Annotated in this window: 143 protein-coding genes and 1 tRNA gene (1 of these 144 only partly in view); 60 read left to right on the top strand and 84 right to left on the bottom strand. The window is 68.0% G+C overall.

Annotated features, from left to right (window positions below):
• A partial coding sequence (locus ACFCV3_RS26615; RefSeq protein WP_376034218.1) for a S8 family serine peptidase occupies positions 1–3,611 on the top strand: 3,611 nt, incomplete at its 5' end.
• A 2-nt stretch (positions 3,612–3,613) separates the two neighbouring features.
• Here ACFCV3_RS26615 and ACFCV3_RS26610 read toward each other — a convergent pair.
• The 3 genes from ACFCV3_RS26610 to ACFCV3_RS26600 form a co-directional block, all read right to left on the bottom strand.
• A complete protein-coding gene (locus ACFCV3_RS26610) occupies positions 3,614–4,855 on the bottom strand; it encodes a hypothetical protein (RefSeq protein WP_376034216.1) in 1,242 nt (413 codons plus the stop codon).
• A gap of 90 nt (positions 4,856–4,945) precedes the next feature.
• The gene (locus tag ACFCV3_RS26605) at positions 4,946–5,608 is read right to left on the bottom strand and encodes a response regulator (RefSeq protein WP_376034214.1); all 663 of its coding nucleotides are present in this window, start codon (positions 5,606–5,608) and stop codon (positions 4,946–4,948) included.
• Entirely contained in the window at positions 5,605–7,392 is a 1,788-nt protein-coding gene (locus ACFCV3_RS26600) for a sensor histidine kinase (protein ID WP_376034212.1), read from the bottom strand. The genes ACFCV3_RS26605 and ACFCV3_RS26600 overlap by 4 nt, the downstream gene beginning before the upstream one ends.
• Before the next feature lie 143 nt (positions 7,393–7,535).
• On the opposite strand from ACFCV3_RS26600, the gene ACFCV3_RS26595 reads away from it, so the two are divergent.
• Both ACFCV3_RS26595 and ACFCV3_RS26590 read left to right on the top strand, forming a co-directional pair.
• Positions 7,536–8,738, top strand: coding sequence for a glycosyltransferase 87 family protein (locus ACFCV3_RS26595; RefSeq protein ID WP_376034210.1), 1,203 nt, complete (start codon positions 7,536–7,538; stop codon positions 8,736–8,738).
• Positions 8,739–8,815: 77 nt separating this feature from the next.
• Positions 8,816–9,862, top strand: coding sequence for a glycosyltransferase 87 family protein (locus ACFCV3_RS26590; protein ID WP_376034208.1), 1,047 nt, complete (start codon positions 8,816–8,818; stop codon positions 9,860–9,862).
• On the opposite strand, the gene ACFCV3_RS26585 is transcribed toward ACFCV3_RS26590, so the two are convergent.
• From ACFCV3_RS26585 to dnaK, 5 genes are all read right to left on the bottom strand, one after another.
• Positions 9,829–10,365 carry a GNAT family N-acetyltransferase gene (locus ACFCV3_RS26585; RefSeq protein ID WP_376034206.1) on the bottom strand — a complete coding sequence of 179 codons (537 nt, stop codon included), beginning with the start codon at positions 10,363–10,365 and terminating at the stop codon, positions 9,829–9,831. The two genes, ACFCV3_RS26590 and ACFCV3_RS26585, sit on opposite strands and share 34 nt — an antisense overlap.
• 258 nt (positions 10,366–10,623) lie before the next feature.
• Positions 10,624–11,094, bottom strand: coding sequence for a heat shock protein transcriptional repressor HspR (locus ACFCV3_RS26580; protein WP_376034204.1), 471 nt, complete (start codon positions 11,092–11,094; stop codon positions 10,624–10,626).
• The gene (dnaJ, locus tag ACFCV3_RS26575; protein ID WP_376034202.1) at positions 11,094–12,278 is read right to left on the bottom strand and encodes a molecular chaperone DnaJ; all 1,185 of its coding nucleotides are present in this window, start codon (positions 12,276–12,278) and stop codon (positions 11,094–11,096) included. The genes ACFCV3_RS26580 and dnaJ overlap by 1 nt, the downstream gene beginning before the upstream one ends.
• Positions 12,279–12,296: 18 nt before the next feature.
• On the bottom strand, positions 12,297–12,947 hold the full coding sequence (gene grpE, locus ACFCV3_RS26570; RefSeq protein ID WP_376034200.1) for a nucleotide exchange factor GrpE: 651 nt from the start codon (positions 12,945–12,947) through the stop codon (positions 12,297–12,299).
• On the bottom strand, positions 12,944–14,812 hold the full coding sequence (dnaK, locus tag ACFCV3_RS26565; RefSeq protein WP_376034198.1) for a molecular chaperone DnaK: 1,869 nt from the start codon (positions 14,810–14,812) through the stop codon (positions 12,944–12,946). The genes grpE and dnaK overlap by 4 nt, the downstream gene beginning before the upstream one ends.
• Before the next feature lie 215 nt (positions 14,813–15,027).
• On the opposite strand from dnaK, the gene ACFCV3_RS26560 reads away from it, so the two are divergent.
• Positions 15,028–15,507: a GNAT family N-acetyltransferase gene (locus ACFCV3_RS26560; protein ID WP_376034196.1), complete on the top strand. Its 480-nt coding sequence runs from the start codon at positions 15,028–15,030 to the stop codon at positions 15,505–15,507.
• Positions 15,508–15,551: 44 nt separating this feature from the next.
• On the opposite strand, the gene ACFCV3_RS26555 is transcribed toward ACFCV3_RS26560, so the two are convergent.
• Positions 15,552–15,983: a phosphoribosyltransferase family protein gene (locus tag ACFCV3_RS26555; protein ID WP_376034194.1), complete on the bottom strand. Its 432-nt coding sequence runs from the start codon at positions 15,981–15,983 to the stop codon at positions 15,552–15,554.
• Between the two features lie 294 nt (positions 15,984–16,277).
• Between ACFCV3_RS26555 and ACFCV3_RS26550 the strand changes: the two genes are divergently transcribed.
• Positions 16,278–17,183: a DUF559 domain-containing protein gene (locus ACFCV3_RS26550; protein ID WP_376034192.1), complete on the top strand. Its 906-nt coding sequence runs from the start codon at positions 16,278–16,280 to the stop codon at positions 17,181–17,183.
• Positions 17,184–17,211: 28 nt separating this feature from the next.
• Here the strand turns inward: ACFCV3_RS26550 and hutI are convergent, their stop codons facing one another.
• The 9 genes from hutI to hutH form a co-directional block, all read right to left on the bottom strand.
• A complete protein-coding gene (gene hutI, locus ACFCV3_RS26545) occupies positions 17,212–18,375 on the bottom strand; it encodes an imidazolonepropionase (protein WP_376034190.1) in 1,164 nt (387 codons plus the stop codon).
• 33 nt (positions 18,376–18,408) lie between these two features.
• Complete coding sequence (locus ACFCV3_RS26540) at positions 18,409–19,719, bottom strand: formimidoylglutamate deiminase (RefSeq protein WP_376034188.1); 1,311 nt, start codon at positions 19,717–19,719, stop codon at positions 18,409–18,411.
• Positions 19,716–20,903 carry an allantoate amidohydrolase gene (locus ACFCV3_RS26535; protein ID WP_376034186.1) on the bottom strand — a complete coding sequence of 396 codons (1,188 nt, stop codon included), beginning with the start codon at positions 20,901–20,903 and terminating at the stop codon, positions 19,716–19,718. The genes ACFCV3_RS26540 and ACFCV3_RS26535 overlap by 4 nt, the downstream gene beginning before the upstream one ends.
• Positions 20,900–21,835 (bottom strand): ABC transporter substrate-binding protein, encoded by a 936-nt coding sequence (locus tag ACFCV3_RS26530; protein WP_376034184.1) that lies wholly within the window; start codon positions 21,833–21,835, stop codon positions 20,900–20,902. Before ACFCV3_RS26530 ends, ACFCV3_RS26535 begins: the two co-directional genes overlap by 4 nt.
• Before the next feature lie 21 nt (positions 21,836–21,856).
• Positions 21,857–22,567, bottom strand: a complete 711-nt coding sequence (locus ACFCV3_RS26525; RefSeq protein ID WP_376034182.1) for an ABC transporter permease — start codon at positions 22,565–22,567, stop codon at positions 21,857–21,859.
• Positions 22,564–23,223, bottom strand: a complete 660-nt coding sequence (locus tag ACFCV3_RS26520) for an ABC transporter permease (protein WP_376034180.1) — start codon at positions 23,221–23,223, stop codon at positions 22,564–22,566. Before ACFCV3_RS26520 ends, ACFCV3_RS26525 begins: the two co-directional genes overlap by 4 nt.
• Positions 23,220–24,221 carry an ABC transporter ATP-binding protein gene (locus tag ACFCV3_RS26515; protein WP_376034178.1) on the bottom strand — a complete coding sequence of 334 codons (1,002 nt, stop codon included), beginning with the start codon at positions 24,219–24,221 and terminating at the stop codon, positions 23,220–23,222. The genes ACFCV3_RS26520 and ACFCV3_RS26515 overlap by 4 nt, the downstream gene beginning before the upstream one ends.
• A 127-nt stretch (positions 24,222–24,348) precedes the next feature.
• A complete protein-coding gene (hutU, locus tag ACFCV3_RS26510) occupies positions 24,349–26,004 on the bottom strand; it encodes a urocanate hydratase (protein ID WP_376034176.1) in 1,656 nt (551 codons plus the stop codon).
• A gap of 17 nt (positions 26,005–26,021) precedes the next feature.
• Positions 26,022–27,545: a histidine ammonia-lyase gene (hutH, locus tag ACFCV3_RS26505; RefSeq protein ID WP_376034236.1), complete on the bottom strand. Its 1,524-nt coding sequence runs from the start codon at positions 27,543–27,545 to the stop codon at positions 26,022–26,024.
• Between the two features lie 238 nt (positions 27,546–27,783).
• Between hutH and ACFCV3_RS26500 the strand changes: the two genes are divergently transcribed.
• From ACFCV3_RS26500 to ACFCV3_RS26490, 3 genes are read left to right on the top strand one after another with little or no spacing between them, the layout of a single operon-like run.
• Positions 27,784–28,674, top strand: a complete 891-nt coding sequence (locus ACFCV3_RS26500) for a GNAT family N-acetyltransferase (RefSeq protein ID WP_376034175.1) — start codon at positions 27,784–27,786, stop codon at positions 28,672–28,674.
• Complete coding sequence (locus tag ACFCV3_RS26495) at positions 28,671–28,868, top strand: hypothetical protein (RefSeq protein WP_376034173.1); 198 nt, start codon at positions 28,671–28,673, stop codon at positions 28,866–28,868. The genes ACFCV3_RS26500 and ACFCV3_RS26495 overlap by 4 nt, the downstream gene beginning before the upstream one ends.
• Positions 28,869–28,891: 23 nt before the next feature.
• On the top strand, positions 28,892–29,650 hold the full coding sequence (locus tag ACFCV3_RS26490) for an IclR family transcriptional regulator (RefSeq protein ID WP_376034171.1): 759 nt from the start codon (positions 28,892–28,894) through the stop codon (positions 29,648–29,650).
• Between the two features lie 193 nt (positions 29,651–29,843).
• Here the strand turns inward: ACFCV3_RS26490 and rpsN are convergent, their stop codons facing one another.
• Together rpsN and rpmG are read right to left on the bottom strand one after the other, a co-directional pair.
• Positions 29,844–30,149, bottom strand: a complete 306-nt coding sequence (gene rpsN, locus ACFCV3_RS26485) for a 30S ribosomal protein S14 (RefSeq protein ID WP_376034169.1) — start codon at positions 30,147–30,149, stop codon at positions 29,844–29,846.
• Positions 30,149–30,316 (bottom strand): 50S ribosomal protein L33, encoded by a 168-nt coding sequence (gene rpmG / locus ACFCV3_RS26480; protein ID WP_132405751.1) that lies wholly within the window; start codon positions 30,314–30,316, stop codon positions 30,149–30,151. Before rpmG ends, rpsN begins: the two co-directional genes overlap by 1 nt.
• A gap of 74 nt (positions 30,317–30,390) precedes the next feature.
• On the opposite strand from rpmG, the gene ACFCV3_RS26475 reads away from it, so the two are divergent.
• The 3 genes from ACFCV3_RS26475 (at position 30,391) to ACFCV3_RS26465 (ending at position 33,293) form a co-directional block, all read left to right on the top strand.
• Entirely contained in the window at positions 30,391–31,494 is a 1,104-nt protein-coding gene (locus tag ACFCV3_RS26475) for a CobW family GTP-binding protein (protein ID WP_376034167.1), read from the top strand.
• Positions 31,491–31,736, top strand: a complete 246-nt coding sequence (locus ACFCV3_RS26470; protein ID WP_376034165.1) for a type B 50S ribosomal protein L31 — start codon at positions 31,491–31,493, stop codon at positions 31,734–31,736. Before ACFCV3_RS26475 ends, ACFCV3_RS26470 begins: the two co-directional genes overlap by 4 nt.
• Positions 31,737–31,871: 135 nt before the next feature.
• The gene (locus ACFCV3_RS26465; protein WP_376034163.1) at positions 31,872–33,293 is read left to right on the top strand and encodes an aromatic amino acid lyase; all 1,422 of its coding nucleotides are present in this window, start codon (positions 31,872–31,874) and stop codon (positions 33,291–33,293) included.
• 99 nt (positions 33,294–33,392) lie between these two features.
• On the opposite strand, the gene ACFCV3_RS26460 is transcribed toward ACFCV3_RS26465, so the two are convergent.
• Positions 33,393–34,373: an NADP-dependent oxidoreductase gene (locus ACFCV3_RS26460; protein WP_376034161.1), complete on the bottom strand. Its 981-nt coding sequence runs from the start codon at positions 34,371–34,373 to the stop codon at positions 33,393–33,395.
• Between the two features lie 57 nt (positions 34,374–34,430).
• Here ACFCV3_RS26460 and ACFCV3_RS26455 point away from each other — a divergent pair, with 57 nt between their 5' ends.
• Positions 34,431–35,405: a DUF5937 family protein gene (locus ACFCV3_RS26455; RefSeq protein ID WP_376034159.1), complete on the top strand. Its 975-nt coding sequence runs from the start codon at positions 34,431–34,433 to the stop codon at positions 35,403–35,405.
• On the opposite strand, the gene ACFCV3_RS26450 is transcribed toward ACFCV3_RS26455, so the two are convergent.
• Genes ACFCV3_RS26450 through kdpF form a run of 8 tightly spaced genes read right to left on the bottom strand, consistent with a single transcriptional unit; the run spans position 35,390 to position 44,639 of the window.
• A complete protein-coding gene (locus ACFCV3_RS26450) occupies positions 35,390–36,232 on the bottom strand; it encodes a hypothetical protein (protein ID WP_376034157.1) in 843 nt (280 codons plus the stop codon). The two genes, ACFCV3_RS26455 and ACFCV3_RS26450, sit on opposite strands and share 16 nt — an antisense overlap.
• Before the next feature lie 51 nt (positions 36,233–36,283).
• Positions 36,284–37,039: a methyltransferase domain-containing protein gene (locus tag ACFCV3_RS26445; protein ID WP_376034155.1), complete on the bottom strand. Its 756-nt coding sequence runs from the start codon at positions 37,037–37,039 to the stop codon at positions 36,284–36,286.
• Positions 37,036–37,713 carry a response regulator gene (locus ACFCV3_RS26440; RefSeq protein ID WP_376034153.1) on the bottom strand — a complete coding sequence of 226 codons (678 nt, stop codon included), beginning with the start codon at positions 37,711–37,713 and terminating at the stop codon, positions 37,036–37,038. The genes ACFCV3_RS26445 and ACFCV3_RS26440 overlap by 4 nt, the downstream gene beginning before the upstream one ends.
• Entirely contained in the window at positions 37,706–40,267 is a 2,562-nt protein-coding gene (locus ACFCV3_RS26435; protein WP_376034151.1) for a DUF4118 domain-containing protein, read from the bottom strand. Before ACFCV3_RS26435 ends, ACFCV3_RS26440 begins: the two co-directional genes overlap by 8 nt.
• A gap of 7 nt (positions 40,268–40,274) precedes the next feature.
• Positions 40,275–40,826: a potassium-transporting ATPase subunit KdpC gene (kdpC, locus tag ACFCV3_RS26430; RefSeq protein ID WP_376034150.1), complete on the bottom strand. Its 552-nt coding sequence runs from the start codon at positions 40,824–40,826 to the stop codon at positions 40,275–40,277.
• An 11-nt stretch (positions 40,827–40,837) separates the two neighbouring features.
• Positions 40,838–42,856 (bottom strand): potassium-transporting ATPase subunit KdpB, encoded by a 2,019-nt coding sequence (kdpB, locus tag ACFCV3_RS26425; RefSeq protein ID WP_376034234.1) that lies wholly within the window; start codon positions 42,854–42,856, stop codon positions 40,838–40,840.
• A gap of 59 nt (positions 42,857–42,915) precedes the next feature.
• The gene (kdpA, locus tag ACFCV3_RS26420) at positions 42,916–44,550 is read right to left on the bottom strand and encodes a potassium-transporting ATPase subunit KdpA (RefSeq protein ID WP_376034148.1); all 1,635 of its coding nucleotides are present in this window, start codon (positions 44,548–44,550) and stop codon (positions 42,916–42,918) included.
• Complete coding sequence (kdpF, locus tag ACFCV3_RS26415) at positions 44,550–44,639, bottom strand: K(+)-transporting ATPase subunit F (RefSeq protein WP_131363646.1); 90 nt, start codon at positions 44,637–44,639, stop codon at positions 44,550–44,552. The genes kdpA and kdpF overlap by 1 nt, the downstream gene beginning before the upstream one ends.
• A 248-nt stretch (positions 44,640–44,887) precedes the next feature.
• On the opposite strand from kdpF, the gene ACFCV3_RS26410 reads away from it, so the two are divergent.
• On the top strand, positions 44,888–45,511 hold the full coding sequence (locus ACFCV3_RS26410; protein WP_376034145.1) for a hypothetical protein: 624 nt from the start codon (positions 44,888–44,890) through the stop codon (positions 45,509–45,511).
• A 322-nt stretch (positions 45,512–45,833) separates the two neighbouring features.
• Positions 45,834–46,463, top strand: coding sequence for a class I SAM-dependent methyltransferase (locus ACFCV3_RS26405; RefSeq protein WP_376034143.1), 630 nt, complete (start codon positions 45,834–45,836; stop codon positions 46,461–46,463).
• Positions 46,464–46,465: 2 nt separating this feature from the next.
• Here the strand turns inward: ACFCV3_RS26405 and ACFCV3_RS26400 are convergent, their stop codons facing one another.
• Together ACFCV3_RS26400 and ACFCV3_RS26395 are read right to left on the bottom strand one after the other, a co-directional pair.
• Positions 46,466–47,026 (bottom strand): cysteine dioxygenase family protein, encoded by a 561-nt coding sequence (locus tag ACFCV3_RS26400; RefSeq protein ID WP_376034141.1) that lies wholly within the window; start codon positions 47,024–47,026, stop codon positions 46,466–46,468.
• Entirely contained in the window at positions 47,023–47,940 is a 918-nt protein-coding gene (locus tag ACFCV3_RS26395) for an amidohydrolase family protein (protein WP_376034139.1), read from the bottom strand. Before ACFCV3_RS26395 ends, ACFCV3_RS26400 begins: the two co-directional genes overlap by 4 nt.
• A gap of 119 nt (positions 47,941–48,059) precedes the next feature.
• On the opposite strand from ACFCV3_RS26395, the gene ACFCV3_RS26390 reads away from it, so the two are divergent.
• Both ACFCV3_RS26390 and ACFCV3_RS26385 read left to right on the top strand, forming a co-directional pair.
• Entirely contained in the window at positions 48,060–49,067 is a 1,008-nt protein-coding gene (locus ACFCV3_RS26390; protein WP_376034137.1) for a LacI family DNA-binding transcriptional regulator, read from the top strand.
• Positions 49,068–49,220: 153 nt separating this feature from the next.
• Positions 49,221–49,652, top strand: coding sequence for a hypothetical protein (locus tag ACFCV3_RS26385; protein WP_376034135.1), 432 nt, complete (start codon positions 49,221–49,223; stop codon positions 49,650–49,652).
• Positions 49,653–49,710: 58 nt separating this feature from the next.
• Here the strand turns inward: ACFCV3_RS26385 and ACFCV3_RS26380 are convergent, their stop codons facing one another.
• Both ACFCV3_RS26380 and ACFCV3_RS26375 read right to left on the bottom strand, forming a co-directional pair.
• Positions 49,711–52,623: a M36 family metallopeptidase gene (locus ACFCV3_RS26380; protein WP_376034134.1), complete on the bottom strand. Its 2,913-nt coding sequence runs from the start codon at positions 52,621–52,623 to the stop codon at positions 49,711–49,713.
• A gap of 225 nt (positions 52,624–52,848) precedes the next feature.
• On the bottom strand, positions 52,849–54,051 hold the full coding sequence (locus tag ACFCV3_RS26375; protein WP_376034132.1) for a hypothetical protein: 1,203 nt from the start codon (positions 54,049–54,051) through the stop codon (positions 52,849–52,851).
• Positions 54,052–54,300: 249 nt separating this feature from the next.
• Between ACFCV3_RS26375 and ACFCV3_RS26370 the strand changes: the two genes are divergently transcribed.
• Positions 54,301–54,780 (top strand): hypothetical protein, encoded by a 480-nt coding sequence (locus ACFCV3_RS26370; protein WP_376034130.1) that lies wholly within the window; start codon positions 54,301–54,303, stop codon positions 54,778–54,780.
• A gap of 47 nt (positions 54,781–54,827) precedes the next feature.
• Here ACFCV3_RS26370 and ACFCV3_RS26365 read toward each other — a convergent pair whose 3' ends face one another.
• On the bottom strand, positions 54,828–55,193 hold the full coding sequence (locus tag ACFCV3_RS26365; protein WP_376034232.1) for a DUF779 domain-containing protein: 366 nt from the start codon (positions 55,191–55,193) through the stop codon (positions 54,828–54,830).
• Between the two features lie 17 nt (positions 55,194–55,210).
• Entirely contained in the window at positions 55,211–56,734 is a 1,524-nt protein-coding gene (gene adh, locus ACFCV3_RS26360) for an aldehyde dehydrogenase (RefSeq protein ID WP_376034128.1), read from the bottom strand.
• A 75-nt stretch (positions 56,735–56,809) separates the two neighbouring features.
• On the opposite strand from adh, the gene ACFCV3_RS26355 reads away from it, so the two are divergent.
• From ACFCV3_RS26355 to ACFCV3_RS26330, 6 genes are all read left to right on the top strand, one after another.
• The gene (locus ACFCV3_RS26355) at positions 56,810–58,261 is read left to right on the top strand and encodes a GAF domain-containing protein (RefSeq protein WP_376034126.1); all 1,452 of its coding nucleotides are present in this window, start codon (positions 56,810–56,812) and stop codon (positions 58,259–58,261) included.
• 100 nt (positions 58,262–58,361) lie between these two features.
• A complete protein-coding gene (locus tag ACFCV3_RS26350; RefSeq protein ID WP_376034124.1) occupies positions 58,362–60,509 on the top strand; it encodes a (Fe-S)-binding protein in 2,148 nt (715 codons plus the stop codon).
• Positions 60,510–60,595: 86 nt separating this feature from the next.
• Positions 60,596–61,384 (top strand): hypothetical protein, encoded by a 789-nt coding sequence (locus ACFCV3_RS26345; protein ID WP_376034122.1) that lies wholly within the window; start codon positions 60,596–60,598, stop codon positions 61,382–61,384.
• A gap of 2 nt (positions 61,385–61,386) precedes the next feature.
• The gene (locus tag ACFCV3_RS26340; protein WP_376034121.1) at positions 61,387–62,160 is read left to right on the top strand and encodes a hypothetical protein; all 774 of its coding nucleotides are present in this window, start codon (positions 61,387–61,389) and stop codon (positions 62,158–62,160) included.
• Positions 62,161–62,280: 120 nt separating this feature from the next.
• Positions 62,281–63,858, top strand: coding sequence for an alkaline phosphatase D family protein (locus ACFCV3_RS26335; RefSeq protein WP_376034119.1), 1,578 nt, complete (start codon positions 62,281–62,283; stop codon positions 63,856–63,858).
• Positions 63,859–63,868: 10 nt separating this feature from the next.
• Positions 63,869–64,729, top strand: a complete 861-nt coding sequence (locus ACFCV3_RS26330) for a hypothetical protein (protein WP_376034117.1) — start codon at positions 63,869–63,871, stop codon at positions 64,727–64,729.
• Between the two features lie 8 nt (positions 64,730–64,737).
• Here the strand turns inward: ACFCV3_RS26330 and ACFCV3_RS26325 are convergent, their stop codons facing one another.
• Positions 64,738–65,514 (bottom strand): SDR family NAD(P)-dependent oxidoreductase, encoded by a 777-nt coding sequence (locus ACFCV3_RS26325; protein WP_376034115.1) that lies wholly within the window; start codon positions 65,512–65,514, stop codon positions 64,738–64,740.
• 118 nt (positions 65,515–65,632) lie between these two features.
• Between ACFCV3_RS26325 and ACFCV3_RS26320 the strand changes: the two genes are divergently transcribed.
• The 4 genes from ACFCV3_RS26320 to ACFCV3_RS26305 all read left to right on the top strand — a co-directional run bounded on the left by ACFCV3_RS26320 (position 65,633) and on the right by ACFCV3_RS26305 (position 69,210).
• The gene (locus ACFCV3_RS26320) at positions 65,633–66,424 is read left to right on the top strand and encodes an Arc family DNA-binding protein (RefSeq protein ID WP_376034113.1); all 792 of its coding nucleotides are present in this window, start codon (positions 65,633–65,635) and stop codon (positions 66,422–66,424) included.
• Entirely contained in the window at positions 66,421–67,263 is an 843-nt protein-coding gene (locus ACFCV3_RS26315) for a DUF4097 domain-containing protein (RefSeq protein WP_376034111.1), read from the top strand. The genes ACFCV3_RS26320 and ACFCV3_RS26315 overlap by 4 nt, the downstream gene beginning before the upstream one ends.
• Before the next feature lie 85 nt (positions 67,264–67,348).
• Entirely contained in the window at positions 67,349–67,582 is a 234-nt protein-coding gene (locus ACFCV3_RS26310; protein WP_376034109.1) for a hypothetical protein, read from the top strand.
• Between the two features lie 110 nt (positions 67,583–67,692).
• A complete protein-coding gene (locus ACFCV3_RS26305) occupies positions 67,693–69,210 on the top strand; it encodes a hypothetical protein (protein ID WP_376034107.1) in 1,518 nt (505 codons plus the stop codon).
• Between the two features lie 59 nt (positions 69,211–69,269).
• Here the strand turns inward: ACFCV3_RS26305 and dcd are convergent, their stop codons facing one another.
• Positions 69,270–69,845: a dCTP deaminase gene (gene dcd, locus ACFCV3_RS26300; protein ID WP_132405817.1), complete on the bottom strand. Its 576-nt coding sequence runs from the start codon at positions 69,843–69,845 to the stop codon at positions 69,270–69,272.
• A gap of 141 nt (positions 69,846–69,986) precedes the next feature.
• Positions 69,987–70,427 (bottom strand): MarR family winged helix-turn-helix transcriptional regulator, encoded by a 441-nt coding sequence (locus ACFCV3_RS26295; protein WP_376034105.1) that lies wholly within the window; start codon positions 70,425–70,427, stop codon positions 69,987–69,989.
• Between the two features lie 335 nt (positions 70,428–70,762).
• Here ACFCV3_RS26295 and ACFCV3_RS26290 point away from each other — a divergent pair.
• A tRNA-Gly gene (locus ACFCV3_RS26290) sits at positions 70,763–70,836 on the top strand.
• A gap of 160 nt (positions 70,837–70,996) precedes the next feature.
• On the opposite strand, the gene ACFCV3_RS26285 is transcribed toward ACFCV3_RS26290, so the two are convergent.
• The gene (locus ACFCV3_RS26285; RefSeq protein ID WP_376034103.1) at positions 70,997–71,554 is read right to left on the bottom strand and encodes a TetR/AcrR family transcriptional regulator; all 558 of its coding nucleotides are present in this window, start codon (positions 71,552–71,554) and stop codon (positions 70,997–70,999) included.
• A gap of 178 nt (positions 71,555–71,732) precedes the next feature.
• Between ACFCV3_RS26285 and ACFCV3_RS26280 the strand changes: the two genes are divergently transcribed.
• Both ACFCV3_RS26280 and ACFCV3_RS26275 read left to right on the top strand, forming a co-directional pair.
• Complete coding sequence (locus ACFCV3_RS26280; protein ID WP_376034102.1) at positions 71,733–74,030, top strand: hypothetical protein; 2,298 nt, start codon at positions 71,733–71,735, stop codon at positions 74,028–74,030.
• Between the two features lie 101 nt (positions 74,031–74,131).
• Complete coding sequence (locus tag ACFCV3_RS26275) at positions 74,132–76,615, top strand: polysaccharide lyase family 8 super-sandwich domain-containing protein (RefSeq protein ID WP_376034100.1); 2,484 nt, start codon at positions 74,132–74,134, stop codon at positions 76,613–76,615.
• A gap of 7 nt (positions 76,616–76,622) precedes the next feature.
• Here the strand turns inward: ACFCV3_RS26275 and ACFCV3_RS26270 are convergent, their stop codons facing one another.
• The 7 genes from ACFCV3_RS26270 to ACFCV3_RS26240 all read right to left on the bottom strand — a co-directional run bounded on the left by ACFCV3_RS26270 (position 76,623) and on the right by ACFCV3_RS26240 (position 82,052).
• Positions 76,623–77,012 (bottom strand): type II toxin-antitoxin system VapC family toxin, encoded by a 390-nt coding sequence (locus ACFCV3_RS26270; RefSeq protein ID WP_376034098.1) that lies wholly within the window; start codon positions 77,010–77,012, stop codon positions 76,623–76,625.
• Positions 77,012–77,245, bottom strand: a complete 234-nt coding sequence (locus ACFCV3_RS26265) for a hypothetical protein (protein ID WP_376034096.1) — start codon at positions 77,243–77,245, stop codon at positions 77,012–77,014. The genes ACFCV3_RS26270 and ACFCV3_RS26265 overlap by 1 nt, the downstream gene beginning before the upstream one ends.
• A 41-nt stretch (positions 77,246–77,286) precedes the next feature.
• Complete coding sequence (locus ACFCV3_RS26260) at positions 77,287–77,763, bottom strand: MarR family winged helix-turn-helix transcriptional regulator (protein ID WP_376034094.1); 477 nt, start codon at positions 77,761–77,763, stop codon at positions 77,287–77,289.
• Between the two features lie 13 nt (positions 77,764–77,776).
• Positions 77,777–78,985 (bottom strand): MDR family MFS transporter, encoded by a 1,209-nt coding sequence (locus ACFCV3_RS26255; RefSeq protein WP_376034092.1) that lies wholly within the window; start codon positions 78,983–78,985, stop codon positions 77,777–77,779.
• 90 nt (positions 78,986–79,075) lie between these two features.
• Complete coding sequence (locus tag ACFCV3_RS26250) at positions 79,076–79,594, bottom strand: AAA family ATPase (protein ID WP_376034090.1); 519 nt, start codon at positions 79,592–79,594, stop codon at positions 79,076–79,078.
• A 16-nt stretch (positions 79,595–79,610) separates the two neighbouring features.
• The gene (locus ACFCV3_RS26245; protein ID WP_376034088.1) at positions 79,611–80,771 is read right to left on the bottom strand and encodes an anhydro-N-acetylmuramic acid kinase; all 1,161 of its coding nucleotides are present in this window, start codon (positions 80,769–80,771) and stop codon (positions 79,611–79,613) included.
• Entirely contained in the window at positions 80,772–82,052 is a 1,281-nt protein-coding gene (locus ACFCV3_RS26240) for an MFS transporter (RefSeq protein ID WP_376034086.1), read from the bottom strand.
• Between the two features lie 79 nt (positions 82,053–82,131).
• Between ACFCV3_RS26240 and ACFCV3_RS26235 the strand changes: the two genes are divergently transcribed.
• The 3 genes from ACFCV3_RS26235 to ACFCV3_RS26225 all read left to right on the top strand — a co-directional run bounded on the left by ACFCV3_RS26235 (position 82,132) and on the right by ACFCV3_RS26225 (position 84,985).
• Positions 82,132–82,629, top strand: coding sequence for a SigE family RNA polymerase sigma factor (locus ACFCV3_RS26235; protein WP_376034084.1), 498 nt, complete (start codon positions 82,132–82,134; stop codon positions 82,627–82,629).
• Complete coding sequence (locus ACFCV3_RS26230; protein WP_376034082.1) at positions 82,626–83,975, top strand: hypothetical protein; 1,350 nt, start codon at positions 82,626–82,628, stop codon at positions 83,973–83,975. The genes ACFCV3_RS26235 and ACFCV3_RS26230 overlap by 4 nt, the downstream gene beginning before the upstream one ends.
• A 104-nt stretch (positions 83,976–84,079) precedes the next feature.
• Complete coding sequence (locus tag ACFCV3_RS26225; protein WP_376034080.1) at positions 84,080–84,985, top strand: endo-beta-N-acetylglucosaminidase H; 906 nt, start codon at positions 84,080–84,082, stop codon at positions 84,983–84,985.
• Here ACFCV3_RS26225 and ACFCV3_RS26220 read toward each other — a convergent pair.
• Positions 84,982–85,500: a histidine phosphatase family protein gene (locus ACFCV3_RS26220; RefSeq protein ID WP_376034078.1), complete on the bottom strand. Its 519-nt coding sequence runs from the start codon at positions 85,498–85,500 to the stop codon at positions 84,982–84,984. The genes ACFCV3_RS26225 and ACFCV3_RS26220 overlap by 4 nt on opposite strands.
• A gap of 82 nt (positions 85,501–85,582) precedes the next feature.
• On the opposite strand from ACFCV3_RS26220, the gene ACFCV3_RS26215 reads away from it, so the two are divergent.
• From ACFCV3_RS26215 to ACFCV3_RS26190, 6 genes are all read left to right on the top strand, one after another.
• Complete coding sequence (locus tag ACFCV3_RS26215) at positions 85,583–87,442, top strand: acyl-CoA dehydrogenase (RefSeq protein WP_376034076.1); 1,860 nt, start codon at positions 85,583–85,585, stop codon at positions 87,440–87,442.
• A gap of 276 nt (positions 87,443–87,718) precedes the next feature.
• Positions 87,719–88,945 (top strand): hypothetical protein, encoded by a 1,227-nt coding sequence (locus ACFCV3_RS26210; protein ID WP_376034074.1) that lies wholly within the window; start codon positions 87,719–87,721, stop codon positions 88,943–88,945.
• Complete coding sequence (locus ACFCV3_RS26205) at positions 88,942–89,595, top strand: hypothetical protein (protein ID WP_376034072.1); 654 nt, start codon at positions 88,942–88,944, stop codon at positions 89,593–89,595. Before ACFCV3_RS26210 ends, ACFCV3_RS26205 begins: the two co-directional genes overlap by 4 nt.
• Positions 89,592–90,845: a transmembrane domain-containing protein gene (locus ACFCV3_RS26200; RefSeq protein ID WP_376034070.1), complete on the top strand. Its 1,254-nt coding sequence runs from the start codon at positions 89,592–89,594 to the stop codon at positions 90,843–90,845. The genes ACFCV3_RS26205 and ACFCV3_RS26200 overlap by 4 nt, the downstream gene beginning before the upstream one ends.
• Positions 90,846–90,953: 108 nt before the next feature.
• Positions 90,954–91,718: a DUF4097 domain-containing protein gene (locus ACFCV3_RS26195; RefSeq protein WP_376034068.1), complete on the top strand. Its 765-nt coding sequence runs from the start codon at positions 90,954–90,956 to the stop codon at positions 91,716–91,718.
• Positions 91,719–91,819: 101 nt separating this feature from the next.
• Entirely contained in the window at positions 91,820–92,068 is a 249-nt protein-coding gene (locus ACFCV3_RS26190) for a DUF6458 family protein (RefSeq protein WP_376034066.1), read from the top strand.
• Positions 92,069–92,073: 5 nt separating this feature from the next.
• Here ACFCV3_RS26190 and ACFCV3_RS26185 read toward each other — a convergent pair whose 3' ends face one another.
• The 9 genes from ACFCV3_RS26185 to paaN all read right to left on the bottom strand — a co-directional run bounded on the left by ACFCV3_RS26185 (position 92,074) and on the right by paaN (position 103,824).
• Complete coding sequence (locus tag ACFCV3_RS26185) at positions 92,074–93,846, bottom strand: NHL domain-containing thioredoxin family protein (protein ID WP_376034064.1); 1,773 nt, start codon at positions 93,844–93,846, stop codon at positions 92,074–92,076.
• 178 nt (positions 93,847–94,024) lie between these two features.
• Positions 94,025–95,647 carry a hypothetical protein gene (locus ACFCV3_RS26180; RefSeq protein ID WP_376034062.1) on the bottom strand — a complete coding sequence of 541 codons (1,623 nt, stop codon included), beginning with the start codon at positions 95,645–95,647 and terminating at the stop codon, positions 94,025–94,027.
• Between the two features lie 177 nt (positions 95,648–95,824).
• Positions 95,825–96,712: a carbohydrate ABC transporter permease gene (locus tag ACFCV3_RS26175; RefSeq protein ID WP_376034060.1), complete on the bottom strand. Its 888-nt coding sequence runs from the start codon at positions 96,710–96,712 to the stop codon at positions 95,825–95,827.
• On the bottom strand, positions 96,709–97,608 hold the full coding sequence (locus tag ACFCV3_RS26170; protein WP_376034058.1) for a carbohydrate ABC transporter permease: 900 nt from the start codon (positions 97,606–97,608) through the stop codon (positions 96,709–96,711). Before ACFCV3_RS26170 ends, ACFCV3_RS26175 begins: the two co-directional genes overlap by 4 nt.
• Before the next feature lie 43 nt (positions 97,609–97,651).
• On the bottom strand, positions 97,652–98,929 hold the full coding sequence (locus tag ACFCV3_RS26165) for an ABC transporter substrate-binding protein (RefSeq protein ID WP_376034055.1): 1,278 nt from the start codon (positions 98,927–98,929) through the stop codon (positions 97,652–97,654).
• Positions 98,930–99,137: 208 nt separating this feature from the next.
• Positions 99,138–100,169: a zinc-dependent alcohol dehydrogenase family protein gene (locus ACFCV3_RS26160; RefSeq protein WP_376034054.1), complete on the bottom strand. Its 1,032-nt coding sequence runs from the start codon at positions 100,167–100,169 to the stop codon at positions 99,138–99,140.
• A gap of 94 nt (positions 100,170–100,263) precedes the next feature.
• Positions 100,264–100,782: a flavin reductase family protein gene (locus ACFCV3_RS26155; protein WP_376034052.1), complete on the bottom strand. Its 519-nt coding sequence runs from the start codon at positions 100,780–100,782 to the stop codon at positions 100,264–100,266.
• Positions 100,779–102,164 carry a serine hydrolase domain-containing protein gene (locus ACFCV3_RS26150; protein ID WP_376034050.1) on the bottom strand — a complete coding sequence of 462 codons (1,386 nt, stop codon included), beginning with the start codon at positions 102,162–102,164 and terminating at the stop codon, positions 100,779–100,781. The genes ACFCV3_RS26155 and ACFCV3_RS26150 overlap by 4 nt, the downstream gene beginning before the upstream one ends.
• Positions 102,157–103,824, bottom strand: coding sequence for a phenylacetic acid degradation protein PaaN (paaN, locus tag ACFCV3_RS26145; protein ID WP_376034048.1), 1,668 nt, complete (start codon positions 103,822–103,824; stop codon positions 102,157–102,159). Before paaN ends, ACFCV3_RS26150 begins: the two co-directional genes overlap by 8 nt.
• Before the next feature lie 74 nt (positions 103,825–103,898).
• On the opposite strand from paaN, the gene paaI reads away from it, so the two are divergent.
• The 3 genes from paaI to paaK are packed head-to-tail and all read left to right on the top strand — an operon-like array spanning position 103,899 to position 106,829.
• Entirely contained in the window at positions 103,899–104,324 is a 426-nt protein-coding gene (gene paaI, locus ACFCV3_RS26140) for a hydroxyphenylacetyl-CoA thioesterase PaaI (RefSeq protein ID WP_376034046.1), read from the top strand.
• Positions 104,321–105,523 carry a 3-oxoadipyl-CoA thiolase gene (gene pcaF, locus ACFCV3_RS26135; protein WP_376034044.1) on the top strand — a complete coding sequence of 401 codons (1,203 nt, stop codon included), beginning with the start codon at positions 104,321–104,323 and terminating at the stop codon, positions 105,521–105,523. Before paaI ends, pcaF begins: the two co-directional genes overlap by 4 nt.
• Positions 105,524–105,533: 10 nt before the next feature.
• A complete protein-coding gene (paaK, locus tag ACFCV3_RS26130) occupies positions 105,534–106,829 on the top strand; it encodes a phenylacetate--CoA ligase PaaK (protein ID WP_376034042.1) in 1,296 nt (431 codons plus the stop codon).
• 38 nt (positions 106,830–106,867) lie between these two features.
• Here the strand turns inward: paaK and ACFCV3_RS26125 are convergent, their stop codons facing one another.
• Positions 106,868–113,149: an RHS repeat domain-containing protein gene (locus ACFCV3_RS26125; RefSeq protein WP_376034040.1), complete on the bottom strand. Its 6,282-nt coding sequence runs from the start codon at positions 113,147–113,149 to the stop codon at positions 106,868–106,870.
• Positions 113,150–113,332: 183 nt separating this feature from the next.
• Here ACFCV3_RS26125 and ACFCV3_RS26120 point away from each other — a divergent pair, with 183 nt between their 5' ends.
• Positions 113,333–117,268, top strand: coding sequence for an RICIN domain-containing protein (locus tag ACFCV3_RS26120; RefSeq protein ID WP_376034038.1), 3,936 nt, complete (start codon positions 113,333–113,335; stop codon positions 117,266–117,268).
• Here the strand turns inward: ACFCV3_RS26120 and ACFCV3_RS26115 are convergent, their stop codons facing one another.
• The gene (locus tag ACFCV3_RS26115) at positions 117,269–117,718 is read right to left on the bottom strand and encodes an Lrp/AsnC family transcriptional regulator (RefSeq protein WP_376034036.1); all 450 of its coding nucleotides are present in this window, start codon (positions 117,716–117,718) and stop codon (positions 117,269–117,271) included.
• A gap of 78 nt (positions 117,719–117,796) precedes the next feature.
• On the opposite strand from ACFCV3_RS26115, the gene ACFCV3_RS26110 reads away from it, so the two are divergent.
• Positions 117,797–118,207, top strand: a complete 411-nt coding sequence (locus ACFCV3_RS26110) for a DUF2000 domain-containing protein (protein WP_376034034.1) — start codon at positions 117,797–117,799, stop codon at positions 118,205–118,207.
• Here ACFCV3_RS26110 and ACFCV3_RS26105 read toward each other — a convergent pair.
• Entirely contained in the window at positions 118,204–118,890 is a 687-nt protein-coding gene (locus ACFCV3_RS26105; RefSeq protein WP_376034032.1) for a DUF433 domain-containing protein, read from the bottom strand. The two genes, ACFCV3_RS26110 and ACFCV3_RS26105, sit on opposite strands and share 4 nt — an antisense overlap.
• A gap of 196 nt (positions 118,891–119,086) precedes the next feature.
• On the opposite strand from ACFCV3_RS26105, the gene ACFCV3_RS26100 reads away from it, so the two are divergent.
• The 3 genes from ACFCV3_RS26100 to ACFCV3_RS26090 all read left to right on the top strand — a co-directional run bounded on the left by ACFCV3_RS26100 (position 119,087) and on the right by ACFCV3_RS26090 (position 120,837).
• Positions 119,087–119,617, top strand: coding sequence for a DinB family protein (locus tag ACFCV3_RS26100; protein WP_376034030.1), 531 nt, complete (start codon positions 119,087–119,089; stop codon positions 119,615–119,617).
• Positions 119,614–120,126, top strand: coding sequence for a DinB family protein (locus tag ACFCV3_RS26095; protein ID WP_376034028.1), 513 nt, complete (start codon positions 119,614–119,616; stop codon positions 120,124–120,126). Before ACFCV3_RS26100 ends, ACFCV3_RS26095 begins: the two co-directional genes overlap by 4 nt.
• A gap of 84 nt (positions 120,127–120,210) precedes the next feature.
• On the top strand, positions 120,211–120,837 hold the full coding sequence (locus ACFCV3_RS26090) for a TetR/AcrR family transcriptional regulator (RefSeq protein ID WP_132411555.1): 627 nt from the start codon (positions 120,211–120,213) through the stop codon (positions 120,835–120,837).
• Here ACFCV3_RS26090 and ACFCV3_RS26085 read toward each other — a convergent pair.
• Positions 120,824–124,069, bottom strand: a complete 3,246-nt coding sequence (locus ACFCV3_RS26085; RefSeq protein ID WP_376034026.1) for a BTAD domain-containing putative transcriptional regulator — start codon at positions 124,067–124,069, stop codon at positions 120,824–120,826. The genes ACFCV3_RS26090 and ACFCV3_RS26085 overlap by 14 nt on opposite strands.
• Positions 124,070–124,142: 73 nt before the next feature.
• Here ACFCV3_RS26085 and ACFCV3_RS26080 point away from each other — a divergent pair, with 73 nt between their 5' ends.
• Positions 124,143–125,492 carry a serine hydrolase domain-containing protein gene (locus ACFCV3_RS26080; RefSeq protein WP_376034024.1) on the top strand — a complete coding sequence of 450 codons (1,350 nt, stop codon included), beginning with the start codon at positions 124,143–124,145 and terminating at the stop codon, positions 125,490–125,492.
• A 162-nt stretch (positions 125,493–125,654) separates the two neighbouring features.
• On the opposite strand, the gene ACFCV3_RS26075 is transcribed toward ACFCV3_RS26080, so the two are convergent.
• The 4 genes from ACFCV3_RS26075 to ACFCV3_RS26060 all read right to left on the bottom strand — a co-directional run bounded on the left by ACFCV3_RS26075 (position 125,655) and on the right by ACFCV3_RS26060 (position 129,562).
• Positions 125,655–126,464: an ABC transporter permease gene (locus tag ACFCV3_RS26075; protein ID WP_376034023.1), complete on the bottom strand. Its 810-nt coding sequence runs from the start codon at positions 126,462–126,464 to the stop codon at positions 125,655–125,657.
• The gene (locus ACFCV3_RS26070) at positions 126,461–127,447 is read right to left on the bottom strand and encodes an ATP-binding cassette domain-containing protein (protein ID WP_376034021.1); all 987 of its coding nucleotides are present in this window, start codon (positions 127,445–127,447) and stop codon (positions 126,461–126,463) included. Before ACFCV3_RS26070 ends, ACFCV3_RS26075 begins: the two co-directional genes overlap by 4 nt.
• 100 nt (positions 127,448–127,547) lie before the next feature.
• Positions 127,548–128,864 (bottom strand): nitrate/nitrite transporter, encoded by a 1,317-nt coding sequence (locus ACFCV3_RS26065; RefSeq protein WP_376034019.1) that lies wholly within the window; start codon positions 128,862–128,864, stop codon positions 127,548–127,550.
• A complete protein-coding gene (locus ACFCV3_RS26060) occupies positions 128,861–129,562 on the bottom strand; it encodes a GntR family transcriptional regulator (RefSeq protein WP_376034017.1) in 702 nt (233 codons plus the stop codon). The genes ACFCV3_RS26065 and ACFCV3_RS26060 overlap by 4 nt, the downstream gene beginning before the upstream one ends.
• 274 nt (positions 129,563–129,836) lie before the next feature.
• Between ACFCV3_RS26060 and ACFCV3_RS26055 the strand changes: the two genes are divergently transcribed.
• Positions 129,837–131,282: a S8 family serine peptidase gene (locus tag ACFCV3_RS26055; RefSeq protein ID WP_376034015.1), complete on the top strand. Its 1,446-nt coding sequence runs from the start codon at positions 129,837–129,839 to the stop codon at positions 131,280–131,282.
• Between the two features lie 44 nt (positions 131,283–131,326).
• Here the strand turns inward: ACFCV3_RS26055 and ACFCV3_RS26050 are convergent, their stop codons facing one another.
• From ACFCV3_RS26050 to ACFCV3_RS26040, 3 genes are read right to left on the bottom strand one after another with little or no spacing between them, the layout of a single operon-like run.
• Positions 131,327–132,157 (bottom strand): EamA family transporter, encoded by an 831-nt coding sequence (locus tag ACFCV3_RS26050; protein WP_376034013.1) that lies wholly within the window; start codon positions 132,155–132,157, stop codon positions 131,327–131,329.
• A gap of 12 nt (positions 132,158–132,169) precedes the next feature.
• Positions 132,170–133,096, bottom strand: a complete 927-nt coding sequence (locus ACFCV3_RS26045) for a phosphotransferase enzyme family protein (RefSeq protein ID WP_376034011.1) — start codon at positions 133,094–133,096, stop codon at positions 132,170–132,172.
• A 45-nt stretch (positions 133,097–133,141) separates the two neighbouring features.
• The gene (locus ACFCV3_RS26040; protein WP_376034009.1) at positions 133,142–135,550 is read right to left on the bottom strand and encodes an NPCBM/NEW2 domain-containing protein; all 2,409 of its coding nucleotides are present in this window, start codon (positions 135,548–135,550) and stop codon (positions 133,142–133,144) included.
• 160 nt (positions 135,551–135,710) lie between these two features.
• On the opposite strand from ACFCV3_RS26040, the gene ACFCV3_RS26035 reads away from it, so the two are divergent.
• The gene (locus ACFCV3_RS26035; protein ID WP_376034007.1) at positions 135,711–136,721 is read left to right on the top strand and encodes a serine hydrolase domain-containing protein; all 1,011 of its coding nucleotides are present in this window, start codon (positions 135,711–135,713) and stop codon (positions 136,719–136,721) included.
• A 110-nt stretch (positions 136,722–136,831) separates the two neighbouring features.
• Here the strand turns inward: ACFCV3_RS26035 and ACFCV3_RS26030 are convergent, their stop codons facing one another.
• From ACFCV3_RS26030 to pdhA, 3 genes are read right to left on the bottom strand one after another with little or no spacing between them, the layout of a single operon-like run.
• Entirely contained in the window at positions 136,832–138,136 is a 1,305-nt protein-coding gene (locus ACFCV3_RS26030) for a dihydrolipoamide acetyltransferase family protein (RefSeq protein WP_376034005.1), read from the bottom strand.
• A complete protein-coding gene (locus ACFCV3_RS26025; protein ID WP_376034003.1) occupies positions 138,136–139,113 on the bottom strand; it encodes an alpha-ketoacid dehydrogenase subunit beta in 978 nt (325 codons plus the stop codon). Before ACFCV3_RS26025 ends, ACFCV3_RS26030 begins: the two co-directional genes overlap by 1 nt.
• A 3-nt stretch (positions 139,114–139,116) precedes the next feature.
• Positions 139,117–140,280 carry a pyruvate dehydrogenase (acetyl-transferring) E1 component subunit alpha gene (gene pdhA / locus ACFCV3_RS26020; RefSeq protein WP_376034001.1) on the bottom strand — a complete coding sequence of 388 codons (1,164 nt, stop codon included), beginning with the start codon at positions 140,278–140,280 and terminating at the stop codon, positions 139,117–139,119.
• A gap of 421 nt (positions 140,281–140,701) precedes the next feature.
• On the opposite strand from pdhA, the gene ACFCV3_RS26015 reads away from it, so the two are divergent.
• A complete protein-coding gene (locus ACFCV3_RS26015) occupies positions 140,702–141,646 on the top strand; it encodes an EamA family transporter (RefSeq protein ID WP_376033999.1) in 945 nt (314 codons plus the stop codon).
• A 399-nt stretch (positions 141,647–142,045) separates the two neighbouring features.
• On the top strand, positions 142,046–142,648 hold the full coding sequence (locus ACFCV3_RS26010) for a hypothetical protein (protein ID WP_376033997.1): 603 nt from the start codon (positions 142,046–142,048) through the stop codon (positions 142,646–142,648).
• A gap of 149 nt (positions 142,649–142,797) precedes the next feature.
• On the opposite strand, the gene hisC is transcribed toward ACFCV3_RS26010, so the two are convergent.
• Positions 142,798–143,880 (bottom strand): histidinol-phosphate transaminase, encoded by a 1,083-nt coding sequence (gene hisC, locus ACFCV3_RS26005; RefSeq protein ID WP_376033995.1) that lies wholly within the window; start codon positions 143,878–143,880, stop codon positions 142,798–142,800.
• Between the two features lie 133 nt (positions 143,881–144,013).
• Here hisC and ACFCV3_RS26000 point away from each other — a divergent pair, with 133 nt between their 5' ends.
• Positions 144,014–144,886 carry a dimethylarginine dimethylaminohydrolase family protein gene (locus tag ACFCV3_RS26000; RefSeq protein ID WP_376033993.1) on the top strand — a complete coding sequence of 291 codons (873 nt, stop codon included), beginning with the start codon at positions 144,014–144,016 and terminating at the stop codon, positions 144,884–144,886.
• Positions 144,887–144,906: 20 nt separating this feature from the next.
• Here ACFCV3_RS26000 and ACFCV3_RS25995 read toward each other — a convergent pair whose 3' ends face one another.
• Entirely contained in the window at positions 144,907–145,518 is a 612-nt protein-coding gene (locus tag ACFCV3_RS25995) for an S-layer protein (RefSeq protein ID WP_376033991.1), read from the bottom strand.
• A 13-nt stretch (positions 145,519–145,531) separates the two neighbouring features.
• On the bottom strand, positions 145,532–147,148 hold the full coding sequence (locus tag ACFCV3_RS25990; protein ID WP_376033989.1) for a phage tail tip lysozyme: 1,617 nt from the start codon (positions 147,146–147,148) through the stop codon (positions 145,532–145,534).
• Between the two features lie 146 nt (positions 147,149–147,294).
• Between ACFCV3_RS25990 and ACFCV3_RS25985 the strand changes: the two genes are divergently transcribed.
• Positions 147,295–147,963: a GntR family transcriptional regulator gene (locus tag ACFCV3_RS25985; RefSeq protein WP_376033987.1), complete on the top strand. Its 669-nt coding sequence runs from the start codon at positions 147,295–147,297 to the stop codon at positions 147,961–147,963.
• On the opposite strand, the gene ACFCV3_RS25980 is transcribed toward ACFCV3_RS25985, so the two are convergent.
• From ACFCV3_RS25980 to ACFCV3_RS25945, 8 genes are read right to left on the bottom strand one after another with little or no spacing between them, the layout of a single operon-like run.
• Positions 147,960–149,963, bottom strand: a complete 2,004-nt coding sequence (locus tag ACFCV3_RS25980) for a hypothetical protein (RefSeq protein ID WP_376033985.1) — start codon at positions 149,961–149,963, stop codon at positions 147,960–147,962. The genes ACFCV3_RS25985 and ACFCV3_RS25980 overlap by 4 nt on opposite strands.
• Positions 149,960–151,174: an enolase C-terminal domain-like protein gene (locus ACFCV3_RS25975; protein WP_376033983.1), complete on the bottom strand. Its 1,215-nt coding sequence runs from the start codon at positions 151,172–151,174 to the stop codon at positions 149,960–149,962. Before ACFCV3_RS25975 ends, ACFCV3_RS25980 begins: the two co-directional genes overlap by 4 nt.
• The gene (locus tag ACFCV3_RS25970) at positions 151,171–151,893 is read right to left on the bottom strand and encodes an SDR family NAD(P)-dependent oxidoreductase (protein ID WP_376033981.1); all 723 of its coding nucleotides are present in this window, start codon (positions 151,891–151,893) and stop codon (positions 151,171–151,173) included. Before ACFCV3_RS25970 ends, ACFCV3_RS25975 begins: the two co-directional genes overlap by 4 nt.
• A gap of 11 nt (positions 151,894–151,904) precedes the next feature.
• A complete protein-coding gene (locus tag ACFCV3_RS25965) occupies positions 151,905–152,714 on the bottom strand; it encodes a carbohydrate ABC transporter permease (RefSeq protein ID WP_376033979.1) in 810 nt (269 codons plus the stop codon).
• A complete protein-coding gene (locus ACFCV3_RS25960; RefSeq protein ID WP_376033977.1) occupies positions 152,701–153,576 on the bottom strand; it encodes a carbohydrate ABC transporter permease in 876 nt (291 codons plus the stop codon). Before ACFCV3_RS25960 ends, ACFCV3_RS25965 begins: the two co-directional genes overlap by 14 nt.
• 11 nt (positions 153,577–153,587) lie before the next feature.
• Positions 153,588–154,865 (bottom strand): ABC transporter substrate-binding protein, encoded by a 1,278-nt coding sequence (locus ACFCV3_RS25955; RefSeq protein WP_376033975.1) that lies wholly within the window; start codon positions 154,863–154,865, stop codon positions 153,588–153,590.
• Between the two features lie 22 nt (positions 154,866–154,887).
• A complete protein-coding gene (locus ACFCV3_RS25950) occupies positions 154,888–155,583 on the bottom strand; it encodes a FadR/GntR family transcriptional regulator (RefSeq protein WP_376033973.1) in 696 nt (231 codons plus the stop codon).
• Entirely contained in the window at positions 155,580–156,686 is a 1,107-nt protein-coding gene (locus ACFCV3_RS25945) for a DUF4185 domain-containing protein (RefSeq protein WP_376033971.1), read from the bottom strand. The genes ACFCV3_RS25950 and ACFCV3_RS25945 overlap by 4 nt, the downstream gene beginning before the upstream one ends.
• Positions 156,687–156,788: 102 nt before the next feature.
• Here ACFCV3_RS25945 and ACFCV3_RS25940 point away from each other — a divergent pair, with 102 nt between their 5' ends.
• Both ACFCV3_RS25940 and ACFCV3_RS25935 read left to right on the top strand, forming a co-directional pair.
• Positions 156,789–157,175 (top strand): phage holin family protein, encoded by a 387-nt coding sequence (locus ACFCV3_RS25940; protein WP_376033969.1) that lies wholly within the window; start codon positions 156,789–156,791, stop codon positions 157,173–157,175.
• Entirely contained in the window at positions 157,088–157,612 is a 525-nt protein-coding gene (locus ACFCV3_RS25935) for a low molecular weight protein-tyrosine-phosphatase (protein WP_376034230.1), read from the top strand. The genes ACFCV3_RS25940 and ACFCV3_RS25935 overlap by 88 nt, the downstream gene beginning before the upstream one ends.
• A gap of 32 nt (positions 157,613–157,644) precedes the next feature.
• On the opposite strand, the gene ACFCV3_RS25930 is transcribed toward ACFCV3_RS25935, so the two are convergent.
• Together ACFCV3_RS25930 and ACFCV3_RS25925 are read right to left on the bottom strand one after the other, a co-directional pair.
• Positions 157,645–158,856, bottom strand: a complete 1,212-nt coding sequence (locus tag ACFCV3_RS25930; protein ID WP_376033967.1) for a pyrophosphate--fructose-6-phosphate 1-phosphotransferase — start codon at positions 158,854–158,856, stop codon at positions 157,645–157,647.
• Positions 158,857–158,935: 79 nt separating this feature from the next.
• Positions 158,936–159,376, bottom strand: a complete 441-nt coding sequence (locus tag ACFCV3_RS25925) for an Lrp/AsnC family transcriptional regulator (RefSeq protein ID WP_376033965.1) — start codon at positions 159,374–159,376, stop codon at positions 158,936–158,938.
• 117 nt (positions 159,377–159,493) lie between these two features.
• Here ACFCV3_RS25925 and ACFCV3_RS25920 point away from each other — a divergent pair, with 117 nt between their 5' ends.
• Entirely contained in the window at positions 159,494–160,369 is an 876-nt protein-coding gene (locus tag ACFCV3_RS25920; protein WP_376033963.1) for a DMT family transporter, read from the top strand.
• 2 nt (positions 160,370–160,371) lie between these two features.
• Here ACFCV3_RS25920 and ACFCV3_RS25915 read toward each other — a convergent pair whose 3' ends face one another.
• On the bottom strand, positions 160,372–161,370 hold the full coding sequence (locus ACFCV3_RS25915) for an acetamidase/formamidase family protein (protein WP_376033961.1): 999 nt from the start codon (positions 161,368–161,370) through the stop codon (positions 160,372–160,374).
• A 126-nt stretch (positions 161,371–161,496) separates the two neighbouring features.
• Here ACFCV3_RS25915 and ACFCV3_RS25910 point away from each other — a divergent pair, with 126 nt between their 5' ends.
• The 3 genes from ACFCV3_RS25910 to ACFCV3_RS25900 form a co-directional block, all read left to right on the top strand.
• Entirely contained in the window at positions 161,497–162,189 is a 693-nt protein-coding gene (locus ACFCV3_RS25910; RefSeq protein ID WP_132412981.1) for a response regulator transcription factor, read from the top strand.
• A 92-nt stretch (positions 162,190–162,281) separates the two neighbouring features.
• Positions 162,282–163,748, top strand: coding sequence for a sensor histidine kinase (locus ACFCV3_RS25905; protein ID WP_376033959.1), 1,467 nt, complete (start codon positions 162,282–162,284; stop codon positions 163,746–163,748).
• A gap of 105 nt (positions 163,749–163,853) precedes the next feature.
• Positions 163,854–165,100, top strand: partial view of a trypsin-like peptidase domain-containing protein gene (locus tag ACFCV3_RS25900; protein WP_376033957.1) — the 5' portion only. Its footprint extends 130 nt past the window's final position; only the first 1,247 of its 1,377 coding nucleotides appear in the window; the start codon lies at positions 163,854–163,856; its stop codon lies beyond the right edge, outside the window.

Below are 165,100 nucleotides of genomic sequence, written 5' to 3'. Positions count from 1 at the left end.
CGCCGCCGTCCGGTGCCGCCGCGGCGGCACCGGCACCGAAACCGGAGCCCGCAGGCACCACCATCACCCTGATCACCGGCGATCGCATCGTCGTCAGCCGACGTCCCGGACACCCGGACCGGATCACCGCGCTGCCCGGATCCTCCAGTGTGGTCGTCAGCTACTCAGGCGGACACACCGTCGCCGTACCGTCCATCGCCGCTGCCGACGTTCGGTCCGGCCGGCTCGACAGCTCGTTGTTCGACGTCACCACACTGCTTGCCGAACGCCGCGACGATGCTCGGTCCACGACGTTGCCGGTGATCGTCGAGTACACCGGCGCTGCCCCGAAGGCTCCGGCCGGTACGGCGTCCACCCGCGTCCTGACCAGTATTCGTGGTCGCGCCGCCACCGTGGACAAGGCGAAGGCCCGTGAATTCTGGCGCTCGCTGACCCCGAAGAATGCCCGGGTCGCCGAGTCGATCCGGCGAGTCACCCTCGACCGTCGGGTGCGGGCCAGCACGGACTGGAGCGTCCCGCAGATCGGCGGACCGGCCGCCTGGCAGCGGGGCTTCACCGGGAAGGGGGTGAAGATCGCGATCCTCGACAGCGGCATCGACGGCAACCACCCCGATCTGAAGGGCCGGATCGCCGCCGAGCAGAACTTCTCCGACGCCGCCACCGCGATGGATCACGTCGGCCACGGGACCCATGTGGCCGGGATCGCCGCCGGCAACGGCTCTGCGTCCGGGGGTAAGTACACCGGGGTTGCCCCGGAGGCAACATTGCTCAACGGCAAGGTGCTCGGCGACGACGGGTCCGGTCTGAATTCCCAGGTCATCGCGGGGATGGAATGGGCCGTGCAGCAAGGCGCCGCGGTGGTGAACCTGAGCCTCGGCAGCGGGCCGAGTGACGGCACCGACGTGGTGTCGACTGCACTGAACAGCCTCAGCCGAACGAGCGGCACGCTGTTTATCGTTGCCGCAGGCAACTGTCGCTCCACGACCCCCGCGCAGGTCTCCGCACCCGCGTCGGCCGACGAAGCACTGGCCGTAGGCAACCTGGTCCGCGACGGCGCGCTTGCCCCGAGCTCCTGCCGAGGTCCACGCACCGGCGACGGCGCGCTCAAGCCAGAGATCTCGGCACCTGGCACCGACATCGTCGCAGCCCGCGCGGCCGGCACCGACCTCGGCGATCCGGTCGACGACAACTACACGTCAGCGACCGGAACCTCGATGGCTACGCCACACGTCGCCGGAGTGGCAGCGCTGGTGGCCCAGGCCAACCCGGACTGGAAGGCGGCACAGCTCAAGGCGCGCCTGATCTCCACGGCCGACCCGCAGCAGGCCGCCGTGAGCGACGAAGGAGCCGGCCGGATCGACGCGGACCAAGCCACTGCAGCCGACGTCACCGTGAACACTGGCGAGCTGGAGCTGGGCACCCTGGCCTGGCCACATCCCGAGAAGGACGCCGTCACCCGCGAGCTGAGTTATCACAACCCGACGACGGCAGCGGTCACGCTTCAACTGGCCGCCACGATGAACCCAGCGACCGCGACTCCGCGACTGAGTGCGACCGAGCTGACAGTGCCGGCCGGCGGAGACGCGACCGTCACGGTAACCGCAGATCGTGCGGCGGCTGGGATCGGCACCTTCTCCGGCCGGATCACCGCCACCGCGTCCGGTGCGGACCCGATCGTCACCACCTTCGGCTGGTACGCCGAGAGCGAGCGGTACTCGTTGACCGTCAAGGGCATCACCAGAGACGGCCGACCGGCCGATGCCCAGCTCAATCTCACCCGCGTCGACGGACCTGCACCGGATCTGCCGCCATCCGGTCTGGACCTGCGCAACGGGACCGTGACCGTCCGGGTCGTCCCGGGCCGGTACGTCGTCACCAGCGTCTTCGAGCTGGGCGCTACCGATGCTCGCAACACCGAGCTGACGCTGCTGTCGTCGGACGAGCTGGACATCAGGGGACCGGTCACCGCCGTCCTCGACGCCCGCAAGGCAAAGGTCGTCGAGCAGACGGTCCAGGATCGGCCGGAGCTGCTCGCGCGGGGCCGGGCCATGGCCTACCAGGTCATGACGTCCGCCGGCGTGCCCGTCGGTGGATTCCAGGTGATCAGCGGGACCGGTGATCCACTTCGCCTGTCCGCCGTTCCCGGTGGCACAACGACAGTCGGCCGCTCGGAGTTCGTGATGACCTCGCGTCTCGAACTCCCGCCGTACCGGGTCCGGGCCGGTGGCTCGCGGTTCGAGGTCCGCGACGTCTTCCTGGCGCCGCGTTTCACCGGCACCAAGGTGCTGCGGCCGGCTGACGCCGGGACGGCGCAGCCCGGGGAGCCGATCGACGTTCGCGGCAAGCTGGCGCTGATCGCGATCGCCGACGCCGACGAGCGCCCGCTGGACGAGATCGTCAAGGTCGCTCAGGACGCCGGTGCGACCGCGGCGATGCTCTACGCACGAGATCGCCCGGGTGTGGAGGCGATGGGTGCTTGGTGGTCCGGCACCGACCCGCAGGTGACGATCCCGGTCATGCGGGTCAGCCGCGTCACGGCCAAGGCACTGCTGGATCGGCAAGCGCCGGTCGAGATCACCGGGGTCGCCGTACCGCCGGACATCTACGACCTGATGGAGCCAACGACAGGACGGATCCCGGCGGCGACCGCGGTCACCGTGACGCCGAAGCAACTGGCGACCATCAAGGAGACCTTCGGCGCCCATGACGCTGCCGGCGGCAGCTACCAGGAGCAGCGCCTCGGCGAGTCACCTGGCGGCCTCCTGCTCGGCTACTGGTACCTGCTTTCGATGTTCCCGACGCCATCGACGCGTACGTCGTACGTCCAGGCCGGACCGATCGCGTGGAGCAGCGAAGTCTCGACCTCGATCGGGCGCGGGGAGTCGGCACCACGCAAGTACCGGCCGGGTGAGCAGGCTGCCCAGCGCTGGATGGCGCCGGTCCTGGTCAGCGGCTTCGAGGAAGGGCGCGCGTGGAACGGCGGTTCGGTCGGCTGGACCGAGGACGGCGCCCTGGCCGTCCAGATCAGTCCGTTGGTCCATCGGAACGAGTTCACGCCCGCGATGTACAGCACCGAACTGGCCGAGCTGATCGTCGAACGCAACGGCGTACAGGTCGCGACGTCCGACACCACCGACATCTGGATCCCGGACCTGCCCATCGACGCGGCCAAGTTCCGCGCGTCGCTGACCACCCGCCGATCGCCCGACAACGCCCGCAAGTACTCGAGCCAGATCCGGTCGACGTGGACCTGGACCTCCCAGGGCGGGAGGTCCGAGATCATGCCGGTGATCACGGCAGACCTCGATCTGCCGACCGCGGATCAGCTCGGCCGCGTACCGGCCGGGCAACCGGTCCCGCTGACGTTCGGGCTACGGCACCAGACCGGCGCGGTCCGCAGCCCGTTCGTCACCGCGAACCTGGAGATCTCGTACGACGGCACCAGTTGGGCCAAGGTGCCGTTGACCCCGACCGGTGCCGGTCAGTACACCGCGAAGATCACCCATCCGGCTGCCATGGCCGGCAAGTCACCGTCGCTCCGTCTCGTCGCAACTGATGCTGACGGCAACAGTCTGGAGCAGCAGATCACCGAGGCCTACGGCCTGAAGTAGCGTCAGCGCTGATAGGCCCCGCAATCCCAGGAGGCCAGGCCGGTAAGGGACTTGCCGGCCAGGTCTTCGGGGTAGCCGGAATTCTCGGCGCGGCCGATCGCGGGGCTGCCGGCCTTGAGGCGGAGGTCGGTCGAGCTGGTGTAGAGGGGGTCGGCTTTGACCGAGCGGGCGCCGAGGGTGAACTGGTAGACGGCGCCCTGGTAGACGCCGCGGTCCTCATCGGCGGCGTCGGCGGGGTTGTGGGTGTCGAAGGAGTCGTCGTAGCCGACCTTCTTGCCGACCTTGACGATGTTGTTGCGGAGCTTGAGGATGTCAGGGCCGCAGCCTTGGTCGCAGCTCCAGCCGTCGCCGTTCGGCAGGTTGACGGAGTTGTTGATCGCGAGGGTACGGCGGACCGGGCCGATGTGGCTCTGGGCTCCGCGGGTGATCAGGAAGGTGCCGGAAGGCTTGGTCGAGGTGACCGAGTTGTAGGCGAACACGTTGTCGTCGGCGGTCTTGCCGGCCTCGTGACCGAGCTCGGTGAAGGTGTCGTTGTCGGCGGTCTTGTTGTACTCGATGTGGTTCCGGTTGCCGTTGAAGATCTCGACCGCGGCACCGTCGTACCCGTAGTCGTGGCTGGTGTGGAAGCTGCCGCTGATCGTGTTGTGGCGGATCTTGTTGTCGTCACCGTGCACCAGGACGCCGAACGCACCCGAGTCGTCGTCGGGGTGGGTGTCGTCGTCGACGCTCATCTTGTTGTTGTCGACGATCGTGCTCCAGCGGACGTCGTTCCAGTCCGAACCGTAGGTGATGGAGATCCCGGCGACGTTGTTGTCGGCCTGCACGGTGTCCAGCACGATGCTGTCGCCGAACAGTTCGAAGCCGGCCCAGTTGCAACCGCTGGCCCGGAGGTCACCGATGAAGATGTCGTCGCCGGTGACGTTCACACAGTTCAGCACCGGGCCACCGATCTTCGGCAGCGCGCCGGAACCGTAGGCGCCGACAGTGATGCCGTTGCGCGACAAGTTGAGCGACCCGGTCCACGACGAGCCTCGTTTGAACAGGATCTGCTGACCCGGATCGAACGCGTAGCCGTTGACCTTGGCGAGGCTCTTCCAGGGTGTGGTCGCACTCGTCCCGGAAGCGGCGTCGTTCCCCGCGACCGAGTCGATGTAGAAGATGGTCGGCGCGTCGACGACGGCCGGTGCGGTCAGGAGGGTGGCGGACAGGAGGACGGGACTCAGGAGGGCGGCAAAGGTGAGCACGTCAGCCAGTTTTCGGGCGACCGCTGACCGACGTCAACGAGTCGTCCTGGCCAGTTCTCACCGTTGTCCACTTCTTACCATGGACGCTGCTTACCTCTGTCCCGCGGTCACCAGCCCCGCGTCGTACGCCAGGATGACCGCCTGCACCCGGTCCCGCAGGCCGAGTTTGGCCAGCATCCGGCTGACATGTGTCTTCACGGTGTGCTCGGTCAGGTGCAGCTCGTCCGCGACCTCGGCATTCGAGTTGCCCTTGGCAACCAGCACCAGCACCTCCCGCTCGCGAGCAGTCAGTACGTCGATCCGCTCCGCCACCGCTGGATCCAGCCGGGTGTCGGCGAACCGGTCGATCAGCCGCCGCGTCACCGGCGGCGCCAGCAGCGCATCACCGGCCGCGATCACCCGGACGGCGTTGATCAGCTCGTCCCGCGAGGAGCGCTTCAGCAGGAACCCACTGGCCCCGGCCCGCAGCGCGTCGTACACGTACTCGTCGAGGTCGAACGTGGTCAGGATCAGCACCCGCGGTCCGCCGGCGAGCTGCCGGGTGGCCTCGATCCCGTCCATCACCGGCATCCGGACGTCCATCAGTACGACGGCCAGATCCAGGATCGCGGCTGCCTGCCGGATCGCGTCCGCACCGTCGACGGCCTGGGCGACCACCTCGATATCGGGCTGCCCGTCCAGGATCATCGCGATCCCGTCCCGGACCAGGTCCTGGTCGTCGACCACCATCACCTTGATCGGACGGTCGTTCACCGGCGGCCTCCGACCGGCATCCACGCGTCCACGGTCGTCCCGGATCCCGGCGTACTGCGGATGTCCAGCGTGCCGCCCTCGATCCGGACCCGTTCACGCATCCCGGCCAGGCCGTGCCGGTTGCCACGCCGCGCCGCGGCGACGTCGAACCCGACCCCGTCGTCGGTCACCTCGACCCGCACACCAGTCTCCTCGCTCCGCACCGCCACCCGGACCCCAGTCGCCTTCGCATGCTTGACCACGTTGGTGAGCGCCTCCTGCACAAGCCGGTACGCCGTCACCTGCTGACCCTCCGGTGGAGTCTCGAGGTCACCCTGCAGGTCGAGTTCGATCGGCAGGCGGTCGTCGGCGACGTCCGCGACCAACTGTGACAGATCCGAGAGCCCAGGCTGGGGAGCCAGCTGCGGATCGGCGATCCCGTCCTCGTCGCGCAACGTCGACAACAGCCGGTCCAGCTCGCTCAACGCCCGCCGCCCCGCGTCCCCGATCCGCTGGAACCCAGCCAGTACGTCGGCCTCCCCACGCCGCACGAGATCCGGCCCGGTCTCGGCCTGGATCACCATCAGGTTCACCGCATGCGCGACCACGTCGTGCAGATCGCGCGCGATGATCGCCCGCTCGGTGAGGACGACCTGCTCGGCCTCGAGCTCCTCCGCCGCCTGCTCCAGCTCAGCCTCACGCCGCGCCGCCTCGCGGTTGCGCTGGTACTGGCGCATCGCGATCGCCGCCAGCACCGCGACCAGCAGGATCAGCGAGAGCGTGTACGGCCAGACGTTTTGCACGATGCCGTCGTACGTGCTGTTGCGCAGAACGCCGTCGAACGTGTTGTCCCACCCGCGCTCTTTGATCTGCGGAAAGATCAGTTGCAGATAGCGGACCCGCATCTGCCGGGTGATCAACGGCAGCAGGGTCAGCAGACCGATTGCCACCGGCAACGTCCAGCGCAGGCTCCGGGACCGCTTCGGCTTCGCGACCAGCCAGTACAACGCGAGTCCGAAAGCGACGTACAGGCTGATGGGCGCCTGGTACGACTGCCAGTTGGCGATCAGACTTGCCACGGCCAGCACGACCGCCGGGATCAACGGCCAGCGGCGCAGAGTCAGCGTCAGCCCGGCGATCCCGACGCCGTACGGCATCCAGGCCGGTGCGCTCCACCAAGCGCCGTGGGCGAGGTCCGACCCGACCTCGGTCAGGATCAGGCTCGCGAAGGTGGCTCCGAGCAGGACGTCCCGGATCAATTCGTAGTCCGGATTGCGGAGGAACGCCCAGAGGTCCCGCCACCGTTGCAGTACGGACACTGCCTGGGCCCAGCTCCGATAGCGGACCACGTAGCACACCAACGCCGTCAGCATCATCGCACCCGAAAGCTGCCACCACCACGTCGCATAGGGCGCGGAGTCGATGTCGTACGAGAAGGCGGCGGCCCGCAGCCACTCCAGCACCAACGGGATCGCCGCAGACAGCAGGGTGGCTGCAATAACAGTTGGCAGTTTGCACCGACCGGCCAGCGACCACAGGGCCAGAACGATGCCGCCGTACAGGATCCAGGGCGGCTGGCCGAGGCCGTTGGCCAGATAGACACCGATGACCAACCCGGGCAACGCGACCGCCGGTTCGATCCGGCGGACCGCGATCAGCAGCGGGAGCAGCACCAGCAGGAGACGCCCCCACAGCCAACCGCCGGTGCCCACGTCGGCCGCGTTGAATCGCAGGCTGACGAGGGCCGCGGCCGCGATCGCGGCATCGACCCAGAGCGCACGGCGTTCGGTCCAGAGGTCCTTCACGCTTCCATTGTGGGGGTGGGTTGGCCCGGAAGCCGTCACTCTCAGGAGTGATACCCGGCCGTGGCGCCCCATACCCCGCGGTGAGCTCGGTCCATCCCTGAAGGCGATGTGGTGGCAGGGGGCTCGCCGGGATCGTCGAAGACATGACGACCAGCCCCGTTCAGCCCGCTCTTGAAGGGGCCTCTGGCAACGGAATTTCCGCCCGGGTCACCCGGCATCCGATCCTCTCCCTGAGCCTCGCCGGCGCGGCGTTCGTGGCCGTCTGCGTAGCGCTCTGGCCGCCGACCAAGGACCTCTACGACCTCCGCGTGTACGTCGCCGCCGCGAAGGCAGTGCTGCACGGCCAGGACATCTATACCGCGCATCACGCTTCTCCGGACCTGCTCGGTTACACCTACCCACCGTTCGCCGCCCTGCTGATGGCGCCGCTCGGGTTGCTGGGCACGGGCGCCGGCCGTCTGCTGATGACCGCGCTCTCAGCCCTTGCCCTGCTGGTCATCGGGTCGACCACGGTTCGAGGGCTTCGCCCGCGCTGGTCGACCCACCGGGTGCTCGCAGCCGGTTTTGCCCTCGGCGCTGCCGGACTCGCACTGGAGCCGGTGCGGATGACGTTCCACTACGGCCAGATCAACCTGATGCTGCTCGCGATCCTGCTGATCGATCTGCTCGGGCACTTGCCACGACGATTCCGTGGCGTACTGATCGGCGTTGCCACCGGCATCAAACTGACTCCGGGCATCTTCATCATCTACCTGCTGGTGACCCGGAGATACCGCGAGGCGGCAACGGCTTCGGCCGTCACCTTCGCCACGATGGTGCTCGGTTTCCTGGCGATGCCGGACGCGGCCCGGCGGTTCTGGGGCGTCTACATCTTCGACCCGACCCGTCCCGGCTCAAGCACGTTGGTGACCAACCAGGCCTTGCGCGGAGTCATCGACCGCCTGTCCGGCGGTCCGCAAGGAACCGCTCCGCTCTGGATCATCGCAGTCCTCGCCACCTTGATCGTCGGCTTCGTGACCGTACGACGTGCATTCGACCGCGGACTGCTCTTGGAATCAGTCCTGCTGACGGCTGCCATCGGCGTACTCGTCTCACCGATCTCCTGGACCGCTCACTGGGTCTGGGCGCTCCCGGCCTGCGCGCTGCTCTGGACGCGCGCGACCACGGTGTACCGCGCCGGACTCGCAGCGCTCACCACAGTCACCTTCGGGATCGGGCTCCCCTGGCTGGCGCCGTACATGGACGATCGAGAGCTGCACCACCACGGCTTCGAGCTGTACCTCGGCAACTCCTACGCAATCTGCGCAGTGGTGCTGCTGATCGCGGCTTGGCAGCGTCGCAAGTGAATCAGCGAAAATTGATGCTGCTAGCAACGATCCTGCCGATCCTGTGTCTGCTGCGCTGGCACCCATGGAATGCCCGCATGGACGATCTCGGGATCTACTACGCGGCAGCCCGCGGGCTTGTCAACGGTCAGGACATCTACACCGCGCATCTCGCGTACTACCCCGACATCGGCCTCGGCTTCACCTATCCGCCGTTCGCGGCGATGGTGTTCTCGCCGTTCGCGATCAGCCTGCCTTTCGCCCGCACGCTGATCACGTTCGCGTCGGCGTTGGCGCTGCTGGTGATCGGGTGGGCGACCGTCAGGAAACTCCGGTGGCCGCCGGCGACCGCCGTACTGATCGCTGCTGCTGCGTTGCTCTTCGAGCCGGTGCAGTCGACCTTCAGACTCGGCCAGATCAACCTGGTCCTGCTGGCGTTATTGATGGTGGACCTGCTCGGGCTGGTGCCGCGGCGGTTCCGCGGCGTCCTGGTCGGTGTTGCCACCGGCATCAAACTGACACCGGGGATCTTCATCGTCTTCCTCTTGATCACCAAGCGGTACCGCGAGGCTCTGGTCGCGAGCGTGACCACGGCAGTCACCATGCTGATCGCGTTCCTGGTAGCGCCCCCGTCGACGATCGACTTCTGGACGAAGTACATCTTCGACCCGGCTCGCGTCGGCCCGCCGCACTACTTCAGCAATCAGTCGCTGCGTGGCGCGCTCGTCCGACTCACCGGCGATTCGCCACTATGGTTGCTGACGGCAATCATAGTGGCCGGCACCGGCCTGTACGTCGCGCGTCGGCTACACCATCGTGGTCTCGGCTTCGAGGCCGTCGTGGTGACCGGATTCACCGGGCTCGCGGTCTCACCGATCTCGTGGACGAACCACTGGGTCTGGGCGCTCCCCGCCGCGGCGCTGGCCTGGCACCACCGCGGCAAGCTGCGGTCCCTGCAGACCGCGCTCTCCGCCACCTGGATCACGATCTTCCTGATCGGACTACCGTGGTGGATACCGTTCGGCAACGACCGGGAGCTCCACTACAGCGCCGTGCAGACCGTGGCCGTGGACTCGTACCTGCTGTGCGCACTGGCGTTGATTGCCTTCAGCTACCGACTGAAATCCCCTGCGCGGACTCGGTAAACCTGCAGATTCAGGTCGTAGTACTTGTCCGTCTCGCCGACCCACTCCATGCCGAGCCGACGGGCGGCACTGATCGCGCGCTTGTTGTTCGGGCGGGCGACGGCGAACAGCTCGTCGACCTCGCCGGTCTTGAACGCCCAGCTCATCAGTGCCTTGCTCGCCTCGGTGGCGAACCCGTTGCCCCAGGCCGACGGCCGCAACTGCCAGCCGATCTCGAGATCCTCTTCGTACGGCGGCAGCAGGCGAATCAGCAGCCCGCCGATCACCTCGTCGTCCTCCCGCCGGACCACGGCCCAGCGGCCGGCCGGAACGACGAAGTTCGGCTGGGCCTCGATCCAGGCGGTCAGGATCATCTTCATGGTGGCCACGTCGGCGACCTGGTCGATGGCCGGCGAGAGCCACGGCGCCACCTCGGGCGAACCGTAGATCTCCAGCGCGGCGTCGGCATCGTCTTCTTGCCAGTCCCGGATCAACAGCCGGTCCGTCTGCAGGCTCAGCGTCACCTTGCCAGCGTACGTCGGACTTCCACGGCGCGGGTGTCCGGAACGTGAACGTGCGAAACCCCGGTCCCTGGGAACCGGGGTCTCGTGGAAGCCGCAGGGTGGCCCGGAACGGACCACCCCGCGGGGGCCGAAGAACACCCGGGGGAGGGTGCGACTCCGGCTGTGGAGGCATCGAGGGGGAATCGATGCGCCTCCACCGGATCCGGAGGCCCCGAGGGGTGGGGGTTCGGGAACCTCCGGTGGTTCAGTTGTGCCGGATCAGCGCGGTCCGAGCTCCAGCGGCTGGGTGCGGATCCAGCGCGTCGTGGTCTGCTGGCGGCCCATCGCGATCACGTCGCCGGCGGGACCGGCCGAGAAGACCCGGCTGGCGGTGCTGCGTCGCGAGACGCCGACCCCCCGCTGGACCTCTGCCAGGAGCTGGTTCACCCGGGAACGCAGATCCTCCACTTCCGACTGTAGCGCGAGGATGTGCCGGATTCCCGCCAGGTTGACACCCTCTTCCTGGGACAGGTGCTGCACATACCTCAGCCGCGCCACGTCGTACGCCGAATAGCGCCGGCCGCGGCCGGACGCCCGGCTCGGCACCACCAGGCCGAGCCGGTCGTACTGCCGCAGGGTCTGCGGGTGCATACCGGCCAGCTGGGCCGCTACCGAGATCACGTAGATCGGGGTGCGGTCGTCCCAGGTCGGTCCCTGGCTGAACGGGCGGTTCCTCGCTCCTGAGGCCATCAGGCGCTCCCGAACAACCCGGCCCGCAGATCAGGTTGGTCCGAGGCCGAGCTGAACTCCTGCAGCTTGGTGCGCTGCTCGTCGGTCAGCTCGTGCGGGACCTGGACCTGGAGGGTCAGCAGCAAGTCGCCCTTGGTGCCGTCCCGGCGGACCGAACCCTTGCCCCGGACCCGGAGCTTGCTGCCGTTCGCCGTACCGGCCGGGATCCGGACCGTGACCGGCAGACCGTCCAGCGTCGGCACCTTGATCTCGGCGCCGAGGGCCGCCTCGGTGAAACTCACCGGGACGCTCAGCGTCAGGTGCTCGCCCTGGCGGCCGAAGATCCGGTGCGGGGTGACGTGCACGGTGACGTAGAGGTCGCCCGAAGGGCCACCCCGCTCGCCGGCCGCGCCCTTGCCCTTGAGCCGGATCCGCTGGTTGTCCTGGACCCCTGCCGGGATCCGGACCTGCATGGTCCGGCTCGACTGGCCGCGGCCGGAGCCGTGGCAGGTCTCGCACGGCTGGTCGACGACCAGACCGCGACCCTTGCACTCGGTGCACGGCTCGGTCATGGCGAACACGCCGCCCTGAACCGAGGTCTGCATGCCCGTGCCTTCGCACTTCAGGCAGACCTTCGGCACCGTCCCGTACTTCGCTCCGGTCCCGCGGCAGGTCTTGCAGGGCTCGTCACTGGTCATCCGCAGCGCGACCGTCACACCGTTCACGGCCTCGGCGAACTCGATCGTCGCCTCGGTCTCGATGTCCTGCCCACGCCGCGGCCGGGCCGTCGTCGACGTGCTGGTCGAGGAACGGCCACCACCACCGAACATGCCACCCAGGATGTCGCCCAGGCCGCCACCGGCCCCGGCCGCACCACCGCTGCCACCACGGTTGAACAGGTCACCGACGTCGAAGTTGAATCCGCCGCCACCCTGCTGACCACCGCCCGGCATCCGGAAGCCGCCGCTGCCGAACAGCCGCCGCGCCTCGTCGTACTCCTTGCGCTTCTTGGTGTCCCCGACCACGTCGTACGCCTCGGAGACCTCCTTGAACTTCGCCTCCGCGGTGGCATCACCCTGGTTGGAGTCCGGGTGGTACTTCCGCGCCAGCTTGCGGTACGACTTCTTGATCTCGTCCTGCTCGGCGGTCTTGGAGACGCCGAGGACCTTGTAGAAATCCTTCTCTATCCAGTCCTTCGTGCTCACTCGACGCCTCCCCTCCCGCTACTCGGACTTGTCCGCAGCCTGTTCGTCATCTGCTGTGCTCTCTGCCGGAGTGTCCGGCAGCTTCTCGGTCGGTTCCGAGACGGCCACCCGGGCCGCGCGCAGGATCCGCTCGCCGTGCCGGTAGCCCGGCTGCATCACCATGGTCGCGGTCGGGCCGTCGACCTCGTCGGAGTAGTTGTGCAGCAGCGCCTCGTGGATGCGCGGATCGAACGGGTCGCCGGGCTCGCCGAACTTCACCAGGCCGAGCTTCTCGGTGACCCGCTCCAGCGATTCCGCGACCGCCTTGAACGCACCCTCGAGCTCACCCGCCTCGCGGGCCCGGCCGACATCGTCCAGCGTCCCGAGCAGCTCGCTGAGCACCGAGCCGATGACGAGCTCGCGGCTCGCCTCCCGGTCCCGGTCCACCCGGCGCTTGTAGTTCACGTACTCCGCCTGCAGTCGCTGCAGGTCCGCCGTACGCTCCGAGAGCGCCTCGGTGAGCAGAGCTTCCTGAGCCGACGGACCCGTCAGCGACGACACGTCGTCCGGAACTCCCGCGGGAGCCTGCTCCGACTCCCGCACCTCTCCGGTCTCCGGGTCGATCCGGCGCTTGTCCCGGACGACGGGGTCCCCGTCGCCGAACTCGCTGCCCGTGGGTCGATCCGTCACTTGTCCTCCGCCTTCTTGTCCTGCGGCCGGTCCTCGTCCACGATCTCGGCGTCGACGACATCGTCGTCGTTGCTGTCGGCCTTCGCCTGCTCGTCGGTCGAAGCACCCTCCTCGGACCCGCCGGCGGCCTGGGCGTTCGCATACATCGCGGCACCCATCTTCTGGCTGGACTGGGACAGCTTCTCCGACGCCGCCTTGATGGCCGCGTCATCGGTGCCCTCGAGCGCCTTCTTCAGCTCCGCGACGCCGTCCTTGACCTCGGTCTTGACGTCGTCCGGGATCTTGTCCTCGTTCTCGGACAGGAACTTCTCGGTCTGGTAGACCAGGCCCTCGGACTGGTTGCGGGACTCGACGGCCTCGCGGCGCAGCCGGTCCTCCTCGGCGTACTGCTCGGCGTCGCGGACCATCTGGTCGATATCGGTCTTCGGCAGCGCGGAGCCACCGGTGACCGTCATCCGCTGCTCCTTGCCGGTGGCCAGGTCCTTGGCGTTGACGTGCACGATGCCGTTCGCGTCGATGTCGAAGGTGACCTCGATCTGCGGCACGTTCCGCGGCGCCGGCGGCAGGCCGGTCAGCTCGAAGTTGCCGAGCGACTTGTTGTCGCGGGCCATCTCGCGCTCACCCTGGTAGACCTGGATCATCACCGACGGCTGGTTGTCCTCGGCGGTGGTGAAGATCTCCGAGCCCTTGGTCGGGATCGTGGTGTTGCGCTCGATGATCTTGGTGAACACGCCACCCTTGGTCTCGATGCCCAGGCTCAGCGGGGTCACGTCGAGCAGCAGGACGTCCTTGACCTCACCCTTCAGCACACCGGCCTGCAGGGAGGCACCGACGGCGACGACCTCGTCCGGGTTCACACCCTTGTTCGGGTCCTTGCCACCGGTCAGCTCCTTGACCAGCTCGGCCACGGCGGGCATCCGGGTGGAACCACCGACGAGGATGACGTGATCGACCTTCGACACGTCCACGCCGGCGTCCTTGATGACGGCCTTGAACGGCGCGCGGGCGCGCTCGAGCAGGTCGGTGGTGAGCTTCTGGAACTCGGCCCGGGAGAGCTTCTCCTCCAGGTGCAGCGGACCGGAGTCGGTCAGGCTCAGGTACGGCAGGTGGATGCTGGTCTCGGCGGCGCTGGACAGCTCGATCTTGGCCTTCTCGGCGGCCTCGGTGAGCCGCTGCATGGCCATCTTGTCGCCGGACAGGTCGGTGCCGTTCTTGTTCTTGAACTGGGTCACCAGCCACTGCACGATCCGCGCGTCCCAGTCGTCACCACCGAGGTGGTTGTCACCGCTGGTCGCCTTCACCTCGAAGACGCCGTCACCGATCTCCAGCAGCGACACGTCGAAGGTGCCACCACCGAGGTCGAAGACCAGGATGGTCTGCTCGGTGCCCTTGTCCAGGCCGTAGGCCAGCGCGGCGGCGGTCGGCTCGTTGACGATCCGGTGCACCTTCAGGCCCGCGATCTCGCCGGCCTCCTTGGTCGCCTGGCGCTGCGCGTCGGAGAAGTAGGCCGGCACGGTGATGACCGCGTCCGTGACCTGCTCCCCGAGGTACGCCTCGGCGTCCCGCTTCAGCTTCTGCAGCACGAAGGCGCTGATCTGCTGCGGGTTGAACTTCTTGCCGTCGATGTCCACGCTCCAGTCCTCGCCCATGTGGCGCTTGACGGAGCGGATGGTGCGGTCGACGTTCGTGGTGGCCTGGCGCTTGGCCACCTCGCCGACCAGGACCTCGCCGTTCTTGGCGAAGGCGACCACCGAGGGCGTCGTGCGCGCTCCCTCGGCGTTGGGGATGACGGTGGGCTCGCCACCTTCCAGTACGGCGATGACGGAGTTCGTCGTACCGAGATCGATACCGACCGCGCGGGCCATGCTTTACCTCCACGAGTTGAGTGATACAGACTCAATGTTGCCGTTCGGTCGCCCGGTATTCAAATCCGTGACTGAACAAACTTGAGTTCACTGGACTCAACATTGCACGAGGCCTGGGTCATTCCCAAGGCCGATCCCTGATTTCGGGGTTACGGCCGGGGTAGGGCCAGGGAGACCCCTCCCCTGGAACAGGCCTTCCATGGGACTCTGACCAGGTGAAACTCCGCCCACTCGTCCCAGCCGATTACGCCTCGGTGCTCGCCCTCAACACCACCGTGGCCGGCCTGGTCGACCCCCTCGGCCTGGACCGGCTCGACTGGCTCCGGCTGATCGCGGCCCACGCCGTGGTCGTCGAGGACGACGGCCGCCCGATCGGCTTCGTCCTCACCTTCACCCCGGGATCGGCCTACGACGGACTGGAGTACGGCTGGTTCGCCTCGACGTACGGCGACCGGTTCCTGTTCGTCGACCGCATCGTCGTCGATGCCGACCGCCGCCGCCAGGGCGTCGCCTCCACCGTCTACCGCGCCATCGAACGCGCCGCCCAGCCCTTCACTCGCGTCGTCACCCGGGTCCGCTCCGACCTTCCCGACAACCCGGGCCTCGCCTTCCACGCCGCCCGCGGCTACAAGCAGGTCGACACCCGCCCGAACCCCAGCGGCGGCACCATGGCCCTCCTGGTCAAGGAGCTCTGACCCGAAGCGCCTGCCACCCCGGCGTGGGGCGGCAGGCGCCTCTTTTACAGCTGCCGAACGTCCAGCAACCCTCTGATCGGCAGATCGTGCCGCAACCGCGGATCCGTCAGCCCGTCGACGATGCAGGCCGCCCCGATCCACGTCGCACCACAATCCGCCACCATCTCCCGCGCCGCCCGGGCAGTCATCCCGGTATCGGCCCAGTCGTCCACCATCAACACCCGATCCGCAGGCCGGATCAACGCCCGCCGGAACCCGAACTCGACATGCCGATCCCGGTAGTCCGGCCCGGTCGTCCGCCGCACCCACCGATCGCTGTCCATCGCCGGCGCCTGGTTCTTCCGCATCTCCACGAACCCGACCCCCAACGCGACCGCGGTCACCGCCCCCACCAACGACCCCCGCGAAACCGGCCCCACCACAACCGTCGGCGCCTCCCCGTACAACCCCGCCAACGCCGGCCCGAGCTCCCGCAACAACCCAGCATCCCGCCACCACCCAGTGACGTCAGCCGACCACCCTCAAACCCCCCGATCCCCCCGCCACCGAAACCCCACCTGCAACCGCCGCTGAATGTCCATGCCTCCTAGCGTGGCGGACGGGGTTGGGGGACGCATCCGGTTTTTGGGCGGACCTGCAGGCCATCACAACTGGGCCATGGCCGACGATCTGAGCGGGGACGCCCTGGCCGGGTGACAGTTGTGATGGCCTGGCGGTCCGCCTGTGGATAACTTCGGACGGCAGATGGCGATTTCGGCCAGCATCGAGGGATGACTGATGTCGTGGAGGTACTGCAACGGCGGGCGGGGACGGCCAGCTTCGGCGAGCTGCGCGGGATCGTGTCCGGGCGTGCCATCCGGGCCGCGCTGGCCGACGGCCTGATCCGGCGGATCGCGAAAGGGGTCTACGCCCTGCCGCCGCTCCCCGATCCGCTCGCCGCTGCGCGAGCCCAGGGCGGCGTGGTCTCGCATGTGAGCGCCGCCCTGCTGCACGGCCTGTCGGTGCTCGAGCTGCCGGACAAGCCGCAGATCACCGTCCCCCGCGGACAGCATCGCCGCCTGAGCCCGGTCCCCTGCAGATTGCATTGGGCCGACCAGGTCCCGTCCGACGGCCGCGTCACCAGCAAGCTCCGCACCGTGCTGGACTGCGCACGCACCCTGCCGTTCGAGGCCGGCCTGACGATCGCGGACTCCGCGCTCCGCCTCGGTGCGGTGGACCACTCTCAGCTGATGGTCGCCGCCGTCGAGCTCGTGGGTCCCGGCTGCCGCCGGGCCGTACGGGTCGCGGTGGCCGCGGACGGCCGGGCCGAGTCGCCGCTGGAGTCCGTGATCCGGGCCATCCTGATCGAGGCCGGTATCGACGGCTTCGAACCACAGGTCGTCGTTCGGGACGGCACGTTCTCCGCGCGTATCGACCTCGGCCATCGTGGCCTGTGGCTCGCGGTGGAGGGCGACGGCTTCGCGTTCCACAGCAGCCGGACGTCGCTCACCCGCGACTGCCGCCGGCACGTGAACCTGACCCTGCGCGGCTGGCGGTTGCTGCGGTTCAGCTGGGAGGACGTGATGTTCGACCGCGAGTGGGTCGTGGCCTCGATCCGCGCGGCAATGGCCGGACCTGCAGGCCATCACAATTGGGCCGAAGTCGGCGGTCTGAGCGGGGACGCCTTGGCCGGATGACAGTTGTGATGGCGTGGGGGTCCGCGCCTTACACCGGCCTCCCAGCCACGTAGGTCTGCGCCACCAGCGGCACGCCGGGGCGGTAGGCCAGGTGTAGGTAGGTGGGGGCGTCGAGGATGGCCAGGTTGGCTTGGGCGCCGGGGGTCAGGTGGCCTACGTCGGTGCGGCGGAGGGATTGGGCGCCGGCGGCGGTGGCGGACCAGAGGGCTTCGGCGGGGGTCATGTGCATCTCGCGGACTGCCAGCGCGATGCAGAAGGGGATGGAGGAGGAGTAGCCGGAGCCGGGGTTGCAGTCGGTGGCGAGGGCTACGGTGACGCCGGCGTCGATGAGGCGGCGGGCGTTGGGGTACGGCGATCGGGTGGAGAACTCGATGGCCGGGAGGAGGCCGGCGACGACGCCGGTTTGGACGAGGGCGTCGATGTCGGCGTCGGTGAGGTAGGTGCAGTGGTCGGCGGCGGCTGCGCCCAGTTCGCAGGCGAGTTGGACGCCGGGGCCTTCGCCGAGCTGGTTGGCGTGGACACGCGGTTGGAGGCCGCGGGCGATCCCCGCCTTCAGGATGGCGCGGGCCTGGTCTTCGTCGAAGGCGCCGCGCTCGACGAAGACGTCGATCCATTTCGCGTGACCTGCAACGGCATCCAGCATCGGCCCGGTGACCAGGTCGACGTAGCCCGCCGGGTCGTCGGCGTAATCGGCCGGCACGACATGCGCACCCAGGTACGTCGTTTCGTCGGTGAACTGACGCGCGATCTGCAACGCCCGCGCCTCGTCCGTCACCGTCAGCCCGTACCCGGACTTGATCTCGACCGTCGTCGTCCCCTGCCGGCGCATCTCGGTGACGAGCCGGGCGACGTTCGCGGTGAGCTGTTCATCGGTTGCCTGCCGGGTGGCCGCGACCGTGGTCCGGATCCCACCTGCCGAGTACGGCGTCCCGCTCATCCGGGCCGCGAACTCCTCGGCCCGGTCCCCCGCGAAAACAAGATGCGAATGCGAGTCCACGAACCCCGGGATCACGGCCCGCCCGGCCACGTCGATCGCGTTGTCGGCAGCAGGCGCATCGGTCCGCGAACCGACCCACGCAATCTTGCTGCCCTCGATCACCAGCGCCGCATCGAGAATCTCGCCGAGCAACCCACCCCGCGCAGGGTCGTTGGTGACGAGCGAACCGATCCCGGTCACGAGCAGAGTAGTCATGAAGTCACCAGTCCAATTCCGTGGCCGACAGCGTCATGTGGTCACCACTGCGATCGAGGCCGCCAGCTCGGCTGGCGCATCCAGGCGAGCATGCTTGCCTTCAGCAACGAGATGCCGTCCGCCCGACACCACGTCGGTGACGTCGGCAGCCGATGCGGCGAAGACTGCGGTCTCCACGGTTCCGCCGGTCCCCGCCGTACGAATGCTGTCCAGGCGGACCGCGACCAGGTCGGCACGAGCGCCTACCTCGATCGCGCCGGCGTCGGCGAAACCGATCGAACGGTGACCATCCACGGTTGCTGCGGTGAAGAGCTCCGGGGCGGACCAGTGACCGCGTTCCTGCGATGCCAGCCGCTCATCCAGCTCGACCGCGCGCATCTCCTCGAACAGATCGATCACCGCATGACTGTCCGACCCCAACGTCAGCCGCGAACCGGCGTCGCGCAGTGCCACCGACGGGCCGATGCCGTCGGCGAGATCGCGCTCGGTGGTCGGGCAGAAACACGAGTACGTCGCGGAACTCCCGAGCAGACCAACATCAACCGGAGTCAGGTGCGTCGCGTGGATCGCGCTCGTCCGGCCGCTCAGGAACCCGGCCTCGTCGAGCACCTGCGACGGAGTCCGCCCGTAAGCCTCGAGGCAGGCCGCGTTCTCGGCGACCTGCTCGGACAAATGAATATGCAGCGGTACGTCGGGAAACGCGGAAGCAACCGCCCCGAGCTGGTCCTGCGGTACCCCGCGGACCGAATGCGCGGCCGCACCGATCACCACATCGTCCGCACCCTTCAGCGCGGAGACCCGAGCAGCCCAGGACGCGGCATCACCGTCGCTGAACCGCTGCTGAACCTCGTTGAGCGGCTGGTCGATTCCACCCGCGATGTAACAGGTGTCGAGCAGGGTGATCCGCAGCCCGACATCCTGCGCGGCCGCGATCAGGGCCGCACCCATCGCGTTCGGGTCGTCGTACCGGCGGCCGCCCGGCGCGTGGTGCAGGTAGTGGAACTCCCCGACCGCGGTGATCCCGGCGAGCAGCATCTCGCCGTACACGGCGCGGGCGAGGTCGTAGTACGAATCCGGCGTGAGCGCGGACGCAACGGCGTACATCTGCTCACGCCAGGTCCAGAAGGTGCCGCGCTCGGTCTGGGTGCGCCCTCGGAGCGCACGGTGGAACGCGTGGCTGTGGCAGTTCGCCAGCCCGGGCAGCACCAAGCCGCCCAGCCTCACGGCGTCGCCGGGTTGTGCGCCAACCGAGACCGCGGTGATGCGGCCGTCGGCCACGGTCACCAGGACACTCGAGGCGACGCCGGTGGGGAGGAGTGCGGTGGAACACCAGTACGACGTCACTGCGCGAGATCCTTCAGTACGGCGGCCAGCGCCTCGACGCCGGCCAGACAGTCGTCCTCTTCGGCGAACTCGGCCGGCGAATGCGAGATGCCGGTCGGGTTGCGCACGAAGAGCATGGCGGTCGGGATCCCGGCCGCTGAGAACACCCCGGCGTCGTGGCCGGCGCCGGTCGGGAGCACGGGCGCACCGCCCAGTACGCCGACCAGGCGGTCGCGAAGGCCGGCCGGGAAGTCGACGATCGGGGACACGGACTCCGGTACGACGGCGACCGTCGTACCGTCGCGTTCGGCGCGCTCCACGGCTTGCCTGGTGATTGCTGCCAGCAACGATTCCAGGGTGGCGGTGTCGGCGGCACGGGCGTCCAGCCAGGCGATCACGCGGGACGGTACGGCGTTCGTCCCGTTCGGCTCGATGGACAGCCGCCCGAACGTGGCGCGGGCACCGGCGAGCCGGGCCTGTTTGTTCGCGGCGAGCGCGGTCATCGCATACGTGAGCATCGGGTCGTGCCGGTCCTCCATCAAGGTGGTCCCGGCATGGTTGGCCTCACCCTCGAACGTGAACCGGTACCTGCCGTGCGGCCAGATCGAACTCGCGACGCCTACTGGTGCTGTCAGTCCGCGTCCTTGCTCGACGTGGAGTTCGACGAAAGTGCTCATCTGGTCGAGCAACGGCGAAGGTCCAACCCCCGAAGGATCAGTCCCCGCAGCTTCCAACGCCGCGGCCAGCGAGACCCCCTGCCGATCCGTCAACGCCAAGGCCTTCTCGGCCGACAGGACGCCGGTCGCAATCCGCGAGCCCAGACAAGGCATCCCGAACCGGGACCCCTCCTCCTCTACAAACGCCCCAACCCCAATAGGGACGGAAGGCGAGAAGCCCTGAGCCCGCAACAAATCCACAGCCGCCAGCGCCGAGACCACGCCCAGCGGCCCGTCATAAGCACCCCCATCAATCACCGAATCAAGGTGACTTCCGGTCACCACACCAGGTCCGCTCTCCGCACCCCACCAAGCGATGAGGTTGCCGATGCCGTCGGATTCGACTGTCAGGCCTCGAGTGGCGCACTGGTCCAGGAACCAGCTGGTGGCTTCGCGTTCGGTGGGGGTCCAGCCGCCTCGGGTGTAGCCGCCGGTTTCGGCGTCTCGCCCGATGGCGGACTGGTCCCGCCACAGGTTTTCGAAGCTCAAGACAGCGGGTTCTTCGACAGCCAGTCCTTGGCCACCGCGTCGGCGCTCTCCTTGCCGACGTCGACGCGCTTGACGAGGTCGGTCAGGCCCTCCGTGGTGAGCTTGGCCTGGATCGCGTTCAGGGTGGTCACCACGTCGGGGCTCTTGTGGTCGGTGCGGATCAGCGGAACGATGTTGTTCGGCAGGTGGATGTGCTCCGGGTCCTCGAGCGAGACCAGGTTGTTGTCCTTGATGTAGGACTGCGTGGTGAAGAACTGGGTGACCTGGATCTGGTTGTCCAGCAGCGCCTTCAGGCTCAGCGGACCACCCGGGTCGAGCGACTTGAACTCCTTGAACTCGACGCCGTAGACATCCTTCATCCCGGCCACACCCGACTTGCGGGTCTTGAACTCCGGACCACCGCCGGCCACCAGTTCCTTGCCGACCGGCTTCAGGTCCGCGATCGACTTCAGGTTGTACTTGTCGGCGGTCGCCTTGGTCACCACGATCGCGTCCTCGTCGGCAGCCGGCGACTTGTCCAGCACCTCCAGGCCCTTCGGCAGCACGCCCGGGATCGCCTTGTAGACGGCCTCGGCCTCGTTCTCGGTCGCGTCCTTCTTGAAGTAGGTCAGCGTCGCCCCGGTGTACTCCGGGAGCAGGTCGATCGACTTGTCCTGGATGGCGGCCATGTAGACCTCGCGGGCGCCGATGTTGAGTTTCTTGGTCACCTTGATGCCCTTGGCCGCCAGCGCCTGCCCGTAGATCTCGGCCAGCACCTGGCTCTCGGCGAAGTTGGCCGAGCCGACCGTGATCGAGTCGATCTTGGCCGGTGCGTCGGCGTCGCCGGCGTCGCCACCACCGGCCAGCGGGTCGCCGTTACCGCCTCCGCAGGCCGCGAGGGCGAAGACCGCCGATGCGGCGATGGCACTGCGGATGAAGCTTCTTCTGAACACGGGATCCTCCAGGGTCCGTTCTCAGCTCGCGCCGGCCGGTGCCGGTGCAGTCGAGGTGTTGACGTTCTTCCGCAGCCGGCCGGTGAGGCCGGCCGAGACTGCATAACGCCCGATCAGGGCGAAGACGAGGTCGAGCACGATCGCGAGCAGCGCAACCAGTACGGCGCCGACCAGCATCTGCGGGAAGTCCCGCACACCGAGTCCGTCGATGACGTACCGCCCGAGGCCGCCGAGGGCGACGTACGCGGCGACTGTCGCGGTGGACACGATCTGCAGCGTCGCGCTGCGCAGCCCGGAGATGATCAGCGGCAGCGCGATCGGGATCTCCACCTTGGTGAGGATCTCGCGCCCGGTCATCCCCATCCCGCGAGCCGCGTCGATCGTGTTCCGGTCGACACCCGAGACTCCGGCGTACGTCGAAGCGAGGATCGGCGGGATGCCGAGCACCACCAGCGCGATGATCACCGGCACCTGCCCGATACCGATCAGCAGCACGATCAGGGTCAGCAGACCGAGGGTCGGCAGCGCGCGCCACGCGTTCACGGTGTTGATCGCGATGAAGGCACCGCGCCGGGTGTGCCCGATCAGCAGACCGATCGGGAACGCGATCACCGCGGCGATCAGGAGCGACACGAAGGTGAAGGCCAGGTGCTCGACCAGCCGGGTGGGGATGCCCTCGGCACCCCGCCAGTTGACCGGATCACCGAGGAAGTCGAAGAGGCCCTGGATCATGTGGTCGCCTCCTTCACCGGCGAGATCACTCGCGCCCACGGCGTCAGCACCCGCTGCAGCCCGACCAGCGCGATGTCACACAACAGCGCCAACGCGAGCGACAGCACGACACCGACCACGATCGGTGTCAGGAAGTCCTGCTGGAAGCCGGTGGTGAACAGCTCACCGAACCCGCCGATGCCGATGATCGCGCCGACGCTGACCATCGAGATGTTCGCGACCGTGACGACCCGCAGACCGGTGAAGATCACCGGGATCGCGATCGGCAGGTCGACGGTCAGCACTCTTCGCAGGGTTCCATAGCCCACCGACACTGCGGCCTGCAGCACTTCCTCGGGCACGGAGCGGAGTCCGTCGATCACGTTCCGGATCAGCAGTGAGACCGCGTAGATGGTGAGCGCCACGATGATGTTGACCGGCGACAGGATCTGCGTCCCGAGGATGGCCGGCAGCACGATGAACAATGCGATCGACGGCAGCGAGTACAGCACGCCACCCAGAGCCACCAGCGGATTCGCCAACCAGCTGAACCGCGTCGCGACGTACCCGAGCGGCAGTGAGATGAGCAGCCCGAGCACCATCGGGATCAGCGCCAGATAAAGATGCTCCCGCAGCTGCTCCCAGATCAGCGCCGAGTTGTCGCCTACCCAGGTCATGGGCGGAGAGAATCGGTGAGGGTGGCGTACGAGATGACGCCGACTGCCTTGCCTGCTTCGTCGACGCAGACGCCTTGGCCGACCGGTGACGTCAGTACGGCGTCGAGGGCGGCGCGTAGCGAGTCACCCCGCTGGAAGGTCGCGCCCACCGGCTCGAGCTCGCCCGATCCGTTCACCCAGCCCTTCGGCGACCCGTCCTCGGCCCGCCGCAGCTCGGCCGGTACGTCGGTCAGCTGCAGCTCCTCGGCGGTCACGAATGTCAGCGCACGGTAACCGCGGTCCTTGCCGATGAAGTTCTCGACGAACTCGTCGACCGGGTTCGCGAGCAGCTCGGCCGGCGGTGCGAACTGGGCCAGCTTCCCACCCACCCGCAGTACGGCGACGTGGTCACCGAGCTTGATCGCTTCGTCGATGTCGTGCGTGACGAACACGATCGTCTTGCCGATATCGCGCTGCAGCCGGAGCAACTCCTCCTGCAACTGGTGGCGCACGATCGGGTCGACGGCACTGAACGGCTCGTCCATCAGCATGATGATCGGGTCCGCGGCCAGGGCGCGGGCGACGCCGACTCGTTGCTGCTGGCCCCCGGACAGCTGGGCGGGATACCGCTCCGCGAGTCTGAGGTCGAGACCGACCCGCTCGAGCAGCTCCATCGCCGTACTGCGGGCTTTGCGTTTGTCCCAGCCGAGCAGCTTCGGCACGGTGGCGACGTTCTCCACCACGGTCTTGTGCGGGAACAGGCCGGCGTTCTGGATGACGTAGCCGATCCCCCGCCGCAACGTGACGGCGTCCTTGCTGTTGATGTCCTCGCCATCGATCGAGATCGTGCCGCTGGTGCGCTCGATGGTGCGGTTGATCATCCGCAGCGACGTGGTCTTGCCGCAGCCGGACGGGCCGACGAACACGGTGATCTGATGGCTGGGGATCCGCAGGGACAGGTTGTCGACGGCCACAGTGCCGTCCGGATACCGCTTGGTGACGTCCTCGAACTCGATCATGGCGCCCCTTCGCGCTTGTCGTCGGTCGCCCGAATGACCCTAGCGGACCGAACCGACGATTCCACCCGATCGGGGGAATCTCGGTCCGCGGGAAAGTGCACCACAACGATAGGGTTACGGCCGGTACTCAGGACTCCTGCATCGGAATCCGGACCCCACGTTCGGCGGCGACTCGTTCTGCACTGTCGTATCCGGCGTCGACATGGCGGATCACGCCCATGGCCGGGTCGTTGGTGAGCACGCGCTCCAGCTTCTGCCGGGCGAGGTCGGTGCCATCGGCAACCGATACCTGGCCGGCATGGATGGACCGGCCGATCCCGACCCCGCCGCCGTGGTGGATCGACACCCACGACGCGCCGGACGAGACGTTCACCATCGCGTTCAGCAACGGCCAGTCCGCGATCGCGTCCGAGCCGTCGAGCATTCCTTCGGTCTCGCGGTACGGCGAGGCCACACTGCCGGTGTCCAGGTGGTCCCGGCCGATCACGATCGGCGCTTCGAGCTCACCCGAAGCGACCATGTCGTTGAACCGCACCCCAGCCTTGTCCCGCTCGCCCTGACCCAGCCAGCAGATGCGCGCCGGCAGGCCCTGGAAGGCGACCCGCTCCCCGGCCATCTTGATCCAGCGGGTCAGGTGCTCGTTGTCCGGGAACAGATCGAGAATCGCCTGGTCGGTCTTGGCGATGTCCGCCGGGTTCCCCGACAGCGCCGCCCACCGGAACGGGCCCTTGCCCTCACAGAACAACGGCCGGATGTACGCCGGAACGAACCCGGGGAACTCGAACGCCCGCGAGTACCCGGCCTTGCGGGCCTCGTCGCGGATCGAGTTGCCGTAGTCGAACACCTCGGAACCGGCGTCCTGGAACCCGACCATCGCCTCGACGTGCCGCGCCATCGACTCCTGCGCGCGCTCGGTGAAGCCGGCCGGGTCCTTCTCCCGAGCGGTCACCCAGTCGTCGAAGTCGATCCCCACGGGCAGGTACATCAGCGGGTCGTGCGCCGAGGTCTGGTCGGTGACGATGTCGATCGGCGCGCCGCGCTGCAGCAGGTCCGGGACGATCGTGGCCGCGTTCCCCAGCACACCGATCGACAACGGCCGCCGCGCCTTACGCGCTTCTTCGGCAAGGGTCAGCGCCTCGTCGACAGAAGACGCCCGTACGTCGAGGTAGCGGTGCTCGATCCGCCGGTCGATCCGGGTGGAGTCCACGTCGATGCAGATCGCGACACCGTCGTTCATCGTGACGGCCAGCGGCTGCGCGCCGCCCATGCCACCGAGTCCCGCGGTCAGCGTGATCGTCCCGGCCAGCGAGCCACCGAACTTCTTCGCACCGACCGCGGCGAAGGTCTCATAGGTGCCCTGCAGGATGCCCTGGGTCCCGATGTAGATCCACGAGCCGGCCGTCATCTGGCCGTACATGGTCAGACCCATCGCCTCGAGCTTGCGGAACTCCTCCCAGGTGGCCCAGTCGCCGACCAGGTTCGAGTTCGCGATCAGCACCCGCGGAGCCCATTCGTGGGTCTGCATGACGCCGACCGGCCGGCCCGACTGGACCAGCATGGTCTCGTCGGCCTTCAGGTTCGTCAGGGTCCGGACCATCGCGTCGAACGAGTTCCAGTCCCGGGCCGCCTTCCCCGAACCGCCGTACACGACCAGCTCGTCGGGGTGCTCGGCCACCTCGGGGTCGAGGTTGTTCTGCAGCATCCGCAGCGCGGCTTCCTGCTGCCAGCCGCGCGCGGTCAGCGTGGTACCGCGGGCGGCGCGCACAGGACGGGGTCCGGACATGGGTGATCCAGCCTTTCTCAGTTGAGCGGGCCGGTGACGGCCTCGGCAGTGGTGAGGTAGGTGCCATTGGCAACGAATTGGACGGAGTGCTCGATCTCCGGTGCCAGATGACGGTCGGTCCCCGGCCCCTCGACGTACTGCCTCAGGGCATCGCGGACGGCGGCCGTGGCCGGGGAGGGGGTGAGTGGCGCACGCAGGTCGAGGGCGCGGGCGGCGGTCAGGATCTCGATCGCGAGCACCCGCTGGAGTCCGTCGATCGACCGGCGCAGCTTGCGTGCGGCCGACCAGCCCATCGAGACGTGGTCCTCCTGCATCGCGCTGCTCGGGATCGAGTCGACACTGGCCGGTACGGCGAGCCGCTTCAGCTCGGAGACGATCGCGGCCTGCGTGTACTGCGCGATCATGTGGCCGCTGTCGACCCCGGGATCGTCGGCCAGGAAGGCGTTCAGGCCGTGGTTGCGGGCCACGTCGAGGAAGCGATCGGTACGGCGTTCGCTGATGCTCGCCAGGTCTGCCACGGCGATCGCGAGGAAGTCGAGGACGTAGCCGACCGGGGCGCCGTGGAAGTTGCCGTTCGACTCGACGCGGCCATCAGCGAGTACGACGGGGTTGTCGATCGCGGCGGCGAGTTCGCGGTCGGCGATGGTGGCGGCGTGGGCCGCGGTGTCACGGACGGCGCCGTGGACCTGGGGCGAACATCTGAGGGAGTAGGCGTCCTGGACTCGGTTGCAGTCGGGTCCGCGGTGGCTGGCCACGATGCCGCTGTCCGTGAGGATCGTGCGCAGGTTGGCCGCGGCGGCCGCTTGGCCGAGCTGCGGACGCAGGGCCTGCAGGTCGGCGGCGAAGACACGGTCGGTGGCGAGCTGCCCCTCGACGCTCATCGCGGCGGCGATGTCGGCGGTCTTCACGAGTCTGTCGAGGTCGGCGAGCGCGAGCACCAGCATGCCGAGCATGCCGTCGGTGCCGTTGATCAGCGCGAGACCTTCCTTCTCGGCCAGTGTCACCGGCTGGAGGCCATGCGCTTGCAGGGCCTCGCCGGCGTCCCGAAGGTTGCCGTCGGCATCGCGAACCTGACCTTCACCCATCACCGCGAGGGCGACATGCGAGAGCGGCGCGAGATCGCCGGAACAACCGAGGCTGCCGTACTCGTGCACGACCGGAGTGAGCTTCGCGTTCAACAGACCGGCGTACGCCTGAGCCGTCTCGACCTTCACCCCGGTGCGACCGGTGCACAGCGTGGACAACCTGAGCAGTGCGAGCGCACGGACAACCTCGGTCTCGACCTCAGGGCCCGACCCAGCAGCGTGCGACCGAACCAAGCTGCGCTGCAACTGGGCCCGCAACTCCGGCGCAATGTGCCGCGTCGCCAGCGCTCCGAAGCCGGTGGAGACCCCGTAGTGCGGTGTGTCCGCGTGCGCCAAGCCCTCGATCACGACCCGCGACTTCGCGATCTCCTCGAGCGCCTGATCACTGATCCGGACCTGAGCCCCGCCGCGCGCCACCGCCACAACCTCAGCCGCCGTCAACGCGCCGACTCCCACGATCACCGTGCCGCTGCTCTCATCCACCTGCTCATTGCACCGCGTCCAGCCACCCCTGGACACCCGATCCCCCCTCAGTTCCGTCTCAAACCCGAGACATCCCAGTCCCATTTGGTGGGTGCACCCATCACATCGGAGGTTCCCACCCGGTAATCCGGTAGGGGAACCTCCCAGTCGGTGGGTTAACCCAGCAAACGGGCACGGGCGGGGTGGACTGGGGCGGGATTACGGTGTGTGCATGGTGTTCGAGATCCGGACGGCGGTGCCGGAGGATGCGGTCGGGATTGCGGCGGTCTGGGCAGCGGCGATGCCGCATCTGGTGATGACGGCGCGGGGTGTCGAGGCAGGCCTGCGAAACAACCCGAACCGGGTGGTGCTGGTCGCGGCGAACGGTTCGGAGATCGTGGGGTACGGCAACATCTACCTGTCGGCCCCGGATGCGGTGGCGCCGCGGGTGCGGATCACCGTGCAGGTGCTCCCGTCGTACCGCGGGCAGGGCATCGGATCCGCGCTGCTCGACCGCATCACCACGCAATCGGTCGAGGCCGGCGCAGCCCGACTGCTGGTGGTGGTCGCGGACGACTCGCGGGACTTCGCCACCCAGCGCGGCTTCACCATCGGCCGGGAACTCAGCCACTCGCAGGCGGAACTGAACGCCGTACCGGCTGCACCACCCGTCCCGGACGGACTACGGGTGGTCGACTACAACGCCGTACAGCCGGAGCAGATCTGGCAGGCCACGGTCGCGGTCGCTCATGGTGATCCGAGCGGATTGTCGGCAGCGCCGCCGTACGACGAATGGTTCGCCGTCGAGTGGAATCACCCGGAACTGCGGCGCGACCTGAGCATCGCCGTACTGGACGGTGACGAGGTACTGGCGTTCTCCACCACGACCGCGGATCCGTCGCGGAAGGTGACCTGGTCGGCGCTCACCGGAACCATTCCGGCCGCTCGCGGCCGCGGTCTGGCCAAGCTCGTGAAGGCGGTCGCCCTCGGGCGTGCCCGCGATGCCGGGCTGGTGCGGGCGTATACGGGCAACGATGCGGGCAACAAGCCGATGCTGGCGGTCAACGAATGGCTCGGCTACCGGGTCGCCGACTCGGCCTGGACCGCGGAGAAGGAGCTGTGATCCGGCTCGCGCTGACCCTGCTGGTCTTCCTGGCCCTGTCGCTCGCCGTCGGCTTTCTACTGTCCGGTGACGACTACTTCGACTGGCCGATCGCGGGTGGTTTGTTCGCCTTCGCGGTGGTGGGCGAAGTGCTGCGGTCGCGGCTGCGCCGAGGCTCTGGAAAGAATTCGGCTCGGCAATCGTCCGGAATCTGAGACAGGCCGGTTACCCTGCCGTTGTGAGCGGCAACGTTCCCGCCTCGACCCGCACCCTGCGGGTGCTGACGTTCCTGGCGACCCAACCTGGTCCGGTACCGATGGAGCGCATCGCCTCCGCGGTCGGCCTGCCGCGCTCATCGACGTACCACTTGCTCCGGGCAATGATGGACGAGAGCTTCGTCGTCCACCTCCCCGAGGAGAAGCGCTACGGCCTCGGCGTCGCCGCCTTCGAGATCGGCTCCGCCTACCTCCGCCACGACCCGCTGGAACGCCTGGCCCGCCCCCTGCTCGGCCAACTGGTCGCCGAGCTCGGCCAAACCGCCCACCTGGGCGTCCTGCACGGTCGCGAACTCGTCTATCTCCTGAAAGAACAGCCCCCACGCCCCGTCACCCTCGTCACCGACGTCGGCGTCCGCCTCCCCGCCACCCTCACCGCCTCCGGCCGAGCCCTCCTCGCCGAACTCCCCCCGGCCCAGGTCCGCGCCCTCTTCCCCACCAACGAGTCCTTCGTCCGCCGTACCGACAAAGGCCCCGAGTCGCTCACCCAACTCCGCCGCCTGCTGGCCGAGGAGAAACGCCAGGGTTACGCCTACGAAGAAGGCCACATCACCCCCGGCGTCTCCTCCCTGGCCGCCGCAGCCCTCGACCACGCCGGCCACCCAGCCGCCGCTATCTCCGTCACCTTCCGCACCGACGCCCTGACCCCCGCCGACCGCCTCCACCTGACCCACCGCCTCCGCCAAGCCGCCAACGCCCTCACCAGACGCCTCCACGGCTGATCGGCGTACAGAAGGACGGGTACAGGGCGCCCGCTTCTGGCGGGTCGCAGGCGTGCCGACAGTCAGGTCCGGCTGCCGGACGTGACCTATCACCAGTCCTTCTGTACGCATACGACGGCCCTCCGAGCCACCTGAGCTCGGAGGGCCGTCGGGACCCGGGGTGCGCGGCATCCACGTCGCGCGCCGCCGGGAATTACCAGGAGGACTTGGTGATCCCGGGGAGTTCGCCTCGGTGGGCCATGGTGCGGAAGCGGACTCGGGAGATGCCGGCTTTGCGGAGGTAGCCGCGGGGGCGGCCGTCGGCGACGTCTCGGTTGCGGATGCGGATGGGGCTCGCGTCGCGGGGGAGCTTCTGGAGCTTCAACTGGGCGGCTGTCCGCTCCTCGGAGGAGGAGGCCGGGGCCGCGATGATGCGTTTGAGCTCGGCGCGACGGTCCGCGTACAGGGCGACGGTGCGTTTGCGCTGTTCGTTCTTGGCGATCTTGCTGGTTTTCGCCATCAGCGCTCCTCGCGGAAGTCGACGTGCTGGCGGAGCTTGGGGTCGTACTTGCGGATGACCAGCCGGTCGGGATTGTTCCGGCGGTTCTTCCGCGTTACATAGGTGAAGCCGGTGCCCGCCGTGCTGCGGAGCTTGACGATCGGCCGGAGTTCGTTGTGCTTGGCCATGCTGTTCCTTTCCTCAAGTACGGCACACAGTGTACCTTGTACTGGTAATCATTTTCAATAAGGTGGGAGTGCGGATGCTGCCGGTGACCCTGCTGACCGGTGTCGACGAGGGATTCCGAGGTGCCGTGGGTGCGAACCTGCTGGCCGCCGCGGGTTCCACCGGCGTCCTGATCGAGTACGACGTGAGCGACCTGCCGAGTGGCGCGGTCGTCCGGATCGCGCGGACGGCGGCCGGGGTGATCGACCAGGAGACGATCCGGATGGGGCACCCGTGCGTGTCGTGTGCGATGCGTGGATCGCTGGTGCAACTGCTGAACAGCATCGCCGCCGTCGACCGGTACGGCGTTGCGATCGTGTCGGTGCCCGGTGCCGGGGACACGCAGTCGCTGGCCGAGGAGATTGCCCGCGAGGACGAGCTGCGGGTCGATGTGGTGATCGCGGCGGCCGACACAGCGACCGTGGTCGACGACCTCACCGGCGACCAGTTCATCCAGGATCGTGGGATCGCGACCGCAGCCGAGGACGGTCGCGTCATCGCGGAGGTGGTTGCACGTCAGATCGAGTACGCGGACGCCGTCGTACTGAGCACCGAAGACGCGACCGCAAAAGCTTTGATCCAGGCGATCAACCCGCAGGCCCGCGTGCAGACCACGCCGGCGGGGCTCCTCGCCGTACGGCTGCATGATCCGGACGCAGCCGAGACCCGCACCGAGCCTGGCTCTATTACTGCACCACTGAACGACGATGGCGCCGTACAAACTCTCGTTTGGCAGTCCGAGCGCCCGTTCCATCCCGAGCGGCTTTACGAGGTGCTCGAGGATCTGGTGACCGGTACGGCGCGCGGCCGCGGAACCGTCTGGATCGCGACCCAGCACCGCAATCGCCTGAGCTGGGACAGCTTCGGCACCAACATCTCCATCGGCGTACTGGGTCCGTGGCTGGCGGACCTCCCCGCCGACCGCTGGACCGGTGTCGGTCAGCAGCACCAGGCCCGGTCGGCACTCGTCTGGCACCCCGAGTACGGCGACCGGGCGTCGTACCTCTCCATCACCGGCGTCGGTCTCGACACCCGGGAATTAACGGCACGCCTCGACGGTTGTGTCCTGCGTGCGGACGAAGCGGTTCATCCACTGACCGACCCGTTCGCCCCTTATCTGGAAGGAAGTAGTGCAGCATGAAGAAAGACATCCACCCCGACTACCGCCGGGTCGTCTTCCGGGACAAGTCCGGCAACTTCAGCTTCCTGACCGGTTCGACCCGCGCGAGCACCGAGACGATCGTCTGGCACGACGGGAACACCTATCCCGTCGTCGACGTGGAGATCTCGTCCGCCAGCCACCCGTTCTACACGGGTAACCAGCGCGTGATGGACACCCAGGGCCGCGTGGAGAAGTTCAAGAAGCGTTACGGCCAGCTGTAACCACAAGCAGCGCAAGGGCTCACCCGGGGCGGGGTGGGCCCTTTCGCTTTGCCCGGCCGATGACGTCTCGGATTTCAGACATCGATCCAGGCGCGGCGCTTACTCCGACGGCGTGGGCGGTCTCACACTGGGGCAATGGAGCCGGTGGAGCTGTCCGGGGGTGGGTTGGCGCCGTTGGAAGCCGTCGCATTGGCGCAGCGGCGGACCGCGGTGCGGCTGGGTGACGACGCGCGGAAGCGGATGCACGAGTCGGCCGTGGCAGTCGCCGAGGTGGCGAGTCGCCGGCCCGTCTACGGGCGAACCACCGGCGTCGGCGCGAACCGCGACGTCCTCACCTCGGACCCTGAGCACGGCGCGCGCCTGCTGGGATCACACTCCACGACCGGTACGACGTCGTACCCGAAGGACGTCATTCGGCTCGGTCTGCTGATCCGGATCAACCAGCTGGCCTCCGGTGGCTCCGGTCTCGAACCGGCGGTCGCTGACGCGATCGTTGCCCTGCTCAACGATGACGAACTCCCGGACCTGCATCGCGGTGGCGCGATCGGTACCGGCGACCTCGGGCCACTCGCGGAGCTGGGGCTCGCCCTGGGTGCTGTTATCGACGGCACCAGCGCGCTGCCGTTGCTGTCGAGCAACGCACTCACGCTTGCCGAATGCTGCCTCGCGTACGTCGAGGCGGCCACCCTGATCAACGTCGTACCCCTGGTCGGCGCACTCTCGCATGTCGCCCTGCGCGGCAATTCCGAGGTGTACGACGTCCGCGTCCACGAGGCCCGTCCGCAACCGGGCCAGGTCCGGGTCGCCCGCCGGATGCGCGGCCTGCTGGACGGCCTCCCGCTCCCGCCGGCGCGGATCCAGGACCCATTCGGCCTCCGCGCGTTCGCCCAGGTACTCGGCCCGGCCGTCGACCATGTGGATGCCCTAGGCAACAGTCTGCGGATCGACATCAACGCCTCCGCGGAGAACCCCCTGGTGGCCGGCGACACCGTGCTGCACAACGGCAACTGGCACGCGATGCCGATCGCCCTCGCCCTCGACTCGCTCCGCCTCAGCCTGCACAGCGTCGCGACGCTCTCGACGTCCCGTGTCGCCAACCTGGTCGACCCGGACTTCACCGGCCTGAGCCGCTTCCTGGCCAGCGGCGCCGAGGCCAGCTCCGGCGTGATGATGATCGAGTACGTCGCCCACGACGCCCTGGCCGCCGTCCGATCGTCGGCCCAGCCGGCCACCCTCGGTACCGCCACCCTGTCCCGCGGCGCCGAACACCACGCCAGCTTCGCGCCCCAAGCCGCCGTACTGACCGCCCAGCTCCTGGACGCCCTCCGCGAAGTCATCTCCTGCGAGCTAGTCACCGCCGTCCGTGCCATCCGCCTGACCGGCCTCACCCCCGACGACCTTGCCCCCGCCGCCATCGCCCCCTGGCTCACCGACGCCCTGGCCGCCCTCCCCGACGACTTGACCGACCGCTCCCTCCGCGAAGACCTCGAAATAGCCCGGGGCCTCCTCACCCAATGGGGCGACCGCCAGGTAGAACACCCCGCCGAATCCGCCTGACCGTCGCTAACGACAGGTAGTAGTCGTATACGTAGACCGCCGCGCCCGCCTGAAGCCGCCGCACAAACGTCGCCGCAGCCCTGTACCTCCTGTCGTTAGCTACAGCTGGACGAGCATCTTGCCGGTGTTCTCGCCGCGGAGCATGGCGAGGAAGGCGTCGACCGTGTGCTCGAAGCCGGTCACGACCGTCTCGTCGGAGACCACCGCTCCCGACTGCAGCTGGGGAGTCAGGAAGTCGATCAGTTCGGGGCGGAGGTCGAGGTTGTTCCGGACCAGGAAGCCTTCCAGCCGTAGCTCCTTGCCGACGATGTCGAACAAGTTGCGTGGCGCGACCGGCGAATCACCGTTGTACGTCGAGATCGCGCCGCACCACGCGATCCGGCCACCCGGCTTCAGTACGTCGATCGCCGCCGCGAGGTGCTCTCCGCCGACGTTGTCCAGGTACAGGTCGATTCCGTCCGGCGCCGCCGCGGCCAACTGCTCGACCAGCGAACCGTCGCGGTAGTTCAGCGCCGCGTCGAATCCCACCTCGGTCGTCAGCCACTTCGCCTTCGCGGCAGATCCGGTACTCCCGATGATCCGGCCGACCCCGAGCAACCGCGCGATCCGGGCGGCCGCTGTACCGACACCGCCGGCCGCGGCCGAGACGAACAACGTCTCCCCAGACTGCAGCTGCAGAACACGCTTCAGACCGACGTAGGCACTGAGCCCGGTCCCACCGAGGATCCCCAAGTGCGCGGAGAGCGGTACGCCGGGCACGGGGTCGATCCGGCGGCTGTTCGAAGGCGTGACCACTGCATGGGTCCGCCAGCCCTGGGTGTGGAACACGATGGTGCCGACGTCGTACGCCGGGGTCAGGCTCTGCGCCACCCGGCCGAGCGCCCGGCCCTCGCCCGCCGCCCCGACCGGCCACCACTCGGCCGAGTCCATCATCTCCCGCATGTACGGGTCGACGGACAGCCAGAGGTTCTCGACCAGCGCCGTACCAGGCAGCAGTTCGATCGGCGGCGAGGGGACGATCTCGAAGTTCGACGCGGTCGGGAAGCCGGTCGGACGGGACACCAGGCGGATCTCTCTCATACCGACCAGCGAACGGCAGCCGGCGGACCCGGCACCAGAAAGTTAGCCTATGCCTTAATGATCACCTACCGGCTCGGCGTCGACGACCTCGCCGGCATGCGCTTCGCCTGCTCGCCGCTGCTCGAAACCGCGACCAGTCTGTGGGCGCTGACCGACCCGGCCGCCCATGTCCTGCACCTGCCCTGGATTCGGCGGACCCACCTGCTCCTCGAGAACCATCCGGACCGCGAACTCCTGCTGGCTCTGGTCACCCCAGAGCTCCAGTGGTTGCCGGACTTCCTGACCCCGCGTCCGTCGTCACCCCTGACCGACATCGCCGACGAGCTCGCCCAGATCCGCCGCACCCCACCCCGGCAAGCAGCAGCCGACGTGATCCGCGCGTACGCCGGCCGACCGCTCCCTGCCGTCCTCGACGACCAACCCCGCCGCCTGCGCGATCGCATCTGTACGGCGATCGCCGCCTACTGGGAACTCGCCATCGAACCGCAGTGGCCGCGGATGCGGTCCTTGCTCGAAGCCGACATGATCCACCGGGCCCAAGTCCTCGCGCGGGAAGGCGCTGCCGCCGTACTGACCGGCTTGGATCCGAGCGTCGAGTGGTCGAACGGGCGATTGCGCTTGCGGATCTCGTCGTACCAGCTGAGCTACGAGAGCGATGTGAGCGGCCGCGGTCTCTGGCTGGTCCCGACGCTGTTCGCCAAGCACACGATCGGCCCGCTCGACCCCGATGGTCCGCCGACCGTGGCCTACCCGGCGCGCGGTATCGGCACGCTCTGGGAGAGCCGGCCGGCGCCAACCCTCAGCGCTTTGGCCGACCTGCTCGGTAGCCCGCGGGCCGACTTGCTGACGGCCCTCGACACCCCGACATCCACGATCGAGCTGGCTCGCCGCCGGCAGGTCAGCCCGAGCGCGATCTCGCAGCACCTCGCGACCCTGCACGCGAACGGCCTGGTCGCCCGAGCCCGCGCCGGCCGCGTCGTCCTCTACACCCGCACCGAGCTGGCCGACCGCCTGATTCACAACCGGTTGTAGGCCTTCAGCGTTCGCAGCGCACCAACCGTCACGATCCCCCGATACTCCAGTGTCGCCGCCTGCCCCGGCGGTTCCCAGGTGATGGCCCAGCCGCCGTCGGGTTGCTGGTCTGCGACCAGGCGGTCGAGGTGTGCGTCCAACTGCTCCGACGTGAACAGGCCGGCCCACACGCTGTCCGGGGTCGGCGCGAGCTGCAAGGGCGTCACGCCGTACGACGGATCGGCGGCATCTGCACGGTAGTGCGACAGCTTGGGGAGCCAGTCGCGGATCCGCTCGAGGTCGATGTCGCCGGTGTGCTCCAGGAACTCCAGCGCCTCGTGCAGCGAGTGCGCGTCAGTCGGCAGACCGTCCCGCAACTGGGCGGCGCACCACGAGCCGGCCAACGAGCGCCACGGGTGCTCGACGCCGAGTTTGTGCAGCCGGCCAACGAGACCGGCGGTCGGGTTGAGCCCCGGCTCATAGGTCCACTCGCTCATATGTGAGGCGCGCGGATAGTTCTCGATCACCGGCGATGCCATCGCCACCGCGCCTTCAGGGGTGGCCACCGAGGCGAGCCAGTCGACCGCCCTGCGGATCATCACCTCGTCCCGGGCGCCGGCCGCCAGCAGGATGTCGAACGCGGTCTCGACATCGAGTCCGAGGCTGTCCGGACACCGCTTGTCCGGTTCCAGCCCGTGGCCGAAACCACCGTCCGCGTTCTGGTAGCCACGCAGCGCGTCGACTACCCCAGACGCGTCGGACCCGGCGAAGACGGTGTCGAACAACCGGTTCTCGACCAGCCGGGCCTCGCGTCGTACGAAATCACGACCTGCGGTGAAAATATCCATACCGACAGGTTCCCGCACCCCAAGCCCGGCTGTCTTGAACGAATCGGACGTTCAGGCTTCCGGAGCCCAGCCGACGGCCTCGATCCAGAAGCGGGCGAGGAATCCACCAGGTTCCTCGGACCAGTTCTGCCAGGCTCGCTCCATCTCGTCGACCTCGGCGCCGGTGGCGATGTTCAGCTCGACGATCTGGTCGCGCTGACCGGACATCAGGCTCGCCGTGAAGGTGCCGACACCAGCGACCTCTTCCGGGGTGCCGTGATGAACGACTCGCGCATAGCTCTCGCAGTTGACGAAGCCGGCCTCGACGAGCAGCGAGCGCAACTGCTTGCCGACGAACGGCGACGTACCGGCCCGCAACCGGCGCATCACCTCAAAAGATGCCTCTAGCAACGGATTCGTCGGGTAGAGCAGCTGACCGTCCCAGTCGGCGTCGACGAAACCGACCACCGCACCAGGGCGCGCTACCCGGCGTACTTCGCGCATCACAGCGAGTGGGTCGGGCAGGTGTTGCAGCATCGCGCTGGAGAAGACCGCGTCGAAGGACCCGTCCTCGAACGGAAGCCCTTTCGTCACATCACCTTCCACCAGGGTGACCGTGTCTGCCCCTTCAGGCAGACCGGGATGAAGATCGAAGCCGGTCGTCTGGCCCGGGTGGACTCGCTCGGCCAGCCCGACCGTGATGGAGCCCGGACCGCAACCGAGGTCGAGCAGGCTGATCCCCGGCCGCAGATGCCTTGTAAAAAAGGCGGCGTGGGTATCAGCGGTACGTTTCGCGTAATTGACCCGTGGGTCCCCCGTAGTAGTCACGGCTCGAAACGGTAGCCCATCCCGGGTTCGGTCAGCAGATGTTTTGGCCGGGCCGGATCAGCTTCGAGCTTGCGTCGCAGCTGACCCATGTAGAAGCGAAGGTTTCCACTCGCGTTCTCGTACCCGGGCCCCCAGACCTCGGTCAGCAACTGGCGTTGCGCCATCAGCTTGCCCGGGTGCCGGACCAGGACCTCGAGCAGATGCCATTCCGTCGGTGTCAGCCGGATGTCCTCACCGGTCTCGAGTGTGACCCGCTTCGCGGCCAGGTCCACGCGGATCCCACCGACAGTGACGACAGGTTCATCCTGAGCAGGATTGCTTCGCCGCAGTACGGCGCGCATCCGCGCCAGCAGCTCGTCGATTCCGAACGGCTTGGTGACGTAGTCGTCCGCCCCGGCATCCAGCGCCTCGACCTTGTCGGTCTGATCGGTCCGCCCGGACAGCACCAGGATCGGCGCCTCGGTCCACCCGCGCAGCCCACGAATCACGTCCACCCCGTCGAAGTCCGGCAGCCCGAGGTCCAGGATCACCAGCTCCGGCGGATGTTGCGCCGCCACCTTCAGCGCCGCCGTACCGGTGCCGGCCAGATGCACCTCGTACCCGCGCGCCTTCAGGTTGATCTGCAACGCCCGCACAATCTGCGGTTCGTCATCAACTACCAGAACTCTAGTCATCAGAAGAGGTCCCCGTTCGTTCCCGCGTTCCAGGCACCGGTACGTCGGCGGTGGCAGCCGCCGGCACCGAGACCACCATCGTCAACCCGCCACCAGGTGTGTCCTCCGGCTGCACCGAACCCTGCATCGCCTCGGCCAGGCCCCGGGCCAGCGCCAGGCCAAGCCCCACCCCGACCGTGTTGTCGGTGTCGCCCAATCGCTGGAACGGCGCGAACACCCGATCCCGATCCTCGCGCGGAATCCCCGGACCCCGGTCGATCACCCGGATCTCGACCGTGTCGCCGAGCGAACTCCCGGTCACGAGCGGCCCGCGCTCCGGCGGCGAGTAGCGCAGCGCGTTCGCCACCAGGTTCGCGATCACCCGCTCGATCAGCGCCGGGTCGGCCTCGATCAGCGGCAGTGTGTGCGGGATGTCGACGACAACCCGCTCACCGTCGTCACCGAGCTCAGCCAGTACGCCGGGAATCACCTCGTCAAGCGCCATCGGCCGCGTGAACACAGGCAGTACGCCGGCTTGCAGGCGACTCAGATCCAGCAGATTGTCGACCAGCCGGGACAGGCGATCGAGCGACTCGTCCGCGGTCTCCAGCAGCTCGGCCCGCTCGGAATCGCTCCACTCCACGTCATCGCTGCGCAGCGAAGTCACCGAGGCCTTGGCCGACGCCAACGGCGATCGCAGATCATGACCGACCGCCCGGAGCAACGCCGTACGGAGCTTGTCCGCCTCGGCCAGCGGCTTCGCCTCCGCGGCAGCCTCTTCCAGCCGCTCCCCGTCGACCAGGGCGGCGGCGTACAAGGCCATCGCTCCGACCAACCGCCGCTCGTCCGCGGCGAGTTGGCGACCTTGCAGCACCAGGACGAGGTCGTCGCGGGCCGGTACCTCGGCATCGCCTTCCTCGGGACGGCCGCAGGTCATCGTTCCGGCTGAGGCCAGCGGGCGCCAGACCTCGGTCAGTTCGTCGTCGTCCACCCGCTCCATCAGGCACGCCCCGGTCATCCCGAAGGCCTCGCGAACCCGTTCGAGCAAGGCAGGCAGCGCGGTCTCGCCGCGCAGCACGGAGCCGGCCAAGGTCGACAACGTCTCCGACTCGGCAGCCGACCGGGCCGCTTGTCTGGTACGGCGGGCAGCCCGGTCCACGACCGAACTCACCAGCGCCGCGACCAGCACGAAGATCGCCAGCGCGAGGGCGTTGTTCACCTCGGCGATCGTGAAGGTCTTGGTCGGCGGAGTGAAGAAGTAGTTGATCACCAGCGATCCACCGACCGCGGTGACGAGCGCCGGCCAGAGCCCGCCGACCAGCGCAACCACCACCACGGCGAGCAGGAAGGCCAGTACGTCGCTCGTCAGATTCAGCTGGTCGCCGCCGAGAGCCAGCGCCAGCGCCAAGACCGGCTGCAGCAGGATCGACAGCACGAACCCCTGCACCTTCCGCCGCCGCGACAGGCTCCCGCGCTGCCGCGGCAACCGCCCGCGCCCCATCTGCGAGTGCGTGACGATGTGTACGTCGATATCGCCCGAATCGCGGATCGTCGACGACCCGATCCCCGGCCCGCTCAGTGCCGACCACCGCGACCGGCGCGAACCACCCAGCACCAACTGCGTGGCGTTCTCGGCCTTCGCGAACGTCAGCAGGGCGGCCGGAACATCGTCCCCGACCACCTGGTGATAGGTCCCGCCGAGCGATTCGACCAGACTGCGTTGCTCGGCCAGCCGCTTCGGGTCGGCGCCGGTCAATCCATCGGAGCGAGCGACGTGGACAGCGAGAAGATCCCCGCCGGCAGAGCGAGCGACGATGCGGGCAGCGCGCCGGATCAGGGTCTCGCCTTCGGGACCACCGGTGAGGGCGACCACGACCCGCTCCCGAGCCTCCCAGGTCGAGTCGATGTCGTGCTGAGCGCGGTACTGCTGCAGCCCCGCATCCACCCGATCAGCCAGCCAGAGCAGCGCGAGTTCACGCAGTGCCGAGAGATTGCCGACCCGGAAGTAGTTGCCCAAGGCAGCATCGATCTTGTCGGCTGCATAAACGTTGCCGTGGGCCATCCGGCGCCGCAACGCCTCCGGCGTCATGTCGACGAGCTCGATCTGATCCGCCGCCCGAACCACACGGTCCGGCACGGTCTCCTGCTGCGGTACGCCGGTGATCTTCTCGACCACGTCGTTGATCGACTCGAGGTGCTGGATGTTGACCGCCGAGATCACGTCGATCCCGGCGGTCAGCAGCTCCTCGATGTCCTGCCAGCGCTTCTCGTTCCGACTGCCCGGCACGTTCGTGTGCGCGAGCTCGTCGACCAGCGCGACCTCAGGCCGGCGGGCCAGCAGCGCATCCAGATCCAGCTCGGTGAAGCTGGCACCGCGGTAGTCGACGATCCGCCGCGGTACCAGTTCGAGTCCTTCGAGCATCGCCGCGGTGTGCTCACGGCCGTGGGTCTCCACGAACCCGATCACCACATCGGTGCCCCGGGCCAGCCTGCGCTGCCCCTCGCCCAGCATCTTGTAGGTCTTCCCGACACCAGGCGCGGCGCCGAGATAGACCCTGAGCTGGCCACGTTTCATACTGTGATCATGCCAGCGCCGCATTGAGCGTGACGACATTGACGTAGGGCTCCCCCAGGAAACCGAGCGCGCGACCGTGCGTGTTCTCCTGCACCAACTGCTGCACCTGCGCCACGGACAGCCCACGCTCCCGCGCAACCCGGTTGACCTGCAGAGCGGCGTACGCCGGACTGATCGCCGGATCGAGCCCTGACCCACTGGCCGTCACCGCGTCCACCGGCACCTGCTGCTCGCTCACCCCTTCCAGCGCCGCAACCTGCTTCCGGCGCTCCTCGATGAGCTTCAGCAGCTCGGGGTTGTTGGGCCCGTACTGCGACGCCGCGCTCGCCTTCCCGTCGTACTTGGCCGCCGACGGCCTGGTGTGGAACCACTGTGCGCCTTCGTACGACTGGCCGATCAGGTCGGAAGCGACCTCCTTGCCGTTCACCTTCACGATCGAGCCGTTCGCGTTGCCGTGGAACAGCAACTGCGAGACCCCGGTCATCACCAGCGGATAGGCGATGCCGAGCACCACCGTGAACACCAGCAGCACTCGCGCTGCCACCCCGAACTGCCTCATCACGTGACCTTTCACCGAAGACCGGGGATCAGCGAGATCACCAGGTCGAGAAGCTTGATTCCGACGAACGGCGTGATCAGCCCACCGACGCCGTACACGAGCAGGTTGCGGCGCAGCATCGCCGAGGCCGACGACGGCCGGTAGCGCACACCACGCAGCGCCAAGGGGACCAAGGCAACGATCACCAGCGCGTTGAAGACGATCGCGGAGACGATCGCCGTCTCCGGCGAATGCAGCTGCATGATGTTCAGCTTGTCCAGCCCCGGGTACGCCGCCGCGAACAGGGCCGGCAGGATCGCGAAGTACTTGGCCACGTCGTTCGCGATCGAGAACGTGGTCAGCGATCCCCGGGTGATCAGCAACTGCTTGCCGATCTCAACGATCTCGATCAGCTTGGTCGGGTTGGAGTCCAGGTCGACCATGTTGCCGGCCTCCTTGGCCGCCGACGTCCCGGTGTTCATCGCGACCCCGACATCGGCCTGCGCGAGCGCGGGTGCGTCGTTGGTCCCGTCACCTGTCATCGCGACCAGCCGGCCGCCTTCCTGCTCCTTCTTGATCAGCGCCATCTTGTCCTCGGGCGTCGCCTCGGCCAGGAAGTCGTCGACCCCGGCCTCCTCGGCGATCGCCTTCGCGGTCAGCGCGTTGTCACCGGTGATCATCACGGTCCGGATGCCCATCGCGCGCATCTGGTCGAACCGCTCCCGCATCCCGGCCTTGACCACGTCCTTGAGGTGGATCACGCCGAGCGCGCGGGCAGCACCGCCGGCCGCCTCGGCCACGACGAGCGGCGTACCACCGGAGGCCGAGATGCCGTCGACGATCTCACCGAGCCGAGGATCCGACGTACCGCCGTGGCTGTTGATCCAGTTGCTGACGGCACCGGCCGCGCCTTTGCGAACCTGCCTGCCATCGACGTCCACGCCACTCATCCGCGTCTGCGCGGTGAACTCGACAAACGTTGCCTGCGGCAACTCGCCGGTATGACGTTCGCGCAGACCGTACCCGTTCTTCGCCAGTACGACGATCGACCGGCCCTCGGGCGTTTCGTCGGCCAGGCTGGACAGCTGAGCCGCATCGGCCAGCTCGGTGTCGGTCACGCCGGCGACCGGGATGAACTCGGCTGCCTGCCGGTTCCCCAGCGTGATGGTGCCGGTCTTGTCCAGCAGCAAGGTGTTCACGTCCCCGGCTGCCTCGACCGCGCGGCCGGACATCGCCAGCACGTTGCGCTGCACCAGCCGGTCCATCCCGGCGATGCCGATCGCGGACAGCAGCGCGCCGATCGTGGTCGGGATCAGGCAGACCAGCAGGGCCACCAGGATCACGACGCTGAGGTGCACGCCGCCGTAGTTCGCGAAGGTCGGCAGGGTGACCGTGGCGATCAGGAACACGATCGTGAGGCTGGCCAGCAGGATGTTCAGCGCGATCTCGTTCGGCGTCTTCTGCCGGGCGGCACCCTCGACGAGCGCGATCATCCGGTCGATGAAGCTCTCACCGGGCTTGGTCATGATCTTCACGACGATCCGGTCCGACAAGACCTTGGTCCCGCCGGTGACCGCACTGCGGTCGCCGCCGGACTCGCGGATGACCGGCGCCGACTCGCCGGTGATCGCCGACTCGTCGACGCTCGCGACACCCTCGACGACGTCACCGTCACCCGGAATGATCTGCCCGGCCTCGACGACCACCAGGTCACCGAGCTGCAGCTGGGCGGCCGGAATCTCCTCTTCCGTCGAGCCGTCTCCGGTCAACCGACGCGCAGTCGTCTCGGTCTTGGCCCGGCGCAGGGTCTCGGCCTGGGCCTTGCCCCGGCCCTCGGCCACGGCCTCCGCCAGGTTGGCGAAGATCACCGTGAGCCAGAGCCAGACCACGATCCACCACACGAACACGCTGGGGTCGGTGAAGGCGATCACTGTCGACGCGACGGCACCGACCTCGACCACGAACATCACCGGGTTCTTCACCATCACCCGCGGATCGAGCTTCCGCAGCGCATCCGGCAGCGAGGTCACCAGCATCGTCGGATCGAACAGACCCGAGGGTGCCTTCTTCTCGACCGACTGCTGGGGCGCAGGGGCCTGGGTCAGGGTAGTCACAGTCCCTCCGCGAGGGGTCCGAGGGTGAGTGCGGGGAAGTAGGTCAGGCCGGTCACGATCAGGACGACGCCGACCAGCATCGTGACGAACAGCGCCTTGTGGGTGGGCAGCGTGCCCTGGGTGACCGGGACCGGTGTCTGCCGGGCGAACGAGCCCGCCAGCGCGAGGGCGAGCACGATCGGCAGGAACCGTCCGAGCAGCATCACGATCCCCAGCGCCGTGTTGTAGAAGGGGGTGTTCGCGCTGAGGCCGCCGAACGCAGACCCGTTGTTGTTACCCGCCGAGGTGAACGCATAAAGCACCTCGGTGAACCCGTGCGGGCCGCCGGTGTTGAAGATCGAGGCCCGCGCCGCGGCCAGGCCCATCGCGATCGACGCACCCACCAGTACGACGGTCGGTGTCGTGAGGATGTACAGCGAGACGAGCTTCATCTCGCGCGCAGTGATCTTCTTGCGCAGGTACTCCGGAGTCCGGCCGACCATCAGACCAGCGATGAACACCGTCAGTACGGCGAGGATCAGCATGCCGTAGAGACCAGTACCCGTCCCACCCGGTGAGACCTCACCGAGCATCATGTGGAAGAGCGCCGTACCGCCGCCAAGTGGCGTGAACGAGTCGTGCGCCGAGTTCACCGCACCGGTCGACGTACCGGTGGTCGAGCTGGCGAAGAGCGCGGAGGCCCACTCGCCGAAGCGGGTTTCCTTCCCCTCCAGCGAATTGCCACGCACCTCGAAGTACGTCGCGGAGAAGGTGAAGGCCGCCCAGAGCGTGCCCATCACGCCGAGGATCGCGTACCCCTGCCGCTTGTCTTTCACCATCAGACCGAAGGTCCGGGTCAGGCTGACCGGGATGAGCAGCAGCAGGAAGATCTCGAAGAGGTTGGACAGGCCGTTCGGGTTCTCGAACGGGTGCGCAGAGTTGGCGTTGTAGAAGCCGCCGCCGTTGGTGCCGAGCTCCTTGATCGCCTCCTGGCTGGCCACCGGGCCGCCGGGGATGGTCTGCGCCTGGCCGACCACCGAGGTGACCTCGTGCCCACCGGAGAAGTTCTGTACGACGCCCATCGCGACCAGCGCCAGTGTCCCGATCACCGCGATCGGGAGGAGCACCCGCAGTACTGTCCGGGTCAGGTCGACCCAGAAGTTGCCGAGCCGGTCGGTCTTGGACCGGGCGAACCCGCGGATGACCGCGATCGCGACGGTGATCCCGACCGCGGCGGAGAGGAAGTTCTGTACGGCGAGGCCGGCGAACTGGACCAGGTGGCCCATCGTCGCCTCGGGTGAGTACGACTGCCAGTTCGTGTTGGCGACGAACGATGCCGCCGTGTTGAAGGCCAGTCCGGACTCGACGTTCGGCAGGCCCAGCGACAGTGGCAGGTGACTCTGCACCCGCTGCATGATGTAGAGCAGGACCAGGCTGACCGTGGAGAACGCGATCAGCGACCGGGCGTAGACGGCCCAGGTCTGGTCGGCCCGCGCGTCCACACCGAACAGCCGGTAGGCGCCCCGCTCGACCCGCAGGTCGGACTCGGAGGTGTAGACCCGGGCCATGTACCCGCCGAGCGGCCGGTAGACCACGGCCAGGCACGCGACCAGGAAGCCGGCCTGCAACAGACCGGCGGCGGTGTCGGACATCAGAACCTCTCGGGGAAGATCAGGGCGGCGACCAGGTAGAGGACCAGAGCCACGGCCACCACCAGGCCGGCGATGTTCTCGGCGCTCACAACTTCTCCACTCCACGCAGCGCGCACCAGACGGCCGCGAACACGACGACGGTGACGGCCAGGTAGATCACGTCAGCCACGACTGCACCTCACATTGCTCATGGCTCCACTGCACACCGCTCACTGCCTGGTCAGGAGGCTTCTCACAGCTCTCTCACACCCGCCGACAGCTCTCTCACGCGTCTCTCTCATACTTACGCGTGGCATCGTAAGCTCCACCGCCCCACCGATTTGAGGAAGAACCGCCAGTGACTGATTTGGACACCACCGCCCCCGCCGAGCAGTTCTTCTCCACCGAGAGCCGCGAGGCCCTCGCCGAGGCCAGCCGCAAGCTCGCCGAGCGCCTGCAGGCCCACACCGAGGCCCTGCTCGCGATGAACGGCACCGAGAACCACGAAACCCTCGACGAGCAGAACGCCGCGCTCGAGGAGCTCGTCGCCGACTGGAACGACGCCGTCTTCGAGCACACCGGCACCACCCCGCTGCTCCTCGACGAGACCGAGGACCCCGACGCCGAGGACGACACCGAGGAGGACCACGTGATCAGCGTCGTCTCCCGCTTCGACCTGCGCGTCGTCGACCTCGACACCCTCCTCGAAGCCGGCCGCGCCGCCCAGGAACGGCACCCCGCCGAACTGGAGGAAGGCGGCGAGGCCGACCCCGTCGAAACCGCCGAACAAGCCATCTTCGAGATCAGCCGCGAGGTCGGCGAAGCCTGGTTCGAACTCCCCGGCATCGAAATGCTCGCCGGCGCCCGCGCCTACGTGGTCCCCGAGGCCCCCTTCGACCCCCTCGACCCCGACGCCGAAGACATCACCACCGAACTCTCCGCCCCCAACGGCATCCCCACCCACGCCGAGTCCTGGGCCTGACAGCAAGAGATTTGAAGAACAAGAACCAAAGAAAGAACAAGTACAAAGATGTGAATTGAGCACGCGGGTGGTTGAGGCGGCTGGTTGTGCGAAGCGTCGCGAACCAGCCGCTCCCGGGAGCTGAGCTTCCTCTGATCCGCGCAAGGACAGAACGTGTAGGTCCACCAGCCGTCGCCGCAGGCTCAGCGCTGCTGGCCGGGTGACTTTGGCCCCATATACGTCCTGTCCGTCGGGCAGTGGTGGCAATCTGCCCCGGGATGCCCCTGAATGCCCCACCATCTGCCCTCCCTCGGGAGGTGAAGTGTGGTGAGGCTTGTTCGTCATGACGATCCATGACGAACAAGCGGCGAGCCGGCTCGGCTCGGGTGGCGAGGGGCGGCTGGAGCTCGCGCGGGTGCGGGAGTTGCTGCGTCCGTACCTGCCGGAGCCGCCGGCGAAGGTGGCGGACATCGGAGGTGGCCCAGGGGTTCATGCCCAGGGGCTGATGGCGGACGGGTACGACGTGCGGATGCTGAATCCGGTCGCACCGAAGGTCGAGGACGAGGAGTTCGATGCGGCCTTCCTCTCCGGGTTGATGCACCAGCTGGTGCATGCGGCGGATCGGCGGGCCGCGTTGCGGGAAGCCATTCGGGTCACGAAATGCGGCGGGTTCGTGGCGGCGGTCGCCGTCAACCCGACCGCGAGCCGGCGGGCACACGCGGCGTACCACACGGTGGCGCAGCTGCGGTCCGAGCTCACCGGAGCCGGTCTGCGCGCCGTGTCGATCTACGGGCTGACCGTGGCCGGCGACTGGCTGAGCATCATGATCGACCGTCACTACAACGGACTGGCCCTACCGGACAGCGATCCGGTTCCGCTGGAGACCGCGCTTGAGTGTGCTCGGCTCGCTGACCGACAGCCGGACATGGTGCAGGCTAGTTCGCTGCTGTTCGGGGTCGGTCAGCGGGACTGAGGTCAGTCGATCGGGCGTAGTTCGTCGGCGTAGGAGACCGAGACTCGGCGGAGGACGTTGTCCTTCACCGAGTACTGGCCCATGCGCCACAGCGGGGGGCTGTAGGCGTGGACGGTGACGCTGCCCTTGTCGAGGCCGACCAGGCGGTGGATGTGGTCGGGGCCGAAGCCGTAGACGTCGCCGGCTACTACTTCGGTCTCGATCGACTCGGCGCCGATGGCGAGGTTGTGCTCGACGAGGCGGCCCTTGGCGACTGCGACGGCTCCTGAGGAGACGTCGTGGTCGTGCCAGCCGGTGTCGTTGACGGGGGTCCAGCAGATCAGCCAGACGTCGACGTTGGCGTCGCGGTGCAGCGAGGCGAAGACACGCTCGTCGTCGCTGTAGGCGACCTTGTCCTCCCACAGGTGCGGCTGGGCGGCGATGGACGACGCCAGCTCGGTCAGCTCCTGCGGGTCGAGGTCACGTCCTGGAAGGTCATCCAGCGACAGACAGTTGTTGAGATCCACTAGCCGGCTGGGCTGACGTGCCGGGACGACGGGTGCGTCGATGGGCTGAGCAGTCACTGCACTCCCCTCTCAGGAGATGGACGGCCGGCGCTGGGGTCTCCCCCGAACAGCAACCGGTTCGGATTGTCGTGGCGGATCACTGCGGTTGCAGCGGCGCCTTGGCGGAGGTCGGTGAGTCCGGCGTACGGCCGGTCGGTGCCATGCACGACCTGGTCGATACCGAGGACCCGCGCGACCGCGTCGATTCCCTGCGGGCCGTAGCTCGAGGTGTCGACGTACAGGTTGGTGTCGATGGTGCCGAGGCGGCCGCCGCGGGCGGTCAGCCGCTCGTGGTGCACGGGCGCGAGGCCGGCCGCGGCGGCGAAGCAGATCCGCAACCGCGGGAACTCACGACGCCCGCCGTACGCATGCCAGGCCCACCAAGCGGCCTGCAGCTGCTGGCTGTAGTCGACCACCGGAGCCCACCAGCCGGGTACGTCACCGGCCGGGGCAGCGATCCCCGGGTGCACGAGCACCGGCCGGTCCCAGCCCTCCGCAACCTCGAGCAACGACCCGTACGTCGACCAGCCGGCCGGCGTGGTCAGCACGTGCGCGGGGAGCTGGAAACCCAGGAACCCCTTGTCCAGAAGGGTTTTCGCCTCATCGAGATCCGGCTCGGGCAGTCGCACCGAGGCCCAGGCCCGGAAAGGCTCGGGCAGCCCGGCCGCGCCGGTGTGCCATGCGTCGAGCAGGGCGTCGTCGCCGAGCGACTCGATCCCGAGCGGGCTCGAGAGTGACACCGCCGCGAGGTCCGTGCCGAGCTCACGCTCGATCGCGACCCGGGCCTCGACGTCGTGCGCGGCCGGATCCACCTCGTACGGCGTCTCGGTCGCGGTGTGCAGCGTCCAGCCGTCCAGGTACGGCGGCTCGGTCCGGGCGCGGAGGCGGTCGACGAACTCGGCCGGCCAGAGGTGCTGGTGGATGTCGATCACAGCTCCCCCTCACCGGTTGCCGTTTGATCAAATTGAAGCGCTTCAGTACATGAAGAGTGAAGCGCTTCAAAGCCGCTCTTGTCAAGTTTCTGTCCGAGCCTCGGGCTAGGGTTCGGAGCATGTCTGGCACCGGCCGCAGGCCGACCCTCAAAGACATCGCGGCGGACACCGGCCTGTCGATGGCCGCTGTCTCTTACGCGTTGCGCGGTCTGCACGGCACCCCGGAGACCCGGCAGCGGGTCCAGGAGGCGGCCGAGCGGCTCGGCTACCAGGCCGACCCGGTGGCGCGCGCCCTGGCGTCGGGCCGGAGCGGCTCGATCGGCGTGCTGTGCGCGTCCCTGGAAGACCTCTGGCAGCAGCGCCTCGCGGCCGCGCTCGGCCGCGAGCTCCTCGCCCCGGACCGGAACGCGTGGATCATCGACTCCGCCGGCGACGCCGGCCGCCAGCTCGAGCTGGCCCAGCACCTGGTCGACCACCGCGCCGACGCGATCGTGGTGATCCCGATCGACCCGGCCGCGCCGGGCTGGTCCACGATCGCGGAGCAGGCCCCGGTGATCGCCATCGGCGACGCCCTGCCCGGCGCGAAGGCGAAGTCCGAGGTCGTCTTCGACAACGAGACGGGAGTCAGTACGGCGCTGCGCCGGCTGGCCGAGGCCGGTCACCGCGACGTCGCCGTACTGAGCCCGACCCTGCGTGCCGAGATCGAGCGCCCGGCCGAGGAGATCGCGCACCGGATCGCGGCCGGCCTCGATCTCCGGATCCGCGTCGTCCAGTGCCCGCACGACCTGCCCGGCGCCACCGACGTGGCCCGCACGCTGCTCACCAGCACCCCGCGCCCGACCGGCATCCTCGCGCTCGCCGACTCGATGGCCTTCGGTGTGTACGCCGCCAGTCGCGAGCTCGGCCTCCGCGTCCCGGCCGACCTCTCGCTCCTCGGCTACGACGACCAGCCGCTCTCCCAGCTGCTCACGCCACCCCTGTCCACCTTCCACTGGCCGCTCGACGACCTGGTCACCGACGTCGTCGCCCGCGTCACCGCCACGGTCGACACCAACCGCCGGGTCCGCCGCACCACCGTCGTACCGACCCTGATCGAGCGCGGCTCGGTCGGCGCTCCACCCACCTGAGCGCAGCGCCGACCGACCGCTCCCTGCATCCACCCGTCGAAACTAAACCAACCAACTAGACTTACTTGACCGGTCCCACTATGTGGATGCCGGCAACAGACACCGGCTGCCGGACGTCTCACCAGGCCCCACGCCAAGCAGGGAGCTGGTCGCATGAAGGTTCTGGTCGCCGGCGGCGCAGTCATGATCGTGGTCGTCGGCGTAGCGGCCGCTGCCGTCATGGGCAAGATCGGTCAACCGAGCGGTGCGGCGACCCCGCAGGCAGCTGCCGACAGCGCACTCCACGCGCTCGCGACGCAGGATGAGGACGGGTTGAACGCGCTCGCCGAGCGGAACCGGCACGGCCGCAAGGAGGCAGCCCGGCGGCTGATCGACAACTGCCGCGGGTCGGACTTCACCGGGGCGCGGTTCGCTTTCGACCCGAGTCCCGTCCCCTACATGATGTGGGGCACTGCCACTGTCCCCCGCGGCCAAGGCCAGTGCCGGGAGTTCACGCTCACGGTGAGGCAGCGGCAGAAGGGCTGGTTCCTCGAGCTGTCGACACCCCAGCCCGGCGGTCCTGAGCCCGCGGCGACCGACCGCTGAAACGCAACTGTGGCGGTCACCCGGGTGGGTGACCGCCACAGTCAGTGGTGCGGGACTACTACTGCTTGCCGAAGACCTGGATTTCGGTCATGTCGGTGTAGGCGCAGCCACCGAAGGGACCGGGGCAGGCGTTCGGGAAGTCCGGGACCTGCGGGCTCAGCATCACGAACCGCACGTACTGGACGCCGGTCGCGTTGCCGGTCGGGGTGAGGACGTTGTACTTGCCGCGGTTGGCGCCGGTGAAGGTGCCCTCCTGGGCGGTGGCCCAGGTGGTGCCGTCGGCCGAGGTCTCGATCCGGTACTGGCCGGTGGAGGCGCTGGCCGGGTCACCGCAGACGTTCGACGGGTCGACCTTGAACGAGTCGATGGTCACCTTCGACGGGAGCTTGATGTCGATGTGCTTGGGGATCATCACGTTGGTCGGCGTACCGGCGTCGTCACCGGTGGTGCTGCCCCAGCCGGTGCCCTGGGCGTTGTCGATCGCGCCACCCGGACCACAGGCGTAGTCGCTCAGGTCCGGACCGTTGAAGTCGGTGATCACACCGCCACCGGAGGCAGCTGCCCAGTTCCGGCGTACGGCGTAGGCGACCGAGGAACCGGCCTTGACGACGACCGGGTTGACGGCGAGCTCGTAGCCCGGGGAGGCCACGACGAGCTTCGGGTAGGTGCCCGGAGCAACCTTGGTGATGGCGAACTTGCCGGCGGCGTCGGTGGTCGCGGCGTAGTCACCCGCGTAGCCCGACGAGTGGCCACCGATGTAGACCAGCGCGCCCGGGATCGGCTTGCCGGAGTCCTTGTCGGTGATGGTGCCGGTCAGCGTGGTGGTCTTGCCCTTCGGTGGGACGTGGAAGTCCTCGGCCGGGAAGGCGTCGCCGGCGTCGATGGCACCGGCGTACCAGCCCATGCCGCGGTTGGCGAAGACCTGCCAGATGATGCCGGCGTTCTTGCCGCCCTTGGCGACCAGGTCGGCCTGCACGATCGCGTTGCGCATGTCGAGCATGGTCGGGTCGGACGGCGCCAGCTCCATCGCGCGGGTGATCAGGCTGAGGGCGTACCCACGGCCGAAGCGCTCCCGCAGGTCCCACAGCGACTGGGCCCAGAGCTCACCGGAGGCGTGCACCTGGGGTGCACCACCGATGGTCGGGAAGTCACCGTAGGTGTAGCCACCCTTCGAACCGTCGCGCCCGACGCAGTTCGGGCTGACTGCCTTGACGCGGCAGTCGATCGCCTGGGTGCGGAACAGCGCACCGTGCGAGACGTACTTGCCCTCCTGGACCTCGCCGGCCGCCGTGGTGTCCTTCTCCAGGCCGTGCGCAACCAGGTAGTCCATCGCGTAGAAGTCGCTCCACGCCTCGCCCATGGCGCCGGCCTGGATGCTGTTCAGCGTCGAGTTGCCGCCGGCGTCGACGACGAGGCGGTTCGACAGACCATGGGTGTACTCGTGGTACAGGATGCTGGCGTCGTTGGACGAGCTGCTCGGCACGTAGCCGCTCTGCTCGTCGCTCTCGCCCGGCGCGTGGAACAGGTACATCTGCATGGTCGGCGGGGTGCCGTCCGGCGGGGTGTTCATGTTCGCGTTGTCGACGTGGTTGGCGTCGGGGCCACCACCTGCGCCGGTCGCGGCACCGTCGAGGGCGTTCAGCAGGACCGGGTCGCCGCCCGCGGCGTCGAAGGAGCCGGCCGCCGGGGTGAAGCTGATCGGCGGCTTGGCCAGCCAGTCGTGGAAGTTGCTGGCCAGGTAGAAGCCGTTGGTGACGTCCTGGTTCATGTTCGACTTCCAGGAGTCCGGCTTGGCCGGGTCCCAGGTGCAGATGAACGAGGCCGAGCAGAACGACGAGGAGCTCTGGAACGGCACGATCTTGTGCTGACCGCCGGTCGCGGTACCCGGGACGGCGACCGTCTCGCCGGCGTTCGGCTGGTTGTCGTCGTTGACGTCGGCCCAGGCCGAAACAGAGGTGCCCTCGAGGAGCGTCTTGGCGTTCTTCGGCAGCCACTTGTTGTAGATCAGGTTCTCGACGCGTTGCGTGCCACCCTTGGCCGCGCCCGGGTAGTTGTCCTGGACCAGGGCGTCGCCGTGGCCTTCGCTGGACAGGTCGCGGCGGTACAGCAGGCCACCGGTCTGGGCGTCGATGACGTGGGTGTAGACCTTCTGGCCACCCGCGTTCACGTAGGTGAACCACGCCTTGCGCAGGCCGTCGGCGGTGTGGAACCACACCTGCTGGGCCTTGTCACCGTTGCTCCAGGTGACCTTGTTACCGGCCGTCTTCGCAGTGGCCGCGGCCGCCGTACCGGAGATGTCCTTGACCGCGGTCTCGCGGGCCTTGTCGGCGGAGACCGCCGGGGCGGCCGAGCGGGCCTGGGCGGCAGGCGTCAGGCCGGCGACCGGGGAGCCCATCACCGAGATCAGCTGGCCGTGCTTGGTGACGTTGGCCTTCAGGCCGTTGCTGAAGACCTCGATCCCGTCGACCACCTGGTTCCAGAAGATGTGGTGGGTGCCGAGGTCGTCGACGTAGTCCTTGCGGAGCTTCAGCGTGGCCAGGTCGGCGGAGCTGAGCTTGAAGACCTCCGGGTGCGCCTTCACGTAGGACAGGGCGATGTCCTGCGCCTTCCGGCCGCTGCGACCGGTCAGGAAGCCGTCCAGCTTCGTGACCTGGGCCGGAGTCCCGGTGTTCGCGTCGAGCTCGACGACGCCCTGGGTACCGAGCGAGTTGCGGAACTTCTCCGACGCGTCCGACTCCTTGCCGGCCACCTTGGCGGCCCGGGTGTAGGTCGTCTTCGCGTTCGGCGTCCGGGCGTCGTAGTTGCCCTTGCGCTCTTTGCTCTCGATGTGCTCGGACTTGGCGGCCTTGCCTTCACCGGGGCCGGACTGCGGGGCGGCCGTCGCGCCGCCGGCCATCGAAACGGCCAGCAGACTGACGGCAGAGACGGCGGAGATGGCAAGAAGCCCCTGCCGTCTGCGTGATGTGGTCACAGCGATACTCCAGAAAAGTCACCTGCGCGGATCGCCCTCCGCGACCCGTCCGCGCCTGACCTTAAGCGTGGATGCGGCACCGGGGAAGAGAACTCCCCGGAACGACACGGAGACGAGGGTTGTCCTTCGTGCTCGGCACATTACTAAAAGCGATGCCGAAAGGGACGCAGGCAAGCGGCCGGACCCCCATCGCGGTAGGGGCCCGGCCGCTTGTTCAGTGGGTAGTTAGAACGCGCCCGCTCCGTTCGGCGTACCCAGTCCGGTCGGCCCGTCCCAGCCGGTGCGGGCGTTGCACCACTGGGTGGTGGGGCAACTTCCGTTGCTCCCGCTGGTCACGTCGAACAGCGAGCCCGGGTGCGCGTAGGGCAGCGCGTTCGCGTAGCCGGCGGTGTTGCCGGACAGTGCGTAGACCGCGGCAATGATCGGCGCGGCCTCACTCGTCCCGCCGAACTGGGCCCAGGTCGACGCGGTCTTGCTGGTCGGGTAGTAGACCGCCATCCCGCCCTTGCCCGGATCGGCCGCGGCCGACACGTCGGCCATCGCCCGCTTCGCGCAGCCGGTACCGAACGACGCGGCCGCGCTCAACGCGGTGTTGTACGTCGAACATCCGGAGCCGGCGCCGTCCCACACGGTCTCGGTCCAGCCGCGCGTGTTGCTCGCGGCAACCAGCGACGTACCGCCGACAGCCGTTGTGTACGACGAGGATGCCGGGTAGCTGCCACCCTGGTAGCCGTCGTCACCGGTCGACGCGGTGACCGCGATCCCCGGGTGGTTGTAGTACGTGCCGTAGTCGCTGTCGGAGGCGTCGCCACCGCCGTAGCTGTTCGAGATCGCGACGACGCCGGCCTGCTTGGCAGCTGTCTGGACCGCCGTACCGAGGTCGGCGAAGCTGGCCGATTTGGCCTGTACGACGAGGATCTTCGCGTCCGGCGCGGCTGCCGAGACCGCGTCGACATCGAGTGCCTGCTCACCGGCCCAGCCGACGTTGAAGGTCGGCAGGGTGGTCCCGCCGGTCTGGTTGATGATCTTCAGGCAGCCGTTGGCCGTCGTACACGCGGACAGGCCGAACTGCGAGCGGTAGACGCCGAGGTCGCGTTCCAGGTTCGGGTAGCCGTACGCGTCGACGATCGCGACGGTCCGGCCGCCCGCGCTCAGCCCGTTCAGTTTGTAGGCGTCCCGCAGGCCGGTCGGGGTGAGACCGGTGGCCGGGGGTGCGGCCGTCGCGGGGGTGACGCCGTTGCTCGCGACCAGTTTGATCGCGTGGCAGCTCGCGGTGTGTTTGGCCTTGGTGGCCGAGCAGACCTGCGCCGCGTGCTTCCCGGCGGTGTAGGGGGTGATCGGGGCCGCGTAGGCCCCGGCAGGTGCGGTCAGTCCCGCGACGGCCAGTGCGCCGGCGCCCAGGGCGGTGACGAGAATCCGTTGCCTCAACAGAACTCCTCGGATGGGCAGGCCACCGCTGAAAATCCGGATCGGACGGGCGGTGACCGACAGTTGGATGGTGCTCGAAATCGTCCGCCCGGCAGCCGACCCGAAGCCAGCGATTACGCCTCTGACAAATGTCATGGACCGACCCGTGACACCCGAACCCGAAGACCCCGTTTTTCCGCGTGAGAACGGCGTTCTGCCTCATCGGGAAAACTCTGAAGGATTCCCCCCGACTTTCCGGACAATGGACGCATGTCACTCGTCGACCGGGCGCACGCCCTGCAGTCCGAAGCCCACGAACTCTTCGAACAGCTGGACCTCGGTACGGCGTTCCCGTGGCCACCGATCCTGATCGGCAGCGCGCTGTCCGGCCTGATGGTCGTGCGCGATCTCGACGTCATGTTCGATGCCCCGGAGGCCACCGGCCCCACGATCCTCAGCGGCCTCACCACGCTCGCGCAGCGGGTCGAGTTCGAGTCGATCGACTTCCGCGACGAGCGCGCGGACCGGCGACCGACCCCGGCGATCACCGACGAGCGGTACTACGCCGTGCTGCGGACAGCCACCTGGAAGATCGAGTTGACGTTCTGGCTGCACGTGATCGACCGGCCGCACGTGGAATTCGCGCACCGGGTAGCGGCGTGCACGGACGAGCAGCGCCGGACGATCCTGCGCCTCAAAGGTGCAGACATCGACAGCAGTGCCATCTACAACGCCGTACTGGATCTGTAGAAGAGTGCCGGCCGTCCGGCAACGCCACCGGACGGTCGGCACTCGCTTCAGAGGAGTCCGAGGGTTTCGGACTCGGTGTCGGTGAAGAGGCGGGAGCGGATCAGGAAGCGGACGCCTTCCGGCGCCTCGACCGAGAAGCCGCTGCCGCGCCCCTTCACGACGTCGACAGTGAGCTGCGTGTGTTTCCAGTACTCGTACTGATCGGCCGCCATCCAGAAGCCGATCGGCCGCTCGAGCCCCTCGACCATGAGGTCGCCGAGGAGCACATCGGCCGGACCGATCCGGAACTCGCCTTCCGGGAAACACATCGGCGAACTGCCGTCACAACACCCACCGGACTGATGGAACATCAGCGGCCCGTGGGTCTCGGTGAGCCGGCGAAGCCACTCCGCCGCCGACTCACTCAAGAGCACTTTGTCAACGACCACGATCAGAAGAACCCGAGCTTGTTCGGGCTGTAGCTGACCAGCAGGTTCTTGGTCTGCTGGTAGTGGTCGAGCATCATCTTGTGGTTCTCGCGGCCGATACCGGAGTTCTTGTAGCCGCCGAAGGCCGCGTGCGCCGGATAGGCGTGGTAGCAGTTCGTCCAGACGCGCCCGGCCTGGATCTCCCGGCCGGCCCGGTACGCCGTGTTGATGTCGCGCGACCAGACGCCGGCCCCGAGCCCGTACAAGGTGTCGTTGGCGATCTTCATCGCGTCGGCGTAGTCGTCGAACCGGGTCACCGAGACCACCGGCCCGAAGATCTCCTCCTGGAAGATCCGCATCTTGTTGTCGCCCTCGAAGATCGTCGGCTGGATGTAGTAGCCGCCGCTCAGGTCGCCGCCGAGCTCGGACCGCTCGCCACCGGTGATCACCTTGGCGCCCTCGGCCTTACCGATGTCGATGTAGGCGAGGATCTTCTCGTACTGGTCGTTACTCGCCTGCGCACCGATCATCGTGTCGGTGTCGAGCGGGTTGCCGGTCTTGATCGCCTGCGTGCGCGCGGTCGCGTCACCGAGGAACTGGTCGTAGATCGACGACTGGATCAGCGCCCGCGACGGGCAGGTGCAGACCTCGCCCTGGTTCAGGGCGAACATCGTGAACCCCTCGAGCGCCTTGTCGTAGAACTCGTCGCGCGCGTTCGCCACGTCGGCGAAGAAGATGTTGGGGCTCTTGCCACCGAGCTCCAGCGTCACCGGGATGATGTTGTCCGAGGCGTACTGCATGATCAGGCGACCGGTCGTGGTCTCACCAGTGAACGCGACCTTGGCAATTCGGTTGCTAGAGGCAAGCGGTTTGCCGGCCTCGACGCCGAAGCCGTTGACCACGTTGAGCACACCGGGCGGGATCAGGTCGGCGATCAGCTCGAGCAGCACATGGATCGAGGCCGGTGTCTGCTCGGCCGGTTTCAGCACGACGGCGTTGCCGGCGGCCAGCGCCGGAGCGAGCTTCCAGGTCGCCATCAGGATCGGGAAGTTCCACGGGATGATCTGCGCGACCACGCCGAGCGGCTCGTGGAAGTGGTAGGCGATCGTGTCGTCGTCGATCACCGAGACGGACCCCTCCTGAGCGCGCAACGCCCCGGCGAAGTAGCGGAAGTGATCGATCGCGAGCGGGATGTCGGCGGCCAGCGTCTCCCGCACGGCCTTGCCGTTGTCCCAGCTCTCGGCGACCGCGAGCAGTTCGAGGTTGGCCTCGATCCGGTCGGCGATCTTGTTCAGGATGTTGGCCCGTTCGGCCGGTGAGGTGCGGCCCCAGGCCGGTGCGGCACCGTGGGCGGCGTCGAGTGCGAGCTCGACGTCGTCCGCCGTACCGCGGGCGATCTCGGTGAAGTTCTCGCCGGTGACCGGTGACGGGTTCTCGAAGTACGCACCTTTGGCGGGTGCGACCCACTCACCACCGATGAAGTGTTCGTAGCGGGATTTGTAGGTGACCGGGCTGCCATCCTGCCCCGGAGCTGCGAAGATCGTCATAGGTCCTCCTCGGGATACCTGAGGCGGAATCTACGGAGGGCGACGTTGCACCGACGTTGCACGTGAGGTGAGGCGATGGACGCGGCGGACCAGGCACGCCGGTTGAGCGAGCTGTACGACGAGGTGCTCGGTGGCCACCGTGTGCCCGGAGCACCCCGCCGGCTGGTCGCGGAGTCGTGGCAGCGGTCGCTGGCGGCTGCGGTCGATCCCGAGCTGGACGCTCCCCCGGTGGTCGTCGACCCCGACGTACTCGAGGCGGTTCGGTCCAACCACCCGCTGCAGGCGGTGCTGCCGGTGCTGCGGCAAACGCTGACCACGATCGCCGACGAGGCGTCGCACATCATGATCATCACCGACGCCCAGGGGATGATCCTGTGGCGCGAAGGATCGGCCGCCGTACGGCGTCAGGCCGACCGGATCGCCTTGTCGGAGGGGGCAGTGTGGTCCGAGGACCAGATCGGCACCAACGGCATGGGCACGTCGCTCGCCGTCGGAAGGCCGGTGCAGATCCACTCGGCCGAGCACCTCGTCCGCCGGATCCACGAGTGGACCTGCGCGGCCGCCCCGGTGCACGACCCGGACACCGGCAAGCTGCTCGGTGCGGTCGACGTCTCCGGGCCTCTGCGCACTGTCCATCCCGCGATGGTGGCGCTGGTGACGGCGGCTGCTCAGCTCGCCGAGGGGCAGCTGCGGGTCCGGATGGCCGCATCCGACGAGATGCTGCGCGCTCGCAACATGCAGCACCTGGTCGCGCTCGGGGACTCACCGGGCGCGCTGCTCACCCCGACCGGCCGCGTGCTCGCCGTACAGCCGCTTGAATGGCTGCCGGACCGCCTGATCGTGCCGGCCGACACCGACCGGATCGACCTGGGCGACGGCCGCGAAGGCCTGATCGAGCAGCTCGACGAGGGCTACCTGCTCCGCATCCCCGGTACGCCGATCCGCCGTACCCGACCGTCGTTGCGGTTGAAGCTGCTCGGCGCCGGCCAGCCGCTCGCCGTCGTCGGCGGCCGCGAGATCGCGCTCACCTTGCGGCGGGCCGAAGTACTGACTCTTCTCCTCCTGCACCCGTCCGGGCTGACCGCCGAGCAGTTGATGCTCCAGCTGTACGGCGACGAGGGGAACCCGACGACTGTTCGCGCCGAGATGCACCGGCTGCGGAACCTGCTCGGAGGCGGGGTCCTCGACACGAAGCCCTACCGGATCATCGCCGACGTCACCGGCGACGTGACCGACGTACAGAAGGCGCTGCGCGGCGGCGATCTGCGGACCGCGCTCGACCTGTACACCGGCCCGCTGCTCACGCGCTCCGACGCTCCCGCCGTTCGTGCCGAGCGCGATGAGCTGGACGCGACCGTCCGGCGTAGCGTGCTCGACTCCGGCGATCCCGATCTGCTCTGGCACTTCTCCCAGACCGCGACCGGCGCCGAGGACCTGGAGATCTTCGAGGTCCTGAACACCGGCCTGCCCACCCACGACCCGCGCCGGGCCGCGGTGGCCGCCCGCCTCGAGCGTCTCGTCGACTAGGCAAGGGTGCCCTGTGTGGCACTAGTGAGACGGAACACGCTGGCGTGACGATTGCCGCATCACCATGACTCACCAGTAACCAACCAATAACATCGCTGGTATGCAGATCCTCGCCATCATCGTGTCGCTCGCGATCGCCTTGGTCGGCGTCGCGTTGTTCGGCAAGACGATCGGGCACATCGTGTCCGTCATCAAGCTGGGGCAGCCGGCACCTGGCCGCACCGACCAGCCGGGGCAGCGCAGCGTCACGCTGGCCAAGGAGACCCTCCTCCACACCCGGATGCTGCAGTGGAGCCACATCGGCGTCCTGCACTGGTTCGTCGCGTTCGGCTTCCTCGGGCTGGTGCTCAGCCTGGTGACGGCGTTCGGTCAGCTGTTCGACGCGCACTACGCGCTGCCGATCATCGGGCACTGGTTCGTCTTCGAGTGGCTCAGCGAGTTCCTGACCTGGACCGGTCTGGTCTCGATCATCGGCCTGATGGCGATCCGGCTGCGGCACCTGCCGAGTGGCTCCGAAGGCCGGTACAGCCGGTTCTTCGGCTCGCGGGCGTGGCAGGCGTACTACGTCGAGTACACGATCTTCGGCGTACTGGTCTGCATCGTGCTGCTGCGCGGCCTCGAGTACGCCCTCGGTGCGGGCAGCAAGTTCCACTTCCCGAGCACCTGGTTCGTCGGCGACGCGCTGTTCGGCGGACTGTCCGAGCACGCGCTCGAGAACACCGTCTACCTGGTCGCGATGATCAAGATCATCATCTCGTTCGCGTGGATGATCACCATCTCGCTGAACGCGACCATGGGCGTGGCCTGGCACCGCTTCACCGCCTGGCCGAACATCTGGTTCAAGCGCAACGCCGACGGCGGTACGGCGCTCGGTGCGCTGCAGCCGATCATGGTCAAGGGCGAGCCGATCGACTTCGAGAACATCGACGAGCTCGACGAGGACGCGGCGCTCGGGGTCGGCAAGGTCGAGGATTTCACCTGGAAGGGCCTGCTCGACTTCACCACCTGCACCGAGTGCGGTCGCTGCCAGTCCCAGTGCCCGGCCTGGAACACCGAGAAGCCGCTGTCGCCGAAGCTGATCATGATGGGCCTGCGCGAGCACGCCTACGCGAAGGCGCCGTACCTGCTGGCTGCCGAGGACGACCGCAAGTCGCTGTCGCAGCTGGTGCTCGACGAGCAGGAGAAGCCGCTAGTCGGTCCGGCCGATGTCGCGGTCATCGACGAAGAGGCGCTCTGGGCCTGTACGTCGTGCGGCGCCTGCGTGCAGCAGTGCCCGGTCGACATCGAGCACGTCGACGCGATCATGGACATGCGCCGCTACCAGGTGCTGATCGAGTCGTCGTTCCCGTCCGAGCTCAACGGGCTGTTCAAGGGCCTGGAGAACAAGGGCAACCCGTGGAACATGAGCCCGTCCGGCCGGATGGACTGGGCCAAGGACCTGCCGTTCGAGGTCAAGCAGGTCGGGACCGACGTCGAGACGCTGGCCGAGGTCGAGTACCTGTTCTGGGTCGGTTGCGCCGGTGCCTACGAGGACCGCGCGAAGAAGACCACGCAGGCCGTGGCCGAGCTGCTCAACATCGCCGGCGTGACGTTCGCCGTACTGGGTGATGGTGAGACCTGCACCGGTGACCCGGCTCGGCGGTCCGGTAACGAGTTCGTCTTCCAGCAGCTGGCGATGCAGAACGCGGAGGTCTTCAAGGAGACCGGCGCGAAGAAGGTCGTCTCCACCTGCGCGCACTGCTTCAACACCTTGAAGAACGAGTACTCCCAGCTCGGTGTCGAGCTCGACGTCATCCACCACACCCAGCTGCTCAACCGGCTGGTCCGCGAGGGCAAGCTGACCCCGGTCGCCCCGGCCGACAGCACACTCAACGGCCAGAAGATCACCTACCACGACCCGTGCTACCTGGGCCGGCACAACCAGGTGTACGACGCTCCGCGCGAGCTGCTCGACATCATCCCCGGCGCCGAGTACGCCGAGATGCCGCGGAACAAGACCAAGTCGTTCTGCTGTGGTGCCGGCGGTGCCCGGATGTGGATGGAAGAGAAGATCGGCAGCCGGATCAACGTCAACCGCACCACCGAGGCCGTCGAGACCGGCGCCGACAAGATCGCCACCGGCTGCCCGTTCTGCCGGGTGATGCTGTCCGACGGCCTCACCGCCAAGCAGGCCGACGGCTCGGCCCGCGAAGAGGTGGAGGTTCAGGACGTCGCCCAGCTCCTGCTCGCCTCCGTCAAGCGGGGCTGATTGCAGCAACGTGCAATTCCCTTCCTCCTCAGGTGGTCCAGACCATAAGATCCAGGGTCCTGTATCACCTGGGGAGGAAATGCATCATGAAGTTCCGTGCCGCCGTCGCCACGGTCACCGTCGTACCCCTGGCCCTCGGCCTGGCCGCCTGCGGAGGCAACGACAAGCCCGCAGCAGCCCCGCCCGCGCCAGTCTCGGTACCCACCACCGCTGAGCCGCAGAAGGCCGTCAGCACCCCGCCGCCCGCGGTCACCCGCCTCAACCGCGTCACCTTCGTCCCGGCGATGAACACCGCCATGACGAAGGCTCGGTCGTGGAAGATCACCGGCGTCATGAAGGCCGGTGGCGAGCCGCTGATGACGATCTCCGGTGTCCAGTCCGCCAAGCCGTTCGCGATGTCGCTGCAGATGTCCGGCGCCGCCTTCGAGGGCAAGACCGCCAAGGTCGTGGTCAGCAAGGGCACCGGCTACGCGTCCATCCCGGGCGCCACCCCGGCCGGCAAGTACGTCAAGTTCAAGCTCGGCCAGATCGCCGAGCTGGACGAACTGCTCGACGGCGGCGACCCGACCAAGATCTTCAAGTCCTTCGACAAGAGCATGGCGAGCGTGAAGTTCGTCGGCGAGGAGACCGTCGCCGGCGAGAAGCTCGAGCGCTACGCCGTCTCGGTCAACACTGCCAAGGCCCTCAAGGCCCAGGGCAAGAAGATCCCCAAGGGCGTTCCGGCGACCATCACCTACTCGATGTGGATGGACAAGTCGCACCTCGTCCGCAAGGTCTCCTTCGACCTCGGCGGCGTCTCCATGGTGATGACCATGTCCGACTACAACAAGCCGGTCAGCATCACCGCCCCGCCGGCCGGCAAGATCGTCCGCTAGCCATGAAGTTCCGTGCCACGGCCGTCGTCGTACCCCTGGCCCTCGGCCTGGCCGCCTGCGGAGCCAACGACAAGCCCCCCGCCGCTGGCCCGGCCACGCTCCCCGGGCTGACCGCCGAGCCGCAGAAGGCTGTCAGTACTCCGCCGTCCGTGGTCCGCCTGAACCGCGTCACCTTCGTCCCGGCGATGAACACCGCGATGACGAAGCAGAAGTCCTGGCGCACGTTCGCCACGATGAAGGGCGGCGGCCAGACGCTCATGACGATCCGGGGCGCCCAGACCTTCAAGCCGGCGGCGATGTCGATGGAGATGACCGGCGCGGCTTTCAAGGGCAAGACGGCCACGATGATCATCAGCAAAGGCATCGGCTACGCATCGATCCCCGGTGCGACGCCGGCCGGGAAGTTCGTCACGTTCAGGTCCGGCCAGATCGCCCAGCTCGATCAACTGCTCGAGAGCGGCGACCCGACCAAGGCGTTCAAGTCGTTCGACAAGAGCCTGGTCAGCATCAAGTTCGTCGGTGAGGACACCATCGTCGGCGAGAAGATGGAGCAGTACGAGGTCAACCTGGACGCAGCAAAGGCGTACGCCGCCAAGGGTCAGAAGATGCCGAAGGGTGTGCCGGCGGTCATCCCCTACACGATGTGGATGGACAAGTCGCACATGGTGCGCCGGATGGAGTTCGAGGTCAGCGGCGTCTCCATGGTGATGACGTTGTCCAACTTCAACAAGCCGGTGACGATCACCCCTCCGCCTGCGAGCAAGATCGTCGGCTGAGTCCGGATTCGGTCATTTCACGCCGATGTGTGAGAACTTCTCGTAACGTGACGTTAGGCGGGTAGAAACCTACCTGCCGTGGAAGGTGTCACCGGCGGATGATCGGGTGGGTTGGTGCCGATGAGCGTGCGTGTGGGTAGTACTCGACGAGGCTTTCTGACCGTGACCGGAGCCGCGGCTGCGCTGGCGCTGTCCGGCGACCTGCCCGGGGTGGGGCGGGCGCTGGCCGGGGCGACCGGTCGCGGCGACCGGCGGGATCCGTTCACGCTGGGGGTGGCGTCCGGGGATCCGTTGCCGGATGCGGTGGTGATCTGGACCCGGCTCGCGCCGGATCCGCTGACCCCGTTCGGCGGGATGAATCGTCGTCCGGTGGAGGTCGGCTGGCAGGTCGCCGAGGATCCGCGGTTCCGGCGGATCGTCCGGCAGGGCACGACCCAGGCCCGGCCGGAGGCGAGTCATTCGGTGCATGTCGATGTCCGCGGGCTGCGTCCGTGGCGGGAGTACTGGTACCGCTTCCGCGTGAACGGGCAGCTCAGCCCGGTCGGCCGGACGCGGACCGCGCCGGCGGCAAACGCGATCGTCGACGAGATGTCGCTGGCCTTCGCGTCCTGCCAGGCGTGGTGGGAGGGCTGGTACACGGCGTACGCCGACATGGCTCGGCGCGAGCACGACGTGGTGTTCTTCCTCGGCGACTACATCTACGAATTCGGTATCGACCGTGGCATCCGGCCGCACTCGAACGAGCCCTGGATGACCCAGCAGACGGTCACCCTGGACGAGTACCGCGTCCGCTACGCGTCGTACAAAATGGACGCCGATCTCCAGGCGGCGCACGCGTCCGCGCCCTGGGTGGTCACACTCGACGACCACGAGGTGGTCGACAACTGGGCCGACGAGGCACATCCGAGCGCTCCGCCCGCGCAGTTCCTGGTACGGCGCGCGAACGCGTTCCGCGCGTACTGGGAACACATGCCGCTGCGGCTCGCGCAGTTGCCTAAGGGCCCGGACATGCAGCTCTACCGGCGGATCAAATACGGCCGGCTGGCGGAGTTCAGCGTCCTCGACACCCGGCAGTACCGCTCGGATCAGGCGTACGGCGACGGGTCGAAGGCACCCGGCCCGGAAACCAAGGATCCGGCCCGCTCGATCACCGGGGACACTCAGGAGAAGTGGCTGCTCGACGGCTGGGCGTCCTCACCCGCGCGCTGGAACGTGCTCGCGCAGCAGAACGCACTGGCCCGGCTCGACGTGAAGGAAGGCCCGGAGGTCCTGGTCCCGATGGACACCTGGGACGGCTACGAAGCGTCCCGCAACCGCATCCTCGGCGCCGCCTACCAGCGCAAGCTCCGCAACCTGGTCTCGATCGGCGGCGACCTGCACCGCAGCGTGGCGTCCGACCTCAAACTGGACTTCGCGAACCCCGACTCACCGACCGTCGGCACCGAGTTCGTCGGTACGTCGATCTCGTCCGCGATGGACGGGATGGACCTCGACCCGGGCGGCGTGACGCTGCTCAAGGAGAACCCGCACATCAAGTTCGGCAACTTCCAGCGCGGTTACGTCAGTTGCAGCGTCACCCCGCAACGCTGGATCTCCGACTTCCGCGTGGTCGACAAGGTCAGCATCCCGAACGGCACCGTCAGCACCCGCGCCAAGCTCCTCGTCGAGGACGGCCGCCCGGGTATCCAGACCCTCTGAGGAGACAGCGATGACGATTCGATGGCAATCGGCCGTCGCCCTCGGGACGGCGGTCGCGGCGGCGATTGCGTTGCCCCAGGCAACCAACGGCACGCCGCCGCGGTCCGGCGTCCAGGTGTCGGTGCAACCCGCGCAGCTGAGCGTCGTCGGCCTGCCCTGCTTTCCGGGCAACCTGACGCTCACCATGACGAACACCACCACCGAGGACCGGTACGCCGACCTGACGCTGAATCCCCGTGGTCCGCTGCAACTGTCCCGCGAACTGTTCTCGTCCTGGCTCCCGGCCGTCGACCCCGACCAGCCGGTCTCCGCGCCGGTCGAGGTCCGGGTGCCGCGCGACACCCAGCCCGGCAAGTACTCGGTCGACCTCGAGGTCGACCGGTCCAAGGTGACGGTGCCGGTGACCGTGAATCCGTTGCCACCAAAGGGTCCTGGCAGCAACGTGGCCCTCGGCGAACAGGCGACCGCCTCGTCGACGCACGGCAACTTCGCCGTCTGCGGCGGAGTCGACGGCGACCACGACTCCGAACACTGGGACACGCTGACCGGCTGGAACGACGGGACGCGCGCGGCGTTCCCCGACAACTACGCCGTCACCCTGGCCGCGCCGACCACGATCAACCGCGTCGAGCTCTACACCCTCGACTCGGTGAAGTACCCGGCCGCGACCAACGGCCTGCGCGACTGGGACGTCCAGGTCCGCAGCGGCACCGGCGACTGGCAGACCGTGGCCCAGGTCCGCGGAAACACCCTCGGCCACGTCGTGTCGACGTTCGATCCGGTCCAGGCGGACGCCGTACGCATCCTCTGCCTGGCCGGCAACGGCAACACCTACTCCCGGATCGTCGAACTCGAGGTCTACGGCAGCTGACCGCTGCGTCAGTGCAGGTAGGAAGCGCCGTTGAAGTCGAGGACGGCGCCGGAGGACCAGCCGGCCGGGGATGAGGCGAGCCAGTGGATGGCTGCGGCCACCTCCTCGGCGGTGGCCGTTCGACCGAAGGGGCTCTGCGCCCGGATCGCGTCGCCGCCGGGACCGTCCAGCATGCCAGCGGTCAGGTCGGTGGCGATGAATCCGGGCGCGATTGACGTCACGGTGATGTCATGTGGCGCCAAGGAGACGGCAAGCGACTGGCCCATCGCGTGCAATCCGGCCTTGGCGGCCCCGTACGCCGGTACGTCCGGCTCACCGCGGTAGGCGCCGCGCGACCCCACATTGACGATCGCACCCCGCCGTACGCCGTCTGCCGGCTCGATGTCGAGCATCTGGCGAGCCACACACCACGTCACGTGCGCCGCCCCTTCCAAGTTGACCGCGAGAGTGCGTCGCCAAGCCGCGACCCACTCGTCGTACGGCGTCTCTGCCAGCGGGTGCCCGATCCGCCGCGACCCGGCCACCGGCTCCTCGACGTACAGCGCGGCGTTGTTCACCAGTACGTCGATGCGGCCCAGCAGGCGGGCTGATTCCTCAACCAGGGAAGGGATTGCGGCCGAATCACCGAGGTCGGCCGTGACCACCGCGTGCCCGTCGCCAGGCAGACTCGCGCGAACCTCCTCGGCACGTTCGACCGCGCCGCGACAGTGCAGCACCACCCGGTCGCCGCCTTGCGCGAACGCCAGGGCTGTGGCGGCTCCGACCCCGCGCGATGCGCCGGTCACGAGTACTCCTCTGGACACGTCTCCTCCATGGGTTTGGTGTCACCCATTCTGCCCCTGACGCCCCGATGACATCAGATGGGGTTGACAGTGACGTCACGATGACGTCATAGTTGGCGTCATGGAACTTGATCCCTATCTCGAGTCGGTCCGGCGGAGCGTGGAGAACGCAACCGCCCTGGCCGACGACCAAACTCGCTCCGTGGCCCAGCGCCTCGGAGCCACGCTGGATGACGCCGGCCGCCTGGCCCTCATCTCAGCCCTGTCCGACGCCGCCGGGGAGATCAGCCGTGAGCTGTCCCCCGGTTCGGTCGAGCTCCGGATGGCCGGTGGCCGTCCCGAGTTCGTGGTCACGCCGGCTCCGAGCCAGCTGACCGGTCCCGACGACACGGACGACGTACTGGAAGACGACAACGACTCCGCGGTCAACGACCTGACCCCGGAGGCCGACGAGCCGACCGCGCGGATCACGCTGCGGCTGCCGATGTCGGTGAAGAACAAGGTCGACGAGGCCGCGACCGCCGAGGGCATCTCCTCGAACGCGTGGCTGATGCGCACGGTGATGATGTCGCTGAGCGACCGCGGCCGCCGTGGTGGCCCGCCGCGTCCCCCGCGGCCTCCGCGTCCACCGCGCGGGGGGATGTTCGGCCCGGACGGCCCGCTGGGCCCCGACGGTCCGCTCGGTCCCGACGGTGTCTTCGGCCCGGACGGTGTGTTCCGTCCTGGTGGACCCTTCGGTGACAACGGCGTCTTCGGTCCCGACCGAGGCCGGCGTGAGCGCGACGGTCGCCGTGACGAGCGTCGCGGTGAGCGTGACCAGCGGCGCGCCGAGGGCGAACGTCGCCGCGAGGAGAAGGACCGCCGCCGCGGTGAGCGCGGCTCGAGCCAGCGATTCCAGGGGTGGGCACAGTGAGCGGCTTCACGAGTCAACTGGTCGCCGAGGACGGCGAAATCAACCGGGCGCGAATCGAGATCGGTTCGGGCGAGGTCCAGCTGGTCCCCAGCGAAGGCACCCAGACGATCGTCGAGCTCGAGGTCGAGGACGGTACCGACGAGGATGTCGTCTACACGGTGGAGGACGGCGAACTGATCGTCGAGCTCCGCAAGGGACGCCGCTTCAACACCCGCCGCGGCCCCGAGATCCATCTCCGGATTTCCACCTCGGCAGTGCTGGACGTGCGCGCCAAGACCGGCTCGGGTGACATCACCGCTCAGGTCCCGGTCGGCTCCGCCCGGCTGTCGACCGGCTCCGGCGACATCCGCCTGGAGGTCGTCGAGGGCGACCTCGCGGTCAGCACCGGTAGTGGCGACGTACGGGTCGCGCACGTGTCCGGCGTCGCCAAGGGCAGCACCGGCTCGGGATCGATCGACATCGGCGAGGCCGGCGACACGATCGGGCTCAGCACCGGCTCCGGCGACGTCCGGATCGGTGACGCGGCCGGACCGGCCAGCGTCAAGGTCGGCTCGGGTGACATCACCATCGAGCGGATCCGCGACCACTCGGTCGCCACCTCCGGCTCCGGCGACGTCACCGTCGAGGTGGCCGACGGGCCGAGTATCCAGGCCGAGACGGCCAACGGCGATGTCCGCGTCGGCGTTCCCGACGGCATCCCGACGTACCTGGACCTGAAGACGGTCACCGGCCGCATCCGTTGCGAGCTGGAGCCCGGCGAGAAGCCCGAAGCGGGCGCGCGCTCGCTGACTCTGCGGGCCCGCACCGTCACCGGCGACATCACCGTCGTCAAGGTCTGAACCACGCCTCCAGGAGGTCTCGCCGGCATCGGTCCGGCGGGACCTGGGCGAAGCACTGCCAAAAACACCGAAGGGGAGTACGGACATGATCACCGAACACCAAGAGGTGGCCCGTTACCGCGTCGCCGAGCAGGTCCAGGCCGCCGAGACCCGCGCCCTGCTGAACGAGCACCAGTCCACCGACAGCGGTCCCCGGCACAGCCTGGCGATCGCCCTGCGCCGGCTGGCCGACAAGCTCGAGCCGCTGACAACCCCGGCGCCGCAGGGCCGGCACGCCCGCCCCGAGCACCGCGGTACCGGCCTCTCGGTCGTCCGCTGACCCCTTGTGTTGCAGCTTCGTGCAACGCCTGTGGATAACGGCGTTCAGGCCCCAGGGACGCTGCTAGGTTTCAAGCGATCACTTCGTTTGACTTGGGGAGAAGAGCACCGATGCAGCGTCCGACAGCCAAGGCCGTCGCCACCGCCGCCGCCCTGCTGATCCTGGTCGCCGGTTGCGGCGGCAAGGACGACAACAAGGGCAGCGACGCACCGAAGGGTGGCGGTGACACACCGACCACTCCCGCGCCCCCACCGGTCGCATCCTTCGACCCGCCCAAGGGCCTCACACCCGTCGCGGCGTACGGCGTCCCGATCGAGAGCGGCAAGACCAACGACAGCACGCTCTCGGCGGGGATGGTCGGCCAGACCGCGCTGGTCGCCGGCAAGAACGGTCTCACCGGCCGCCACATCGCCGGGCAGCGCGACCCGTGGACCGTGCTCGCCACCGAGAAGACCGAGACGATCACCACCTCCGACCACAGCGAGGTGATGCCGGTCGAGCTCGACGGCAAGGACGTCGCGGTGATCGCCTACAGCCAGATCGACAAGGGCAACGGCACCCAGAAGGCCAAGGGCCAGCTCGTCGTCCAGTGGATCGACTCCGCGGACGGCAAGAAGGTCGCCGAGGTGACGACGGACTTCACCGCGAAGTTCGGGCCCGGCACCACCGCCGGCGACATCAGCTCCCAGGCGTACGACGCGGCGACCGGCCAGGTCGCGATCGGGCTGCACGCCAACAGCTCCGACGGCGGTAAGAACGGCAGCAGCGACTTCACCGTGTTCGCCGACCCGAAGACGCAGAAGGCGACCATCACTCCGTTCATCGCACCGGGCGCCGTACTGAACGGCACGGTCGTCGGCGCGAAGGGCCGCAACCAGGAGGGTGCGCACGACGGCACGATCGTGATCTTCGACGGCGCCAGCGGCAAGGTCAGCAAGCAGATCCCCACCAAGATGGACTACCTGACCCCCGAGGGCAGCGGCACCAAGCACGCCTACTTCAACGGTTCGGCGTACGTACCGAACCCGAAGTCGACCGTCTACACGTACAACAGCGGTCTGTACGCCGTGGACATCGCGACCGGCGCGCTGGTCGGCCAGATCAAGACGACGCTGGGCACCGAGAAGGCCTTCACCTACACCTGTCTCGGCGACCAGGCGACCGCCGTCGTCTGCACCACCGGCGAGAACGGTGGCACCGACGAGATCATCGGCATCGACGACGCGACCGGCAAGAAGGTCTGGGGTTACAACAAGAACTCGGCCAGCCGGGTCGTGCCGGTCATCACCGGCGCCTTCCACGGCGTCGCGTACGGCCACGCGCAGGAGCAGCCGGTGATGCTCGACGCCAAGACCGGCGCCGACATCCCGCAGCCCTCGACGAACCCGAGCACGACCCCTTCGGTGAGCAGTACGCCGACCGACGGCACCAGCGAGACCCCGACGACCGGCGTACCGACCGATGACGTCGGCAGCAAGTTCGGTTCGGACCTGTCGCAGTTCGACCCGCGGCTGGGGACGCCGTCGCCGACCGCCATCAACGAGTACGGCGCGACGTACATGCAGAACGACAAGGCCGACAACTACGACATCGACAAGATCCTGATCGCGATGAAGCCGACCGCCTGATCCGGCGACCTGCGAAAGGCCCCGAGGAACGATTCCTCGGGGCCTTCGTCGTACCGGGATCAGATGTCGGTGCGGTGGAAGTTCTGGTAGGAGCGCGACGGCGTCGGACCGCGCTGGCCCTGGTAGCGGGAGCCGTACTTGGACGAGCCGTACGGGTGCTCGGCCGGTGAAGAGAGCCGGAAGAAGCAGAGCTGGCCGATCTTCATCCCCGGCCAGAGCTTGATCGGCAGGGTCGCGACATTGGACAGCTCGAGGGTCACGTGCCCGGAGAAGCCGGGGTCGATGAAGCCGGCGGTGGAGTGGGTGAGCAGGCCGAGCCGCCCCAGCGAGGACTTGCCCTCCAGCCGGGCCGCGACGTCGTCGGGCAGCGTCACCATCTCGTACGTCGACCCGAGCACGAACTCGCCCGGGTGCAGGATGAACGGCTCGTCACCCTCCGGCTCGACCTCACGGGTCAGGTCGGGCTGCTCCTCGGCGGGGTCGATATGCGGGTACCGGTGGTTCTCGAAGACCCGGAAAAACCGGTCCAGCCGTACGTCGACACTCGACGGCTGCACCATCGCAGCGTCGAAGGGTTCCAGCTGGACGCGCTTGGCGTCGAGCTCGGACAAGATGTCGCGGTCGGAGAGCAGCACGGATGCACGGTAGCAAGCGTGCTGCTCTGCGCCCAGTTCCTACCTCACCCCGAGCGTCCACGGGAGGCTGGTGACGGCTCGTCCGGAGCCCTCAGCTCCCCGGCGTGAGACCGCACCACTCCTGTGGCCCGAGGCAACGAACTAGTCGGACAGCTTGTTGAACTTCGACACCTGGGTGGCGAAGGTCTTCACCTGTGCCGGCGACCAGTCCTTGAGCAGGTCGTCGATCACCTTGTGCCGCTTCTTCCGGGCCGCGGCGAGCTTGCGCTTGCCGGCGGCGGTCAGGGTCAGCAGCGTCGCCCGGGCGTCCGTCTTGTCGGCGGCGCGCTTGAGCAGGCCCTCCTCCTCGAGTCGCGCACAGGCCCGGCTGACCGGTCCCTTGTCCACCTCGAGCGCGGCGACCAGGTCGGCCATCCGCACCGGAGCCAGCTCCTCGACGTGGTTGAGCAACGCATATTGCGCCGGCTCCAGGTCCGGATGCGCCTCGTCGGACAGCGTCCGCTGCAGACCGCGCAGCCGCCGTGCCAACGTGACGAGCTCCTTCTCCAGGTTCTCCAGCGCGTCACTCGTGTCTGTTGCCACCGTTCACCCCTTCATCCAGTTGCCCCGCAACCATCTTGTCCGGTCCCGGCCAGGACCGCATCCTCACGTTGCGTCGAATGTTGCCCCCGGCAACGCGTTCTAATCTGCCAGAAGATGACGGGCATGCCCAGTCCTTGGACGTGCCCTTTGTGGAAAACTGCCCCGGAACCCCCCGCGCAAACCGCTTCGGACTGCTTTTCGATGCGTTCGGCCACCTTCTCCGGCACATTCCGCTGACCGCGCAACAACTGCCTCGATCCGGCGCGCCGGACCCGCCGTGCCGGTGCCCCCACCCATCGGTTATGCTTTCTCCGCTCGCCTGAACGGCGACGCGCGCGGGTGTAGTTCAATGGCAGAACATCAGCTTCCCAAGCTGACAGTGCGAGTTCGATTCTCGTCACCCGCTCCACGAGAAAACGCCAGGCCGAGGATGCTCTCCTCCCTGGCGTTCTGTTCTTTCGGGGTTTCGGCGCAAATGTTCTGACATCCGCTCTCTTGCGATCCGGAAGTTTCCGGCCCCGGCCGAAACGCGATGCGGTCGATAGCCGCTCCACATAGAGTGACGGCAGTTACACGCCAAGTCCCCGGCGCTCGCGCGCGAGCATTTGGTCGAGCTGCTCGCTGAGGAAGGTGGAGGGCGCGCCCCAGTCGTTCACCGCGCAGGTCTGGAGCGCTCCGTTGATGCAGACGAGGGTGTGCCGCGCGAGAGCCGGTACGTCGGTGTCCGCCCGCAGCTCGCCGGCTGCCACTGCTGCGCGGTAGAAGCGGGCGCAGCTGTTCACGATGGCAGCGGAGTGCGCGCGGGCGTGTTCGCGGAACTCCGGATCGGACACATCGAGCTGGACGGAGCCGACCGCTGTCAGGGCGAAGTCGTGCAGGGTTGCCAGCGGGGAAGTGTTGGCCGCCTCTGCTGCCGCGGCGGCGCGGAGGACCAGCTGCGGCTCGCGAGCCGCTGAGGCGAGTAACAGACCGCGCTTGCTGCCGAACCGCTGCATCAGCGTCGGGGGCGCCAGGCCGACCCGGGCACCGACGGCGGCCAGCGTGAGTTTCGCCGGGCCGGCCTCGGCCAGCACCAGGCGGGTCGCGTCCAGGATCGCGTCGTCGTCGACCAGTCGCGGACGCGCCACGACCACCTCCGGCGTTTACGAATGGTCGTTCACTATTGACGGGATCGTAACAGATCCGTGCGCCGTCAGTTAGGTACGGCAACGGGTGAAGTACGGGGATCCCGAGGGGCCCACGGCCGAGCCCGCTGCCCGGTCCCCCGTCCGCGGGCCGGGCTCGTCGTACCAACGGGAGCTCTTGATGCGTTTCGCCCGCACTGCTTTGGGCCTGCTGCTGACCCTGATCGGCCTGGTCGTCGGCATCGCCGGCGCCGCGGCCGCGTTCTGGCTGGTCGGTCCGGACAACACCATCTCCACCGGAGGCCGGTCACTGACCAGTGCCGGCCTGGCCGTGGTCACCGCACCCGACCTGCTCGACCGGCACGGCCCGACCCTGCGCGTCAGCGTCACCGGGTCCAAGCCGGTCTTCGTCGGCATCGCGCAGGACCTCGACGTCACCGACTACCTCAACGGCGCCGCCCACACCCGCGTGATCCGGTACGACGTACCGTCCACGATCAGCACGCAGACCATGCGCGGCTTCGAGCACAAGCTGACCCCGCCCGGCGACCTGGACTGGTGGGTGGCGAAGTCCGGGGGCAACGGCAACCAGTCGATCGCCTGGCCGATGCAGGACGGCCGCTACTCGGTCGTCGTGATGAACGCCGACGGCACCCCCGCGGTCGACGCGAACGTCAGCTTCGGCATCGAGCTGCACCGCTCCTTCGGCATCAGCCTGCTCATCCTCGGCGCCGGCATCGCCGCCCTCGCCCTAGGCATCACCCTCGCCTTCCGCCGCTCCCCCGACGAGCCAGTAGTCCCGGCCTCCACCGCAATATCCCTCACCACGTCAACACCAACGACAATCCCCACAGCAACCGCACTGAGCACGACTACGGGCACAGAAACCACGCTGGGGATGACGGCCGGTGCCAGTACGCCGGTTCGCGGTGTCAGTCCGTTTGCTCCGGTGGACGACGTCCCGGCGTACCGGGCTCCTGAGGTCCGGTCGGTGCCCGACGAGGCGACGGAGCGGCTCGCGGTGATCAGCCAGCCAAGGCCGACGTCGGCGGCTCAGCTCCAGACCGAGGCTCCGGTCCGGCCGGCGCGACCCTCCCGTCCGATTCCAGGTGTGCAGCCTCTGCGGTCGGCGCCGATGCTGATGACACCCGCAGCGGTAGCCAAGGCGAAGTCGCGCGCGGCACTTCCGCCGACGAGCGCTCCCACCACGCCAACCACCGCCACGACCACCGCGCAGCCCTCGGCCTCCACCCCGTCGGCGTCGGCTCCGTCGTCCTCCACCCCGCCCGCTCCCACTCCGTTGGCCTCCACGCCGCCCGCTCCGACCCCGCCGGCCTTTGCGCCGTCGGCCTCCACTCCGCCTGCTCCCACGCCGCCGGCCTCCGCGCTGGCTGGTTCCACTCCGACCGCGCCCACTCCGTCGGCTTCCACTGCGCCTGTGGAGACGTTGCCGCTGGTGGAGTCGCCGGAGTTCACGAAGAGCGATGAGGCGGTGAAGCGGACGGCGGCACTCCTCGCCAGCGGTGCTTTGTTGCTCACGGCAACCAGCTGCGGGCTGATGCCGCCGAAGAACAACCTGACGGTTCCCGACCGCCGGCCGGCCGTCACGATCGCCGACGCCAAGGCCGTGGTGACGAAGTACAGCGAGCTCAACAACAAGGCCAACCAGACCCGCGACAACAAACTGGCCGCCACCATCGAGGCCGAGCCGACCCTGGCCCAGACCCTCGCCGGCTACCAGATCGGCCGCAAGCTGGATGCGGCCGGCAAGACGCTGGAGAAGCCGTTCACGTTCACCGACCCGGTGGTCGGTGCGCCGGAGTTCACGGCGTACCCGATGCGGTTCGTGGTCACCACCGGCGTCTCGGGTTCGACGGACACCCGGCAGCTCGGCGTCTGGGAGCGACAGAGCGCAGGCGCCCCATGGCTGCTGACCCACTCGGTCTACCCCGGCCGCTCCATCGACCTCCCGGCAATGGAGGGCGTGCGGACACCGAGCCGCGCCGACGTAGCCAGCCTGGCCACCCACCCAGCCGCAGTCGCCCCGACCCTCGCGGCGTACCTGACCGGCGGCCCGAAGGCTCCCGAGGCCAAACTCTTCACCGCCTCCCCCGGCATGGCGAAGCTCCTCGAGCAGCGCGCCAAGTCGAAGCACGCCGACGCCGCCGAGCCCTACATCGCCGCCGTCACCGACACCTACAAGCCGACCGGCACCCCCGTCACCTTCATGACCGCAGACGGCGAGGGCCTGGTCTTCCTCGCCCTCACCGAGCAGTACCTGCAACGAGTCGAGCCCGGCTCCAACGCCTACTGGACCAGCGGCGAAGCAACCGCCTTCAGCAGCAAGGTCAAGTTCACCCAAACCCTGCACCAGGACTACCTCCACCAGGTAGCCCTGGTCATCCCCGCCAGAACCACCGGCGGCCCCGTCCGCATCCTCTCCATGGACGGCCAACTAACAGGAGCCGGCGGCTCCTGACCCCCGATCCGCCATTTGAGGGGCGGCAAACGCTTGCTGGAAGATAGTTGCGGCTGGTTGACTTCTGGGGTGAGGTTTTTCCCATCGCCCTGGGAGTTGTTGTGTACATCAGTCGCCGCCGCCTGCTCTCGTTCGTCCCCGCCACCGCGCTCCTGACTGCGGTGAACCCGGTCCGCGCCACCGCGGTCGCCGCTGCCGAGCCCAACGTGTTGCTTGCCAATGCGATCGCGATCTACGCCGGTACGGCGGAATCGAACGCGCGACCGGAAGTCGCCGCCAAGCTCACCGCGATGGACGCGACCGCGCGGACCTGGCTGGCCGCGATGGACCGGGCCGGGGCCAGCGAGCTGTTCGCGGGCCTTCCGCTCGGTACCAGCGATCCGAATCTGAGCGCGTCGTACCAGCACCTCTACGAGATCGCCCTCGCGTACCGCCGGCCCGGGCCGGCCTCCGAGCTGCAGGGCAGCGAGCAGATCCGCAGCCGGATCATCGCCGGGCTGCAACGACTGCACGAGGCCTGGTACGGCGACCAGTCGAAGGGGTACTACGGCAACTGGTTCACCTGGGAGATCGGCATCTCCACGTTCGTCTCCAAGACGCTCGCGCTGATCGACGCGCCCGCCACCCTGATCACGCCGTACGTCGCCTCGATGGACTCCTACCTCCGCAACGGGAAGAACGGCGACGTCGATCTCGACTCGCGGTTCCACACCGGCGCGAACCTGGTCGACATCACCGCGAACCGAATCCTGCAAGGCGCTCTACTAGGTGACGAGGCGCGGATCCAGAAGGCGCTCACCGATCAGTTCACCGTCTTCGCGACCGTCGATCCGTACAACCTGCAGCACGGCGTCACCGACGGGTACTACGCGGACGGCTCCTTCGTCCAGCACGCGTCCGTCGCGTACACGGGCTCGTACGGTAAGGCCCTGCTCAGCCGGGTCGTGCAGACGGTCAAGGTGCTCGCCGGTACGTCGTACGCCCAGACCGGCGAGCTGATCGGCGTCGTCCAGGGCTGGGTCGAGGACGGGTTCGCCCCGCTGATCTTCGAGGGCTGGATGATGGAGATCGTCAAGGGCCGTGCGGTCTCCCGGCCCGGCACCGGGTACGACGACGTGGCGGTGATCGTGGAGGCGGTCGTCGACCTCGCCGACTACGCGGCAGCGCAGGACGCGGCCAGGTTGAAGTCGTTCGCCAAGTTCACCGCGCGGCCGACGATCAATCCGAACAGTTTCGTCTCGCCGGTGAGCATCGCGCGGTTCGCCGATCTGCGCGCCGATCCGGCGATCGTGCCGGCCGACCTCAACCCGGCTGCGAGCAGTACGGCGTTCAACGCGATGGACCGGACCGTGCACCGGCGACCGGGGTATGCGTTCGCACTCGCGCGCAACTCGGACCGGATCAGCAAGTACGAGTACATGAGCGGCGAGAACCTGATGCCGTGGTTCCAGGGCGATGGCGCGCACTACCTGTACCTGAGCGGCCAGGACCAAACCCGCTCGTACGGCGTCGACTACTTCACGACCGTCTCGCCGTACGCGCTCGGCGGGGTGACCGCCCCGGTCGAGACCCGCAAGACGATCCCGGAGCTCTACGGAACGGCGTACTACAACCGCCCACCGGAGTTCACCCCGTCGTCGGAAGCGCAGAACACTTACGTCTACTTCCCGACCGGCACCAACAAGCATTCCGGTGGCGCGACCCTCGACGCATACGGCGCGGTCGGCTGGGTGCAGTCGGACGACTTCGCCTACGCGTCCCGCGACGAACTCCCGGACGACTTCGTGACGTATCGGAATGCATCCGCCACCAAGTCGTGGTTCCTGCTCGACGACGAGATCGTGGTCCTCGCCGCGGGTATCCACGACGCCGACCGCCCGGTCACGACCACCCTCGACACCCGCATCGCCGCGCCCGGCGATCCTGTGACCATCACCGGCGTACGGCGAGACGGCCGCCCCTGGACGGGATCCGGCGACCCGCGCTGGCTGCGCTACGCAGCCAATAACGTTGCCGTCGGCTACTACTTCCTCGCGCCGACCGACGTTTCGTCAACGCTGCAAGAAGTTACCCGCAGCCGCCGCACGATCCGAGCCTCGAACCCGGACACCCCCGTCACCAAACAGGTCTTCGCCCTGACCGCCGCCCAGCCGGCCGGCTCCACGCGCACCCTCGCCTACGCCCTCGTCCCCAACGCAACCGAACCCGCACTCCGCGCGTACCACCACGGACGACTCGCCGTACTCGCCAACACCCCACGCCTACAAGCGATCCAGCACCTAGGCCTACGCCTGACCGCCGCCAACACCTTCACCCCGGGCGCCCACCACCTCCCCGGCCTGACCATCGACGGCCCCGCCGCCACCCTCCTCCGCCGCACCCCCACCGAAACCACCGTCGCCGTCTCCGACCCCACCACCACCCGGTCCACCATCACCCTCAACCTCTGGGCCCAGTACCTCCGCCCAGCCACCCCCTCCCCCGCCGTACAAGTCACCCGAACCCTCACCGGCACCCGCCTGACCTTCACCACCCACCAAACCCACGGCAAAACCCTCACCATCACCCTCGTTCGAGCCTGGTGAGAAGCGGTCAGGCCGGCATGTCGACCATGAGGCCAGCCGCTCGAGCGGCGTCAGCCAGCCTCTTGTCATAGGTGACGAACGAGCTCAGTTGCGGCACCCGAAGTGCCGTCGCCAGATGGATTGCGTCCAGACTCCGCACCGTTGCAGGCCGCACGGTCTGAGCCAGGATGCGAACGTCGGCATCCAGATCGATCAGGTCAATCAGGTCAAGCACCAGATGCAGTCGCCCGACAGAGTTCGGTGCATGCCGGGCCAGCGCACGAGACGACTCGACCTCCGCCAGAACTGAACTCACCCAGCCGGTCTCGACGCGCTCATCGAGCCAGCCCCGGAGTGCCTGCGACTCGGATTCGGCATGCGCCAGCTTCACGATGGCCGCCGAATCGAGGTAGATCATCAGCGCTCGCCCTCTCGGTCATGGGCGAGTTCGGCACCGACATCGACGCCGTCCGGATCACCGAGGGGCATTCGCAAGACAGCCCGCCGCATGGCCGCGGCCCGCTCCTTCCGCAGTGCCGCCTCGAGGACCGCCTGCCGAACGACCGCCGAACGTGAGCTACCGCCGCGGGTCAGCACATCCAGCGCATGCTCTGTCTCCGCATCCGTGCGGATCGTGATGGTATCTGCCATGCACCCAACGTAAGACAAAACGTCTTACATCACCAGCATCGTCAGTCTTGTTCGAGTTTGGTGATGAGGGATTGCATGGTGGTGAGGGTGGTTTTGAGGTCTTTGAGGGGGAGGTTGGTGCTGAGGTCTGCGGCCCAGGGATGTTGGGCTATGGAGACCTGGCGGATGGCCCAGTAGCCGGCTTCGGTGCAGGCGAGGAGTTTGGCTCGGCGGTGGGCCGGGTTGGGGCGGTATTCGGCGAGGTCGCGCTCGACCAGGAGGTCGGCGATGCGCTGGACGGCCTGGCGGCTGACGCCCATGATGCGGCCGACGTCGGCGACGGAGCGGGGTTCGTCGATGACGCCGCCGAGGACCTGCCACCAGGCGGCCGTGAGGCCGCCGTGGGCGGCCAGCTCCTGGGCGGCCTCCAAGAGGCGGGCGTTGAGGCGGAAGGTGGCGAGGATGACGTCGGTCAGCAGCGCGCCTCCTTCGGTCTCCTTGGCCGGCTCGGGCCATTCGGCGCGGGGCGGAATCGTCATGGACAACATGTTGTCATGATGACTGCATCCTGTCCATCACGCGGCGTGGGAGGGACAGCTTGGCGGCGATGAGCCCGGCGGCTGCGACCAGGATCCAGAGCACCCAGGGACCGAACGCGTAGACGGCACCACCGATGAGCGGACCGAGGCCGGCACCGATCGTGTAGGCCACGCCGTACGCGCCTTGGTAGCGGCCGGCCATTCCGGGCGGGGTGAGGCCGCCCAGGTGGGCCATGGCGACCGAGCTGTAGAGCATCTCGCCGAGGGTCCAGACGAAGACCGTCGCTGCCAGCAGGACCATGCCGTCGGTGAGCCCGGTCAGCGCCAGGCCCACCCCGGTCAGAATGTTCCCGGCAACCAGGACGTACTCGGCCCGGAACCGGGTGACGAAGGCCGTGGTCGGCAGCTCCAGCGCCAGCACCACCAGACCGTTCAGCCCGATCAGCAAGCCGAAATCACGCGCACTCAGTCCCACATCGTCGACGTGCAGCGGCAGACCGACGGTGGTTTGGATGTAGACGAACTCGGCGATCGCCGTCATCAGCAGGAACCGCACCAGGACGCGGTCGGCGAGCACCTGGCGATAACCACCCTGCGACTCCTCCTCGGCAAGGGCACGAGTCCGGGGCGGATCCCGCAGCAGGACCGCCGTCACGACCCCGAACAGCAGGCAGGCAACGGCATTGCCGAGGAAGAGTTCGACGTACGACGTGGCCGCCAGCACCCCGCCGATGACGCCACCGAGGGCAGCACCGACGTTCTGCGCGAACCGGAACACCCCGAAGGCGGCCATCCGCTGCTGCTTCGTCGCAGCCGAGTCGACCAGAAGCGCCGCCGCGGCCGGGCGGTAGACCTGTGAGGTCACGCCGATCAGGCCGACCACCGCGACGAGCACCCCGTACGGCGTGACGAACGGTACCGTCGCGGTCAGCCCGGCCGTCGTACCCGCGGACAGCACGATGGTCCACCGTCGGCCGATCGCGTCGGCGAGGTAGCCACCGACTGCGTTACCCAGCACCTTGCCGACCCCGGACACGCCCAGCACGAACCCCGCGGCACCGGCCGAGTACCCGCGCTGGGTCAGGTAGAGCACGATGAAGACCGGCAGGAAGTTGCCGACCTGATTGACCAGCATCCCGAGGCTGATGATCCATACCCGCCGGGGCAGACCACGCAGCGAATCACGGAACCGCGGTTCGTCGACATCGGTGGGCATGGACATCTGTGGCCTCCTGGCACGGGTGGGCGTTTCGATGCCATGACCCTGCTGCCGTGAGGTGTCCCGCCACATCGGGACTCTTCCCTATCTGCCTCAGTTCCGGAAGCGCGTCCACAGACTGAGGGTCTTACCGAACCGTTCGCCGCGGATCCATTCGAGGATGCTGCGCGCAACTCGTTCAGGCGAGACGTCCCCACGCACCGACCGGGGAACGTACTTCCGCAGCTCAGCCGCGTCGGCGAGGGCGTCGTCGATCTGATCCTGCAGCCAACCGCGAGCAGCCAGGCGCTTGCGCCGTACGGCGTCCGGACAGTCGAGGTGCAGCCAACGCCCTTCCGGCAACTGGCTGGGCAGCCCAGGCGTCAGCAGCAGGACCGGTATGCCGGACCGCCGGATCAGCTCGGTGATGCGCAGCCAGACCGCGTTGTACGCCGGCCAGATGGGTGCCGCGGTCGGACTCGCGATGCTGATCCCGAGCAACCGCCCCTGGTCGTCGAGCAACTCGTCCATGTCCATCACGACGAGATTGCCCGGATTCAACCGCACCAGCTCCGGAACCACGGTCGATTTGCCGGCCCCGGGCGCACCTGTCACCACGAACAACCTCGTCACGGGACTAGTGTGGCGCTCACTCGATCAGAAGGCTCGCGGGAGGGCGAACATCGGCCGAGACATGCGGCACACCGCCCAGGCCCGGAGTGATCGATCCGAGCACACTCGAGTGCCGGGCACCGGTGCAGCTCGGGACCGTCCCGCCGAGCCCGTGCACGGTCAGGAACCCCAGTACGGCGAACGCCAGCGCCTCCTTGGCCGCCGAGGGCAGGCCCAGCTCGTCGGTGGTCCGGACCGGAACGCCCTCCAACTCGGCAGCCAGCAGCTGCATCAGGGCCGGGTTCCGGATTCCGCCGCCGGAGGCGATCACCTCGGTCCCACCATGCCGCCGTACGGCGTCGGCGACCGTGCGGGCGGTCAGCGCAGTGACGGTCGCGACCACGTCGTCGGCCGGGATCTCCGGCAGCCCCTCCATCATCCGGGCCAGGTAGGCGAGGTTGAACAGCTCCTTGCCGGTGCTCTTCGGCGCCGGCAAGGCGTAGTACGGCTCCGCCAGCAGCCGCTTCAGCAACTCCGAATGCACCTGCCCACGCCCAGCCATCACCCCGTCGGCGTCGAACCCGAGCCGCCCGACCGTCAACTCGGTGACCACGGCATCGATCAACGCATTCGCCGGGCCCGTGTCGAGGGCGACCGGATCCCCGTCCACCACGGTGATGTTGGCGATCCCGCCGAGATTCAGTGCGATCGGTACGCCGGGTCGCCCGCGCAACCAGAGGACGTCGACGATGCTGACCAGCGGCGCCCCCTGACCACCGGCCGCGACATCGCGTGACCGCAGATCCGACACCACCGTCGTGCCGGTCGCTTCCGCGATCCAGGCCGGCTGCCCGAGCTGCAGTGTGCCGCGGACCTGCCCGTCGTCGACCCAGTGGAACACCGTCTGCCCGTGCGACACGATCAGATCGGCGAACCCACCACTGAGCTGCTCGACCGCCTGCTGCGCGACCCGCGCGAAAGCCTGCCCGATCCCCGTGTCCAGCCGGCACACCTGCCCGACGGAAGTACTTGCCGGCGGCAACAACCTGGCCAGCTCCGCACGCACCTCGTCCGGGTACGGCTGGCTGAGCATCCCCAACGGGGTCAGCACCAGCTTGTCCCCGTCCAGGCGGAGATCCGCCGCCGCCGCGTCGATCGCGTCGTACGACGTCCCGGACATCAAGCCGATCACTCGCATCTAGTCCCGCAACTCCCGTCGATGATCGTCGCCGCGCAACGTCAGTAGGGCCACTACACTCACCGCACACGTCACCATGACGTACCAGGCCGGAATGTCGATGTTCCCGGTCCGCTTGATCAGCTCGGTGATGATCAAGCCGGCCGACCCGGAGAACACCGCGTTGGACAGTGAGTACGCCAGGCCGAGCCCGGTGTAGCGCGCCCGGGTCGGGAACATCTCGGCCAGCATTGCCGGTCCCGGCCCGGCCATCAACCCCACGACCAGCCCGGCGGCGAACACCGCGGCCCCCTTCGCCGCCGTACCGGCCTCCTTGTCCTGGAGCAGGTTGAGCAGCGGAAACGCCAGTACGACGACCAGCGCGGCACCGGTCACCATCACCGGCCGCCGCCCGATCCGGTCACTCAACGCCCCGGCCGGAAGGATCGACGCGGCGAAACCGGCGTTCGCGAGGACGGTCGCGACCAGCGCCTGCTGGAAGGTCGCATTCAGCGTCGCTTGCAGGTACGACGGCATCACGACGAGGAAGGTGTATCCGGCGGCCGACCAGCCCATCAACCGCCCGATCCCCAGCGCGATCGCCCGCGCGACCTCACCTGCGCCCGCCGGTCGCGGCTCAGCTGCAGCCTGGACTCGGGTGAAGCTCGGCGTCTCCTCCAGCCTGAGCCGCAACCACAGCGCGACCAGCCCGAGCGGCAGCGCGACCAGGAACGGCACCCGCCAGCCCCAGTCGGTCAGCGCCTCCTTGCTCAGTACGGTCGCCAGGATCGCCGCCAGCCCCGCACCGGCGAGCAGGCCGAGCGCCACGGTGAACGACTGCCAAGCGCCGTACCGGCCGCGGCGGCCCGGCGGCGCGAACTCGGTCATGATCGACACCGCCCCACCGAATTCACCACCCGCCGACAACCCCTGCAGCGCCCGGACCAGGGTCAGCAGCCACGGTGCCGCCGCGCCGATAGCCGCGTACGTCGGCAGGACGCCGATCAGCGTGGTCGAGCCGGTCATCAGCAGCAGCACCAGGATCAGGGTCGGACGCCGGCCGATCCGGTCGCCGACCCGGCCGAAGACCGCGGCACCGATCGGGCGGAAGAAGAACGCCAGCGCGAACGAGGCGTACGTCTTGATCAGGCTCTCGGCGTCGCTGGTGGCCGTCGTACTGAAGAAGTTCGCCGCGATCACGGTGGCGAAGAAGCCGTAGGCACCGAACTCGTACCACTCGACGAAGTTGCCGACCGTGCCCGCGACCAGCGACCGCCGGTGCGAGGTGGGTGTGCTGGTCACGACAAACATTCTGTCTCAACCTTGCGGACCGTGCCGGTGTCATTCTCGGTACAGACCAGATCACGGGGAGGAGCAACGGGTGTCTCGGGGCGAAGACTTCGACGAATTCGTCCGCGGCAGTGCGACCAGGCTGCTGCGGACCGCCGTACTGCTCACTGGGGACCGGGCCGCGGCCGAGGACCTCGTACAGGAGATGTTCGAGCGGGTGTACGTGAAATGGCGACGGATCAACGGGTCGCCGGAACCGTACGCCCGCAAGACGCTGGCCAACCTGTCCGCGAACAGGTGGCGCAGCAGGAGCCGTAAGCCCGAGGTGGCGCTCGCCGACCACCATGACCAGGGTGCACCCGACGGATCGGACGAGTACGCCGTCCGGGACGGACTGCTGACGGCACTCCAGGAGCTCCCGCCGCGGCAGCGCGCGGTGATCGTCCTGCGGTTCTACGAGGACCTGACCGAGGCGCAGACGGCCGAAGCGCTGAACTGCTCCCTCGGCACCGTCAAGAGCCAGACCTCCCGCGGTCTCGACCGCCTCCGCCTGATCACCGAACCCGCACTCCTGGAAGGACTGCGATGACCGAGACCGAACTCAAGAACCGGCTGACGGCCAGCGTCGACGAGATCGAGGCCGCTCCCGACGTACTCGACCGGGTCCGGACCGGAGGCGCCCGCCGCCTCCGCCGCCGGCGACTGACCACGGTCGCGATCAGCACCCTGGCCGTGCTGGCAATCGGCGGCGCCACCCTGTCCGGGCCGGCGATCTACCACCAACTGACGGAGCCACCAGTGGCCGGCGTACCTGTGAAGAACGATCCCTACGGCTTCCTGATGAAGGGCCAGACCCGGGGCGACCTGGCCGGCGATCAGGAGTACCTCGACCAGGCGCTGGTCGCATGGCAGAAGTCGCACCGCGACTCGATCAACCGCGACCGGGGCATCTTCGACCGCATGCAAGGCGAGCCGCACGTCTACTGGGCCGGCAACACCCCGGGCGGGCGGGTCGCGATCATCGGGCAGTACTCCGATCTCCGCAAGCACGACAACATCCAGCTCGACCACCAGGGTGTGCACACGCTGGTCGGCTTCGTCGCCGACGGCAAGGACGGCAAGCCCACCGTGGTCGCGGACAGCTACCCGGCACCCGGCGTCGGCCTGATCACCGGCTTCGTCGCGAGGGACACGCTGGTGGTCCTCGACACCGGCAAGAAGGTCGGCTGGTCACCGGGCCGGGAGTACGACGACGAGAACGGCAGCAGCGGCCGCAAGTACACGCCGGTGCAGTTCAAGAACGGCGTCGGGGTCGTCGAACTCCCACCGGGCACCGACTCGAAGAAGCTGACCCTGAACACGCTGCCGGCGCAGGGCCCGTCCAATCTGTCGATCGCCAACGCCGGAGTGAACCTCCAAGGCAACTCGACGCCGGACGATCGACTCTGGTCGGGTGTTGAGGGAGAAGGGCTCTGGCCGATGTCACCGGGCGCCGAGCAGCTCGCCGGTACTGCGCGGGACACGTTCGGCAACGCCGTTGATGCGGTCTCCGACCCTGAGTACTACGCGTTGGCGGGCTCGCTCTGGATCGGGTACGGCGTCACGGCCGACGGCAGCGCGGTGTACCTCGGCGAGCAGCAGATCGACACCGACCCGACCCGGGCGTACGCCGTACTGCAGCCGAAGAACGGGAAGGCGCGGGTCATCTCCGGCGGCGAGCCCGACCGTGGCGCCGCACTGCCGGTGCAGATCCGGCTGCCGGACAACCAGGGCTGGGCGGTCGCGGCCAAGGACGCGACGCTGTCCTACCGGTACGGCGACGGTCAGTGGAGCGCGACCTCGAAGCACGCCTTGCTGATTCCGCACGGCGAGGATGCCGAGGTCAAGGTCGAAAGCGCGGCGCGGACGGAGATCGTCGCAGTCACTCCGAGTTGATCTCTTGACACTGGGTTTGGGCCCGATCGATGATCAGTCCGCTATACCGGTTTAGTTCAGCCGGTGTAGCGGACCGCCCACCCTTGTGACGAGGAGTCGATCGAATGAGTGAGCTCATGCGCCGAAGGACCCTTCTGACCGCGCTCGCCGCCGGCACCGCCGTGGCCGCGACCGGCACGGCCACCGCGACCGCGGCCTGCCGAGCGGTCAAGAAGCCGACCACGGTCGCGTACATCGAGGTCAACGACCACAGCATGCTGAGCGCCGGCAAGTACACGCTGGCGAACGACGGCCGCCAGGTGATCGACATCGCGGTGATCTTCGCCGCGAACATCAACTTCAACACGACGACCAGGAAGGCGTACCTGCACTTCAACGAGCAGGTGACGAACGTCCTCAACAACGTCGCCACCCAGGTCCGCCCGTTGCAGGCCAAGGGCATCAAGGTCACCCTCTCGATCCTCGGCAACCACCAGGGCGCCGGGTTCGCGAACTTCCCGAACCAGGCCGCCGCCGCGGCCTTCGCCCAGGAGCTCGCCGACGCCGTCGCCCGCTACGGCCTGGACGGCATCGACTTCGACGACGAGTACGTCGAGTACGGCGTCAACGGCACCGGCCAGCCGAACGCCGACTCGTTCATCTGGCTGGTGAAGGCACTGCGCCAGAAGATGCCTGCCGACAAACTCATCACCCTCTACGACATCGGCCCGGCCTCGGACCGGCTGGTCAGCGGAGCCGGCGACATCCGGAACACCTTCAACTACGCCTGGTACCCGTACTACGGCGGTTGGGGAGTCCCCAGCGGCCCGACCGACAAGTCACGGCTCTCCCCCGCCGCGGTCAGCTACACCGCGACCAGCCAGTCCACCGCCGCCAGCCTCGCCGAACGCACCGTGCGCGAGGGCTACGGCGTCTTCCTCACCTACAACCTCACCGAGGCGAACACCGCCGCTTACATGTCCGCCTTCACCCAGAAGCTCTACGGCAAGAACACCGTCTACACGCCCTAGAGCACGTACTCCCAGCCCGGCTGCCAGTCGAACGGCGAAGCGAGCAGCTCCTCCATCGGGCGGCCACCCAGCAAGTGCTCCAGCGCCAACCGGTTCGCCGCGTGCGCGACCACGAGCACCACGGCGCCGTCGTACCAGCGCTTGATGTCATCGAGGAACGACCGCGTCAACTCGACGACATCGCTGTAGCTCTGACCGCCGGGGAACGCCGTACGGGCGCGCTCGACTCTCGGGTCGAGCGCGCCCCGCGGCGCGCCGTTGAGCTCGCCGTAGTTGCACTCGCGCAGCCGCCAGTCCTGGAAATGCGGTACGCCGAGCTCGGCCAGCTCGACCGTTCGGACCGCCCGGCGCAGGTCCGAGCTGAACACCACGTCGACGCCGCGCCGCCGCTCTCCCAGCTCCACCGATTCCTGGTGTCCGCGCTCCGACAACTCCCCCGGTAGCCACCCCGTGGCGATCCCGTTCTCGTTGTCGAACGTCGTCGAGTGCGTCTCGTAGATCAGCTGTGTGGTCACGTGAACACTCAACCCGCTTTCCCTTCGTTACCGCCCGGTATATACTCAAGTTACCGACGAGTAAATGTCAAAGGGGACCCCTGTGAGTCACTACAAGTCGAATCTGCGGGACATCGAGTTCAATCTGCTCGAGGTTCTCGGCCGGGGCGAGGTGCTCGGGCAGGGACCGTACGCCGACATGGACGTCGACACCGCGCGTGAGGTGCTGGGCGAGATCGACCGGCTGGCGAAGAACGAGATCGCCGAGTCGTTCGAGGACGCCGACCGGAACCCGCCGGTGTACGACCCGGAGACGCACGAGGTGCGGATGCCGGAGTCGTTCAAGAAGAGCTACCACGCCTACATGGACGCCGAGTGGTACAAGCTGGAGCTGCCGGCCGAGCTCGGCGGCCAGCCGACCCCGCCGTCGCTGCGCTGGGCCGCGGCCGAGATGATCCTCGGCGCCAACCCGGCCGTGCACATCTACGCCGCCGGACCGAACTTCGCCCACGTGCTGTGGCGTAACGGCGTCGACCGGGACAAGAAGATCGCCGAGCACATCATCAAGCGCGGCTGGGGCGCCACCATGGTGCTGACCGAGCCGGACGCCGGCTCCGATGTCGGCGCCGGGCGCGCGAAGGCCACGCTGCAGGACGACGGCAGCTGGCACATCGAGGGCGTCAAGCGGTTCATCACCTCGGGCGAGCAGGACATGACCGAGAACATCGTCCACCTGGTACTGGCCCGCCCGCAGGGCATCGAGGGCGTCGGCGGCCCCGGGACGAAGGGGCTCAGCCTGTTCGTCGTACCGAAGCACCACTTCGACCTCGAGACCGGTGAGCTGACCGGTGAGCGCAACGGCGCCTTCGTCACGAACGTCGAGAAGAAGATGGGCATCAAGGTCTCCACGACCTGCGAGCTGACCTTCGGCGACGGCGTACCGGCCAAGGGCTGGCTGCTCGGCGAGGTGCACGACGGCATCGCCCAGATGTTCCAGGTGATCGAGTACGCGCGGATGATGGTCGGCACGAAGGCGATCGCGACGCTGTCCTCGGGCTACCTGAACGCCCTCGAGTATGCCAAGACGCGGGTCCAGGGTCCCGACCTGACCAACCCGGCCAAGGACGCGCCGCGGGTCACCATCACCCACCACCCCGACGTACGGCGTTCGCTGCTCACGCAGAAGGCCTACTCGGAGGCACTCCGCGCGCTGGTGCTGTTCACGGCGACGTACCAGGACCGCGCTGAGCAGGCCCGGTACGCCGGTGAGCACGACGTGGTCGCCGAGGGCGTGAACGACCTGCTCCTGCCGCTGGTCAAGGGCTACGGCTCGGAGAAGTCGTGGACCCTGCTCGGCACCGAGTCGCTGCAGACCTTCGGTGGTTCGGGCTTCCTGCAGGACTACCCGATCGAGCAGTACGTCCGCGACGCCAAGATCGACACCCTCTACGAGGGCACCACCGCGATCCAGGGTCAGGACCTGTTCTTCCGCAAGATCATCAAGGACCAGGGCAAGGCGCTGGGTCACCTGGCCGAGCAGATCCAGGGCTTCGTCGCCTCCGAGGCCGGCAACGGCCGTCTGAAGGAGGAGCGCGCACTGCTGGCGAAGGGTCTCGAGGACACCCAGAAGCTGCTGGGGATCATGGGCCAGGCCCTGATGGCGAGCAACCCGCAGGCCGAGAACGGCGACCCGCGGAACGTCTACAAGGTCGCCCTGAACACCTCGCGGCTGCTGTTCGTGCTCGGTGACGTGGTCTGCTCGTGGCTGATGCTGCGCCAGGCCGAGGTCGCCATCGAGCGGCTGGGTGACGAGCTGACGCCGGCCGACCAGGACTTCTACAGCGGCAAGGTCGCGGCGGCCCAGTGGTTCGTTCGCTCGACGATGCCGAGCGTCCGCGCCGAGCGGATCAAGGCCGAGCTGACCGATCTCGACATCATGGACCTGCCCGAGTCTGCGTTCTGATCCACCCACACTCCTCCGGCTCGGTCGCTTGCGCGGACCGAGCTGGAGGTCTGTTCAGGAGCTTTGTTGCGCCGTCAGGTTCGGGGCAGATCAATCTGCCCCGCCATCTGCCCTTCTCCTGAAGCGGTTCCGTGCAGCAGCGTTTCTGCCCGAGGCACCCGCATCCCTGGCTTGGCTTCCCCTGTCCGAGCCAGGGCTGCGGTGTGCCGGAACCACCGGTCCCAGCGCTGCGTCTGTGCGAGTGTGAATCCCTCAGGTCGTCGTAGGCTGTCTGCGATGTCCGTCCAGCTCCGCCGCCTTGCCACACTGCTCGCTGCCCTCGTGGTCCTGCCGGTGCTCCCTGTCCACGCAGCGACCCCACCACTTCCGGATCGGATCGCGGCCGCCTGGCGAACCGACCGCATCTACGTCGACGCCCGCATCGCCCCGGCGATCCCGGCCACCGAGCTGGACCGGATCCGCGCCGAGTCCGCGCGGGCCGGTTTCGCGGTGTACGTCGCGGTGGTCCCACGGACGCCGTACCTGCGGGAGAAGCTCCACGACCTGCCGACGCTGCTGCAGGCGCGGGTCGGCGAGCCGGGGCTGTACATCATCCGCGTCGTGTCGGACAAGTACTGGTCCGGCGCCGAGGCGCTGTTCCGGCCGGGCGGTCTCAGGGGCCGCTCCCTCAGCAGTGTCCGCTCTGACGACGGGCAGCGCCTCCAGATCGTCGACGACCGGCCGACTCCGCAGATCGTCCGAACCATCCAGCAGGCCGCGACGGCGTACGACGGCCGTCCGTTGCCGGCGGCTCCGGCCGGCGACCTGGAACCGCCGCGGCGGGCACCGGACACTCCGTCGTACGTGGATCGGGAGGACCGGGCGGCGTTCACCGGACTCGGCGTCGGCGGGTTCGCGGGGTTCGTTCTGGTTCTGGTGCTCGCACTGCGCCGTCGCCCGGGTGTGCGGTCGAAGGCCGCCGAGCCGACGGCGTACCGGAAGGAGATCCGTCGGCAGGCCGACCAGATGATCAAGCGGGCAGCCCATTCCGTGCGGCAACTGGAGAGGCGGTCGAAGCTGTCGGTCACGCAGCTCGACCAGCGCGACGAGGCGAATCGGCGGCTGGACGCCGCCCGCAAGTTGCGCGCGGATCAGCCGGACGACCTGCTCGCGGTGACCGGCGCTCTGGTGCTGGCCCGCCAGGCTCAGCAGGCGGCCGACGGTGGCACCATCCAGCGACCTTGTTTCTTCGATCCGACCCACCGGACCGGGACGACCCGGGTCGCGTGGGACGACGGCGTCGAGGTGCCGGCCTGCCGGACGTGTGCTCAACGGCTTAGCAAGGGGAAGCCGCCGTACGGGCTTCGGGTGAGCCGGAGCACCGGCCTGCTCGGTCGTGGTCGCGAGGTGGTCCCGTACTGGACCCTGGATCCGGAGGACAACCCGATGGTCGCGACCGGCTTCGGCGCGCTGTCCGACGACCTGGCCGAGCGAGTGTGCAAGCGGCCGGAGGATGCTCGATGAGGCGGGTGATGATGTTGCTCTTGGCAACAGTTGCCGTGCTCTGGGTACCGGCGGCCGCCACGGCCGCGGTTCCGTCCGATCCGCGGATCACCGCCGCGATCGAGGCCTGGCGGACCACCCCGCTGTACGTCGACCCCGACTTCACGTCGGTGGCCGACGTCGATCCGATGCTGGCGGAGATTCGGACGGCACCGGCGGCGGTGTACGTCGCCGTCGTACCGACCGGTGCGTGGTTCCAGGAGAAGGGCGATGCCGAACTGCTGGCCGGCTGGCTCGCGAACGCGAACGGGAAGCCGGGCGTGTACGTGGTGATGGACGGCGATGACACCTACGGCGTCGTGCACCTGATCCGCGCGTACGCGCCGGGTTGGAGCTGGGCGTCGGGCGGTGAGCAGTCGATGAGCAGCCAGCTCGCCCAGTCCCTGAAGCGGGTGGAGCTCAACGACCGGAACGACGCCGAGCCGGCCCGGACCACGCCGCGGACACCGCGGCCTGAGGCGGGATCTGAGCCGGAACGGTTCACCACCGGCGACGCGATCCGCAGCGGACTCGGCGGCGGAGCGCTCGGAATGCTCGGCGGCGCGTTGCTGGCCGGTGTGGTGCTGGGAGTGTCGGCCCTGGTCGGCCCAAGACGTGGAGGACGTTCGTGAAGGTGCAAAGGCTGACGGCCTTGGCGATGACCGCGCTGGTCACACTGCTGATGTTGACCGGGGCGCCGGCCCAGGCCGGCACCACGCAGACACCGGCCGAACGCGCACGCGAGATCGCGACGGCCCTGGACAAAGACCCGCTGTACGTCGATCCGGCGTACAAGGAGGCCTTGCCGGAGAACCTGCGGGCTGACGTTCGCGCGAAGGCCAAGGCCCTCGGCTACCCGGTCTACTCGATCGTGCTGCCACTGACTCCGAGCGATGCGTTTCAAGGCAAGGAAAGCAACGTCCTCACGCTGGTGATCGACGCGCTCAACAAACCCGGGCTGTACGTCGTGGTCGACGGCGGCAACCGGTTCCCGTGGTTCGAGGTGCACGAGCTGCCGCAGCTCAATGATGAGCGGCTCCGGCCGGTGCGGCAGCGCGCGCTCGACGACACCGGGTACGACGCCGGTCCGACCGAGGTGCTTGCCCGGATGTACGAGCTGCTGGCAGGGCCCGCGCTGCCGCCGAAGAAGCCGACCAAGTCGACCGGGGGCAGGCCCGACGCGGATCGGGACACGGACGGCTCATCGGGTGGCAAGATCGCACTGATCGTGGTCGGCGGCATCGTCGCCCTGGTGGTCCTCGGGCTCGTGATCGGCCTGATCCGTCGCGGCGGCGGTCCGCGCACGCCGCGGCGTGAGAAGTCGTTCAGCATTCCGCCACACGTCGCCGCCACGGTCGCGGCCGAGCAGCGCCGGAGGCTGAGTCGGGAGGCTTCGCTGGAGCTGACCACACTCGGCTCGAAGCTGGCTGCCTTGCCGACTGCCCATGGTTTGGGTTTGTCGCATCAGCAGGCTGCATTGGATGCGCGGCAGGCCGCGGAGAAGGTGCTCGACTCGTCGGAGGATCTCGTCGATGTGGTCGGTGCGATGGTCCTGCTGGACAAGGCCAGGCGTGAGTACGACGCCGCGGTCGCGGTGGCGGCCGATCGCCCGATCGACGCCGTACCGGATCTCTGCGCCTTCAACCCGCTGCACGGCCGGTCGTCCGGACGGAAGACCCAGGTGAAGTCCGATGGCGCCACCCTGACATTGCCGCTCTGTGCCGACTGCCGGCGGGCGCTCGAACGCGGCCAGGCGCCGTCGTCGCTGCCCGGCACCGACGGGCCGTACTGGCATGGCGACGATCTCTGGGCGCGGACCTTCTTCGGCACGCTCGGCGACGACCTCGCCGGGGCGGTGTCGCGCGGCGACCATCGCTCCTGACCTCAGGTGTCCCTGAGGTTCGGCTCAGGGGCGGCTAGGGGGTTCTGCCTGATCCGGCGGACGGTCTCCGCGACCTACGGTCGAGGCTGACACGCTGGGAGGCGGACGATGGAGAGCAAGCAGCTGGGGGTCGCGGTGCTGGTGATTGCGGCCGGCGTCGGATTGTGGCAGTTCGGGGGGAAGGACCGCGACGACGAGCACCGCGTCGACGCCAAGATCGACACGGTCCGGCTGGCGGCCGACAACGCCGACATCACCATCAAGGTCTCCGACGACGACAGCACGACCGTCAAGCAGAAGCGCCACTACTGGTTCTTCAAGCGCGGCGACGCGTACTCGGTCGACGGCAGCACGCTGAAGCTCGACGGCGACTGCGGCTGGAACTGCAGCGCGGACTTCGAGGTCACCGTGCCGCGCGGTACCAAGGTGGTCGGTGAGAACGGCAGCGGTGACCTCTCCTTCACCGGAGTGGCCGGGGTCGACGCCAGCTCGCGCTCGGGCGAGGTCGATCTCCACGATGTCGAGGGCGACGTGAAGCTCGACCTGACCTCGGGCGACGTGTCGATCCAGAACCTGGCCGGCCGGCTGAACATCAAGGCGAACTCCGGCGATATCGACGCCGAAGGACTCCGCGGTGGTCCGGTCGAGGTCGAGACGTCCTCCGGTGACATCGGCCTGGATCTCGCCGAGGCGAACGACATCAAGGTCAAGGGCACCAGCGGCGACGTGGAGATCACCGCCCCCGGCGGCTACCGGGTCACCACCGACACCCGCTCCGGCGAGGTGGAGAACACCCTGGGCAACGACACCGCCGGGCTGCACAGCCTCAGCGCCAGCACGGTCAGCGGAGACATCGACCTCAGGCGCAACTGAGCGTTTGTCACGGGGTACTGGTGGCGTGTCTGACAAGTGATGGATTACAGGGTGCGCACGGAGTAGCGTCTTTGGTAGGCGCACTTCACTAGGAGGCTCGGATGAGCATCGGTGTGGGGATCTTTTTGATGGTGGTGGGCGCGATCTTCGCGTTCGCGGTCCGCGACAGCTGGGATGCGGTGAATCTCCAGGTCGTCGGCTACATCCTGCTCCTGGCCGGGGCCGCCGGGATCGTGTTGTCGTTCTACATCACCAACCGGCGGCGCCGGGTGGAGACGGACGCCATCGACCCGGCCATCGAAGAGGAGTACCGCGTCGTCGAGCAGCACCACCGCGACATCAAGGAGTAGGGCGCTCAGCCGCCCGACAGCACCAACTGCAACCGTGCCGGTCCGTCAGCAGTGACGCGGACCGGCACACCCCAGTCCTGCCGATGCATGTGGCAAGCAGGGAACTCGACCGCCTCCGAGTCGTCGCAGGACGCGGCCTGAACCGCGACATGCAGTACGCCGTCGCCTACGCGCTCGTCGATCACGAGCCGCCGGACCAGATCCGTGGAGTCGCCGGCACCTTCGCTCAAGAGCGTGTCCGGTGTCGAGGAGACCAGCAGCCGGGTCGACGGACCGTACCGGTTGTCGAGCTTCTGCCCCGGCGGCGGCGTGAACACCACCTCGAGCGTCACCTCACCGGCCGCGATCTCCATCGGCGGCCGCTGCGTCCGCGTGCTGAACTCGGACGCCGTCGCCGACGCCCCGAGCGGAATCCGGGTCAACCGATGCGCGGCCGACTCCACCACGAGCAGCTCGTTGCCAACGACAACAGCACCACTCGGCTCGGCGAGATCCGTTGCCATCGTGTCGACGGTGTCGGTGCCCGGGTCATACCGCCGTACGGCGCCGTTGTAGGTATCGGCGATCGCCACCGAACCGTCGGGCAGCACGGTCACCCCGAGCGGGTGCTGCAGTAGCGCCTCACTCGCCTTCCCGTCCCGCAGCCCGAAGTCGAACAGCCCGGTCCCGACGGCAGTGTGCGCCTCGGAGTCGATCCACCGCAGCGCCGAGATCTCCGAATCGGCCAGCCACAACCGATCCCCGTCCGCCGCCAGCCCACTCGTCTGCGCGAACCACGCCTCGCGAAGGTCGCCGTCCTTCAACCCCTCGTTCGTCGTACCGGCCGCCACCTCGGTGAGCTTCGTGATCGGGTCGTACGTCCACAACTGATGAACGCCGGCCATCGCGATCCACACCTTGTCCTGGAACCACGCGACATCCCACGGCGAACTCAGTACGTCGGTCCCGTCGCCGTCCATCCACTGCTTGCCCGTTCCAACGAGCGTGGTCACGGTGCCGGTGGCCAGGTCGATCCCGCGCAGCGCGTGGTTGACCGTGTCCGCCACGACCACGTCGTACCCAACCTGCTCGGCGATCTCGGCCGGGAGCTGGGTCAGTCCGTTCGGCTCCGAGAAACTCGCCTGCACGCCATCGGCGAATCCACGGTGACCGGTGCCGATCCGCCGTACCAGCGTCTCTGCATCCGCTTGGAGCTCCGCAACGCTGTGGTTGCCCGCATCGGCCACCAGCAGGTTGCCGTTGTCCAAGGCAATGACTTTTGCCGGGAACCGCAACTCCGACCACTCCGGCTCCGGAGCGACGTACGGCGACTTCCCCCGCGTCAACGTGCCCTTCGCCTCGTGCTCGGCGATCAGCTCGGCCAGCAACGCATCCAACGCATGCGCATGCCCCTCACCCGAGTACTGCGCCACGATGTACCCGTTGGGATCCACCAGGACCAACGTCGGCCAGGCCCGCGCCGTGTAGGCCTGCCACGTCACCAGCTCCGGATCATCCAGCACCGGATGCCCCACCTCATACCGCTCCACAGCAGCACGAACCGCCGCCTCTTCCCCCTCATGGGCGAACTTCGGCGAATGCACCCCCACAATCACCAGCGCGTCGCCGTACTTCTCCTCCAACGGCCGCAACTCATCCAGCACATGCAGGCAGTTCACACAGCAGAAGGTCCAAAAATCCAGCAACAAGAACCGCCCCCGAAAGTCAGCCAAAGCCAACTCCCGCCCACCCGTATTAAGCCACCCACGACCCTTGAGCTCCGGCGCACGCACATGCATACCCCCAGTATCACTTGCCCCATCCACCCACCCGCCACACGCCCACGCTCCGGGCACGCCCTCTCCGGCCACACCAAGGGATATCCGTCCGTGTTGCCCCTTCTCCTCCCGTATACGACCTGAGAAGGGTCGACACGAGCGGATATCAGCTCGTGTTGTCGGGTGGGCGAGGCGACAATCAGCGGGGGAGGATGAGGGTGTCGGTCAGTAGCTTGGCGGTTTTGCGGAGGGTGGCTGGGGAGGAGGCCAGGTCGGCGGCCAGGGAGTACGGGGTTAGGGGTTCGCCGGGGCCTACCAGGCGGTGGCGGTGGGCGAGGAGCCAGACGATGGCTCGGGGCCAGGTGGAGAGGCGGGCTTTGGCCAGGAGGTCTGGGGCTTCTCGGACCAGGCGTTCGGCGATGTCGAAGGCGTCGGGGGCGTAGGCCGTGCCTAGGGTTTCGCCGGCCATCAGCCAGGCGTGGGGGGCCAGGACGGAGAGGGTGGCTGCTTGGGACTTGTCGAGGCCTTGGAGGTCTGGCTGGGGTGGGGAACCCAGGCCGGAGAGGGCTCGGTAGGCGTCTTCCAGGTCGCTGGTGGTGTCGTCGAGGAAGACTCGCTCGCCTACGGGGTCGATGATGGCGGCGGCTTCCAGGGCTGGGGTCCAGACGTCTACGGCGTCGACGGCTTCTTCGATGACGTCGTGGGCCAGCTGGGTGCGGTCGCCGGCGTAACCCAGCCAGGACTTGATGACAGTCGGTACGGCGGCGAAGTAGGTGCTGTCGGCAAGGACCTTGCGGGGTAGCCAGTGGGCCAGGAAGAGCTCGACCAGTACGGCGCTCACTCGCAACGGACCGCCGACGGTGTGGTCGACGGCGTGGTCGATCCAGAGGCGGACGATGTCGGCCGCGTCTTCGGGGAGGCCGGAGGCGAACGTGGAGTCGAGGAAGTCGTCGACCAGCTGGTCGCGTTGGCGTGGGGAGAGCAGGGGGCGGATCGGTGGGCGGACCGGGCGCTCGGGCAACTGGGTGAGGCGATTCACCAGCAGGGCCGAGAAGAACTCGAAGTCCTCGGTCACCGGCGGGTCGTCGAAGTCGTTGGTCTCGCCGAGGGCCTGCAGGATGATGCCGGCCGCGGTCGCGGGGCGGACAGTACGGATCGTGACCCGGCCACCGCGTTGGTAGGCGTCCAGGACGCGGTCGACGGGCGGTCCGACGAAGACGTCCTTGACGATCGCGCCGATGTTGTTGTCGATGAAGACCACGACGGTATGCGGATGCTGCTCGTCGTCATAGTCCAGTACGACGCTCAGTCCGTCGCCGGTGATGTCCTCGGAGACGATCGCGCTGGTGAGCCGGAAGCCGGCGATCCGGGTCACCCAGTCCGGCACCTCGTCCTCGGTGCGTAACCGGGACAGGTGTGCCCGTTGCAGGGGCAGCCGCCCGGCCGGGCCGACTGTGCGGGCCAGTGAGGTCAGGAGCTGGAAGGACTCGGAGTCACGCCGTTCGCCGAGCACGCGCGCGGCGTCGGCCCAGAAGAACCGCTCGACCTCACCGATCTCGTCCGGGCGCCCGGCCGGCCAGAGCTGGTCGGCGAGCATCGCGGCGGACCGGGCCACCGAGGCCTCGGCGATCACCGGGTGCAGACTGCGCGGGGCGGCGGCCAGGTCGAGGGTCAGCGTCTCCAGCAGGGTTTCGAGCACGGCGACACTCGGCGTGGTGTCGACATCGACGCCGGCCTGGGGTGTCTGCGTGGGATCAGGGTTCGAATCGACGAGGCGCAGGTGATTGCGCCGTCCGTCTCGCCCGCGGGGTGACTTGGTCACCTTCGTGAGGTTACCGCCCACGCCCCGCCCACCGCAGGCGCCTGCGCGAGTCCTGTGGACAAGCTGTATTGGATGCGACGCTCCGCGCCGCGGATCCTGGGCCCAGGACCGGCCGGACACACCGTGAACAAATGGCAACGGCCCGTACAGATGTACGGGCCGTCACCACGAAACAGCTCAGCCCTTGAGGGCTCCGGCCATCAGGCCGCCGATGAACCAGCGGCCGAGCACGATGTAGACGATCAGCGTCGGGAACGACGTGATCAGGGCGCCCGCCATACTGGCTGCGTAGTCGACCTTCTGGCCGCCCGACAGGGCCGCGAGCCCGAGTGTCACCGGGCCGTTGTTCTGCTGGGTGAGGAACAGGGCGAACAGGAAGTCGTTCCAGACCGAGGTGAACTGCCAGATCAGCGTCACCACGAAACCGGAGATCGAGATCGGCAGGATGATCCGCGCGTAGGTCTGGATCAGCCCGGCGCCGTCCACCCGGGCCGACTCGATGATCTCCATCGGGACGATGGTCGCGTAGTAGTTCCGGAAGATCAGCGTGCAGATCGGGATGCCGTAGATACAGTGCGCGATGATCAGCGTCGGCACTCCCCGGGTGACGTCCAGTTCGGTGAACGTCGTCCGCAGCGGCAGCATCACCGCCTGGTAGGGGATGAACATCCCGAACAGGATGAACGCGAACACCAGGTTCGCGCCCGGGAACCGCCAGCGGGCCAGCACGAACCCGTTCGCGGACCCGATCAGCGAGGCGATGATCGCGGCCGGGACCGCCAGCGTGAGCGAGCGGATCATGTACGGCTGCAGCACCTCCCACGCCTTGCGCCACGGCTCCAGCGTCCAGGTCTCCGGCAACGACCACTGCTCGGCGGCGGTGGTGTCGGCAGAGGTCTTGAAGCTGGTGATCACCACGACGTACACGGGGGTGAGCACGAACAGGAGGAACAGGATCAGCAGGATGTAGCGCACGGTCCGGCTCTTGCGGGTGGAACCGTCCGCGATCCTGGGTTTGCGGCGGAACGCGTCCGCGGCCGAACCGGTCGCATCTGCGGCGCTCACTCTTCGGCCTCCTGCCGGACGGTGTAGGCAACATAGGGAATCACCAGTACTGCGACCACCGCGAGCAGCACGATCGCGATCGCGGCCGCCTTGGCCTGGTCACTGCGTAACAAGGTGTTCCACATGTAGACCGCTGGAACCTCGGTCCGGAACTGGTTCGGCCCGGTGATCGCGTAGATCAGGTCGAACAGTTTCAGCGACATGTGCCCCAGGATGATCAGCGCCGACAGCGCGATCGGGGACAGCTGCGGGAACAGCACGTGCCGGTAGAGCTTGAACTCCGAGGCACCGTCCACCCGGGCCGCCTCGCGCAGCTCGCCCGGGATCCCCCGGAAGCCGGCCAGGAACAGCGCCATGATGTAGCCGGACAACTGCCAGACCGCCGGGAGCGCGATCGACGCCATCGTGGTCCACCGGCTGCCGGCGGTCCACCAGGGATTCTCCAGGAAGTTCAGGTGCAGGATCGAGAACAGCCGGTTCAGGCCGCGCGCGTCGTCACCCTGGGACGGGTTCAGCAACCAGCTCCACACCACACCCGAGGCGATCATCGAGACCGCCATCGGGAACAGGAAGACCGACCGGAAGATGCTCTCGCCCGGAACGCCCTTCTCCAGCAGCAGTGCCCAGAGCAGGCCGAAGATCAGCGTGCCCACGATGAACGCCACCGTGAGCACGCCGAGGTTCTTCAGCGAGTTGAGGAACCGTTCCTCACCGAACAAATGCGCGTAGTTCTCGAAGCCGACGTACTCGGCCGGGCCCTTGCGGGCCGTGTGCCGATCCGTCAGCGACGTGTTGAACGACCACGCGATCAGCCCGTAGACGAAGTACCCGAGCAGCAGCACGGTCGGCAGCAGCACCAGGGCACCAGGGCCCCAGGTCCGGATTCTTCCGTACATGCTCAGCCCACCGTCTCGGAGCCGGTCGACAACTCGATTCGCATCAGCTCGTCTTCATCGCGGTGCCGAAGGCGGTCTGCAGCTTCGCGACGTCCTGGGCCCCGCTGAACTGGCTCAGCGCGGACAGGATGTCGTTGTTCTGACCGGCGGAGCAGGCCGAACCGTGGGCGCAGGAGCCCGCGATCTTGTCCTTCTTCCAGTCGGCCATCGCGGTCTGCTGGTACTTCGGGTAGTCCGCTGCGTTCGCGTCCGAGCGGGCCGGGATCGAGCCCTTCTTGGTGTTGAACGCCTTCTGGCCCTCGGCCGAGCCGACAGTCTTCAGCCAGCACTTGGTGCCCTCGGGGTTCTGCCCGTTGGTCGGCAGCGTGAACGAGTCGGCCAGGAACTGGAAGGTGCCCGCGGTACCCGGCGCCGGCCAGTAGGTGTACTTCGAGTCCGGCACCTTGTCGGCCAGCTGCTGCGCGGCGACCCAGTCACCCATCAGCGTGTAACCGGCCTGGCCCTTGTTCACGTACTGCAGCGCGTCCGGCCAGTCGATGTTCTCGCGGTCGACGTTGGTGAAGCTGAGCAGTGTCTTGTACTTGTTCAGAGCGGCGGTCACGTTCGCACCGGCCCAGTCGGTCTTGCCGTCCCACAGACCGTTGAAGGTGTCGGTGCCCAGCTCGCCGAGCAGCACGGCCTCGACCAGCATCTCCTGGGCGAAGCCCTTGGAGACGGCCAGCGGCGCCTTGACCCCGGCGTTCTTCAGCTTGGTCAGGTCCGCGATCCAGGCGTCGACGGTGGCCGGCGCCTTGGTGGCGTCGAGATTCGCCCGCTTCAGCACGTCCGGGTTCGCCCACACGACATTGGCGCGGTGCACGTTGGCGGGGATCGAGTAGATCTTGCCGTCGACCGTCAGCTGGTCGATCAGGTTCTTCGGGAAGGCCGTGTCCAGACCGAAGTCCTTGTACAGCCCGCTCACGTCGTCGACCTGACCGGCGTTGATGTAGTCCTTCAGCTCGGCACCGGCGTGCGCCTGGAAGGTGGACGGCGGCTTACCCGCCTGCAGGTCGTTGGCCAGCACCTGCTTCGCGTTCGCGCCGGCGCCACCGGCGACCGCCGAGTTGACGAAGTTGTAGTCCTTGCAGTCGGTCTTGAACACCGACACCAGGCCGTCCAGACCGGCCTTCTCGCCGCCGTCGGCCCACCAGGTGAAGACGGTGACGTCCTTGGTCGCGGTGTTCCCGCTCCCGCCGCCGTCGTCGCTGTTGCCGCAGGCACTCACTGCGAGAAGACCCGCCGCACCCAGCACCGCGAAGGTCTTGCTCAGACCACCACGCATTTTCCACTCTCCGATCAAGCAGTTGTGGCGCCGCCGATGACAACGATGCCCCCTTGACACCGCCCCACTCTGGGCACCACGAACCCCGGTGTCAACGCTGCGCGCGAGCGCGTTGCGCAACCGTCATCGCACCGCACAACTGCAATGAGAGCGAGCACATACGAGCGGTTTCGCGCGGTTTTGTGGGTTGTTGCGTGACGACAGAGCGTTACGGCCGCAGCAGGACCTTGATCGCCCGGCGCTCGTGCATCGCCTTGTAGCCGTCCGCGACCTCGGCCAGCGGAAGGTCCAGATCGAAGACCTTCCCGGGGTTGATCTCCCCGGACAGTACGTCGGCCATCAGCTCCGGCAGGTACGCCCGGACCGGCGCCATACCGCCGGCCAGCCCGACATTGCGCCGGAACATCGTCCCGATCGGGACCTCGACCCCGTGCGGTACGCCGACGAACCCGACCGTGGCACCGGCCCGCGCAACGTCGAACGCGGTCTCCATCGCCTGCCCGGTCCCGACACACTCCAGTACGGCGTCCGCCCCGACCCCACCGGTCAACTCCAGTACGGCGTCCCGCGCCTCCTCGCCGCGTTCGGAGACGATGTCCGTGGCACCGAACTCGACCGCCAACTGCTGCCGCGACTCGTGCCGCGACAGCGCGATCACCCGCTCGGCGCCCATCCGTGCCGCCGCCAGTACGCCGGACAGCCCGACCGCACCATCGCCGACCACGACCACCGTGTCGCCGGCCTTCACCCGAGCGGACCGGGCGGCGTGCCAGCCGGTCCCCATCACATCGGACAGCGTCAGCAGCGACGGAATCATCGACTCGTCCGGCGGCTCCGGAGTCGCGACCAGCGTGCCATCGGCGTACGGGAGCTTCACGTACTCGCCCTGGCCGCCGTCCGCCTGCTTGCTGCCGTAGCCGACGAGGTTCTCGCAGGCGGTCTGGAAGCCGGCCCGGCAGTGCGCGCACGTGCCGTCGCTGACCACGAACGGCGCGATCACGAAGTCACCCGGTTTGACCGTCCGGACCTCGGCGCCGACCTCCTCGACGATCCCGACGAACTCGTGCCCGATCCGGCTACCCGGCCGGATCTTGTTCTCACCCCGGTAGGGCCACAGGTCCGAACCACAGATGCACGAGGCAACAACCCGCACCAGCGCATCGGTCGGCCCATCGATCCGAGGATCCGGAACGTCGCTCAGCTGAATATCGTACGGTGCATGGATCGTGGTCGCTCGCATGTCTTCACTACACCACGGCTCGGCCACCCATGGCACGAAGGACGAGAGGTATTCCGCCGATGCACCTCCTGTCGTTGGTGTCGTCGTTCGGCGGCTAAAGCACGGTGTAGCGGCCGCGGCGGTGGACGAGGGGCGGTACGTCGTCCGAGCCCAGCTCCACGTGAGCGATCTCCAACTGGACCTGCAGCGCCCAGCCGACCTCGGGCGGGTCCGGGGTGACGAGGGTGCAACCGGCCCAGGTGCTGACGCCCACTGGGGCTGGGCCCCAGTCGGTGTCGGTCCAGTCGATCATCCGGAAGGGGCCGCCGGGCGCGGGCGCCACGTAGCCGAAGGCGTCGGCCAGTTGCTGATGCGGTTCGCCGAGCAACGACACCACGGCGGTCTTTGCCTTGTGCAACATTTCCCACAGGTCCGAGTCCGGGTCGAGCAGCCCGATCACGAAACCGGGCTCCCCGTCGGCGATCAGCATCGACGAGACCGTCAGCCCCGCGCGCTTCCCGCCGTACGACGTCGTCCAGAGCCCGACCGGCGACGGCAGCCGCCCGCGCAGCCGCCGGACCGGACTGCGCTCGGACTCGGGCGGCAGGAACGGGTGATCACCATGGATCGTCACCCTTGCACGGTAACCCGGGCAGGTAGTGCGAACTGATCGATGGGCTTCATGAGGAGGCCGCTGGATCCGCGGACCGACTCAACGGCACCGTCCGGACCGAACGTGAACCCGTAGGACTCGCCGTACGAGCCATACCCGGATCCACCCGTGACGCGCACCGCGTCACCGTCGACCTCGAGCGGCTGCGGCTCGTCGGCCGGGTCGGTGCCGGTCGGGTCGATCGCGTACAAGCGGCCGCCGAGGACGGCGAAGTCGGTGACACCCCACAGGTTCGCGTAGCGGCCGACGAAGCGGTCCAGGCCGGTCGCGTCGCCGCGCTCCTTCGACGCAGCCAGGTCGATCAGCTTCAGGCCGGCCTCGGCGAGCTGAGCGGCCGGGCCGTCGATGGCGTTCGTCAGCACGGAGATCGCCAGCCGGCGGGACCCGTCGACGAAGGTCTTGGTGATGTGCCCCGGGTAGCCGCCGGCGTGCCCGAAGTAGTCCCGGTCGCCGATCTTCGTCACCTGCAGACCGAGCCCGTACCGCGTTCCTTCGTCCTTGGCCGTCTTCCAGAGCGGATGCTGCATCTCACGCTTCGACCGGTCGGTCAGCAACCGCTCGTCACCGGGGAGGTGCGCGGAGAAGTAGGTCACCAGGTCCCGCGCGTTGCCGAAGAAGCCGGTCGCGGCGGCCAGCGCCCGAGTGTCCACGTGCTCGATCGGTACCCGCGTCTCGGCGTACGAGAGCGCGCTGTACCCACTCGAATACTCGCCCAGCCGGGCCGGATCGAGCTCCGGCCCGAGCCCGGTCAGCCCGAGCTTGTCGACGATCCCGGTCTGCACGAACGCGTTGTACGACGTACCGGCCGCGGCCTCGACGATGAGCCCGAGCAGGCCGTAGCCGATATTCGAGTACTTGAAGCGAGCGTTCTCGGGCAGTACCGCGGAACCCGAATCCCGCAGTACGGCGACCAACTGGTCCCGATCCGGGAAGTTGGTCGCCAACTGCCACCAGTCAGCCGCGCCGCTGTCCCGCGTCACGCCACCCGAGTGGGCGAGCAACTCACGCACGGTCCGCTCACCGAGCGGCGTACCGACCAGCTCGGTGACGTGCTGCGCGGCAGTGTCGTCGAGCCGCACCCGACCCTGCTCGACGAGCTGGAAGATCGCCGTCGCCGTGAACGTCTTCGAGTGCGAGGCGATCCGGAACAGGTGGGACTCGGTCAGCGGTACGGCGTTCTCGACGTCGGCCAGCCCGTACGCCGCGGAGAAGGCGATCCCGTCCGCGGCGTAGACAGCAGTCTGAACTCCGGGCACCCGCTGGTAGCGCTGGTTGAACGCCAGCCAGCGGTCGTAGTAGGTGAGAGCTTCGCGAAGGTCGGCGGCATCCAGAGCGTCAGGCATGACGCCTAGATTGAATGACCCGGAAGCGACTCGCAACGTATGCGCCGTCGGTGTAGGTCGAATTCGCCGCCGGGTTGGCTCCGGTGCCGTGAAAGTCACTGAACGCAGCCGACTGGTTCACGAAGACCGGGCCGGTCAGGTTCTCCGACAGCGCGACCCCCGCATCGAGTGCGGCCTCGCGGGCCTGGTCGAGGACACCGGGGTCGGTCGAGTAGATACCCGCGGTCATCGCGCCACCCTCGGTGACGGTCTGCCGGAACAGCTCGATCGACTCCGCGGTGTCCGCGGTCTTCACCAGGAACGACACCGGCCCGAAGCACTCCCGCCCGTACACGTCGCTGTCCTTGGCCTCGAGCGCGACCAGCAGCGGCGTCCGGACCACCGCGTCCGGGAAGGCCGGGTGCTTGATCTCCCGGGACTCCAGTACGACGTCGCCGTACTCGCCGGCCAGCTCGAGGCGGCTGATCACGGCGTGGTTGACGATGCCGCCGAGGATCTCGACCGCGCGGGCGTCGTCACCGAGCAGCTTGCCCATCGCGCCGGCGATCCCGGCGCCGACCTCCTCGAACGACTTGTGGCCCTCGTCGGTCTCGATACCACCGGCCGGGATGAAGATGTTCTGGGTGGTGGTGCACATCTGGCCGGAGTACAGGGCGAGCGTGAAGGCGAGGTTCCCGGTCAGGGCCTTGAAGGCGTCGGTGGAGTCGATGATGACCGCGTTCACGCCGGCCTTCTCGGTGAAGACACTCGCCTGGGTCGCGTTCTGCTCCAGCCAGTCGCCGAACTCGCTGCCACCGGTGAAGTCGATCAGCTTCACCTCGGGCCGGGTGGCCAGTGGCTTGGCCAGGCCGTCACCGGCCTTCTCGACGGCCAGGGTGACCAGGTTCGGGTCGAGTCCGGCCTCGCCGAGCACCTCACGGCAGACCTCGACGGTGATCGCCAGCGGCAGCACCGCGAGCGGGTGCGGCTTCACCACGACCGCGTTGCCGGTCACGAGCGAGGCGAACAGGCCGGGCCACGAGTTCCAGGTCGGGAAGGTGTTGCAGCCGATCACCAGCGCGACACCGCGGCCGGTGACGGTGAAGTTCTTCTGCATCCGGATCGGGTCACCCTTGGCCGGCTTCTCCCAGAGCGCCTCGGCCGGGTAGCGGCTCATCTCCTCGTGCGCGTAGGCGACCGCCTCCAGCGCGCGGTCCAGGGCGTGCGCCCCACCGGCCTGGAAGGCCATCACGAACGCCTGACCGCTGGTGTGCTGAACGGCGTTGGCCAGCTCGAACACGCGCTTGTGCAGCCGGTCCAGGATCTCCAGGACCACGCCGGTCCGGCCGTCGATCCCGGCGTTGCGCCAGGCGGTCAGTCCCTTGCGCGACGCCTCGATCAGCTCGTCCAGACCGGCCTCGACCGTCCGCGGGTACGACACGTCGAGCTTGATCCCGAACGGCGACTCCTCGGTGACCACGGTGCCGCGGGCTCCGGGGGTCTCCACGGCGTACGCCGTACCGAGGTGGGCCTCGAAGGCGGCCTGGCCGTCGGCTGCCGCCGTCTCGCCGTACACCCGCGGGCTGGGGGACTCCGGGAACGCGGAGTGGTAGCCGCGACTGCGGATCGCGGTCAGAGCGGCGTCGAGACGGTCACGATGAGCAGCCAGCAGATCGGTCATGAGTGCGATGTTACAGTCATTGACGTAATCGGGGCTAGAGTGTCACAAACCCTCACCCGAAGGGGCAATCTGTCATGGCTGACGACTTGGCGAACCGCGTCGCCGCGGCGATGTGGGCGGAGGACTCCGCCAGCGCCGGTCTGGGCATGCGGCTGGTCGCTGTCGGGGACGGTACGGCGTCGGTTGAGATGCCGGTGCGCGACGACATGGTGAACGGGCACGGGATCGCGCACGGCGGGTTCCTGTTCAGCCTGGCCGACTCTGCGTTCTCGTACGCCTGCAACTCCCGGAACCAGGTCACCGTCGCCCAGGCTTGCGACATCGTCTTCGTCGCCCCCGCCCGCCGCGGCGACCTACTCGTCGCCGAGGCCGCTGAGCGCACCACCTTCGGCCGGAACGCGATCTACGACGTGACAGTTCGTCGCGGCGACGAGGTGATCGCCGAATTCCGCGGCCGCAGCCGCCAACTGTCGGGAACAATCCTGGAGGAGCAGTCATGACGCGCGAGGCGTTCTTGGTCGACGGAGTCCGGACGCCGATCGGCCGGTACGGCGGCGCGCTGGCCGGCGTTCGCCCGGATGATCTGGCCGCGCATGCGATCTCGTCATTGCTGGCGCGGCACTCCTTCGAGCCGGGACTGATCGACGATGTCGTTCTCGGGTGCGCGAACCAGGCCGGTGAGGACAACCGTGATGTGGCCCGGATGGCCGTGCTGCTGGCCGGTCTGCCGGTGGAGGTTCCCGGTACGACGATCAACCGGCTCTGCGGGTCCGGTCTGGACGCACTGGCGTACGCCGCTCGCTCGATCATTGCCGGGGACAACGACGTACTGATCGCCGGCGGGGTCGAGTCGATGTCGCGGGCACCTTTTGTGATGCCCAAGGCAACGACTGCGTTCTCCCGGCAGGCAGAGGTGTTCGACACCACGATCGGCTGGCGTTTCGTGAACCCCCTGCTGCAAGCGCAGTACGGGATCGACTCGATGCCGGAGACCGCGGAGAACGTTGCCGCTGACTACAACATCTCCCGCGAGGACCAGGACCTGTTCGCGCTGCGCAGTCAGCAGCGCGCGGCCAAGGCCCAGGCGAACGGCCGGCTGGCCGAGGAGATCGCGCCGGTCGAGGTTCCCGGCAAGCGCGGCGCGGTGACCGTCGTCGACACCGACGAGCACCCGCGCGAGACCACCCTCGAAGCCCTGGCCGGACTCAGGACGCCGTTCCGTGATGGCGGCACCGTCACCGCGGGCAACGCGTCCGGCGTGAACGACGGCGCCGCCGCCCTGCTCGTGATGAGCGGCGCGATGGTCGAGCGGCTGGGCATCACGCCATTGGCCCGGATCGTCGGGACCGCGACGGCCGGCGTGCCGCCCCGGATCATGGGGATCGGGCCCGCGCCCGCCACCCGCAAGCTGCTCGACCGGACCGGTGTCGCGCTGTCCGATATCGGCGCGATCGAACTGAACGAAGCCTTCGCCTCGCAGTCCTTGGCTGTCCTGCGCGAGCTCGGCCTCCCCGACGACGCCGAGCACGTCAATCCGAACGGCGGCGCCATCGCCCTGGGTCACCCCCTCGGGATGTCCGGCGCCCGCCTCGCCCTCACCGCTGCCCTGGAGCTTCGCCACCGCGACGCCGGGTATGCGCTCGCCACCATGTGTATCGGCGTCGGGCAAGGCATCGCGACTCTGCTCGCCCGTCCTTAGGAGTTACTGAATGCTCGGTGATGCGTGTCCCGGGGAACTGCTGGACGCCGACGAGCGGCTGTCCGTGGACGCATTGCGATCGCGGCAGTTGTCGTTGCTACAGGCAACTGTGCGGCGGTGTTACGAGAACGTGCCGCACTATCGCAAGGCGTTGGACGAGGTCGCGTTCGCGCCTGGTGATCTGCGGGAGCTGTCCGATCTGAGCCGACTGCCGTTCACCGGCAAGAAGGATCTGCGGGACAACTATCCGTTCGGAATGTTCGCCGTACCGCAGTCCGAGGTCGCGCGGGTGCACGCCTCATCGGGGACGACCGGACGCCCGACGGTGGTCGGCTACACCAAGCAGGACATCGACACCTGGGCCGACCTGATGGCCCGGTCGATCCGCGCAGCCGGCGGCCGGGCCGGCGATATCTGTCACGTCGCCTACGGCTACGGCCTGTTCACGGGAGGCCTCGGTGCGCACTACGGCGCCGAGCGGCTCGGCTGCACCGTCGTACCGGTCTCGGGTGGGATGACCGAGCGGCAGGTCGACCTGATCCGCGACTTCGGGGCCCGGATCATCATGGTCACCCCGTCGTACTTCCTCGCCATCATCGACGAGATGGAACAGCGTGGGATGGATCCGCGCGACACGTCGTTGCGGATCGGCATCTTCGGCGCGGAGCCGTGGACCGAGCAGATGCGCACCGAAGTCGAGCAACGCACCGGCATGCACGCGGTCGACATCTACGGCCTGTCCGAGGTGATGGGCCCGGGCGTCGCGCAGGAGTGCGTCGAGTCCAAGGACGGGCTGCACATCTGGGAGGACCACTTCTACCCCGAGATCATCGACCCGGTCACCGGCGAGGTCCTGCCCGACGGCTCCGAGGGCGAGCTGGTCTTCACCACCCTGACCAAACAAGCCTTCCCGGTGATCCGCTACCGCACCCGCGACCTCACCCGCCTCCTTCCCGGTACGGCGCGGCCGGGCATGCGCCGGATGGAGAAGATCACCGGCCGCACCGACGACATGATGATCGTCCGCGGCGTGAACGTCTTCCCCACCCAGATCGAGGAACAGATCCTCCTGGTCGAAGGCCTCACCCCGCACTACCTCTGCGTCCTCACCCGCCCCGGCCGCATGGACGAGCTCACCGTCCAGGTCGAGGCCGTTCCCGATCTCACCGACCGGACCACGGCGGCCGCCGTACTGTCCCGCCGGATCAAGGACCGCGTCGGCGTTACCGCCACCGTCGAGGTTCTCGATCCGCATGCACTGGAACGCTCACTGGGCAAGGCCAAACGCATCAAAGACAACCGCTGACCGCCGGGGCCACCAACTGGCGACCCCGGCGGAGAGGTTCAGCAGAATACTCCCGGTGCGATCCTCCGTGACTGACAACCGGCCGCCGGGTCGGTCATGATCTGAAAACGGTCAAATTCAGGTATGTAGATCTTTCCGCGCCAACTTGCGATGGCTCCGCCTACGACGTTGCCGACGACGTACTGCGTCGGGGTGAAGAACCAGGCCGCCGCCTTCCCCCAGTTGAATCCCGAGGGCTCCATGGAGTCGTTGTAGGCAACGCCTCCGAGAAGGGTGCCGCCGATGCCGATAGCGACCCCCGCCCCTCCCCCGACGAGAAAGCCGATGGTTCCGTAGAGCGCACCGAAAGCGCCCATCGCCGCTATCTTCTCCAGAGGATCCTCGCTACCGGTGTCCGGGACGATGTTGATACCCGCGGGTGCGCCACCTGCCCCGCCACCGCCTCCCTGTTTTCCGGCACCGCGGAGCTGACCTGCCCAGGCGACCGTGGTCACTGCCTGCCGGGTGGATTCAACGGCCGCGGTCAGAATGTCGGCGGACTTCTTCAGCATGGCGTCGAGGTCTTTGGCCTCGGCGTCGTTCACCCAGCGTTTCAGCTTCTTCGTGACCCGTACCTGTTCCTTGACCAGTTGGTGGATCGTTCGGGTGATCTTGATGATCTCCTTGGTGTACCAGACCGCAAAGCTCAGCAACGCGTTGGCCATCGAGTGCCAGCCCGCCGCCCGGAAGGCCAGGTAGAGCGCGATGGCCAGTACCACCATCTTCTGGTGCCTGACCTGCTTCACCCGCTCCTCGGTGATCCGCTTGGTGATGGTCCGGACCTGCTCGCGCAGCGTCGTGACCGTGTCCGTGACGTAGCGCTGCCCGTCGGGGTCGCTGAAGGTCAGCGGGCTGTTGTTCGCGTACGCGTACGCGTTCATCTGCTGGGGGTCCTCGAAGTCCAGCTTCGGATCCACCGAGATGAATCTGCCGGTGCTCGGGTCGTAGTCCCGGGCGCCGAGCCGGACCAGCCCGGTCTGGTCGTCCTGGGTCCCACCGACGAATCCACGCTGGCCGGGCCAGGCTGTCGGAGCCGTGCCACGGACCTCGCCGTACGGCGTTGTCCGGCGCCGCTGGACCGCCGAGGTCGCCGCATCGACGGTGACCGTCGTCGTACCGTGATGGTCACTGCTGACCCAGTTGACCTTGTTGCCGGTGCGGACCGCGACCTGGTGCGCGCCGAGGGAGTAATAGCGCGTGCCGACCTTCGTCCCGTCCGGCTTCAACTGCAGCTCGGTGTCGCCCAGGAACAGCGTCGTACCGGAGGCGTCCTTGCGCAGGAGCCGAGTGCCGCTGGCGTCGTACACGTACTTGCTGGTCTTGCCGTTGCCCGTCAGCTCGGCGAGCTGGCCGTCGTCGCCCCAGGTCAGCGTGTCGGTCACGCCACCCTTCGTCCGGGTCTTGAGGTTGCCCGCGTCGTCATAGGCGTACTGGTCCACCCGGGTGCCGCCGGTTCCGATCGTGGTGACCTTCTGTACGGCGTGCGGCCGGGCCTGACCGGCGGCCGGGTACTCGTAGGTGGCATTCGTCTGACCGGCAGGAGTCGTGTGCTGCTCGGTCTTACGGTTGCCGATGGCATCGAATGTCCAGCTGTACCAGTACGGCGCCGGGCCGCCGAGCGTGCGCTGCGTCGGGTTCGCCGCGCAGTCACCACTCGATGGCGTCCAGGCCGCCGTGAGCCGCCGGTAGTGGTCGTAGCCGAAGCACTGGGTATCGGCCGCCGCACCGGTGGTGGGGGTGTCGGTGGCCTTCAGCACGTTGCCGGCGGCGTCGTACTGGTAGGCGACGTCGGACTCGTACCCGTTACCGGTCAGCAGACCGGATCGCGACAGCCGGTGCGAACCTTCCTCGTACTCGAAGAGTCGCTCGGCCCAGCTGGTCGAGTTCTCCAGATGGATCCGGCTGGTCTCGCCGTACGCCGTGTAGTCGGTCTCGGTCACGTACGGCGACGCGCCGGTCAACGTGATCGGGCGACCACGCTTGTCGTAGCCGACAGAGACTGTCTCCTTGGGCAGTCCGCCGACCTCCGGCATCGTCGAGGTCGCGATATTGCCGTCAGCGGTGTACGTCGTCGAGACCGCGTAAACGCCCTTGAGCGCACCCTCGGAGTCCGGGAGGACGACCTCCTGACCGGTGGCCCGGCCGGCGTCGTCGTAACCGGTGTACCGCGTCGTGTAGGCGTTGCCACCGATGTAGCGGGTCGCACTCGACAACGCTCCGGTCTTGACCGTGTCATATTTCATCTCGGCCAGGAGCGTCGTGCCCTGCTTCACGGTGGTCTGCCGGCCAAGGGCGTCGTACTCGTAGGTCAGCGTGTTCTTCCGGGCATCGGTCTTCGACACCAACTGGTCGAGGTCGTTGTAGGTGTAGGTGCTCAGCCCTCGGTCCGGGTCGCGGTCCTCGATCTTGCGGCCGCGGAGGTCGTACTTGTACGACCAGACGTTGCCGAGCGGATCGGTCACCGACTCGAGCTGGCCGGCCGTCGTATAGGTGTAGCTGGTCTTGTCGGGCTCGCCGGTCGCCTTGTTGCCGTGGTACGCATGCAGCTCGACGAGGCGCCCCTGCAGGTCGGTGATCCGGGTGGTCGCCTGCTCACCGGACGGCGGCTCGATCGTCGAGACGCCGGTGCCGTTCGCGTGCGACCGGGACCACTGCTGGACGCCCATCGACTTGAACGACTCCAGCGTCGGCCGGCCGAGCGCGTCGTACGACGTGAATTTCTGCGCCGGGACCTGTTTCTCGTCGGTCGGCCGGACGATCTCGAAGCCGAGCGGTGCGTCGTTGGCGTACGGACCGTTCTGCTTCACCACCTGGCCGCGACTGTCGGTCAGGTAGTCGGTCACGAGCCGGCCGACGCCGTCCGCGGCCTCCTCCTGGGTCTGCCGACGGCGGCCCATGCCGTCACTGAACTCCCGGGTGACCTCGGTCTGGCCGTCGGGACGCAACGAAGTGATCGTCGTCAGCCCAGGCTTGCCCTGTTCGTTGCGGTACTCGTTCTTGACGTTCGGCACCGTGCCCCGGTTACCCGGCTGCCAGGTCTCCAGCACCCGGCCGAGTGCGTCGCGTTTGGTCGTCGTGGTCCGGTTGGCCACATCGGTGATGGCGACCTCCTCGCCCCAGGCCGGGTCGATCGCGCTGCTCGCGGTCTGACCGTTCGGCTGGGTGGTCTTGGTCCCCGTGAGCGGACCACCGGTTGCCGGGGTGTAGTCGAGCGTGGTCGTTCGGGCAGCAGCGTTGGTGGTGTGCCGGACCCGGCCGAAGGTGTCGTAATCCATCGTGCTGACGGTTTGGTAGATCGCCGCGCCGGCCGAGGTGAAACCGGACAGGCGCTTCACCGCCACCTTGTCGCCGTTGGCCGGGTCGTACTCGGTGACCTGATCCGAGACGACGTCGTCCTTGGTCCATGGCTTGTCGCAGGCCACGTCGACGGTCTGCGTCCGGCTCGGCAAGTCGGCCAGTCCGGTGGCGGCGTTGCCGAAGTACTCGTACCGCGTACAGATGTCGTCGTTCGGGTTGGCGAGATCGCGCAGATCGGTCTTCGCGGTCAACCGGCCGGTGGCCTCGTCGAAGGTGTTCGACGCCTCACTGCGCTTCCAGCCGGTGCCGACCGCGTGGTCCTGCCGGATCCCCCGCTCGGCCGTCTTGTAGGCCTTGGTCGTTCCCCAGTCCCGGACCCGCGTCGCTGTGGGATCCTTCGACACCCACTGGTCCGTGATCGACCGCTCGACGAGCACGGTGCCCGAGTACGTCGCCTGTTCGCGCAACCTACCCGTCAACGCGTTCAGGTCCTCGGACGTGGCGCCCGTGGTGTCGGTGACATCGACGTCCTTCACCGTGCCGTCGGCGCGGACGTCACCGTCCATGCCACGGTAGTAGGTGTTGAGCTTCACCGTGGCGGGGCCGTCCACGCCGTCGCCGGTGGTGACCTTCACCTTGTCGTACCCGCGCCACTGCGACCACGTCTTGCGGTCGACCTCGACCAGGCCGTCCTCCTCGTCACGTCGCCAAGCCGGCGCTCCGGGATACTCGATCCGCGTCACCTGGTCCGGCGTACCGCCGACCTGGTCGGACTCCTTGACCTCGTCGACGACGTACTTGGCGAACCAGTCCTCGCGTTCTGCCTCGTCCTTCGGCGTCCACTTGATCGGATAGCAGCGCTTGCGGTTGTCGTCCCGCACGGGCAGATCGGTCGGGTTGACGCAGTCGGGCGTCTTGTAGTTCACCGAGATCTGGCTACCGGTACCGGTCGTGATCGTCTTCACCCGCGGCCACTTCAGGACCGGTTGCCCGATGGAGTCCGGGCCGACCAGCCGGTTCGGCAGCATCTGGGCGGCGAAGGTCGTCTTGGGCAGCGCCGCGTTCCCGCCGACCAGGCCGGTGCTGCTGATGCCGTCGAGCCAGAGCATGCTCGAACGACCGCCGTCCTGCGGGTCGAGGAAGGACTGCTGCATCGTCCACGAGGCGACCGGCGCGTAGGCCGACCCCCGCCAGACCTCGGTGACCACGCGGTTGAGGCGCTTCTTGGTCCAGAACGTCGGCGAGGTCTTCGTGCCGCAGTCCGTCCCGCTGGTGCATTCCTGGTCGAGCGGGGTGTCGACGAAGTCGGCGGGCGCACAGGTGCTGGACTTGATGCATCGGTCGGCAGTCTCGAAGCGAACCCGCGCGACCTGGGCCGTGGTGACGGTCAGCTTGCCCTGCTGCTGGCCGTACTCGATCCGGTTGAGATTGCCGGCCCGGACGTACTCCTCGACCAGCGTGCCCTTACCGGCCCGGCCGTACTTGTTGGTCTCGATGTCGTAGTAGAAGCTCATCGTGTTGCCGTGCGAATCGACCACGTAGTCGAGGTTCCATCGGTAGGCCTGCTGGCAGAACGAGTCGGCGAACGCCGCCTTGTTGCAGGGCTCGGCCGCGTTGTTGCCGGCCACCGGAACGGTCCAGGTCGAGTTGGTCGCATTCGTTGTCCCCGGCAACTTGTTCAGGCCGAAGTAGTACTGGACGCCGCCCTTGTCGGTGATCCGCCAGTACTCGCCCTTCTCACCTGCTCCGGACTCCGGACCCTGGTCGCCGTTGTCGGCGTTGTCGAGCCGCTCGATCTTCAGGCCGTCGTCGTTGCGCGAGTGCCAGCCATTGGGTCCGTCGTCGAGAACCAGTTCACCGCCGGCACCGTTCAGGCTGAAGGTTGCGTTGTCGGTGGCCCAGCAGTAGTCGCCGGTCGCGGTCTTGCCGTTGTTCCCCTTCTGCTCCGTCTTCGAGGCGCAGGACGCGTACCGGCGCTCGATCGATCCGCCCGGAGCGAACTCGAACCCAGCACCCACCCAGGAGCCCTGGCTGTTGGCCGCCGTCGTCCGGCCGTCGACACCACCGGAGCTGTACCCGAGCTTCAGGTCCGGCTTCGGTCCACCCAAGCCGGGTGGTACCTGCATCGGATACGACCAGTTGAAGTCACCCGACGAGCCGCCGACCTGCCAGGTGGCGGTCGCGTTCAGCGAGGTGGCAGAACCGTCACCGGCCGGGCCGGCCGCTGCCGCGGTCAACGCGAACGTCGACGGCGTCGCCGCGGCTGGTACGTCGGCTGCGATCTCGCCGGTGCCGTTGTTGCGGCTCGGCAGTCGCACCGGCGTGCAGGCCGCCGCATTGGGCGTGGTCGACGCGCAGTCCGGCACCCGCATCAACTGCAACCGGGTCGCCCAGTCGCCGCCGTAGGCCTGCTTGAAGCCGCTGTAGTCCAGTCGCAGCGCGACCTGCCCGGCCTTGGCCACGCCGTCGGTCCGGCGGAGGGTGAACTTGAGGTCGCTGCCGGTCCTGGCGAGCATCTCAACGGCAACCTTGGCCGGTGTCGCTGCAGCGGCCGCACGGTCGGCCGCAGTCGCGCGGCCCGCCGTGACGGAGCGGTTGGCCGCGGTGGCCGGACCGATCTGGATCGGCAGCGCGCCGGCCTGAGTCGCCGGGCCGGTCCCGACCGCCGAGCGACCGGCGAGCACGTTGTCCCAGCCGACCGGTTGGGCCTGGGGCTTCGGTACGGCGACCTCGGCTCGGCCAGGGGCCGGCCAGCGCGGCGCCGGGACGGACGTCACGGCGAGCTTGTCGTCGTTGTCGGGCAGTCCCGCCCGGACCGGCAGGGTCTCGGTGGCGACTCTTGCCACCTTCCGCGGCTTCCCTTTCTCGACCTTGTTCTTGACCGGGATCTGCGCGGCCGGCGCAACCCCCGGGGTCGTCACAACCAGGCTGATTGCGACGGCGGCGGCAACGGAGGCCGTCCACAGTCGTCTGCGCACACGCATGAGTTCTCCCCAGATGGGCGGGCATGGAGGAGGTCTAGTCCACTGTCGTTCGGGCCGGATCGGCAATCGATTCCATGCCCCTTTAATGGTCTAGCCCACTCGGTCCGAAACCCTTCGCCCAGCGGATTTCGCGTGAAATCGTGACGGCCGTCTGTTGACGCCTCGCGACAGGGGGAACCTGCTGTGCCCACGTTCCGGATCACCCGATTGGCGGCGGTCTTCGCCCTCGCCCTGCCCTTACTGACGACTGCCGCCCAGTCCGCGGCGGGCCCGACCACACCCGCCGTACCGACGCCGGCGGAGCCTGACTCCGCGGTCGCGCAGGCTCGCCGTACCGGGACTCGGGTCGAACTACCCGAGCTGCGGTCGACCACGCGCGAGGTCTACGTGAATCCCAACGGCACGCACACGATGGTTCAGCACGCCGCACCGATCCGCACCGGTGCGCGCAACGGCTGGAAGCCGCTCGACCTCACGTTGCGGTTCGGCGCGGACGGCAAGGTGCGACCGGCCGTGAGCGACTCCGGGGTGGAGCTGTCCGGTGGTGGCCCGGGGTCGGACCTGGTCGGGCTCGGTGGTCGGCTGCGGCTCGGCTGGCCGGGATCGCTTCCGAAACCCGTCCTGCGCGGGGATTCAGCGACGTACGGCGAGGTCCTGCCGGGCGTCGACCTGCGGATCCAGGCTCGGTCGACCGGTTTCGCGAAGGCGCTGATCGTGAAGACCCGGGCTGCGGCGAGCAACCCGGCGTTGCGCGAGCTGCGGTTCCAGCTGAGCGGTACCGGTCTCACCTTCAGCCACAAGCCGGACGGTACGACGCTCGCCACGGATCGCCGGGGCCGGATCGTATACACCTCCGGTCAGCCACTGATGTGGGACTCTGCGGCCGAACCCAGGACGGTCGGCGTACCTTCGTCGCTGGCGAACGGCGTCCTGACGATCCGGCCGGACCAGGCGATGCTGTCCGCGCCCACGACCCGCTACCCGGTCACGATCGACCCGTCCTGGGACGATCGCGCCGACGACCTGTGGACCCACATCAACGCCGAACATCCCGAGACAAGCTACTGGTCGGAGGACCGCGCGAACGGCGCGAAGGTCGGGCAGGCCTGGGGTGCTGACCGGGACACCTATCGCTCGCTGTTCAACCTCGACACCACGCGCATCGCCGGGGCCCGCGTCACGGCCGCCAAGTTCACCGTCAAGCTCAACCACTCACCGGACGGCTCGAATCGGCCGGTCGATCTCTATCAGACCACACCGATCAGCCGGGCCCACCCGGTCCGGTGGGACAACACCACCTTCTTGGGTCCCTCCTTGGCAACGGCCTGGGGCCACGCCAAGTCCACCGAACCGGATATGACCATGGGCTGGGAGTCCCCCGCGCTGACCGCGCTGATGCAGGGCATCGCCGACCGCCGGGAAGGATCGGTCTCCCTCGGGCTGAAAGCACCCGACGAGACCGAGGAGTACCAGTGGAAGCGGTTCTACGGGGAGACCGCGACGATCGTCGTCGACTACAACAACGCACCGCGGATGCCGCTGAAGGTCAACTTCGACTACCCGAAACCCTGCGGTACGGCGGCGGCACCGACGGCGATCAACAATCCGGGCCCGGCCTTCTCCGGGGTGGCCGGCGACCCGGACGGTGACAGCCTGGTCAACCGGCTCGAGATCCACCGCGCCTCCGACGACAGCACGGTCTACTTCCAGAACTCCGGGATCACCGGCAACGGCGCTGCGTTCACCTGGTCCCCGATCCCCGCGGGCACGCTGGCCGACAACACGACGTACTACTACACGGCGATGAGCGACGACCGGGTCCCGGGCGATCAGCTCGAACACGGCCCGGCCAGTCCGCGGTGCTACTTCACGATCGACAGCAAGGCGCCGGGCATCGCCGTACTGGAGTCCACCGACTTCCCGAACGGCAAGCCGGGGAAGCCCGCCCGCGAGGTCGGCACGATCACGCTCAGCCCGGCGAGCGGGGACTCCGATGTCGCCGAGTACCTGTACGGCTTCAGCGCGGACCGCGTGCTGCTAACGGTGAAGGCCCGGCCGAACGGTACCGCCGTACTGCCGGTCAGTGTTCCGTCGTCGAGCCGCCGGCTCTGGGTCCGCGCGGTGGATCGGGCCGGTAACCCGGGACCGCTGACGCCACAGGCCTGGACTTTGCTCGCGCAGACCAACCCCGCCACGAAGCCGGTGCGCGGTGATGTCAACGGCGACGGAGCGGCCGATGTCGTGATGGTCGTCGACCAGGGCCACGGCCGTACCGGGATCTGGAACGTCGACAGCATGGGCGGCACCTTCGCCACCGGCACGCTGTCCTGGGACAGCGGGACCAACGGCGGATTCGCGTTGTCCCGGAGCCGTCCGGTCCAGGGGGACTTCGACAAGGACGGCCGGACCGACGTGGCGTTCTTCCGGGACGAACCCGGCCGCCGAGCGGCGCTCTACACACTCCCGTCGGACGGGAACCGCTACGACCCGCCGTCGACCCCGGTCTGGAAGGCACCGCAGGCGGACTGGACGATCGCGACCGCGCACGTCAGCTCGGGAGATGTCACCGGTGACGAGGCCGACGACATCGTCGTACAGCTGAACACCGGCAACGGCACCTGGCGCGTCGTGGTCTATCCCGGCGGGAACCTGTCTGCACCTGTTCAATGGCTACAGACGACCGCGTCCGGAGGTGACTGGACCGCGACCCAGCCGGTCGTGGCCGACGTGGACGGCGACAAGGTGGACGACCTGGTGGTCTTCCGGAAGGTGGGTGCCTGCCGAACCGTGGTGGACGTCTACCGCTCCACGAAGACCGGCTTCGCCGCCCCGACGACGGCGTACGACGGTGACTACTGCGTCGACAAGGGCCACCTGGCCGTTGGTGACGTGGATGCCGACGGCAAGGACGATGTCGTGTCCGTGTACGACTCCGGTACGGCGACCACGCTGAAGGTGTTCCGCTCGACCGGTACGGCGTACACGGCGTCGGACTGGTGGACCGGTAGCGGATGGGATCCGCTGCGGACCGCCATCCAGATCGGCGACTTCGACAAGGACCAGAAGGCCGATGCGGCACTGATCACCTCGCTCGACGGTGGTGGCCGTGAGGTCTCGCGGTTGCGGTCGACCGGGACGGCCTTCGCAGCGCCCGTCAGGGACTGGAAGGAGACTGCGGTCGGAGCCGGTACCGGACCGAAGTTCGACCTCGAACCGCGCACCTATGAGCTGGTGTCGCGGAACAGCGGAAAGTGCATGGAGGTCGCTGGTGCGAGCCAGACCGACCCAGCAGTGGTCCAGCAGTGGGACTGCTTCAACGGACTGCACCAGCGCTTCCGGGTAGTGCCGGTAGCGGGCACTGACCAGTACGAACTGCAGATGGTTCATGTGAACGGCGCATCGCTCGACGGGAAGGCCCGGTGCGCGGACGTCGGCGACCAGAGCGTCGCGGACGGCGCCCCGCTCGTGCAGTGGAAATGTGTCGGCACCGGTAACCAGCAGGTGCTGCTGGACTACGTCGAGGGCAGCAGCTACGACACCGTGTTCAAGGTCCGGTTCGCACACAGCGACAAGTGCGCCGCCGTCGAGAACGCCGGGACCGGGAACGGCGCCAAGATCATCCAGAAGACGTGTGCCGCCGTACCGGAGCAGCAGTGGTTCCTTCGGGCCGCACTGAACGCGACCCAGCTCGACGGGCGCTACAAGATCCGGGCGCTGCGCGACTCGAAGAACGACTACGTGCTCGATATCGCGTACTGCGATCCGGCCCAGGGCGTGCGGACCTGGGACTGGATGGCAGACAGCCCATGCCAGCGGTGGCAGGTCAAGCCACTGGGCGATGACGTCTACCAGCTCATCGACCCATCGAGCGGTACTGCGTTGCAGGTCGACAGTTGCTCACGGGCACCGGCCGACAAACTGGTCGCCGTACCCGTCGACTCGTCGGAGTGTCAGCGGTGGCGGCTCGAGCCGGCTGCCGACGGCAGCTGGACGATCCAGCAGGCCGACACCGGCTTCACGGTCGACGTCCCCAAGTGCGATCCGGCCAAGGTCGACCACCTGATCGTCTGGCACTACTGGAACGGAAGTTGTCAGCGCTGGGGGCTGACCAAGATGTAGTCACAGCGGGAGGACCGTGGTTCGGTGGTGGTGCTCGAAGACCACCGAACTACGGATGTCCGCGATCTCCTGCCGTTTGGCGAGGTCGAGGACCAGGTCGCGCAGTGCCTGGGCGTCCTTGACGGCGACGTGCGCGAGGAAGTCGGAGGCACCGGAGACCATGAACATGTCGAGGGTCTGCGGGAGCTGCATCACGTAGTCCTGGAAGGCGGTGGCGACGGCCATCGCCTGCGGGCGCAGTTTGATCGAGATGATCGCCTGCATGGCGCGGTCGATCGCCTTCAGGTCGACGGCGGCGTGGTAGCCGCTGATCACGCCGCGGTCGCGGAGGGTGCGGATCCGTTCCAGACAGGTGGACGGGGCGACGCCGAGTTCGGCGGCCATGTCGCGGTTGGTGCGGCGGGCATCGTTCTGCAGGATCCGCAGCAACGCCGTATCAAGTTCGTCCATGCGCATGATTTTCGCAGATCTGCCGAACGATGTTCGGCCGTCCTGATAAACCCTCGTACGTCGAGATAGGTTCCCGGCGTGCTGACGAACAAGATTGTGGTCGTGATTGCGGCCGACGCCCCGATCGGGGTCGCCTTGAACACCGCCGCTCTGCTCGGCGTCTCCCTCGGCCACCGGCATGGCGAAACGGTCGGCGCCGACACCGTGGATGCCGGCGGAAACGCGCACATCGGAATGTCGGCGTACCCGATCCCGGTGCTGAAGGCGACGCCTGAGCGGCTGCACGAGCTGCGGGCTCAGGCGGCAGCCCGCGATGACGTGGTGGTGCACGACATGAACCAGATCGCGCAGCAGGCGAGGACGTACCAGCAGTTCAGCGACACCTTGGCCGGAACCAAGCCGGAGGATGTCGAGTACCTCGGGCTCGCGATCCACGGTCCGCGGCAGGCCGTCGACTCCTTGACCGGAGCACTCGCCCTGTACCGCTAGATCAGTGGGTCCTGGGGCCCGGCCGAGGGAGATCTGCGGAAGGCCGGCGGGCGGATGTGCGGGCGGACGAGGGCCTCCACCTCGAAGTCCTCGAGGTCGAACTTGGTAGCGATCTCCCGGTACGACGCGCCCGTGCGAATGCGGTCGAGGACGTCCTCGACGCGGAGGCCGGAGCCGGCGATGACGGGCTGGCCGCGCGACTGCGACGGATCCACGATGACGTCGATGTCGTGGTAGATCACGAGGCGCAGGGTGGCGGCGTACCCGTCCTCGGACCAGCCGATTGCGGCCGAGCCTCGACGCAGGACACCGGGGAGACCGCCTTGGCTGTCACGGATGCGTTCCCAACCGGCTTCGCGCCCTTCGGCGGCGATCTCGATCAGCAGGTCGCGACCGTCGTGCGCAAGCCCGGACCAGGCCAGCGGATACTGCCGGCCGGCTCGCGACCGCAGCGCCACGGCAGCCTCGCCGATCGCCTGCAGGGACAACCCGGTACGCCGAAGCTGCCGCAGCATGTGGGTCTCGACCAGCCCGGCGAAGGTGATCGTCGGCTCCCCACGCCCGCCCGAACCAGCCGCCAACGCGCCGGACCGCAGCCAGTCGCCGAGCGTCGTCGCCGGCAGTCCCAGATGCAGCGCCACCTCGGCACGCGTGTACAGCGGCCGGTCGAACCGTGGATCCACGTCGAACCCCTTCACGCGGGCGGGCGCTGACAGTCCACAGACTGCCAGAAATGTGTTTGCCAGCGTGGGACGACCATGGCTACGGTGCAGCTCTACGCGGAAGGAGGTGAGTGCGATGTCGTACCGAACCGTCGCGCTGCCCGTCCGCCGTACCCGCGGCTGAGGTCGGGTGGCTCCCAGCAACAGGAGCTTTCGCATGACCGAAGTACCGCGTCCACCACTGACCGCACCTGAGCGCGAGCAGTTGATCGGATGGCTCGATCTCCAGCGTTCCTTCGTCCGGATGAAGTGCACCGGACTGTCCGAAGAAGATGCCCACCGCAACGTCGTCCCGACGTCGCCACTGATGACACCGGCCGGCCTCGTCGCCCACCTGCGCTGGAACGAGTACGCCTGGTTCCAGCTCTCCGTGCTCGGTGTCCCCGACACCGGCCAGACCCCGTGGACCGAGGGCGGTCACCCCGATGCCGAGATGCTGGTCGACGACGTACCGATCGCCCAGCTCCTCGACGAGTACGACGCGGAGTGTGCGCGCTCCAACGAAGCGATCGCCAACCTCCCCCTCGATGCGCTCGAACAGGGCACCGGGAACGGCGACCCCGCCTCGTTGCGGTACGTGCTCTGCCACCTGATCGAGGAGACCGCCCGGCACGTCGGGCATCTCGACATCATTCGTGAACTGATCGACGGCCGTACCGGCTACACCAAACTTGAGGAGACTGCATGAGACCACCCCTGACCGGTGACGAGCGCACTCAGCTCGTCGGCTGGCTCGACCATCTGCGCTCGCTGGTGCGGGTGAAGTGCGAAGGGCTGAGCGAAGCCGATGCGCATCGCGTGGTGCTGCCCACCTCGCCACTCACCAATGTCGCCGGTCTGGTCGCGCACCTGCGCTGGGTGGAGTACTCGTGGTTCCAGCAGAATCTCGGTGGGGTTCCCGACACCGGGCAGACCCCGTGGACGCCGGATGGCCACCCCGATGCCGAGATGCTGGTGGACGACGTACCGCTGGCTCAGTTGCTCGACGAGTACGAGGCGGAGAACGCGCGGTCCAATGCGGTCGTCGCCGCAATGGACCTCGGTGATCTCGAGCGCGCGGTCGTGCGGGACAGCGGTCAGGCTTCGGTCCGGTACGTGCTCTGCCACCTCATCGAGGAGACCGCGCGGCACCTCGGGCACCTCGACATCGTGCGGGAACTGCTCGACGGCGGGACCGGCTACGAGTCGATGAACTGACGTCGGACCCCGTGCCGGTTCCTGTCCCGCCGAAGGGTGGATAGGATGTCCGGGATCTGGCACGGGGTAGCGACAAGAGGTGTGATGAGGGAACCCTCCGTACGCCGTTATTCCGGGCGATCGGTCGAGGAGTGGAAGGCAGCGCGCCGGGAGCGATTACTGGCCGCCGCGGTGGAGTTGTTCGGGACCGAAGGGTATCCGGCGACATCGGTGGAACGCCTGTGCACACAGGCGAAAGTGTCCACGCGGCACTTCTACCACGAGTTCCAGAACAAGGAAGCCGTGCTGCTCGCGGTGCACGCGCAGGTGATCGAGCTGACCGTGCGGAACACCGGCGACGCGATCCGGCGGACCGACGGCCGGCCGGTCAAGGAACGGATCACCGCAGCGGTCGACAGCTATCTGAAAACCATCATGGCGGATCTGCGCCGGGCCCGGATCTCGTTCGTCGAAGTGGTCGGCACCAGCCCGGCTGTCGAGGAGCAGCGGATCGCGTTCCGGGATCTGCTGATCGCGGGTGTGCGTGACCTCGGCGAGAGCGCGGCGGCCAAGGGTGAGATCGAGCGCCGGGACTTCCGGTTCGTCGGTCTGAGTTTCTTCGGGGCGGTGAACGCGGTCATCTACGACTGGATGCTCGCCGACCCGCGGCCGCCGGAGCAGAAGGTGCAGAAATCCCTGCAGGAGCTGGCGGTTCAGCTCATGACGAGCTGAACCGTTTGCGCAGTTCGGCGAGGGCGTCATCGCGCTTCATCGCCGCACCAGCGCCGTACGCCGTCTCGAACGCGACGTCACCGAGCACCTCACGCAGCTGCTCGATGACGGCGCGGACGTCGCCGTCCGGCACGGTGCGCATCCCGCGCAGCGCTGCCGCAAGACCGAGCGTGCGCGCGCCGAGCTCGGCGTCACCGGACGCGAGTTCGACCTCGGCCGTGGTGTCGACGATCATCGCGATGACCGGCATATCCGCACTGCTCAGGCCGATCACCACCGCCTTGCGGTTCAATGCCCGGGCCGATTCGAGGTCACCGCGCCGCACGTCGACCCGGCCGGCCTGCGCCATCAGCAGCGCCGTACCGTGCGGGGCCAGCTGCTCGTAGTTCTCGCTGAGCATCGACCGGGCGCGCTCGATCAGCTCCTTCGCCTCGTCGAGCCGGCCGGCCCGCAGCTCGATCCGGGAGAAGCCGAACAGCGACATCGCCTCACCCTCGCGCGAGCCGTTCTCCTGGGCGATCCGGAGTGCCTGCTGCTGCACTGCCCGGGCGCCTTCGGGGTCACCGAGCTCGAGCCGGCTGGTCGCGGCCGAACCGAGCAGCTGCCCGATCCCCTCGGTGGCGCCAAGCTCTTCGAACAGACTCATCGACTCCTCGAGCGAGGCCAACGCACCCTCGTGATCACCACGAGCGGATTGCAGACTGGCCAAGCCGCGCAACGCCATCGACGTACCCCAGCGGTCACCGAGCTCGCGGAACCCCTCGAGTGCGACGCCCAGGTCCGCGTCCATCTGGACGGGTTCGCCTTCGTTGTCGCGGAACATCGCGAGCAGCAGCGCGGCCATGTGCCGGGTCCACGGATCCGTATGGTCACGCGCCGCTTCGAGCTCGAGGAACGCCGCCCTGGTGTCCCGCCGGAGCGCTGCCCACATCGCGTTGGTGAACCGGCCGACAGCCGAGTCGGTGACGGACGCGTGCTGCCGCGACAGCAGCCGGACCTCGGCCAGGCAGCGCAGCGCCTTGGGGATCATCGCCGCCGAGTCCTCCTCGGCGGACATGGTGCCGAAGGCAAGCATCATCAGCGTCATCGCGCGCTCGACCGGCACACTCGGCCCCGGTACGGCGAGCGCTGCGCGCATCCAGCCGACGGCCTCGGCCGGGCGGCCGCTCATGGTCCAGAGCTCGGCGAGCACGGACACCATCTGCACCGCGGCCCGGGCCGAACCGGAGTCGATCGCAGTGCGGAGTGCGTCGGTCAGGTTGTCGTGGTCCGCCTTCAGCCGGGCGATCCACTCGACCTGCGAACGGGTCCGCAGGTTCGGCCAGGCCTTCCGCAGCAACCGCTGGAAGTATTCGGTGTGCGCCTGCCGGAACCGATCCCGCTCACCAGCGGCCGCGAGCTGCTCGGCGCCGTACGCACGAACTGTCTCGAGCATCCGGTACCGCACCGATCGCTCGCCGGCGACCGCCTCGACAAGCGATTTGTCGACAAGCGAAGCCAGTACGCCGAGCACCGCCTCCGAAGGCAGATCGTCGTCACTGCAGACCTGCTCGGCGGCCTCCAGCGAAGCCCCACCGGAGAACAGTGAGAGTCGGCGAGCCACTGCCTGCTCATCGGCATCGAGGAGATCCCAGCTCCACTCGACGACCGCGCGCAATGTCTGGTGCCGGGGCAACGCCGTCCGTGAACCGCTGGTCAGCAAGCGGAATCGATCCGCGAGCCGATCCACGATCAGCTCCGGGGTGAGCGCACGCAGCCGGGCCGCGGCGAGCTCGATCGCCAGCGGCATACCGTCGAGCCGTCGGCAGATCTCGGCGACGGCGGGGCGATTTCCGTCAGTCAGCGCGAAGTCCGGCCGGACAGCGCGAGCCCGGTCGACGAAGAGCTGCATGGCCGGGTACTCGTCGGTCGATGCGTCCTCGGGTGGCAGTCCCAGCGGACCAACCTGATGGAGGTGCTCGCCGAGGATGCTGAGCGGTTCGCGACTCGTGGTCAGCACCCGCAGCCGCGGGCAGGCCGCGAGCAGCGAGTCGACCAGCCCGGCGACCTCCAGGACCAGGTGCTCGCAGTTGTCGAGGACGAGCAGGATCCGGCGGTCCGCGATCACCTCGACCAGGCGATCGGTCGCAGCGCGGCTCGCCCGCAGGTGCTTGGGTACGAGACTCGACGGCGGCGTCAGATCGACGTACTCGCTCGCTCCCAGCGCCGACAGTACGGCGGGGGCCACGTCGGCTGCGTCGCCCAGCGGCGCGAGCTCGACGAACCAGATGCCGTCGCCACTCTGCTCCACCAGGGTCCGGCCGGTCTCGGTCGCCAACCGCGTCTTCCCGGCACCGCCGGGGCCGACCATGGTGACGAGTCGGGTGCCGTTGCTCAGCAGCCGGCTGAGCTCGGCGACGTCCTCGCGGCGCCCGACGAAGCTGGTCAGCGGGGCGCGCAGATTGCTCCGTGGCGCGGTCGGCATCGGCGCAGGAGTCGAGACCGCGACCGGATCGACCACATCACCGCGCAGAACCGCGACATGCACATCCCGCAACCGTGCTCCCGGATCCGCACCGAGCTCCTCGGCGAGCGTCGTACGGACTCGCTCGTAGGCCGAGAGTGCCTCGGCTTGGCGGCCATCGGCGTACAGGGCGCGGATCAGCAACTCGTGGACGCGTTCGCGGAGGGGGTGCGTGGCGGCGAGGTGCTCGAGCTCGGTGATCAGGTCGCGGGCCCGGCCGCAGCTGACCGCGGCCTCGGCCAGGTCCTCGGCCGCACCGAGCCGGAGCTCGGTCAGACGGTCCGCCTCGATCGCTGCGAACGGGAGGTCGCGCAGATCGGCGAGGGCCTCACCCCGCCAGAGCTTCTCGGCCTGGGTGAGCAGTGTGTGGGCCTGCTCCGGATCAGACCCGAGCAGCGCGCGGCCGCGGCGTACCAGGTCTTCGAACTGCTGAGCGTCGACACAGTCCGCACCGATGGTCAGCGTGTAGCCGGCTGGGCCGGACTGGATCGAGATGCTCGACTCGGTCGCCGGAAGGCTCGAACGCAACCGGGACACCAGCGACTGCAGCGCGTTGGCACTGGGCGCCGCCGTACCCCACAGGCCGTCGACCAGCGTCTCGACACTGACCGGCTTCCCCGCACTCAGCGCGAGCCGCGCGAGCAGTCCGCGCAGGCGAACACCGCGGACGTCGAGCGGAGTCCCGTCGGCCGCCCACATCGCGAGAGGACCGAGCACCGCTATGCGCACGCAACCAGCCTCGCACACCGCAGTGCCCCGGGCCTCTGCCTTTTGTCATCTCGCTCGCTTATTGTCGACTGTCGTGACCGAACTCGCCGCACCGACGCAAACCGCCCTGACCCGACTTGTCGCCGACCGCCAGTCCACCGGCCGCGTTCCCGGAGTGGTGGGCGCTGTCGCCCGCGCCGGGTCGCTGGTCTGGTCGCACGGCGCGGGCTCCGCCGATCTGGACACCCCGGGAGTGCCGCCGACGGCGGACTCGCAGTTCCTGATCGCCTCCCAGAGCAAGACGCTGACGGCGGTCGCCGTCCTGGCGCTGCGCGACGAGGGCAAGCTCAGCCTGGACGACCCGCTTGAAACACACGTGCCGGAGAGCAAGCACGGTGGCGTCACCCTGCGGCAGATGCTCAGCCACGCGAGCGGCATGCAGCGCGAGCCGGTCGGCGACGTCTGGGACCTGATGAAGTTCCCCGACCGTGAAGAACTGGTCGCGGGCTGGAACGACGCCGACCGCATCGGCAGACCGCACCACCGGTTCCACTACTCGAACCTGGTCTACTCACTGCTCGGCGAGGTCGTCGCCCGCCTCGACGGCAAGTCCTGGTACGACGCGATCAAGGCTCGGATCCTCGATCCGCTGGAGATGCGCCGGACGACGGTCGGGATGGACGGCGGGCCGGCCGCGACCGGCTACTACGTGCCGCCGTTCTCCGACGTACCGGTCCGTGAACCGCTGCTGGACATCAAGGCGATGGCAGCCTGCGGCGGTCTCGCCAGTACGGCGGAAGACCTGGCGAAGTGGGCGATGTTCATCGCGAACCCGGTGTCCGAGGTGCTGTCCAAGGACACCCTGGACGAGATGTGCCAGGTCCAGATCATGGCCGACACCGCCCGCTGGCAACTCGCCTTCGGTCTCGGCTTCATGCTCTTCCGCCGCGGCGACAACCTCTTCGTCGGCCACGACGGCGGCATGCCCGGCCACATCACCTCGACCTTCGTGCACCGCGAGTCCGGTACCGCCGGCATCTGCCTGCAGTCCGCCACCTCGGCCCCGGCCCCCGCGCTCCTGGCCACCGACCTGATCACCAAGGTCCTCGAGCTCGACCCACTCCCCGCCGACCCCTGGCTCCCCGGCACCTCGGTCCCCGCCGAACTGACCGGCGTACTGGGCACCTGGTGGACCGAAGGCTCCCCCTTCAACTTCACCGTCAAGTCCGGCGTCCTGCAGGCCAAGTCCCCCGCCGCCGCCGACTGGCAGGCCCCCGCCGTCTTCGACCGCATCGCCGAAGACACCTACCGCACCATCTCCGGCCGCGAAACCGGCGAACTCCTCACCATCACCCGAGACCACACCGGCACCCCCGTGAAGTTGCACTGGGCAACCTACCTCTGCACCCGCGAACCCCTCGCCTTCGCCGACATCCCCCACTGACCACAAGAACTGATATCCGTCCGCGTCGCCCCTTCTCCCCTCGTAGACAAACCGAGAACGAACAACAGAAGCGGATATCAGTCCGTGTTGTCCCTTCTCTCCTCGTATACGGGCGGAGAAGGGGCAACGGGAGGGGATATCAGTTGGTGTGGTGGGGGTGCGTCAGGTGCGGCGGCGGTAGGCGCGGATGGCCAGGGGGGCGAAGACGGCTACCAGGCCGATCATCCAGGCGAGGGTGACCAGGAGGGGCTTTTGGATGGGGCCGCCGCCCATCAGGGCTCGTTCGAGGTCTACCAGGTAGGGGATGGGGCTGACTTTGGCGAAGGCCTGGAGGAAGGCGGGCATGGTGCTGGTGGGGGCGAAGATGTTGCTGCCGAAGGTGAGCGGGAACATCACCAGGAAGGCGATGCCCTGGACGCCTTGGGCGGTCTTCATGGTCAGGCCCAGCCAGACCCAGATCCAGCACATGGACAGGGCGAAGCCGAGGACGATGACGAGGCCCAGCAGGCCGTAGCCGAGGCCGTTGTCGAAGCGGAAGCCGAGGGCGAAACCGGTCGCCATCAGGATCGCGATCGAGAGCATGTAGCGGACGGCGTCGCCGAGGACGGCACCGATCAGCGGGGAGATGCGGGCGATCGGGAGACTGCGGAACCGGTCGAAGACGCCCTTGGCGAAGTCGTCGTTCAGGCCGACCCCGGTCCCCATCGTGGAGAACACCACGGTCTGGACCAGCAGGCCGGGGAGCAGGAACGGCAGGTAGTCCCGCCAGCCGCCGCCCTGGGCGATCGCGCCGCCGAAGACGAACAGGAACAGCACCAGGAAGATGATCGGCTGGAACGTGACGTCCGCCAGGGCTTCGGGGTTCTGCCGGATCCGGACGATGTTGCGCCAGGCCAGGGTCAGGCTCTGCTGCACCCAGGCGAACGGCCGCGACCTCTGAGCAGGTGCGGTCTCAATAGTTGCCGTGGTCATCGGCTTGCTCCTTCCAGGATGTCGGCCGGGCGCTCTTCGGCGGCGTGGCCGGTCAGGGCGAGGAAGACCTCGTCCAGGCTGGGCAGTCGTAGCGCCAGTTCGGTGACCGCGATGCCGGCTTCGTCGAGGCGGCGGACCACCACAGGCAGCGCCGTACCGTCGGTGACCGGTGCGCTGACCAGGGCGTTCACGACGTCGACGCTCGGTCGGACGCCGGCCGCTTCGGCGACGATCGCGGCTACGCGCTCGAGGTGGGCAGGCTCAGACGGCCGTACGTCGAGTGTCTGCTTACCGGCCTGTGCCTTCAGCTCGGCCGGACGGCCGGATGCGACCACGCGACCCTTGTCGAACACCATCAACGAATCGGCCAGTGCGTCGGCCTCCTCGAGGTACTGCGTGGTGAGCAGCACCGTAGTCCCGTCCAGGACGAGGTCGCGGATCGTCTCCCAGACACCGTTGCGGGCATGCGGATCCAGACCCGTGGTGGGCTCGTCGAGGTACAGGATGCGGGGGTTGCCGACCAGGCTCGCGGCCAGGTCGAGCCGGCGCCGCATACCGCCGGAGTAGCCCTTCGCGATCCGGTCACCGGCGTCGATCAGCTCGAACCGTTCGAGCAGCTGCTCCGCCCGGCTGCGGGAATCCGCCCGGGACATGCCGAGCAGCCGGCCGATCATGACCAGGTTGCGGCGGCCGGACATGTCCTCGTCGACCGAGGCGTACTGCCCGGTCAGGCCGATGATCCCCCGGACCTTGGCGGCCTCCCGGACGACGTCGTACCCGCCGACCGTCGCGTGCCCGGCGTCGGGACGCAGCAGCGTGCCGAGGATCCGGACCGCTGTCGTCTTCCCCGCACCGTTCGGCCCGAGCACCCCGAGCACCGTCCCGGTCGGGACAGTCAGGTCGACCCCGGCCAGCGCGGTCGTGGTGCCGTACTTCTTGACCAAGCCGACCGCCTCGATGGCGACCTGGTTCGATGTAGTCATCGAGTTCCTCCCAGTTGACTCACTTCACTGGGACAACCGTGGACTGCTGTGCTGGCACCGAGCTGGCGCTGCTCTGGCACGGCCGGGCCAGCGGCTGAGTTCAGCCTTTGAGCGGGACCACCTTGTTGGCCAGCAGCGCCTGGTAGGCCTCCGGGTTGTAGCGGGCCAGGTGGCCACGCGCCCGGCGGCGGTACTTGAGGATCTGCCGGATGCCGATCGCCCACAGCACGTACTGGAAGGCCAGTGCGTACTTGAAGTCACCGATCGTCTGCGGAGCGCCACCGGACGAGGCGTCCAGCAGGATGCCGACCATGCCGATGCAGATCAGCGTGGCGATGAAGCCGCCGGTGTTCACCATGCCGTTGGCCGCACCGAACCGGTTGCTCGGGTTGAAGGTGCGCGCATAGTCCAGTCCGAGCATCGAGCCGGGTCCACCGGCCGCCTGCACCACGATCAGCAGCAGGAGCACCGGCATCGGCGCCTGCCCCGGCCAGAGCAGTACGACGGTCCACATCAGCACCGAGCCCGCGATGACGGCCAGCACGATCCACGACCGGTAGAACGGGAACTTGGCGGCGTACCGGCCGACCAGCGGTCCGTAGCAGAGCCCTGCGAGCACCGGCAGGATGAGCATCGCCGCTGCAGTCCCCGGCGCAACACCCTGTCCCTGCACGAGGAACGGGTAGCCCCAGAGCAGACCGAACGTGCTGCCGGAGAAGCTGGTGGTGAAGTGCGTCCACAGACCCAACCGCGTGCCCGGCTCCTTCCAGGCCCGCCGGAGGTTCGCCCGGACCTCGGTGACCGACTGCTTGGCACGCCGCAGCGGCTCGTCGTACGGGGTGTTCTTCATCAGCAGCAGTACGGCGATGCCCGCGACCAGGCTGAGCACACTGGCCCCGGCGAACGTCGGCGTCCAGCCAAAGGCATGGAACGCAGCAGCCATCGGAGCGGTCGAAACGATCGCACCGATACCACCGAGCATCCCGGTCGCTTGAGACATCACCGGCTGCCGCAGAGCGGGGAACCACGCCATGACGACGCGCAGCACGCTGATGAAGACCAGAGCGTCACCAACACCCAGTACGGCGCGCGCTGCGAGCGCGGCCGGGTACGAATCGACCATGCTGAACGCGGACTGCGCCACGAACAGCAGTCCGGACGCAGCGATCAGCAGCCGCTTGGAGCCGTACCGGTCGAGCAGTACGCCGACCGGCACCTGCATGGCGGCGTACACAGTCAGCTGTACGACGGTGAAGCTGGCCAGCGCGGATGCGGAGATGTCGAACCGCTCCGCGGCCTGCAGGCCGGCCACACTCATGGAACCGCGGTGCAGCACCGTCACCAGGTACGTGAAGACAGCAGTGGCCCACACCGCCCAGGCGCGCCGTCCGCCCAGGGGGAAGAGGAGTTCAGTCACCGAATGCCCCGCAGATCCGCCGCGGCGGAATCGATGTGGGCGACGACGAGCTCGCGGAACCGCTTCACACTGTTGCCACCGAGGGCGTCGATCATCTCCTGGTGGTCCGCGATCGACCTGTCCATCCGGGCCGGCTGCACCTCGATACCGGGCACACCCATCCGCACCTGCCGGTCGCGCAGACTGTTGTAGAGCTTGGCGAGAATCTCGTTGCCGGCGGCACCGACGACGGCCTCGTGGAAGGCGCGGTCGGCCTCGAGGAAGCTCTTCGCGTCACCGGCCTTGCGGTGCGCGCGCATCTCGTCGACGCGCTGCGACAAGCTCTCGATCAGCTGCTTGCGGCGCGGCCACACCTTGGCGGCCGCGTGCGACTCGATCAGCTCGCGCGCCTCGAGGACGTCGTTGATCTCCTGCGGCAGCACCGGCAGCACCAGCGCGCCCTTCTTCGGGTACAGCTTGACCAGGCCGGACTCCTCCAGCCGCAGCAACGCCTCCCGGACCGGAGTGCGGGAGACCCCGACCGCAGTGGCCAGCTCGCCCTCCGTCAGCAGCTCCCCGCCGGGGTAGACCCGGTCCAGGATCGCTGCCTTCACATACGCGTACACCCGCTCAGCGGCGGGGATCTTCTCCACACCCGGCGCTGCCTCGACGACCACCCGAGCGATCTCGGCGGTTTCTTCCCCCAGCTCGAACTGCACAACCTCACCCTAAAACGCACTTGGTATCTCTGTTGTATCTATCCTACACCCACAGGCAATCCACCAGCTGTCCCCAACTTCTCCACGAGTTATCCACAGGGTGATCCACATGATGTGGGTAACTGAGCGTGAACTGCCGAACAATCGGTAGTGACAAACGCAGGGTTTCCCCTGTCTTGTGGATGAACCAGACCACTCACGGACGATGAGATTTAGAGTCACGAGTGATCGGCCTGACCCCGTCCTGGCCAGGCCTCGCCCTTCTGGAGGCAGCGTGACCCATCTCTTCCGTCCTCGCCGGTTGTCCGCCGGTCTGGCCGCCACCGCCCTGGCTGTGACCGCACTCGGCGCCACCGCCGCGAGCGCCGTACCGGCTCCGCTCGCAGCCACCGCCGAGCCCGGTCCGCTGATGAACTACGTGGTGAACACCAAGGCCTCCCCTGGTCACATCCGCAAGGTCGAGAACGCGGTCAAGGCCGCCGGCGGCACCGTGCTGGTCTCCTACCGGCAGATCGGCGTCGTCGTCGCGCAGTCGACCAACGTCGATTTCAAGACCGCGCTGAAGTCCGGTCGTGACGGCCGCGAGGTCCAGTCGGTCGGAGCCACCCGTACGGCGGCCGTCACCGACGGCACCGCGGCTGCGGCAGCACCGGCTATGGCTGGGCCCGCTGCCGAGCGCGAGGTCGTGGGGGCTCCGGTCCCGGACCCGCGGGAGAACGAGCAGTGGGACCTGACCCAGATCAAGGCCGACCAGGCGCACGCGATCACCGACGGCTCCCGCAGCGTCCTGGTCGGGATCAACGACAGCGGCGTGGACGACACGCACCCCGACCTGGCGCCGAACTTCGACGCCGCGAACTCGGTGAACTGCACGACCAACGGCGTACCGGACCGCACCGCGGGCGCCTGGCGGCAGACCACCAGCTCGCACGGCACGCACGTGGCCGGCACGGTGGCCGCGGCGCGCAACGGCGTCGGCATCGTCGGCGTGGCGCCCGGCGTACGGATCGCCTCGGTGAAGGTCGTCAACGACGACGGGTACATCTTCCCGGAGTACGCGATCTGCGGCTTCATCTGGTCGGCCGAGCGCCACATGGACGTCACGAACCACAGCTACTTCATCGACCCGTACATGTTCTGGTGCAAGGACAACGGCGACCAGGGCGCGGTCCAGGAAGCAGTACGGCGGGCCGTCTCGTACTCGACCGATCGGGGCGTCCTCGCGGTCGCGGCGGCCGGTAACTCGAACTACGACCTGGCCAACAAGACCGTCGACAACAGCAGCCCGAACGACTCGACCCCGACCCCGCGGACGATCGACAACAGCTGCCTGGACATGCCGACCGAGCTCCCGCACGTGCTCACGGTGGCCTCCACCGACAAGGGCGGCGCCAAGAGCAGCTTCTCGAACTTCGGCCTGAACAAGATCGACGTCGCCGCCCCGGGCCGCGCGATCCTGTCCACCGTGCCCGGCGGTGACTACCGGACGATGAGCGGTACGTCGATGGCCTCGCCGCACGTCGCCGGCGTTGCTGCTCTAGCCAAGTCGGCACACCCGTGGTGGGGCCCGCTGCAGATCGAGGCCGCACTGCGCAAGCAGGCCGACGACACCGCCTGCCCGGCCGTGGTCGACGCGCGCTGCACCGGCACCACGCAGAACAACGCCTTCTTCGGTGAAGGCAACGTCGACGCACTGGACGCCGTCAAGCGCGGCTACTAACCCCTGATCGGAGTGGGGGTCTCCCGCCCGGGACCCCCACTCGCTCATTCCAGACTGATCAGCACGATGCCGGCGACTACCACCGCGGCGGCGATCGCCCGCCGCGGACCGAACCGCTCGCCGAAGAACACGGCGCCGATGATCGCGCCGAAGATGATGCTGGTTTCACGTAGCGCCGCGACCGCGGCCAGCGTGCCGCGGGTCTGCGCCCACAGCACCAGCCCGTAGGCCACCATCGACACCACACTGCCGCCCAGCGCGGACAACACGGCTCCCCGCGGCAGCCGCAGTACAGACTGTCCTCGCCAGGCGAGCACCAGCAGCGGCATGGTGAACCCCTGCAGCATGAAGACCCAGCCCATGTAGGTGAGCACCGGCATCTTGTGGACAGCGAGCCCGTCCACCACGGTGTACGCCGCGATGGTCAGCCCGGTCCCGATGGCGGCCGCCAAGGCCGGCACCTGCCGCCGACCGGGCCGTCCGATGAACACCAGCCCGATCAGTCCGGCTGACACCAGCAGCACGCCCACAAGTACGCCGGGGGCCAGCGTCTGCTGCAGCACCACGACCGAAATCACCGCCACCACCCATGGCGACGTACCGCGGGCCAACGGGTACATCTGGCTGAACTGCCCCAGCTCATACGACGCCAGCAACCCAGCCAGATACGCCAGGTGCAGCACTGTCGAGGCCACGATGTACCCCCACGTCTCCACCGGCGGCAGCCCCTGCACGAGCACCAGCACCAGGCCGATGACACCTGCCGCCAGCTCGAACAACGCCAGCCCGGCCATCCGGTCCACAGCTCCGTGGGCCATCGCATTCCACGTCGCATGCAGCACGGCGGCCGCCAGCACTACCACCAAGACCAGCACAGCTTCACCTTCTCACACTGTGACGATTGGTCCGGACCTATCGAGTTCGTGGGCGGCCTCCAGCCGCACCCGGACGTCTTCGAGCGTCGCGTGACCAGCCCGCCAGACTCCGGCCCGCCAGATCGCCGACCCGATCGCGCGGTGCCTGACCATCATCGGCAGCGCCGCCTCCTCGTCCGCCGACAGGACCGTGAAAGCGGCGTATCCCCGCCGGAACGCCGTCACCTGGTCGGGAGCGGACCGGTGGAGCGCCGTCACCAGATCGGCGAACCGCAGGTCGATCCCCGCGATCTCGAAGTCCAGTACGGCGCTCACCCGGCCCTCGGCAACCAGCAGATTGCTGAGGCCGAAGTCGCCGTGGACGATCTGGACGGGCAGCCGTTGCCGCAGTTCCTCCATGGCCCGGTCGATCTCGGGCGCCCGCGTCGCGAGCCAGTCGCTCGCGGCGCCCGGAAGCTCACGCCGCAGGAGTGCGAACAAGTCGCCCAGCTCGGCGAACTCCGGCCGGATCGTGTCCAGCGGTCGCCGCCAGTCCGATGGCGCGAGCTCCAGGGGCAGGTCCGCCAGGGCGGCGCACAGCTCACCCGCCGCCCGCCCGGCCAGCTCCATCTCGCGTTCCGAACGTGCCGGGTGGACGCCAGGCAGCTGCCGGCAGAGGGTTGCGAGGCCGGCCGGCGTCGCGACCGCGGTCCTCCCGTCCGTCGCCGGAATCGGGGCGGGCACCTCGAACGAAAGTCCGCACCGCGTCAGCTCGGTCAGCAGGCGGTGCTCGGCGGCTACCTTCCGCTGATCGGCAGTGCGCTGCACGCGAACGACGTACCGGTCGGCTCCGAAGCGCACGAGCCGTACCCAGTTGTTCGTCCCGTTCGACGGAGCCGAGATCTCTCTCGGCGTACCGAGACCCCAATTCTTCAGTAGGGCTTGCAGATCGGGGGCCACGCCGCCGAGTCTCTCCGACGGTCGCAGCCTCCCGCCAACCATTTGTCAGCTGCAGGTGACTTCGGGGTTGAGCCAGTCGGCATGGTCGAAGTCGATGGAACCGGCTCCGTCGAGGCGGAGCTCCAGGGTGGTGACGTTGGTGAGATCAGCAGTCAGCGGTACGGCGGCCCCGGTACCGGCGGCGTCTGCCTGGGCCAGCCGAGCGCCATCGCCCCAGACTTCGAAGCGGACCTGCCCGCGATCGCCGACCTCGTCGTCGATACCGACCTTCGTGGTGAGCGTCGAGCAGCGCTTGCCCAGGTGGAAGGTGATGGATCCGTTGGCGTGCGCGCCCAGACCAGACGGGTAAACAGTGCCGGCCACGGTCAACGGCATGCCGTCACCGGCGGGCTGCTCGCCGTTGGAGCGGTTGCGTTCCACCGGACCCCAACCGTTGCTCATGGATGTCCACGGGCGGTCGGCCAGCTTGGACCTACCCGCAGGCGGCGGTGTGCCGACGCAGGTGAGCTCAGGTGCCAGCCAGTCGGCGTGGTCGAAGTCGGGCGAGCCCTTCGGGTCGACAACCAGCTCCACGACCTGTACGCCGGTCAGGTTGGCGTTGAGCGTGACAGCGCCACCAGCACCGGTTGCCGCGGCCTGGGCGAGCCGAGTGCCGTCACCCCAGATCTCGAACTGCACCTCACCCCTGTCACCGACCTCGTCGTCGATACCGACCTTCGTGGTGAGCTGTGTGCACTGCGCATCCAGGAAGTAGCCCACGCGCCCAGGTGCGTGTGTACCAAGGCCTTTCGGGTACACCGTGCCCGCAACCGTCAGCGGCTTCCCATCACCGGCAGCCTGCTCACCAACACTCATGTTGCGCTCCACCGGCCCCCAACCGTTGTCAGCGAAGACCCATGGCCCGTCGGAGAGCGTCGTACTGCCAACTGCTGGTGGATTCGCCACCACGAACCTGCCAGCTCCAGAGGTGGACTGCGAGCTACCGTCCCACGTCCAGCTGGCATTGGTGGTCAGAGCGACCGGACCGAGCGCTGGCTGGTTCGCAGCGAGATGCCAGGTGACCGAGCCGGTCTGACCGGCGCCAACCGTGCCCAGCTGGCTCGGACCGTCCGGAGTGGCCGTCCACGGGGCCGGTGCGGTCAGTGAGATCTGCGCACCGGTCACAGCGGTCGGACCGTCGTTGTGCAGCTGGGTCTGGACGTCGACCCGGCCCGCGGTCGACACGTAGGCCTTCGTCGGCACGGCCTCGGGCACAACCATCGGAGCGACATCAGCCGCAGCACCGGGCGTTACCCGGAACATCGCAGCATCGTGTGCACCGACCTGCGCCCGGACATTCCCGGCAGAGGCCCGGACGGCGTTGCTCCACAGCTCTTTCACCGTGTACGCCGATGCTGCGGGCAATCCGAGCGCAGCGGCCGTCGTACTGATGGTGGTGACGTTCGGCGAACGGTTGAGCAGGACGACCGCGGCCGCGCCGTCGGACAGCTTCTTCGACCACACCTCCACGTCACCGTCGTCCCGGAGCTTGGCGCCCTGTCGGCCGGCCCAGTCCTGGTTGACCGCGACCACGTCGGGATCGGTGAGCAGGTCCCGGGTCGAGGCAGGCATCGAGCGCAGGTCGTTGCCTGCGATCAGCGGTGAGTTGATGATCGACCAGAGGCTCATGTGGGCACGACTCTCGGCGTACGTGAGGCCGCTGTTGCCCACCTCGAGCATATCGGGGTCGTTCCAGGCGTTCGGGCCGGAGTACTGCTCGAGTCCGACCTGCTGGTCGAGCAGGGACATCACACTGGACCAGTTGTTGGCGATGTCGCCAGTGGTGCGCCACATGTGACCGCCGGCGTTGGCGCCCCACAGCCATGGCTGGTTCTGACCCCATTCGCAGATGCTGTAGAGGATCGGGCGACCGGTGGCCTGCAGCGCGTCGGCCATGGTCTTGTACCGCGTCGTGGCCGGGATGCCGTTCTGCTCACCGCAGTTGTCGTACTTGAGCAGGTCAACACCCCAACTCGCCCAAGACTGCGCATCGACAGTCTCGTGCCCCAGGCTGGCCGGCAGTCCTTGGCAGGTGTGTGAGCCGGCCGACGAGTAGATACCGAGCTTGAGCCCACGGGCATGCACGTAGTCGGCGATCGCCTTGATCCCGCTCGGGAAGCGCGTCGGGTCAGCCTGCAACCGGCCGCCCGCATCACGCTGCGGCGCCATCCAGCAGTCGTCGATGTTCACGTACTCGTACCCGGCCGCCGCCATCCCCGACGACACCATCGCATCCGCGGTATCGCGGATCAGCGCCTCGTTGATCTCGCACGCGAACGTGTTCCAGCTGTTCCACCCCATCGGTGGAGTCGGCGCAAGATCCGGCTTCGCCAGCGGAGCGGCCTCCGCGGTCGCCGGCAGAACAACAGCACACAAGGCCATGGACAGCAGCAAGGCAAGCAGACGTCTTCGCATGACGAACTCCAACCGTGGGTGGGGCGGCACTCACTGCGATGGAACGTACACCTGGTGTAACAGGGGGACAAGACATGAAGCCCCACAAACCAACAAATTCAGTCAGCTGAAAGTAGCTGCCCATGTGCTACCGGCGGCCGTACTACACTCCGCCGTTGTGATGTCGCCGATCCGTCCGGACCTCGTCGAGCTCGCAACGGCCCTGGACGCCCTGGTGACGAACGAGGTCACCCCCAGCTACGCCCTCGCGCTGCGCCGCGACGGCGAGCTGACGCAGCGATTCGGAGGACGCCTGGACGGGTCGGCGCAGGTGCCCGATCCGGCAACCGTGTACGACGTGGCCTCGTTGACCAAGATCCTGGCGACCTGGGGCGTTGTCGGGCGTCTGATCCACGACGGCCACCTGGCGCTGAATGCTCCACTCTCGCGTTTCTTCCCCGGCATCGGCGCCGGCGTCGGTCGTCATACGGTGGCCGACCTGCTGACGCATCGGACCACCTTGCCAACCGCTACCTGGCTGGCGCGGTACGGCGACGACATCAAGCACGGGGTACTGACCGCTGCGACCGAGGACCGCTCAGCCGTTCCCGCGCAGTACCTCAACCGCGGCTACCTCATCCTCGGCTGGCTCGTCGAGGTGATCGCCGGCCGGCCGTTGTCCGAGGTAACGGCTGACGAGTGGTGGCGGCCCTTGGGGATGCACGATACCCAGTTCACACCGCTGACCGGTGGGATCGATCCGGACCGGATCGCTCCCACCGAGGTCCTTGCTGATGGCAACCGGCTGCGCGGGGTCGTCCACGACGAGAACGCCCGGCTACTGGGCGGTGTCGCCGGTCATGCCGGCGTCTTCTCCACCCTGGCGGACCTCGCACTCTTCCTGACAGCTCTTACGGACGCACCCGAGACGCTGGGGTTGTCCCAGGACTACCTGGCCCAGTCGCGCTCCCCCTTGGTGCCCTGGACCGAGACGCGACAACGCGCAATCGGGTGGTGGGTCACACCCGACCAGTCCCTGGTTCGTCACGACGGGTTCACCGGTACGACGATCTGCTACTCGCCGGCGACCGGCGACTTCGGGATCCTGTTGACCAACGCCGTGTACTACTCGCGGCGCAACCCTGCCGTCAACCAGGTGCGTGACCAGCTCAGCAGAGCGGTCGCCGGATGAGCGCGAAGTACTGGCGGACAGAGGTGGCGTCCAGCTGAACCGCGAGCCGGTGACGTTCGGCGCGACCGCGTGGGCGGTCGCGCCGAAGGCGCACAATGAGGTGGTGTCTGTCAGAACATCAGGGCTCGGGCTGGGTCTTCCAGGATGCCGGCTACGTCGGCCAGGAAGGTGGAACCCTTTTCGCCGTCGATGAGGCGGTGGTCGAAGGACAGGGCCAGGGTGGTGATCCAGCGGGGGACGATCTCGTCGTTGACGACCCACGGCATCTTGCGGACCGCGCCGAAGGCGAGGATTGCGGCCTCGCCGGGGTTGATGATCGGCGTACCGGCGTCGACGCCGAACACGCCGACGTTGGTGATCGTGAACGAACCGCCGGACTGGTCGGCCGGTGAGGTCTTGCCCTCGCGGGCCGTGGCCACGAGGTCACCCAGTGCCGCGCAGAGCTCCGGCAGGGTGAGGGAGTCGGCGTTCTTGATGTTCGGGACGATCAGTCCACGCGGGGTGGCCGCGGCGATGCCGAGGTTGACCGCGCCCTTGTAGACGATCTCCTGGGCCTGCTCGTCCCAGGCCGCGTTGATGATCGGCGTCCGGCGCGCGGCCAGCGTGACCGCCTTCGCGACGATCAGCAACGGCGACACCCGCAGGTCGCGGAACGCCTTGTCCTTCTTGAGCCGCTCGACCAGCTCCATGGTGGCGCTGACGTCGACGGTGATCCACTCGGTCACATGCGGCGCACTGAAGGCACTGGCCACCATCGCCTGCGCCATCACCTTCTGCACACCCTTGACCGGCACCCGGGTATCACCCCGCCCGCTCACCACAGGAGCAGCCTCGTACGCCGGCGCCGCCGGAGCAGCCACGTGATTCTCCACGTCGGTGCGGGTGATGATGCCACCCGGTCCACTCGGAGCAACTGCCCCGAGGTCGATGCCCAGGTCCTTCGCGAGCTTCCGCACCGGCGGCTTCGCCAGCACGTGCACCGACCCGTTGCCCACAGCAACTGCTTCAGGTTCGGGTACGACCGGCGCCGGAGCTTCGACCACAGGTGCGGGTGCAGGCGTACCGCCCTTGCGGGGGCGGCGTTTGGCTTCGGTGGCTCGGGGGCCGTAGCCGACCAGGTTCGCCGTGCGTCCGCTGTCGACGGGTTCGTCGGGTACGGCGGCCGGCTCCGGGGCGTCGGTCAGTACGGCGATGATCGGCGTACCGACGTCGACCGTCTCGCCCTCGGGGACGAGCAGCTCGTGCACGGTGCCGGCGAACGGGACCGGGAGCTCGACCAGGGACTTGGCGGTCTCGATCTCGACGATGGTGTCGTTGAGTTTGACCGTGTCGCCGACCTTGACCTTCCAGCTGACGATCTCGGCCTCGACCAGGCCTTCACCCACATCGGGGAGGTTGAACCGTTGGATGGCCATCAGTACCCCATCACCCGGTCGACCCCGTCCAGCACCCGGTCCAGGTCGGGCAGGTACTCCTCCTCCATCCGCGACGGCGGGTAGGGGGTGTCGTACCCGGTGACGCGCAGGACCGGCGCCTCGAGGTGGTAGAAGCACTCCTCGGTCACCCGCGCCGCGATCTCCGAGCCGGGGCCGAAGGAGAGCGTGGCCTCGTGCACCACGACCGCGCGCCGGGTCTTCTTCACCGAGGCGAAGATCGTCTCCAGGTCGAACGGCGAGATGGTCCGCAGGTCGACGACCTCCAGGTTGCGCCCGTCCTCGGCCGCGACCTCGGCGGCCTGCAGGCAGGTCTTCACCATCGGGCCGTAGCAGAACAGTGTGGCGTCGGTGCCTTCGCGGGCCACCTTCGCCTTGTGCAGCGGCAGCGCGGGCGGGACGGACTCGTCCAGCTCGGCCTTCTCGTGGTAGCGCCGCTTCGGCTCGAAGAAGACGACCGGGTCGTCGGAGGCGATCGCCTGCTGGATCATCCAGTACGCGTCGACCGGGTCACCGCACGTCACGACCTTGAGCCCGTTGACGTGCGCGAACAGCGTCTCCGGCGACTCCGAGTGGTGCTCGACCGCGCCGATCCCACCGCCGTACGGGATCCGGATCACGACGGGCATCCGGATCTTGCCCATCGACCGGTAGTGCATCTTCGCGACCTGGTTGATGATCTGGTCGTACGCCGGGAAGACGAACCCGTCGAACTGGATCTCGCAGACCGGCCGGTACCCGCGCAGGGCGAGCCCGACAGCGGTCCCGATGATCCCGGACTCGGCCAGTGGGGTGTCGATCACCCGGTCCTCGCCGAAGTCCTTCTGCAGGCCTTCGGTGATCCGGAAGACCCCGCCGAGCTTGCCGATGTCCTCACCCATCACGAGGACCTTGGGGTCGGCCTCCATCGCGGCCCGCAGACCGGCGTTGATGGCCTTGCCGAGAGTGATTTTCGCCATCGCTCAGCCCTCGCCTTCGAACGACGCCGCGTAGGCGGCGTACTGGTCGCGCTGCTCCGCGAGCTGCGGCGTCTCCTCGACGTACACGTGCCGGAAGAAGTCGGTCATCTCCGGGTCCGGGAGCGCCAGGCAGCCGGCCCGGAGCTCGGCCGCGACCTTGTCCGCCTCGGCCTCGACATCGGCGAAGAAGTCCGGGCCGACGCCGCCGTACCGGGTCAGGTAGGCGTGCACCCGCTCGATCGGGTCCTTGAGCTTCCAGTGCTCGAGGTCCTCGGACAGCCGGTACTTCGTCGGGTCGTCCGAGGTGGTGTGCGCACCCATCCGGTAGGTGTAGGCCTCGATCAGCGTCGGGCCGCTGCCTTCGCGGGCTCGCTTCAGCGCCTGCTGGGTGACGGCGTACGTCGCCAGTACGTCGTTACCGTCGACGCGGACACCGGGGAAACCGAACCCGGCCGCGCGCTGGTACAGCGGGATCCGGGTCTGCCGGTCGATCGGCTCCGAGATCGCCCACTGGTTGTTCTGGCAGAAGAAGACGACCGGGGCGTTGAAGACAGAGGCGTATATGAAGGCCTCGTTCACGTCGCCCTGGCTGCTGGCGCCGTCGCCGAAGTACGCGATCGTCGCCTCGCCGTTGTCGGCGTCACCGACGGCATGGTCGCGCTGCTGACCCATCGCGTACCCGGTCGCGTGCAGCGTCTGGGCGCCAATGACGATCGTGTACAGCGCGAAGTTGTTGTCCTTCGGGTCCCACGCACCCTGGTCGACACCGCGGAACAGGCCGAGCAGGTTCAGCGGGTTGACACCCTGACAGAACGCGACGCCGTGCTCGCGGTAGGTCGGGAAGACCATGTCCTTCTTGTTCAGCGCGCGGCCGGAGCCGATCTGCGCTGCCTCCTGGCCGAGCAGCGACGCCCACAGGCCGAGCTCACCCTGGCGCTGCAGGGCGGTCGCCTCGGAGTCGATCCGGCGGACCAGGGTCATGTCCCGGTAGAAACCCTTGACGACGTCGTCGTCCAGGTCGAAGGAGTAGTCCGGGTTCTCGACGCGCTCACCTTCGGGCGTCAGGAGCTGGACGAACTCGACCTCTTCGGGAGGCTGGGATGGGCTGACCGGCACCTCGACGGGTGCGAACACTTCCGGGGGAGTCCCCGGCACCGACTCACTCACATGCACTCCTCGGGTTCGAGCGCGGGATCGCCGCGACCGCAACGTTGCACGGGCCCGGCCGTTCCGCCGGGTGAGGCTTCGCAGGCAGGACCGCATGGATCCAGGGGTTGATGCACACCACTTGCCGCACACCGTACCGAGCAGGTGCCTGATGCGCTAACAGTCTGGACGCTCGCTGGTACCCCGGTACCCAAATCGGTCTCGACACGAGACACCAGTCCACCCACTGGTCAGGTTTTTCGCCTCCCCGCCCGGCCCCTGAGCGGCCGCCGGACCGATGTGACATGCGCCACCCCACTGTTTGCCCCTGGCGGGAAAACCCTTGCACCCCACCGGGGAAGGCCATAGCGTAAGCATCATCATGCAAAGACACTCCTGACGACCGCCGGTCGCAGCGGAGTGGCGAACCCAGGAGGCACGGATGGCCGCTCCCGCCCAGGCCGCACCGGTCGTCGGTACCGGCCGGACCGCGTCCGCCGCGATGATCTGGACGGCGCTCGCGGTCGTGTACGTCGTCTGGGGCTCCACCTATCTGGCTATCCGGGTCGTCGTGGAGGCGGAGATCCCGCCGATGCTCGGGATGGCCAGCCGCTTCCTGGTCGCGGGCGCGTTGCTGGCCGCGATCCTGGCCCTGAAGTCCGGCTGGCAGCGACTGCGGATCACCCGCCGTGAGGCGCTCGGGGCCGCCACGGTCGGCCTGCTGCTGCTTGCCTTCGGCAACGGTGCCGTCGCGGTCGCAGAGCAGACGGTGCCGTCCGGGCTGGCCGCGCTGCTGGTGGCCGCGACCCCCCTGTGGCTGATGGCCCTGCGCGTCGGCGGCGGCGAACGCCCGCGCGTCCTGACCTGGCTCGGCGTACTGATCGGGTTCGCCGGCGTCGCCGTACTGGCACTGTCCGGCGGCAACACCAGCGCGAAGCCGTTCTCGATCGCGCTGATCATCTTCGGCACGATCTCGTGGGCGACCGGCTCCCGCTTCTCACCGCGGCTCGGACTGCCGAAAGACCCCCTCGTCACTGCCCTCTACGAGATGCTCTTCGGCGGTACGGCGATGGTCCTGCTCGGCGTGGTTCGCGGCGAGCCCGGGCGGTTGCACCTGGACCGGATCCACGGCAGCGGCTGGATCGCGCTCGGCTACCTGATCCTGTTCGGATCACTGCTGGCCTACTCCGCGTACTCCTACCTACTGGCGAACGCGCCGATCTCGCTGATCAGCACCTACGCCTACGTGAACCCGGCGGTCGCCGTACTGCTGGGGTGGCTGATCCTGAGCGAGCCGCTGACCTGGCAGATCCTGGCCGGCGGTGCGGTGATCATCTCCGGGGTCGCTCTGGTCGTCACGGCGGAACGGAAAAACCCGGGCCCCTAGGGGACCCGGGTCTCCCACCGCTGCCGATGCGCGCGGCAGCGGGCATGAGTTGCCGAGCGGCGCGCCCTGCCCCGAAAAAACACGGCGCGAAACCGCGGCAATAGTTCCGACGATTTCCGGATTCATCGTGGTATCGCCCATTCGACGGCCACCGAGCCCATCGACGACAATCTTCCGAATCACCGGATTTTTCCGTCACCCGCGCTGACTCAACGACGGACCCACGGGCCGGTTACGGCCCACCCCGACACAACTTCCCGGCAATCTATATGCCGCGTCAGGTATCTCATTACAGCTGGATTATGACTCGAATAGCTGACAAAAAAGTTTGTAACCGGCCTTGCCAGGTGTCGTTACCACTAAGACGATCCCGTCAAACCCGAAAGGAAACCTGGCACAATGCAGGTAACTCGTAAGATCGCCGCCGCCGCGGCCGTGGCGACTGTCGCCACCCTCGGCCTGGCCACCGTCGTGAGCGCCAACGTTCTCGACGACACCCAGAAGAAGGCTGAGGTCGGCGGCCTCGCCGACGCGGCGTCCGTTGCTTCCAAGGGCTACAACCACGGTGGCGGCAAGCACTGGTACTGGGTGAAGCGTGACGGCGGCCTCGTCGCCGTCGACAACAACTCGGTCGGCCCGTTCCAGGCCTGCCACAACCAGGGTTCGGTCGCCGGCATCGGTGCTGCGGGCAACGCTGACGACATCCTGGCGATCATCGGCTGGGACAACAACGGCAACACGGCCACCGCCGTCAAGACCTGCGAGCAGGGCACCAAGCAGAACAACGGCAACAAGTGGTACCGCGTCAACGGTGGCCTGGTTTCGGTCTCCGACAACGCCGTTGGCCCGTTCCAGGCCTGCCACAACGACCTCGCGGTCGCCGGCATCGGTGCTGCGGGTTCGGTCGGCACCATCGCCGGCGTCCTGGGCTTCGACAACAACGCGAACGCCCTGGACTCGCTGAAGACCTGCGAGCAGGCCACGTCGCAGAACAACGGCTGACCTTCTCCCTGGTCAGTGATGCAGGACCCGAAAGAGTCACCTCGGTGGGGTGACTGATTCGGAAGCACTACCGGCGGCGCCGGGAGAAAGCCTCACTCCTCCCGGCGCCGCACACATTCCGGCCTTCGTCCCAGCGCAGGCCGGATTTTTTACGCCTGCTTCCAGGCGCACGCGACCTGAAGGAACAAGTCGTTCGCCGCGCGCTCGCCGATGCTGACGCGCACTCCGTCCCCCGGGAACGGGCGGATCGACACGCCCTCGGCCTGCACCGCGGCAGTGAACTCCAGGGTCTCCTCGCCCAGGTGCAGCCAGACGAAGTTCGTCTGGGTTTCCGGCACCTGCCAGCCCGCAGCCCGCAGCGCCTCGACCACTCGGGTCCGCTCGGTCACCAGCTCCTCAACTCGGGCGAGCAGTTCGTCTTCGGCCTGCAGTGAGGCGAGCGCGGCCGCCTGAGCGATGAAGCTGACCCCGAACGGCAGTGCACACTTGCGGATCGCGGCGACCACCGGCGGGTGGCCGATCGCATACCCGATCCGGAAACCGGCCAGGCCGTAGGCCTTCGAGAAGGTCCGCAGTACGACGACATTCGGGTGGTCGCGGTAGACCTCGACCCCGTCGATGACCTCCGGGTCGCGGACGAACTCGCGGTACGCCTCGTCGAGCACGATCAGCACGTTGGACGGGACGGCCTCGACGAAGGCGAGCAACTCGTCGCGGTGCACGACGGGCCCGGTCGGGTTGTTCGGCGTACAGACCAGGACGACCTTCGTCCGGTCGGTGATCGCCGCCTCCATGGCCTTGAAGTCGTGCCGCGCGTCGTCGGTCAGCGGGACCTGGACCGACGTGGCCCCGGTCAGCTGGACCGCGATCGGGTACGCCTCGAACGATCGCCACGCGTAGACAACCTCGTCACCATGGGTCACCGCGGCCTGCAGCAGGTGGTAGAGCAGCGCGACCGAGCCGGTGGCGACCGCGATGTCCTCGGCAGGCACCTTGAACCGCTCCGACAGCGCCTCCAGCAGGTCGACCGCACCCATGTCCGGGTAGCGGTTCATGTGCTGCGCAGCGTCGGTCGCGGCCGCCAGCACGCCTGGCAACGGCGGATACGGGTTCTCGTTGCTGGACAGCTTGTACGACGGCCTGCCGTCGGAGGTCGCGGGCGGACGACCGGGCTTGTAAGCCGCAACGTCATCCAGGCAACCGCGGAAGCGAACGCCATTGTCAGGAGTCATAGCCGCAGGTTAGTCCTGACACCGCGCTCCGGCCAGACCCTGCCGAGTGGTGTGACGAGCGCCGTATTGCGCGCCGGAAGACTTACCTGCACACTGACTGATTGTCGGACAATCAGTCATTATGGAGGGGATCATGGGACAGCCGCTGGAGTGGGGTCGCCGCTACCTGATGGTCCGGCCGGACCACTTCCGGATCGACTACGTGATCAACCCGTACATGTCGACCCAGGACCAGCCCGACGCCGAGCTCGCGCTGAAGCAGTGGGACTCGCTGCGGCAGGCGATCGTCGACGCCGGTGGCGAGGTCGAGGTGCTGGCGCAGCGCCCGGATTCCCCCGACATGGTCTACGCGATGAACCTCGGGCTGGCCACCGCCGACGGCCGGGCGATGCTCTCGCACATGCGCTTCGAGCCCCGGCGCAAGGAGTCCCTGACCGCCGCCGACTGGTTCGTCGGCCACGGTTTCGACCTCGACCGGACCGGCCGTGACGACGTCGGGCCGCACTTCGAGTCCGGGGACGCGTTCGTCTTCGGTGACAGCCTGGTCGTCGGCTACGGCCCGCGCACCGAGGGCGAGGCACTCAAGCACCTGGCGACCGAGTGGGGCATCCGGGTCCGCGGGCTGCGGATCGCGCACGAGGGGATGTACCACCTCGACCTGCCGTTCTGCCCGGTCGACAGCACGACGGCGATGATCTACCCGCCGGCCTTCGACGCCGCGAGCCAGGCCGAGCTGGCCGGGATCGTCCCGGACCCGATCGTGCTGACCGACGAGGAGGCGTTCGCCTTCAGCGGTAACTCGCTGGTGGTGAACGAGACGATCATCATGCCGGCCTGCTCACCGCGGCTGCGCGAGATCTTCACCGGCCTGGGCCTGCGCGTCGTACTGGTCGACCTGAGCGAGTTCCACAAGGGTGGCGGCTCGGCCCGCTGCATGACGAATCCGCTCGACTTCCCGCTGACCGCGATCAGCACCCCGGGCGGCGAGCTCCATCTGCCGGTCTGAGGCCTACTTGATGCCCGCTCTTACTTGATGGTGGTGTAGACGATGTCGAGGGTGGCCGGATCCCAGCCGTTCGACGTGATCCAGTAGAGGGCGTTCTTCTTGCCGTCGGCGGTGTACGTCGTGATCCGGATGGACAGCGCCTCCGGGTCCTGCGGGTTCTTCGACGCCGTGTAGTCGACCTTGTAACCGCGCCCGAGGTGCGGCAGCTGCTGGATGATCGGGTAGCGCGCGACCATCCGCCGCTGGCCCTCGTCGAAGTTCCGGCCGGCCTCGGCCTCCAGCTCGGCCTGAGCCTCGGGGTTCTTCCGCGCCCACTCGCGGCCCTCGGCGCTGTTGGCGTACAGGTACATCTTGAGGTTCACCTCGTCACCGCTGCCGGCGGTGAAGGTCGTGGAGTACGTCTGGAAGCCGCGGCGCTCACCGGTCAGCGTGTGTGAGCCGGACTTGACCTTGACCGGTCCCGACGCGTCGACCCGCTGACCGTCGAGCGTCAAGGTCAGGTCGTTCGGGATCGCGGTGACGCTCATCGTCGCGCCCTTGTCCCGGAAGATCAGGAAGCTGCCGAGCACCACGATGACGACCACCAGCACGACGGCGCCGATCAGCATCCGGGGTTGGCCTTCGCTCTCCATCTGGCGTCCCTCCTCAAGACTTCTTGTCCGGGGCGGCCGCGTTGACCTTCAGCCGGAACACCGTGAACTGGACGCCGACCTTGTAGAGGTGCTCGGCGTACGGGACGTGGTCGCCCAGCGATCCGGAGGCCGAGTTGTACCCCTTGCCCTCTTCACCCCACGGCCCGACGTAGAGGTAGGTGTGGCCGGGGCCGTTGAGGATGTCACCCGGTTTCATCCCGCCGGGCGGCTCACCGAACCAGGAATCGTACTTGCCCGACGTCTTCATGTAGTCGAACTGGGCGGGGGTCCACACCTCGGGGAACTGCGGGTCCGCCCCGCTCATGTGCATGACGGTCGCGACGAACCGGCCGCAGTCGGTGTACGCGCGGTCGCCTCCGGGGTCGTTGTACTTCTTCATCGCCTCGACGAACTCCGGCTTGGCGATCTTGGCGTCTTCGGCGTTCGACCCGCGGTGGTTGTACTCCGGGCGCTGGCTCGGCCACGCCAGGTTCTTGGCGACGGCCGCGATGTCGCCGCTGCCCGCGGCGCAGGCGGTGGCCGGAGTGGCGCCCGGATTCGCGCCCGGGCTGGCCCCGGCGAAGGTGTCGAAGACCAGGCGGGCCGCGGTCTTCCGGTCGCGGTAGTTCTGGCTGTTCGGGTCCCCCTCGTGACCGGCGAACCGCTCGTAGTAGTGCCCGAACGCGTACGCCGCTTCCTCCGGCGTATTGGTCCGCTTCAATTGGTCGCTGGCGGGCTTCTCGTTGGTCTGCAGCTGCTTCAGCAGGAAGGCGAGCTGGTGCTCGAGGGTCCCGATCGTCTCGTACGGGACGCCCTGGTCGCGGGAGGCCTTGATGATCTTGCTGGCCGGCGTCCACTGGACGATGCCCCAGCCGGCCGAACTGTTCTCGGCCTCCTGAGCCGGCGTCTCGTGGCCCTCGGGCTTGTCCTGCAACTGGAGCGGGCGCACGCCGTACGACTCGATGACCATGTTGCCGACCGCACCGGCGGACTGCTCCTTGGTGTAGCCGTTGCTGACCAGGAAGTTGAAGGCCTTCTGCTGGTTGTCGCTGCCGATCAGCGGGCCGGAGCCACAGCCACAGCTGCCACCGCCGGAGGCCGTCGGGGTCTCGCCGAACGACTCCTCCTTGGGGTCGGTGTTGACGAGCTTGCCGTCACCCTTCTGGTCGACCCAGAGCTCGAAGTGCAGGTGCTCGCCGCTGGCACCCTCCTCCTCGTCCCCGGAGCCCGACGTACCGATCTGCTGGCCGCGGGCGACCTTGTCGCCGACCTTGACCGACATGTCGTGGAAGAACTGGTAGTGGAACTCGACCGACTTCTCGTGCCGGATCCAGATCTGGTTGTCGGCGACCTTGATGATCTCGCCGCTGTCGACGGCGTAGACCGGGCTCTCCTCGTCGACGTCGAAGTCGAGGCCCTGGTGGTCCTCGGACCACTCCTCGTCGACCGACTTCTCGTCGGTCGGCCAGGAGAACGGCTTGCTCTCGCCGGCGCTCGGCCCGCCGCAGCCGGAGGCCTCCGCGTCCGGCAGGCTCATCAGGCTGCCGACGATCAGGGCGATCGCGATGATGAGCGGCAGCAGGAAGACGGTCAGCGCACCGCCGAGGAGCAGCGGGCCCTTGTTCTCCATCCGGCTCTCCTCGCGGCGTGTCGGGGCGGCAACTACACAGCAGATCTTCCCTCAGATCGAGGTCATTGTGTCGTGAGTTATCCACAGGTTGGCCCGCGCACCGTGCCGCACGCGACAACGACGGCGGATTGGAAGAGAATCTTTCTATGTACGAACGGCTGCGGGTAGACCGCTCGACCACCGTGGACCGGGTGGTCGACGCGCTCCGCTCCGCACTGTTCGCCGGCGACCTCGAACCCGGTACGCCGCTGCGCGAGCAGCCGCTGGCCGAGGCGCTCGGCGTCGCCCGCAGTACCGTCCGCGAGGCGATGACGATGCTGGTCACCGAAGGGCTGGCGATCCGCGAGCCGAACAAGGGCGTCAGTGTCGCGATCCTGCACCCGGCCGCGGTGGCGGATATCTGCAACGCCCGGTTCGTGCTGGAGTCGGCCGGGGTTCGGGCCTGGTTCGACGCCGACGACGACGCCCGGGAGGAGGTCCGGAAGGCGATGCGGACCTTCGCCGCGACCGCCCAGGACGGCGCTGACCCGGAGGCGATGACCGAGACCCATCTGGCCATCCACCGCAGCCTGGTCGCCCTGACCGGCAGTGAGCGGCTGATCGCCACCCAGAACTCGATCACCGGCGAGGCCCGGCTCGCCCTGGCTCGGGTGGACGCACTGCGCCAGGACGCCCGCCAGCAGGTCGCCTCGCACCGCAAGCTGATCCGCCTGCTGGAGCGTGGCGAGCTGGACGAGTGCGTCGAGGAGCTGCGCCGCCACCTGGCCGGCGCCGAGGAGTCCCTCCTCGAGGCGATCGCTACCCCGCCGACCTAAACCTGGTGCAGTCCTTCGGCGGTGACGTCGTACGTCGTACCGCCGACTCGGAGACCGCGGAGTCGTGCCGAGGGGTCCAGTGCGGCGACTCGCGGCTGTGCCGTGACAGTGCCGTCCAGACCTACCTCGACACCGAAGAGGCCTTCCAGGACGAGAGACACCCAGGCACCGGATGAGGAGCAGGCCCAGTCGATCAGGTAGGGGTCCTGCGGCGGAGCCTTCCGGGCACCGCCTGCCATCAGCGGAGCGCCCTCCTCGACGAAGTGCGCTTGTCCACAGGGCCCCTGGTTCGCAGAGCGCGCCAGACCGGGCAGCCAGTCCAGTACGACGTCGGTCCGGCCGAAGGCGATCAGTGCGCGAGCCGCATCAGCCGGCCAGGCCGGGTAGGCGCCGTTCCACTGGTGATCCGGGCGCAGGCTGAAGGACGCGTCCGCGTCGTACGGCGACAGTGCCCGCATCCACGTGGGTGTCTGCAGCTCGCGCTGGAAGAACGCCACCATCTCCGCCTGCTGGGACTCGGACAGGTCGCCGGCGATCGTCGTACCGATGATGTTGAAGTCGTAGCAGTGCCGGACCGGGATCAGCTCACCGTCGGGCTGGCGTGCGGACCAGTGACCGGCACCGTCGACGTACAGCTCCTTGACGTGGCCGGCGAGCTCGTCGGCCTCCTTCAGCAGGTCTTGGTTGCCGGTGATCTCGGCCGCGACCCGCAGGCACCAGACGTTGGCTGCGTTGAAGCTGGCCACCTCGTGCACGTAGCTGCTGACGCACTCCAGCAGGTTGTCGATACCGCCGTAGTCGGCCAGAGCGTGCTTCCCGCGCAGACCGCGCCAGGCGGTTGCCCACTCGACCACGTGGTCGGTGACTGTGGGGCTCAGCAGGCTGGAGTCCCCGGTGAAGCGGACGTAGTCGCGGACCAGGCGCGTCATGGCGAAGTCGTTGACCGAGTACCACTGGCCGACGGGTCCACCGGTCAGCCACTCGGTGCCGAAGTGCTTGTGGATGTCCAGGTCGATCCAGTGCTCGATGTGTCGCCGCATCGGCACCGGGTCGAGCAGTGCGTGCGTGAGCGACGAGAGGCTGTAGTCCCAGATGAAGGTGGTGGTGGCCCAGTGTCGCGGCATCAGGGTGTCGTAGGCCCGGCCGAGCACACTGGCCGGGTTGTCCCGCCGGAACCAGATCACTCCCAGCACGCCCCACCAGTACAGCTTCTGCAGTGCCTCGTTGCTGGTCTCGAGGACGGGGAGCGAGCCGCTGAAGCCGTCGCTGTCCGGGTCGAACGCGTCGGACAAGGCCATGTCCCAGACGCCTTCAGCCACAGCGATCACTGCCGGTACGTCGGAGACGCACACCTCGAAGTGCGTCTCTGCCTCGGTCAGGTCCCGGGCCAGCACGTGCACATAGCTCAGGCGGCCGTTGCCCTGAGCGTCCAGCACGAGTGTCGTCTTCAGCATCGCTCTGTCGACCTCGGCCGGTACGTCGAGGCCCTGCAGGCTCACTGCGGTTCCGGACTCGCCCACACCGAGCACTCTGTCGTCCACCGTGTGCAGGGTGTTCGGTTCGGACGGCGGCATGTAGTTCGACCAGCCACCGGCCGCACCGGTCGCCGTACTGGCCAGGGCGAGTCCTAGCTCTATCTCACGTCCAGGGGTGCCGGTGACCTCGAGCTGTACGACGACTGCTGGACGGCCCGGGGCACAGGCGGTTGTGGTGCGCAGGGTCAGTCCGTCGACAGTGGTCGACCGCACCACGTGGTCGGGGCGCCACACCACCTCCACGGTGCCGCCGTACGAGCGGACCAGCCGGCCGTCGACGTACAGCTGGCCGGTGATGCAGTCGCCGTGTGAGTACGGCGGGAAGTTCACACTGCGGATCGCGAACACGTCCAGGTCGACCTGTGCGGTGCCGAGGAAGTTCGTCAGGCCGGGTGGGTTGAACATGTCGTCGTACGTGTGGGTGAGGACATCGCTCGCGAGATCGGCGGAACGCGGGATGGTCATGTCGGGTCGGCCCAATCGGTGTTCGGGAGCAAGGGGTACCAGTCGGGGCGGGCGGGGTCGCGGTCGTAGGGGTAGCTGCCGAGTTCGCGGTACCGGGCGGCGTACTCGGCGAGTTTGTCCCGGTCGAGCTCGACACCGAGCCCTGGCCCGTCCGGGACCGCGATCGCACCGTCGGCGTACGGAAGCTTGCCGCCGGCAATGATGTCGTCGCGCAGGTGGTGGTAGTGCGCGTCCGCGGCGAACGACAGGTTCGGTACGACGGCGCCCAGCTGCAGCATCGTCGCCAGCTGGATGCCGAGCTCACCGGAGGAGTGGACGGCGACGCCGAGCTGGAAGGTCTCGCAGACGCCGGCCGCCTTCACACACGCGCGGATCCCGCCCCAGAACGTGGTGTCCAGCAGGATCACGTCGACCGCCGGGTCTCGGACGTTGGCGGCCAGTTGTTCGAAGTTCACCACAACCGTGTTGGTAGCAAGGGGAATTCGCGTGTTTGCGCGGACGCGGCGCATGCCGTTCAGGCCCCAGGTCGGGTCCTCGAGATAGTCGTTGTCGAGATCCTCGATCCCGCGGGCGAACCGGATCGCCTCCTCGACCCCGAACGCGGCGTTGGGGTCGAACCGCACCCGGTGTCCCGGGAAGGCCTCAGCCAGCGCCCGGAAGCAGTCCCGCTCGTAGTCCGGCGGAAAGACACCGCCTTTGAGCTTGTGCACGCTGAAACCGTGCTGCTCGACCAACTCACGCGCATGCGCGACCAACTGCTCAGCAGTCCGGATCTCGCCGCTACCGTCGTCGTTCGGGTGCCGGAAGAACAGATAGCTCGCGAACGGCACCCGGTCACGCACCTTGCCGCCCAGAAGCTCGTGCACCGGCACGCCGAGCGCCCGGCCCTGCAGGTCGAGACAGGCGAACTCAATAGCCGCCAGCAGTTGCGTGCGGTTGTTGTAGAGGCTCGCAGTCGGGTTGGCGATCATCCAGCGCAGCGCCTCGGTGCGTGCGGGGTCATGACCGACCAGATAAGGCTTCAGCCCAGTGATGGCGTCCTCTGCGCTCTGCCCGCCACCACCCAGCTCCCCCAGCCCGACCAGCCCGTTGTCAGCCTCAACCTCAACCACAGTCCGAACGAACCGCCCCCAGTGCGCACCATTGCTATGCCGCAGCGGCGCCTCGAGCGGCACAGTCACCGTGGTCGCCCGGATGTCGACGATCTTCACGGCAGCACCACAGGAATCTGAGCAGTCAGCCCACCGTCAACCTTCACGTCCGCACCAGTAACAAACGCCGCCGCCGGCGTACTCAGGAAGTAGATGACCTCAGCAACCTCCCCCGCCGTCGCCACCCGCCCCAACGGATGCGACCGCCCCCACTCTTCGATCGAGGCCCCGAACAGCTCAGCCGAACTCCTGAGCATCGGCGTATCCACCGACCCAGGACACACCGCATTCACCCGAACCCCATCCCCCGCATGATCAACAGCCATAGCCCGCACCAAACTCAGCAACGCCCCCTTCCCCATCGAGTACGCCGCCACCCCCCTCTGCGCCGCATAAGCCTGCACCGAAGCAACCACCACCACACTCCCACCCTTCGGCAGGCGTGGAATGAACGCCTGGCAAGCAAAAAACACGCCCCCGACATTCACCCCCATCACCTCGTCGTACACATCCTCCGGCGTATCCACCACCGTCCCGTACCGCTGCACGCCCGCCGCGCAAACCAACGCATCTACTCTGTCGAGCTGCTCTGCAGCTCCTGCTAAGGCAGCACGATCAGCCACGTCGACGACAATCCCTTGCACAGAAGCAGGAAGAGCCGCCAGACCGGCAGCATCCCGGTCGAGCGCAACCACGTGGTCCCCGGCAGCAAGAAACCGTTCCACGGCTCCACGGCCGATTCCGGCGGCGCCGCCGGTTACCACGACTGTCCGAGGCATATGTCGTCCTTTCAGAACTGGCCGAGGGCTAGCCCTCGGGAGAAGAAGCGTTGAGCAGCAAGGAAGAGGATGACCGTGGGCAGCGACACCAGCAGTCCGCCGGCGAGCACAGTCGGCAGCGCGGCGCCGCCGTACGTGGACTGCAGCCCGGTCAGCGCCGGCATGATCGGCCGCACGGATTCCGACTGACTCAACGTCAGTCCCAGCAGCAGGTCGTTCCACACGAACGTCGCCTGCAGGATGAAGATCGCGGCCAGTGCGGACCCAGCCATCGGCAGGTAGATACTCCGGAAGATGCGAAACAACCCACCACCATCAACCACGGCAGCCTCGAAGACGCTCCGCGCGATCCCGGTGAAGAAGTTCCGCATCACGAACGCCGAGAACGGCACGCTGATCGCCGTGTAGACGATCACCATCCCGACCCGTGTGTCGTACAGACCCGACGACGCATACCCGGAGAACAACGGCATCAGCACCATCTGCAACGGAAAGATCGTCCCGCCGAAGATGAACACGAACCACAAGAACCCACGCCGCAACCGCAGTACGACGATCGCGTACCCGGCCGCCGCACCGATCAGCACGGCGAGCACCGGCGCAACCACGCTGTACAGCGTCGTCGCCACCAGCGTGTCCCCGAGCGCCGCCTTCGACCACGCATCACCGAAGTTCGCGAACAGTGCGAACCCATCCGGCTTCCACACGGACTGAGCGTCGTACCCGTCGACCGGCTTGGCCGCGTTCACCACCAGCAGGTAGATCGGCGCGAGCCACAGCAGCCCCAGTACGACGAGGAGTCCGGTCCTAAGCCTGCTCACGGGCGTCCCCCAACTGGTAGCGCAGGTAGAGGATCGACGCCGCGAACGTGACAAGACTGAGGAACAACGCGATCGCCGCACCCTGCCCGTAGTCGTTCAGCACGAACGTCTCCTTGTACATCGACAGCGCCAGCGTCTCGGACGACGTACCGGGACCGCCCTGCGTCATCACCCACACCACGTCGAAGGTCTTGAGACTGCCCACAATCGACAGTCCGACCACCACAGTGGTGATGGGGCGCAACTGCGGCCACAACTGATGCCAGAACAGCCGAAATCCATCCGCACCGTCCAAGCGAGCCGCTTCCAACGGCTCACCAGGGATGGACTGCAGCCCCACCACGAACAGCAGCGCATTCACTCCCGCCGCCTGCCAGGTGACGGCCACGATCATCATCAGCGTGTTCCCCGGACCAGACTGCAGCCAGCCGGTATGTGCACCAGGCAGTCCGAAGAAGCCGAGTGCCTGACCCAGTGCGCCCTCCGGCTGCAGCACAAAGCCCCAGATCACCCCGACGGCCACACCGGAGATCGCATACGGCAGCAGGAACGGCAGCCGCAGCCAACTGCCCCACCGATGCCCATAAGTCAGTACGGCGACCAGCAGCCCGAGCACCACCGGCAGGGTCACCATTCCGACGACCCACAGCAGCGTGTTGAGCAGCGCACCGATCAGATCGGGGTCGCTGAACATCGCCTGGTAGTTGGCCAACCCGGCCCACACCGGCGACGCCAGTCCGTCGTACGACGTGAAGCTGACGTACGTCGTCCACAGGAACGGCAGGTAGAGCAGCAGCGCGACAACCCCAGCAGCCGGGAGGCCGAACAGCGGCGCCGCCCGCGCCCCTGTCCGGCTGCTCACCTCTCCCCGGCTCACTTCTGCTTGGCCCAGTAGGCGTCCGCCTCGGCCTGGATCTTCTTGAGACCCGGCATCGGGTCACCCGGCTTGGTGACGAACGCACCGAACACCTCGAGCGCCTTGTTCGCCACCGGCACCGGGGTGGCCTCGAACCAGCGGTTGATCAGGCGGTAGCCGTCGCCACTGACGTCCTTGTTCAGCGCGGCCAGGCCGGTGTCCTTGACCTCTGCCTTCGGGTTGAAGGACAGGTCACCGCGGGAGTTCGCCCACGCGGTCTGAGCCTGCGGAGTGACCCACCATTCCGTCCACTTCTTGACTGTCGAGCTGTGCTCGCTCGCTGCAGCCGAACAGAGCGGACCGGTCTCGAAGATCATCGAGGTCTTCGACAGGGCCGGGTTGACGTTCGGGATGACGAAGAAGTCGTAGTCGGTACCGGCCTTCAGCTTCAGCGTGTTCAGCGAGCCACTGAACCAGGTACCGAAGTTCACCATCGCCACGTCGCCGTTCTTCAACTGTGCCTGCGGTTCGGTCTTCGCACCCGGGTCGCTGAAGAGGCCGGCGTCGATCAGCTTCTTCCAGTCGTTCATCACCTCGACCACACCGGGGTCGGTCCACTTCGCCTTGCCCGCGGCCAAAGCGTCGTACAGGTCCGGGTCCTTACCGGCCAGCAGCGTCTCGAACCAAACGAAGCTGAACAGGATGCTGGTCTGGTAGAACGGCTTCACCCCGGTCGCCTTGACCTTGTCCGCCACGGCGATCAGGTCCTGCCAGGTCTTCGGGTTCTCGGTGATGCCGGCCTTCTTGAAGACGGCCTTGTTGTAGTACATCACCCAGTAGCCCGCGTTCAGCGGAACGCAGTACTGCTTGCCGTCAAAGGTGAAGTACTGCTTGAGCTGCTCCGGTACGTTGCCATCGGCAACCGCCTTGGTCCACTGTTCGGTGGTCTCGGCGACCAGCTTCTGGTCGACCAGGTCCTCCAGCTCCTTACCGGTGTGCCAGCTGAACAGATCAGCCTTCTCCTTGGTCCGGAACGACGAGCGGATGAAGGCGGTGTAGGTGTTCGAGTCCGAGTAGCCGACCGGCTCCATCCCGACCGCGATGTCCTTCTTGCTCGCGGCACCGACCTGGGCAAACGCGTCCTTCCAGCCGCCCTTGTCGTTGTAGAACTTCAGCGAGTCGACCGGCTTGTCGGCCGCGGGCTTGGCGCCACCGGCACCTCCACAGGCGGTGAGCACGAGAGCTCCGGTCAGGGTGGCAGCTGTGAGCGCTTTCCAGTGGCTGATGCGTCGCATGGGGGTGCGTCCTCCGAAGAAGTCAGGGGTTCACGCGGTCGTTGATGACGGCGAGAACGCCGTCCAGATGCGCACGGGTCAACTGCTCGGCCAGTACGGCGTCGCCGGCCCGGACCGCGGCCAGAATGGCGTGGTGCTCGGCCAGGTCGGTCTCACGGTCCCCGTGGATGTGCAGGATCTCCAGCTGCTCACGGACGTTCACCACGGTCACCGACTCGACCACCTCGGCCAGAGTCGCGTTCCCGGACGCCTGCGCCAGCGCACGATGGAAGTCCATGTTGATCTCGGCCAGCCCGCCATGGTCACCGGAAGCGATCAGCTCGGCCGCCTGCGCCAGGTCCTGCTCCATCTGAACCAGTGCGGCTTCACTGCGCGCTTTGGCGGCCAGTGCGGCGACCGGCGGCTCAATCAGCGCCCTGGCCTGCAGTAGCTCGACCAATCGGTTCGCTGTCGGCTTGAGGGCCAGCGGGTTCGCCAGGACTAGCCGGTCGACGTTCGGACCGACGTACACGCCAGAGCCGTGCCGGAGCTCGAGTGCGCCGATCGCCTCCAACCTGCGCAGAGCTTCGCGCACAGTCGGTACGGCGACCTTGAATCGCTCGGCCAACGACCGCACCGACTCGAACTGGTCGCCGACCGCGAGCTTCCGGTCCGCGATCAGTCCCAGCATCGACGCGGCCAGGTCGTCGAGGAGACTCCGGCGTACGACGGCGGTCACGGGGCCGCCTGCAGGGTCACGCCAACGAACCGCGGTCGGTAGATGCTGACGTCGGCGTACAGCTCGTCACTGACCAGGCTGTTGACGTTGTAGCTGACCAACAGCTTGGAACCCGAGCGCAGGTCCGGATGGTCGTGCGAGTTGTAGGTGATGTGGTTCCCACCGGTCTCCGGGGTTTGGTAGAGCTCCACCGGCTTCACGAACGGACCGGTCGGCGAACAGCCGAAGTACCCGAGGACTCGGCGGCTGAACAGCTCCTTGGTGTCATGGGTGACCAGGAGGTAGCCATCACTCCAGCGGGTCACGCTGTGCTCGTTGGCCACGCCCTCAAGCGTTCTGACCGAGGCGGTCTCGTCGGTCGACCAGCCACTGCCGGTCCAGTACTCCCACGGCTTGGCAGTCAGGTCGTCACCCTGCACTCGGGCGACGTGCTGGTACTTCGACGCCCCCAGGTCCTCGACGCCGTAGATGTAGGTGAAACCACCGTCCCGCTGCAGCCAGCCGGACCACTGCACGTTGGCCGTGGACGGGAGCGGAGTCAGGCTCAACAGCTTGTACGTCGTGCTGTCGAAGCGGGCCAGGTAGTTCGCTGCCCAGCGCCAGTCCCACTGGCCCGTCCCGGTCTTCTCGAACCGCAGTGCGACCACATCGAGCTTGCGGCCGGCGTCACTGGTCTGCGCGGCACCGAACCAGTACCACCCGTTGGCCGGCGGCGGAACGAGCGCAGTCGGATTGGACGCCGTACCGCCGGTCACTGTCTTGAGTGTCTGGCCTTGCTGGATCACGAACGAGTTGTTCAGGAACGGCGTCGTCTTCGGACGGCTGCCGTCCGGATTGACCGGGCCGAGGAAGGTGTCGGAGAAGATCCACGCCGTCCGGCCGCCCGGGAGTGCGACCGAGTAGGTGCTGTCGGCACCGGTCCAGCCCTTGCCGGTGTTGCTGTAGGCGTTCAGCAGGCTCTCGGGAGCAGCGTGCGGCTGGGCTTGGGCCGTCCAGTTCGTCCGCACGGCATTGCAGTCCGCCCGGGTCGCTGCGGCGGGCACGGTGACGCTTGCGGCTGCCAGTGACACCGCGACAACTCCGGCCAGACTTCGTCGTGACATGCAATTGATCTGATCACTTGGTCATTTACGTGTCAAGAGTTCAGGGACGGGTCAGGGCGTGTACGGAGCGTGGGAGTAGGACCCGAGTGGAAGGATCGAGGTATGAAGAATCTGATCATCAGGCTGCTCGCCAACGCGGTGGCCCTCGCGATCGCCGCCTGGCTCGTCGGCGGCATCACCCTGCAGGGCGCCACCACCGGCCGCCGGGTGCTGACGCTGCTGATCGTCGCCGCGATCTTCGGCATCGTGAACGCGATCGTGAAGCCGGTGGTGAAGCTGGTCTCGCTGCCGCTGCTGATCCTGACGCTGGGTCTGCTCACCTTCGTGATCAACGCGGCGATGCTGGCGCTGACGTCGTGGATCACCGGCAAGCTCGACGTCCAGTTCCACGTCGACGGCTTCTGGTCCGCACTCTTCGGCGCCCTGATCATCAGCATCGTCGGCATGATCATCAACGTCGTCCTGCCGGACAAAGCGGAGATCCGCTGAGGTACGTCGAGGTCGTCTGCACCGGCAACATCTGCCGGTCACCGATCGGCGAAGTCGTCCTGCGCTCGAAGCTGGCCGAGGCCGGCATCGACGACGTCATCGTGACCAGCTCAGGAACCGGCGGCTGGCACGAGGGCGACCCGATGGACCCCCGTGCCGCCGCAGCCCTCCACCGCCGCGGCTACGACGGCAGCTCCCACCGAGCCCGCGCATTCGACCGCACCTGGTTCGACGACCGCCACCTCGTCCTCGCCATGGACACCGGCCACCTCGCCGCACTCAACCACCAGGCCCGCGGCCGCACCGACGTACCCATCGAACTCTTCGCCGAAACCGACGTACCGGACCCCTACTACGGAGCGGACGCAGGCTTCGACGAGGTCCTGCACCAGATCGAAACCGCAGCCGACCACTGGGTCGACCGCCTCCGCACCTGAACTGAGCGATGGCTGCCCTACGGAAGTAGAAGCTATGACTGGCCGATGGTGGATTTGAGGGTGGTGAACCACTCCACGGATGCGTCGAACTCTTTGCCGCCGGCGATGCGGGGGAACTCGATGGCGCGTAGTTCGTCGTTGCGTTCCTCGTCGTGGCCGACGACGCCGCTCTCGCCGCGGAGGGCGGCGTCGACTGCGTAGTCGGTGCACTCCTTGATCAGGGCGAGGTCGGCGTCGTTGGCTGCGGCCGAGCGGCTGAAGTAGCCGCTCTTCTGCACCATCGTCTTCTCGGCACCGATCCGCTCCGCGAACTGCTTGGCGAACCAGGCACCCGGGTTGATCGTGTCCAGCTTGACGTGGCCGAACGGGTCCCGGCCGACCTCCTCGCCGCGGGCCTCCATCTCGGCCACGATCGACGGTACGCCGGCACCCTCGGACAGGAAGATCGTCACGCAGTCGTTCTCGTCCATCACCTTGCGCAGGCGCTCGGCCTCGGCGTCCAGGTCGATCGTTGCCTCCGGCACGTACACCGCGTGCACGTCCCAGCTCGACTCGTCCAGGCCGATGCCCGGGTTCCACTCCTGCTGGTCCAGCCAGTCGCGGTAGGCCTTCGCGGTCGCCGCGGTCAGCCAGCCACAGTTGCGGCCCATCACCTCGTGCACGATCAGCATCCGCGGGTTGGAGCTGTGCTCGGCGACGATGTTCCGGGCGAACAGCGCGCCCTGCTCGGCCGCGGTCCACGCACCCAGGCTCTGCCGGATCGGGATCACGTCGTTGTCGATGGTCTTCGGCAGGCCGACCACGGTCAGGTCGTAGTCGTGCTCCTGCAAGTACGCCGCCAGGTCCGCAGCGGTCGTGTTGGTGTCGTCACCACCGATCGTGTGCAGTACGTCGACGCCGTCGGCCACCAACCGCTCCGCGGCCACCTGCAGCGCGTTCTGGCCCTCGGCGATCAGACCGCGCTTCACCAGGTCGGCGGTGTTGGTCAGCTTCACCCGGCTGTTCCCGATCGGGCTCCCGCCGAACTTGTGCAGCAACGCCGCCTTCTCCCGCACCTCGGGCGTGACGACGACATGCCGCCCGCTGAGCAGGCCGTGGTACCCGTTCAGGTACCCGATGATCTCCACGTCGGGCGCCACTTCCGTGTAGCGCTCGATCAGCCCGCCGACGGCGGACGACAGGCACGGCGCAAGGCCACCGGCCGTGAGCAGGGCAACTCTGCGGACAGACTTGTCGGCAGCCATGGGGCAGGTCCTTCCAGAGGTCGCTGAAGTCAGCAATAGCGTAGTGATGCAGACCACTCCTCACGGTGGTCGGTGCCCATCAGCCGGACAACGGCACCGAACGAGGCGACACCGGCGTGGACACGACGAACGAACTGGTCGTCTGCCCATGCACCAAGAACTTGTCCAGCACATCCCCGAGCCCCGCGATGGCAGCCACCTGAACCCGCATCAGGAAACAGTCCTCACCCGAGATCCGATGGCACTCGACCACCTCCGGCGTCCGCGCGGCCAACTCGATGATCTTCGGGATCTGCCCCGGCCCGGGCCGCAATCGCACCCATGCCGCGACCGGCAGACCGAACGCACCAGGATCCACCTCGAGCCGATATCCCCGGATCACCCCCGACTCCTCCAGCCGGGTGAGACGCTCGCGCACGGTCGGCGCCGAGACCCCGAGCCGCCGCGCCAGCTCACTCGTCCGCAACCGCGGATCCGCCGACAGCTCGGTCAGCAGGCGCAGATTCAGCTCGTCCAGCACCGGCTTCTCAGTTTGAAGGTATTGCCCACCTTCTGCGTTCGTTCCGGCAACCATGAGGCCCCTTCCAAGGCTCACAACACCATGGGAAATCGCAAACTACCTTCCTAGGGTATTCGGGTGAGTAAGCAGGCAACCACCGCAGCAGCCGTCACCGTGGTCCTCTGGGCATCGTCGTTCGTCGCCATCCGCCATCTCGGCACCGAGTTCTCCGCCTGGGCGTTATCCCTGGCCCGGCTGGGTCTCGGCAGTCTGCTCCTCGGCGTCATGCTCTTCGCGCGCCCCCGCCAGGATCCCGCCGTACGCCGATGGCCGGCCAAGCGTGATTGGCCGCAGCTCCTCGCCTGCGGCCTGCTCTGGTTCGGCGTCTACAACGTCGCGCTCAACGAAGCCGAGCGACGCCTCGACGCCGGTACCGCGGCCATGCTCGTCCACATCGCCCCGCTCCTGATCGCCGTACTGGCCGGCCTCACCCTCGGCGAAGGCTTCCCGCGCCGCCTCGTCGTCGGCGGCCTGGTCGCGTTCGCCGGCATCATCGTGATCGGTACGTCGACCTCGACCGGCCACGCCGAAACGTGGGGCGTGATCCTCTGCCTGATCGCCGCCATCGCATACGCCGTCGGCGTCGTCACCCAGAAGCCGTTGCTCAGCAGGCTTCCCGCCGCCGAAGTCACCTGGCTCGCCTGCACCGTCGGCGCCGTCGCGTGCCTCCCGTTCACCCCGACCCTGATCGACGAGCTCCGCGCCGCGAGCGCGAGCACGATCTGGTGGGTCGTCTACCTCGCCGCCTTCCCCACCGCCCTCGGCTTCACCACCTGGGCGTTCGCACTCCGCCGTACCACCGCCGGAAGGATGGGCGTCACCGTCTACGCCGTCCCCGTCGTCGCCATCGCCCTCGGCTGGCTCTTCCTCGGCGAAACCCCAGCCCTCCTCACCCTGGCCGGCGGCGCCCTCTGCCTCACCGGAGTGGCAATCTCACGAAGGAGCAGCCGATGAAGTCAGAGGGTAGTGGCGAGGTCGCGGAGGTGGGCGTGAATGTTGCTGTAGGCATCGACTTGCGGAAGTAGCCGCTTCGGGACCTTGGTGACCACGCTGTAGTTGGCGTCCACGACGTTGGCCAGCGGGACCTCGCTGATCTGGCTCAGCAGCTGGTACGCGTCGAGTTTGTCCAACCCGTACAGCGATCCCAGCCAGCCGACCATGTCGACCTGACCGGCTCGCCAGGCGTCCTCGAGCGGGCGGCTGGACCCGACGACGGCCAAGTAGTCGTCGTTCTCGATCCGCGGCCAGGCCGGCCCGGGCGTCTTGAGGAGTTCGACGATCAGTACGACGTTCATCGCGCCCTCGACCGCCGTACCGCAGGACTCGCCCTCACCCTGGCGGTAATGGCCGTCACCGACCGAGAACAGTGCGCCCTCGACGTTGACCCGGAGGAAGCAGGTTGCGCCCGCCTTCATCTCGGGGGTGTCCATGTTCCCGCCGAACACGTCCGGGACCAGCGACGACCGGACCTCGCCCGCGGCCGGGGCCACGCCGACCGTGCCGAGCATCGTGTTGATCGGCAGCGCGAGCTCCAGCTCGCTCCCTTGCGCCTGGAACCCGACCGTCTGGTTGGCGGTGTCCACCTCGTAGATCCAGGTGCGCTCCGGGAGCGGGTCCTGCAGCGTCGCGGTCCGGTCGGTGCTGGTCAGGCCGCCGAAGAACGGGATGGTCGCGGAGGCACCCCAGCTGCGGGCCGGGGTCAGCTCGACGAAGTGGAGTACGAGGGTGTCCCCCGGCTCGGCGCCTTCGACGTAGAACGGTCCGGTCTGCGGGTTCACGAACGGCATGTTCAGGCTCGCGCTGGCCAGGTCCGCCGTACTCCGCAGGCGGCCGCAGAACGCATCGTCGGTCCACAGGCGCAACGCCGTACCGGGTTTGACCCGATGCAGCGGCGCGGCACCGCCGAACGTCCAGGTGTACTCGTTGGGCTCGGGGCTGAACTCGAGGACATCCACCCGCCCAAACCTACTCTTGGGCGAGTGATCAGCGGGTTCTCAGGCGTTTCTCAAGCGGACCGCCTACGCTCGGATCCGCGGTGGTCTGCGCTGGACCGCCCACTCGACCTCGAGCGGAGAGCGGTTATGCGGGTACTGGTGGTGGACGACGACCGGGCAGTCCGGGACTCGCTGCGCCGTTCGCTGGAGTTCAACGACTTCGAGGTCGTCACCGCCTCCGACGGCGCCGAGGCGCTGGCCGTGATCGGGAACGTCGATCCCGACGTCGTGGTGATGGACGTGATGATGCCGCGGCTGGACGGTCTCGAGACCACCAAGGCGCTACGGGCCGCCGGCAACAACGTGCCGATCCTGGTGCTGACCGCGCGGGACGCGGTCGCGGACCGGGTGGACGGCCTGGACGCCGGCGGCGACGACTACCTGACCAAGCCTTTCGCGCTCGAGGAGCTGCTCGCCCGGTTGCGTGCCCTGCTGCGCCGCAGCAGCACCCCGGGCGAGGGCGGCCCGCGCGGCGAAGTCCTCCAGTACGCCGACCTCGTGGTCGACGTGGACGCGCACGAGGTGCACCGTGGCGACGTACCGATCCAGTTGACGCGGACCGAGTTCTCGCTGCTCGAGCTGCTGATCCGCAACCCGCGCCGGGTGCTCGAGCGCGCCGTCATCCTGGACGCGGTCTGGGGCTACGACTTCCCGACCACCGCCAACTCGCTCGAGGTCTACATCGGCTACCTGCGCCGCAAGACCGAGGTGAACGACCTGCCACGACTGATCCACACCGTCCGCGGCATCGGCTATGTACTGCGGGACACGCCACCGTGAGCGGTCCCGACAACTTCCCTTCGTATGCCCGCCGCACACCGCAACCCCAGCCACGGCCGGAGGCTCAGCCACGACCTGTTGCCCAGAGCAACATGCGGTCGGCCCAGAGCTGGTGGCAGGACAAACTTCACCGGCTGAGCCTGCACTCCCGGGTGACGCTGCTCGCCGCGGTCGCGGTGGGTCTGGCGGTCGCCTTCGTGAGCATCGCCGCCTACGTGTCGGTGCGGCAGCAGATGTACCAGAACCTCGACGACAGCCTCGAGGACCGCGCCACCCAAGCGGCCCGCAGTGGAGTGCTGACGAACAACGCGGCCCTGCAGTCGGTGTCGCCGGATGCCTTCGGACTGAGCGACATCCTGGTCGGCGTCTACACCGTCGACGGCGTCCGGGTCGGTGCCCGGAAGAGCACGCCGCCGCCGATGGAGGCCCCGGAGCTGGACGTGGCCAAGGAACAGAACGTGGTCAGCAAGCGGACTGTCGGTGTTTCGACGGGGCCGCACTACCGAGTGGTCGCGGTTCCGGCCCAGTTCTGTCCGAGCAACGACATCGACCTGGACTGCGGCCCTGGCGAGTACGTGCCGGCCGCGCTGGTGGTGGCTCAGTCGCTGAAGCCGATCGACCGGACGTTGCACAACATGGGCATCGTCTTGTGGGCGGTCGGGCTGCTGGGCGTCATCGGCGCTGCCATCGCGGGGAACGCGATCGCCGCGTCCGGCCTGCGGCCGCTGGCCCGGCTGACCGGTGCCGCGGAGCACGTGGCGCGGACGGACGACCTCAGGCCCATCCCGGTCATCGGTTCGGACGAGATCTCCCGGCTCGCGCTGTCGTTCAACGCGATGCTGGGCGCACTTGCCCAGTCACGCGACCGGCAGCGGCGGCTGATCGGGGACGCGGGGCACGAGCTGCGGACGCCGCTCACCAGCATCCGGACGAACCTCGACCTGCTCGCGCAGGCGGACAAGCGGGGCGGACTACGCCCGGAAGACCGGCAGCAACTGCTGGACGACGTACGGGCCCAGATGGACGAGCTCACGAATCTGATCGGCGACCTGACCGAGCTGGCCCGGGACACCCCGCAGATCCGCAACGCCGAGCTGATCGAGCTGTCCAACGTGGTCGAGGACGCGCTGATCAAGGTACGGCGGCGCGCTCCGAACCTGGAGTGGGATGTCAGCCTCGAGCCGTTCCCGGTGTGGGGCGACGAGCGGCTGCTGGGCCGGGCGGTGACCAACCTGCTGGACAACGCGGCGAAGTACAGCGTCCCCGAGGATGCCCGGACCGACGGCGTACCGGTCGGACTGGTCACGGTGCGGCTGCAAGACGGCGTACTGACTGTCACAGACTCCGGACCAGGGATTGCGGACGCGGACCTGCCGCATGTGTTCGAGCGGTTCTACCGGTCGAGCGAGGCCCGCAGCCGCCCCGGCTCCGGCCTGGGGCTCGCGATCGTCAAGCACGCGGCCGAGCAGCACGGCGGCATGATCTACGCCCGCAACACACCAGGCGCCGGCGCCCAGTTCACCCTCTGGCTCCCCCACGCCGCCACCCAGACCCGCTGAAGCTGGGAGTTTGCTGGGCGCCTTCAGAGGATCTTCACAGAGTTCTTCGGTAGCTCTGACGGGATCTTCAGGGGGTTCTCAGGTCCGGCGGCCAAAGTACTCGTCATGACCGACAACCAGCCGCCCGAGCCGCAGAGTGGGCCTGCCCCCTTCGGCTCCAACCCGCCGGAGCGTACGCAGCAGCTGCCGATGTATGGGCAACATCAGCAACAGCATTTCGCTCCGCAGGGTGGACCGCAGCTGGGCCAGCCGGGTCAGCACCCCTCAGGTGGGAGTGCCTACCCGCAGTTCGGAACGCCGGGGACGCATCAGGGGGCGTCCCCCGGCCCGAACTGGCCCTTCGGTCCGCAGCAGCAGCCGGTGGCTCCCACACCGGCCAAGCCGAAGCGGATGGGCCTGGCAATCGTGGCCGCGACCGCGCTACTGGTCGGGGCGGCCGGTGGCGTGGGCGCCGCTGCGGTGTATTCGGCCACGAACGACACCGCCGCCAACCCGTCGGTCACCGCACCGCTGAACGGTAACCAGGCCGCACCGGCCTCGGCACCGGACGGCTCGGTGCAGAACGCGGCCGCCAAGGTGCTCGGCAGTGTGGTGAAGATCGCGGTCGCCAGCCAGCAGGGCGCGGGGACCGGTTCGGGCATCGTGATCAGCAAGGACGGCCTGATCGTCACCAACAACCACGTGGTCGCCGGTGCCGGGCAGGGCGCCAAGATCACCGTGATCCTGAACGACGGCCGCACGGTCCCGGCCACGGTCAAGGGCCTCGACCCACTGACCGATCTGGCCGTGATCAAGGCCGAGGCCACCGATCTGACCCCGGCGACGCTCGGCTCCAGCGGCAAACTCGCCGTCGGCCAGGGCGTGGTCGCGATCGGTTCGCCGTTCGGCCTGCAGTCCACCGTGACGAGTGGGATCGTCTCGGCGCTCGACCGCCCGGTCACCTCGGGCGACGAGGAGCAGAGCAGTACCACGGTCTTCCCAGCCATCCAGACGGACGCCGCCATCAATCCGGGGAACTCCGGCGGCGCTCTGATCGACCTCGCGGGCCAGGTGGTCGGAATCAACAGCGCGATCAAGACCGCGGGCGGATCGGGACAATCCGCCGGCGGGAACATCGGCCTGGGCTTCGCAATCCCGATCGACCAGGCCAAGCCGATCGTCGACGAGCTGGTGGCCTCGGGCAAGGCCACGCATGCGCGGCTCGGAGTGTCGGTCGGCGACGCGCAGTCATCCGACGGGCTCGTGAACGGAGCAACCCTCCGCGAGGTCACGCCGGGTGGTGCGGGCGACAAAGCCGGTCTGCAAGCGGGCGATGTGGTGACCGCTGTAGACGGTAAGGCGATCGCGTCAGG

This window comes from Kribbella sp. NPDC056345, assembly GCF_042262745.1.
Lineage (GTDB): Bacteria > Actinomycetota > Actinomycetes > Propionibacteriales > Kribbellaceae > Kribbella.
This window is presented reverse-complemented; position numbering and strand designations above follow the sequence as displayed.

Excerpts from the sequence above, each read along its gene's own strand:
- ACFCV3_RS26460 (WP_376034161.1), bottom strand. The coding sequence starts at position 34,373 with ATGAGAGAGATCCGCCTGGTGTCCCGTCCGACCGGCTTCCCGACCGCG.
- ACFCV3_RS26305 (WP_376034107.1), top strand. The coding sequence starts at position 67,693 with ATGCAGCGTCCGACAGCCAAGGCCGTCGCCACCGCCGCCGCCCTGCTG.
- ACFCV3_RS26265 (WP_376034096.1), bottom strand. The coding sequence starts at position 77,245 with ATGGCAGATACCATCACGATCCGCACGGATGCGGAGACAGAGCATGCG.
- ACFCV3_RS26185 (WP_376034064.1), bottom strand. The coding sequence starts at position 93,846 with ATGCATGTGCGTGCGCCGGAGCTCAAGGGTCGTGGGTGGCTTAATACG.
- ACFCV3_RS26025 (WP_376034003.1), bottom strand. The coding sequence starts at position 139,113 with ATGGCGAAAATCACTCTCGGCAAGGCCATCAACGCCGGTCTGCGGGCC.
- ACFCV3_RS26475 (WP_376034167.1), top strand. The coding sequence starts at position 30,391 with ATGCTGCCGGTGACCCTGCTGACCGGTGTCGACGAGGGATTCCGAGGT.
- ACFCV3_RS25985 (WP_376033987.1), top strand. The coding sequence starts at position 147,295 with ATGTACGAACGGCTGCGGGTAGACCGCTCGACCACCGTGGACCGGGTG.
- ACFCV3_RS26465 (WP_376034163.1), top strand. The coding sequence starts at position 31,872 with ATGGAGCCGGTGGAGCTGTCCGGGGGTGGGTTGGCGCCGTTGGAAGCC.
- rpsN (WP_376034169.1), bottom strand. The coding sequence starts at position 30,149 with ATGGCGAAAACCAGCAAGATCGCCAAGAACGAACAGCGCAAACGCACC.
- ACFCV3_RS26160 (WP_376034054.1), bottom strand. The coding sequence starts at position 100,169 with ATGCGAGCGACCACGATCCATGCACCGTACGATATTCAGCTGAGCGAC.
- ACFCV3_RS26075 (WP_376034023.1), bottom strand. The coding sequence starts at position 126,464 with ATGACCACGGCAACTATTGAGACCGCACCTGCTCAGAGGTCGCGGCCG.
- pcaF (WP_376034044.1), top strand. The coding sequence starts at position 104,321 with ATGACGCGCGAGGCGTTCTTGGTCGACGGAGTCCGGACGCCGATCGGC.
- ACFCV3_RS26455 (WP_376034159.1), top strand. The coding sequence starts at position 34,431 with ATGATCACCTACCGGCTCGGCGTCGACGACCTCGCCGGCATGCGCTTC.
- ACFCV3_RS25910 (WP_132412981.1), top strand. The coding sequence starts at position 161,497 with ATGCGGGTACTGGTGGTGGACGACGACCGGGCAGTCCGGGACTCGCTG.
- ACFCV3_RS26190 (WP_376034066.1), top strand. The coding sequence starts at position 91,820 with ATGAGCATCGGTGTGGGGATCTTTTTGATGGTGGTGGGCGCGATCTTC.
- ACFCV3_RS26595 (WP_376034210.1), top strand. The coding sequence starts at position 7,536 with ATGACGACCAGCCCCGTTCAGCCCGCTCTTGAAGGGGCCTCTGGCAAC.
- ACFCV3_RS26170 (WP_376034058.1), bottom strand. The coding sequence starts at position 97,608 with ATGTACGGAAGAATCCGGACCTGGGGCCCTGGTGCCCTGGTGCTGCTG.
- ACFCV3_RS26440 (WP_376034153.1), bottom strand. The coding sequence starts at position 37,713 with ATGACTAGAGTTCTGGTAGTTGATGACGAACCGCAGATTGTGCGGGCG.
- ACFCV3_RS26115 (WP_376034036.1), bottom strand. The coding sequence starts at position 117,718 with ATGGACGAACTTGATACGGCGTTGCTGCGGATCCTGCAGAACGATGCC.
- ACFCV3_RS26370 (WP_376034130.1), top strand. The coding sequence starts at position 54,301 with ATGTCACTCGTCGACCGGGCGCACGCCCTGCAGTCCGAAGCCCACGAA.
- ACFCV3_RS26385 (WP_376034135.1), top strand. The coding sequence starts at position 49,221 with ATGAAGGTTCTGGTCGCCGGCGGCGCAGTCATGATCGTGGTCGTCGGC.
- ACFCV3_RS26405 (WP_376034143.1), top strand. The coding sequence starts at position 45,834 with ATGACGATCCATGACGAACAAGCGGCGAGCCGGCTCGGCTCGGGTGGC.
- ACFCV3_RS26015 (WP_376033999.1), top strand. The coding sequence starts at position 140,702 with ATGGCCGCTCCCGCCCAGGCCGCACCGGTCGTCGGTACCGGCCGGACC.
- ACFCV3_RS26090 (WP_132411555.1), top strand. The coding sequence starts at position 120,211 with ATGAGGGAACCCTCCGTACGCCGTTATTCCGGGCGATCGGTCGAGGAG.
- hisC (WP_376033995.1), bottom strand. The coding sequence starts at position 143,880 with ATGACTCCTGACAATGGCGTTCGCTTCCGCGGTTGCCTGGATGACGTT.
- ACFCV3_RS26470 (WP_376034165.1), top strand. The coding sequence starts at position 31,491 with ATGAAGAAAGACATCCACCCCGACTACCGCCGGGTCGTCTTCCGGGAC.
- ACFCV3_RS26000 (WP_376033993.1), top strand. The coding sequence starts at position 144,014 with ATGGGACAGCCGCTGGAGTGGGGTCGCCGCTACCTGATGGTCCGGCCG.
- ACFCV3_RS26500 (WP_376034175.1), top strand. The coding sequence starts at position 27,784 with ATGGTGTTCGAGATCCGGACGGCGGTGCCGGAGGATGCGGTCGGGATT.
- ACFCV3_RS26280 (WP_376034102.1), top strand. The coding sequence starts at position 71,733 with ATGCGTTTCGCCCGCACTGCTTTGGGCCTGCTGCTGACCCTGATCGGC.
- paaK (WP_376034042.1), top strand. The coding sequence starts at position 105,534 with ATGCTCGGTGATGCGTGTCCCGGGGAACTGCTGGACGCCGACGAGCGG.
- ACFCV3_RS26035 (WP_376034007.1), top strand. The coding sequence starts at position 135,711 with ATGTCGCCGATCCGTCCGGACCTCGTCGAGCTCGCAACGGCCCTGGAC.
- paaI (WP_376034046.1), top strand. The coding sequence starts at position 103,899 with ATGGCTGACGACTTGGCGAACCGCGTCGCCGCGGCGATGTGGGCGGAG.
- ACFCV3_RS25945 (WP_376033971.1), bottom strand. The coding sequence starts at position 156,686 with ATGTCACGACGAAGTCTGGCCGGAGTTGTCGCGGTGTCACTGGCAGCC.
- ACFCV3_RS26040 (WP_376034009.1), bottom strand. The coding sequence starts at position 135,550 with ATGCGAAGACGTCTGCTTGCCTTGCTGCTGTCCATGGCCTTGTGTGCT.
- ACFCV3_RS25955 (WP_376033975.1), bottom strand. The coding sequence starts at position 154,865 with ATGCGACGCATCAGCCACTGGAAAGCGCTCACAGCTGCCACCCTGACC.
- ACFCV3_RS26435 (WP_376034151.1), bottom strand. The coding sequence starts at position 40,267 with ATGAAACGTGGCCAGCTCAGGGTCTATCTCGGCGCCGCGCCTGGTGTC.
- ACFCV3_RS25970 (WP_376033981.1), bottom strand. The coding sequence starts at position 151,893 with ATGCCTCGGACAGTCGTGGTAACCGGCGGCGCCGCCGGAATCGGCCGT.
- ACFCV3_RS25905 (WP_376033959.1), top strand. The coding sequence starts at position 162,282 with ATGCGGTCGGCCCAGAGCTGGTGGCAGGACAAACTTCACCGGCTGAGC.
- ACFCV3_RS26260 (WP_376034094.1), bottom strand. The coding sequence starts at position 77,763 with ATGACGATTCCGCCCCGCGCCGAATGGCCCGAGCCGGCCAAGGAGACC.
- ACFCV3_RS26590 (WP_376034208.1), top strand. The coding sequence starts at position 8,816 with ATGGACGATCTCGGGATCTACTACGCGGCAGCCCGCGGGCTTGTCAAC.
- ACFCV3_RS26150 (WP_376034050.1), bottom strand. The coding sequence starts at position 102,164 with ATGCCTGACGCTCTGGATGCCGCCGACCTTCGCGAAGCTCTCACCTAC.
- adh (WP_376034128.1), bottom strand. The coding sequence starts at position 56,734 with ATGACGATCTTCGCAGCTCCGGGGCAGGATGGCAGCCCGGTCACCTAC.
- ACFCV3_RS26345 (WP_376034122.1), top strand. The coding sequence starts at position 60,596 with ATGAAGTTCCGTGCCGCCGTCGCCACGGTCACCGTCGTACCCCTGGCC.
- ACFCV3_RS26525 (WP_376034182.1), bottom strand. The coding sequence starts at position 22,567 with ATGATCCAGGGCCTCTTCGACTTCCTCGGTGATCCGGTCAACTGGCGG.
- kdpA (WP_376034148.1), bottom strand. The coding sequence starts at position 44,550 with ATGTCCGACACCGCCGCCGGTCTGTTGCAGGCCGGCTTCCTGGTCGCG.
- ACFCV3_RS26070 (WP_376034021.1), bottom strand. The coding sequence starts at position 127,447 with ATGACTACATCGAACCAGGTCGCCATCGAGGCGGTCGGCTTGGTCAAG.
- ACFCV3_RS26350 (WP_376034124.1), top strand. The coding sequence starts at position 58,362 with ATGCAGATCCTCGCCATCATCGTGTCGCTCGCGATCGCCTTGGTCGGC.
- kdpC (WP_376034150.1), bottom strand. The coding sequence starts at position 40,826 with ATGAGGCAGTTCGGGGTGGCAGCGCGAGTGCTGCTGGTGTTCACGGTG.
- ACFCV3_RS25990 (WP_376033989.1), bottom strand. The coding sequence starts at position 147,148 with ATGGAGAACAAGGGCCCGCTGCTCCTCGGCGGTGCGCTGACCGTCTTC.
- ACFCV3_RS26195 (WP_376034068.1), top strand. The coding sequence starts at position 90,954 with ATGGAGAGCAAGCAGCTGGGGGTCGCGGTGCTGGTGATTGCGGCCGGC.
- ACFCV3_RS26210 (WP_376034074.1), top strand. The coding sequence starts at position 87,719 with ATGTCCGTCCAGCTCCGCCGCCTTGCCACACTGCTCGCTGCCCTCGTG.
- ACFCV3_RS26205 (WP_376034072.1), top strand. The coding sequence starts at position 88,942 with ATGAGGCGGGTGATGATGTTGCTCTTGGCAACAGTTGCCGTGCTCTGG.
- ACFCV3_RS26310 (WP_376034109.1), top strand. The coding sequence starts at position 67,349 with ATGATCACCGAACACCAAGAGGTGGCCCGTTACCGCGTCGCCGAGCAG.
- ACFCV3_RS26225 (WP_376034080.1), top strand. The coding sequence starts at position 84,080 with ATGAGTGAGCTCATGCGCCGAAGGACCCTTCTGACCGCGCTCGCCGCC.
- ACFCV3_RS26330 (WP_376034117.1), top strand. The coding sequence starts at position 63,869 with ATGACGATTCGATGGCAATCGGCCGTCGCCCTCGGGACGGCGGTCGCG.
- paaN (WP_376034048.1), bottom strand. The coding sequence starts at position 103,824 with ATGACCGATCTGCTGGCTGCTCATCGTGACCGTCTCGACGCCGCTCTG.
- ACFCV3_RS26100 (WP_376034030.1), top strand. The coding sequence starts at position 119,087 with ATGACCGAAGTACCGCGTCCACCACTGACCGCACCTGAGCGCGAGCAG.
- ACFCV3_RS26335 (WP_376034119.1), top strand. The coding sequence starts at position 62,281 with ATGAGCGTGCGTGTGGGTAGTACTCGACGAGGCTTTCTGACCGTGACC.
- ACFCV3_RS26580 (WP_376034204.1), bottom strand. The coding sequence starts at position 11,094 with ATGGCCTCAGGAGCGAGGAACCGCCCGTTCAGCCAGGGACCGACCTGG.
- ACFCV3_RS26390 (WP_376034137.1), top strand. The coding sequence starts at position 48,060 with ATGTCTGGCACCGGCCGCAGGCCGACCCTCAAAGACATCGCGGCGGAC.
- ACFCV3_RS25980 (WP_376033985.1), bottom strand. The coding sequence starts at position 149,963 with ATGACCATCCCGCGTTCCGCCGATCTCGCGAGCGATGTCCTCACCCAC.
- ACFCV3_RS26125 (WP_376034040.1), bottom strand. The coding sequence starts at position 113,149 with ATGCGTGTGCGCAGACGACTGTGGACGGCCTCCGTTGCCGCCGCCGTC.
- rpmG (WP_132405751.1), bottom strand. The coding sequence starts at position 30,316 with ATGGCCAAGCACAACGAACTCCGGCCGATCGTCAAGCTCCGCAGCACG.
- ACFCV3_RS26320 (WP_376034113.1), top strand. The coding sequence starts at position 65,633 with ATGGAACTTGATCCCTATCTCGAGTCGGTCCGGCGGAGCGTGGAGAAC.
- hutU (WP_376034176.1), bottom strand. The coding sequence starts at position 26,004 with ATGTCCGGACCCCGTCCTGTGCGCGCCGCCCGCGGTACCACGCTGACC.
- dnaK (WP_376034198.1), bottom strand. The coding sequence starts at position 14,812 with ATGGCCCGCGCGGTCGGTATCGATCTCGGTACGACGAACTCCGTCATC.
- hutI (WP_376034190.1), bottom strand. The coding sequence starts at position 18,375 with ATGACTACTCTGCTCGTGACCGGGATCGGTTCGCTCGTCACCAACGAC.
- ACFCV3_RS26520 (WP_376034180.1), bottom strand. The coding sequence starts at position 23,223 with ATGACCTGGGTAGGCGACAACTCGGCGCTGATCTGGGAGCAGCTGCGG.
- ACFCV3_RS25940 (WP_376033969.1), top strand. The coding sequence starts at position 156,789 with ATGAAGAATCTGATCATCAGGCTGCTCGCCAACGCGGTGGCCCTCGCG.
- ACFCV3_RS26340 (WP_376034121.1), top strand. The coding sequence starts at position 61,387 with ATGAAGTTCCGTGCCACGGCCGTCGTCGTACCCCTGGCCCTCGGCCTG.
- ACFCV3_RS26355 (WP_376034126.1), top strand. The coding sequence starts at position 56,810 with ATGGACGCGGCGGACCAGGCACGCCGGTTGAGCGAGCTGTACGACGAG.
- ACFCV3_RS26550 (WP_376034192.1), top strand. The coding sequence starts at position 16,278 with ATGACTGATGTCGTGGAGGTACTGCAACGGCGGGCGGGGACGGCCAGC.
- ACFCV3_RS26255 (WP_376034092.1), bottom strand. The coding sequence starts at position 78,985 with ATGTCCATGCCCACCGATGTCGACGAACCGCGGTTCCGTGATTCGCTG.
- ACFCV3_RS25930 (WP_376033967.1), bottom strand. The coding sequence starts at position 158,856 with ATGGCTGCCGACAAGTCTGTCCGCAGAGTTGCCCTGCTCACGGCCGGT.
- ACFCV3_RS26450 (WP_376034157.1), bottom strand. The coding sequence starts at position 36,232 with ATGGATATTTTCACCGCAGGTCGTGATTTCGTACGACGCGAGGCCCGG.
- ACFCV3_RS26030 (WP_376034005.1), bottom strand. The coding sequence starts at position 138,136 with ATGGCCATCCAACGGTTCAACCTCCCCGATGTGGGTGAAGGCCTGGTC.
- ACFCV3_RS26010 (WP_376033997.1), top strand. The coding sequence starts at position 142,046 with ATGCAGGTAACTCGTAAGATCGCCGCCGCCGCGGCCGTGGCGACTGTC.
- ACFCV3_RS26245 (WP_376034088.1), bottom strand. The coding sequence starts at position 80,771 with ATGCGAGTGATCGGCTTGATGTCCGGGACGTCGTACGACGCGATCGAC.
- ACFCV3_RS26095 (WP_376034028.1), top strand. The coding sequence starts at position 119,614 with ATGAGACCACCCCTGACCGGTGACGAGCGCACTCAGCTCGTCGGCTGG.
- ACFCV3_RS26515 (WP_376034178.1), bottom strand. The coding sequence starts at position 24,221 with ATGATCGAGTTCGAGGACGTCACCAAGCGGTATCCGGACGGCACTGTG.
- ACFCV3_RS25995 (WP_376033991.1), bottom strand. The coding sequence starts at position 145,518 with ATGGAGAGCGAAGGCCAACCCCGGATGCTGATCGGCGCCGTCGTGCTG.
- ACFCV3_RS26270 (WP_376034098.1), bottom strand. The coding sequence starts at position 77,012 with ATGATCTACCTCGATTCGGCGGCCATCGTGAAGCTGGCGCATGCCGAA.
- ACFCV3_RS26230 (WP_376034082.1), top strand. The coding sequence starts at position 82,626 with ATGACCGAGACCGAACTCAAGAACCGGCTGACGGCCAGCGTCGACGAG.
- ACFCV3_RS26165 (WP_376034055.1), bottom strand. The coding sequence starts at position 98,929 with ATGCGTGGTGGTCTGAGCAAGACCTTCGCGGTGCTGGGTGCGGCGGGT.